General features: G+C 70.6%; 191 protein-coding genes, 3 pseudogenes and 1 riboswitch (1 of these 195 running past the window's edge). Of the genes and pseudogenes, 93 read left to right on the top strand and 101 right to left on the bottom strand.

What is annotated here, in order from left to right:
- Positions 1-145: 145 nt before the first annotated feature.
- Positions 146-541: a MerR family transcriptional regulator gene (locus ABT127_RS19315; RefSeq protein ID WP_351451188.1), complete on the bottom strand. Its 396-nt coding sequence runs from the start codon at positions 539-541 to the stop codon at positions 146-148.
- A 415-nt stretch (positions 542-956) separates the two neighbouring features.
- Between ABT127_RS19315 and ABT127_RS19310 the strand changes: the two genes are divergently transcribed.
- Positions 957-2,462, top strand: coding sequence for a SulP family inorganic anion transporter (locus ABT127_RS19310; RefSeq protein WP_351451186.1), 1,506 nt, complete (start codon positions 957-959; stop codon positions 2,460-2,462).
- Positions 2,463-2,490: 28 nt separating this feature from the next.
- Here ABT127_RS19310 and ABT127_RS19305 read toward each other — a convergent pair whose 3' ends face one another.
- Positions 2,491-3,006, bottom strand: a complete 516-nt coding sequence (locus tag ABT127_RS19305) for a DinB family protein (RefSeq protein ID WP_351451184.1) — start codon at positions 3,004-3,006, stop codon at positions 2,491-2,493.
- A gap of 589 nt (positions 3,007-3,595) precedes the next feature.
- Here ABT127_RS19305 and ABT127_RS19300 point away from each other — a divergent pair.
- A complete protein-coding gene (locus ABT127_RS19300) occupies positions 3,596-4,180 on the top strand; it encodes a TetR/AcrR family transcriptional regulator (protein ID WP_351451183.1) in 585 nt (194 codons plus the stop codon).
- A 46-nt stretch (positions 4,181-4,226) separates the two neighbouring features.
- Here ABT127_RS19300 and ABT127_RS19295 read toward each other — a convergent pair whose 3' ends face one another.
- Positions 4,227-4,799, bottom strand: coding sequence for a hypothetical protein (locus ABT127_RS19295; protein ID WP_351451180.1), 573 nt, complete (start codon positions 4,797-4,799; stop codon positions 4,227-4,229).
- A gap of 223 nt (positions 4,800-5,022) precedes the next feature.
- On the opposite strand from ABT127_RS19295, the gene ABT127_RS19290 reads away from it, so the two are divergent.
- The 3 genes from ABT127_RS19290 (at position 5,023) to ABT127_RS19280 (ending at position 7,954) form a co-directional block, all read left to right on the top strand.
- Positions 5,023-6,321 (top strand): MFS transporter, encoded by a 1,299-nt coding sequence (locus ABT127_RS19290; RefSeq protein ID WP_351451177.1) that lies wholly within the window; start codon positions 5,023-5,025, stop codon positions 6,319-6,321.
- A gap of 217 nt (positions 6,322-6,538) precedes the next feature.
- Positions 6,539-7,309, top strand: coding sequence for a class I SAM-dependent methyltransferase (locus ABT127_RS19285; protein WP_351451175.1), 771 nt, complete (start codon positions 6,539-6,541; stop codon positions 7,307-7,309).
- A 42-nt stretch (positions 7,310-7,351) separates the two neighbouring features.
- A complete protein-coding gene (locus ABT127_RS19280) occupies positions 7,352-7,954 on the top strand; it encodes a TetR/AcrR family transcriptional regulator (RefSeq protein ID WP_351451173.1) in 603 nt (200 codons plus the stop codon).
- Positions 7,955-7,972: 18 nt separating this feature from the next.
- On the opposite strand, the gene ABT127_RS19275 is transcribed toward ABT127_RS19280, so the two are convergent.
- Together ABT127_RS19275 and ABT127_RS19270 are read right to left on the bottom strand one after the other, a co-directional pair.
- Entirely contained in the window at positions 7,973-8,632 is a 660-nt protein-coding gene (locus tag ABT127_RS19275; protein ID WP_351451170.1) for an MSMEG_1061 family FMN-dependent PPOX-type flavoprotein, read from the bottom strand.
- Between the two features lie 10 nt (positions 8,633-8,642).
- Positions 8,643-9,287, bottom strand: coding sequence for a TetR/AcrR family transcriptional regulator (locus tag ABT127_RS19270; protein WP_351451167.1), 645 nt, complete (start codon positions 9,285-9,287; stop codon positions 8,643-8,645).
- 25 nt (positions 9,288-9,312) lie between these two features.
- On the opposite strand from ABT127_RS19270, the gene ABT127_RS19265 reads away from it, so the two are divergent.
- The gene (locus tag ABT127_RS19265; protein ID WP_351451165.1) at positions 9,313-9,711 is read left to right on the top strand and encodes a nuclear transport factor 2 family protein; all 399 of its coding nucleotides are present in this window, start codon (positions 9,313-9,315) and stop codon (positions 9,709-9,711) included.
- The gene (locus ABT127_RS19260) at positions 9,711-10,616 is read left to right on the top strand and encodes an SDR family oxidoreductase (RefSeq protein WP_351451162.1); all 906 of its coding nucleotides are present in this window, start codon (positions 9,711-9,713) and stop codon (positions 10,614-10,616) included. Before ABT127_RS19265 ends, ABT127_RS19260 begins: the two co-directional genes overlap by 1 nt.
- On the opposite strand, the gene ABT127_RS19255 is transcribed toward ABT127_RS19260, so the two are convergent.
- A complete protein-coding gene (locus tag ABT127_RS19255; protein WP_351451160.1) occupies positions 10,606-11,106 on the bottom strand; it encodes an SDR family NAD(P)-dependent oxidoreductase in 501 nt (166 codons plus the stop codon). The two genes, ABT127_RS19260 and ABT127_RS19255, sit on opposite strands and share 11 nt — an antisense overlap.
- Between ABT127_RS19255 and ABT127_RS19250 the strand changes: the two genes are divergently transcribed.
- Entirely contained in the window at positions 11,095-11,625 is a 531-nt protein-coding gene (locus ABT127_RS19250; RefSeq protein WP_351451158.1) for a hypothetical protein, read from the top strand. The two genes, ABT127_RS19255 and ABT127_RS19250, sit on opposite strands and share 12 nt — an antisense overlap.
- Positions 11,585-11,761: a helix-turn-helix domain-containing protein gene (locus tag ABT127_RS19245; protein ID WP_351451156.1), complete on the top strand. Its 177-nt coding sequence runs from the start codon at positions 11,585-11,587 to the stop codon at positions 11,759-11,761. Before ABT127_RS19250 ends, ABT127_RS19245 begins: the two co-directional genes overlap by 41 nt.
- 131 nt (positions 11,762-11,892) lie before the next feature.
- On the opposite strand, the gene ABT127_RS19240 is transcribed toward ABT127_RS19245, so the two are convergent.
- From ABT127_RS19240 to ABT127_RS19230, 3 genes are all read right to left on the bottom strand, one after another.
- A complete protein-coding gene (locus ABT127_RS19240; protein WP_351451154.1) occupies positions 11,893-13,272 on the bottom strand; it encodes a mycothione reductase in 1,380 nt (459 codons plus the stop codon).
- Between the two features lie 417 nt (positions 13,273-13,689).
- Positions 13,690-14,355, bottom strand: coding sequence for a response regulator (locus ABT127_RS19235; protein WP_351451153.1), 666 nt, complete (start codon positions 14,353-14,355; stop codon positions 13,690-13,692).
- 42 nt (positions 14,356-14,397) lie between these two features.
- Positions 14,398-15,600 (bottom strand): sensor histidine kinase, encoded by a 1,203-nt coding sequence (locus ABT127_RS19230; RefSeq protein WP_351451233.1) that lies wholly within the window; start codon positions 15,598-15,600, stop codon positions 14,398-14,400.
- A 142-nt stretch (positions 15,601-15,742) separates the two neighbouring features.
- Between ABT127_RS19230 and ABT127_RS19225 the strand changes: the two genes are divergently transcribed.
- Both ABT127_RS19225 and ABT127_RS19220 read left to right on the top strand, forming a co-directional pair.
- Complete coding sequence (locus ABT127_RS19225; RefSeq protein WP_351451152.1) at positions 15,743-16,891, top strand: glycosyltransferase 87 family protein; 1,149 nt, start codon at positions 15,743-15,745, stop codon at positions 16,889-16,891.
- Positions 16,888-18,051, top strand: a complete 1,164-nt coding sequence (locus ABT127_RS19220) for a glycosyltransferase family 4 protein (RefSeq protein ID WP_351451150.1) — start codon at positions 16,888-16,890, stop codon at positions 18,049-18,051. The genes ABT127_RS19225 and ABT127_RS19220 overlap by 4 nt, the downstream gene beginning before the upstream one ends.
- 383 nt (positions 18,052-18,434) lie before the next feature.
- Here the strand turns inward: ABT127_RS19220 and ABT127_RS19215 are convergent, their stop codons facing one another.
- The 4 genes from ABT127_RS19215 to ABT127_RS19200 all read right to left on the bottom strand — a co-directional run bounded on the left by ABT127_RS19215 (position 18,435) and on the right by ABT127_RS19200 (position 21,093).
- Positions 18,435-18,569 carry a hypothetical protein gene (locus ABT127_RS19215; protein ID WP_351451148.1) on the bottom strand — a complete coding sequence of 45 codons (135 nt, stop codon included), beginning with the start codon at positions 18,567-18,569 and terminating at the stop codon, positions 18,435-18,437.
- A 129-nt stretch (positions 18,570-18,698) separates the two neighbouring features.
- A complete protein-coding gene (locus ABT127_RS19210; protein WP_351451145.1) occupies positions 18,699-19,154 on the bottom strand; it encodes a DUF6228 family protein in 456 nt (151 codons plus the stop codon).
- A gap of 640 nt (positions 19,155-19,794) precedes the next feature.
- On the bottom strand, positions 19,795-20,361 hold the full coding sequence (locus ABT127_RS19205; RefSeq protein ID WP_351451142.1) for a GNAT family N-acetyltransferase: 567 nt from the start codon (positions 20,359-20,361) through the stop codon (positions 19,795-19,797).
- 141 nt (positions 20,362-20,502) lie between these two features.
- The gene (locus tag ABT127_RS19200; protein WP_351451140.1) at positions 20,503-21,093 is read right to left on the bottom strand and encodes a TetR/AcrR family transcriptional regulator; all 591 of its coding nucleotides are present in this window, start codon (positions 21,091-21,093) and stop codon (positions 20,503-20,505) included.
- A 95-nt stretch (positions 21,094-21,188) separates the two neighbouring features.
- Between ABT127_RS19200 and ABT127_RS19195 the strand changes: the two genes are divergently transcribed.
- Both ABT127_RS19195 and ABT127_RS19190 read left to right on the top strand, forming a co-directional pair.
- Positions 21,189-22,229, top strand: coding sequence for an NAD(P)-dependent alcohol dehydrogenase (locus ABT127_RS19195; RefSeq protein WP_351451138.1), 1,041 nt, complete (start codon positions 21,189-21,191; stop codon positions 22,227-22,229).
- Positions 22,230-22,259: 30 nt separating this feature from the next.
- A complete protein-coding gene (locus tag ABT127_RS19190; protein ID WP_351451136.1) occupies positions 22,260-22,532 on the top strand; it encodes a hypothetical protein in 273 nt (90 codons plus the stop codon).
- Positions 22,533-22,669: 137 nt separating this feature from the next.
- Here ABT127_RS19190 and ABT127_RS19185 read toward each other — a convergent pair whose 3' ends face one another.
- The 3 genes from ABT127_RS19185 to ABT127_RS19175 all read right to left on the bottom strand — a co-directional run bounded on the left by ABT127_RS19185 (position 22,670) and on the right by ABT127_RS19175 (position 27,686).
- Complete coding sequence (locus ABT127_RS19185) at positions 22,670-25,552, bottom strand: lectin (RefSeq protein WP_351451133.1); 2,883 nt, start codon at positions 25,550-25,552, stop codon at positions 22,670-22,672.
- A gap of 415 nt (positions 25,553-25,967) precedes the next feature.
- A complete protein-coding gene (locus tag ABT127_RS19180) occupies positions 25,968-26,432 on the bottom strand; it encodes a hypothetical protein (RefSeq protein WP_351451130.1) in 465 nt (154 codons plus the stop codon).
- Positions 26,433-26,834: 402 nt separating this feature from the next.
- A complete protein-coding gene (locus tag ABT127_RS19175) occupies positions 26,835-27,686 on the bottom strand; it encodes an SDR family oxidoreductase (protein ID WP_351451128.1) in 852 nt (283 codons plus the stop codon).
- Positions 27,687-27,771: 85 nt separating this feature from the next.
- Between ABT127_RS19175 and ABT127_RS19170 the strand changes: the two genes are divergently transcribed.
- Entirely contained in the window at positions 27,772-28,548 is a 777-nt protein-coding gene (locus ABT127_RS19170) for a TetR/AcrR family transcriptional regulator (RefSeq protein WP_351451126.1), read from the top strand.
- A gap of 87 nt (positions 28,549-28,635) precedes the next feature.
- Here the strand turns inward: ABT127_RS19170 and ABT127_RS19165 are convergent, their stop codons facing one another.
- Both ABT127_RS19165 and ABT127_RS19160 read right to left on the bottom strand, forming a co-directional pair.
- Positions 28,636-29,178, bottom strand: a complete 543-nt coding sequence (locus ABT127_RS19165) for a DapH/DapD/GlmU-related protein (RefSeq protein ID WP_351451123.1) — start codon at positions 29,176-29,178, stop codon at positions 28,636-28,638.
- A 507-nt stretch (positions 29,179-29,685) separates the two neighbouring features.
- Positions 29,686-30,264 (bottom strand): O-methyltransferase, encoded by a 579-nt coding sequence (locus ABT127_RS19160; RefSeq protein ID WP_351451120.1) that lies wholly within the window; start codon positions 30,262-30,264, stop codon positions 29,686-29,688.
- A 454-nt stretch (positions 30,265-30,718) separates the two neighbouring features.
- Between ABT127_RS19160 and ABT127_RS19155 the strand changes: the two genes are divergently transcribed.
- The 3 genes from ABT127_RS19155 (at position 30,719) to ABT127_RS19145 (ending at position 32,422) form a co-directional block, all read left to right on the top strand.
- On the top strand, positions 30,719-30,958 hold the full coding sequence (locus ABT127_RS19155) for a hypothetical protein (RefSeq protein WP_351451117.1): 240 nt from the start codon (positions 30,719-30,721) through the stop codon (positions 30,956-30,958).
- 244 nt (positions 30,959-31,202) lie between these two features.
- The gene (locus tag ABT127_RS19150) at positions 31,203-31,688 is read left to right on the top strand and encodes an NUDIX domain-containing protein (protein ID WP_351451115.1); all 486 of its coding nucleotides are present in this window, start codon (positions 31,203-31,205) and stop codon (positions 31,686-31,688) included.
- 221 nt (positions 31,689-31,909) lie between these two features.
- A complete protein-coding gene (locus ABT127_RS19145; RefSeq protein WP_351451112.1) occupies positions 31,910-32,422 on the top strand; it encodes a TspO/MBR family protein in 513 nt (170 codons plus the stop codon).
- A 23-nt stretch (positions 32,423-32,445) separates the two neighbouring features.
- On the opposite strand, the gene ABT127_RS19140 is transcribed toward ABT127_RS19145, so the two are convergent.
- On the bottom strand, positions 32,446-32,655 hold the full coding sequence (locus ABT127_RS19140) for a hypothetical protein (protein WP_351451109.1): 210 nt from the start codon (positions 32,653-32,655) through the stop codon (positions 32,446-32,448).
- Between the two features lie 72 nt (positions 32,656-32,727).
- Positions 32,728-33,303 carry a TetR/AcrR family transcriptional regulator gene (locus tag ABT127_RS19135; protein ID WP_351451106.1) on the bottom strand — a complete coding sequence of 192 codons (576 nt, stop codon included), beginning with the start codon at positions 33,301-33,303 and terminating at the stop codon, positions 32,728-32,730.
- Between the two features lie 103 nt (positions 33,304-33,406).
- Here ABT127_RS19135 and ABT127_RS19130 point away from each other — a divergent pair, with 103 nt between their 5' ends.
- On the top strand, positions 33,407-34,321 hold the full coding sequence (locus ABT127_RS19130) for an NmrA family NAD(P)-binding protein (RefSeq protein WP_351451103.1): 915 nt from the start codon (positions 33,407-33,409) through the stop codon (positions 34,319-34,321).
- A 137-nt stretch (positions 34,322-34,458) separates the two neighbouring features.
- Here ABT127_RS19130 and ABT127_RS19125 read toward each other — a convergent pair whose 3' ends face one another.
- From ABT127_RS19125 to ABT127_RS19110, 4 genes are read right to left on the bottom strand one after another with little or no spacing between them, the layout of a single operon-like run.
- Positions 34,459-35,517, bottom strand: a complete 1,059-nt coding sequence (locus ABT127_RS19125; protein WP_351451102.1) for a LacI family DNA-binding transcriptional regulator — start codon at positions 35,515-35,517, stop codon at positions 34,459-34,461.
- Positions 35,518-35,577: 60 nt separating this feature from the next.
- Positions 35,578-36,444 (bottom strand): carbohydrate ABC transporter permease, encoded by an 867-nt coding sequence (locus ABT127_RS19120; protein ID WP_351451099.1) that lies wholly within the window; start codon positions 36,442-36,444, stop codon positions 35,578-35,580.
- Positions 36,441-37,385, bottom strand: coding sequence for a carbohydrate ABC transporter permease (locus ABT127_RS19115; RefSeq protein WP_351451096.1), 945 nt, complete (start codon positions 37,383-37,385; stop codon positions 36,441-36,443). Before ABT127_RS19115 ends, ABT127_RS19120 begins: the two co-directional genes overlap by 4 nt.
- 13 nt (positions 37,386-37,398) lie before the next feature.
- Positions 37,399-38,739, bottom strand: coding sequence for an ABC transporter substrate-binding protein (locus ABT127_RS19110; RefSeq protein WP_351451093.1), 1,341 nt, complete (start codon positions 38,737-38,739; stop codon positions 37,399-37,401).
- 142 nt (positions 38,740-38,881) lie between these two features.
- Between ABT127_RS19110 and ABT127_RS19105 the strand changes: the two genes are divergently transcribed.
- The 6 genes and pseudogenes from ABT127_RS19105 to ABT127_RS19080 all read left to right on the top strand — a co-directional run bounded on the left by ABT127_RS19105 (position 38,882) and on the right by ABT127_RS19080 (position 45,804).
- Positions 38,882-40,765: a glucosidase family protein gene (locus ABT127_RS19105; RefSeq protein ID WP_351451091.1), complete on the top strand. Its 1,884-nt coding sequence runs from the start codon at positions 38,882-38,884 to the stop codon at positions 40,763-40,765.
- Positions 40,762-42,495, top strand: coding sequence for an amylo-alpha-1,6-glucosidase (locus ABT127_RS19100; protein WP_351451088.1), 1,734 nt, complete (start codon positions 40,762-40,764; stop codon positions 42,493-42,495). Before ABT127_RS19105 ends, ABT127_RS19100 begins: the two co-directional genes overlap by 4 nt.
- Positions 42,492-43,448: pseudogene (locus ABT127_RS19095) on the top strand (glycoside hydrolase family 35 protein); the annotation flags it as partial. The gene ABT127_RS19100 and the pseudogene ABT127_RS19095, both read left to right, overlap by 4 nt.
- A 120-nt stretch (positions 43,449-43,568) precedes the next feature.
- Entirely contained in the window at positions 43,569-44,249 is a 681-nt protein-coding gene (locus ABT127_RS19090) for a glycoside hydrolase family 35 protein (protein ID WP_351451231.1), read from the top strand.
- Between the two features lie 292 nt (positions 44,250-44,541).
- Positions 44,542-45,120: a hypothetical protein gene (locus ABT127_RS19085; RefSeq protein ID WP_351451085.1), complete on the top strand. Its 579-nt coding sequence runs from the start codon at positions 44,542-44,544 to the stop codon at positions 45,118-45,120.
- Between the two features lie 270 nt (positions 45,121-45,390).
- Positions 45,391-45,804, top strand: a complete 414-nt coding sequence (locus ABT127_RS19080; RefSeq protein WP_351451229.1) for an RICIN domain-containing protein — start codon at positions 45,391-45,393, stop codon at positions 45,802-45,804.
- Positions 45,805-45,926: 122 nt separating this feature from the next.
- Here ABT127_RS19080 and ABT127_RS19075 read toward each other — a convergent pair whose 3' ends face one another.
- The 3 genes from ABT127_RS19075 to ABT127_RS19065 all read right to left on the bottom strand — a co-directional run bounded on the left by ABT127_RS19075 (position 45,927) and on the right by ABT127_RS19065 (position 49,650).
- On the bottom strand, positions 45,927-46,949 hold the full coding sequence (locus ABT127_RS19075) for a PucR family transcriptional regulator (protein WP_351451082.1): 1,023 nt from the start codon (positions 46,947-46,949) through the stop codon (positions 45,927-45,929).
- A 209-nt stretch (positions 46,950-47,158) separates the two neighbouring features.
- Positions 47,159-47,962: an IclR family transcriptional regulator gene (locus tag ABT127_RS19070; RefSeq protein WP_351451080.1), complete on the bottom strand. Its 804-nt coding sequence runs from the start codon at positions 47,960-47,962 to the stop codon at positions 47,159-47,161.
- 59 nt (positions 47,963-48,021) lie between these two features.
- Positions 48,022-49,650: a bifunctional 3-(3-hydroxy-phenyl)propionate/3-hydroxycinnamic acid hydroxylase gene (locus tag ABT127_RS19065; RefSeq protein ID WP_351451077.1), complete on the bottom strand. Its 1,629-nt coding sequence runs from the start codon at positions 49,648-49,650 to the stop codon at positions 48,022-48,024.
- A 110-nt stretch (positions 49,651-49,760) separates the two neighbouring features.
- On the opposite strand from ABT127_RS19065, the gene ABT127_RS19060 reads away from it, so the two are divergent.
- The 7 genes from ABT127_RS19060 to ABT127_RS19030 all read left to right on the top strand — a co-directional run bounded on the left by ABT127_RS19060 (position 49,761) and on the right by ABT127_RS19030 (position 58,420).
- Positions 49,761-50,720: an amidohydrolase family protein gene (locus ABT127_RS19060; protein WP_351451074.1), complete on the top strand. Its 960-nt coding sequence runs from the start codon at positions 49,761-49,763 to the stop codon at positions 50,718-50,720.
- A 65-nt stretch (positions 50,721-50,785) separates the two neighbouring features.
- Positions 50,786-52,246 (top strand): aldehyde dehydrogenase family protein, encoded by a 1,461-nt coding sequence (locus tag ABT127_RS19055; protein WP_351451071.1) that lies wholly within the window; start codon positions 50,786-50,788, stop codon positions 52,244-52,246.
- Between the two features lie 227 nt (positions 52,247-52,473).
- A complete protein-coding gene (locus ABT127_RS19050; protein WP_351451068.1) occupies positions 52,474-53,379 on the top strand; it encodes an alpha/beta hydrolase in 906 nt (301 codons plus the stop codon).
- On the top strand, positions 53,379-55,016 hold the full coding sequence (locus ABT127_RS19045) for an FAD-dependent monooxygenase (RefSeq protein WP_351451065.1): 1,638 nt from the start codon (positions 53,379-53,381) through the stop codon (positions 55,014-55,016). The genes ABT127_RS19050 and ABT127_RS19045 overlap by 1 nt, the downstream gene beginning before the upstream one ends.
- Before the next feature lie 112 nt (positions 55,017-55,128).
- Positions 55,129-56,226, top strand: a complete 1,098-nt coding sequence (locus tag ABT127_RS19040; RefSeq protein WP_351451062.1) for an amidohydrolase family protein — start codon at positions 55,129-55,131, stop codon at positions 56,224-56,226.
- Between the two features lie 85 nt (positions 56,227-56,311).
- Positions 56,312-56,986: a GntR family transcriptional regulator gene (locus tag ABT127_RS19035; protein WP_351451059.1), complete on the top strand. Its 675-nt coding sequence runs from the start codon at positions 56,312-56,314 to the stop codon at positions 56,984-56,986.
- 243 nt (positions 56,987-57,229) lie between these two features.
- Complete coding sequence (locus ABT127_RS19030; protein WP_351451056.1) at positions 57,230-58,420, top strand: amidohydrolase family protein; 1,191 nt, start codon at positions 57,230-57,232, stop codon at positions 58,418-58,420.
- A 52-nt stretch (positions 58,421-58,472) separates the two neighbouring features.
- On the opposite strand, the gene ABT127_RS19025 is transcribed toward ABT127_RS19030, so the two are convergent.
- Positions 58,473-60,800: a thiamine pyrophosphate-binding protein gene (locus tag ABT127_RS19025; RefSeq protein ID WP_351451053.1), complete on the bottom strand. Its 2,328-nt coding sequence runs from the start codon at positions 60,798-60,800 to the stop codon at positions 58,473-58,475.
- 296 nt (positions 60,801-61,096) lie between these two features.
- On the opposite strand from ABT127_RS19025, the gene ABT127_RS19020 reads away from it, so the two are divergent.
- From ABT127_RS19020 to ABT127_RS18985, 8 genes are all read left to right on the top strand, one after another.
- On the top strand, positions 61,097-61,579 hold the full coding sequence (locus ABT127_RS19020; RefSeq protein ID WP_351451050.1) for an Lrp/AsnC family transcriptional regulator: 483 nt from the start codon (positions 61,097-61,099) through the stop codon (positions 61,577-61,579).
- Between the two features lie 209 nt (positions 61,580-61,788).
- Positions 61,789-62,637, top strand: coding sequence for a fumarylacetoacetate hydrolase family protein (locus tag ABT127_RS19015; RefSeq protein ID WP_351451047.1), 849 nt, complete (start codon positions 61,789-61,791; stop codon positions 62,635-62,637).
- Positions 62,638-62,769: 132 nt separating this feature from the next.
- Positions 62,770-63,342, top strand: coding sequence for a VOC family protein (locus ABT127_RS19010; RefSeq protein WP_351451045.1), 573 nt, complete (start codon positions 62,770-62,772; stop codon positions 63,340-63,342).
- Positions 63,343-63,382: 40 nt separating this feature from the next.
- Entirely contained in the window at positions 63,383-63,844 is a 462-nt protein-coding gene (locus ABT127_RS19005; protein ID WP_351451043.1) for an HIT family protein, read from the top strand.
- Positions 63,845-64,188: 344 nt separating this feature from the next.
- Positions 64,189-65,259 carry an amidohydrolase family protein gene (locus ABT127_RS19000; RefSeq protein WP_351451039.1) on the top strand — a complete coding sequence of 357 codons (1,071 nt, stop codon included), beginning with the start codon at positions 64,189-64,191 and terminating at the stop codon, positions 65,257-65,259.
- A gap of 567 nt (positions 65,260-65,826) precedes the next feature.
- Positions 65,827-66,819: a dihydroxyacetone kinase subunit DhaK gene (dhaK, locus tag ABT127_RS18995; protein WP_351451036.1), complete on the top strand. Its 993-nt coding sequence runs from the start codon at positions 65,827-65,829 to the stop codon at positions 66,817-66,819.
- Between the two features lie 63 nt (positions 66,820-66,882).
- A complete protein-coding gene (gene dhaL / locus ABT127_RS18990; protein WP_351451033.1) occupies positions 66,883-67,494 on the top strand; it encodes a dihydroxyacetone kinase subunit DhaL in 612 nt (203 codons plus the stop codon).
- Positions 67,491-67,904, top strand: a complete 414-nt coding sequence (locus tag ABT127_RS18985) for a PTS-dependent dihydroxyacetone kinase phosphotransferase subunit DhaM (protein WP_351451030.1) — start codon at positions 67,491-67,493, stop codon at positions 67,902-67,904. Before dhaL ends, ABT127_RS18985 begins: the two co-directional genes overlap by 4 nt.
- A gap of 28 nt (positions 67,905-67,932) precedes the next feature.
- Here the strand turns inward: ABT127_RS18985 and ABT127_RS18980 are convergent, their stop codons facing one another.
- On the bottom strand, positions 67,933-68,652 hold the full coding sequence (locus ABT127_RS18980; RefSeq protein ID WP_351451027.1) for a glycoside hydrolase family 75 protein: 720 nt from the start codon (positions 68,650-68,652) through the stop codon (positions 67,933-67,935).
- A 213-nt stretch (positions 68,653-68,865) separates the two neighbouring features.
- Here ABT127_RS18980 and ABT127_RS18975 point away from each other — a divergent pair, with 213 nt between their 5' ends.
- Positions 68,866-69,876: a fibronectin type III domain-containing protein gene (locus ABT127_RS18975; RefSeq protein WP_351451024.1), complete on the top strand. Its 1,011-nt coding sequence runs from the start codon at positions 68,866-68,868 to the stop codon at positions 69,874-69,876.
- A 161-nt stretch (positions 69,877-70,037) separates the two neighbouring features.
- On the top strand, positions 70,038-70,529 hold the full coding sequence (locus tag ABT127_RS18970; protein ID WP_351451021.1) for a hypothetical protein: 492 nt from the start codon (positions 70,038-70,040) through the stop codon (positions 70,527-70,529).
- 74 nt (positions 70,530-70,603) lie between these two features.
- Here the strand turns inward: ABT127_RS18970 and ABT127_RS18965 are convergent, their stop codons facing one another.
- The 3 genes from ABT127_RS18965 to ABT127_RS18955 all read right to left on the bottom strand — a co-directional run bounded on the left by ABT127_RS18965 (position 70,604) and on the right by ABT127_RS18955 (position 74,444).
- Positions 70,604-71,134 (bottom strand): PadR family transcriptional regulator, encoded by a 531-nt coding sequence (locus ABT127_RS18965; RefSeq protein ID WP_351451018.1) that lies wholly within the window; start codon positions 71,132-71,134, stop codon positions 70,604-70,606.
- Positions 71,135-71,233: 99 nt separating this feature from the next.
- Complete coding sequence (locus tag ABT127_RS18960) at positions 71,234-73,249, bottom strand: FAD-dependent oxidoreductase (protein ID WP_351451015.1); 2,016 nt, start codon at positions 73,247-73,249, stop codon at positions 71,234-71,236.
- A 103-nt stretch (positions 73,250-73,352) separates the two neighbouring features.
- Positions 73,353-74,444, bottom strand: a complete 1,092-nt coding sequence (locus ABT127_RS18955; RefSeq protein ID WP_351451012.1) for a tyrosine-protein phosphatase — start codon at positions 74,442-74,444, stop codon at positions 73,353-73,355.
- Positions 74,445-74,766: 322 nt separating this feature from the next.
- Here ABT127_RS18955 and ABT127_RS18950 point away from each other — a divergent pair, with 322 nt between their 5' ends.
- Positions 74,767-75,219: a MarR family winged helix-turn-helix transcriptional regulator gene (locus tag ABT127_RS18950; protein WP_351451009.1), complete on the top strand. Its 453-nt coding sequence runs from the start codon at positions 74,767-74,769 to the stop codon at positions 75,217-75,219.
- Here ABT127_RS18950 and ABT127_RS18945 read toward each other — a convergent pair.
- Positions 75,192-75,944 (bottom strand): GNAT family N-acetyltransferase, encoded by a 753-nt coding sequence (locus ABT127_RS18945; RefSeq protein ID WP_351451006.1) that lies wholly within the window; start codon positions 75,942-75,944, stop codon positions 75,192-75,194. The two genes, ABT127_RS18950 and ABT127_RS18945, sit on opposite strands and share 28 nt — an antisense overlap.
- 205 nt (positions 75,945-76,149) lie before the next feature.
- On the opposite strand from ABT127_RS18945, the gene def reads away from it, so the two are divergent.
- A complete protein-coding gene (gene def, locus ABT127_RS18940) occupies positions 76,150-76,803 on the top strand; it encodes a peptide deformylase (protein ID WP_351451003.1) in 654 nt (217 codons plus the stop codon).
- Positions 76,804-76,806: 3 nt separating this feature from the next.
- On the opposite strand, the gene ABT127_RS18935 is transcribed toward def, so the two are convergent.
- Both ABT127_RS18935 and ABT127_RS18930 read right to left on the bottom strand, forming a co-directional pair.
- Complete coding sequence (locus ABT127_RS18935; protein ID WP_351451000.1) at positions 76,807-77,601, bottom strand: VOC family protein; 795 nt, start codon at positions 77,599-77,601, stop codon at positions 76,807-76,809.
- Positions 77,602-77,807: 206 nt separating this feature from the next.
- Positions 77,808-79,583: a phosphatidylglycerol lysyltransferase domain-containing protein gene (locus ABT127_RS18930; RefSeq protein WP_351450997.1), complete on the bottom strand. Its 1,776-nt coding sequence runs from the start codon at positions 79,581-79,583 to the stop codon at positions 77,808-77,810.
- Positions 79,584-79,745: 162 nt separating this feature from the next.
- On the opposite strand from ABT127_RS18930, the gene ABT127_RS18925 reads away from it, so the two are divergent.
- Positions 79,746-80,969, top strand: coding sequence for an alpha/beta hydrolase (locus tag ABT127_RS18925; protein ID WP_351450994.1), 1,224 nt, complete (start codon positions 79,746-79,748; stop codon positions 80,967-80,969).
- 6 nt (positions 80,970-80,975) lie between these two features.
- Here ABT127_RS18925 and ABT127_RS18920 read toward each other — a convergent pair whose 3' ends face one another.
- The 3 genes from ABT127_RS18920 to ABT127_RS18910 form a co-directional block, all read right to left on the bottom strand.
- Positions 80,976-81,740, bottom strand: a complete 765-nt coding sequence (locus ABT127_RS18920) for an NAD(P)-binding domain-containing protein (RefSeq protein ID WP_351450991.1) — start codon at positions 81,738-81,740, stop codon at positions 80,976-80,978.
- Between the two features lie 29 nt (positions 81,741-81,769).
- Positions 81,770-82,801, bottom strand: coding sequence for a C40 family peptidase (locus ABT127_RS18915; protein ID WP_351451227.1), 1,032 nt, complete (start codon positions 82,799-82,801; stop codon positions 81,770-81,772).
- A 230-nt stretch (positions 82,802-83,031) separates the two neighbouring features.
- On the bottom strand, positions 83,032-83,751 hold the full coding sequence (locus ABT127_RS18910; protein ID WP_351450988.1) for a class I SAM-dependent methyltransferase: 720 nt from the start codon (positions 83,749-83,751) through the stop codon (positions 83,032-83,034).
- A gap of 378 nt (positions 83,752-84,129) precedes the next feature.
- Between ABT127_RS18910 and rho the strand changes: the two genes are divergently transcribed.
- From rho to ABT127_RS18880, 6 genes are all read left to right on the top strand, one after another.
- Positions 84,130-85,296: a transcription termination factor Rho gene (rho, locus tag ABT127_RS18905; RefSeq protein ID WP_351450985.1), complete on the top strand. Its 1,167-nt coding sequence runs from the start codon at positions 84,130-84,132 to the stop codon at positions 85,294-85,296.
- A gap of 34 nt (positions 85,297-85,330) precedes the next feature.
- Positions 85,331-85,831 (top strand): GNAT family N-acetyltransferase, encoded by a 501-nt coding sequence (locus ABT127_RS18900; RefSeq protein WP_351450982.1) that lies wholly within the window; start codon positions 85,331-85,333, stop codon positions 85,829-85,831.
- 74 nt (positions 85,832-85,905) lie between these two features.
- The gene (locus ABT127_RS18895) at positions 85,906-86,421 is read left to right on the top strand and encodes an inorganic diphosphatase (RefSeq protein ID WP_351450979.1); all 516 of its coding nucleotides are present in this window, start codon (positions 85,906-85,908) and stop codon (positions 86,419-86,421) included.
- Positions 86,422-86,737: 316 nt separating this feature from the next.
- Positions 86,738-87,976, top strand: a complete 1,239-nt coding sequence (locus tag ABT127_RS18890; RefSeq protein ID WP_351450976.1) for a coiled-coil domain-containing protein — start codon at positions 86,738-86,740, stop codon at positions 87,974-87,976.
- 219 nt (positions 87,977-88,195) lie between these two features.
- Positions 88,196-89,704: an MFS transporter gene (locus ABT127_RS18885; protein ID WP_351450973.1), complete on the top strand. Its 1,509-nt coding sequence runs from the start codon at positions 88,196-88,198 to the stop codon at positions 89,702-89,704.
- Positions 89,705-89,822: 118 nt separating this feature from the next.
- A complete protein-coding gene (locus ABT127_RS18880; protein WP_351450970.1) occupies positions 89,823-90,533 on the top strand; it encodes a dienelactone hydrolase family protein in 711 nt (236 codons plus the stop codon).
- 91 nt (positions 90,534-90,624) lie between these two features.
- On the opposite strand, the gene ABT127_RS18875 is transcribed toward ABT127_RS18880, so the two are convergent.
- The 14 genes from ABT127_RS18875 to ABT127_RS18810 all read right to left on the bottom strand — a co-directional run bounded on the left by ABT127_RS18875 (position 90,625) and on the right by ABT127_RS18810 (position 110,882).
- Entirely contained in the window at positions 90,625-92,589 is a 1,965-nt protein-coding gene (locus tag ABT127_RS18875) for a M13 family metallopeptidase (protein WP_351450967.1), read from the bottom strand.
- Between the two features lie 124 nt (positions 92,590-92,713).
- Positions 92,714-94,933, bottom strand: a complete 2,220-nt coding sequence (locus ABT127_RS18870; protein ID WP_351450964.1) for an NADP-dependent isocitrate dehydrogenase — start codon at positions 94,931-94,933, stop codon at positions 92,714-92,716.
- Positions 94,934-95,060: 127 nt separating this feature from the next.
- Positions 95,061-97,133, bottom strand: a complete 2,073-nt coding sequence (locus ABT127_RS18865; RefSeq protein ID WP_351450961.1) for an iron ABC transporter permease — start codon at positions 97,131-97,133, stop codon at positions 95,061-95,063.
- A gap of 4 nt (positions 97,134-97,137) precedes the next feature.
- Positions 97,138-98,121, bottom strand: coding sequence for an ABC transporter substrate-binding protein (locus ABT127_RS18860; RefSeq protein WP_351450958.1), 984 nt, complete (start codon positions 98,119-98,121; stop codon positions 97,138-97,140).
- Positions 98,118-98,981 (bottom strand): ABC transporter ATP-binding protein, encoded by an 864-nt coding sequence (locus ABT127_RS18855; RefSeq protein ID WP_502971737.1) that lies wholly within the window; start codon positions 98,979-98,981, stop codon positions 98,118-98,120. The genes ABT127_RS18860 and ABT127_RS18855 overlap by 4 nt, the downstream gene beginning before the upstream one ends.
- Before the next feature lie 120 nt (positions 98,982-99,101).
- Entirely contained in the window at positions 99,102-102,230 is a 3,129-nt protein-coding gene (locus tag ABT127_RS18850; protein ID WP_351451223.1) for a discoidin domain-containing protein, read from the bottom strand.
- Positions 102,231-102,353: 123 nt separating this feature from the next.
- On the bottom strand, positions 102,354-104,156 hold the full coding sequence (locus ABT127_RS18845) for a glycoside hydrolase family 2 TIM barrel-domain containing protein (RefSeq protein ID WP_351450955.1): 1,803 nt from the start codon (positions 104,154-104,156) through the stop codon (positions 102,354-102,356).
- 74 nt (positions 104,157-104,230) lie between these two features.
- On the bottom strand, positions 104,231-104,848 hold the full coding sequence (locus ABT127_RS18840; RefSeq protein WP_351450952.1) for a hypothetical protein: 618 nt from the start codon (positions 104,846-104,848) through the stop codon (positions 104,231-104,233).
- A gap of 6 nt (positions 104,849-104,854) precedes the next feature.
- The gene (locus ABT127_RS18835) at positions 104,855-105,724 is read right to left on the bottom strand and encodes a carbohydrate ABC transporter permease (RefSeq protein ID WP_502971736.1); all 870 of its coding nucleotides are present in this window, start codon (positions 105,722-105,724) and stop codon (positions 104,855-104,857) included.
- The gene (locus ABT127_RS18830; protein ID WP_351450949.1) at positions 105,721-106,686 is read right to left on the bottom strand and encodes a carbohydrate ABC transporter permease; all 966 of its coding nucleotides are present in this window, start codon (positions 106,684-106,686) and stop codon (positions 105,721-105,723) included. Before ABT127_RS18830 ends, ABT127_RS18835 begins: the two co-directional genes overlap by 4 nt.
- Entirely contained in the window at positions 106,683-108,008 is a 1,326-nt protein-coding gene (locus ABT127_RS18825) for an ABC transporter substrate-binding protein (RefSeq protein ID WP_351450946.1), read from the bottom strand. Before ABT127_RS18825 ends, ABT127_RS18830 begins: the two co-directional genes overlap by 4 nt.
- A gap of 68 nt (positions 108,009-108,076) precedes the next feature.
- A complete protein-coding gene (locus tag ABT127_RS18820; RefSeq protein ID WP_502971735.1) occupies positions 108,077-108,802 on the bottom strand; it encodes a cupin domain-containing protein in 726 nt (241 codons plus the stop codon).
- Positions 108,799-109,722: a DUF6807 domain-containing protein gene (locus ABT127_RS18815; protein ID WP_351450940.1), complete on the bottom strand. Its 924-nt coding sequence runs from the start codon at positions 109,720-109,722 to the stop codon at positions 108,799-108,801. Before ABT127_RS18815 ends, ABT127_RS18820 begins: the two co-directional genes overlap by 4 nt.
- Positions 109,719-110,882, bottom strand: a complete 1,164-nt coding sequence (locus tag ABT127_RS18810) for a Gfo/Idh/MocA family protein (RefSeq protein ID WP_351450937.1) — start codon at positions 110,880-110,882, stop codon at positions 109,719-109,721. The genes ABT127_RS18815 and ABT127_RS18810 overlap by 4 nt, the downstream gene beginning before the upstream one ends.
- A gap of 225 nt (positions 110,883-111,107) precedes the next feature.
- On the opposite strand from ABT127_RS18810, the gene ABT127_RS18805 reads away from it, so the two are divergent.
- The 3 genes from ABT127_RS18805 to ABT127_RS18795 all read left to right on the top strand — a co-directional run bounded on the left by ABT127_RS18805 (position 111,108) and on the right by ABT127_RS18795 (position 114,147).
- Positions 111,108-112,151 carry a LacI family DNA-binding transcriptional regulator gene (locus tag ABT127_RS18805; RefSeq protein WP_502971734.1) on the top strand — a complete coding sequence of 348 codons (1,044 nt, stop codon included), beginning with the start codon at positions 111,108-111,110 and terminating at the stop codon, positions 112,149-112,151.
- A gap of 89 nt (positions 112,152-112,240) precedes the next feature.
- On the top strand, positions 112,241-113,251 hold the full coding sequence (locus tag ABT127_RS18800) for an SPFH domain-containing protein (protein ID WP_351450934.1): 1,011 nt from the start codon (positions 112,241-112,243) through the stop codon (positions 113,249-113,251).
- Complete coding sequence (locus ABT127_RS18795; protein ID WP_351450931.1) at positions 113,248-114,147, top strand: NAD(+)/NADH kinase; 900 nt, start codon at positions 113,248-113,250, stop codon at positions 114,145-114,147. Before ABT127_RS18800 ends, ABT127_RS18795 begins: the two co-directional genes overlap by 4 nt.
- A 25-nt stretch (positions 114,148-114,172) precedes the next feature.
- Here the strand turns inward: ABT127_RS18795 and ABT127_RS18790 are convergent, their stop codons facing one another.
- The 3 genes from ABT127_RS18790 to ABT127_RS18780 all read right to left on the bottom strand — a co-directional run bounded on the left by ABT127_RS18790 (position 114,173) and on the right by ABT127_RS18780 (position 118,801).
- Positions 114,173-114,916: a S1 family peptidase gene (locus ABT127_RS18790; RefSeq protein WP_351450928.1), complete on the bottom strand. Its 744-nt coding sequence runs from the start codon at positions 114,914-114,916 to the stop codon at positions 114,173-114,175.
- Between the two features lie 512 nt (positions 114,917-115,428).
- Positions 115,429-116,655, bottom strand: coding sequence for a ricin-type beta-trefoil lectin domain protein (locus ABT127_RS18785; RefSeq protein WP_351451217.1), 1,227 nt, complete (start codon positions 116,653-116,655; stop codon positions 115,429-115,431).
- A 169-nt stretch (positions 116,656-116,824) separates the two neighbouring features.
- Positions 116,825-118,801, bottom strand: a complete 1,977-nt coding sequence (locus ABT127_RS18780) for a discoidin domain-containing protein (protein WP_351450925.1) — start codon at positions 118,799-118,801, stop codon at positions 116,825-116,827.
- A gap of 243 nt (positions 118,802-119,044) precedes the next feature.
- Between ABT127_RS18780 and ABT127_RS18775 the strand changes: the two genes are divergently transcribed.
- Positions 119,045-119,314, top strand: coding sequence for a DUF3253 domain-containing protein (locus ABT127_RS18775; RefSeq protein WP_351450922.1), 270 nt, complete (start codon positions 119,045-119,047; stop codon positions 119,312-119,314).
- A 318-nt stretch (positions 119,315-119,632) separates the two neighbouring features.
- Here the strand turns inward: ABT127_RS18775 and ABT127_RS18770 are convergent, their stop codons facing one another.
- From ABT127_RS18770 to ABT127_RS18760, 3 genes are all read right to left on the bottom strand, one after another.
- The gene (locus ABT127_RS18770) at positions 119,633-121,135 is read right to left on the bottom strand and encodes a metallophosphoesterase family protein (protein ID WP_351450919.1); all 1,503 of its coding nucleotides are present in this window, start codon (positions 121,133-121,135) and stop codon (positions 119,633-119,635) included.
- Between the two features lie 147 nt (positions 121,136-121,282).
- Positions 121,283-121,606 (bottom strand): transposase, encoded by a 324-nt coding sequence (locus ABT127_RS18765; protein ID WP_351450917.1) that lies wholly within the window; start codon positions 121,604-121,606, stop codon positions 121,283-121,285.
- 80 nt (positions 121,607-121,686) lie between these two features.
- A complete protein-coding gene (locus ABT127_RS18760) occupies positions 121,687-122,271 on the bottom strand; it encodes a DinB family protein (RefSeq protein WP_351450914.1) in 585 nt (194 codons plus the stop codon).
- A gap of 5 nt (positions 122,272-122,276) precedes the next feature.
- Here ABT127_RS18760 and ABT127_RS18755 point away from each other — a divergent pair, with 5 nt between their 5' ends.
- Entirely contained in the window at positions 122,277-122,405 is a 129-nt protein-coding gene (locus ABT127_RS18755) for a hypothetical protein (RefSeq protein ID WP_351450911.1), read from the top strand.
- A 51-nt stretch (positions 122,406-122,456) separates the two neighbouring features.
- Here ABT127_RS18755 and ABT127_RS39340 read toward each other — a convergent pair whose 3' ends face one another.
- From ABT127_RS39340 to ABT127_RS18725, 6 genes are all read right to left on the bottom strand, one after another.
- Positions 122,457-122,615 (bottom strand): hypothetical protein, encoded by a 159-nt coding sequence (locus tag ABT127_RS39340; protein WP_502971733.1) that lies wholly within the window; start codon positions 122,613-122,615, stop codon positions 122,457-122,459.
- 124 nt (positions 122,616-122,739) lie between these two features.
- Positions 122,740-123,222, bottom strand: coding sequence for a hypothetical protein (locus tag ABT127_RS18745; RefSeq protein WP_351450908.1), 483 nt, complete (start codon positions 123,220-123,222; stop codon positions 122,740-122,742).
- A gap of 168 nt (positions 123,223-123,390) precedes the next feature.
- Positions 123,391-125,673 carry an RHS repeat-associated core domain-containing protein gene (locus tag ABT127_RS18740; protein ID WP_351450905.1) on the bottom strand — a complete coding sequence of 761 codons (2,283 nt, stop codon included), beginning with the start codon at positions 125,671-125,673 and terminating at the stop codon, positions 123,391-123,393.
- Positions 125,674-125,808: 135 nt separating this feature from the next.
- Positions 125,809-126,000, bottom strand: coding sequence for a hypothetical protein (locus ABT127_RS18735; RefSeq protein ID WP_351450902.1), 192 nt, complete (start codon positions 125,998-126,000; stop codon positions 125,809-125,811).
- Between the two features lie 75 nt (positions 126,001-126,075).
- Positions 126,076-126,453 (bottom strand): RHS repeat-associated core domain-containing protein, encoded by a 378-nt coding sequence (locus ABT127_RS39335; RefSeq protein WP_502971740.1) that lies wholly within the window; start codon positions 126,451-126,453, stop codon positions 126,076-126,078.
- A 434-nt stretch (positions 126,454-126,887) separates the two neighbouring features.
- On the bottom strand, positions 126,888-127,382 hold the full coding sequence (locus tag ABT127_RS18725) for a hypothetical protein (protein WP_351450900.1): 495 nt from the start codon (positions 127,380-127,382) through the stop codon (positions 126,888-126,890).
- A gap of 215 nt (positions 127,383-127,597) precedes the next feature.
- On the opposite strand from ABT127_RS18725, the gene ABT127_RS18720 reads away from it, so the two are divergent.
- Positions 127,598-127,882: a hypothetical protein gene (locus ABT127_RS18720; protein WP_351450897.1), complete on the top strand. Its 285-nt coding sequence runs from the start codon at positions 127,598-127,600 to the stop codon at positions 127,880-127,882.
- A 160-nt stretch (positions 127,883-128,042) separates the two neighbouring features.
- Here ABT127_RS18720 and ABT127_RS18715 read toward each other — a convergent pair whose 3' ends face one another.
- The gene (locus ABT127_RS18715; RefSeq protein WP_351450894.1) at positions 128,043-128,390 is read right to left on the bottom strand and encodes a hypothetical protein; all 348 of its coding nucleotides are present in this window, start codon (positions 128,388-128,390) and stop codon (positions 128,043-128,045) included.
- A 285-nt stretch (positions 128,391-128,675) separates the two neighbouring features.
- Between ABT127_RS18715 and ABT127_RS18710 the strand changes: the two are divergent.
- Positions 128,676-129,440: pseudogene (locus tag ABT127_RS18710) on the top strand (transposase family protein).
- A 16-nt stretch (positions 129,441-129,456) separates the two neighbouring features.
- Here ABT127_RS18710 and ABT127_RS18705 read toward each other — a convergent pair.
- Positions 129,457-130,002 carry a DUF3885 domain-containing protein gene (locus tag ABT127_RS18705; protein ID WP_351450891.1) on the bottom strand — a complete coding sequence of 182 codons (546 nt, stop codon included), beginning with the start codon at positions 130,000-130,002 and terminating at the stop codon, positions 129,457-129,459.
- Positions 130,003-130,327: 325 nt separating this feature from the next.
- Here ABT127_RS18705 and ABT127_RS18700 point away from each other — a divergent pair, with 325 nt between their 5' ends.
- The 3 genes from ABT127_RS18700 to ABT127_RS18690 all read left to right on the top strand — a co-directional run bounded on the left by ABT127_RS18700 (position 130,328) and on the right by ABT127_RS18690 (position 132,514).
- Positions 130,328-130,786 (top strand): VOC family protein, encoded by a 459-nt coding sequence (locus tag ABT127_RS18700; RefSeq protein ID WP_351450888.1) that lies wholly within the window; start codon positions 130,328-130,330, stop codon positions 130,784-130,786.
- An 868-nt stretch (positions 130,787-131,654) separates the two neighbouring features.
- The gene (locus tag ABT127_RS18695) at positions 131,655-132,104 is read left to right on the top strand and encodes a hypothetical protein (protein ID WP_351450885.1); all 450 of its coding nucleotides are present in this window, start codon (positions 131,655-131,657) and stop codon (positions 132,102-132,104) included.
- A 74-nt stretch (positions 132,105-132,178) separates the two neighbouring features.
- Positions 132,179-132,514 carry an ankyrin repeat domain-containing protein gene (locus tag ABT127_RS18690; RefSeq protein WP_351450882.1) on the top strand — a complete coding sequence of 112 codons (336 nt, stop codon included), beginning with the start codon at positions 132,179-132,181 and terminating at the stop codon, positions 132,512-132,514.
- Here the strand turns inward: ABT127_RS18690 and ABT127_RS18685 are convergent.
- The 3 genes and pseudogenes from ABT127_RS18685 to ABT127_RS18675 form a co-directional block, all read right to left on the bottom strand.
- Positions 132,486-133,181, bottom strand: a pseudogene (locus tag ABT127_RS18685) (IS5 family transposase). The gene ABT127_RS18690 and the pseudogene ABT127_RS18685 overlap by 29 nt on opposite strands.
- A 118-nt stretch (positions 133,182-133,299) precedes the next feature.
- Positions 133,300-133,899 carry an SMI1/KNR4 family protein gene (locus ABT127_RS18680; protein WP_351450879.1) on the bottom strand — a complete coding sequence of 200 codons (600 nt, stop codon included), beginning with the start codon at positions 133,897-133,899 and terminating at the stop codon, positions 133,300-133,302.
- Between the two features lie 100 nt (positions 133,900-133,999).
- Positions 134,000-134,796 (bottom strand): IS5 family transposase gene (locus ABT127_RS18675; protein ID WP_502971739.1). Its coding sequence is split into 2 segments (ribosomal slippage): positions 134,000-134,458 and positions 134,461-134,796, totalling 795 coding nucleotides; the frame shifts between segments, so codons are not numbered across the junction.
- 180 nt (positions 134,797-134,976) lie between these two features.
- On the opposite strand from ABT127_RS18675, the gene ABT127_RS18670 reads away from it, so the two are divergent.
- On the top strand, positions 134,977-135,321 hold the full coding sequence (locus ABT127_RS18670) for an NIPSNAP family protein (protein WP_351450876.1): 345 nt from the start codon (positions 134,977-134,979) through the stop codon (positions 135,319-135,321).
- A 264-nt stretch (positions 135,322-135,585) separates the two neighbouring features.
- Here ABT127_RS18670 and ABT127_RS18665 read toward each other — a convergent pair whose 3' ends face one another.
- From ABT127_RS18665 to ABT127_RS18655, 3 genes are all read right to left on the bottom strand, one after another.
- Positions 135,586-135,966 (bottom strand): hypothetical protein, encoded by a 381-nt coding sequence (locus ABT127_RS18665; protein ID WP_351450873.1) that lies wholly within the window; start codon positions 135,964-135,966, stop codon positions 135,586-135,588.
- Positions 135,967-136,391: 425 nt separating this feature from the next.
- Positions 136,392-138,968 carry a hypothetical protein gene (locus tag ABT127_RS18660; RefSeq protein WP_351450870.1) on the bottom strand — a complete coding sequence of 859 codons (2,577 nt, stop codon included), beginning with the start codon at positions 138,966-138,968 and terminating at the stop codon, positions 136,392-136,394.
- A gap of 407 nt (positions 138,969-139,375) precedes the next feature.
- Entirely contained in the window at positions 139,376-139,780 is a 405-nt protein-coding gene (locus ABT127_RS18655; protein WP_351451213.1) for a hypothetical protein, read from the bottom strand.
- A gap of 703 nt (positions 139,781-140,483) precedes the next feature.
- Here ABT127_RS18655 and ABT127_RS18650 point away from each other — a divergent pair.
- Complete coding sequence (locus ABT127_RS18650) at positions 140,484-141,002, top strand: hypothetical protein (protein WP_351450867.1); 519 nt, start codon at positions 140,484-140,486, stop codon at positions 141,000-141,002.
- 780 nt (positions 141,003-141,782) lie between these two features.
- A complete protein-coding gene (locus ABT127_RS18645; protein ID WP_351450864.1) occupies positions 141,783-142,133 on the top strand; it encodes a PRC-barrel domain containing protein in 351 nt (116 codons plus the stop codon).
- A 954-nt stretch (positions 142,134-143,087) separates the two neighbouring features.
- Here ABT127_RS18645 and ABT127_RS18640 read toward each other — a convergent pair.
- Both ABT127_RS18640 and ABT127_RS18635 read right to left on the bottom strand, forming a co-directional pair.
- Positions 143,088-144,209 (bottom strand): LPXTG cell wall anchor domain-containing protein, encoded by a 1,122-nt coding sequence (locus tag ABT127_RS18640; RefSeq protein ID WP_351450861.1) that lies wholly within the window; start codon positions 144,207-144,209, stop codon positions 143,088-143,090.
- A gap of 122 nt (positions 144,210-144,331) precedes the next feature.
- Complete coding sequence (locus tag ABT127_RS18635; RefSeq protein ID WP_351450858.1) at positions 144,332-144,559, bottom strand: hypothetical protein; 228 nt, start codon at positions 144,557-144,559, stop codon at positions 144,332-144,334.
- 116 nt (positions 144,560-144,675) lie between these two features.
- Here ABT127_RS18635 and ABT127_RS18630 point away from each other — a divergent pair, with 116 nt between their 5' ends.
- The gene (locus ABT127_RS18630) at positions 144,676-144,861 is read left to right on the top strand and encodes a hypothetical protein (protein WP_351450855.1); all 186 of its coding nucleotides are present in this window, start codon (positions 144,676-144,678) and stop codon (positions 144,859-144,861) included.
- A 135-nt stretch (positions 144,862-144,996) separates the two neighbouring features.
- Complete coding sequence (locus ABT127_RS18625) at positions 144,997-145,626, top strand: hypothetical protein (RefSeq protein ID WP_351450852.1); 630 nt, start codon at positions 144,997-144,999, stop codon at positions 145,624-145,626.
- A gap of 77 nt (positions 145,627-145,703) precedes the next feature.
- Here the strand turns inward: ABT127_RS18625 and ABT127_RS18620 are convergent, their stop codons facing one another.
- Positions 145,704-146,189, bottom strand: coding sequence for a pyridoxamine 5'-phosphate oxidase family protein (locus ABT127_RS18620; protein ID WP_351450849.1), 486 nt, complete (start codon positions 146,187-146,189; stop codon positions 145,704-145,706).
- 68 nt (positions 146,190-146,257) lie between these two features.
- A complete protein-coding gene (locus ABT127_RS18615; protein ID WP_502971732.1) occupies positions 146,258-147,733 on the bottom strand; it encodes an MFS transporter in 1,476 nt (491 codons plus the stop codon).
- Between the two features lie 145 nt (positions 147,734-147,878).
- Between ABT127_RS18615 and ABT127_RS18610 the strand changes: the two genes are divergently transcribed.
- The 3 genes from ABT127_RS18610 (at position 147,879) to sph (ending at position 150,886) form a co-directional block, all read left to right on the top strand.
- Positions 147,879-148,910, top strand: coding sequence for a LysR family transcriptional regulator (locus tag ABT127_RS18610; RefSeq protein ID WP_351450846.1), 1,032 nt, complete (start codon positions 147,879-147,881; stop codon positions 148,908-148,910).
- Positions 148,911-149,067: 157 nt separating this feature from the next.
- Positions 149,068-149,751 carry an esterase/lipase family protein gene (locus ABT127_RS18605; RefSeq protein ID WP_351450843.1) on the top strand — a complete coding sequence of 228 codons (684 nt, stop codon included), beginning with the start codon at positions 149,068-149,070 and terminating at the stop codon, positions 149,749-149,751.
- 151 nt (positions 149,752-149,902) lie between these two features.
- The gene (sph, locus tag ABT127_RS18600) at positions 149,903-150,886 is read left to right on the top strand and encodes a sphingomyelin phosphodiesterase (protein WP_351450840.1); all 984 of its coding nucleotides are present in this window, start codon (positions 149,903-149,905) and stop codon (positions 150,884-150,886) included.
- Between the two features lie 87 nt (positions 150,887-150,973).
- On the opposite strand, the gene ABT127_RS18595 is transcribed toward sph, so the two are convergent.
- Positions 150,974-154,516, bottom strand: a complete 3,543-nt coding sequence (locus tag ABT127_RS18595; protein WP_351450838.1) for a choice-of-anchor D domain-containing protein — start codon at positions 154,514-154,516, stop codon at positions 150,974-150,976.
- A 388-nt stretch (positions 154,517-154,904) separates the two neighbouring features.
- Here ABT127_RS18595 and ABT127_RS18590 point away from each other — a divergent pair, with 388 nt between their 5' ends.
- From ABT127_RS18590 to ABT127_RS18570, 5 genes are all read left to right on the top strand, one after another.
- On the top strand, positions 154,905-155,507 hold the full coding sequence (locus tag ABT127_RS18590; protein WP_351450835.1) for a phosphatase PAP2 family protein: 603 nt from the start codon (positions 154,905-154,907) through the stop codon (positions 155,505-155,507).
- Positions 155,508-155,620: 113 nt separating this feature from the next.
- Positions 155,621-155,739: riboswitch (cobalamin riboswitch) on the top strand.
- A 183-nt stretch (positions 155,740-155,922) separates the two neighbouring features.
- Positions 155,923-156,933 (top strand): FecCD family ABC transporter permease, encoded by a 1,011-nt coding sequence (locus ABT127_RS18585; protein ID WP_502971731.1) that lies wholly within the window; start codon positions 155,923-155,925, stop codon positions 156,931-156,933.
- Positions 156,934-156,996: 63 nt separating this feature from the next.
- Positions 156,997-157,767: an ABC transporter ATP-binding protein gene (locus ABT127_RS18580; RefSeq protein ID WP_351450832.1), complete on the top strand. Its 771-nt coding sequence runs from the start codon at positions 156,997-156,999 to the stop codon at positions 157,765-157,767.
- A gap of 10 nt (positions 157,768-157,777) precedes the next feature.
- Positions 157,778-158,785 (top strand): ABC transporter substrate-binding protein, encoded by a 1,008-nt coding sequence (locus ABT127_RS18575; RefSeq protein ID WP_351450829.1) that lies wholly within the window; start codon positions 157,778-157,780, stop codon positions 158,783-158,785.
- 187 nt (positions 158,786-158,972) lie between these two features.
- A complete protein-coding gene (locus tag ABT127_RS18570; RefSeq protein WP_351450826.1) occupies positions 158,973-159,839 on the top strand; it encodes a LysR family transcriptional regulator in 867 nt (288 codons plus the stop codon).
- A gap of 35 nt (positions 159,840-159,874) precedes the next feature.
- Here ABT127_RS18570 and ABT127_RS18565 read toward each other — a convergent pair whose 3' ends face one another.
- The 7 genes from ABT127_RS18565 to ABT127_RS18535 are packed head-to-tail and all read right to left on the bottom strand — an operon-like array spanning position 159,875 to position 169,501.
- Entirely contained in the window at positions 159,875-161,281 is a 1,407-nt protein-coding gene (locus tag ABT127_RS18565) for a nitrosuccinate lyase (protein WP_502971730.1), read from the bottom strand.
- Positions 161,278-163,269 (bottom strand): FAD/NAD(P)-binding protein, encoded by a 1,992-nt coding sequence (locus ABT127_RS18560; protein WP_502971738.1) that lies wholly within the window; start codon positions 163,267-163,269, stop codon positions 161,278-161,280. Before ABT127_RS18560 ends, ABT127_RS18565 begins: the two co-directional genes overlap by 4 nt.
- Positions 163,270-163,291: 22 nt before the next feature.
- Positions 163,292-165,205 (bottom strand): anthranilate synthase family protein, encoded by a 1,914-nt coding sequence (locus ABT127_RS18555; protein ID WP_351450818.1) that lies wholly within the window; start codon positions 165,203-165,205, stop codon positions 163,292-163,294.
- The gene (locus tag ABT127_RS18550) at positions 165,202-165,825 is read right to left on the bottom strand and encodes an isochorismatase family protein (RefSeq protein WP_351450815.1); all 624 of its coding nucleotides are present in this window, start codon (positions 165,823-165,825) and stop codon (positions 165,202-165,204) included. The genes ABT127_RS18555 and ABT127_RS18550 overlap by 4 nt, the downstream gene beginning before the upstream one ends.
- 42 nt (positions 165,826-165,867) lie before the next feature.
- Positions 165,868-166,632 (bottom strand): 2,3-dihydro-2,3-dihydroxybenzoate dehydrogenase, encoded by a 765-nt coding sequence (locus tag ABT127_RS18545; RefSeq protein WP_351450812.1) that lies wholly within the window; start codon positions 166,630-166,632, stop codon positions 165,868-165,870.
- 47 nt (positions 166,633-166,679) lie between these two features.
- Positions 166,680-167,936 (bottom strand): MFS transporter, encoded by a 1,257-nt coding sequence (locus ABT127_RS18540; protein ID WP_351450809.1) that lies wholly within the window; start codon positions 167,934-167,936, stop codon positions 166,680-166,682.
- Positions 167,933-169,501, bottom strand: a complete 1,569-nt coding sequence (locus ABT127_RS18535; RefSeq protein ID WP_351450806.1) for a class I adenylate-forming enzyme family protein — start codon at positions 169,499-169,501, stop codon at positions 167,933-167,935. Before ABT127_RS18535 ends, ABT127_RS18540 begins: the two co-directional genes overlap by 4 nt.
- Before the next feature lie 776 nt (positions 169,502-170,277).
- On the opposite strand from ABT127_RS18535, the gene ABT127_RS18530 reads away from it, so the two are divergent.
- Positions 170,278-171,086 (top strand): IS5 family transposase gene (locus ABT127_RS18530; RefSeq protein ID WP_351450803.1). Its coding sequence is split into 2 segments (ribosomal slippage): positions 170,278-170,622 and positions 170,625-171,086, totalling 807 coding nucleotides; the frame shifts between segments, so codons are not numbered across the junction.
- 28 nt (positions 171,087-171,114) lie between these two features.
- On the opposite strand, the gene ABT127_RS18525 is transcribed toward ABT127_RS18530, so the two are convergent.
- Positions 171,115-174,027 (bottom strand): hypothetical protein, encoded by a 2,913-nt coding sequence (locus ABT127_RS18525; protein WP_351450800.1) that lies wholly within the window; start codon positions 174,025-174,027, stop codon positions 171,115-171,117.
- Between the two features lie 1,931 nt (positions 174,028-175,958).
- Here ABT127_RS18525 and ABT127_RS18520 point away from each other — a divergent pair.
- A complete protein-coding gene (locus tag ABT127_RS18520) occupies positions 175,959-177,359 on the top strand; it encodes an MFS transporter (protein ID WP_351450797.1) in 1,401 nt (466 codons plus the stop codon).
- 58 nt (positions 177,360-177,417) lie between these two features.
- Here ABT127_RS18520 and ABT127_RS18515 read toward each other — a convergent pair whose 3' ends face one another.
- The 5 genes from ABT127_RS18515 to ABT127_RS18495 all read right to left on the bottom strand — a co-directional run bounded on the left by ABT127_RS18515 (position 177,418) and on the right by ABT127_RS18495 (position 183,271).
- Positions 177,418-179,355 (bottom strand): helix-turn-helix domain-containing protein, encoded by a 1,938-nt coding sequence (locus tag ABT127_RS18515; RefSeq protein ID WP_351450794.1) that lies wholly within the window; start codon positions 179,353-179,355, stop codon positions 177,418-177,420.
- A gap of 133 nt (positions 179,356-179,488) precedes the next feature.
- Positions 179,489-180,277 carry a 3-hydroxybutyrate dehydrogenase gene (locus tag ABT127_RS18510; RefSeq protein WP_351450791.1) on the bottom strand — a complete coding sequence of 263 codons (789 nt, stop codon included), beginning with the start codon at positions 180,275-180,277 and terminating at the stop codon, positions 179,489-179,491.
- Positions 180,278-180,361: 84 nt separating this feature from the next.
- Complete coding sequence (locus ABT127_RS18505; protein WP_351450788.1) at positions 180,362-180,847, bottom strand: NUDIX hydrolase; 486 nt, start codon at positions 180,845-180,847, stop codon at positions 180,362-180,364.
- Between the two features lie 10 nt (positions 180,848-180,857).
- Positions 180,858-182,492: an apolipoprotein N-acyltransferase gene (lnt, locus tag ABT127_RS18500; RefSeq protein WP_351450786.1), complete on the bottom strand. Its 1,635-nt coding sequence runs from the start codon at positions 182,490-182,492 to the stop codon at positions 180,858-180,860.
- Between the two features lie 314 nt (positions 182,493-182,806).
- Positions 182,807-183,271 carry a Crp/Fnr family transcriptional regulator gene (locus ABT127_RS18495; RefSeq protein ID WP_351450783.1) on the bottom strand — a complete coding sequence of 155 codons (465 nt, stop codon included), beginning with the start codon at positions 183,269-183,271 and terminating at the stop codon, positions 182,807-182,809.
- A gap of 356 nt (positions 183,272-183,627) precedes the next feature.
- Between ABT127_RS18495 and ABT127_RS18490 the strand changes: the two genes are divergently transcribed.
- The 3 genes from ABT127_RS18490 (at position 183,628) to ABT127_RS18480 (ending at position 187,838) form a co-directional block, all read left to right on the top strand.
- The gene (locus ABT127_RS18490; RefSeq protein WP_351450781.1) at positions 183,628-184,491 is read left to right on the top strand and encodes a universal stress protein; all 864 of its coding nucleotides are present in this window, start codon (positions 183,628-183,630) and stop codon (positions 184,489-184,491) included.
- Positions 184,492-184,564: 73 nt separating this feature from the next.
- On the top strand, positions 184,565-186,928 hold the full coding sequence (locus ABT127_RS18485) for a phosphoketolase family protein (protein ID WP_351450778.1): 2,364 nt from the start codon (positions 184,565-184,567) through the stop codon (positions 186,926-186,928).
- Positions 186,929-186,953: 25 nt separating this feature from the next.
- Positions 186,954-187,838: a universal stress protein gene (locus tag ABT127_RS18480; RefSeq protein ID WP_351450776.1), complete on the top strand. Its 885-nt coding sequence runs from the start codon at positions 186,954-186,956 to the stop codon at positions 187,836-187,838.
- Positions 187,839-187,858: 20 nt separating this feature from the next.
- Here the strand turns inward: ABT127_RS18480 and ABT127_RS18475 are convergent, their stop codons facing one another.
- Positions 187,859-188,176, bottom strand: coding sequence for an SHOCT domain-containing protein (locus ABT127_RS18475; RefSeq protein WP_351450773.1), 318 nt, complete (start codon positions 188,174-188,176; stop codon positions 187,859-187,861).
- A gap of 140 nt (positions 188,177-188,316) precedes the next feature.
- Between ABT127_RS18475 and ABT127_RS18470 the strand changes: the two genes are divergently transcribed.
- The gene (locus ABT127_RS18470; protein ID WP_351450771.1) at positions 188,317-189,906 is read left to right on the top strand and encodes an O-antigen ligase family protein; all 1,590 of its coding nucleotides are present in this window, start codon (positions 188,317-188,319) and stop codon (positions 189,904-189,906) included.
- A 24-nt stretch (positions 189,907-189,930) separates the two neighbouring features.
- On the opposite strand, the gene ABT127_RS18465 is transcribed toward ABT127_RS18470, so the two are convergent.
- Entirely contained in the window at positions 189,931-190,494 is a 564-nt protein-coding gene (locus ABT127_RS18465; RefSeq protein WP_351450768.1) for a hypothetical protein, read from the bottom strand.
- Positions 190,495-190,570: 76 nt separating this feature from the next.
- Positions 190,571-191,353, bottom strand: a complete 783-nt coding sequence (locus tag ABT127_RS18460; protein WP_351450766.1) for a glutamate racemase — start codon at positions 191,351-191,353, stop codon at positions 190,571-190,573.
- A gap of 58 nt (positions 191,354-191,411) precedes the next feature.
- Here ABT127_RS18460 and ABT127_RS18455 point away from each other — a divergent pair, with 58 nt between their 5' ends.
- The gene (locus ABT127_RS18455) at positions 191,412-192,578 is read left to right on the top strand and encodes a glycosyltransferase (RefSeq protein ID WP_351450763.1); all 1,167 of its coding nucleotides are present in this window, start codon (positions 191,412-191,414) and stop codon (positions 192,576-192,578) included.
- A 6-nt stretch (positions 192,579-192,584) separates the two neighbouring features.
- On the opposite strand, the gene ABT127_RS18450 is transcribed toward ABT127_RS18455, so the two are convergent.
- The gene (locus tag ABT127_RS18450; RefSeq protein ID WP_351451207.1) at positions 192,585-193,823 is read right to left on the bottom strand and encodes a TerD family protein; all 1,239 of its coding nucleotides are present in this window, start codon (positions 193,821-193,823) and stop codon (positions 192,585-192,587) included.
- A 202-nt stretch (positions 193,824-194,025) separates the two neighbouring features.
- Here ABT127_RS18450 and ABT127_RS18445 point away from each other — a divergent pair, with 202 nt between their 5' ends.
- The 4 genes from ABT127_RS18445 to ABT127_RS18430 all read left to right on the top strand — a co-directional run bounded on the left by ABT127_RS18445 (position 194,026) and on the right by ABT127_RS18430 (position 198,700).
- Positions 194,026-194,478: a DUF6643 family protein gene (locus ABT127_RS18445; RefSeq protein WP_351450760.1), complete on the top strand. Its 453-nt coding sequence runs from the start codon at positions 194,026-194,028 to the stop codon at positions 194,476-194,478.
- A gap of 75 nt (positions 194,479-194,553) precedes the next feature.
- A complete protein-coding gene (locus tag ABT127_RS18440; protein ID WP_351450758.1) occupies positions 194,554-195,381 on the top strand; it encodes an MOSC domain-containing protein in 828 nt (275 codons plus the stop codon).
- 180 nt (positions 195,382-195,561) lie between these two features.
- Complete coding sequence (locus ABT127_RS18435; protein ID WP_351450756.1) at positions 195,562-196,167, top strand: Rv1733c family protein; 606 nt, start codon at positions 195,562-195,564, stop codon at positions 196,165-196,167.
- Positions 196,168-196,294: 127 nt separating this feature from the next.
- Positions 196,295-198,700: a right-handed parallel beta-helix repeat-containing protein gene (locus tag ABT127_RS18430; RefSeq protein ID WP_351450753.1), complete on the top strand. Its 2,406-nt coding sequence runs from the start codon at positions 196,295-196,297 to the stop codon at positions 198,698-198,700.
- Here the strand turns inward: ABT127_RS18430 and ABT127_RS18425 are convergent.
- Positions 198,670-201,018 (bottom strand): hypothetical protein, encoded by a 2,349-nt coding sequence (locus tag ABT127_RS18425; protein WP_351450750.1) that lies wholly within the window; start codon positions 201,016-201,018, stop codon positions 198,670-198,672. The two genes, ABT127_RS18430 and ABT127_RS18425, sit on opposite strands and share 31 nt — an antisense overlap.
- Positions 201,019-201,232: 214 nt before the next feature.
- On the opposite strand from ABT127_RS18425, the gene ABT127_RS18420 reads away from it, so the two are divergent.
- A complete protein-coding gene (locus tag ABT127_RS18420; RefSeq protein WP_351450748.1) occupies positions 201,233-202,069 on the top strand; it encodes a DeoR/GlpR family DNA-binding transcription regulator in 837 nt (278 codons plus the stop codon).
- Positions 202,070-202,175: 106 nt separating this feature from the next.
- A complete protein-coding gene (locus ABT127_RS18415) occupies positions 202,176-202,664 on the top strand; it encodes an SRPBCC family protein (RefSeq protein ID WP_351450746.1) in 489 nt (162 codons plus the stop codon).
- Between the two features lie 47 nt (positions 202,665-202,711).
- On the opposite strand, the gene ABT127_RS18410 is transcribed toward ABT127_RS18415, so the two are convergent.
- Entirely contained in the window at positions 202,712-203,809 is a 1,098-nt protein-coding gene (locus ABT127_RS18410; RefSeq protein WP_351451205.1) for a PLP-dependent cysteine synthase family protein, read from the bottom strand.
- Between the two features lie 374 nt (positions 203,810-204,183).
- Here ABT127_RS18410 and ABT127_RS18405 point away from each other — a divergent pair, with 374 nt between their 5' ends.
- The 3 genes from ABT127_RS18405 to ABT127_RS18395 all read left to right on the top strand — a co-directional run bounded on the left by ABT127_RS18405 (position 204,184) and on the right by ABT127_RS18395 (position 206,563).
- Positions 204,184-204,501, top strand: a complete 318-nt coding sequence (locus tag ABT127_RS18405) for a hypothetical protein (protein WP_351450743.1) — start codon at positions 204,184-204,186, stop codon at positions 204,499-204,501.
- Between the two features lie 238 nt (positions 204,502-204,739).
- Positions 204,740-205,237: an ATP-binding protein gene (locus tag ABT127_RS18400; RefSeq protein WP_351450740.1), complete on the top strand. Its 498-nt coding sequence runs from the start codon at positions 204,740-204,742 to the stop codon at positions 205,235-205,237.
- 408 nt (positions 205,238-205,645) lie between these two features.
- Complete coding sequence (locus ABT127_RS18395) at positions 205,646-206,563, top strand: PRC and DUF2382 domain-containing protein (protein ID WP_351450737.1); 918 nt, start codon at positions 205,646-205,648, stop codon at positions 206,561-206,563.
- 85 nt (positions 206,564-206,648) lie between these two features.
- On the opposite strand, the gene ABT127_RS18390 is transcribed toward ABT127_RS18395, so the two are convergent.
- Complete coding sequence (locus tag ABT127_RS18390) at positions 206,649-206,948, bottom strand: SHOCT domain-containing protein (protein ID WP_351451202.1); 300 nt, start codon at positions 206,946-206,948, stop codon at positions 206,649-206,651.
- A gap of 175 nt (positions 206,949-207,123) precedes the next feature.
- Here ABT127_RS18390 and ABT127_RS18385 point away from each other — a divergent pair, with 175 nt between their 5' ends.
- The 4 genes from ABT127_RS18385 to ABT127_RS18370 are packed head-to-tail and all read left to right on the top strand — an operon-like array spanning position 207,124 to position 209,644.
- Positions 207,124-207,726, top strand: coding sequence for a TetR family transcriptional regulator (locus tag ABT127_RS18385; RefSeq protein ID WP_351450734.1), 603 nt, complete (start codon positions 207,124-207,126; stop codon positions 207,724-207,726).
- A 10-nt stretch (positions 207,727-207,736) separates the two neighbouring features.
- A complete protein-coding gene (locus tag ABT127_RS18380; protein ID WP_351450731.1) occupies positions 207,737-208,129 on the top strand; it encodes a (R)-mandelonitrile lyase in 393 nt (130 codons plus the stop codon).
- Between the two features lie 13 nt (positions 208,130-208,142).
- Entirely contained in the window at positions 208,143-208,727 is a 585-nt protein-coding gene (locus ABT127_RS18375) for a DUF4865 family protein (RefSeq protein ID WP_351450728.1), read from the top strand.
- Positions 208,724-209,644 (top strand): phosphotriesterase family protein, encoded by a 921-nt coding sequence (locus ABT127_RS18370; protein ID WP_351450726.1) that lies wholly within the window; start codon positions 208,724-208,726, stop codon positions 209,642-209,644. Before ABT127_RS18375 ends, ABT127_RS18370 begins: the two co-directional genes overlap by 4 nt.
- Positions 209,645-209,689: 45 nt before the next feature.
- Here ABT127_RS18370 and ABT127_RS18365 read toward each other — a convergent pair whose 3' ends face one another.
- The 4 genes from ABT127_RS18365 to ABT127_RS18350 all read right to left on the bottom strand — a co-directional run.
- Positions 209,690-210,946, bottom strand: a complete 1,257-nt coding sequence (locus tag ABT127_RS18365) for an ROK family protein (RefSeq protein ID WP_351450724.1) — start codon at positions 210,944-210,946, stop codon at positions 209,690-209,692.
- 69 nt (positions 210,947-211,015) lie between these two features.
- Complete coding sequence (locus tag ABT127_RS18360) at positions 211,016-211,666, bottom strand: alpha-ketoglutarate-dependent dioxygenase AlkB family protein (protein WP_351450721.1); 651 nt, start codon at positions 211,664-211,666, stop codon at positions 211,016-211,018.
- 25 nt (positions 211,667-211,691) lie between these two features.
- On the bottom strand, positions 211,692-212,027 hold the full coding sequence (locus tag ABT127_RS18355; protein ID WP_351450718.1) for a CU044_2847 family protein: 336 nt from the start codon (positions 212,025-212,027) through the stop codon (positions 211,692-211,694).
- Positions 212,028-212,066: 39 nt separating this feature from the next.
- On the bottom strand, positions 212,067-212,859 hold the 3' portion of the coding sequence (locus ABT127_RS18350; protein WP_351450715.1) for an ABC transporter substrate-binding protein. Its footprint extends 473 nt past the window's final position; only the last 793 of its 1,266 coding nucleotides appear in the window; its start codon lies beyond the right edge, outside the window; its stop codon occupies positions 212,067-212,069.

Below are 212,859 nucleotides of genomic sequence, written 5' to 3'. Positions count from 1 at the left end.
CGCGCGCCCTCCTCTCCCCCGCGCTCCGCGCCCGGCCCCCCCCCCCCCCGGCCGGGGCGGGGGCGCCCCCCGCCGCCCCCGGGGGGGGGGGGGGGCCGCGGAGCAGGCGTCGGCGCGCAGCCCCAGGAGTCCGGTTCCGCAGGAGCTAGGCGGTCGGGAGCCGTCGGCGCAACGTGGCGGCGAACTCCTCGGCACGGGCCAGCTGGACGCGCAGATCGGCGACCCGGCGCCGCGCGGCCTCCTCGAAGTGCCGTACGCGGTCGAGGAGTTGCTCGTGTTCGGTGGCGGGCAGGCGGTCGCCGCCGTCGAGGCGGTCGGTCGCGGTCAGCAGGTCGCGCATCTCGTCGAGGGTGAAGCCGAGCGGTTTCATCCGGCGGATGACCATGAGGCGGGCGACGTCGGCCTCGGTGTACAGGCGGAAACCGCCCTGGGAGCGGGCCGAGGGGATGACCAGTCCGGTCTCCTCGTAGTGCCGGATCGTGCGCAGCGACAGCTCGGTCCGTGCGGCGACCTCGCCGATCTGCATGTGCTCGCCGCTCACGCGCCCGCTCTCCTCGTCCTGTGCGCCACCGTCGTGGGATACGGAGGCCGCTGCGATCTCTACCGTAACGTCAGGGTAGAGTTCCCCGGGTGCCGGGGACGGTCGCGTCGCCCGGCGTCTCCATGGTGCGGGATCACTGCTCCGCACCGTCACGCCGGGGCCGAGGACGCCTCCGGCACCGACCGATGTCTGCGGAAGAGGGCGAGCGCATGACCGTGCTGCCGCCCGCCGTCGGCTGTCCGCCGTGACGCCGCGCCGCTGACCGCCGCGGCGCCGTCGCGCACGGCGCGCCGCTCCCCCGTACCTCACCCGCCCCGGATGCCGGGCGGGCCGCGCGGACGACCTGTCCGGTCCACCCGCCTCCTTCCGCACGTCCCCGGCTGTCGGACGTGCCCGATCACGACAGGTACCGCCCTTGTCCGCTCCTGCCCTCTCCCCCGTCTCGCTGCTGCGCGGCCTGCGGCCCGACTGGATCCGCGATCCCAAGGTGTGGCGCACCGAGGTGCTCGCCGGTCTCGTCGTCGCGCTCGCCCTGATCCCCGAGGCGATCTCCTTCTCGATCATCGCCGGAGTCGATCCCAGGATCGGGCTGTTCGCCGCGTTCACCATGGCAGTGACGATCTCGGTCGTCGGCGGCCGGCGCGCGATGATCTCCGCGGCGACCGGCGCCGTCGCCCTGGTCACCGCGCCCCTCAACCGCGAGCACGGCCTCGGTCATCTCGTCGCCTGCGTCATCCTCGCCGGTGTCTTCCAGGTCGTCCTCGGCGCGCTCGGCATCGCGAAGCTGATGCGGTTCGTGCCGCGCTCGGTGATGGTCGGCTTCGTCAACGCCCTGGCCATCCTGATCTTCATGACCCAGGTGCCGGAGATGACCGACGTGCCCTGGCCGGTGTATCCCCTCGTCGTCGCGGGCTTGGTCCTGATGGTGCTCTTCCCGAAGGTCACCAAGGTGGTGCCGGCGCCGCTGGTGTCCATCGCCGTCCTGACCCTCGTCACGGTGGCGGCCGGGATCGCGGTGCCGACGGTGGGCGACAAGGGCGAACTGCCCTCCGCGCTCCCGGTGCCGGGGCTGCCCGACGTGCCGTTCACCCTGGACACCCTGACGACCGTCGCGCCGTACGCGCTGGCCATGGCGCTGGTGGGTCTGATGGAGTCGCTGATGACGGCTCAGCTGGTCGACGACATCACCGACACCCGGTCGAACAAGACCCGCGAGTCCATCGGCCAGGGCATCGCCAACATCGTCACCGGCTTCTTCGGCGGCATGGGCGGCTGCGCGATGATCGGACAGACCATGATCAACGTAAAGGTGTCGGGGGCCAGGACCCGGCTCTCCACGTTCCTCGCGGGCTCGTTCCTGATGGTGCTGTGCATCGTCTTCGGGCCGGTCGTCTCGGACATCCCGATGGCGGCGCTGGTCGCGGTGATGGTGATGGTGTCGTTCGCGACGTTCGACTGGCACTCCATCGCTCCCCGGACGCTCCGGCGGATGCCCGCGGGTGAGATCGCGGTCATGGTGATCACCGTCGCGGTCGTGGTCGCCACCTCCAACCTCGCCATCGGCGTCGTCGTCGGGTCGATCACGGCGATGATGGTCTTCGCGCGGCGGGTGGCCCGTCTCGCCGAGGTCACCGCGGTCGTCGATCCCGACGGCGGGAAGGTCGTCTACCGGGTCACGGGCGAGCTGTTCTTCGCCTCCTCCAACGACCTGGCGACCCGGTTCGAGTACGCGACCGACCCGGACAAGGTCGTCATCGACCTGTCCGCGACCCGCATCTGGGACGCCTCGTCCGTGGCCGCGCTCGACGCGATCGGGAGCAAGTACGCGCAGCGCGGCAAGGAGGTCGAGATCATCGGCCTCGACGCGCCCAGCGCCCGGCTCCACGAACGGCTCAGCGGGGAGTTGACCGCGGGCCACTGAACACCGCTCGGCCCGGGACGAGGGGTGTTCAGTAGTAGCCCTTGGAGCCGTCGAGGAGTTCGCGCAGGATGTCGGCGTGTCCCGCGTGCCGGCCGGTCTCCTCGACGAGGTGGACGAGCATCCAGCGGAGGTTGGCCTTGCTCGCGCGGTGGCCGGGATGCCGGCCGGTGTCGTCCAGGGAGGCCGCGGCGACGATCTCGTCGCTCCGGGCGCACTGGGCCTCGTACTCCGCGAGCAGCCGCGTCAGCGGGGCGCCGCCGGTCCGCCAGTCGGCGTCCTCGTCCGTCTCGTCGAAGGACGGGTTGAGCGTCTCGTCGCCGCCGAGGAAGACCACCTCCAGCCAGAGGTGCTCCACCCACCGCATGTGGCTGATGAGGCCCGCCATCGTCATGGCCGGGGACGACGGGAGGATGCTGCGGTGCGCGTCCTCCTCACTCAGCCCCTCGCACTTCCAGCGCAGGATCTGGCGCTGAAGGTCCAGCCAGCCGGTCAGCGCGGTGCGTTCGTCGGCCTGGAGCGGAGGACGTTCATGCGAAAAGGTCATGGTCGGCGACCGTAACGGACCCGTCTCCCCCTGTCGCCGGGTTTTCGGCGGTGGTGCGTGGCCCCGGCACCCTTCGACGTCAGCGACCGATTTCCGCACATACGCCCTAAGAGGGGAATGAGGCGTTGAAAGCGTCGGACGGGCAATGCGGGATGTCAGTCAGAGATCCGGCACGACGTCGACCAGCAGGAGGGCGATCGACATGACTTCCCGCGATCCACAGGACAACTGGTGGGCCCGAGTGTTTGCCGCCCGGTGGGTCGAGAAGAGACCGTCGCCGCAGCGCAGGCGACCCGAGCACCGTCCGGAGCACAGGAACAGGGTGCCGAGGATTCCGTCACAGCGGACCGAACCACCGTTCTGAGGACTTGGCGCCGAAAGGTGACTCCTGAATCCGGCAGGTGATGCACCCAGCGGTCCCGGCCGGTCCCGCCGTGTGCTCCCGATGCGGCCTCGCGCCGACGGCGAGCGCGTACACGGCGGGGCCGGCCGACGTCATCGGGTGACACGGTCGGCCCGCCCGCTTCTCGCTCGCACGCCCGCTCTGCAAGACAGACCGTTCTCCCTTGCCGTTCGCTACCCTGGACGCATGAGTCAGAGCGCACGAGGAAGAGGCCCGTCGGAAGCGCGGGCGCGACTGCTCGACACGGCGACCAGGATCTTCTACGCGGAGGGGATCCACTCCGTCGGCGTCGACCGGATCATCGCGGAGGCGCAGGTCACCCGTGCCACGATGTACCGCCACTTCGCCGGCAAGGAAGATCTCGTCCTGGCCTACCTCGACCAGGCGGACCGGGAGATGCGGGCGCAGGCCGATGCCGCTCAGGCGGCGGAGGAGTCGGCGGCCGACAAGATCCGCGCCCTCTGCCGGACCATCACCGCGGGCATCCAGTCCCCCGGTTTCCGGGGGTGCGCCTTCCTCAACGCGGCGGCGGAGTACCCCGACCGCGAACACCCGGTCCACCGAGCCGTCCTGGCCCACCGTCAGTGGTTCCTGGACACCGTCACGGACCTGCTGGAGCAGACCGGCGACACCCCCGCCGAACCAGCGGGCCGCCACCTCGTCATGCTTCGCGACGGGGCGATGGCCTCCGGCTGCCTGTCCGACCCGAAGCGGGTCTCGGAGACGTTCCTCGACGGCATCGAGGGGATCCTCCGGGTCCGGGGCGCGTGACCGTGGCCGTCGGCGGAGACATCCGCCGACGGCCACGTGCGCACGGTCAGTTCTTCCGGGAGGCGTGCCTCAGCCGCAGGGCCGACACGAGGAAGAAGACGCCGCCGGGAACGGCGTAGCCGATCGCGCTGGTGAGCGTGGGCTCGTCGACCCCCGCCGAGGCGACGAACGACGCACCGGCCAGCGCCGAGACGGCGCCGCTGAGGATCATCGGCCACTGGCCGCCCATCGCCCGGCGCGAGACGGCGACGATCAGCTGCACCAGCCCGGACACGAACGCCCAGGCTCCCCACACCCGCAGCACCGCCGGGATGCCGGACGCGCAGGCAACGGCCACGCCCACGGCCGCGAGAAGGCTGACGGCCATGTTCACGTAGAGCAGTCCCGGCGATCCGGTGGCGCGCGACGATCGCGCGTCGACGACGGCCGCGCCCACGTCGAACAGCGGATACAGCACGAGCAGCACAGCCCCGGCGGGGCTGATCCCGCCCGCCATCGTGAACATCACGAGGGCCCAGACGATGGCGAACGCGAACCGGACGAAGTACAGGCGCCGCAGCGCTGTGGCCGCGGGCGTCGCCGTGGTGGTGAGGCCGGTCGGAGCAGCAGTGGTGCTCACGGTGATCCCTTTCGGTGGGGGCGGAACCAAGAAAGAAAGAACGAACGTTCTGCCTCATTAGCCTGGCGAGGGTCATGCGACTTGTCAAGACCGAACGTTCTCCCTCTCTGAAACCAGCGGGCAGGGCGGGGCGGGTGACGGGGGCGCGCCAAGATCCGGCTAAGTTAGGCATGCCTCATCAAGGCAACCCTCAGTCGGCCCATCCGTCCGGGCCCCTAGACGTATGGAACTGGCACCGTTGATCGCGATACCGAAGCTCGCCGCCGTGCTGCCCGACCTCAGCCCCTGGCGTTCCAGCAGGGACTTCCGGCTCCTGTGGGGGCAGGGGCTGATCACGACGTTCGGCAGCTTCATGGCGCTTATCGCGCTGCCGCTCCAGATCAAGGACTTGACGGACTCCCCGCTCGCGGTGGGTGCGATGGGAGCCGTCGAGCTGGTGCCCCTCGTGGTGTTCGGGCTGTACGGCGGGGCCCTCGCGGACGCGGTGGACCGGGCCAAGGTCATCGTGCTGACGGAGGTGGGGCTGGGACTGCTGGCGGGCGTACTGCTGCTCAACACACTGCTGCCGGAGCCGCTGTTGTGGCCGCTGTACGTGGTGGCGGCAGGTGTCGCCGCGCTGGCGGGCCTTCAGCGGCCCGCGATGGACTCCCTGCTGGTCCGGATCGTCCCGCACGGTCAACTGGCCGCGGCCGCCGCCCTCAACGCCCTTCGCTGGCAGGCCGGTGCCATCGCCGGGCCGGCGCTCGCGGGGCTGGTCGTCGCCTACGCAGGCAGCACGACGGCGTACGCCACCACGGTCGGCTGCTTCGTCGTGTCGGTGCTCATGTGCCGCCGGCTCTCCGCCGCGCCTCCCCACGAGAACGCGGCCAGGCCGTCACTGCGCGGGATCGCCGAAGGCGCACGCTACGCCTGGTCGAAGCCCGTGCTGCTGGGCACTTACGCGGTGGACATGGCGGCGATGTTCTTCGCCTTCCCGAACACGATCTTCCCCTTCCTCGCGGACGAGTTGAACGCGAACTGGGCCTTGGGCCTCATGTACGCGGCCGGGTCGATCGGGTCCCTGGCCGTCAGCCTCACGAGCGGCTGGGTGTCGCGCACCCGCCGGCACGGGCTGCTGGTGGTCTTCGGCGCGGGCGGCTGGGGCCTGGCCATCGCGGCCGCCGGATGGACGTCGAACATCTGGCTGGTCCTGATCTGCCTGGGCCTCGCGGGCGCCGGTGACATGCTCAGCGGCCTCGGCCGTTCGACCATCTGGAACCAGACCGTCCCCGACGAGCTGCGCGGCCGGCTCGCCGGCATCGAAGTCCTCTCCTACAGCGTCGGCCCCCAGCTCGGCCAGGTCCGCGCGGGCGCCATGGCCGGCTGGTCCGGCGTCCGCCCGGCCGTCTGGACCGGCGGCCTGGCCTGTGTCGTCTCCGTCGGCCTGCTCGCCGCCGCGCTGCCCAGACTCCTCACCTATGACGCCCACACGGACGAGGACGCCCGACGCCGCGCCGCCCTGAGCGTCGAACCCTCCCCGTAGAACCGGCTCGCACCCGGCTTCACCCTGACCCGTCACGGCCCACGACCGCTGCCGACGGAACCTCCAAGCGCGGCACCGCACACGCCCCAGTTTTTGGCCGATGAGACAAGCATTCGCCATGCGTCTATGAGATTCTGCATGGCAGATGCAAGATAGGGAGCATCGTTCGGGGTGCGGATGCCGTCGCTCCGGCCAGGCCCGGAAGGCGAGGTCCCCCATGGTCATGCCCACCCTCGACGGCGGCAGCGTCCGCTACGAGCTTCCGACATTCGCGCCCCTTTCCTCCCGCCGTCCCGACGAGCGCATCGCCCACGTCATCGCCCAGGCCCTCGGCGACGCGCGCACCGTCCTCAACGTCGGCGCGGGCACCGGGTCGTACGAGAGCGCGGCACACACCTTCACCGCGGTCGAGCCCTCCCTCGCCATGCGTGCCCGGCGCCCCGCGCAGCTCGTCACCGCCATCGACGCCGTCGCCGAGGACCTCCCCTTCGCCGACGGGCAGTTCGACGCGTCGATGGCGCTCTTCACCGTCCAGGACTGGTCGGACGTCGACGCCGGGCTGCACGAGATGCGGCGGGTCACGCGCGGTCCCGTCACCGTGCTGACCTGCGACCCCACGCGCGTACGCGACTTCTGGCTCTACGAGTACGCGCCCGACGTCCTGGAGACCGAGGCCCGCCGCCACCCCTCCCTCGACCGGCTGGCCACCGCACTCGGCGGCACCGCCACCGTTCAGCGGGTCCCCGTGCCGCTGGACTGCACCGACAGTTTCAACGAGGCGTACTACGGCCGCCCCGAACTCCTCCTCGACCCCGCCGCCCGCCGACCCTGCTCGGCCTGGAGCTTCATCGACGACCGCGCCCGCCAGGACTTCGACATCTCGCTGCGTCACGCCTTGGGGTCGGGCGCGTGGGACGAGGCCTTCGGTCATCTGCGCGGCCGGCCGGCGTACGACGGATCGCTCGTCCTCCTGCGCGCCCTCCCCTGATCCCGACAGCCACACGCTCCGCAGAACGGAGGCAGCGGACACATGCCCGACCACGGCCCCGGAAACGGTCCGACGGTGCCGTCCCGCCCGCGGCCTAGGCGCTCGGACGCCGAGGGGAACCGTGCCCGCATCATCGAGATTGCGCGCGCGGCCTTCGCCGGCTCTCCCGACGCCACCCTCCAGTCGATCGCGAAGGCGGCCGGCGTGGGCCAGGGGACCATGTACCGGCACTTCCCCAGCCGTGAGGCGCTGCTCCTCGCCGTCTACCGGGCCGACGTCGAAGCGCTCGCCCGAGCCGCTCCGCGCCTGCTCGCCGAGCACGAACCCCTCCGGGCGCTGCGCCTCTGGTTCGGGCGGCTCGCCGCGTACGGCCGCGTCGAGCAGGGGGCGTCCCGGGCCCTGGAGGCGGCCACCCGGGCCGACCTCGGAAGCCGCTCCTATCCGCAGGTCGCCGCCGCGCTCAACCAGTTGCTCATCGCCTGCGACGACGCCGGGCAGCTGCGCCCCGGCGCCAACGCCGACGAGGTCCTTCTGCTCGTGTCGTTCCTGTGGAAGGTCGACAACGGCCCCGGCTGGCAGGAACGCACCGACCGCATGCTCAGCATCGTCATCGACGGGCTGCGCGGCACCGCGGCGCACGGGTGAGCCACCGAGGGAGGCCGCTCACTCGTAGCGGTACTTGAGCGACTCCGCCTCCGTCCGCTCGATGTCGGCGATCGTCAGCTCCGGCATCCGCAGCTGGGCCAGGGTGACCTCGGCCGAGGTCGGCTGGGCGTCCACCGGCAGCCACTGCTCCGGCTTCCAGGCGCCGCTGCGCAGCAGCGACTTGGGGCAGTGCGGGTAGACCTCCTCGATGCCCACCACCAGCGCGCTGGCCGGCGGCTTGCCCACGGCGGTGAGCCGCGACAGCAGCTCCGGACGGGTGGAGACGACGGCCCGCCCGTTCACCCGCAGGGTCGTGGTGCGCCCGGGGACGAGGAACAGCAGCCCGGCCCGGCCGGTGGCGATGACGTTCTGCAGGGTGTCCAGGCGCTTGTTGCCGGTCGCGTCCGGTATGGCCACCGTGCGCGAGTCCAGAACGGAGACGAACCCCGCGGGACCACCGCGCGGTGAGACGTCGCAGTTGCCGTCGGCGTCCGCGCTGGCGACCAGGACCAGCGACGCGCAGGCGATCAACCGCTCGGTCTGGGCGGTGAGTTCGGTCATCTGCTTGCGGACGGCCGCGTCACCGGGAAGCGCGTAGGCCCGCCGCAACGCCTCCTGATCGCGTACGGAGTCGAGGCTGAGAGAGTCGAAGGCGCTGCCGGCAAGGGAAGTTGTCATGCCTGCGACCCTAACCAGCCGGTCCGCGGTCGATCGCCGGGGTGAGGAGGCGGCGGGCCAGCGCGTCCAGGTCGTGCCGGATCCCGTCGGCCGGACGTCCCGCGGCGAGCAGTTCGTCGATCAGGTCCACGCGCAGCGCGCCCAGCAGGACGTGCGCCCAGTAGTCGGCCGATTCCGCGGCCTCGGGACCGATCGCCCCGATCAGCGCGGCGAGCGTCTCGTGGGTCCACACGTAGTGGGGCGACCGCAGGAGCCGGGTTCCGGGTTGTTCGCGGGCGGCGGCGAGATGCTGGTTGTTCAGCTTGAACAGGGCGAGTTCGTCAAGGACGGCGAGGACGCGCTCCAGCGGCGGCACCGAGGGGCCCATTCGGGAGTCCTCGCGTTCGAGCTCGTCCCGCAGGGGTGCGGCACGCGCCATGAAGAGGGCGTCGAGCAGGCCGTCCCGGCTGCCGAAGGCCCGGAACAGGGTCCCCTTCCCGACGCCCGCCGCCGCGGCGATGTCGTCCATGGTGACGGCCTTGGGCGCGGAGGCATCGGCGAACAGGCCGTCGGCCGCCGCGAGGACCAGCTCACGGGGGAAGGCGGGGCGTCCGGTGCGCCGCTTCGCAGTTTCGGACTCGCGGTCCGAAAGGCTGTTAGTGTGTTTAGGACTCACGGTCCGAATCTTACTGGAGGCCCTTGTGCCCACCGTTGAAGTTCCCTCGTGGCTGGTCGGCGCCCTGACCGGGCTGGCCACCGGCGACATGGACGCCTGGCTGGACGTGTTCGCCGAGGACGCCGTCCACGCATTCCCCTTCGCCGCCCCGGGCGCCGTGCGGCGACTCGAGGGCAAGGAGGCCATGCGGGCCCATCTCACGCGCGTCGCGGGCGGGACACGGTTCGGCAGCCTCCACGACGTCCGGGTGCACGGCACGGAAGACGACCTGGTGATCGAGGCCGAAGGGCACCACGAGGACGCCGTGACGGGTGCGCCGTTCGCCCTGCGCTACGTATGGATCATCACGAGCCGCGAGGGGCAGGTCACTCTGCTGCGCGACTACATGGGCCCGCGGCAGCCGCTCGACGAGGAGCAGAACTGATGCGCGTATTCGTCACCGGCGGCACCGGGTTCATCGGGTCCGCCGTCGTCGCCGATCTGCTCGCGGCGGGCCACGAGGTGCTCGGGCTCGCCCGCTCCGAGGCGTCCGCACGAGCGCTCCGGGCCGCGGGCGCCACACCGCACCGCGGCAGCCTCGAGGACGTCGAGAGCCTGCGGGCCGCGGCGGCCCGGACCGACGGCACCGTCCACACGGCGTTCGACACCTCCGATCTCGAACGCTTCGTCGAGGCCGGCCGCGTCGAACGGGCGGCTCTGGAAGCGATGGGGGACGTACTCGCCGGCAGCGGGCGGCCGCTGGTCGTCACCGCCGGATTCGCCTTCCTGACCCCCGGTTCCGTCGCCACCGAGGAGTACACGAGCCCTTCCCCGGCGAGCCCGGTGGGCCGCGCCGCCGAGGCGTCGGCCCGGTCGATGGCCGAGACCGGTGTATGCACGTCCGTGGTCCGCCTGCCCTGTGTGCACGGCACCGGCGACCGGTTCACCGTCCCCCGCTACATCGACGTGGCCCGGCGCACGGGAGTGTCGGCCTACATCGGCGACGGCCTCAATCGCTGGTCCGCCGTCCATCACACCGACGCGGCACGCGTCTACCGCCTGGCACTCGAGAAGGCGGTCCCCGGAGCGCGGTACCACGCCGTGGCCGAGGAAGGCGTGCCGTTCAAGGAGGTCGCCCGGACGATCGGCCGGCGTCTGGGCCTGCCCGTGCTCAGCAAGTCGCCGGAGGCAGCCGACGCGCATTTCGGCATCGACTCCTACTTCGCCCAGGCCGACATCCCCGCTTCGAGCGCGCTCACCCGCCGGCGCCTCGGCTGGGCACCGACCGGTCCCACTCTCCTCGCCGATCTCGACCGGGACGACTACTACGCGGACGCGGTCAGGCGGTGAAGACGCGCTCGGCCTCGTCGCGCCGCGTGTGCAGCTCCCAGTAGAGAGGGGCGATGTCGTCGGCCGAGGCCGCCGGCACTCCGGGCGGGCCGTCCGTGCCGACCCAGGCGCCGATGGCGACGTGTGCGGCCTGGGCGCCGGTGCCGGCGAGTTCCTTGTGCAGGCCGAATACCCAGTTGCGCAGGGCGGCCTGGGCGGCGTTGAGGTTGCCGAGCATCGGGGTGGGGTCGATGGAACCGGCACCGTTGGTGTAGAGCAGGGTGCCCGCACCGGCCTCCCGCATCGCGGGGAGCACCGCCCCTGTGGCGGCGACGGCCCCGTGGAGCAGGAGGTCCATCGCCCACCGCGCGTCCGCCGGGCCGGTCTCGGACGGAGCGGTGAGCGGCGCGGATCCGAGGCTCCCGGCCGGGGAGTACTCGAGGACGTCGATGCCGTCGAAGCGGGTGGCGGCGTCCTTCAGCGCCTGGGTGAGCGCGTCGTGGTCGAGCACGTCCGCGGGGAACGCGACGGCGGTGATGGCTTCGGCCTCGGCCCGTCGCCGCCGTCCAGTGAGCCGACGTTCGAGGAGGGCCTGGACGCTCTCCTCGCCGCGCCCTCCGACCAGTCGTACGCCGAGTTGGTCGACGCGGCGAGAGGGCGCGGCGCAGCGACGGGCCACCGGCTGCTCGACGATCCGGAGCGGGCCAGGTCCGAGGCCGCCGACGCGCTGCGCCGCCTGTGGAAGGCAGCGGTCGAACCGGAATGGCCCTCCATGCGGCAGACGTTGCGCGCCGAGATGCTGGACCGGGCGATCCAGGTCAACCGGGAGGAGCTGCGCGCGGTCGCATTGGACTCCGGCGATCTACTACCCGGCACCCGGCCGGTACCTGTGAGCGGCACCGCCCACTGCGAGGTCTCTCGACCGTCTTCTGGGCGGGACCCGTTCGAGGATCCTGGCCGCGCTCACCACTCCGCTGCAGACGACCGTCATGGCGAGGCTGATGGGCGTCACTCCCCCGACGGCCAGTGAACACCTGGCGATTCTGCGGGGCGCCGGGCTGATCGAGAGCATCCGGGCGGGCCGCACGACCACGCATGAGTTCACCGGGGCGGGACGTTCCCTCCTCGACGCGGCTTCGCCGCGCCCCGGGCCACCGACGGATTGATTCCTCGCGGCATACCGGTCCGGTCCCGGGGCACTCGCACGATGTGCGGCCTTGCTCCCCCGTCGGGCCGCACCAGGTGGTGGGGCGGGCGGCGTCCGGCAGGGGCGCCGCCCGCCTGTCCCCCCGGCCGTTCAGGCTTCTTCGGTGTCCAGGTCCCGCAGGGCGTTCTCGACGACCTCGGTGAGGGCGGGGTGGATCCACAGGGGCTGCTCGGCCAACTGCCGCGCGGTCATGCCGGTCGTGAGGGCGATGACCAGGGGCTGCACCAGCGTGGCCGCCTGCGGGCCGAGGATGTGGCCGCCCAGCAGGCGTCCGGTGCGCCGGTCGGCGAGCACCTTGCAGAAGCCCCGGGTCTCCTCCAGTGCCCAGCCGTAGGCCACGTCCGCGTAGTCGTGGACCGCGACCACGTGGTCGAGGCCCTTCTCGCGAGCCTCCTGCTCGGTGAGGCCCACCTGGGCGATCTGGGGGTGGGTGAAGACGGCCGAGGGCACCGCGTCGTAGCGCATGGTGCGTTCCGCGCCGGGGTGGAGGAGGTTGTGGGCGACGATCTCCGCCTCGCGGTTGGCGACGTGCTTGAGCGGAACCGGTGAGCAGATGTCGCCCAGGGCCCAGACCCCTTCGGCGCTGGTGCGCATCCGCTCGTCGACGATGATCCGGCCGTCGTCCTCGGTGTCGACACCGGCCGCGCCCAGGTCCAGCCGGTCGCTGTTGGGCCGTCGCCCGGTCGCGACCAGCAGCGTGTCCGCCTCCAGCTGCGCGCCGTCGTCCAGGGTGAGCAGGAGTGCGCCCGGTTCCCCGCGGACGGCGGTCAGTTCACGGCCCAGACGCAGGTCCCACCGGGCGCGTACGGTGTCGGTGAAGGTTCGCGAGATCTGTTCGTCCTGCTGCTGTCCCAGCAGCAGGTCCGACTGCTCGACCACCACGACCCGGCTGCCGAACGAGTGGAAGACGTGGGCCAGCTCTGCGGCGATGTAGCCACCGCCGAGGACGACGAGCCGATCGGGCACCTCGTCGACGCGCATGATCGTGTCAGAGGTCTCGTAGGGCAGCCCGGCCTCCTCGACCACCGGAGGGACGACCGGCCGGCCGCCCGCGGCGATGACGACCCGGTCGGCCTCGATCTCCTCGGTCCCGTCCGCGGTCTCCACCGCCAGCCGGCGAGGACCGGTGAAGCGGGCCGCGCCGCGGTACACCGTGATGTGCTCGGTCTTCCGGCGGCCCGCCTCGCCCTCGCGGGCCGCCTCGTCCAGGCGGCCGAAGACGCGCTCGCGAACGGCCCGCCAGTCCACACCGTGGAGGTGAGCACTGACGTCGAAACGCGCGGCGTCCCGGACGGTGTCCACCGTGTCGGCGGTGGCGGCGAGCATCTTGCTGGGAATGCAGCCCGCGTTCAGGCAGGTTCCTCCGAAGGGGCCTTCGGACACCAGGGCGACGTCGAGGTGGGCGAACCGTTCGTCGACGAGGGCGTTGCCGGTGCCCGCTCCCACAATGATCAGATCGTGTCGGCGCATGCCGGAAACGTATCCGCTTCGTCCTCGTTCACTCCCGACGACGTGCGGCGCGACATCAGGTGAGGTCGTCGCGGCCGCTGGCCACGGAGAAGAACATCCGCATGCCGGAACAGGCTTCGGTGACGAACTCGCCCAGCTTGTCGGGGTCCACGCCGGCTTACAGTTCATGGGCGTTCCGGGCGTCGCGCAGGCATTCCGCCATCACCTTCGCCGAGGACTGGTAGGGCGTGGCGTCGTGGGTTCCGGTGGCCGCCTGCTCTCCCGTCAGGCGGACCGCGGCTCTCAGGAGCGGATCGGCCTGGAGGCATGTGGGACCACAGCAGGGTGATGTCGACCGGGCGCCGGAGTCCGTGCGATTGCAACTGAGGGACGGTCAGTTCCGGCTGAGCGTTCATGACGGCATGCGCGAGGTCCTCCTCAGCCGGCGCCGCCTCCCGCCCGCACCAGGCCCAACTCGTAGGCCGCGATGACGGCTTGTGCCCGGTCCCGCAGCTCCAGTTTCGCGAACATCCGGTTGATATGGGTCTTCACGGTGTGATCCGTGATCGTGAGTCGGCCCGCGATCTCCGCATTGGACAGCCCCCGGGCGATCAAGGTGAGCACCTCTGCCTCACGTGCCGTGAGCTCCCCTGCGGAGTGGACCGGCAGCCGTGAGGTCCGCGCGTGCACGAACTCGCCGATCACCCGCTTGGTGATCTCGGGCGAGAGCAGTGCGTTCCCGGCGGCCACCACCCGCACCGCGTGCAGCAGTTCGGGAAAGGTGGCGTCCTTGAGGAGGAAGCCGCCCGCCCCGGCCGCGAGGGCGTCGTACACGTACTCGTCGAGCCCGAAGGTCGTCAGCATCAGGACCTTCGTCGCGCCGTCGGATGCGGCGAGAATCTCGCGGGCCGCCTCGATGCCGTTCTTGTGCGGCATCCGAATGTCGAGGAGGGCAAGATCGGGCCGCGTCTTGGCGGCGATGCGCACGGCCTGTTCACCGTCTTCGGCTTCGCCGACGACCTCGATGTCCTCCTGAGTGTTGAGGAGGTTGACAAAGCCGGTGCGGACGACCGCCTGGTCGTCGGCGACCAGTGCCCTGATCACACACAACTCCTTCTCTGTGCTGTTCACCCGACTCTGTGCTGTTCACCCGACGCCCCAGGGGAGCTCCGCCTCCACCAGGAAACCTCCGCCCGGTCCCGCGCCCACGCTGAGCCGGCCGCCGACCAGGGCGGCCCGCTCGCGCATCCCGCTCAGACCGTGGCCCGCACCTGAGCCCGGGCCGGGCTCAGGGCCCGGACCATTGTCGTGGACGCGCAGGGTGAGCAGCTGTTTGGTGCCGTAGTCGATCTCCACCACGGTACGGGCACCGGGCGCGTGCTTGCGTGCGTTGGTCAGCGCCTCCTGGGTGATCCGATAGGCGGACAATTCCCACGCCGCGGGCAGCGACACCCGTTCCCCGGTGATCTTCAGCTCGGCTTCGCCACCCACCGCCCGGTGCTGCTCGATCAGTTCGGCGAGATGATCGAGGGTCGGCTGCGGGGCAGTGAGAATCACGTCCCCCTGGGCCTGCGGAGTGCGCAGAACTCCGAGGAGGCGGCGGAGTTCGGCCATGGAAGAGCGGGCAGTGCCGGCGATCTGCTGGAAGCCGTCGCGGGCCTCGGGAGTGAGTCCGGGGGTGGCGTAGGTGGCGCTCTCGGCCTGAACGGCGATCATCGACACCGCATGCGAGACGATGTCATGCAGCTCGCGGGCGATGGCGGCCCGCTCTGCCTCCGCGGCCTGCTGCCGTTCCATCGCGATCAACTGGGACTGTGCCAGGTCTCGTTCATGACGGCTCTGCTCGCGGGAGCGGACCGCGTCGCCCATCATCACGGCGGCGAAGATGACCACGGTCAACAGGAAGGACTCGGCGAACAAGCTGAGTGAGTCCTTCTGCCACAGCGGCGGCACTGGCAGGTTCATCCGCGACCAGGTCCGGATGTGCACCAGGTTCACGCACACGGCCCCCAGCGCCCCGCCCACGACGGTCAACGCCGGGTGGCACACACGGTATCGGCCCAGGGTGTAGAAGCCGATCAGCCCGCTGGCCATGGTCGAAACGTACAGGCTGACATCCCCGGCGAACCCCAGCAGCCCTGCGGCGACCGTCACCACCGCGACGGGCGGGAAGGAGCGCCGCCACATCAGCGAGGCGGAGGAGACAAGCACACCGATCACGGTGGTCAGGGATCCGGGATAGGCGATCAGTTCGGCCACGGCACCGACTGTCAGGGCACCGCCGGTGGCCCAGGGGTAGGCGGGTGAGGCTGTCCAGGCGCGGAGCCGCTGTTGAAGGGACGGACGCATGCCTCCATGGTCCGTGCCGACGCGGCCGCGCGCGTCACCGCACGGGTTGAGCCTGAGGGCGGACGTCATGCCACGGGTTGAGTTCAAGGTGCGGAGTCTCGGTTGACGACCCCCGGCCTGCGGGTTCCTAGCGTCGACGAGCATGACGAAGCGTCTTGAACCGTACGGGCGGCACATCCGGTACGTACGCGACGAGCGATGTGTGTGGGCCGGGTACGCGATCGTTGCACTGGCACTCGCCCTGTCCTCGGACCTGAGGCCGCACCGGGTCTGGGGAGCGCTGGCAGCCGCGGGTTACGCGGTCGCGGCCATACTGGCGTGCAGTGTGCGCTCCCGCCCCGCCGCACGGATGGTCGCGGTGGCAGGGGCCGTGGTGGTGCCGCTTGTCTCGATGGTGACGGCAGGGCTCGGGCAGTTGGAGATCGCGGTCGTCGAGCGGTCGGGGCAGCTGCTCCTCACCACCGGGAACCCGTACGTGTCAAACCCCACGGTCGTTGCCGATTTCAACCCCTACCTGCCCGGGATGGCGCTCTTCGGTGTGCTCCCCGGCGATGTGCGCTGGTGGACGGGCAGCGCCTTCGCCGCGACCCTCGCTGCGGCCGGCCTGTCCCGTGCCTGGCTGCTCGCCTGCCCACTGATCGCGCTGCCGCTCGCAGTGGGCGGGATCGACCTGCCGGTGGTCGGCCTGATGTGCCTGGGCGTCGTGCTCGCCGGGCAGGGGCGGCCGGGCCGTGCGGGCCTGGTGCTCGGCTTCGCGGCCACGCTCAAGTGGACGGCATGGCCCGCGCTGCCCGTGGCGCTGGCGCTGATCGCGGTAAGTCGGGGCCACAGGTATGCACTGCGGTACGGGGCCGTGGCCCTGGCCACCGCGACGGCGGCAGTGCTGCCCTTCACCCTCGCCAGCCCAAAGGGCTTCTACCGCAGCGTCATCGCTTTCCCGCTGGGCCTCACCGACACCGCTTCGCCCGCCGCCAGCCCGCTGCCCGGCCATCTGCTTGCCACCTATGCCCCCGGCGGCAAGGTGATCGCGCTTGCGCTCCTCGCGGCGAGCGCGCTGCTGACTTCGGTGTCGCTGGTGGTGCGGCCGCCGGTCGGTACTCGTACGGCGGCCGCCCGGCTTGCGCTCGGTCTGGGCCTGGCGACGGCCCTGATGCCCGCGACCCGCTTCGGCTACCTGGTCTATCCGCTGGTGCTCGGCGCGCTCGCGTCCCGCAGGCCGCAGTACGAACGCACTGCCGGCACCACTCCTGCCCTGCCTGTCGATCCCTCCCAGAAGAAGGCCCTCGTATGACGAGACATTCCAGCCCGCGCACGCTGATCGTCACCAATGACTTCCCGCCCCGGCAGGGCGGCATCGAGACGTTCGTCCGTGAACTGGCCGACCGGTTCCCGCCCGGCCAAGTGGTCGTCTTCACCTCATCGCCACGGACGGCCACGGCACAACCGGCACCGGACGAGTCCTTCCCGTACCCGGTGATCCGTCACCGGGTACGCACTCTCCTGCCCACTCCACGGGCGACCGCGCACGCCGCATCCGTAGCCCGCCGATACGACTGCGAGCGGGTGTGGTTCGGCGCGGCGGCGCCGCTCGGTCTGATGGCGGACCGACTGCGGCGGACTACGGACATCCGCACCGCCGTCGCCACCACGCACGGCCACGAAGCCTGGTGGGCCCGGACTCCCGGGGCCAGGACGCTGCTGCGCCGTATCGGCACGCAGACCGACGCGCTCACCTGGCTCGGTACGAGCACCCGCCGTCCGATCGAGGCGGCCCTGGCTCCCGGTACCCGCACCGCACGCCTGGTCCCCGGTGTGGACACCACAGCGTTCCGCCCCGGCCTGGACGGCGGCCCGGTGCGGGCGCGCTACGGCTTGGGCCGCCGCCCGGTGATCCTGTGCACGGCCCGGCTGGTCCGGCGCAAGGGCCAGGACACTCTGATCCGGGCGCTGCCCTGGATCCGCAGGGCGGTCCCGGACGCCATGCTCCTCCTGGTCGGCGACGGTCCGTACGCTCCCGGCCTGCGTCAAGTGGCCCTGGATGAAGGGGTATTGGACTCGGTGGTCTTCGCCGGTGGCCATCCGCACCGCGCACTCCCCTCCTTCTACGCCGCCGCTGACGCCTTCGCCATGCCCTGCCGCACCCGTAGACGCGGCCTGGAAGTGGAGGGCCTGGGCATCGTCTACCTGGAAGCCGCCGCATCAGGACTGCCCGTCCTGGCGGGTGACTCAGGCGGCGCCCCCGACGCGGTACGCGACGGCGAGACGGGCCATGTCGTCGACGGGCGCTCGGTGGCGGCCACCGCGGACCGTCTGATCAGACTCCTGCTCAACCCCGAACTCGCCCACGTGATGGGTGCCAAGGGCCGCCACTGGGTCCAGACGGAATGGACGTGGGACCACTCCTACACAACGCTGGCAGAGCTGCTCCGCTCGGCGGAAGCCACCGGATGAACGAGCGCAAGCGTGGGCACTGACCGAGCCGGTCGGCGACCGGCGCCCCCGGCTCTTGTAGCCGGAGGGTGCCTCATGACCTCCCCACCTGGTCAGCAGCGTTCTCCTGCTTCGCCCTGTGGCGCCAGGACGGGCTCGACCTGCACGGAGCACCTGCACGGCCACGTACGGGAGAGGGCCCTGGCAGGGAACGCGGGCCGGCCGTAGATGTGCTCGGACTGATCATGCGGACTGCCGTCGCACCGGTTATGCGTCATCGCTGCGACGGCGCGCATGCCAGAGGCGTCTGAGGGCTTCGAGCTCGGCGCGAGGGAAGTGCTCGCCCCATGTGCCGCGGTAGCCGCTCTCTCCGTAGAACCGAGCCACCTCGCCGAAGCAGCGGATCACGCTCGGGCAACCGTGTCGACGGAAGCCCGGGCCGACCAGACCTTGGTGCCCTTGTTGTCGCAGCGGCAGGCCGTCGGCTCGGCCTCGAACTGCGCGCGCGTCTCCGTCTCGCCGGCGACGAGCCGGGCCACCGCCGTCAAGAACTCTTCGGGCGCGTTGCTGACGAGACGCGGTGAGCTCCGCGTTCGCCTGCCGGCCCTCGAGAGTCCAGTCGGCCCACCCGTGTGCCCCCAACGTCAAGGTGAGGCGCATACCGGAGGTCACTGCGACTCCCTGGCGAAAAAGTGCCGGACGTCGGCCGCCAGAGAGGACATCTGTTCCCCGGCCTCCGGGCAGCTCGTCACCGAAGCGGTCCATCCGCCCGCGATGTCGGGCCAGGGACGCAACGTCCATGTCAGCGCGACGCGGCCGGTGGGCATGAAGACGGCCGACACCGCCAAGTCCCCGTCGTGCGTCTTCCAGGTGCGCTCCCCCTCCCAGCCCCGATAGTCCGCGGCCAACTCGGTGAGGAAGGCCGCAAGATCAGCGTCCCAGATCCATGCCACGACCTCGTCGACGCGAGCAGCCAGGCCCGGAGACCAGGCCTCGGCCACGTAGTGCACGGCGTCATCGTCGAACGACTGCCGATCGCTGAGCCGCACGCCGACGGCTGCGTTGTCCAGAGAGGTGACGATCACGGCGGGCGGGTCGCCGGTGAAGCCGTCCACGGAGGTCATGCGGTGAACGCTAATCAGGCCGGCCTGTGACGTCACTTGAATTCGAGGGGTGCCCACAGGTCGCTCGTCGGGTGGTCCAACAGCCCGGCTGTGTGTGGCACCGGCTCGGCACCGGCCAGGGGGTGTTCCGTTTCGCTTTTCCGGAGACCGCGCCACCGCCCTCTTCAGATGTGATGCTGCAGCCAGACGACCAGAAGGCTCACCGCCGCAGACCCGGCGCTGTAGGCGGCGCCACGCACCATCTCGTCGATGACCGACCGCCCGTTCTTCAGCCGCCATTCGCGGAGGCGGAACACTGCGCGGGCCAGTCGTCCCGGAACGGACGGTCGAGTGTTGCTAAGCTGTTGCAAAACGGCATCTCCGTTGGGTTTGAATTCCGGATGGTGAGGGCCGCGCAGGGAGTTCGCATCGGCAGGTTCCTAGGCCTGACGCCGAGGGGACTCCCTTTTGCGTTGGCGAAATCTTACGAGGCCCTACACCCGGAATTGATCGCATTGCCCCGCGCCACGCACCCAAATCTTTACGCATTCATTCCGTGACGCTCTGTCACCATGTGTACGCAGGGTCTATTTCTTCGTACCGGGAATCAGCACTGCCGGTGCCGAAGAGGCAGGAGTGTCGACGGGCCGGGTTCGAATGGTTATGGGCGGGGGGCCTCAACAGGCGGGGTAGGACGATTGAGCCGCCAGACCACGATGATCCCGCTGCCGGAGGGAGCTGCGGGCTGCATTCCCTGTTCACGCAGGATTTCGGTGAAACCCAACCGGCGCGGTATCGCGGCACTGGAGATGTTGGACAGGTCGTGTGCGATTTCCAGGTACTCCACGTGCGGCAGGGTGAACATCTCGGCGACCAAGGCCGCCGTTGCCCTGGTGGCTATGCCCTGGCCAGTGGCGGCAGGGTGCAACCAATAGCCCATGCGGCGACCTTGGGGCTCGGCCGCGCGGTAGGTCTGGCACATGCCGATGAGAGCGCCGTCCTTTGAGATGGCGTAGTTGTACACATCACCGCTTATCCACTTCGACTCCGAAGTCGCGAGGAACTCGCGGGTGCTCTTCGCACTGTGGCGGGAGACCCACGACTCCCAGGGGCGCAAGTGGTCCAGAGACTCCTCGATCAACTTGAATGCCGGAGCGAAGTCGTTCTGCCCCCGCCAACGCCGCAGAATGAAGTCTCCGCACTCGATGATCTGCCTTGGCCGCTTCATGACGCCATGCTGGTTCGCAGGACAGTCGGCTGCAACGGGATACGGGGAACTGGTGGACCGTCCACCTGACATGCCCCTTCGCGGAACGTGAAGTCGCCGGCCCTTATGCGGAGATGTCAGCCGCGTAGACCCACACACCGCTCAGGCCGTGGCGCCGACAGCCCCTCGGACGCACTCCCGCAGCAGCGCGCGGCGCCGCTCGTGGGCGGTGTCCGGTTCTTTGGCGCCGGCGGCGTAGACGTTGCTGACCGGGGACCACGCCATGGACATCGCGATCACCATGGCCATGATGTCGAACGGATCGCCCGCTCGGACCCGCCCGGCCGCCTGCGCCTCGGTGATGGCCGTCAGCTTGCGGTCGTCGTACTGCCCGTGCCGGTCGACGAGATGCCCCTCGGGCCGCCGCTCCAGCCGCGTCCAGGTCGCCAGCCGGATCAGATCGGGGCGCCGCAGATACTCGTCGTAGAGACGCACGGCCCAGTCCGCGAGGTCGTCGGCGTCGATGGGGACGACGTTGGTGATGCGCTCCAGCGAACTGAGGAAGATCGCGTCGAAGAGCTGCTCCTTGTCGCCGAAGTAGGCGTAGAGCTGAGCCTTGTTGGTACGAGCGGCCTTCACGATGCGCTCGATACGCGCCCCCGCGATCCCGTGCTGGGCGAACTCCTCGGTGGCGGCGTCCACGATGCGTCCGTACGTCGCCGCGCCTCGTGCGGTCTGGGGCTGTTCCGGCATGCCCCGATCATACGCAACAGAACGGTTGGTTTGCCTCGGTGGGTGCGCGGCGCTACCGTGCAATAGACCGAACAGTCTGTTTGAAAGAGGTCACGATGCGCACGACAACCGGATGGCGAGCGACCGGACCGGAGACCGTGGCCCGCACGCAACTGACGCGCCGCGAACTGCGACCGGACGACATCGCCGTACGCGTGGACTTCTGCGGTGTCTGCCACAGCGATGTGCACGCCTTGCGCACCCACGACGAACACGCCGGTGCGCCGCTGGTGCCGGGCCACGAATTCACGGGCGTGGTGACCGGGACCGGAGCCGAGGTGACCGCCTTCTCGGTCGGGGACGGCGTCGCCGTCGGCAACATCGTCGACTCCTGCGGCACGTGCGCCATGTGCGTGGCCGGCCAGGAGAACTACTGCCGCTCCTTCCCGACGCTGACGTACGGCGGCACGGATCGCGTCGACGGGTCGACCACGCTGGGCGCCTACTCCCGCGAGTACGTCGTGCGCGAGGGGTTCGCCTACGCCCTTCCCGCCGGCCTGGACCCGGCCGCGGCGGCTCCGCTGCTGTGCGCGGGAGTCACCGTCTGGGAGCCCCTGCGCGCGCTCCGCGTGGGCCCGGACAACCGGGTCGCCGTGGCCGGCCTCGGCGGCCTGGGCCACCTCGCGGTCAAGATGGCCGTGGCGCTCGGCGCCACCACCACCGTCATCAGCCGCGGCGACGGCAAGCGCGACGACGCGCTGCGGCTCGGCGCGCACTCCTTCGTCGACTCCACCGACGAGCAGCGGATGGCAGAGGTCAGGGACACCTTCGACGTCGTCATCGACACCGTCTCCGCGCCCCACGACCTCGCCCCGTATCTGAGGACGGTCGCGACGGACGGCACCCTCAGCCTGGTCGGCTACCTGGGCCAGGTGACGATCGAGGCCACCGACCTGCTCATGGGCCGCAAGAAGCTCAGCTCGTCCGGCAGCGGAGGCCGTCCCGGGACGGCCGAGATGCTCCGCTTCTGCGCCGACAACGGAATCGTCGCCGACGTCGAGGTCCTGCCCTCGGCGCAGGTCAACACGGCACTGGACCGCCTGCGCCGCAACGACGTTCGCTACCGCTTCGTCCTGGACATGTCCGACCTGGGGTAACTGCCGCCCTCTGACGGGTAGTCGAGAAGCATGGACGAGTCAGCAGGGACGTATCCGCTTCCCCCGACACAGGCCCGCTGGACCCGCGCGGCCATGATCATGTGCTGGGCCCTGCTGCCTTTCGTACTGGCGTGCGCGGTGCTCTCGTTCTTCGACGACAGCGCACCCGGATGGCAACCCTGGCTGATGTTCGCCGTCGCCGTGAGCGGGCTCCCCAACGCCACGGTTCAGCTCGTGCGGTGGCGACGTCACCGTGCCGCCGTGGCGGCCGCCGCCGCGCGAGCCGAGGCCGGCACGGACTGAGCAGGCCTCGGCTCGCGGGGCGTGAACTCGCGGGAGGGCGGCACACGCGAGGGCCTGATTCATCAAGACCCTCTGCCAGGCCGCCCCGGGGAGGGAGGCGGCCGGACAGGTGAGGGCTCGGAATCAGGGCGCGTGGTTCACCGCCGTGCCGTGGCCTTCGGTTCCGAGGTCGGGCTGTGGCCCGGCTTCCAGGCCGGTGCGCCGGACGGTTCGGCTGCCGCCTTCCTGTTCAGGGACTGTGCGGTGGTCGGGAGGGTCCAGTTCTGGGCGCCGCTTCCGTTGCAGCTGTAGAGCTGGAGCTGGGTACCGCCCGCGGCGGAGCTGCCGGGGTCGTCCAGGCAGAGGGCGGACTGCGGGTTGACCAGCGAGTTGTTCGTTCCGGCCCGCCACTGCTGGCTTCCCGTGCCGTTGCAGGTCCACAGCCTGACCTTGGTGCCGTTCGCGGTGCCGCCGTTGTCCACGTCCAGGCACTTGCCGAGCGAGCGCAGCGAGCCGTCCGAGGCGACCGTCCAGTCCTGGGCGTAGGTGGCGTTGCAGGCCCACATCTGGGTGGCGGTGCCGTCGGCCGTGCCCGAGTTGGCGACGTCGACGCACAGCTTGCCGCCACCGGAGGCGGTGACACCGGAGACGATGGGCCCGACGCGCGGGATGGAAGGCGACGACGTACCGCCCCCGTACGACGGCGGTGCCGCCGAACTTCCGGCGGCCCAGCCGGTGTTGGCGGCGGTGCCGAGGGTGAAGTCCAGGGTCCCGCCCGCGGTCAGGGCGGACGTGGGCGCGTAGGCGTTGTTCCACGCCGAGCCGTTCCAGGCCGCGGACTGCACGTAGGGGGCGTTGTCGGCGGCGCCGTTGCCGTTGACGGTCAGCTTCTTGCCGGAGGGCAGGGTGATGACGGCCTGCGGGAAGAGCGGCGAGCCCAGCGCCAGGTCGGCGGTGCCCGGCGTCTGCGGGTACATGCCGAGCGCGGAGAAGACGTACCAGGCGCTCATGGCCCCCAGATCGTCGTTGCCGTCGGCCAGGCCGCCGGGAGTGGCGGACCAGATCTGCTGCTGGATGGCGCGGACGGTGCCCTGCGTCTTCCAGGGCTGACCGGTGTAGTCGTACTCCCAGGGCAGTTCGATGCTGGGCTCGTTGCCGACCCAGGCGTAGCCGTTGGCGCCGGTGTAGCTGCGCAGGACGGTGTCCAGATAGTGGTTCATCGCGGTGTTGCCGCCCTTGGCGCGCGCCAGGTCGCGCACGTTGAAGGGCACCATGCCGGTGTAGATCCAGGAGTCCGCCTCGACCATGTCCGTGCCGCTGGTCGGGTCGAACCCGCCCGTCCAGGTGCCGTCGGCGTTGCGCGGCTGGACGAAGCCGGAGGCCGGGTTGAGGACGTTGCGCCAGTTCTGCGCGCGCGTCGCGTACGTGGACTGGTTGGCGCTGTCGCCGAGCGCGCCGGCGAAGGCGGAGAGGGCGAAGTCCGCGGTGTCGTACTCCAGCGTCGTGGCGACCGGCCCGTAGAAGTTGCAGCAGCCGTAGCTGCCGTTGTGCGGCATGTAGCCGGGAGAATCGAGGTAGTTCAGGCCCGGGCGGTCGTTGTTCGCCTTGGACGCCTGGGCGACCAGTGCGCGCAGCGTCTCGGCGGTGTCGAACTGCCGGGCGCCGAAGGCGTGGTAGTCGGCGATGATCGCGGCGGCGGGGTCGCCGACCATGACGTAGGACTCGCCGTTGTTCTCCGACCACTTGGGGAAGATGCCGGTCTGCCGGTAGTCGTCGAGCATGGACTGGGCGGTGTCGGAGGCGGCCTGTGGGTCCACCAGGGCCTCGAGCTGCGCCTGGGAGCGGTAGATGTCCCAGCCGGAGTAGTTGCCGTAGGCGGCCTGGTGGCCGGAGTCCACGGTGTGGGCCTTGCCGTCGAAACCGGGGTACTGCCCGTCGGTGTCACTGATCACGTTCGGGTGCAGCAGCGAGTGGTAGAGCGCGGTGTAGAACTGCTGCTGCTGGGCGGCCGTGCCGCCGCCGATCTGCACCCGTCCCAGCTCGGTGTTCCAGGCGCCCTGGGCCGCGTTGCGGGTGGCGTCGAAGTCCCAGCCGGGGTTCTCCGCGGTGCGGTTGGCCTTGGCGCCGGCGACGGAGACGTAGGAGACGCCGACCTTCGCCTGGACCACGGGGTGCTTGGTGGCGTCGAAGGTGACGTAGCCGTTGTTCACGGCGGCCTGGGGGCCGGCCGCCGCGCCCGGGGTGGCGCTCTTCGCGGGGGCGCCGTGCAGGACGGGGTGGTTCGCCTTCTCCGCGGCGTTCTTACTCGCGCCCTTGTCGGCCTTGTCGCGCAGGGTCGCCGTGGCGGCCGGGGTGCCGCTGGTGGTGAAGGGCTGGTCGAAGACCATGTCGAAGTAGACGGTGTAGGTGTTGCCCGCGCCGCAGAAGCGGCCGCTGGTCACCTGCCCGCTGACCTCGGTGTCGGAGACCTTGGTGAACTGCGTGTTGCTCGCGCCGTTCTGGCTTCCGGTGAGTTTGAAGACCAGGTTGGCCTGGGTGGTGGAGGGGAACGAGAAGCGGGCCATGCCGCTGCGCTTGGTCGCCGTCAGTTCAGTGGTGACCTTGTTGTCGAGGGCCACCTTGTAGCTGCCCGCAGACGCCGACTCGTTGGCGTGGCTGAAGCCGACGCTCGCCTTGGTGTCGACGGCGCCGACGCCGGGCAGCACCGGCACGTCGCCCGCCGCTCCGCAGCCGGGCCCGGCGATGTGGGTCAGGCTGAAGCCGGTGATCGACTTGTCGTTGTACTCGTAGCCGCCGCCGGGCGGCCGCGAGGGGGTGTCCGGGCTCCACTGCACCATGCCGAACGGCGCGTCGGCGCCGGGGAAGTCGTTGGCCTGGTTGGAGGTCCCGATGAAGGGGTTGACCAGGGTGGCCGGCGCGGTGACCAGGGCCGCGGGACGGGGTGCCGCGACTGCGGGAACGGTCAGTTGGGCCACCGCGAGCGCGCCGGCAGCCAGGATGCCGGTGCCGAGGGCGGCGGATGACCGTAAGGGGCGTCTCATGTCCTTTGTGCCTCCTCGTATGCGCCTTCCGGTGGGGTCGAGAAGGCCCCAGCAGAGGGCGGAAAGGCTGGTACAGGGGTCTGACAACGTTGTCACTCTGATGTGGCGTGCTCTCCGGTTGTGGAGTGGGGTGCGGAGGTGCCAAGAAGGGCGAGTTCGAGGGGAACGTAGCCATGTGGCGGGGACGCGTCAACGCTGTGCGCAGAGAACGGTGGGCGGGCGCCCGCCGCGGGGGCGTACCGGACGGCGCCTCGCACCTTGCCCGGACACCGTTGAGGAGCAGGGCGGCGCGAGGGGTCAGGTTCGGTGCCGCCGCAGGTGGGTGCGGCCAGCAGCACTCGGCACAGTCGACACCGCCAGCCAGTAGTCGGCACCGCCAGTCAGTAAGAGGTGGGGAGTTGTGGGCGAGCTGATTTCACTCAATGTGGCGGGTGAGGCCGATCCTGGCCGCGTTGCGGATCCGCTTGGTGCGGCCACCTTCGGCGAGGAGCTTGACGGCCTCGGCGTTCGCCCCGCCGGCCGTCTTGAGTTGGAGCCAGTTCGATGACGTGAGCAGGTCGTCCGGCTGCCAGGGCAGCTTGAGGGTGATGGCGCGCAAGAGCGACCACTCCCCCAGGCGCCGGGTCAGGAAGGGGGGATCGATCGTTGCCTGGGTCATCGCCTGCGCCCACCCCTCGTAGGCAGGGCCGGGACAGAGGTCGGCGGCTCGATGGCCCAGGTGCCGCAGTACGGCGGACTGGGCCATCGTCCGATCCGGATCGGCGAGGACACGGATGACCAGGTCGATCTCGTCAGCGTCGGCGACCTGCTGCAACTCATCGATGCAGGCCGCGAAGCGGACGTGCTCGTCCGGGTTCCGCAGGATGTCGTGAAGATTCATGCCACCGCCTTGGACCGCTGGACCGGGATGCCATTTTCGAACTGCTCGCCGGCGCGGACCAGGGACACCGGGTGGGAGGTGCGCCTTCCGACCCGCGCGGGGCGTGACGGTACACCGATGCGACAGTGCTCGGACCCCTCGGCCCCCTGCGCAGGACAGCAGCCCGTGCCGTCCGGCTCATTCTTCCGGGCGGACGGCTTTCCCCATGGCGCGCGTACCGCGTACCGCGCAGCCGCATCGCCCGCCTGTGGCCGATGACCGCTGGCGGGGGGCCGGAACCCGCCCGATCCTGATGGCGCCATCGATCGCCCGACCGTGCAGTGCAGTGCACCAGGAGCACCCGTGACCTCGGCGCGGCGGCAGGGAACACCCGTCCCCCCTGCGGGATATGGACCGCGTCGGCTACTGGGGTGCGGCCAGGGCGTCGCGTGCGGTGGCCGGGCGGCGGCCGAGAAGTTCGCCGAGGAGGGGGTCGGTGCCGGAGAAGAAGCCGGCCTGCGCGGCTCGGTAGAAGCCCAGCAGGAAATGGGTCATGTGCTCGGGCTGTCCGGCGGCGCCCTGTGCCGCGATCCAGTCGCTCTCGTCCATCTGCTGGTAGCGGATGGTGCGTCCCGACAGTTCGGACGCGATGTCGGCGAGTTCGGCGAAGGTGGGGGCCTCGGGTGCGGTCAGGGTCACCGGGCCCTCGTGGGCGCCGGGAGTGGCGAGGATCAGTGCCGCCGCCTCAGCGGCGTCGCCGCGGGCGGTCCAGGAGACCGGTCCGTCGCCGGGCACGGCGATGACGCCCGTCTCGCGCCACGGTCCGGCGAGCCACTGGAGGCTGTGGGCGTAGAAGCCGTTACGCAGTGACGTCCACGGGGTGCCGGAGGCGGCCAGGATCTGTTCGGTCGCGAAGTGGTCCCGTCCAGGGGCGAACGGGTTGTCCGGTGCGGCGGCCTGGTGGCTGGTGTAGAGGATCCGCTTCGCGCCGGCCTCGACTGCGGCGTGCACAGCCGCGCGGTGCAGCGCGGTTGCGTCTGCGGTCGGGTCGTTGGAGGAGACGAGCAGCAGCTGATCGGCGCCCGCGAACGCCTTGGGCAGGGAGTCCGGGGCCGCGTAGTCGCCGTACCGGACCTCGACTCCCTGCCGGGCGAAGTGCTCCGCTTTCGCGGTGTCGCGCGCCACGATCGCGATCTCGCTCGCGGGCAGGCGGTCGAGCAGGTGGTCGACGGTAGCGCCGTTGAGGGCTCCGGTCGCACCGGTCACGATTATCATTGATCCGCTCCTTCTGTTATCGCTGGAATCATCCTCACGGTAACCCCGGATATCGCCGATAGCAAACCGTTGCTATCTTTGATTCATGGGTGATGCGGTCAGGACCAGCCGGACGGACACACGGGCGGCGATCGTCGACGCCGCCGCTTCGCTGCTGCGCGAGAAGGGGCCCGGCGCGGTCACCACCCGCGGCGTCGCCGAGCGCGCCGGTGTCCAGGCCCCGACCATCTACCGCCTGTTCGGTGACAAGGACGGCCTGCTGGAGGCGGTGGCCGAGCACGTCATGGCCGCGTTCGTCTCGGACAAGGCCGCCAGTGTCGCGGCCGCCGCGGCGACCGACGTGGACCCGCTGGACGACCTGCGCGCGAGCTGGCACAAGCAGATCGAGTTCGGCCTGGCCAACCCGGCGATCTTCCGGCTGCTGAGTGACCCCGAACGCGTACGCGACTCGCCTGCCGCCCGCAGGGGCAAGGAGATCCTGGAGACACGCGTACGCCGACTGGCGGCGGCCGGGCGACTCCGGGTCCCCGAACCGCACGCGGTCGACCTCATCCAGGCAGCCGGTGTCGGAACTGTTCAGACCCTGCTGGCCACCGCGCAGGAGCAACGGGACCCTGCTCTGGGCGAGGCGATGATGGACGCCGTCCTCGGCCGCATCCTGACCGACGCCCCCGCCCGGACACCCGACGGCCCCCTCACCTCGGCCGTCGCCCTCCGCGCCCACGCCCCCCACCTGGAGATGCTCAGCGAGCCCGAACGCCTGTTGCTTGTCGAGTGGCTCGACCGCATCGCAGATCCCACGGGAACCAACGCCGAGGCGACCTCGGCGGCATCGCCCCGTCGCCCTCAGCGCCGAACCTGATGCTGGGCACCATCCGCGCCCTAGCTGATTAATTCCAAGGCGTCGTCTGGCTGCCCGCAGTCGGGCTCGGCGGGGCGGCGAAGGCCGTCACCACTTTCGGTGCACGGTCGCCTTGCTGCCGGTCACCAGGCTTGCGGGTGGAACGTCGTCGGCCACGACTGCACCGGCGGCGACCACGGCGTCACGGCCGATGCTGACGCCGGGCAGGATGGTGGCGCCGGCGCCGATCCACACGTTCTCCGCGACGTCGATGGGTGCGCCGGTGAGGTAGAGCCGCCGCTCCTCGGGATCAACCGGGTGGCCACTGGTGATGAACGTGACCTTCGGCCCGATCATCACGCGCTCGCCGAGGCGGATGCCTGCATAGTCCAGGAACGTGCAGTTCTGGTTGATGAAGACGCGTTCGGCGAGGTCGAGGTTCAGGCCGTGGTCCGTGTAGAAGGGCGGATAGATCGTGGCTCTCGGCGGCAGTGGCTTGCCGAGGATCTGTTCGAACAGTTCCGCCTTGCCCGCCTCGTCATCGAAAGGCAGGACGTTCAGGCGGGAGGTGAGCTCGGTGACCCGCAGGACCCTCTCGGCCATGGCCTGGAACTCGGCGCTGTGGATGCGCATGAGACGGTCGCTGGACATGCCGCGATTCTTTCTGTGTACCAGCGGCTGAGCAAGACTCACCGCGATCGAGGCCAAGGCGTGCCGCCAGAGACCACAACGAGGGGCACCCAAGATCGTCCTGTGACGAGCCCCTGGATGCCCTCGCGACGGCACTCCAGGCCAGCCGTCCCGCTGGGCTGTACCTCTGATCGATGCGGCGAGGGGCCACGCCGAGAACCAAGTTCTCCATGGCGTGAGGCACCGGTCCGAAGCTGGCCGCCCAGGCCTCTACGAGATAGATCACGCCCGCTTCATCGATGCCCAGGAAGAATCGGCCGTGGTCCAGCTCGCCGAGCGGCTAGAGACGGCGCCCGATCACTTCGAACATGGATCGACAGCGAGCCGTGTCCACCTTCCGCCCAGGCGTCCAACCCGACGCCTCCAACACCCCGTCCACCTCTGGCGACCAGCTACTCATCCGGGCCCCGACTTCTCAGCTGTGGGACAGCACCGAGTCGTGCTCGTGATCCCGGTCGGCTTTGGCCGTCAGGCCGTACGCACTGCCATCAGCAGTCCGCTCGCCCATGCCATGCGAACGACTCGGAAGTCCTCGCGTTCGTCCAGTTCGGCCAGAAGCCGTTGGACGGAGGCTTCGTGGCCCTCCGGCCAGCCGGGCTGGGGGAAGAGGTCGTCGATCAGGTAGGTCCCTCCAGGAGCCACGAGTTCGAGGGCTCGGTCGAGGTGGGTGAACTTGCCTGGCCAGGTGTCCGCGAAGACAAGGTCGAAGGCTGCTCCGTCGAAGTCTTCCAGCCAGGCGCCACCGTCTCCGGAAACGAAGGTCACCCGCGGGTCGGCGCCCAGTTGCTCTTGGGCGAACGCTTGGAGGGCGGGGTCGAGTTCGACGGTGGTCAGGGAGGAATCTGGGTCCATGCCGCTGAGGAGCCAGGCGGTGCCCTCTCCGACTCCGGTGCCGAGTTCGAGGATCCGGCCTGCGGGCCGGGCGGCGGCGAGTGCTGCCAGAAGGCTTCCTGTGCGGTCTTCGCTGGACATGATGAATCCCGCATCGCGCGCCTTGGAGCGCAACGCAGGCAGGGCGGTCGGGATGCGGCTCGGCGTGTCGTCCATTCGCAGATGATGTGAGGACCACGTCGTGACAGGCAAGGTCAATTCTCGTACGCATGCCCGTAGGGGCAGGCCACAGATGATGGACTGGGTGCGACAAGGTCCGGCTCGACGCGCCCTGGATGCGCGGCGATCAGGTAGGTCGTGGCGGTGCGCGGATGGATTCCCAACGCAGCCCCGGCTGACACCGTGTCGCCTTGGCCCAGAGGCGGAGTCCCGGAACCCGCTCCCTCGGCGTCCCTCTCCCGAGTGACGTCGCGTGACCTGGAGAAGGTCGGACGCAGTTCTCTTGATCATGAGAATGTTCCGAACGGCGCTCCCAGTCCTGGCTCTGTCGCTCGCTGCGACGATCCCCCAGGTATCCCCCGCTGCAGCCACCTCGGCTTCAGCCCTCCCTGCCACGATCGACAAGAGCTCATGCACCCATCACTGGTCCGGTCCGCAGGTCTGCATTCGCATGACCGGCGACGCCTTGAGCACCCGAGTGATCGGCTTCTGGTCCAATCCCCCGAAGTCGGTGAAGTCGAGAACGACCTGGCTCACTTCGGATGGCTACCGGTTCACTCAGACGGTCCAGGCCGGTCGGGTCGGGAAGACCATCTCTCGTAGCTGGTCCGGCGCCGACTACCGGGGCGCCAAGATCTGCGTTCACTTCAAGGGAATCAACCGCGTGGCCTGCCAGAAGGCGCCGATCTAGCAGATCACCGGATCCTGCGGATTCAGAGGTAACCTGCGCAATCCACTGCCCGTGTCCCTGGGGTGACCTCCTGCTGTTTCGCGTACATACGTGATCACTCCACACTGGGCGACCGAACCCCAGCTCCCGCTGCTCCAGTGACAGCCCAGATCACCCGGACGCCCACCGCGCCCAAGCCGGCACATCAACTCCCCTGTCGGCAGCCCCTGTTCCACATCAGTTCGACCGCGCTATCTTCGCGAGCATGAAGATCCGGCGCAACGTTCGCGCGGTTCTGCTCGATGGCGATCGGCTGGTGTTCCTGCGTCGAGGATGGCCCGGTGGACCCTTCTACTACGAGACCGTCGGCGGAGGCGTCGAACCGGACGACGCGGATCTTGGAGCGGCCCTGCGCCGCGAAGTCATGGAGGAGATCGGCGCCACGATTGGCCCTGTCACCGAGTTCCTGACCGTGACCGACCCGGGTGAGAGGGTCACCGTCGTACAGCACTACTTCCTTGCTGACGTGCTGAACATGGATCTGGGTCGCCGCAACGGCCCTGAAATGCATGATCCCGACATAGGGAACTTCTCACCGATCCGCGTCGCACTGGAAGCATCAGCCGTGGCAGCGCTGGATCTTCAACCGACTGAACTCACCGATTACCTACGCGATCACGTCAGTTCTTGGCGCGCCCGACAAGACGCGACCCCTTCGAATGACCCCTACCTGAATGACCCCTACCTGTGAGCCCATCACCGATGGTCGCATCCAGGTTCCTGCTCCTGGCCAAGCCGTTGCCCCACGCCTACTCCGTTCCGCTACCGGGACGGAACAGGCCGCCAACGATGGTCCTGCTCGATACCCGCCGGCGCAGCGGTCGCCGGGCGGCCCGGACCGTGTCGGCGATCACGCCCCGCCGGACCCCTGCGCGACCGAGTGACGGGTCGATTGCGGGGAAGAGTTCTGACATGAGGCTGTTGACTGCTATGTCTCGCTCGGGGAACGAGTCGCGGACGGACGCCCTGCGCGATTACGGCCTGGTGGGTGCCGGGGTGGCGGCTGCGGCGCTGGCCGGATCGCTGGCCATCGATCCCGACAACACCTGGTACCGCTCCCTGAAGAAACCGCCGTGGCAGCCTCCACCGGCGGCATTCGGAGCCGTCTGGACACCGTTGTACGGCTCCATCGTCGCCTGCGGCGGACGGGCGCTGCAGCGCAGCTCGTTGAGCGAGCGCCGTAGCTGGACGGCCGCGCTCGCAGTGAACCTGTCCCTGAACGCTGGTTTCGGCTGGTCGTTCTTCAAGGCCCGCACACCGTATGCGGGGCTGGCTGTCACCGCGGCCACGGCTCTGTCCTGCTGGGACTTGGTACGGCGTGCCGCACGCATCGACCGGGGCGCGGCGCTCGGGCTCATTCCCTACGCGTCGTGGTGCACCTTCGCCACCGCCCTGAACGCTGAAATTGCACGGCTCAACTCGTAGCGGACGTCCCTGATGCTCGCAGGTCAGCAGGCCGGGTACTGCTCGGCGGCGTTGTCGACGCGGGTGGCCGTGGTGACAGCGATCGTCTCCAGCGATCCGTCGGCGTGGAGCAGTTCGGCGGTGCGCGTGGAGCAGCCGACGTACGTGGGCGCGGGGCCGAAGTCCGTCGTGACGACCCAGCTGCCGTCCGCGGGCCACCGGAACTCCGGATCGCAGTCGACCGCGCGGTTCATCAGCTCGTACCTGCCACAGCAGCTCGCCCTCGTCACCGCGGCGGGGGTTCCGCTGCGAGGATCACGAACCGCTCAGGCCTCGGCGGTCCCCCGCGCGGGGCTGATCCCTTCGACGGAGAGACGGAAGAGCCGCTCGGCCTGCACTGACGGTTCACTGTGGTGCTCGGTGGCCAGGGCGATGCCGACGCTCAGGGTCAGCAGGTCGTGGAAGGTGACGTCGCCCTTGACCGCCCCGTCCCGGACGGCGTGCCGCAGCAGGGGCGTACCGGCTTCTTCGAGCGCGGCGCCGCAGGAGTTCTCGGCGGGTCGGTCGGTGGGGGGCTCATAGGTGAGGGCATCGGCGAGTCCGCGGGCGGAGACGGCGTAGGCGACCAGGGCCCGGAGCCATTCCAGGAGCGCGGCCCGGCTGTCCCCGGTGTCGCTCAAGCGGCGGGCGCGATCGCAGAGGTGCTCGATGCGTTCGTGGAAGACGGCTTCGAGCAGGGCCTGGCGGGTCGGGAAGTGGCGGCGCACCGTGGCCGAACCGACGCCTGCGGTGCGGGCGATCTGCTCGAGGGACGCGTCGGCGCCGCGCGCGGCCACCTCCGCCTCGGCGACGGACAGGATGCGCTGGTAGTTGCGCCGGGCGTCCGAGCGCTGACCGGTCATGTTCTCCCTCACTTGCTAAACGGCGGGCCCCGCCATATTTTAGCCCAGGAAAAACGGCGGGGTCCGCCGTTTAATCTCCCTCGGACTCCAAGGAGCGAGAATCATGACCACCGACACCGCACCCGTCCTCGTCACCGGCGCCACCGGCCGCCAGGGTGGGGCCACCGCCCGCGCCCTTCTCTCCGCAGGGACGCCGGTACGCGCACTCGTACGCGCCCCGGGCTCGGAGCCCGCGCGGGCCGTCGAGGCGCTGGGCGCCGAGCTCGTGAAGGCGGATCTGGCCGACCGGGCCTCTCTGGACGCCGCTCTCGAGGGGGTCCGTGCGGTGTTCTCCGTGCAGATGCCGCCCATGACCGAGACCAGCGTCGACTTCGCGGGAGAGCTGGCGCAGGCCACTCATCTGATCGACGCGGCGAAGGCGGCGGGCGTACGGCAGTTCGTGCAGTCCTCGACCAGCGGGGTGGGCGAGCACACCCGTACTCCTGGCTGGGCCGAGGGGCGTTGGGCGGCGATGGAGGGCTACTTCGCCACGAAGCAGGCGATCCTGGAGGCGGTGCGCGGTGCGGGCTTCGACCGCTGGGCGGTGCTCAAGCCCGCCTTCTTCATGGAGAACATCCCCGCCCTGCTGCCCCGGGGTCCCGGCGGCGGCCTGGCCACCGTGCTGAAGCCGGACACGGAACTGGCGCTCGTGTCGCGCGAGGACATCGGCGCGGCCGCCGCTCGCGCCTTCGCCGATCCCGATCTGTTCCACGAAGTAGAGCTGGAGCTGGCCAGTGACCGGCTCACCATGACCGAGATTTCGCGGATCCTGTCCGAGGTCGCGGGAGTTCGCGTCGTCGCGCCGTCCATGACCCTGGAGGAGGCCCTCGCCGCGGGCATGCCGACGTGGGGCGCGGGACACGAGTGGAACAACACGGTCATCCAGCCGGCCCGACCCGAGTTCGCCCAGGCGCTGGGGATCCCTTTGACCACGTTCGCCGACTGGGCGCGGGAGCACCTGACGGCCACGGCCGGCTAGGTCGCGTGCGGCGCGCAGGCACCCGGTGAGCGGTGGCCGGCGTGTCCGCACACGGCTTCGGCTCCGTCGTAGTAGCCAGAAACGCGCGAGCCCGATGGGCAACGGCGACCGGTCGGATCGCCCTGTGGCCCGGTCGTTCAGGCCCGCCCCTGCGCCAGTGCGGTGGAGCCCCGCAGGCGCAGTTCGGGCTCGATGAGGACCTCGTCGGGGCCGACGCTGCGGTTCGCGATGAGGGACGTCACGATGCGGCCGACGTTCTCGGCGATGCGCTCGATGGGTTGCCGGACCGTGGTGAGCGGCGGCCAGATGAAGTCCAGCATGGGAGAGTCGTCGTAGCCGATGACGGACACGTCGCGGGGAACGCGCAGGTCGGCGCGGTCCACGGCGCGGTAGGCGCCGAGCGCCATCTCGTCGCTGGACGCGACAATGCCGGTGACGCCCCGCTTGAGCAGAGCGGTGGCCGCCAACTGCCCGCCCTCCACGTTGAAGGGCTGGCGGGAGATCAGGTCCGTCGACTCCTCGAGGCCGCGGCGGCGCAGCGCGCGCAGGAACCCCTCGACGCGCCGGTCGGCCGGGATGTTGCCGGTGGGGCCGGCCAGCAGGCCGATCCTTCGGTGGCCGAGGTCGTGCAGGTGACCGACTGCCAGCTCCGAGACGCGCCAGTCGTCGGTGGAGACGACCGGCGCCTCGAACTCGGGGAAGCCGCCGTTGATGCTGACGTAGGGGATGCCCCGCGACTCGATGAACTGCACCACACGGTGGTCCTCGTCGCGCAGCGTGTTACTGGAGGACAGAAAGACGACGGCCGCGATGCCCGCGTCGACGAGGGACTCGACGTAGTCCCGTTCGCGTGGCGTGCCGGGGTAGACGGGACAGATGATGGGCGTCAGACCGTAGGGGCTCAGCTCGTTCTCGATCCGCTCCGCCTGGTGGGCGAAGATCGGGTTCTTCAGGTTCGGGGTGAGCATGAGGACGAGTCGGTTGTCCATCGGCCGCTCGTAACCGACCTTGCGCAGCGCCTCCTCGACGGCCTGCCGGGTGGCCGCGGAGACGCCGTACTTCCGGTTGATGACCCGGCTGACGGTGGCCTCGCTCACCTCCGCGGCCTTCGCGATCTCGGCGAGGGTCGTGGTGCCGATGGGCGTGCGGGTTCCTCCCCGCCGCTTCGCGGGGTCCGCGCCCTTCGCTGTCGTCATGTCAAACCTTCCGGTCGCACGCTGAGTCGTCCGGCGTGCCGAGCGCCGAGTGTCCGGGGGTCATTGTTTCACCGAGCCGGCGAGCAGCCCGGCGACGAAGTACCGCTGCAGGAACAGGAACAGCACCAGGACCGGCAGGACCGAGATCAGGGTACCGGTGAGCAACTGTCCGTAGTCGGTGGACTGGACGCCGTGCAGGGTGGCCAGCGAGACGGGCAGCGTGTAGGCCTCCGGGGTGCGCTGGACGATGAGGGGATAGACGAAGTCGTTCCACTGGGCGAGGAACAGGAAGATGGAGAGTGCGGCGAGAGCCGGACGCATGGTGGGCAGGACGATCTGGAGGAACGTGCGCAGCTCGCCGGCGCCGTCCATGCGCGCCGCCTGGATCAGTTCGTCGGGTACGGAGTGCATGGACTGCCGCATGAGGAAGATCCCGAACGGCAGCGCCAGGTTCGGCAGGATCAGCCCCTGGTAGGAGTTGAGCCAGCCGAGTTCGACCATCATCTTGAACAGCGGTACGAGCGTCACCTGGCCGGGCAGCGCCAGCGACGCGATGATCACGGTGAACAGGATGTTGCGGCCGCGGAAGGTGAACTTCGCGAAGGCGTAGCCGGCCGCGCTGCACACCACCAGTCCGAGGCCCGTGTAGACGAGGGACACGACGACGGAGTTGCGCAGCGCTGAGCCGAACTGCAGCGACGTGAACAAGCCGCTGAAGTTCTCCCAGAAGTGGCTGCCCGGCAGGAGCGCGGGCGGCGAGGAGAAGATCTCGCTCGTGGAGTGCGTCGTCGCCACGACGAGCCAGGCGAACGGCGCGAGCATCAGGACGGCGCCGAGGCCGATGAAGGTGGTGAGTACGGCGCTCAGGGACCGTGGCGAGTCGGTCGCGGCGCGCCGTCGTGGTGCTGTGAGCTGTGTGGCGGTCACTGAGCGCGCCTCCTCAGGACGAGCGACTGGATGACGGAGATGGCGGTGACGATGATGGCGAGCACGTAGCCGAGCGCGGACGCGTAGCCGAAGTCGAAGTTCTTGAAGGCGGTGTTGTAGAGATACATGCCGACGGTGAGCGTCGCGTTGTCCGGGCCGCCGTTGGTCAGGACGTACGGCTCGTCGAACAGTTGCAGGGTCCCGATGGTCGACAGGACGACCGTGAGCAGGATCGTCGGCCGCAGCCCGGGGATGGTCACGTGCCAGAACTGCTGGCGCCGGGTGGCGCCGTCGACCTGGGCCGCCTCGTACAACTCGCCCGGGATCGCTTGGAGTTGGGCGAGGTACATGACGGCGCTCTGCCCGGTGTAGTGCCACGTCATCGCCATGATGATCGAGGCTTTGGCCCAGAACGGGTCGGTGAGCCAGGGGATCCGCGGCAGGCCGACCGAGGTGAGGAGGTAGTTGATGAAGCCGTTCTGGTAGTTGAGGAGCGCGGAGAAGAGGATCCCGTACGCGACCAGGCCCATGACGATCGGGACGAAGTAGGCCACGCGGAAGAACGAACGCCACTTGAGCAGTTTGGAGTTGAGCGCGACGGCCAGCAGGATCGCGAGGCCGAGCATGAGCGGTACCTGGATGACGAGGATCTCGAGGGTGTTGCGCAGGGCGGTCCAGAACAGTGGGTCGCCGAAGATCCGCCGGTAGTTCGTGCCCCCGACGAAGGTGATGACGCCGCCGACGTTCTGCGTGAAGCTGAGGTAGAGGGCGTACAGGACCGGATAGACCTTGAAGCCGACGAACAGCACGATCACGGGTGCCAGGAACGCGTACGGCGTCGCGCGGGTACGGAGCTTCGAGCGCCCGCCCGGCTTGCGAGGCGGAACCCGGACGGTGGCGGGCGGCAGGGGCGCGGGGCCGGATTTCAGAATGTTCGACATGGTGGTTCGCCCGTCAGTCCTTTCCGATCTTCCGGCCGGTCTGCTGGGAGAGCAGCTTCGCGGCGCTGTCGAGAGCCCTCTTCGGGTCGGCACCCTTCACGAGCACCTGGGTCTGCGCGTCGTCGTAGGCCTTGAGTGCCCTCGGGAAGTCCCGGGTGTAGTAGTCGGGCGGGGTCTTCTGGCTGAGGGCCTTGACGACGATCCGGTTCGTGTCGATCCCGAAGTAGGGGTTCGACTCCTTGAACTCGGCGGTGTTCCACATGGGGCGGTAGCTCGGGAAGAGCCCGGCGGCGCGGGTCAGCGCCTGCTGGCCGGAGAGCGTCGCCATGCTGAACCGCACGTACTCGTAGGCGAGCTTCTGCTTCTCGCTCGACTTCGCGACCGTGAGATAGGTGGCGCCCGCCGACGACGCGGTGAAGCCGCCGGGGTGCATGGCGGGAGACATGCGGACGCCCCATTTCCCCTTCATCTCGGGGGCCGTGGTCGGGAAGCTGCCGACCATCCACGAGGCGCCGGGCATGATCGCGACGGGCGACTGCCCCTTCATCTGCGACGTGGTGCCCTGGCTCTGCGGGATGTCCGTGACGAGCCCCGCGTCGTTGGCCCGCTTCAGGAAGGTCAGCGCGGAGACGCTGCCGCGGTCGGTCAGTGAGATGTCACCGCCCTTGTCGAAGAAGAACGTGCCCTCCAGGCGGGCCAGCATCTCGAAGAGGTTCGCCGCGTCGGCCTGCGACGCCGCCTTGTCGAGGGCGAAGAGATCGGCGCCGGTCGCCTTCTTGATCTTTACTCCGGCGTCGAGCATCTGGTCCCATGTGCGGATGGAGCCGATGCCGACGCCCGCCTTACGGAACAGGTCCTTGCGGTAGTACACGAGGTTCGTGTTCACCTCGAACGGGATGCCGTACTGCTCGCCCTCGGCGTTCTGGCCGCCCTTCCACAGACCGCTGGGGAAGTCCTTCGCGAGAGCGCCCGCCCCCTTGTCGCTGAGGTTCGCGAAGCTGTCGGGGAAGGTCTCCAGGTAGTTGCTGACGTAGTCGCCGCCGATATCCATGACGTCCGGGAGGCCGAAGCCGCCGGCCGCCATCCCGGACGTGATCTTGTCCCAGATCGCCGGGTTCCCGACGTCCTGGACCTTGACGGTGATCCCGGGGTGAGCCTTCTCGAACAGTTTGGCGGTGGCCTTCATGCCGGTGGCCGGCGCTCCCCAGGCCCAGGCGGTGAGGGTGTGCGGACCTGACTCGTCGGACGGCGCCATCGAGCAGCCGCTGAGCGCACCGGCCAGGAGCGTCCCCACCGCGGCGAGTGTGCCGGCCCTGGCGCCCCAGCGGTGACGCCGCAACGCGGTCGTGGCCATCGATCCTCCTTGATCGAGAAACGGCAGACGGGGTGATGGGCGCCATCATGACTCCGCTTACCGCAGCCTTGCAAGATCCAGTTGCAAGTTTGCATACTGCTTTTCGAAGTCACGTGCCGTCGAACAGGAAGCCACGACACCGATGTCACCCCTCGCCCCCGCCAGCGCACCCCCCACCGACGGGACCGCCACCCGTGTCGACGAACACACCTGGTCGGTGGCGGCGACGCCCGGCCCGTGCCCCGGAATCCGATTCGACGCGCCCAGCGGCCCCACCGTGCTCCTCGACCTGCACGGCGACGAGCGGCACCTCCTTCCGGACGACGGCACCGCGCCCGTCGAGCTCAGCGGATCCGGCGCCTGCTGGCTCCTGCCCGCAGACCCGCGCTCGACCGAACCCGCCTGGCACATCGTCGGCGCCGGCACCATCGAACTGAGCTGCGACAGCCGGCACCGCACCGTCACGGTCCACTCCGACACGGCGACCGTCACCGCCCACCACGCCCGCCCGCACGCCGACGTCGACGGCGGGGCGTTCACTTTGGACCTGCCCGGGGCGGAGCCGCTGGCCGACGCCCTCGCGGGTTTCTACTGGGGCACCGTGCTGCCCTGTGTCGTCGAGAGGACCACGGCGGCCGGCTACCCGGACGCGAGCGGATACGTGATCAGTACGCTGGCCGACAAGTACGTGGGCACGTACCCGGATGTCGACCACGAGTTCCAGATCAAGGGCCGCATGGCGTGGGGAAGCGGCACCGACCTCGACGTCGTCCGGCGGATGATCGACCTGCAACTGCGCATGATGCGCGAGGACCCGCAGCAGATGTGGCGCGACCCCTGCGCCGTGCAGCCGGACGGCGACCGCGAGTACCACGTGCGCCGCAACAGTGCCGACGGTACCGAGAACGCCGTCATGTTCCTCGTCACCGGCAACGTCGAGGTCCTGGAGTCCGCCTGGCTCTACTTCGCCCGCACCAAGGACATCGGCTGGCTGCGCGAGCGCATCGGCGACCTGGAGGGCGCCGCGTCCTGCGTCGTGGACTCCATGGACCCGCTCGGGCGCCTGTGGTCGGACGTGTACTACGAGGACCAGGTCATCAAGGACGGACGGGAGACGATGGCCGCCTCCCTCGCCGCCCACTCCTTCCGCCTCCTGGCCGACCTCGAGGACCTGCTCGGCCGCGACGAGCGGGCGCGCTCCTACCGAGACCTCGCAGCGCGCCTCGCCGCCAGCCTGCGCACGCCCCTGCCGACGGGCTACTGGGACGAGAAGGAGCAGCGCTTCACCGACTGGGTCGACAGGTCCGGGCGGGTGCACGACCATGTCCACCTGCTCGCCAACGTGCTCCCGGCGATGTTCGGGCACGCCGACGCCGCACAGACCGAGCACGTCCTCGCGCTCGTGGACCGCGAACTCGACGAGTTCCAGCGCTTCCCGACGTTCCTCGCCGCCCGCGTGCAGGATTACACCGACGCCGAGATCGGCGACGGCGGCCCCTACGACCTGTGCGCCGCGGGCCGCTACTGGTGCTGGGACGCCGCGTTCTGGTCATGGCGCGGCCACGGGCCGATGCTCCGCCAGCAGCTCGACACCGTCGCCGCGCAGGGCGCCCGCGACGACTACGTCATGGGCGAGCGCTACGACATGGACCACGTGTACTACGTGGACGGATCCGACTGGCACGGCGCCGCCCACTACTACGAATACCCGTGTGTGTACGCGTGGGTGCTCTTCGCCGAGTACCTGGGGGTGCGGGCCACGCTCACCGCCGACCTGCGCATCGCCCCCCGGGTCTCCGGCACCGGCTCCGTGACGCTCGGCCAGCGGGCCTACCAACTCACCTACCGCATCGACGAAGACGGTTTCGAGCTCGTGAACGACGCCGACCACGCGCGGTCCTTCGAGATCGACCTGTCGGCGCTCGGCGCCGCCGCGGGCACGCGCGCGGTCGAGCTCGCGCCGGGCGAGTCGGTCCGGATCGCGATCCCGGGCCCGGCGGCCGACGCCGAGGAGGTCCCCGCATGAGCACCGCCACCGCACTCCGGGTCGACCTCGCCGTCACCCCGTTCAGCCGTCGCGGCTCCTACTTCGCCGTCTCGCACACCGTCGACCAGCAGGAACCGGGCTTCTACCTGCGCACCGTCCGCGGCGACGCCCGCCACCGCGAGATCGTCCGGCTGCTGCTCGACGACGCATCCGACGCCCGGTCCCTGACCACGGCGGGCCGACTCACCCTCAGCCGCGGTGCCACCCGCGCCGCCGTGGTCCTCGACGGACCGGACCGCGCCCTCATCCAGGTCGAGGGCGGATCGCTCACCCTCGACTTCCGCGCCACCTCCCAGTACGACTCCGTGCTCCAGGAGAACGAGGACACCTGGCGCTTCGTCGACAGCGGTGCGAACCGCAACTACCGCATCCGCGTCCTCGGCGGCACCGCCCGCCTCGACGCCCGCTGGGACGGAACCCGCAACACCGAGGCCCGGCTGCGCACCGACGCGGGGAACGGCGTCGCGACGATCGTCCTCGACGAGTACGGCAGCGCCGTACCCACCCGGCCCCTCGACAGCCCGGACGCCGTCGCCGTCGCCGCCCAGTGCGACTTCGACGCGTGGTGCCGCACCCACGGCGGCGACGCCTGCAACGACGCGGCCCTCGCCGACGGCGTCCGGCTCGCCGCGTTCGTCACCTGGGCCGCCCTGGTGCCGGCCGGCGGCCTGCTGCGCCGCGAGTCGATGCTCATGTCCAAGAACTGGATGACGAACATCTGGAGCTGGGACCACTGCTTCAACGCGATGGCGCTGTGGCGGGACCCGCGCGCGGCCGCCGATCAACTCTTCGCTGTCTTCGACCACCAGGACGAGCACGGCTGCCTGCCCGACTACGTCAACGACGCGGGAATCCAGCGGAACTTCGTGAAACCGCCCATCCACGGCTGGGCCGTCGACCACCTCATGGACCGCGACGGCCTGGACGACGCCACGGTCGCGGCGCTGTACGAGCCGCTGCGCCGGTGGACCGAGTGGTGGTTCGAGCACCGCGTGTACGGCGACGACGGGATCCCGTCCTACAACCACGGCAACGACTCGGGCTGGGACAACGCGACCACGTTCGGCGCCGGCGTGCCCGTGCAGAGCCCCGACCTGCTCGCCTTCCTCGCGCTCCAGATGCGCACCCTCGCCCGGATCGCCGCACGCACCCGCCGCGACGACGAGAGCACTGCGTGGCGGCGGCGGGCCGAGCACACCGTGCGGACGATGTGCGAGCGTTTCTGGTCCGGCGACCGGTTCGTCGCCCGCCACACTCTCACCGGTCAGGTCATCGCGTCCGACAGCCTGCTCACCCTCATACCCCTCGTACTGGGAGACCTCCTCCCGGGCCAGGTGCGCGAGGCGACCGTGCGCCGCCTCCTCGACGGCGGCTATCTGACCCCCTACGGACCCGCCACCGAACCGGTCGACAGTCCCTTCTACGAGGCGGACGGCTACTGGCGCGGACCCATCTGGGCCCCGTCGACCATGCTCCTCGTCGACGGTCTGCGCCGAGCGGGCGAGGCGGACGCCGCCGACGACATCGCCGCCCGCTTCACGCGGGCCTGCACCGCGGCGGGCATGGCCGAGAACTTCGACGCCTTGACCGGCGCCGGGCTGCGCGACCGCAGCATGACCTGGACCGCGTCCGTGTACCTCACGCTGGTCTCCGCGCGCACCGGACGTCCGAACCCCACCACCGACCGACTCAAGGAGCACGCGTCATGAGCCGCTTCGAGATCGACGACCGTAACTTCCTGCTCGACGGCGAGCCGTTCCGCGTCCTGTCCGGCGCCCTGCACTACTTCCGCGTGCACCCCGACCACTGGCACGACCGCATCCGCAAGGCGCGGCTCATGGGCCTCAACACCATTGAGACGTACGTGCCGTGGGGTCTGCACGCGCCGGAACCCGATGCCTGGATCAGCGGTGGGAACCTCGACCTCGACCGGTTCCTCGCGACGGTCGCCGACGAGGGCATGCACGCCATCGTGCGTCCCGGCCCCTACATCTGCGCCGAGTTCACCAACGGCGGCCTGCCCACTTGGCTGTTCACCGACCCCAGCGTCGGCGTGCGCCGGGGCGAACCGCGCTTCATGCGGGCCATCGAGACCTACCTCGACCGCGTCCTGCGCACGGTCGTACCGCGACAGATCGACGCGGGCGGCCCGGTGATCCTCGTACAGGTCGAGAACGAGTACGGCGCCTAAGGCGACGACGCACAGTACCTGGACGCCCTGACGGCAATGGTGCGCGACGCCGGAGTCACCGTCCCGCTCACCACGGTCGACCAGCCGCAGCCGCACATGCTGGAGAACGGTTCGCGGCCCGGCCTGCTGCGGACCGCCTCGTTCGGCTCACGCTCCCTGGAACGCCTGCGCACCCTGCGCGAGCACCAGCCGACGGGGCCGCTCATGTCGTCCGAGTACTGGGACGGCTGGTTCGACTCCTGGGGCATGTACCACCACACGACGTCGGCCGAGGAGTCCGCCGCCGACCTGGCAGACCTGCTCGGTCTCGGCGCCTCGGTCAACCTCTACATGTTCCACGGCGGCACCAACTTCGGCCTGACCAACGGCGCGAACGACCGAGGCGTCTACCAGCCCATCGCCACGACCTACGACTACGACGCGCCGCTCGACGAGGCGGGCCGCCCCACCGCGAAGTACTGGGCCTACCGCGAAGTCCTCGGCGAATACACGAAGTTGCCGGACGAAGTACCGACGGAAGCCGTACCCGCCCCGACCGGCGAGGTCCGGCTCACCCCCGTCGCCCGCTTCCCCGAGGCCGCATTCGCCGCCATGCCGGTGACGGCCTCGACCACCGTGCCGACCTTCACCGAGCTCCGCAGCGACGCCGCCTATCTCCTGCACAGGACCTGGCTCGAACGAACCGACTCGTCCGTACTCACGGTCGGCGAGGTCAGGGACCGCGTGCACGTCGTCGTCGACGGTAACTGCGTCGGCGTGCTCCAGCGCGAGGACCGGGCCACCGCACTCACCCTGCCGCCCATCGAGCGGGAACTGCTTCTCGCGGTCGAGGACCAGGGCCGCGTGAACTACGGCCCCCGTCTGGGCGAGGACAAGGGCGTCATCGGCCCCGTCCTCATCGACGACGCGCCGGTGACCGGCTGGGAGAGCGTCGCGCTGGGCGCGGACGACGTGCTCGCTCTCGCTCGCCCCGGCGCGTCCGACGTGGCCCGGTCGATCCCGTCACTGAGCCTCGCGTCCGGCACGTTCGACGTCGAGGACGCACGCGACCGGTTCCTCGACACCACCGCTCTCGGCAAGGGAGTCGCCTGGATCAACGGATTCTGTCTCGGCCGCTATTGGTCGCGCGGGCCCCAGCGCACCCTGTACGTACCGGGTCCGGTACTGCGTCCTGGCGAGGAGAACACCCTCGTGGTCCTCGAACTCGACACGGCACCCGCCGCCGTCGCGCGCTTCGTCGCGGACCTCGACCTCGGTCCCGTAGAGGACTGACCGGTCGTCGCGGATGTCGGGTCGATCGTCGCGCCGCAGTTCCCCGGGGGGGGCAGGCAGCAACCTGGCGGAGCGGGAGATCGCCCAGGAACTGGGCGTGGAACGGCAGACCCCTGCCGTGGCGGGAGCCCTTGTCGCAGCACTGGATCAGAGGGGCTTACTGGTGGTTTCAGAATGAGCTGTGATGGCTCGGGCCGGAGTGCGCCATCCACGGGGTCGCGCCACCGCCGAACACAGGTGCACTGTTCGCCCTGGCGGTGACATGTCAAAGGCACTCGCTATCGTCCAGGCCGTGACCCCAAGTGATCGTCTGCTCAACCTGATCCAGACCACCCCGGAGATCGATCTGCTGCTGCGGTCATCGTTCGGCTTCGACATTCATCGGAAGCGCTATGGCAATGGATTGAGACTTGCCTCAGGACCGCTGGAGGTGATCGCCGGGGAGTCCGCCGGCGGAGCGTACTTCCTGTGCGCAGAGCAGAACGGTCGCCGGCCGGTGGTGTTCGCCAGTTCCGAAGGGAAAGGCGGGCTGCTTGCCGAAGATCTGGCGGACGCCCTGGAGATCATCATCGGCCTTGAATGGCGGTACTGCCTCACATTTTCGGGCGGTGGCGATGTGGAGATCATGCAGATCACCGCTCAGCACCTTGAACGGTCCCGTGACGAGTACAACCCGGACATCGACAGCGAAGCTGTCCAGGTGGCCGCAGCCCTTTCTCTGCGGATCCTGCCTGTCACCGACCTGGTCATCCGGCTCCGGGAAGCCGCCTCGAAGACCGAACCGGACTACGTCGTGACCGACGACGACGGGCAGGAGTTCGACCTACCCTTCGGCGAGCACGTGGAGCCTCGCCACGGCGGCTGGCACTGAGCCCGAGTGCCCGCTGGCGCCAGTCGCATCGACGCGTCGGGCAGACTCTCCGACGTGTCTGCTGGACCGCGTCGTAGGTGTACGAGTGCCGGTACGGCGACACTCCTCCCACGCCGTCGGCGGTCGGGGACGATGCGCAGGTGGTCCGGCCCTGGGCCCACGCTTCGGTCAGGCGGCGCAGGTGGTCGTAGCTGAAGCACTGGGCGTCGGTACCTCGCGTGTGGCCAGCCACCGGCAGCGGCCGGCCACACGCGACGCACCACGTCGAACATCAGCCCTTGTAGGCGACGGCCGCGAACCCACCGTCGGCCGGCACATCCACCTTCAACGTGTCACGGGCCGTCACCTTGCGGCTCTCGCGTACGAGTCCGTCCGGGCCACTGCAACGGCGGAACCAACCAGAAAGGGAAGCTGAACCCCGACGGGGCCATCACCGGCGTCCAGTCGGGCCTGTGCCTCGACGTCACGGGTGGCGACAAGCCCGCGGGGAATGTCAACGGCACCGCGCTGGAGTTGTGGACCTGCAATGGGGGCGCCAACCAGCAGTGGAGCCTGGGCTGGCCCGCTCCGGACGAGGTGTCGGCAACCCGCCATCTCAGCCGCCCCGGTTGGCCGCATTGTTCGGCCAGTCGGGGCAGTCGGGATAGCGGACGTGGTGGTGCCCTACCGAGTCGGATGGTGTGACGTCGGAGGGGGCCAAGCTCAGCTTGATCCTGTCGCGCCTCAGGACGCCCGGGTCTCTCCCGTGCTTCGGTCCAGCAAGATACGCACCTGGGCCCCCTCGGCGGTATGTCGAGGCCCGGCCCTCAAGCCCGTCGCCGATTCGGCAGCCACCACGAGGTCACCAGGTCCTCGGTACGACGCAGATCCAACTCGGTGAGCTGCTGGAATCGGTTCACCCGGTAGCGGACGGTGTTCGGGTGCACCGCAAGTCGTCGGGCGACCTCCCCTACGTCCTGGTCGCATTCGAGGTAGGTCCGCGCGGTCTCCTCGATCTCCGCGCTCGATCGTCCGGCGGTGTCGAGCGCCGTCAGATGACGAGCGGAGAGCCCATCGGCTGTGTGCGCATCGGAGAGCACGAGAGGCCGCGGCCCCAGATCGGCAAGGTGCATCACGCCGGACATGGCGAACCTCCGTGCCGTCTCCAGCGTCAGTACCGCCTCCTCGAACCCGGCGCCCAGTTGGGCGAGCGGTAGCGGCGGGCCTGCCGCCACCAAGTGACCGCCAACGGAGTCCGGCACTTTCGGCACGATGGTGCCGAGGGCCGCTCCTACTTGAGCGAGCAGAAGCCGGTCTGCCGGAACGTGGACCGCCGAGGCGAGAGTACGGCAGGCCGCGCGCCGTTCCGCATCGAAGTGAGCACGTTCCAGAGCCAGTTCATGCTGGATCCGCGCGAAGATGGCGGACGCCTCGTTGGCGAACTCCCAGGTGCTGTCGTGTGCGGCCAACAAGAAGTCGGCGGGCAACGCCACGTCGGCCGCGACCTCGTCCAAGAGGGTGAGCATCGCCCTGGAACCCAGCTTGTAGCCGAGGGCGAGATCGTCGAGCGGAACCCCACGAGCGGTGCGCTCACGCGCGTAGTCCCACAGAGCTTCGCGCAACGCCTCGTCCGGGACACGTAGAGAGGAGAGTTCCGAGACCAGGATGTCCATGAACCGTTGGGCGGAGACACGGATCTCGTGGTCCGTCAGCACCCGATAGCTGGGCAGATGACGGCGGGCGAGCGCCAGGAACCGGTCCGCGAAGTCGTCGCGCATCGCGCGAAGGCGCTCCACGGCGGCGACCACCGCGGTTCGAGTCCGGTCGTCCAGTGCGGCTAGATCCGGCATGCGCCTCAGCAGGGGCCACGATGTCGGGGTCCCGGCCTCCATGGGCCGCAGCCCATGGTCGGGGTCTTGTCCTGGGGAACAAGGCTGCATCGAGAGGATCGTCGGGCCTCCCTTTGCTCGCCCAGGATGTGGCGACCGAACGTCGGCGGAGCCCTCCCCAACCTTGTTCCTGCTACCAGATCAAGCCCTTCAACGGTTGTGAGGGCCTCTCAGGTGGAGTGCCCCAGCATCTCGGACATGGCCCGGGTCGAGTTCAGCAGTTCTGCCGCGAGACGAGGCAGGTCCTGCTCGGTGATACCTCGTGCCGGCATCACCAGAGTCACGACGAGCGGGAATGAGTCACCCGCAGTGAACACCGGGGCTGCCAGGGAGGTGACCCCCGGGATCACGCCTCCGGCAGTGGTGGCGACGCCCTCGCGCCGTACCTCGTCACGGATCCGGGCGACTGTTTCCCGGGTCGCCGCGTCCAGCTGTTCCGTCTGCAACTGCCCGCAGAGCGCCGGCTCGGTGATCTGCTCGGGCAGGTGCGCGAGGAACGCTCCCCCCATCGCCGAGGTCAGCAGCGGCATGGTGGCGCCGACCCGCACGGTGATCGGCAGTGCGTGCGCGCCGTACTCCCAACGCACGACGACCGGCCCGTGATCACCCCACACCGCCAGGTTGACCGCGTGCGTCGTGCGGTCACGCAGTCCGGTCAAGTGCTCACTGACGAGCGCGACTTCGTCCATCCTGCGCAGTGACTCGACGCCGAGCCGTCGCATGGCGGGCCCCATGTCGTATCTGCCGGAGCTGGGAGACTGGGCCACAAGGCCGACCCGGGCGAGGCTGACCAGGTAGCGGTGCGCCTTGCTCGGCTGCATGCCGGCCGCGGCAGCGATCTGCGTCAGGCTCATCGGGCCTCGCCCCTCCTCCAGAGCCAGCAGGACCGTCATCGCCAGTTCCACGGACTGGATGCCTTGGCGGGCGGGGGCTGCCTCGCCCGCCTCTGGTGCGGAGGGATGCTCATTACTCACAGCGGCGATCATAGTGACCGGCTCGGTCCCCCTTTCGGGAGAGCAGAGAGGGTGCGGCCTCAGGCATTCGCTCGGGCCTCGTGCGTCACGGTGTCGCCGCGGACCACGGCCAGCAGTTCACCTGCCAGGGCCGTCACCGCGTCCGAGCCGCTCGCCGTACCGAAGACGTAGAAGTCGGGGCGGACCACGACGGCCGAGCAGTCCAGTTCGGCGAACCAGTCGCGGTAGGTGCCGTGCACGTCGTGGACGATCGCCGCCCGTGGGTGCGCTGCCGCTTGTTCGCTTTGTTCACGCGGGACGACAATGCGCACGCCCGCGTGGTCCAGTGCGTCGAGCAGGCCGGCCCGGTCCAGAGCTGCCAGCGGCTCGTCCGCGACGAGCAGGTGGAAGCCGTCACCGAGGACCTGGTCCAGGCGGTCGCGGCGGGTGCCGTCGTCCACCACGCCCTGCACCGACAGGTGTCCTCGGCCGGCACCCGAGTCCTGTGCGAAGAGGCCGTCCGCGAGGCCCGGCAGGCGGACCGCCTCGGGCGCTCCCGCCTGCGCACGGCGGGCCAGGAGGGCGCGGTCGCGCTCAGCTGCCCGCACCGGGTCGCGCAGGGTCTGCAGGTGGCCGAGCTCGATGCCCTTCTCGGTCACGGCACGCACATGCGGCTCTCGCTCCTGTTGGTAGGTGTCGAGGACGGTGTCCGGCATGCGGCCACGGAGGACCAGGTCCAGCTTGAACGCGAGGTTCTGCGCGTCGCGGAAGCCCGAGCACATGCCCTGCCCGAGGAACGGGGGCATCTGGTGTGCCGCGTCGCCGGCGAGCAGCACCCGGCCGTCGCGCCAGTGGTCCGCGATGAGCGATCTGAACGTGTAGGTGGCGACCCGGACGAGGTCTGCGTCGTGGGGGGTGAGGTAGGGCGCGACCCGTTTCCAGACACGTTCCGGATCGCGTTCGGTGGTGAAGTCGTCCGCGGAGTCGAGCATGAAGCTGAAGCGGTGGTGCTCCGGGCCGAGCGAGATGATCGAGGTCGGGCCCGTCGGATCACCGAGCTGTAGGGCGTGCGGCACATCTGTCGGCCGGCGGAAGCGGAAGTCGCACACCATCCACGGTTCGGAGAAGCCGTAGTCGTGGAGCCCTGCATCGAGGGCGGATCGTACGAAGCTGTTGCCGCCGTCGCAGCCCACGACGTACCGCGCGTTCGTCGTCGCGTGTCCGTCCGGGCCTTCGACGGTGAGCGTGACGTGCTCCTGATGCTGTTCCAGGGCGACGACGGTGTGCGCGTGCCGCACCTCCACCCGGGGGGACGTGCGGCAGACGCCGTCCAGCGCGTTCTCCAGATCCGGCTGGTACATCATGTGCCACTCGGCCCAGCCGCTGCGTCCGGTCGCGGCGAAGTGCTGCTCGATCAGCAGGTCCCCGCGGCCGTTGCGCCACTCGTAGGTGGGCTGCACGCGCACGCGGGGCAGCAGGTCGTTCGCGACGCCGAGGCGCGCGAGGGTGCGCATCGTCTCGTCGTCGAAGCTGGCTGCCCGCGGCAGGTTGTACAGGCCCGCGTACCGCTCGAACACCTGGACACGGTGGCCGGACCGTTCCAGCAGACCGGCCATCACCATGCCCACCGGCCCGTACCCGACCACGGCCACGTCCACCGGTGCCATGTCCCGGCCCGGCTCCGTGACGCCGTCCCCCGCACCTTCCATCGGATGCCTCCATCCGTTCGCACGCTCCAGAGGGTTGACACCCACGGAACGTACGTTTCACCATCCATGAAGTCAATGCATATAAGTGAAACGCGACTGTGGGGGCGGCGATGCGGACCATCGGCCTTGAAGAGCACTTCGTCACACCGGAGTTGGTGGGGTACGGCGCCTCGTCGGCCTCGATCCTTCAGCCGGAGAAGTGGCGCGAGGCGTCGAGGCGCCTGCTCGACCTCACCGGAGAGCGGCTGACGGAGATGGACGCGGCGGGTCTCGACACGCAGGTCCTCTCCCTCAACGCCCCGGGCATCCAGGCCGAACCGGACGCCGCGACGGCCGTGGCCCGGGCCGCGGCGGTGAACGACCTGCTCGCCTCGGTGGTGGCGGAGCACCCCGGCCGGTTCGCCGGGTTCGCCGCGCTGCCGCTGCAGGATCCGCAGGCCGCCGCCAAGGAGTTGGAGCGCGCCGTCTCCCAACTGGGCCTGCGCGGCGTGCTGGTGAACGCGCACACCCAGGGCCGTTATCTCGACGACCCGAGCCTGCGCGTGGTGTGGGAGCGCGCCGAGGGGCTCGACGTACCGCTCTATCTCCATCCCGCCAACGGCGTCGGTATCCCGCACGTCATCGAGGGGCACCCCGAGCTCGTCGGGCCGATGTGGAGCTGGGGCGCGGAGACGGCGACGCACTTCCTGCGCCTGGTCTTCGGCGGCGTCTTCAACGACTTCCCGCGGGCCAAGGTGCTGCTCGGACACATGGGCGAGGGGCTGCCGTACATGCTGTGGCGGCTGGACTCGCGCTGGGACTACCACGACCACCACGGGGTCGAACTCGCCCTGGGCCGCCCCTCGGAGTACGTCCGGCGTCACCTGTACGTCACGACGAGCGGGGTCTGTTCGGCACCGCCGCTGATGTGCGCGGTGCAGGCCCTGGGCGCGGACCACGTCCTCTTCGGTACCGACTATCCCTTCGAGGACATGGCGACGGCCACCGAGTTCCTGCGGACCGCGCCGGTCGGCGAGACCGACCGGGCGAAGATCGCCCACCTCAACGCCGAGCGGCTGCTCGGCCTCTAGTGCCCCTCCTCCGCACGCCACCATCCGCTCCGGGCAGACCCCGGACCGAGCAAGGAGTCGCCGGTATGACCGACGAGAACGCGGTACGGCACTGGATCGACGGCGCATGGGTCGGCTTCGCCCGAACCCGCGAGAGCATCGATCCCGCGACGGGCGAGGTCATCGGGACGTACGCGGACGCCGACGCCGACGTGGGCCGGCGCGCCGTCGACGCGGCCGACCGGGCGTTCCGGGACGGCACCTGGCGCCTGGACCCGATGCTGCGGGCCACCGCACTGAGCCATCTCGCCGACGCCTACGACGCCAGGATGGAAGAGGTGGTCGCGACCCTGTGTCAGGAGAACGGCAAACTCCGGCACGAGGCGGGCTTCGAGGCGCACTTCATTCTTCGCGCGCTGCGTTTCGCGGCGGGACTGGCCGTGCAGCCCCACGGCCGGGTCACCGACACACACCCCGGCCGCATGGCGATGTCGCTCCGCCAGCCCGTAGGCGTCGCGGGGATCGTGGTGCCGTGGAACTCCCCCGCCTACCTGTGCGTCCGCGCCCTCGCTCCCGCGCTCGCCGCCGGCTGTACGGCCGTGGTGAAGATGCCGGGGCAGGCCGCGCGGACCGCGGCGCTCATGAGCGAGATCCTCGCCTCCGTCCCCGAGTTGCCGAGCGGCGTGGTGAACGTCGTGGTCGAGTCCGGGTCCGACGTCGCGCGCCTGCTCGTCGGCTCGCCCCGGGTGCCGGTGATCAGCTTCACCGGCAGCACGGCCACCGGGCGTCTGGTCGCGCAGGGTGCCGCGGCCCGTTTCAAGAGGGTGGGCCTTGAGCTGGGCGGCAAGACACCGCATCTGGTGTTCGCGGACGCCGATGTGGAGGCCGCCCTCGCCACGGCCGTGCAGTCGTGCACCGTGTTCGCGGGGCAGTTCTGCATGACCGGCAGCCGGGTTCTCGTCCAGCGGGAGATCGCGGACGCGTTCACCGACGCGTTGGCGGGCCGTCTGGAGAACGTGCGCCCGGGTCCCGCTTCCGATCCGGACAGCCAGATCGGCCCCCTGATCGACAAGGCGGCCGTCGCCCGGGTCGACGCCGCCGTGGAGGCGGCCGTGGCGGCCGGCGCCAAGCCGATCGTCCGCGGCGGCCCGAGCACCCGCCCCGACCTCGCGGGCGGCGCCTTCTACCACCCGACGCTGCTCGCCGTGTCGGACTCCTCGCTGCCGATCGTCCAGGAGGAGACCTTCGGGCCGGTGCAGACCATCCAGGTCTTCGACACCGAGGAGCAGGCCGTCGCCCTGGCCAACGACACCGAGTACGGCCTCAGCGCCTGCGTCTGGACCAGGGACGCCGACCGGCCGGTGCGCGTCGCCCGACAGCTCGACGCAGGTCTCGTCTCCGTCAACAGCTGGGCGAACCTGACCGTGGAGTTCGAGGAGGGCGGCTACAAGTCCAGCGGCGTGGGCCGCCTCGGGGGACTGGCCTCCGTGGAGGACTTCCTGGAGCACAAGCAGATCACCCAGGACTATCTGCCGCAGCACGGCTGAGAGCCCGCACCTCACTCCCCGATCATCTCGCTCCGCACCTCCCCCGACCCTTGCTGTTATTACATATAACGCCTAGTCTCGCAGCACCCCGCCGCCACCCGCACCCGGCGCGCGGGCCTGCGGATCCGGGGGCCATCGGGCTCCCCCGCGAACTGTGCGTTGTCGTTCTCCGCGCGCCGTCCTCCCGCCGCGCGGCATGCCGGAACACACCTTGGCAGGAGCCACACATGGCCCAGCAGCGCGACCTTCTGACCTTCGAGGTCGACGGACACAAGATCACGGCGCTCACCGCCGGACCCGCCGAGCCCACCGGGAAACCGTTGATCGCCGCACTCCACGGCGGCACGTACACCGCTCACTACTTCGACGTCGGGGGCAGCCCCGAAGGATCCTTCCTCGACACCGCCGCGGCGCACGGGCACCCGGTGATCGCCTTCGACCGTCCCGGCTACGGCGGCAGCACACCGCTCCCCCCGGACGCCAACACCTTCACCCGTCACGCCGAACTGCTCGGTGACGCCGTGGCGCAGGCCGCCACCCGCCTGGCAGCCGACGCCGTGTTCCTGGTGGGCCACTCCATCGGCGGCATGATCGCGCTGATGATCGCGGCCGACGACCCCGGCTTCCCGCTCATCGGAGTCTCCGCGACCGGCATGGGGGCCGTCATCCCGCCGGGCGGGGCAGCCGAGGCGCTCGGCTCCCTCCCGCCGGACGAGACGGTCGATCTGCCGTATGCGGAGCGGGACTCGGTGATGTTCGGCCCCGCGCACACCCACACCCCCGAAGCGGTGGAGCGGGCCCACATGTCGTACGCGCCCGTTCCTGTACGGGAGTTGGTCCAGGCGCCTGCCTGGCCACGTGAGCACCTGCCCGCCGTCGCGCCGAACGTCCGCGTGCCGGTGCACAACGCGCTCGCCGAGTTCGACGCCCTGTGGAGCAGTGGCCCGGAGAACGTGGCCCGATTCGCCGGCCTGTTCACGGCGGCCCCCTTCGTCGACGCGAGTGTCGCCCGCGGCACGGGCCACTGCATCGACCACCACACGCTCGGCCACGCGCTGCACCTGCGGCAGCTCGCGTTCGCCGCGGAGTGCGCGCACTGGGCGGCGACGCGGCGGACCGGGGCCGGCCACTGATGTCAGTCGCCCAACTCCCCCGGTGCACCCGGGTCCTGATCGCCGGCGGCGGCCCCGTCGGACTGGCGGCCGCCGTCGAACTCGGTCGCCGCGGTATCGACTGCGTGGTCGTCGAACCCCGTCCGACGGTGTCCCGGGCGCGCCCCCGCTGCAAGACGCTCAACGTCCGCACGATGGAGCACCTGCGCCGCTGGGGTCTCGCCGACCGGTTGCGGGAGCGCGCGCCGCTGCCCGTCTCCTGGTCCCAGGACGTGGTGTTCTGCACGTCGCTGGCCGGGACGGAGCTGTCCCGCTTCACCGGCGTTCTGGGACTCGTGCCCGACGGCGACCGGTTCCCCGAAGTGGGCCAGCAGGCACCGCAGTACGTGCTGGAGGACGTCCTGCGCGAGGCGGTCCTGGACCTCCCGGCGTGCCGCCTCGTCCTCGGCTCGAAGGTCGCCAGCCTCAGCCAGGTCGCGGACGCGGTGTCCGTGACGGTGGAGGACGACGCCGGGAACCGTTCGGTCGTCACAGCCGACTACGTGCTCGGCTGCGACGGCCCGCGCAGTGTCGTACGGGACGAGATCGGCGCCCGCTACGTCGGCGGCGAGGCCCTGCGGCCGAACTTCGGCATGGTCTTCTCCTGCCCGGGCCTGTGGGACCACGTACGGCACGGGCCGGCCGTGCAGTACTGGATCGTCCACCCGGACGCCCCGGCGCTGGTGGGGCCGCTGGACCAGAAGGACACCTGGTGGGCGATCGCGTTCGGAGTCGACCGGGCGACCGGCGAGCGGGACGCGCCGCGCTTCCTCGACACCGTGGTCGGCCGACCGGTGGAGGCCACCGTGCTGTCGACCGATCCGTGGACGGCCCGCATGCAGATAGTCGACCGGATGCGGCACGGCCGGGTGTTCCTCGCCGGCGACGCCGCACACCTCAATCCGCCCTTCGGCGGCCACGGCCTGAACACCGGCATCGGCGACGCCGTCGACCTCGGCTGGAAACTGGCGGCGGTGCTCGACGGCTGGGGCGGGCCCGGCCTGCTCGACAGCTACGAGATCGAGCGGCGCCCCGTTCAGGAGCGCGTCGTCCGCGACGCGACCGCCAACATGCGGGTGCTGTCGACCGAGTTGCTGGCCGACAACCTGGAGGACCCGGACCTGGCGGGCGCCGAGGCACGCCAGGCCGCGGCCCGACGCATCCAGGAGACCAAGAAGGCGGAGTTCCACTCCCTCGACCTGGTGCTCGGCCTCCGGATCGCCGCCTCACCGGTCCTCCCCCCGGAGCCGGAGCTGACGTACGGGACGCCCGACGACCGTGCGCAGGTGGGCGCCCGCCTGCCGCACACGTTCCTCAAGGACGGCCGCTCCCTGTACGACGTCCTGGCAGACCGACTGACGCTCCTCGTCCTCGACGACACCGCGCTCGAAGCAGCCGATCTGCCTAAGACGGAGGCGGCCTTCACCGTGGTGCACCTGGTCGCCGCGGTACCCGACGGCTTCGCGCAACGACTGGGCGCTCGCTTCGCACTGGTCCGCCCGGACCAGATGGTCGCCTGGTTGGGGGACACACTCGCCGCGGATCTCGCCGAAGTCGTCGACACCGTGCGGGGCCGAGGCGCGCACCGCGCCGAGACCGCGCCTACGCAACGGGGCTGACCTTCCACCCGCCACATGCTCCGCCCCGGCCGCGTCCTGTCCGAGGTACCTGCCTCGCGACCGGGGCGGATCTCCTGCCACTCCCTCCCCCGACTGGAAGGAAGCAATACACATGACCGGACAACCATGGACCAGACGTCAGGTCCTCAACACCGCGGCGGGTACGGCCGCACTGGCCGGCGCAGGCCAGTTGGCCGCACCCGAAGCGGCCCATGCCGACGGCGGGCGGCCCGGAACCGGCGGACCGCTTCGGATCGTCGCGATCGAGGAAGCCGTCATGCTGCCCGGCCTCATCACCCAGGGCACCGCGCTGGGCGGCTCGATCCCTTTCAGGCCCGAGGTCGCCCGCGAGTGGCTGAAGCGGCTGCCGGACATCACCGAGTACCGCCTCGCCGACATGGATGCCAACGGGGTGAGCATGCAGGTGCTGTCCCTCACCCCGCCCGGGGTGCAGATGCAGCCCGACGCGGCCATTGCCGTACGGGACGCGCAGGTCGCCAACGACGCTCTCGCGGAGATCATCGCGGCCCGCCCCACGCGCTTCGGTGGCCTGGCCGCCCTTCCCCTCCAGGACCCCGGGGCGGCCGTACGGGAGGCGAGGCGGGCGATGCGCGACCTCAAGATGGCCGGCTTCTTGGTCAACGGCCACACCAACGGCCACTACCTGGACGAGCCGCAGTTCCGGCCGGTGTGGGCCGAGCTGGAGCAGTTGGGAGCCGCGCTCTACCTGCACCCCACCCCGGCGCCCGCCGGCGACTGGGGTCTGGTGAAGGACCGTCCGGAACTCGTCGGCCCCCTCTACAGCTGGGCGGCCGAGACGGGCGGGCACGCCCTGCGCATTCTCCTCGGCGGTGTCTTCGACGACTTTCCCGGAGCCCGGCTCATCGTGGGGCACATGGGCGAGTTCCTGCCCTTCCACGCGCCCCGGCTCGACGTGCAGATCCAAAACATCACCACGCGCGTCCCGCTCAAGAGGCCGCCCTCCGCGTACTTCGGGGACAACATCTCCGTCACCACGTCCGGAGTCATGGACGACACCATGCTCAAGGCGGCCATCGACGTCGTCGGCATCGACCACGTGCTGTTCGCCATCGACTACCCCTTCGAGAAGAGCGAACAGGCCGTCGCCTTCCTGCGCCGCGCGCCCCTGACACCGGCTCAGCGCAGAAAGATCGCGTCCGGCAACGCGCAGCGGATCCTGAAGCTGTGACGCCTCTTGTCCTGCCCGCAGACGCCGGGGATGGCCTCGCTATAGTTGATATCGACCAATGGGTGGCCGAATCGAGGGACACAGCGTGGCGACACCGCGAGGGACCGTGCAGCCCATCACGTCACGATCGGTCTCCGAGCAGGCCACCGACGAGCTGCGGCGCGCGATCCTGTCGGGCGGACTCGCCCCCGGTGTGGAGTACTCGTTGCGCGAGCTGGCCGGCATGCTCGACATCAGCTTCATCCCCATCCGCGAGGCGCTGCGCAGTCTTGAGAGCGAAGGCCTGGTCATCATGCGGCCCGGCCGCAGCGCGGTCATCGCCCCGCTCGACCTCGACGACCTGCACGGCATCTACCGTCTCCGGCGAGCCCTCGAGCCGGAGATCGCCCGGCGCTCGTGCGCCCTGCTGACGGACCAGGACCTGGACCGGCTGCAGGCGCAGGCCGCCGACTTCGGCGCCCGGGAGCAGGGCATGGCCGACATCTACGACGACCATCACGCCTTCCACCTCGCTCTGTTGGCTCCCGCGGCGACCGCCTGGGACATCCGTGTCCTGACCACGCTGTGGCGGGCCGCGGAACGCTACATCCGCATCGGATTCGGTCGGCTCGATCCCGACCCGACCGAGCACGAGCGGCGCGGCAAGGCCCACGCGGATCTGTTGGCCGCTTTCCGCAGCCGTGACCCCGAGAAGGTCGCCGCGGCAGTCGAGCAGCACCTGGCCCGCAACGAGAAGATCGCTTTCTCCGCCCTGGCCTGACCGACAGGCAGGCAGGCACTCGCGCGCATCCCCGTATCTCCGTATCGCACTCCGCCGGCATGTTGCTGTTATCACATATAGCAGTTATGGTCGGCGCCCGACGCGGCCTGAGGGCCTCCAGCGGCCACCACCGGGCGCCGCATCAGGGGCCCCTTCGAAGCTCGGCCCTCAGTGCTGGCACCGCGTTCGACCCTCCGCACGACCGCTGCACTTTCCGCATCCCACCCGCAGAAAGGCACCACCATGTGCATCCCGCACACGAACCGGCGTGACTTCCTCAAGACGGCCGCGGCGGCCGGAGTCGCCGCCACGGCTCTGCCGACGCTCGTCGCCCCCACCGTCGCCACCGCGCAGGAGCGCACCGCCGACGCACCCCAGAAGGTCGCTCTCACCGGCGTCCGTGTCTTCGACGGGGACCGGCTGACCTCACCGCGGACCGTCGTCATCGACAACGGCCTGATCGGACTGAGCGCCCTCGGGGCGCGCCAGATCGACTGCGCCGGCGCCGTCCTGCTGCCCGGACTGATCGACGCCCACCTGCACCTCCAGGACGTCACCACCCTTCAGCAGCTGTCCGGTTGGGGCGTCACGACCGGCCTGGACATGGCCTGCTTCCCGCCCTCGCTCGTCGCGTCGCTGCGCAGAAGGCCCGGCCTGACGGACATCCGCAGCGCGGGGACTCCCGCGGTCGCGCCCGGCAGCCCGCAGAGCCAGATCCCCGGCTTCCCGGCGAACGCCATCCTGACCGGTCCCGACCAGGCCCTCGCTTTCGTGCGCGCCCGCATCGGCGAGAGCTCGGACTACATCAAGATCATCATCGATGAGCCCGGCCTCTCCCCCGCCACCGTCAAGGCAGTGACGGTGGCGGCGCACTCCCTCGGCAAGCTCGTCATGGCGCACGCGACGTCGACGCTCACCGTGGGCCGCGCGCTCGACGCCGGCGTCGACATGATCCACCACGTTCCGCTCGACAGCCCGCTGTCCGACGCGACGGCGGCGCGGTACGCCGCCACGGGCACGATCGCCGTCCCCACGCTCACGATGATGGAGGGCTTCGCCGCTCTCGGAGTGCCCGGCTGGAGCTACGAGGCCGCGGAGGGCAGTGTCACCGCATTGCGCCGGGCCGGCGTCCGGATCCTCGCCGGCACCGACTCCAACCACACGCCGGGAATCCCCGTGCAGCCGCCTTTCGGCACCAGCCTGCACCACGAGCTGGAACTGCTGGTGCGGGCAGGACTGACAGCCCGTGAGGCACTGCGCGCCACGACCAGCCTGCCTGCCCAGTCCTTCGGACTGCGGGACCGGGGCGCCGTCCGCGTCGGGAGCCGCGCCGACCTGGTACTGATCGACGGCGACCCGCTCGCGGACATCACCGCGACCCGCGCGATCCGACGCGTCTGGGTCGGTGGCACGGCGTACGCGCCCGTCGGTTGAGCCGGAGGCCGTCCGGGGCCGGCGTCGTGCGGCGCCGCCCCCGGACGGCACTTCACTGGGTCAGATCGAGGGCCGCGGTGACGATGCTGTCGGTGTCGATGCCGTGATGGCGGTAGACCTCCTCCAGGGAACCCGACTGACCAAAACGGGTCACCCCCAGCCTGCGGGACGGCACGCGGTGCAGGGTGGCCAGGAAGGCGAGAGTGTGCGGGTGTCCGTCCAGAACGGTGACCAGCGGCGTGGCGCGTTCCGCCGGGAAGACCTGGTCCAGGATCCAGTCGGCCGCCTCGCCGTGCCCGGCCCGTGCGTCCAGGGACCGGTAGAGCAGGCCCGGGCTGGTCACGCACACCACGTCCGCCGGGACGCCGAGGCCCTGGAGGCGGTCCGCCGCGGCCAGCGCCTCGGTCACGAGGGCGCCCATGGCGGCGATGGTCACCTGGGCTCCGGGCCGCCGCACGAGCGGATAGGCACCGGCGACGACCTGGCGACGACGGCGTTCCCGGGCCGCCGGGTCGGTGGGCACCCGCGCCAGGGCCTGGTCCACGGGCCGGGTCGACAGCCGCAGGTACGCGGATCCGCCGTCGGGCCGTCCGAGCCGGGACAGGGCGGCCAGCAGCGTCCACTCGGTGTCGAGAGCGAACGCCGGTTCCCAGGTCGTGCAGCCGGGCTGCTCGATGCCGAGGGACGGCGTGGTGATCGACTGGTGCGCGCCGCCCTCGGGAGCGAGGGTCACTCCCGACGGGGTGCCGACCAGGATCGACTGCCCTCCCGCGTAGATGCCGAACGACCATGGTTCCAGGGCGCGTTGCACGAAGGGGTCGTACAACACCCCGATGGGAAACAGGGGTTGGCCCCACCGATTCCAGGTGGCGCCCAGTTCGCCGAGGAGTCCGACGAGATTGGTCTCCGCGATGCCCAGTTCGATGTGCTGGCCGGTCGGCCGCTCGCGCCAATGCAGGATGGTCTCCGCGTCGTCGGCGAACCAGTCGACGCGCTCGGTGGGCGACCACACGCCGACCTTGTTGACCCATCCGCCGAGATTCGTGGAGGAGCTGACGTCGGGGCTGACGGTGACCACCCGCCGTGCGGCGTCGGGGGCACTGCGGGTCAGGTCGAGCAGCACCCGGCCCAGAGCGGCCTGTGTCGTCGCCACGCCCGTCGGGGTCCGGCCGATGTCCACCGGAATCTCCGGGGGCCGCGCCTCGGGGACGGCGTCCCGGCGCAGCCGCGCACCGGTCTCCGCGCACAGGCGGGCGGCCGCCGAGTCCGGAGCGAAGCCCCGCCAGGGGTCGGCCAGGTCCGTGCCGACCCGGTCGGCGAGCTCTCCCATCTGCTCCTCCGTCAGCAGGGAGGAGTGGTTCTGCGGGTGGCCCTGGGTGGGCAGGCCGTGGCCCTTGACCGTGTACGCGAAGATCACCGTGGGCCGGTCGTCGTCGACCTCGGACAGGGCGCCGTCGAGAGCGGCGAGGTCGTGACCTCCGAGATTGCGGACGGCCGCCATCAGGGTCGCGTCGTCGACGTCCGCAAGCAGGTCGGTGATCGCCTGCGCCCCCGGGCCGGTGCCAGGGAGGCGGTCACGCAGGTCCACGGCGGGACAGCGCAGCAGTCGCTGGTACTCGGGGTTGGGCATGGCGTCGATGCGCTCGCGGAGCTCCTGTCCTCCGGGACGCGTGAACAGTTCCTGCAGCAGGGTGCCGTACTTGAGGGTGAGCACCTGCCAGCCGGCCGCGGCGAACATGCCGTGCAGGCGGCCCGCGGCGATGTTGGGCACCACACGGTCCAAGGACTGTCGGTTGAGGTCCACGATCCAGACGAGTTCGCCGAGTTCGGCCACCTGCGGGTCGACCACCGCCTCCCACACCGCCCCCTCGTCCAGTTCCGCGTCCCCCACCAGTGCGTACTGTCGGCCGATCGAGCCCTCACCGGAGCCGCCGGCCGCGTACCGGCGAGCGAGCGCTCCCCAGATCGTGGCCGTGGCGCCGATACCGACCGATCCGGTGGAGTAGTCGACCGGGTCGGGGTCCTTCGACCGGCTCGGATAGCTCTGCAGGCCCCCGAAGGAGCGGAGCGTGGACAGGTGGGAGGCGTCCAGCTCACCGAGCAGATGGTTGAGGGCGTGCAGCACGGGCGAGGCGTGCGGTTTGACCGAGACCCTGTCCTCGGAGCGCAGGTGACGGAACCACAGGGCCGTCATGATCGACACCATCGAGGCGCAGGACGCCTGGTGCCCGCCCACCTTGAGCCCCGACGGGTTGGGGCGCACGCGGTTGGCGTGGTGGACGATCGCGCTCGACAGCCACAGCACGCGGTTCTCGATCTCGTGCAGCACGCCGAGGGCGGCGTCCGTGGTCCGCCCGGCGGCGGCTGGTGCGGTGGTCATGACGAAACGGTCTCCTCGCGCTCGGCACATCCGGCGTTCGGACGTGCGACCGGCTGTTCATGGGGCGTATCACGACGGCGAGCCGGACGCACCGGCTGCGAGCCGACCGGTGTACCCGGCCGACGTCCGGCGCGCAGCGGGCGGCGGCGCGCGGCCCGGCACGTCCTCAGCCGCGATGCGGATGACGTGCGCTGCGGCCGAGCAGACCACCAGGCCACAACGGCACACAAGAACCCGCGAGGAAGTCACGCAGAATGCCCAGTCCCCCGGCCTCTCAGCTCTGGAAGGTGCGCACCGTGCCCAGCTCCGAACGGATCGACCCGACCGACGCCCGCCTCCTGTTGGCGCTCGCCGCTCACCCCCGGGCCACGACGGTTGCCCTCGCCGAGGCCAGCGGGCTGAGCCGCAACACGGTGCAGGCCCGCCTCACAGCAATGGACCGCCGGGGCGCTGTGGACTCGTTCGAGCGGCGCGTCGACCCGGCCGCGCTCGGCTATCCGCTGGCCGCATTCGTCACCACGCAGGTCGCCCAGCGCAGGCTCGACGGCGTGGCGCGGGCGCTGGCCGCGATCCCCGAAGTGGTGCAGGTGGACGGACTGAGCGGGGAGACCGACCTGCTGGTGCACGTCGTCGCGACCGGCGCCGAGGACCTGTACCGCGTGGCCGGACAGATCCTCGGCATTCCCGGCGTGGAACGCACCAGCACGTCACTCGTCATGCGCCGACTGGTGCCGTACCGGATCACCCCGCTGCTGCGCCGCCGTACCGCCGGCTCCTGAGCGCGGGCCCGTTCGCAACGCCCCGGCCGAAGTTCGGCCGCACGACGTCTTGCTGTTATCACATATAGCGGCCTACTGTGATCCGCGTCGCGACCGCCGCGAGGCCGCTGCCGACCGAACTCCGCCCGCCTCGCACGCACCCCTGGACACACCACCGGCCGGCAGAAGCGAACCCGATGAATCGACCGAAGGAACACAGGAGCAGTCCCGTGCGCATCGCCAATCTCTCCGGCCGCCTGGTCCTCGTCGTGGACGGTCGCGCCGTCGACGTCGAGCAGGCAAGTGACGGCCGTTTCGCCGCGGATCCGCAGGCCGTCTACGACCGATGGGATGAGTTCCGAAAGTGGGCGTCAGTGGCCCGGCTGCCCCAGGGCAGTTCGTTCGACCCCGTCGATCTCGGCGCGCCGGCACCCGCACCGCGGCAGGTCATCGCGGCCGGCCTCAACTACCGTGACCACGCCGCCGAGTCCGGCTTCGCGTTGCCGGACACCATGCCGCCGGTCTTCACCAAGTTCGCCACCAGCATCGCCGGGCCCGTCACCGAAGTGGTCCTGCCGCCCGGCGGCCACACCGACTGGGAGATCGAACTGGTCGCCGTCATCGGCATCCGGGCCCACCACGTCTCCGCCGACACGGCCTGGAACCATGTGGCCGGGCTGACCGTGGGGCAGGACATCTCCGAGCGGATCACGCAACTCGAAGGTCCCGCACCTCAGTTCAGTCTCGGCAAATCCTTCCCGGGGTTCGCCCCGACCGGCCCGTGGCTGGTCACCCCCGACGCGTTCGAGGACCGGGACGACCTGGAACTGCGCTGCACCGTGAACGGCGAAGAGATGCAGAAGGGCCGCACCAGCGACCTGATCTTCTCCGTGCCCCAGCTGATCGCCCGGCTGTCGACGGTGCTCCCGCTCCTGCCCGGCGACGTCGTCTTCACCGGGACACCCGCCGGCGTCGGCCTGGGCCGCGATCCGCAACGCTGGCTCGCCCCCGGCGACGAGCTGGTCAGCACCATCGAAGGCATCGGCGAACTGCGCCAGCGCTTCGTCGCCGGGCCCTGACACCACGGACGACTCGCTCGGCCCGACCGTCCGCCGCCGCGACACCTCTCCCACCGGCCGATGACCATCGCCTGCAAGCCGATCCCCATCCCTCGCGAGCACCCGCCCGCGCATTCGATCGAGGAGGACCGGATGTCCGCCACACCGAAGTTCGCCCACGTCGTGTTCCAGACCAGCAACCCCACTGCCATGCGGGACTGGTACTGCGCCGTCCTGGACGGGCACGTGGTGTTCCAGAACGACAGCTTGTGCTTCATCACCTACGACGACGAGCACCACCGCGTCGCCCTGCTCACGCCGCCGGTCGCCCTGGAACGCAAGACCCCGACGACGGCCGCGGTCCATCACGTCGCCTACACCTTCGACCACCTCGACGACCTCCTCGCCCGCTACGAACTCCTGCGCGACAAGGGCGTCACCCCGGCGGTGTGCATCGCCCACGGCGTCACCACGTCGATGTACTACCGGGACCCCGACGGCAGCTTCGTCGAGATGCAGATCGACAACTACGCCGACCCGGAGGACGCCACCGGGTACATGCGAGGCAGCGAGTACAGCGAGGACGCCGTCGGCCCGGCCTTCGACCCCGAGGCCCTGCTCGTGGCCCGCCGCTCCGGCACGGCCGTGGAGGAGCTGACGGACCGGTCCTGGGCTCTCAAGACGCCCCAGCCCGACCCGATGCTGGTGCTCACCGGCGCGGTGTGAACCCCGCTCCCGTCCCGTATCCGTTCAGCGAGGAGAGTTCTTGAGCAGGCCCAGCGACACCGACGGCTGCTTCATGTGCGGCTTGGAGCAGAACGACGAGAACGCCGTCGTCTTCCGGGACGACCTCTGGTCGGGCGAGACGGTCCCCGGCTACGACGTGCCCGGATGGTTCGTCCTGCGGGTGCGTCGTCACGCCGAGCGCATCACCGGGCTCGACGAGGCCGAACTCGCGACGTTCGCCCGCCGGGCCCGCGACCTGGTCGCCGCGGTGACGGAGGTGACGGGGGCGCCCACCACGTACCTGCTCGTCTTCGGCGAGAACCACCCCCACTTCCACGCACTGATCACGGCGCGAGGCGAGGACGTGCCGCCGGATCGGCGCAGCGGCGGCATTCTGCGGCTGGCCAAGGAACGAGCCGACCCGGAGGCCGCCGCCGTCCTGGTCCCTGCGGTTCGCAACGCCTACGCACGCATGACCGGCACCCACTCAGTCCGCACCTGACGCGCACAGGTCCGGTGCGTCAGCGCCTGCGCAACCGCCGCCGGTAGCTGCGGTCTGGCGGGTGGCAACCACCCTGGACGAGCGCGACGGCTCCAGATCCGATGACGTCGTTGTGGTGAACGCCGAGGAGTCGCACGCGCTGCACGCGAAAGCCCGCTCGGCGTGATGGTGGTGCAGCGGGAGCTGCCCGAAACTCTCACCCGGCCGGGCTGACGGGCTGTCAAACAGATGCGACACCGTCGACGGCGCCAAGGATCGACTGCAACTGCCGCAGAGCGTCTTCCAACGTCGCCGACGGCACCGCGGACAAGGCGCCGTGCAGCGCCGCGGTCGCCTCGGCCGTGATGGTGGCTGATGCAACTGCGATCGACGGCGTCCGCGTCTTCACGGGCGACGGCCTGACGGAACCGCAGCGCGTCTGCGTAGAGGGCGAGAGGATCGTCACCGACGGGACCCCTGATGTGACGGTCGACGGGGTGGGCAAGGTGCTGCTTCCCGGCCTGATCGACTCGCACATGCACACGCTCGGTCGGGGTGACCTGGCAGACCTGGCGCGGTGGGGTGTCACCACCGGCCTTGACATGGCGGCGTGGCCGCTCTCGTTCGTGACCGACATGCGCGCCCAGGCAGGCGTCGCACAGATCCTCAGCGCGACGACTCCCGCGGTCGGCCCCGGCGGGAATCACGCAAAGATGCCCGGCTTCCCCGCGGACGGCATCGTCACCACCCCGAAAGAGGCGTACGCCTTCGTCGAGCGCCGGGTCGCCGACGGTGCCGACTACATCAAGATCGTCACGGAGGCCGCGCCGCCGCGGGGCATGGACCAGGCGACGGTGAAGGCGATCGTCGACGCGGCGCACGAGCGCAATCTCCTCGTCGTGGCGCACTCGATCACCACCGGCGCGTTCCGGGTCGCGGTCGAGGCCGGCGTCGACATCAGCACGCACGCGCCGCTGGACGCCGTCCTCGACGACGAGACCGTGGCCCGTATGCGGGACGCCGGGATGGTGTCTTCGCCCACCCTGACCATGATGCGGGGCATCGCCGACGCCCGAGCCGGGGCGGGGCTCCGGTACGGATACGCCCGCGACACGGTGACCAAGTTCCACGAAGCCGGGATCCGACTCTTGGTCGGCACCGACGCGAACTCCGCACCCGGCGTTCCGTTCGCACCGAAGCACGGCGCATCCATGCACGACGAATTCGAGCTCATGGTCGGCGCCGGGCTCACCCCCGTCGAAGTCCTCCGCAGCGCCACGACACTGACCGCGCAGACGTTCGCCCTCGCCGACCGCGGGGAGATCGCGCCGGGCAGGCGCGCCGATCTGTTGCTCATCGACGGCGACCCGACCACCGACATCACCACGACTCGCAAGATCCACGGCATCTGGCTCGCCGGCGAGCGCATTCGCTGAGCACAGCCACAGCGACAGCCCGGCCTGAAGGGGCCCCTCCCGGAGGGCAGGACCGAGCTCACCAACTCCTGGCTCCCCTGCCCTCCGGACCGGGCGGGAATGCGAACACGGAGATGCCCTTCTCCGCCCGTCAGGCAGATGTCCGCCATGAACGCGCACGCGATCGCGGGGGCATCGGAACCAGCGCGCGTGGTCAGCTTCGCTGAGCCGCGGCGATGCCGGGAAATGGTCGGCTCGTAGCGACGGTGCAGGGGGGCGGCGGCACCCAGACAGCCGTGCATGGTGCGCCCCCTTCCGGAGCACGGCTCACACGTACGCGGCGGACGACACCTACCCGCTGAGCGTCCTGGCGCAGCGCTCCACCAGGCAGGCCGCAAGGGTGCTCAATACGGCCACTCCACCGATACTGGCCTTGGATCGTCCGACATCTACCTGCACCACCTGATGAGTAGTCAGCAAGATCCGTATCAGGTCGGTATCAGCCTCGTCCAACGCCGCCATCGACCGCCAGAGACCAGGCGCGACGCACGTCAGGGCATCGCCTGCCAACGTCACCCGGAGGTACCAGTGAGAATGTTGATCAATGTGGCCGAGACCGTCGTCGACGACGCCCTGCGCGGGATGGCATCGGCCCATCCCGACCTGGTCGTCGACGTCGAGAACCGGGTGGTGCTGCGGCGGGACGCGCCGGTCGCCGGGCAGGTGGCACTGGTGTCCGGCGGCGGGTCGGGGCACGAGCCGCTGCACGGCGGGTTCGTCGGGCCAGGGATGCTGTCGGCCGCCTGTCCGGGTGAGGTGTTCACCTCGCCGGTGCCGGATCAGATGGTGCGGGCGGCGGCCGCCGTGGACAGCGGCGCGGGTGTGCTGTTCATCGTGAAGAACTACACCGGCGACGTGCTCAACTTCGACATGGCCGCCGAACTCGCCGAGGACGAGGGCATCCAGATCGCCAAGGTCCTGGTGAACGACGATGTCGCCGTGACCGACAGCCTGTACACCGCCGGACGGCGCGGCACCGGGGCCACCCTGTTCGTCGAGAAGATCGCGGGCGCGGCCGCCGAGGAGGGGCAGCCGCTGGAGCGGGTCGAGGCGGTGGCGCGGCTGGTCAATGAGCGGTCGCGGAGTTTCGGGGTAGCGCTCGGCGCGTGCAGCACCCCGGCCAAGGGCGCGCCCACCTTCGACCTGCCCTCCGGCGAGCTGGAGCTGGGGATCGGCATCCACGGCGAGCCGGGACGCGAGCGGCGGCCCATGATGACGTCGAGGGAGATCGCCGACTTCGCCGTGAACGCCGTGCTGGAGGACCTGAACCCGAGCAGCCCGGTCCTGCTGCTCGTCAACGGCATGGGCGCCACCCCGCTCCTCGAGCTGTACGGGTTCAACGCCGAGGTGCAGCGGGTGCTCGGCGAGCGCGGTGTGCCGGTCGCCCGCACCCTCGTCGGCAACTACGTCACCTCCCTCGACATGGCCGGCGCCTCCGTCACGCTCTGCGAGATGGACGAGGAACTGCTGCGGCTGTGGGACGCGCCGGTCAGCACGGCGGGGCTCCGCTGGGGCAGGTGACAGCACGGCCCGAGATCGTGAACGTATCCACCGGACGACGTATCCACCAGACAAGGAGATCAAGTGCTCGACGCCGACTTCTTCCGGCGCTGGATGGCCGCGACCGCAGTGGCCGTGGACCACGAGGCGGCCCGGCTCACCGACCTCGACTCGGCGATCGGTGACGCCGACCACGGCAGCAATCTGCAGCGCGGCTTCCACGCGGTCTCGCAGGTCCTCGAGCAGGATTCGCCGGACACACCGGGCGGCGTACTCACCCTCGCGGGACGGCAGTTGATCTCCAAGGTGGGCGGCGCGTCCGGCCCGCTGTACGGGACGCTGCTGCGCCGCACCGGCAAGGCGCTCGGCGACGCCGCCGAGGTGAGCGAGGCCGATTTCGCCGCGGCGCTGCGGGCCGGTGTCGACGCGGTCGCGGCGCTCGGCGGAGCCGCGCCGGGCGACAAGACCATGCTCGACGCGCTGGTGCCGGCCGTGGACGCGCTGGACGGCGGAGACTTCGCGGCGGCCCGGGCTGCGGCCGAGCACGGCGCGGAGGCGACGACGCCCTTGCAGGCGCGCAAGGGACGGGCCAGCTATCTGGGCCCGCGCAGCATCGGGCACCAGGATCCCGGTGCCACGTCGTCGGCGCTGCTGATCGGCGCGCTCGCGGAGACGGCCCGAGGGGGCGTCGCATGAGCGCCCCGGACAAGGCCGTCGGCATCGTGCTCGTCTCGCACAGCCGGGAGGTCGCCGAGTCGGTGGCCCGGCTCGCGGCCGGACTCGCCGGGGGCGGCTCCCTCGCACCGGTGGCCGCTGCGGGCGGCACCGAGGACGGCGGGCTCGGCACCAGCTCCGAGCTGATCTCGGCGGCCGCGGCGTCGGTCGACCGGGGCGCGGGCGTCGCCGTCCTGGTGGACCTCGGCAGCGCGGTGCTCACCGTGAAGTCCCTGCTCGCCGAGGGGGACGAACTCCCCGACGGGACGCGGCTCGTGGACGCCCCCTTCGTGGAGGGCGCGGTCGCCGCCGTCGTCTCCGCGTCGGCCGGTGCCGATCTCGACGCGGTGGTGGCCGCGGCCTCCGAGGCGTACACGTACCGCAAGGAGTGAGAAGGAGGGAGGGGCGGCCGGGTGTTCCTCAGCCGCCCGTCACGAACTTGTCGGCCGCCACCCGCCCCGCCGTCGCCGCCGCGCGACGGCTCTCGATGGGGCGGGCGGTCGTGCCGGGGAAGAGGATGTAGGTGACCTCGTCGGCGGTGCCGCCGCGCACCGGGTCGGGATCGATGCCCAGGGCGCGGGCGGCCGCGTAGGAGGCCTCGCCGATGAGGTCGGTCGGACCGGTGTCGCCGACGACCGCGTACAGCACCTTGCCGCGGTGGACGAGGGCGGCGACCGTGCCGCCCCGGATGCCGGAGCGTGCGGGGTTCCAGATCCGGCTGGCGCCCGGTACGACCACGTAGGGAAGCCGTTCCGCGCTCAACTGCCGTCCGTCGGACTGCTGGTACGCCGTCGTGTTGAGGAACAGCGGATCGGTGCGGCGGTTGCAGCGGCGGCCGGGACGGCCGTCGCAGTCGACGTCGAGGTCGGCCTTCCAGTAGACGGCACCGCGCCGGCCGCACACCGGGATGTTCGCGCGGGCTCCGTCGTCGCTGCGGTAGCGGCCGTGCGAGATCTGCCGGCAGCCGCGCACCGCGGCCATCAGGGCGGTGGCACTCGCTCCGCCCTCCCCCGCGACGGACTGCGGCGCCGCGTCCGGTTCCTGAGGGGTGTTCGGCTGGGCGGACGCCGGGGGCAGTGCGGCGGGGGCGAGGAGGGCGGCGCCGCACACGGCGGCGAGGGCCAGGGATCGAGGGTGCACACACAAGCCTTCGGTCGAGGACGGGACGGGCGGGAACGGCGACGTCGGGACCGGCCGGGACGACCGGGGGACATACCCGTCCAATGTGGGATGACCGCGCGGCCGCGTCCACCGCACGGGGGCCGGACGGGCGCGCACCCCTCTTGATGAGGACCCGTCACCCATGTCATACAGGTCTGTACCAATTCGGTCCCGCCGAGCGGAAGGCATCCCGTGCGACGCGTCCCCCCACGCCCGCTGCTCCCCCAAGCGGCCCGCGCCACCGCCCTGTTAACGGTTCTCTCCGCACTGTCCGGCTGCGGGCTGCTGTCGTCCGGCGACGACACGGGCGGCCCGGCCCTGTCGGAGCCGCTCGGGGTCACCGCGCAGGCGGGCAGCGCCACCACCGTGCACGTCATGTGGAACCGGCCGGCGAGCACCGCCGGAGTCGAGGGCTACGAGGTCTACCGGGGCAAGGTGCGGGTGAAGCAACTGTCCGCCACTCAGCAGATGACGGACGTCACCGGGCTGCGGCCGCGGACCCAGTACGTGTTCACCGTGCGGGCCCGCGACAAGGACGGGGACCCGGGCCCGGCGAGCCGGCGGGTCACCGTGACGACCCCGGCCGCCGTCGCCGCGGACCGTTCCGCGCCGTCCAGACCGACCGGCCTGCGCGGAAAGGCGGACGGGGCGCGCTCGGTGTCGCTGTCGTGGCGGAAGGCGGACGACGACAAGGGCGTCGTCTCGTACGACGTCTACCAGGGCACGACGAAGATCCACAGCGTGCCGGGGACGGAGACCGAGGCCCTGCTGACTGGGATGCGGCCGGGCACCGCGTACAGCTTCTCGGTACGGGCGCGGGACGCCGCCGACAACGCCTCCCCCGCGAGCGAGACACTGCGGCTGACGACCGCGCGGGGCGAGGACGAGGGGGCCGACACCGCTCCCGCCGACTTCCGGGCGGCCGTGCGGCGCTCCGACGGCGCCGCGTACATCGACCTGACCTGGACGGCGCCGCGCACCGGCGGTGACGTTCCGGCGTACCAGGTGTACCTGGACGGGAAGCAGGCCACCACCGTCGTGTGGGGGGACAGCGCTCCCAAGGGCGCGGCGAAGTACAGCTTCTACATCGGGAACGGCGAGGAGGCCGCCGGCGCGCGGCACCGGGTGAAGCTCCGGGCGCAGTTGCCGGACGGGACCTGGGGCGCGTTCTCGCCGGAGCGGACGGTGACCGGCCGTCAGTAGGCGCGGCTGGGCCGGACGACGGAACGTGTCACCTGCCCGGCCCCGGCCCGCATGCGGCGGCGCCGGCAGGGACTTTGGCTGAGCGTCAGGCAGCACGGGCTTTGCCGACTCGGGCGGGGCACGGGACGTACCGCCTCCCGTGCCGCCGGAGGGCAGAGAGAATGCGCATCACGTCGACCATCGCTCGCTCCGGGCTCACCGTCGCGGCCGCGGCCGCGCTGCCGCTGGCGCTGGCCGCTCCCGCGGCGCACGCCTCGGGGGTCACGGTCACCGCCGAGGGCTCCACGGTGACGGCCACCACGACGGCCTGCCCGAACGGCGGCAACGGTTCGCTCCTGGCCGCCGGTCAGGCCGACTTCGCCCAGGGCCGGCAGACCGCGCTCACTTCGGGGAGCGCCACGTGGACCGGGGTCGCCTCCGGTACGTACACGGTCGTGGTCGTGTGCGCGGACCACTCGACGGCGGGCACCCAGTCGGTGACCGTCTCCGCGAGCCCGACCATCTCGGCGACGTCCAGCCCTCGGGGCGGGGTCCGGGGCGGCCTGGGCGGGGGGTCCGAGGACTACGGCACGCTGACGTACGCCGCCGGCGGCACCATGGTGGCCGCCGCCGTGGCAGGCGGCATCTGGTACCTGCGGCGCCGCCGCGCCTGAGCCGATGGCAGGAGGGCCGCCGTCCGGTGTCCGGGCGACGGCCCTGTCGTGCTCCGCGGGCCTTCCGCTCCCGCTCAGCCGCCGAGTTCGTCCAGCGTGCGCTCCAGCCAGCGCACCCAGAACGTCTCCAGGTCGATCCCGGCCCGCAGCACCGCGTGTTGCAGCCGGTCCGCCTCGGAGTTCTTCTCCGGCGGGAAGTCCCGCCGGTCGATCTCCTCGTAGGTGGCCAACTGCCGCCGGTGCAGGTCGAGATGGCGGTGGAGTTCGGCATCGACGCCGGCCGTTCCGACGACCGCCGCGGAGCGCAGCCGCAGGAAAAGCGGGTCGCGCAGCGGCTTGGGGTCCTGCGGGGCGGCCGTCCAGCGTGCCAGCTCGGCCCGGCCGTCCGGCAGGACCTCGTACTCCTTCTTCTGGCCGCGTGCCGGCGCCTGGGCGGGCAGGGCGCGGATCAGTCCGTCGCGCTCCAGCCTGCCCAGCTCACGGTAGATCTGCTGATGCGTCGCCGACCAGAAGTAGCCGATGGACCGGTCGAACCTGCGGGTCAGTTCGAGGCCGGACGACGGCTTCTCCAGGAGGGCCGTGAGGATCGCGTGCGGCAGTGACATGGCGTAAGCCTAGAGGGGTCTCTCGGGCAGAGGGGTGGTCACGCGGCCGGCGGGCCCGGCCACGTGACCACCCGGTTCAGGGGGTGGAACTCCGCTGGTTCAGAGGGCGGCCGCGACCTCGGTGCCCTGCTTGATGGCGCGCTTGGCGTCCAGTTCGGCGGCGACGTCGGCGCCGCCGATGAGGTGCGGGGTGCGTCCCGCGGCCACCAGGTCGTCGTACAGGGACCGCATCGGCTCCTGGCCCGCGCACAGCACGACCGTGTCGACGGGGATCAGGGACTGCTCGCCGTCGACGGTGATGTGCAGTCCGGCGTCGTCGATCAGGTCGTAGCTGGCGCCCGCGATCATCGTGACGCCGCGGTGGCGCAGCTCGGTGCGGTGGATCCAGCCGGTGGTCTTGCCGAGGCCCGCGCCGACCTTGGAGGTCTTGCGCTGGATGAGGTGGACCTGGCGCGGCGGGGCGGGGCGCTCGGGCCTGGTGAGGCCGCCGCGGTCGGCGTAGTCCATGTCGACGCCCCACAGGCGGAAGTACGTGGCCGGGTCCTGGCTCGCCTGTTCGCCGCCGTCGGTGAGGTACTCGGCGACGTCGAAGCCGATGCCGCCCGCGCCGATGACGGCGACGCGGTCGCCGACGGGGGCTTCCCGGCGCAGTACGTCGAGGTAGCCGACCACGCTCGGGTGGTCGACGCCCTCGATGACGGGGGTGCGGGGGCTGACGCCGGTGGCGACGACCACGTCGTCGTACCCGTCGAGGTCGTCGGCGCCGACCCGGTTGCCGAGCCGTACGTCGACGCCGTGCAGGTCGAGCTGCGTGCGGAAGTAGCGCAGCGTCTCGTCGAACTCCTCCTTGCCGGGGACCTTGCGGGCGACGTTGAGCTGGCCGCCGATCTCGGCCGCGGCGTCGAAGAGGGTCACGTCGTGTCCGCGCTCGGCGGCCGAGACCGCGCAGGCGAGGCCGGCCGGACCGGCTCCGACGACGGCGACGCGCTTCTTGGTCCGGGTGGGGAGGAGGACGAGCTCGGTCTCGTGGCAGGCGCGCGGGTTGACGAGGCAGGAGGTGATCTTGCCGCTGAAGGTGTGGTCCAGGCAGGCCTGGTTGCAGCCGATGCAGGTGTTGATGGTGTCGGACCGGTCGGCGGCGGCCTTGTTCACGAAGTCCGGGTCGGCGAGCATCGGGCGGGCCAGCGAGACCATGTCGGCGGCGCCGTCCGCGAGCAGCTCTTCGGCCAGTTCCGGCGTGTTGATGCGGTTCGTGGTGACGAGAGGGACGGACACCGCGCCCATGAGCTTCTTGGTGACCCAGGTGTACGCGCCGCGCGGGACGGACGTCGCGATGGTCGGGATGCGGGCCTCGTGCCAGCCGATGCCGGTGTTGATGATGGTGGCACCGGCCGCCTCGATCTCCTTGGCGAGCTGCACGACCTCGTCGTGGGTCGAGCCGCCGGGGACGAGGTCCAGCATGGAGAGCCGGTAGACGAGGATGAAGTCGTCGCCGACGCGCTCGCGGACCCGCTTCACGATCTCGACGGGGAAGCGGATGCGGTTCTCGTAGCTGCCGCCCCAGCGGTCGGTGCGCTGATTGGTGTGGGCGACGATGAACTCGTTGATGAGGTAGCCCTCGGAGCCCATGATCTCGACGCCGTCGTACCCGGCCGACCGGGCGAGTTCGGCGGTGCGCGCGAAGTCCTCGATGGTCTGCTCGACCTCGGCGTCGCTCAGCTCGTTCGGGACGAACGGGCTGATGGGGGCCTGGATCGGGCTCGGCGCGACCAGGTCCTCGTGGTAGGCGTACCGGCCGAAGTGCAGGATCTGCATCGCGATCCTGCCGCCGGCGGCGTGCACCGCGTCGGTGACCTCGCGGTGCTGGGCGGCCTCCGCCTCGGTGGTCAGCTTGGCGCCGCCGGACCAGGGGCGGCCCGCCTCGTTCGGGGCGATGCCGCCCGTCACCATCAGGCCGACACCGCCCCGGGCGCGGGTCGCGTAGAACTCGGCCATCCGCGCGAAGCCGTTCTCCGCCTCCTCCAGGCCTACGTGCATCGAGCCCATCAGGACGCGGTTGGGCAGGGTGGTGAAGCCCAGGTCGAGCGGGGCGAGAAGGTGGGGGTAACGGCTCATGGGGCCCTCCGTGCGCGGCGAACGTCGTGACTGTTGTAGACGACGCCGGCACGTTTATGCAACAAGTTGCAGAAGAGAGGTACGCCACGCCACGGGCAGGCGCTCAGGGGGTGAGCAGCCGGTTTCGCAGGCTCTGGATGGTCGCGTCGTCGAGACCGAGGCCCTTGTGGAGGTACGCGTCGAAGCTGCCGTAGATGTGGTCGACCTCGCCGAACGCGGCGCGCAGCCAGGAGAGTTCGACCGCGTCGGGGTTGCCCGTGTAGTCGTTGCTGGCGAGGAAGTCGGCCTCGACGGTGGCGCGCGGGACGCCGAGCAGGGTGAGCAGCACGGCGGTGCCCCAGCCGGTGCGGTCCTTGCCCGCCGAGCAGTGGTAGACGGTGGCGCCCGTGTTGCCGTTCACGGCCGTGAGCAGGTCCTTGAACGCGTGGTCGGCGCCGACGAAGTTGACCATGAACGGGTAGCCGATGGACTGCCCGAGGTCGGAGGAGCCGGAGAACAGTCCGGCCGCGATCGCCTGGGCGAGGGTCATCAGTGCCGGGTCGTGGAAACTCACCCCGTGCGCCAGGGACACCACGTCCGCGACCTGATAGGTGACGCCCGCCGGGACCTTGTCCGGCTCGTCCTTGCGCTCGAAGTAGTTGCGCAGGTCGATGTCGCGGGTGATGCCCTGGTCGACGACGCGCTGCTGCTCGGCGGCGGTGAGATTGCTGAGCTTGTTGCTGCGGTAGACGATCCCGTACTTGACCCAGCGGCCGTCGCTCGTGCGGTAGCCGCCGGCGTCGCGGAAGTTCTTCGCGGAGGCGACGCCGAGGGAGCGTTCGGCGACGACGAAGGCGCCGCCGGTGTCGGGGGTCAGCTTGAAGTACCAGCGCCGGTCGGCCGCCAGCGCGCCTGCGGGGACCGTCAGGGTGCCGGTGCCCGCGGCGCTGCCGAGGGGGGTGCCGGGGTCGCTCGCGTCGGGCTTGGTGTGGGCGGTGACCTGCACGTTCGTTGCCGGTGACGACCAGGAGAGCGTGTACGAGCCGTCGGTGGCGAGGTGGGCGGCGGCCTGGGTGAACGGGACCGCCGCCGCTGCCGTGCGCGCCGTGGCTACGGTCGGCGTGTTCGGCTCGGCCAGGGCCGGGTGGGCCAGGGTGGCGGTGCCGGTGAGGGCCAGGGTGGCCAGTGCGGCGGCGGTCAGGCGTCTGGGCTGCATGGTCGGGCGTCTCCTCGCGGTGGGGCGGCGACTTCGGCAGCCATGATGGCGACGGGGGGCGGTGGTTTGAACTGGAGCGTGGATCAAAGCGGGGGCGGTGGGGTTGTGACGGGTGACAACGGTGGGGCCGCGCTTCCGGGTCGGTCGTTCGTCCGCGGGCCGGTGGCCGCTTCTCGCGCAGTTCCCCGCGCCCCCGAGATGCGCACTTCGTGCGCCACCTCATCAGCGGTGGTGCGGCCCGTGCCCCGACCCGTCCAGGGGCCCGCAGCCGCCCCCGCGCATCCAGTTGTAGACTGCAACGAACCCGGCGAAAGGATGCCCCGTGGTACAGCCCGAACGACGAGACGGGGAGCGGGACTCGGCCGTGGAGGTCATTCAGCGGGAGCTGACGTCCTTCGCGCGTCGCGCCAGGGCGACGGCGGCACGCATCCACCCCGAGCTGTCCCTGGTGTCGTACACCCTGCTCAGCCATCTCGACGAGCAGGGCGGCTGCCGCGCGACGGACCTCGCGGCGCACTACGCGCTGGACAAGTCGACGGTCAGCCGCCAGGTCTCCGCGCTGGAGCGGTCCGGCCTCGTGGTGCGGCGCGTGGACCCGGACGACCACCGGGTCCAGGTCCTGCACCCGACGGAGGCCGGCGCGGAGATCCTCCGGCAGGTGACGGTCAGCCGCCGGCAGCTCTTCGGGGACCGCCTGACGGACTGGCCGGCGGACGATCTCGCACGGTTCGCCGACTACCTGGTGCGCTACAACGAGGCCGCGCGGGAGGACTGAACGGCCGCGGGCACCCGCGCGGTGCGGAACCGCGTGGTGCGCCGCAGCCGGAAGCCGAGCGCCTCGTAGAGCCGGATCGCGTTGGTGTTGCTCGCGCCGGTGTGCAGGAACGGCGTCTCGCCGCGCTCCCGGATCCCGGCGGCGACGGCCCGCACGAGACGCCCGGCGAGTCCGTGTCCGCGGTACGCGGGGTCGGTGCAGACCGCGCTGATCTCGGTGAAGCCCGGCGGGTGCAGCCGCTCCCCCGCCATGGCGGCCAGCACGCCGTCGCGGCGTATCCCCAGGTACGTACCGAGCTCGATGGTGCGCACCTCGAACGGCCCCGGCTCGGTGCGGGCCACCAGGTCCAGCATCTCCGGCACGTCGGCCTCGGTCAGCCGTACCGCCTCCGGGTCGTGCGCCGCGTCCACCGTGTCGTCGACGAACTGCACGCCGGGGATGTCGAAGACGGCCTCCCAGCCCTCGGGCAGTTCCTCGCGCACCCCGAGGACCGGCACGGTGCCGTCGGCTCCGGCGAACGCGGCGAGGTCCGCCCAGTCCGCGTCCGTGAGGCCGTCGGGCAGGGCCACCCACGGCGTGACGTCGGCCGGGTAGCGCAGGATCCGCCCGCGCCGCTCGGCGAAGCGCGCGTGCGGGCCGGTCAGCGCGGCGTACGCGGGATTGTCCAGCGGGTGCGTCCCGGCGTCGGAGCCGGCGCCCCCGTGCTCCTCGTACGTCTGCGTCATACCGGTCCCCTTCGCGCGTGGTGGGTCGTGTTCCGTCGTCGTTCCGGTGCGCCTGAGCACACCTCACGATCAAACCCACAGCTCAGGGCGGTTCATTCCCGAACGCGCAGCGTGTTCACGAACCTGCAATGTGTTCATCGTGCCGTCATGCCGACCTCACGGTCCGGCGTTGCCGAGCGGTGATCGCGCTTGGCATGCTGGCGCGATGCCGACGATGCCACTCCATGACCAGGTCGAAGCCCTGCTCGCCGCCGCGGACGCGGGCACCCTGCCGATCGTCACCGCCGGTGACCCGGTGCTGCGCCGCGCGGCCGAGCCCGTCGACGGACAGCTCTCCGACGCCCTGCTCGCCCGGCTCGTCGAGGTGATGCGCCGCACCATGCACGCGGCGCCGGGCGTCGGGCTCGCCGCGCCGCAGATCGGGGTGGCGCTGCGGCTCGCGGTAGTGGAGGACGCGGCGACGGTGCCCGAGGAGGTGCGGGCGGCCCGGGGCCGGGTGCCGCAGCCGTTCCGGGTCCTGGTCAATCCGTCGTACGAGGATGCGGGCGGGCGGCGGGTGGCCTTCTACGAGGGGTGTCTGAGCGTGCCGGGCTACCAGGCGGTGGTCGCCCGGCACGAGCGGGTGCGGCTGCGCGCCCTGGACGAGCACGGGCGTGCCGTCGACGAGGAGGTCGGCGGCTGGCCGGCGCGCATCGTGCAGCACGAGACGGATCACCTCAACGGCACCCTGTATCTCGACCGCGCCGAACTGCGCTCCCTGTCGTCCACACAGACGCCTGCGGCGGTGGAGCGCTGGGCGCAGCCGACGCCCCGGCTGGCCGCGGCCGAGCTGGGGTTCCCGCTGCCGGAGTCCGGCTGACCGTCACTCCATGGGCGGCATCTCGCCCTGGGTCTTCGTGACGTCGATGACGGAGAACGCGCAGCCCTGCGGGTCGGCGACCGAGGCCATCCGGCCGAACGGGCTGTCCATCGGTCCGAAGTGCAGCTTGCCGCCGAGGCGCTGCACGGTGGCCACGGCGTCGTCGCAGTCCTCGACGACGAAGTAGACGTTGACGTACGACGGCACGTGCTCCGGGAAGCCGTCCCCCATCTGCATCCGGCCGAGGACGGGCGCGTCGTCGAGCATCCAGACGTGGAAGTCGACGTGCTCGTCGGCGACCTTCTTGGCGTCGTAGGGGAAGACGGAGGTGAAGAACGCGTCGGTCTTGGCGGCGTCGCGGGTGTTGACCTCGGCCCAGCAGAACGCACCGGGTTCGTTGACCGCCTCGAAGCCCTCGTGGGAGCCGGGCTGCCAGAGGCTGAACACGACGCCGGCCGGGTCCTGGACGGTGACCATGGTGCCGAAGTCGGAGACCGGCATCGGCTCCATCATCAGGGTGCCGCCCGCGCCGGTGACCTTCCCGGCACTGGCGGCGACGTCCGGGGCGGCGAGGTAGAGGTTCCAGGACGGCGGGACGCCCTCCGCGCCGGGCATCTGCGGCACGAGGGCGGCGACGTGCTTGCCGTCGGCGTTCTTCGCCTGCGTGTAGTTGCCGAACTCCTCGGCTCCCGGGTCGTAGGTCCAGCCGAACAGCTCGGCGTAGAAGGACTTCGCCGCCTCCAGGTCCGGATACATGGCGTCGGCCCAGATGGGCGTGCCCTCGGGACGTACGGACATGACGCGACACCCTTCCGTGGGAGTGCCGGGCGGCGACGCGCCCGGCGGCTTCGGTTCCACGCTAGGCGCGCGGGCCCCGGTCCGCTATCGGTGCGCCGATGCCCGGTGGGGGCGCGGGGCCGAGGCCGTCGCGCCGGCGGTCCCGGCGGCGCTCGCGGGACCGGGCGGGCGGGTGAGCCCCGGGGCGGCGGGCAGGGTGGAGCCCGTCACCGGCCGCCGCCTGTGGGAGGTGTCAGAGCGGCTGAGCGGTGTGCGGTTCCCGCTCCCGGCGGCCGGGTGAACGGACGGCGTCCCCGCGTCCACTGGCGCAGCCGCTCCGCGGGCCGGGGAAGCACCACGAACGCCTCGGCCTGGAGGCAGGCCCAGCCGATGCGCGGCAGGTCACGGGCGGTGGGGTAGACGACGAAGCGGGGCTGCCACTCGGGCTGGAACTTGGCGTTGAACCGGTACAGCGACTCGATCTGGAACCAGCGCGAGACGAAGACGAGCAGGGACCGCCACACCCTGAGCACCGGTCCCGCGCCCAGTCGTTCACCGCGGGCCAGCGCGGCGCGGAAGACCGCGAAGTTGAGGGAGACACGGCTGATGCCGAGGGCGGGCGCGTCGCGCAGGGCGGCGACGATGAGGAGTTCGTTCAGGCCCGGTTCGGCGGTGCGGTCGCGGCGCATCAGGTCGAGGGAGAGTCCGTCGTCGCCCCACGGAACGAAGTGCAGCAGGGCGCGCACCTGTTCGTGTCCGGCCGGGTCCGTCTGGTGCGCGGTGACGACGACGCAGTCCCCGTCGGTGGGGTCGCCGAAGCGGCCGAGCGCCATGGAGAACCCGCGTTCGGTGGCGCTCCCCCGCCAGGCCGCGGCGGCCTCCCGCAACTGCTGCTTCTCGGCGTCGTCGAGGTCGCGCACGCGGCGGGTGCGGCAGGAGTATCCGGCGCGTTCGATGCGGTGCACCATCTGGCGTACGTTGCGCATGGCGCGTCCGGAGAGGCTGAAGGCGGCGCAGTCGACGATGGCCTCGTCGCCCAGTTCCAGGGCTCTGAGGCCCCCTTCGCGGATCCACACCTGGCCGCCGAGCTCGCTGCAGCCCATGACCGCGGGGGTCCAGGCGTGCCGCTCGCAGAGGCCGAGGAACTCCTTGATGGCGCCGGGCCACGCCTCGGGGTCGCCGATCGGGTCGCCGCCGGCGAGGGCGACGCCGGAGACGACCCGGTAGCCGATGGCGGCCTTGCCCGTCGGCGAGAACAGAACGGACTTGTCCCCGCGCAGCGCGAAGTAGCCGAGCGAGTCGCGCCGCCCCTCACGGTCGAGGAGGGCGCGCAGCCGGGCCGAGCCGTCCGCGGGCACGAGCCGCACGGGACGCAGCACGAGGTACGTCGTGGTCGCGCCGGTGACCAGACCGAGTGCGAGCAGCGACAGGTGCACGGCGTCGCCGACGCGATCGGACGCGTACGTCAGTGGTCCCCCCGCGCCCACGAGCCCGTACGCCACCTGCTGTACACGGTCGCCGAACGAGATCCGGCCTCCGGCCTCGTCGCCCGCGCGCACCCCGACGATCAGCAGGCCGATGCCGAAGCTGAGCGTGCCGAGCACGAGCAGATTGCTCAGGGCGCGGATCCGGCCGCGCGGATCGCTGCGGGCGTGGAACTCGCCCCGGAACACGAGGAGTCCGGCGCACAGCAGCGCGGAGACGGCCGCGGCGACGAACGCGTGATGGCGCAGCCCCTGGACGACGGCGCTCCCCGCGAGCAGCACGACGGCGGCCTCCCAGGCCCGCCGTTTGCGGCGGCGCAGTCCGCGCGCGAGCAGCACGAGGAGGAGGCCCGAGGCGAGTGCGGCGGCGCGGGCGATGTCGTCGGCGAGCCCGGGGACGTACGGCGCGATGCGCTCGATGCGGGTGACGCGGACGTGCGGGAAGACGGCCGTCGCGATGTCGAGGAGCCCGATGAGGAGGCACGTGTGACCGGCCACGGCGGCAGGGCGAGGTTTCACAGGCGCCGAGCGTAGGGACGCCGGGCAGCGGTGGAGTAAGAGCCGGTGAGGAGGAGGGTAAGAAGGCGCGCCGTGGCCAACCGGCCTGCCTCGCGGGGTCTCTTCACCGGAGGAAGCTGCGGGTTCGGCGGTGCGCCGCCCCGGACGGGAGGAGAGGTGCGGATGGGCCTGACGAGTCGGGCGTTGCTGTACGCGACGGTGCTGATGGCGATGGGCTGCGTGGGTCTGACGGTGTGGGTGTGGCCACGGCTCGCGGGCCGGGGACCGCTGCCGGTCCTCGGCCGGCTGGGGGCGATCGTGACGACGCAGGTCGCCGTGCTCGTGGCGTGCGCGGTGGCGGTGAACGGCGAGTTCGAGTTCTACGGCACCTGGGACGAGTTGCTCGGCCGTGTGTCGACCGCGCCCGCGCACATCGCCGGACTCGGCACCGGAAGCGGCGTCTACGCCGGCCGCACCGCGCTGGTGCAGCCCGCCGGTCCGCAGGGCCTGGACCGTGTCAAGGGGCTGCCGGTGGGGCCGCCCGCGAAGGTGGGCCGGGTGGAGTCGGTGCGCATCGTCGGGCGGCGCACCCGCGCCATCGACCCGGCGTTCGTGTATCTGCCGCCGCAGTACTTCCAGCACCAGTTCCACCGGCAGCGCTTCCCGGTGATCGTGGCGATCAGCGGCTATCCGGGCGGCATCATGAATCTCGCCTCGTTCCTCCATGTGCCGCAGACCGCGGGCCGGTTGGAGCGGGCCAACCGTCTCCAGCCGACGGTGATCGTGATGGTGCGGCCGACGATCGCGCCGCCCCGGGACACCGAGTGCGTGGATGTGCCGGGCGGCCCGCAGGCGGAGACGTTTTTCACCAAGGATCTGCCCGAGGCGGTCGAGGCGGCGTACCGGGTGGGGCACGACCCGAGCGCCTGGGGTGCGCTCGGCTACTCGTCGGGCGGCAGCTGCGCCCTGCAACTCGCGATGCGGAACCCCAAGGTCTACACGTCGGCCGCCGCACTGTCGGCCGACTACCGGATCAGCGACGACCTGACGACGGGCAGTCTGTTCGGATCGGGACCGCTCGCCGCGCGCCGCAGGCAAGGGCACGACCTGACCTGGCGGCTGCACCATCTGCCGGTGCCGCGGGTGTCGGTCCTGGTGGCCAGCAGCAGGCAGGGCGAGCGGGACTACGGACCCACTCTGCAGTTCCTCAAGGCGGTCCGCGCGCCGATGACGTCGGCCCGGATCATCCTGCCGCGTGGCAGCCACCACTTCACGACCTGGGTGCGCGAGATCGGGCCCGCGCTGCAGTGGATGGGGCAGCAGCTGACGTTCCCGCAGGACACGGCACCGGCATCGCGCCCGCCGCGCAGAACCGCGCAGGCCGCGGCTCCGTCCCGGGGGCGGTGACGCGGGCTAGCCCAGATCGGCGAGGAGCCCGTCGAGGGCCTTCTTCAGGGCGTCGGCGTTGTCGTCGTCGAACCAGGTCGTGCGGATGCGTTCGTTGTTGCCCTTCGGGGTCTCGTGATCGGCGGCGAGCCGGCGCAGACCACGGCGGTCGTCGCCCAGCGCGCGGCCGAGGCCCTGGAACAGTCCCCGCACGTAACGCTCGGCGTCGGCGGCGGGGACGTCGTGCTCCGCCGCCCAGGTGGTGAGCGTGGCGAGGTAGGCGAGGTGGGTGGTCAGCGTCCCCGTCAGCGTCGAGAAGACGTCGAAGGCGGCCTCGTCCGCGACGGGGAGCGCACCGCCCAGCCGCTCGAAGAGGGCGTCCACCTCGGGGTGCGAGGGATGGGTCACGGTCACGGAACGGCGTTCGCGGACGGTGGGCAGCGGGATCACCCTGATCACCGGGGCGCCGGTGCCGAGGAGTTGACGCAGGGCGTCGGTGCGGACGCCCGCCATGGCGTTGACCACGATCTTGTCGTCGGACACGCGCAGCCCGGCGAGGGCCGCGTCCTGGTCGGCGCGGCGCACGGCGACGATCACGAGGTCGGCGCGGTCCACCACCTCCTGGTTGTCGGCGCAGACGCGGACGGACGCGTACCGCTCGGCGAGGCCGGCGGCGGTACGGGCGCTCCTCGGCGAGAGGAACACCTCCGGCGGCGTGTCGCTCCCGCCGCAGAGCCCCTCCACGAGGGCCCGTCCCAGCTCGCCCACGCCGATGACACCGATCCTGCGCACCGTGTCTCCCGTCGTCCGTCGACGCCCGGTCAGCCGGCGACGCGGACGCCGAACTGGAAGCTGCCGATGGTGCTCATCGACTCGTAGCGGACGACGGCACCCGGGTACGGGGCGTGGATCACCTGGCCGTTGCCCGCGTAGAGGCCGACGTGCTCGGTGTTGTTGAAGAAGACGAGGTCGCCGGGCTTGAGGGCGCTCATGCCGATGTGGGCTCCCTCGTTGACCTGGGTGTACGTGACGCGGGAGATCTGGACACCGGCCTGCGCGTAGGCCCACTGGGTCAGGCCCGAGCAGTCGTAGGAGTTCGGGCCGGTGCCGCCGCGGACGTACGGCTTGCCGATCTGGCTGGCCGCCGCGCTCAGGGCGGCGGCGCCGAACTTGGAGGCGGCCGCCTCGTTGCCGAGGTCCACGCGGCTGGCGGAGGAGCGGCTGGCGCGCGTCTCGGCGTCGGCCATCTGCCGGCGCTCGGCGGCGGTCAGGGAGTTGAGCAGCTTCTGCGCCTCGCTCAGCTTGCCCTGGATCTCCCGCTTCTTCTTGCCCAGTTCGGTGCGGGTGTCGGCGAGGTCCTTGAGCTTCTCGGCGGCCTCGGCGCGCTCCTGGGCGAGGGTGCGCTGCTTCGCCTGGACCTTCTTCAGCGACTCCAGCTGCTGTTCGGAGAGCGAGTCGAGGGTGGACGCCTTGTCGAGGTAGTCGTCCGGGTCGGCGGAGAGGAAGAGCTGCACGGAGGCGTCGATGCCGCCGGAGCGGTACTGCTCGCTGGCCATCGCGCCGAGACCGGTGCGCAGCTCGTTCAGTTCGCTCTGCTCGCGAGCGACCTTGTCCTGGAGCCGGTCGATCTGCTTCTGCAGCTTCTCCTGGTTCTCCTTGGCCCCGTCGTACTGGTTGGTGGCCCGCTCCGCCTCTTCGTAGAGCTTGTCGACCTTGGCCTTGACCTCGCTCTTGTCGGGCTTGGGGGCGGCGTTGGCCGCCTGCGACGTGAGGGCCACGGCAGCGGCGGCGGTCGCGGTGAGCACGGTCACGCGGGTGCGGCTCGGCTGCTTGGGTCGACGGTGGGACGCCACGAAGGCGAGCTCCTTCTTCCAGCCGTCCCGGCACGAACCCATGGACGGTGCCCCTCCACCGTCACGCACCTGATGTGCGTGATCGCCCAAGTGGAAGGTCGAAGCCCTGACACTAGTGACCTTCCCGTGACCATTTCAAAGCCTCTTGTGAAAAAACTCGGTCATACCCTGCATTCTTTGCACACAATTCACGTGCAGTGACGAGTTTTTGACGCTACGTCGCGTGAACGTCACCCCTGGGCCCGGCGCGTGGCGACGACGAGTCCGCACCGGGGACTGCCGTCCGCCCGCTCCCCGAGTTCGGGCAGCGCCCGCAGCTCCAGGTCGAAGCCGGCGCGGTCCAACTCCCTGCGCACGTCGCCGAACCGGAACACCCGGTAGTACATGACGAACGGCGGGTGCCACACCGCGTTGCGCACCCGCATCACCGCGTCGAAGCCGAGCATGGCCCAGTAACCGCGCGAGCCGGGCCGCGCGGGGGCGGGCATCGGGAACACGAACTGCCCGCCGGGGCGCAGCACCTGGTGCACCTGGGCGAACAACTCCGCCTGCTGGCGCGGCAGGAAGTGCCCGAACGCCCCGAAGCTGACCACGAGGTCGAACGCGGGCCCGAACGGCAGGGCGAGTGCGTCTCCCCGCACGTACACCGCCGCGGGCTCGCCACGTCGCGCGACGTCCAGCATGCCGGCGCTGAAGTCGACCCCGACGGCCCGCTCGACGCCCGCCTCCCGCAGCACTCCGAGCCCCGCTCCCGTGCCGCAGCACAGGTCGAGCCCGGTGCGGTAGGGGCCCATGTCGCGCAGGGCGCGCGCGACCGGGTCGAGGATGGCGTCCGGGGTCCGGAACGGCGTGTGATCGAACTTCGGCGCGAGCAGGTCGTAGCCGCGCTCGACCGACGACAGCGCCTGAACGGCCAGTTCGCGGAGGGTGGGGCCCTGAGGGGTGAACATGGCCGCTCAGCATAGGTCGGCGGCCCCGGGAAATCCGGGCTTGCCACGCACCGGGGGTGGCGTGGTACCTTGCGAGTGGTACATGTGTACGCCTCCTCTTCTGCCCGTCGGGCCATCGAGGCGTCGGTACCGAATCTCTCTTCTCAGCGCGTGAGCGCCCGCTGTCATCGTTCTCGGCACGTTGCCGCCTTCGGCGCACGAACCGCTCATGACGCACATCATCCCTGTTCAACAGGTTCTGACGGGTTCCGTCCCGCCCCTGTTCCAGGTTCTCCTCCGGCCGGCCGGGCGTGACTCTGTCCGCCCGTCGCCCGCATCGCCGGAATCCCCCCTTCTCTGCCCGCGTGACCGCAGTCCGCGAAAGGACCCTGATCGACCATGACCACCACCACACTCCGCGCGCCGGAACAGTCCGGTGCCGCCCCGTCCGCCGAAGCCGCCGTGAGCGCGGCCGGCGTCCTCGACATCGCCGGGAACGGGGCAGGATTTCTGCGCTCCCCCGGCCTGATCCCCACATCGGACGACGTCCAGGTTCCGGCCCAGCTCGTCCGTCAACGCGGCCTGCGTGCCGGTGACTTCATCACCGGCGTGTGCGGCAGGCCGCGCGCCCTCGCCCGGGTCGAGACCGTCGAAGGCCTCCCCGTCGAGACGGCGCGCAGCCGTCCGCGGTTCGCCGACCTCACCCCGCTCCACCCGGCGAGCAGGCTGCGCCTCGACAGCCCCGCGGGCGGCCTCGCCGGCCGCGTCGTCGACCTGGTCGCGCCCGTCGGGAAGGGGCAGCGCGGCCTGATCGTCGCGCCGCCCAAGACCGGAAAGACCGTCCTGCTGCAACAGCTCGCCGCCGCGATCGCCGACCGTCACCCCGAGGCCCATCTGATGGTGGTCCTCCTCGACGAGCGCCCCGAGGAGGTCACCGACATGCGCCGCTCGGTGCGCGGCGAAGTCCTCGCCTCGACCTTCGACCGGCCCGCCAAGACCCACATCGCGCTCGCCGAACTCGCCGTGGAGCGCGCCAAGCGTCTCGTCGAGCGGGGCGTCGACGTGATCATCCTGCTCGACTCGCTGACCCGTCTGTGCCGCGCCCACAACAACGCCGCGGCGTCGTCGTCCAAGGGCGGCCGCACCCTGTCGGGCGGGGTCGACGCGGCCGCGCTGCTCGGTCCCAAGCGGCTGTTCGGAGCGGCCCGCAACACCGAGGAGGCCGGTTCCCTGACCATCCTCGCCACGGCGCTGGTCGACACCGGTTCCCGCGCCGACGACTACTACTTCGAGGAGCTCAAGAGCACCGGCAACATGGAACTGCGCCTGGACCGCACCCTCGCCGACGCCCGCGTCTTCCCCGCTGTCGACATCACCCCGTCCGGCACCCGCAGGGAGGAGCTGCTGCTGCCCGCCGCCGAGCTGGCGGTCGTGAGCGGACTGCGCCGGGCCCTTCAGGGACGTGACGGCCGCTCCGGCTACGAGGCGCTGCTGGACAAGCTCCGCAAGACCCCCGACAACGCCGCGTTCCTGCGCCAGGTCCATGGGACGGTCCCCACGGCATGACCGGCCGGCCCCTCCGATACGTAATACTCGTGCCATGACTGCGAGCATTACGCGCCCGGGACGAGGGCCGTCCGTGACGGTCCGCCGGGCCACCGCACGGGACGCCAAGCGCCTCACCCGCCTCGTGCGCGGCTCCAGGGCCTACGAGGGCCGGTACGCGGCGATGGTCGCGGGCTACCGCGTCGGCCCCGCCTACATCGACACCCACCCGGTCTTCGTGGCGGTCGACGGGGCGGAGGGGGACGGTGAGCGGATCCTCGGCTTCTACTCGCTGCTGATCGACCCGGCCGAGCTGGACCTGATGTTCGTCGCGGACACGGCGCAGGGCCGCGGCATCGGGCGGCTGCTGGTCGCCCACATGCGGGACGAGGCCCGCGCCGCCGGGCTCGACCGCGTACGGGTGGTGTCCCATCCGCCGGCCGAGGGCTTCTACCTCAGTGTGGGGGCCCGCCGCACCGGTACCGCACCGGCCTGTCCGCCGGCCGTCGCCTGGGACCGGCCGGAACTGGAGTTCGCCATCCCCCGCGGCGCCTGAGGGGTTCCGCACCTGCCGCCTTCGGCGCACACTCGGGGCACCGAAACGGGCGACCATGGGGCAAGGAGGCCACCTTGGGCGGCAGTGAGGCACACGCCGACGCGTTCGACGTGATCGTGGAGATCCCGCAGGGCTCCCGCAACAAGTACGAGATGGATCACGGCCTGGGCCGCATCCGCCTCGACCGGATGCTGTTCACCTCGACCCAGTACCCCGCGGACTACGGCTACGTCGAGGGCACGCTCGGCGGGGACGGCGACCCGCTGGACGCCCTGGTGCTGACCGACGACGCCACGTTCCCCGGCTGCGCCGTCGAGTGCCGGGCGATCGGCATGTTCGTGATGAGCGACGAGAAGGGCCCCGACGAGAAGATCCTCTGCGTGCCCGCCCACGACCCGCGCCACACCTCGATCCAGGACATCGAGGACATCCCGGAGTTCGACCGCCTGGAGATCACCCACTTCTTCGAGGTCTACAAGGACCTGGAGCCCGGGAAGTCGGTGGACGGCTCCCACTGGGAGGGCCGCGACAAGGCGTACGAGGAGATCGCCCGGGCGCGCGCCGCTCTGCGCGGGCCGGGCGGCGGCTGATCGCCGGGCGGCCCGAGCAAAGCGGGCCGTTCGGCCCCGCGACAGGGTCGGTCGGCCCATCTTCAACGAAACGCCCGCCCTGGCATGCTGCTGCGCAGAGCCTCCCGTGCGCCCGCTCTCCCGCCGCGGCACACGGTAGAGGCCCGGGCCCGTCGGTCGTGGGCGGGGGAGCCTCGAGCGACGGGCCCGGCACGGGGGCGTCCGCGGTCCCGGGGGCCGGGACGCGCGACGCGGCAACTGACGCGCAAATCAGCCCAATCGGAGCGATAAAGTGGTCCGTCAACCCACCCGCGCCCGATCACCCAGGAGCATCTACGTGACCGTAGCCATCGACGCGTCCGAAACAGCGGCCCCGACCGGCGAGGACGCCGTGCCGCCGCAGGCCGCGGAGTCCACGCCCGCGGTCGACGCGCAGGGGAGCACGACGGACGAGGAGGCGGGCAACTTCTGGCAGCCCCCGGCGGACACCGCCGCCGTCGCGCCGCAGGGACAGGATCAAGGGGCCGAAGAGCCCGAAGCCGCGGAGGACACCGAGGACGCCGAGGACGCTTCCGGTGAGGTGCCCGAGGCGATCGCCCGCGACGCACACGAGTTCGGCGTGTACGCGCGTACCGGCGGCTGGGCGTTCGCGCTGAAGGTGGCGCGCAGTGTGCGTCCCGGCGGACAGCCGGCCGGTGAGACGGCCAAGGTCTCGGCGCGCAGGTTCGCGGAGCTCGCCGGCTGCTCGGCCGACCGGGTCATGCGTTTCTACAAGGCGTGGGACCGCGCGGCGGACGACGGCATCGTGCCGCAGTTCGAGTCGCTGGCGCCGGGGACCGAGATCGAGCTGCCCGAGGCCGACGTCTGGCTGTCGTACTACGTATCGCGCTCCAGCGGCGCCTCCGTGCGCGGCCAGGCGATCACCGAGGCCGCCGAGGCGGAGGGCATCCGGCCGACGAAGGCGCTGGAGGTCGCGGAGAACCCGACGGCGCTGCGAGCCGCGATCCTCGCCGACCCGGGCACCGCCGAGGCCGCTCGCAAGGCACTGATGGACCGGCTCGGTGAGGACCCGGTGCTCCGTACGGGAATGGCCCGGGACATCGTGCGCACCGACGACCTGAAGAAGGCGGTCGCCGAGGAGAGCAAGACCGGCGGCCAGCTCGACTACGTACGGAAGATCGTCGAGGAGGGGCAGGTCAAGACGCCCGCGGGGCAGAAGATCGAGGCTCCGCGCTCGCTGCGGGAAGAGGCCGAGCGCCATCTCTCCCTCATCGACGAGCTGGACGAGGACGAGGAGACGGGCGAGTGGGCCCAGGAGGCCTACGACAGCGTGCGCACGCTGGTCGCCGAGACCGTCGAGAAGGATCCCGAGCTGCGGGTCCAGGAACGGCGCGCGAAGTTCTACAGCAGCCTGCAGAAGGCGACGAAGGCGTTCGAGGAGCTGACCTTCGACGACGTCGACGGTGAGGAGATGGACAACATCGTCGAGGACGACATGCTGCAGCGCCTGGAGGAGCTGCAGCAGGCGATCTCGACCTGCATCTCGGCCCTGCAGAAGGCCAAGAGCAGCAGCTGAGTCCGCCGCACCGCACCGCCGATGCCCGGCGCTCCCCCACGGGAGCGCCGGGCATCGGCGCGTTCCGGGGGTGTTACCTCGGTCACCCACCGAGCGAAACGTTGCCGTTTCGCTAGTGAGAGGCTTACGATCCTCGAAGACCGGAACGAAACCGTTTCGTTCACTTAGCTTACGCGGCTCTTATGCGGCCGCGCCTCTCACTTCCCTGGAGTGGCTCCCATGTCTCAGACCTCCGCGGTCGAGGCCACCGACGCCTCCGCCCGGCGCCCGCAGGACACCCACGACGTGTCCCGCAAGCGCTGGTGGATCCTCGGCATCATCGGCATCGCCCAGCTGATGGTCGTGCTCGACGCGACCATCGTGAACATCGCGCTCCCCTCGGCCCAGCAGGACCTGGGCTTCAACGACGGCAACCGGCAGTGGATCGTCACGGCGTACGCGCTGGCCTTCGCCTCGCTCCTGCTGCTCGGCGGCCGCATCGCCGACCTCTTCGGCCGCAAGCCGGCCTTCCTCATCGGCATCGCGGGCTTCGCGGGCGCCTCGGTCCTCGGCGGCGCCTCCACCGGCTTCGGGATGCTGGTGACGGCGCGCGCCCTGCAGGGTGTCTTCGGCGCCCTGCTCGCCCCGGCGGCCCTGTCGCTGCTCAACACGACGTTCACCGACGCCAAGGAGCGTGCCAAGGCGTTCAGCGTCTACGGCGCGATCGCCGGTGCGGGCGGCGCGGTGGGCCTGCTGCTCGGCGGCCTGCTCACCGACGCGCTCGACTGGCGCTGGACGCTGTACGTGAACGTCGTCTTCGCGATCGTCGCATTCGCGGGCGGCTGGCTGCTGCTGGGCAGCCACCGCGACGCCGCGGGCTCCAAGCTGGACCTGCCCGGCACGGTGCTCGTCTCGGCCGGTCTGTTCTCGGTCGTGTACGGGTTCAGCAACGCGGAGACCCACGACTGGGGCTCCCCGCTGACCTGGGGCTTCCTGCTCGCGGGCGGGGTGCTGCTCGCGGCGTTCACCTGGTGGCAGACCCGGGCCGCGCACCCGCTGCTGCCGATGCGCGTCCTGCTCGACCGGGACCGTGCCGCCTCGTTCATCACCGTGCTGATCACCGGTGCGGGCATGTTCGGCGTGTTCCTGTTCCTCACGTACTACCTGCAGCTGAACCTCGGCTTCAGCCCCACCAAGACCGGTGTCGCGTTCCTGCCGATGATGGCCACGCTGATGGTCATGGCGCAGATCTCGACCACGGTCCTGGTGCCGCGGGTCGGCCCGAAGATCATCATCCCCGGCGGGTTCGCCGTCGCCGCGCTCGGCATGGCCTGGCTGACCGGGATCGGCCTCGACTCCGGGTTCTCCACCCACGTACTGCCGCAGCTGCTCGTGATCGGCGCGGGCCTGGGCGCCGTGATGCCGCCCGCGATGTCGCTGGCCACCAGCGGGATCGGCGCCGAGGACGCGGGCGTCGCCTCGGCGACGGTCAACACCATGCAGCAGGTGGGCGGCTCGATCGGCACCGCCCTGCTGAGCACCCTCGCGGCGAGCGCCGCCACCAGCTACCTCACGGGCCGCAACCCGGCGGACAAGCTGACCCAGGCGCAGGCCACGATCGAGAGCTACACGACCGCGTTCTGGTGGTCGGCGGGCTTCTTCGCCGCCGGCGCGGTCATCACCTTCCTGCTGTACCGGCGTGGGGCTGTGCGGCAGGACGCGACGGCGGCACCGGTCGTCCACATGTGACACCGACCGCCGTCCGGCCAGGGGCCGCCGTCCTCAGGGAGACGGCGGCCCCTCCGTGTCGCCCGGCGGCCGGGGTGGCATCGTGGGAGTGATCACCGGACCACACAGGAGTCACCTCATGTCGGAATCCCCCCGGCCCACCGGCAAGCCCGCCCGCCAGAACGTGACGTTCGACAGCAACGGCACCCCCGCCCACGGCTATCTGGCCCTGCCGCCCGCGGGCAGCGGGCCCGGTGTCATCGTCATCCAGGAGTGGTGGGGCCTGACCGACCACATCGCGGACGTCACCGACCGGCTGGCGGCCGAGGGCTTCGTGGCACTCGCCCCCGACCTGTACGGCGGGAACGTCGCGCACGACTCCCAGGAGGCGTTCCGGATGATGCGGGAACTGCCGGTGGAGAGCGGCGTCGACCTGCTGTCGGGCGCCGTGGACCATCTGCTCGCCCTGCCCGAGGTCACCTCGGACACCGTCGGCACCGTCGGCTTCTGCATGGGCGGCGGCTTCGTGCTGTACCTGGCCGCGAAGGACCCGCGGGTGAGCGCGGCGGTCCCGTTCTACGGCGTCATCCAGGGCGAGGTCCCCGACTTCTCGGGTCTCAGGGCGCAGATCCTCGGCCACTACGGGGAGCGCGACGAGACGGTCCCCGTCCCCACCCTGGACGGCCTGCGCCGCACGATCCAGGAGCAGTCCGGCATCGACCCGGACTTCCGCATGTACCCGGCGGACCACGCGTTCTTCAACGACGGCCGCCCGGAGGTCTACGACGCGGACTCGGCGGCGAAGGCCTGGACGGCAACGACCGACTTCCTGCGGTCGACCATCCAGTAGTTCAAGCCCCTCCGGCGCTTGAGGAGCGGAGCCCCGAGGCGGCGGGGTCGGGAGGCACAAGCCTCCCGACCCCGCCGCACAGAACCTCAGGTCACCAGATCCGCACCCGATCGGCCGGATCGAGCCACAGCCCGTCCCCGGCCTCGGTCTCGAACGCCTGATGGAACTCATCCAGGTTGCGCACGATGTTCGCCCGGAACTCCGGCGGCGAGTGCGGGTCGATGGTCAGGTACTGCTGCTCCTGCTCCTTGCGCCGCTTGGTGCGCCAGCAGTAGGCCCAGTTCAGGAAGAGCCGCTGCGAGCCGCTGATCCCTTCCTCGTCGACCGGCACGTCCGCGCCCTCGAGCGAGATCAGATAGGCGGTGTGCCCGATGGTCAGGCCGCCGAGGTCGCCGATGTTCTCGCCGACGGTGAGCGATCCGTTGACCCGCTCGCCGGGCAGGTTGCGCGGCTCGAAGGAGTCGTACTGGGTGATGAGCGCCTTGGACTTGGTCTCGAAGGCGGCCTTGTCGTCGGCGGTCCACCAGTCGTTGAGGTTGCCCTGGCCGTCGTACTGCGCGCCCTGGTCGTCGAAGCCGTGGCCGATCTCGTGGCCGATGACGGCACCGATGCCGCCGTAGTTCTCGGCGGGGTCCGCGTCCGGCGAGAAGAACGGCTTCTGCAGGATGCCCGCCGGGAAGCAGATCTCGTTCGTGCCCGGGTTGTAGTACGCGTTCACCGTCTGCGGCAGCATGAACCACTCGTCGCGGTCGACCGGCGCGCCGATCTTCGCCAGCTGCCGGTCGTGCTCGAAGGCGTCGGCCGCGTAGGCGCTGGCGACCAGGTCGCCCTCGACGACGCTCAGCGCGGAGTAGTCGCGGAAGGTGTCCGGGTAGCCGATCTTGGGCCGGAAGGTGGCGAGCTTCTCGTAGGCCCGCTCCTTGGTCTCGTCGGTCATCCAGTCGAGCGCGCCGATGGACTGGCGGTAGGCCTCCAGCAGGTTGGCGACCAGGTCGTCCATGAGGGCCTTGGACGCCGGCGGGAAGTGCCGGGCGACGTACTCCTTGCCGACGGCCTCGCCCATGGCGCCCTCGACGAACTGCACGGCGCGCTTCCAGCGGGCGCGCAGCTCCGGGGTGCCGTTGAGGGTGCGCCCGTAGAACTCGAAGTTGTTGTCCACGAACGCCGAGGACAGGTAGGGGGCGCTGGTGCGCAGCACGCGCGCGATCAGCCAGTCGCGCCACTGCTCGACGGGCGTCTCGGTGAGTACGGTCGACAGGTGCGCGAGGTAGGACGGCTGGCGCACGCAGGACTGGGCCAGGGTGTCGTCACTGCCGCCGAGGGCGTCGACGTAGGCACGCCAGTCGAACGCCGGGGCGAGCGCGGTCAGCTCGTCGAACGTCGTCAGGTTGTACGTCTTCTGCACGTCCCGCGTCTCGGCCCGCTCCCAGTGGCCCTCGGCGAGCCGGGTCTCCAGGGCGAGGACGGTGCGCGCGGCGGCGGCCGGGGCGCCGTGCTCGCCCAGCCGGAACATCTCGGTGAGGTACGCCTCGTACTTCTCGCGGGTCTCGGCGAACTTCTCGTCGCGGTAGTACGACTCGTCGGGCAGGCCGAGGCCGCCCTGGAGGATGTTGTAGAGGTACCGGTCCGAGTCGCGGTCGTCGGAGTCGATGTACGCGCCGAACAGGCCGGAGCCGCCCTTGCGCTCGAAGCGGCCGATGAAGCCGGCCAGCTGGCTCACGTCGGTCAGCGCGGCGGCCTCGTCGAGGAGCGGGCGGACCGGGTCGAGGCCACGCGCCTCGACGGCCTCCTCGTCCATGAACGACGCGTACAGGTCGGCGATCTTGCGGGCCTCGTCCGGGGCGAGGCTGGTGGGGCCGCCCGCGGCGATCTCCTGGATGATGTCCTTGACCTGCTGCTCGGCGACGTCCACGAGCTGCACGAAGGGGCCCCAGCTGGAGCGGTCGTCGGGGATCGGCTCGGTCGCCAGCCAGTGGCCGTTGACATGGCCGAAGAGGTCGTCCTGCGGTCGGATCGCCGGGTCCATGCCCGAGCGCGCGTCATCCAGAGTGCTCATCGGGGCAGCGTACCCAGGTCAGCGCGGGTGAACAGCATCAATTGCGGCGGCTTCCGCGCAGCGTGAACAGCGCACTGCCCCGCCCGGCACGGGGCCGGACGGGGCAGTGGAGCCGGTACGGAGATCAGGCGAGGGAGGCGAGGGCCTCGTTCAGGGTCTGCGACGGGCGCATGACCTTGTCGGCCTTGGCCGGGTCGGGCTGGAAGTAGCCGCCGATGTCGGCCGGGGAGCCCTGGACGGCGATCAGCTCGTCCACGATCTTCTGCTCGTTCGCGGCCAGCGTCTCGGCGAGCGGCGCGAACGCCTTCGCCAGCTCGGCGTCGGCGGTCTGCTTGGCCAGCTCCTGGGCCCAGTAGAGGGCGACGTAGAAGTGGCTGCCGCGGTTGTCGATGCCGCCGAGGCGACGGGTCGGCGACTTGTCCTCGTTGAGGAAGGTGCCGGTGGCGCGGTCGAGGGTCTCGCCGAGGACCTTCGCACGGGCGTTGTCCGTGGTGGTGGCGAGGTGCTCGAAGGAGACCGCCAGGGCCAGGAACTCACCGAGCGAGTCCCAGCGCAGGTAGTTCTCCTTGACCAGCTGCTGGACGTGCTTCGGGGCGGAGCCGCCGGCGCCCGTCTCGAAGAGGCCGCCGCCGTTCATCAGCGGGACGACCGACAGCATCTTGGCGCTGGTGCCCAGCTCCAGGATGGGGAAGAGGTCGGTCAGGTAGTCGCGCAGCACGTTGCCGGTCACCGAGATGGTGTTCAGGCCCTCGCGGATGCGCTCGACGGAGAGCTTGGTGGCGTCCTCCGGGTTGAGGATCCGGATGTCCAGGCCCTCGGTGTCGAACTCCGGCAGGTACGCCTCGACCTTCTTGATCAGCTGGGCGTCGTGGGCGCGACCCTCGTCCAGCCAGAACACGGCCGGGTCACCGGTGGCGCGGGCGCGCGTGACGGCGAGCTTGACCCAGTCCTTGATCGGGGCGTCCTTGGTCTGGCAGGCGCGGAAGATGTCGCCCTCGGAGACCGTCTGCTCCAGGACCACGTCGCCGTCGGTGTCGACCAGGCGGACCGTGCCGGTGGTGGGGATCTCGAAGGTCTTGTCGTGGGAGCCGTACTCCTCGGCCTTCTGCGCCATGAGGCCGACGTTCGGGACGGAGCCCATGGTCGACGGGTCGTAGGCGCCGTGGGCGCGGCAGTCCTCGATGACGGCCTGGTACACGCCGGCGTAGGAGGAGTCCGGGATGACGGCGAGGGTGTCGGCCTCGTTGCCGTCCTTGTCCCACATGTGGCCCGAGGTGCGGATCATGGCGGGCATCGAGGCGTCGATGATGACGTCCGAGGGCACGTGCAGGTTGGTGATGCCGCGGTCGGAGTCGACCATGGCCAGGTCCGGGCCCGCGGCCAGCTCGGCCTCGAAGGACGCCTTGATGTCGGCGCCGTTGGCGAGCGACTCCAGGCCCTTGTAGATGCCGCCCAGACCGTCGTTCGGGGTCAGGCCGGCGGCGGCCAGGTCGCCGCCGAAGCGGGCGAAGGTCTCGGGGAAGAAGGCACGCACGACGTGGCCGAAGATGATCGGGTCGGAGACCTTCATCATGGTGGCCTTGAGGTGCGCGGAGAAGAGGATGCCCTCTTCCTTGGCGCGGGCGACCTGGGCGGTCAGGAACTCGCGCAGGGCGGCGACGCGCAGCACGGAGGCGTCGACGACCTCACCGGCGAGGACCGGTACGGACTCGCGCAGCACGGTGGTGGTGCCGTTGTCGCCGACCAGCTCGATGCGCAGGGCGCCGTCGGCGGCGATGGTGGCCGACTTCTCCGTCGAGCGGAAGTCGTTCTCGCCCATGGTGGCGACGTTGGTCCTGGACTCGGCGGTCCAGGCGCCCATGCGGTGCGGGTGGGCCTTGGCGTAGTTCTTCACCGAGGCGGGGGCGCGGCGGTCCGAGTTGCCCTCGCGCAGGACCGGGTTCACGGCGGAACCCTTGATCTTGTCGTAGCGGGCTCGGATCTCGCGCTCCTCGTCGGTCTTCGGCTCGTCCGGGTAGGCGGGGAGCGCGTAGCCCTGCTCCTGCAGCTCGGCGACGGCGGCCTTGAGCTGCGGGATGGACGCCGAGATGTTCGGCAGCTTGATGATGTTGGCCTGCGGCGTCTTGGCCAGCTCGCCCAGCTCGGCGAGGGCGTCCGCGATCCGCTGGCCCTCTTCGAGGTGCTCGGGGAACGAGGCGATGATGCGCCCGGCCAGCGAGATGTCACGGGTCTCGACACCCACACCGGCGGTGGACGCGTAGGCCTCGATGACCGGCAGGAAGGAATACGTCGCGAGGGCCGGGGCCTCGTCTGTGTGCGTGTAAATGATGGTCGAGTCAGTCACCGGGTGCTCCGCTCCACGTCTTCCATGTCATCGGCAGTTTTCTCAGTCTGCGCAATATTGCTCGACATCAAGATATCTCGTGGCCGGGTCATGTTCGAAAGGGGTCCGGCTGCAAGATCGCGCCGTTTCACTTCGCTCCCCTCCCCCGCGCCAGCAGATACATGAAGTACGGCGTGCCGATCACGGCCGTCATGAGGCCGGCGCCCAGTTGCGCCGGGGCGATCACGGTCCGGCCGACCAGGTCCGCCGTGCAGACGAGGAGGGCGCCGAGGAGGAGGGCCACCGGGAGGACGCGGGCGTGGCGGCGGCCGACGAGGGCGCGGGCCGCGTGCGGCGCGACCAGGCCGACGAATCCGATGGTGCCCGCGGCGGCCACGGCGGTGGCGCTGAGCAGGACGGCCAGGACGAGGAAGCCGAGGCGGGCGCGCCCGAGGCCGAGGCCGAGCAGGCGCGGGGTGTCCTCGTCGAGCGATACGAGGTCGAGTTCGGTGCGGCGGCTCAGGGCGACGGCGATGCCCACGACGAGGACGAACGCGAGGGGCAGCGAGTCGGTGTAGGTGCGGCCGTACGTCGATCCGGAGAGCCAGGTCAGCGCCTTGGTGGCGTTGAACGGGTCGGTGAGGATGATGAGCAGGCTCGTCAGGGCGGCGGCACCGGTGGCGACCCCGAAGCCGACGAGGACGAGACGGTTCTGCTGGAATCCGCCCCGCGCCGCCAGGCCGAAGACGATGACGGCGCTGAGCGCGGCGCCCGCGAAGGCGCCGCCCGCGACGGCCCAGGTGCCGGCCGTCGAGATCGAGGTGACCACCACGACGGCGCCCACCGCGGCGCCGTTGGTCACCCCGAGCACCCCCGGTTCGGCCAGCGGGTTGCGCGTCACGGCCTGCACGATGGTGCCGGCGAGCGCGAGGGCCGTACCGGCGAGCAGTGCGGCCAGGACGCGGGGCACGCGGGTGTCCAGGACGAAGGAGACCGTCCGGCCGGCGTTGCCCTGGGCCCAGTTGACGACGTCGCCGAGCAGCAGCTTGCTGTCGCCGAGGAGGACACCGGCGATGCTGACGCCGACCAGGGCGACGACCAGGGCGGCCGTGGTGGCGACGACGACGGTCCGGCTGCGCAGCCGCAGCCGGTCGGCCGGGGCCGAGCCGCCCGCGTCCCGCACCCGCGCCGCCAGGACGACGAGGAACACCGCGCCGACGAGGCTGGTGACGACACCGGTGGGCACGGCCACCGCGGCGTCCGCCGAGACGACGGCGCGCAGCAGCACGTCGGAGCCGAGCACGAGGGCCGCGCCGACCAGTGCCGTGAACGGCAGCGCGCTCCGGAACCTGGTGAGGGGGTGGAACCTGCGGGTGAGCAGGCGCACCAGCGCGGGGGCGCACAGGCCGATGAAGCCGACGGGGCCGGCGAGGGTGACCGCGGCCGTGGAGAGCAGCGCGGACAGGACGACGGCGCCGATCCGGGTGCTGCGGACGGGGACGCCGACGCCGCGCGCCGCGTCGTCGCCGAGCGCGAGGGCGTCGACGCGGCGGGCGAGCAGCAGCAGTCCGGCCAGACCGGCGAGCCCGACGGGCGCCATCTGCAGGACGCCGTCGAATCCGTTCTGCGCGATGCTGCCCTGGTTCCAGGCGTACAGGCCCTCGGTCTGCTCGGGGAAGAGCAGGATCAGGGCCTGGGTGACGGCGCTCAGACCGAGGGTGAGGGCGCTGCCCGCGAGGATGAGCCGGACGGTGCCGGCGCCCAGGCCGGACAGGCCGAGGACGACGGCCGCCGCCGCGAGGCCGCCGGCGAAGGCGATGCCGGACGAGGCGAGCAGCGGCAGCGAGACGCCGGTGGCGGCGGCGATGCCGAGGGCGAGGTAGGACCCCGCGTTGACGGCCAGGGTGTCCGGCGAGGCGATGGCGTTGCGGCTGATGCGCTGGAGGGCGGCGCCGGCCGCGCCGAGGAGGGCGCCGACGAGCAGTCCGGCGCACATCCTCGGCAGCCTGGAGGCGACGACGACGGACGCGTCGCCGTCGCCGGCCCGGCCGGTGAGCGCCTTCCACACCTCGGGGGCGCCGACGGCGGCGGTGCCCTGGGTGATGTCGACGACCGCGAGGGCGGCGACGAGGACGAGCAGAGCGGCCGTCACCGCGGCCGCTCCCGTACGGGATGCGGCCGCCCTGGGACGGGTGGCGGGAGCGGTGGTGGTGACGGCCATGGCGTTACTTGGTCAGCGCCTCGACGACGGAGTCGACGTACTGGCTCATCGACGCGGTCCCGCCGAACATCCAGACGCCGTCGGGCAGCCGGTGCACGTTGTCCTTCTTGACGAACGACAGCGAGGTCCAGACCTTGTCCTTCGCCAGGACGCCGTCGAACGGCGTGGCGTTCTTGTCGTCCTCGTTGCCGATGTAGGCGAAGTGGACGTCCTCGGGGAGCTTGGTGAGCCCTTCGACGTCGGTGGAGCCGAGTCCGTAGCTCTTGTCGCCCTTGACGGTCCAGGCGTTCTTCAGACCGAGCTTCTCGTTGACGCCGCCGATCAGCGAACCGCTGGTGTAGGGGCGCACGGAGACCTGGTTGGAGGCGACGTAGCCGTCGGCGAAGGCGAAGTCGGCGCCGGACAGACCTGCGTCGGCGAGCTTCTTCCTGCCGTCGGCGAGCTTCGCCTCGAAGTCCTTCTTCAACTGGGTGGACTTCGGGGTGGTGCCGGTGGCCTCGGCGATCAGGTCGAGGTTCTCCGTCATCCGGCCGATCGGGTCGGAGGCGTCGGCGGAGTTGACGGTGAGCACCGGCGCGATCTTGCGGAGCTGCTTGACGGCGGCCGCCGGGAGGTCGGTCGTGGCGACGACGAGGTCGGGCTTGATGGCGGCGACGGTGTCCATGCTGGGCTCGCCGCGGGTGCCGATGTCCTTGGCGTCGTTGGTGAGCGGGGCGGCCTTGTCCCACGTCTTGTAGCCCTTGACGTCGGCGACGCCGGCCGGGTCGACGCCGAGGGATATCAGGCTCTCGACGACGTTCCACTCGGTGCCGACGACCGTCTTCGCGGGACCGTCGAGCTTCACCTTGGTGCCGGAGGCGTCGGTCAGGGTGATGGGCTCGGCGCTCTGCTTCGCGTCGGCGTCGGCGGCGGGCTCGGTGGTGCCGCAGGCGGCCAGGGCGAGGGCCGCGACGGTGGCGGCCGCCGCGGCGATCAGGAGTCGTCTCATGAGGTGGTGCGCAACCTTTCGGTTCGTTCGTGGTGACGGCCGATGGCGCGGGTGCGCAGCCGGCCGGTGAGCGGGTCGGTGTCGACCTCGATGCGGATGCCGTACGTGGTGGTGAGCCGGTCGCCGGTGAGGACGTCCTCGGGGGCGCCGGACGCGACGACGCGGCCCGTGTCGAGGAGCAGGATGCGGTCGGCGACGGCGGCGGCCTGGTCGAGGTCGTGCAGGACGGCGCCGACGGCGATGCCGTGACGGTCGGCCAGGTCCCGCACGAGATCGAGGAGTTCGACCTGGTAGCGCAGGTCGAGATAGGTCGTGGGCTCGTCGAGCAGGAGGACGCCGGTCTCCTGGGCGAGGCAGCCGGCGAGCCAGACGCGCTGCAGCTGACCGCCGGAGAGGTGTTCGGCTCCGCGGTCGGCGAGTTCGGCGGCGCCGGTCAGGGCGAGGGCGCGGTCGACGGCCTCGCGGCCGCCGGGGTCCGCTTTGCCCCAGCGTCCGCGGTACGGGTAGCGGCCGAACTCGACGACGTCCCGCACCGTCAGCCCGCCGGGCGTGGGCCGCCCTTGGGTGAGCAGGGCGACGTGGCGGGAGAAGTCGCGGGGGCTCAGCGCGAGCCCGTCGATCTCGCCATCGAGCACGAGGGTGGCCGCCCTGGGGCGCTGCAGCCGCGCGAGGGTGCGCAGCAGTGTCGACTTGCCGCTGCCGTTCGGTCCCACCAGGACCGTCACTTCGCCGGGCCGCAACGTCATGGCGGCGCCGTGGACGACGTCGACGCCCTCGTAGGCCACGGTGACGTCGGTTGCCGACAGTTCGTGGCCATGGCGGCGCGGGGCCGCGCCGGTGGTCTCTTCAGCTCCATGCACGTGGCAAGGTTAGCCTAACCTAAACAGTGCGACTGTCCGGGGTGTGGAGTAACCCCGGACCGTCTCCCCAGGCCACAGCGGGGGCACCGCAGGTCGGCACCCCCGCCGCAGCGCGGAACCTCACCTCACGGTGAGCCGCACCAGCCGGGCCCGCGGGGACGGCGTCCCCTCGACCTGGAAGGCGACGTAGCGCGCCTCGCCCGCGGCGGACAGGCGCCGCACGGGACCGCGTCCGCCGGTCCGGCCCGCGTCCCGGTACTCGATGCCGTCGTCGCTGAACTGCACGCGGCCGGCCGGGGCGCCTCCGCTCGTCCACTGCGCCTCCACGGTGCCGATCCGCCGGACGGCGCCGAGGTCCACGACCAGCCGTCCGTCGCGGCCGGACCGCCACGAGGTGGTCGCGTCGCCGTCGACCGCCGCGGACGGGTCCGACATCCCCTCGGGCAGCGGGCTGTTGGGGAAGACCTGGCGCCCCAGGGCCAGGTCATCGTGCGGGAGGGCGGCGGCGGCGCGCAGCTCGACGGTCGTCTCCCTGCGGGCGTGGACCGTGGCGGTGGTGGTGTGCCCCTGCCCCTCGATCCGTACACGGGTGTCGGCGCCGGAGAGGCGCAGCCGGGCCCCGTCGACCACCTCGACGCGCAGGCCCGACGGCAACGCGGCGCCCCTTTCCAGGGTGAGGGTGAAGCGGGGCGGCAGCAGCCGTGCGTCGGCCGCGTCGAGGCGGGCCTCGTAGGCCGTGCCGTCGCCGGTCACCGTCTGCGTGCCCTCGAAGACCGCGATGCGCCGACCGGACTGCGGGACGGCGACCGATGTCGTGACCGGGTCGGCGGAGAGGTTGAAGAGGCTGAGGTGTCCGTCGGTCAGGGCCGCGCGCACGGCGTCGTCCTTCGCCGTCGGCCCGGCCGCGCGGGCGAGCGCCCGCAGTTGCGTCGCGGAGGCTCCGGCGAAGCCCTCGACGACCAGCGGCGCCGCGGGGCCGTCGGCCAGCACGATCGTGTCGCCGTACACGGCCAGCGGCAGGTCCGTGCCGCGCACGACGAGTCCGGCGCGGCCGTCCACGTCCAGCCAGCGGCCCCGGCTGCTCGCGTCGGGGGTCGGCCAGGCGGCGAGGTCCTGCCAGTCGGTGCCGTCGGCCGAGCCCTGGACACGGTAGGCGCGGCCGGCCGCCGCCTCCCAGCGCAGGGTGACCTCCGTGATCTCCGCCGCCGCGCCGAGGTCGACCGCGAACCAGCTGTCGGCGCGCGGCCGTTCGGCCTTCGACACCGCCCAGCGGGTCGCCGGGTCGCCGTCCACGGCGAGGCCCGCGCCCTTGCCCGGGTCGGCGGAGGAGGCCGTCGCCGTCGCGCCGCGGGCCAGGTCCGCTGTGTCGGCGCCGGCGCGGGCCTCGAAGGCGTACAGGGAGTACCCGTACGACGGGTCGGGGCGCACGCCCAGCATCCGCAGGTGGCGGACGCCGGTGCGCGGGAAGGTCAGCCGGTCGACGCGGCCGTCGGCGCTCGGTGCCGGGGACGCGTCCGCCGCGGCGACCGACGCCTCCCCCTCCTCGAAGCGGTAGGTGCGGTCGCCGTCGAGGCCCGCGATCCCGGGGAGGGTGAGGTTGTGGAGCTCCAGGTGCCCCTCCCCCGCCGCCGTGCCGCTGCTCGCGTAGACGACGGAGCCGGTGGGGAGCGTGGTGAACCCGGCGTGTCCGCCGTCCAGCCGCAGGAGGGTCGCGCTGCCGTCGAAGCCGTCGCGCACCTTCTCGTACACGCGCGCCGTGCGCCCGGTGACCTTGCCGGTGGTGGCGGGCAGGAACATGGGGGTGGCGCCGCTGATCCTGAACAGCCAGTCGTCGTGCGCGGGTTGCCAGGCGAACTTGACGAAGCCCGCCTTGGAGACGGCGCCCGCCCAGGCCGCCGGCGACTGGTGGGAGACGAGCCCGGGGCCGGTGCCGAAGTCGGTCACACCGGCGGCGTGGGCGAACAGTTCGGTGCGCGAGAGGGGGGTCACCGTGCGCTTCTCGCCCGCCGCCCACGCGTGCAGCAGATAGCTGATGGCGATCTCGGCGCGCGCCTCGGGCTCGTACTTCGGCTCGCCGGAGAACTTCGCCAGGCGGTACTCGGGCGGGTAGTCCTGGTACGCCTCCAGGCGCCCCGCCAGCTCCTGCTCCGCCCGCGCCGCGGCCCGGTCACCGAGGACCTGGGAGAGGAACGCCAGCGGGATCACGTCCCGGCCGTAGAGGTGTTCGCGGTCGTTGACCATGGGCATCAGCGGTTCGCCCGCGTCGCTCATGACGCCGAGCAGGGTCCGCCACAGCGCGGGGCCGCTGGGTTGGTGCGTGAGCACCTCGGGCAGCGGGCGGCCCGCGGTCAGGAAGTGGGCGGCGTTGCGGCCCGAGGTCCGCCACAGCTCCTCCTGGTAGTGGGGACCGAAGGAGCCGTGGTTCTCCACGATGAACGTGTCGTAGAGGTTGCGGGCGGTGTTGTGCGCGACCGGCACCCCGTCGACCAGGGCGGGGTTGGCGAGGTCGGCGGGCGGCAGTCCCGTCTCGTTGCGCGACCACAGGCCGTACGTGTGCGACCAGTCGGCGGCGCGGGCGTCGTCGGGCGCCCAGGCCAGGGCGGGGGCGAGGGACTGGGCGTACACGCCCATCTCCTCCAGTTTGGTGTCGCCCACGTGGCCGCCGTCGAGTCCGTTCGGGGTCCAGGATCCGGAGGCCGGGTCGTTGCCCGTGCCCAACGCCTGCGTGTAGGCGGCCTGTTCGCGGGTGATGCGGTCGACGTTCGCGCGGGTGGTGGCGTCCAGGTCGTCCCAGAGGAGCCGGGCGGCGAGGACGAAGTACAGCTGGAAGGTGGTGTCGAAGAACAGGGTGCGGCCCCATTCGGAGCCGCCGGCGAGCCGGTTCGACGCGGCGAAGTGGCGCAGGGTGGCCAGGGTGCGCCGGGCGAGCTCGTCGCGGCCGATCCCGGCGAGATCGGCGTCGTAGTCGCCGTGGGTGAGCAGCAGGGCGTTGCCGAGGACGACGGCGAACCCGAAGTCCTTGGCCGTGTAGTGGCCCTGGGACTCGTCCCACTGGGTCTCCGACCACCGGGTGTGCCGGAGCAGGACCCGGTGGTACACGGCGGCGATGCCGTCGGGCGCGGCCGTGGTGCCGGTCGCCGCGTGAGCGCTCGCCGGTCCGAACGCGGCCGGCAGGGCGGCAGCCGCCCCCGTGAGGCCGAGAAGTTGGAGCAGGCGCCTGCGGTCGATCGGGGTGTTCAGGGGCGGCACGGGTGGTCCTCTCACGCAAGACAACGTTGTCAGCAGGGGGCCGCCCCATGGTCGACGTCGGTGCGTACGTACGTCAACGCATGGGACGGAAGTGATTCCGGGGGCCCTGGGCGGCGGCTGCGTTCAGCCGGACACCGAGCGGGCGCGGGTGAGGACGGCGCGCAGTTCGGCGACGGGGATCTTGGGCTCGCGCTCCGCGGTGAGGAGGCCGTTCGTCTCCTGGAGCGTGTCGGTGAACTGGGTGTAGCAGAAGCCGGCGAGGCCGGAGTCGAGCGCGGCGGAGACGAGCGCCGTGAGCCGGTCGGCGAAGTCCTTCCCGGTGGCGACCGTGTCGTACCCGAACCACTCCTCCCCCGCCGCCGGTTCGAAGGTGGCGCCCCCGAACTCGCTCAGGACGACCGGCTGTTGGTCGTGTTCGGCGCCGTCGAGCGTGAGGCGTTTGGCACCGGGCCACTGTTCGCGCACCTCGCCCCGGCGCAGCGCCGCGTGGCCGTAGCGACGGCGCAGGGTGGCGGCGTCCTGGGTGTAGTCGTGCACGCCCCAGATGTCGGCCCGGGAGATCTCCCAGCCGTCGTTGGAGACGGCGGGCCGGGAGGGGTCGAGCGCCTTGGTGAGGTGGTAGAGCGCGTCCATGAAGTGGCGCTGGGCCGGGACGTCGGCCGGGTGGGGCACGGACCAGGATTCGTTGACGGGGATCCAGGCCATGATCGAGGGGTGGCCGAGGTCGCGGGTGACCGCCTCGGTCCACTCACGGGTCACACGCTCGACGGTCGCCGTCTCGAAGGCGTACGCGGACGGCATCTCCTCCCACAGCAGCAGGCCGAGCCGGTCCGCCCAGTACAGGAAGCGCGGGTCCTCGATCTTCTGGTGGACGCGCAGACCGTTGAGGCCGATCTCCTTGGCGAGCTCGGCGTCGCGGCGCAGCGCGTCGGCCGGGGCGGCCAGGTGGGTGTCGGGCCAGTAACCCTGCTGCAGGGCGAACCGCAGGAAGTACGGCTTGTGGTTGAGGAGGAACAGGCCGTCGTGCCAGCCGATGTCGCGCAGTCCGAGGTAGGACGTGACGCGGTCGAGGGGGGTGTCCTCGGCATCGGCGAGGGTCACGGTGGCGTCGACGAGGTGCGGGTGTTCGGGCGTCCAGAGCAGGTCGTCGAGGTCCTGCCCGTGGCGCAGGGCGGGGACGGTGATGTCGAACGCCGTCTCCTGCTGGTCGGTGCGGATGCGCTGCTCGGCGAGGATCCGCTCGCCGTGGGCGAGCCGTACCGTCAGGGTGCGCGGCCCGTCCGGCCAGTGGTCGAGGCGTACGGCGCAGTGCACCCGTGCGTGGGCGACGTCCGGGGTCCACTGCACCCGGGTGAGGTGTTCGGCGGGCACCTCTTCGAGCCAGACGGGCTGCCAGATGCCGGTGGTGCGGTGGTACCAGATGACGTGCGGGTCGCGCCGCCAGTCCTGCTTGCCGCGCGGCTGGGTCGGATCCAGGGGCTGGTCCTCGGCCCGCACCACGATGACGTGCGGGCCGTCCCGGTCCACGGCGTCGGTGAGGTCGCAGGTGAAGCCGGTGTGCCCGCCCTCGTGGTGACCGACCTGACGGCCGTCGACCCAGACGTCGGCCCGGTGGTCGACCGCCCCGAAGTGCAGCAGCAGGCGCCGGTCCGCCGCGGGCCGGACCAGGTCGACGGTGCGGCGGTACCAGACGACCGGGTGGTGCCCGGTGTCGTGGACGCCGGAGGCCGGGGACTCGGGCGGGTAGGGCACGGTGACGGTGGCGGTGAAGGGGGCGGTGACGTCGGGTTCCATCCAGCGGTCCCGGCGTCCGAGGCCGGCGTCGTCGTGGGCGAACCCCCACGGTCCGCCCAGGTCGTGCCAGTCGGGGTCGCGGACGAGCTGCGGGCGGGGGTGGCCGGCGGCGTCGAGGTGGGTGTGGTGCATCAGGGAACTCCGGTGGGGTCGTGCGGAGGACGGTTCGGCCGCCGTGGCCGGGCGGCGTCGCGGACGGCCCGGGTTCAGTCGTCCCGCACGGCCCGCTCGGGGGCGCGCAGGTCGACCACGGTGGCGGCGAAGGCCAGTGGTCCGGGCAGGAGCGGGAGCAGCAGCGGCGTCGACCACATCAGGAGCCCGGCGAGGATCACCGCGGCGAGCAGCAGGGCACTGCCCCGGGGGTCGTCGAGGGTGCGCGACAGGCCTGCGCGCGGGGAGAGCCGGCGGTCCTCGGGCAGGGCCGTGCAGCGCAGGGCGACGACCGCGCCGCCGAGGGCCAGCAGGACGAGCGCGGGGGCCAGGGCGGCGGCCCCGGGCAGGTCGCTGCGGAGCAGGGCCGCGTCGACGAGGAGCACCACGGCCGCGATCGGCAGCAGCAGCCCGGCGGCGAGGGTGCGCAGGGTCGTCCCGGCGCGCAGTCGTCGTACGAAAGCGCCGAGGTCGGCCGGTGTTCCTGTCTCGGCGGCCCGCCGCAGGGTGCCCGAGGCGGCGGCGAACGCGGCCGGCGCGGTGACGACCGGCAGACAGGCGAGGGTGGTGAGCAGCCCGATGAGGAGCATGTCGGCGAACATCGTGAACCCGGCGCCGAAGACCTCGCCGGGCTCCCGGCCGCGGCGGACCGGCGCGGTGGTCGTCCTGGTCATACCGGGTCAGCCCTTCAGTCCGGAGGTCGCCATGCCCTGCACCAGATAGCGCTGGAAGACGAAGAAGAACAGCACGATGGGCAGCACCGAGATCACCGACATGGCGAACATGGGCCCGTACGCCGAGGTGCTCGACTGGTCGACGAAGCTGCGCAGCGCCAGGGTGATGGTGAACTTCTCCGGCGCGAACAGGTAGATCATCTGCGTGAAGAAGTCGTTCCACGTCCAGATAAAGGTGAAGATGGCGGTGGTGATCAGCGCCGGGCGGCTCAGCGGCAGGGTGATGGCCCAGTAGGTGCGGAACGGGCCGCAGCCGTCGATGCGGGCCGACTCCTCCAGTTCGCGCGGCAGCCCGCGCATGAACTGCACGATGAGGAAGACGAAGAACGCCTCGGTGGCGAGGAACTTCGGCAGGATCAGCGGCCAGTAGGTGTCCACCAGGCCGAGCCGGTTGAAGATGATGTACTGCGGGATCAGGACGACGTGGTGGGGCAGCATCAGCGTCGCCACCATGAAGCCGAACATCGGCCCGCGCATCCGGAACCGCAGCCGGGCGAAGGCGTAGGCGGCCAGCGAGCAGGACAGGACGTTGCCGATGACCGCGCCGACCGCGATCGTGAGCGAGTTTCCGAGCAGCCGGGTCACGCTGACGCCGGAGACTCCGTCGAGCGCGGTGGTGTAGTTGGACCACTCCAGACGGCTGGGCCACAGATCGAGGCTGGTCACCACCTCGTCGGCCGGTTTCAGGGACGTGGCGAGCAGCCACGCCAGTGGGTAGAGGAGCACCAGCAGGGACACGAGGGCGATCGTGTGCGGCAGCCAGCGCCCCGCCCTCCGCTTCCTCGCCGTGCCGTTCTCGGCCGCGATGACACTCATCGCCCCTCCTCGTCCGCGTAGAAGACCCAGGACCGGGAGGTCCGGAACAGGATCAGGGTGATGACGCCGACGGCGATCAGCAGAAGCCAGGCCATCGCCGCCGCGTAGCCCATGTGGGAGGCGGTGAAGCCGCGCTCGTACAGGTACAGCGTGTAGAAGTTGGTGGAGTCGGCGGGCCGGCCGGTGCCGTTGCTGACGACGAAGGCCGGGGTGAAGACCTGGAAGGACTGGATCATCTCCAGGACCAGGTTGAAGAAGACGACCGGGGACAGCATCGGCACGGTGACGGAGACGAACTGCCGCCAGCGGCCCGCGCCGTCGAGGGCGGCGGCCTCGTAGAGGTCGGGCGATATCTGCTGGAGCCCCGCGAGGAAGATCACCATCGGGGCGCCGAACTGCCAGGCCGTCAGGGCGACGACGACGTACATCGCGAGGTCGGGGTTGCCGACCCAGCCGCCGGTGTGGATGCCGACCGAGTCGAGCAGGTGCGGGACCGTGCCGCCGTCGTTGTACAGGGCACGCCACACGAGGGCGATCGACATGCTCGCGCCGAGCAGGGAGGGCGCGTAGAAGGCGGAGCGGTAGAAGGCGCGGCCCCGGCCGAGGTTCTTCAGGAGCATCGCGGCGCCGAGCGCGAGCCCCAGCTTGAGCGGGACCGCGATCACGACGTAGAGCAGGGTCGTGCCGACCGAGCGCCAGTAGCGGGGGTCCTCGGTGAGCATCTCGGTGTAGTTGCGCAGACCCACCCAGTGCGGCGGGTCGAAGAGGTTGTAGTCGGTGAAGGACAGGTACAGCGAGACCGCCATCGGCACCAGGGTCAGCACCACGGCGCCGATCATCCACGGCGACAGGAACACGTAGGCGGGCCACTGCTGTTCACGGCGGCGGCGCCGGGCGCTCTTCGGGCGTGGCTCCGTGGTCCGGTCGGTGCGCGGGGGCACCTCGGTCGACAGCGTTGTCATGACCTCAGCTCCCGGTTCGCCTCGTCGATGAACTCACGGGCCGCCCGGCGGGGTGAGGTCAGGTCGTACATCACGCGCTGGTAGTTGCGGTTGAACGCGGTCTGGATCGCGACGTCTCCGCGGGGCGGGGCGGCGGGCGGGGCGGCGACCCCGTACTTCTCCATCGCCTGTCCGTAGCGGTAGATGTCCAGCTCGGGGCCCTTGAGGGTCTTGGCCACGCGGGCGGCGATCGTGCGGTTGGGCGGGGTGGAGCGGGTGAAGCCGAGGATGTCGCCGGCCCGCTTGTCGTTGAGGAGGAAGTCGACCAGTTCGGCCGCCTCCTTCGGGTGCCGGGTGTGGGCGCCGACGCCGAGCAGCATCGACGGTTTGAAGTAGGTGCCGGCGCGGCCGTCGGTGGTGGGCACCGGCGCGAATCGCACCCGGTCGCCGAGGAGCGCCGGATAGCCGGGGAAGGTGGCGTCCCAGGTGTAGTCGGCGGCGGCGAGGCCGCGTCCGATGGGCGTCCACTCGGTGCTGTCGGCCTGCACGGTGTCCTCCGCGCGGGCGACGGCACCGTGCTTGCGCTGATCGTCGAAGTACGTCCAGAACTCGGTGAGGTCGTCCTCGGTGAAGCCGAGCCGGGTCTGGCTCGCGTAGAGCTTGCCGCCCCGGCTGCGCAGCCAGTCCTCGAACACGTCCTCGTTGGTCCCGCCGTCGTTGGACCCGGCGACGTGCCGTCCGTCCGGGGACTTCAGACCGAGCGCGGCGATCTTCTTGTTGGCCTCGGCGAAGTCCTGCCAGGTCCAGTCGGGTTCCGGCGCGGGGACGCCCGCCTGCTCGTAGATCTTGGTGTCGTAGGCGTATCCGGTGATGCCGCGGCCCATCGGCATGGCGTACTGCGTGCCGCCGAAGGTGCCGGTGCGCACCAGTTCCTCGTCCATGGCGGAGGTGCGGATCGTGTCGTCGCCGATCGCCTTGTCGAGCGGCAGCAGGGCGTCGCCGCCCGCGTACTGGGAGATCTGCCGGTAGTCGAGCTGCGCGACGTCGGGGATGCCGCCGCCGGCCGCCTGGGTGGCGAGCTTCTGCATGTAGGCGCCGAAGTCACCGGAGGACGTGCGCACGGTGACGCCGGGGTGTTCCTTCTCGAAGAGGCGTACGGCCTTCACGGTGCGGGCGGCCCGGTCGTCGTTGCCCCACCAGGTGAAGGTGAGCGTGACGCCGGACGTCTCGCCGCTCGCGCCGGAGCAGGCGGAGAGCGTGCCGGTCAGGGCGGTGCTGAGGGCGACGGCGGCCGTGGCGAGGACGGCCCGGCGCGGCAGACGGCGGCTCGGGGGCTCGGGCATGGAGGCCCTCCTGGTGGGTGCGGGTGCGGAGAGGAACGGAGAGGGAGCGGCGTGCGGTGGGGCGCGCCTCAGATGCCGGGGTAGACGTCGAGCCGGCCGCACATGCCGAACCGGCCGCGTGCGGTGGGCCCGGTGGCCGTGACCGCCGCGTGCGCCAGGTGGTCGGTGCGTCCCTCGCGCAGCGCCCCCAGCTGGGCCCCGGTCGCGGACGCGGCCGCCTGCGCGCCGTCGCGCCAGCGCTGTTCGAAGGCGTCGAGACGCGGCCGGATCAGCGCCGCGGCGGCCCGCTGGAACGCCTCCAGGGGCGCGAGGTCTCCCTCTTCGGTGGCGGCGCGCAGTTCCAGGAAGCGGCGGGTCGCCAGGTCCCGGCGGGCCCGCGCGACCTCCACCTGTTCGGCCTCGGGGACATCGCCCGGGATGCGGACCGCGTCCGCGTAGGTTTCGGGGTCGGTGAGCAGGTGCTGCGGGAGGGTGAGCACCGCGTCGCCCGCCTCGGGCAGACCGCTGTTCTGCATGACGACGGTGATCTCCAACTCCCCGTCGTTGACGAGGCGGTGGATCGTGCCGGGGGTGAACCAGGCGACGGTGCCCGGCTCCAGCGGGGTCTCCTCGTAGCCGGACAGGGTCAGGGTCTGCACCCGGCCGCGCCCACCCACGACCACGTACCCCTCGCTGCACGCGAGGTGCAGGTGCGGGGTGCCGCCGCCGGGCAGGCCCTCGACGGTGGGCCAGTCGTACACGCGCAGCCGCGAGAGGCCGACCGCCCCGGGGAAGCCGTCGTGAACGGCGCTCACCACGCGGTCCCCGCGATCCGCTCGGCGACCTGCTCGCGGTCCCAGGCTCCGTCGGCGACGGTCACCCGGTAGGAGCGGGTGAGCGTGTCGCCGGGGGCGAGGACCAGTTCGTCGTGGAACGCCCAGGAGGGGGCGACCGCGGCGAACGGGTCGCTGCGCACGAACCAGTGCGCCGGGTGCGTCCCCTTCTCCCCCGCGTGGTCGTTGCCCGCCGCGTGCTCGAAGACCAGCGTGGCGTGGCCGTCGCGGCCGTCGTGCTCGCCGACGTACGCCAGCCAGGGGGCCTGGGTTCCCATCAGATCGCCGCTGTCCGCCTCGGCGCTGAACACCCGGCCGTCGCGGAAGGCCCGCGGGCCGCGCCAGAACAGTCCGGTGTACCCGGCGGCGGGGCGGCCGTGGGTGGTGGGGCTGCCGAAGCGCAGCGGCTCGGCTCGGCGGTTGGTGATGGACGAGGTCCAGGTCAGCGACCAGGAACCGGCGGCGGCATCGAGGTGGGAGACCTCCAAGCGGCGCTCCTCGTCGGCCCACAGCTCTCCGTCGTACGGGTGCCAGGTGAGGCGCTCGGCGATCACGGCACGGTCGCCGGCGGCGTCGACCTCGTCGAAGCCGACGTGCGCCATCGAGCCGATCCTCTCGTGCAGCGGGAGGTATCCCTCGCCGTGCACGTAGGAGTTGCCGCCCCACAGGTTCTGGCCCGAGAGGTGGGAGGCGGTGAGCTGGAGGCCCTTGTGCCATCGGTGGTCGTTGGGCCGGTAGTCGGTGACCAGGGCGCCGGACAGGGTGCGGATCGGGTGGAGGTAGGGCTTGGGCGCCTCCCACGCGGATTCCGGGCGGTACACGTAGGCGAACAGCTCGGTGCCGGTGGGTTCGTGGACCACCGTGATGCGGTCGCCGTGGGCGTGGGTGAGTGCGAGCGTCATGCCTGGACCTCTTCCGTGGGGGCGTCTTCCGTGCCGACTCCGGCGGGCGCCCATCCGGGGGCGTCGCCGTGCAGGGCGGTGTAGTAGGGGTCGCCGGGGCCGATGTCACCGGCCCGGACCGTGGTGTCGGTGAACGCGGACTTGTAGAGGGCGGTGATGAACTCCAGCGTGCGGCGGCCGCCCTCGCCGCTGGTCGGGTGGCGCCGCCCTGCCCCGATGTCGTCCACCAGGGCGCGGAGTTGGGCCAGGTGGGAGCTGGGCTCGTCGGTGCCGAAGTCGCGCCAGGCGGCGGCCTCCTCGTCGGTGACACCGGGGGCCGGGGTGATGCGCCAGTCGGCGTTGCCGTAGCCGTACAGATGGGTCAGTTCGATCGTCGCGCGCTCGCAGTCGATCCGGATGCGGCTGACCTCGTCCGGGCTGAGCACGCTGTTGACGACCGTGGCGACGGCTCCGTCGGCGAAGCGGACCTGGGCGGTGGAGACGTCCTCGGTCTCCACGTCGTGCACGAGCCGGGCCGCCATGCCGCGCACCTCGGACCAGGGCCCCATCAGGTCGAGGAGCAGGTCGGTCTGGTGGATGCCGTGGCCCATGGCCGGGCCGCCGCCCTCGGTGGCCCACCGGCCGCGCCAGGGAACCGCGTAGTAGGCGGTGTCCCGGTACCAGGTGGTCTGGCAGTGCGCCACGAGCGGCCGTCCGAAGGCGCCGTCGCGCAGCAACTGCCGTACGTGCCGGGCGCCGGAGCCGAAGCGGTGCTGGAAGACGATCGAGGCGTACGGCGCGCTGTCGGCGCCTCCTTCGGCCGCCTCGACGGCGTCGTAGTCGGCCAGCGAGGGGCAGGGCGGCTTCTCGCACCACACCCACGCACCGGCCCGGAGTGCGGCCACGGACTGCTCACGGTGCACGGCCGGCGGGGTGCACAGCACCACCAGGTCCGGCCGGACCTCGGCGAGCATCGCGTCGAGGTCCGTCGACGCGTACGGGATCGCGAACTCCGCGGCCAGGGACCGCACCGCGGCGTCGTTCACGTCGACGGCGGCCACGATCTCCGTCCCGCCCTCCTCGGCGAGCGTGCGCAGCGCGGGCAGGTGGCTGCCGCGGGCGATCCCGCCGGCGCCGACCACGGCCGTGCGCAGCGGAGTCTTCGGACCTTGCGGGGACATGACGGACCCTCTCGTCGGACGGGCGGACGGATCGAGCTGGCGGAGGAGCGCGGACGAGCGACCTCGACAGCAAGCGCTTGCCATGAATGCGTTCCAACGTTGTAACCGCCATGTCTCCGCAGGGTCAACCCTCCGGACAGAAACAACTTCACGTCATCGCCGCTCTCTCACAACACCCCTCTGAGCATGCATAATCTGCAAAAACTCCAGGAAGGGGGCGGGTCGGTGCGGGCAGTGACACTCAAGGACGTGGCGGAACTCGCGGGGGTCTCCATCAAGACGGCTTCCAACGTTGTACGCGAGGCGCCGAAGGTGGCTCCGGCGACCCGGGAGCGGGTGCTGCGGGCCGTCCGCGACCTGGGGTACCGCCCCAACCCCTCGGCCCGCCGGCTGCGCACGGGACGCAGCGGGCTGATCGCGCTGGCGGTGCCGCAGCTGACGACGCCCTACTTCGCCGAACTCGCCCACCACGTACGCACCGAGGCGACGGCGCTCGGGCTGACCGTCCTCATCGAGGAGACCCTCGGCGACCCGGCGGAGGAGCTGCGGCTCGCGACCGGGGTGAGCGCGTCACTGCTCGACGGCGTGATCCTCTCGCCCCTGCACGTCTCGGCGAGCGAACTGGCCCCGGTGGCAAGCGAGGTGCCGCTGGTCCTGCTCGGCGAGCGCAGTTACGAGGGTGAGCGCGTCGGCGCTGACCACGTCCTGATCGACAACGCGGGCGCCGCCCGGGACGCGACAGCCCATCTGATCGGCCTGGGCCGGACCCGGATCGCCGCGATCGGCTCGGACCGCAAGGGTTCGGCGACGAGCCGCCAGCGGCTGGCGGGGTACCAGACGGCGCTGCACGAGGCCGGCCTGTCCTTCGATCCCCGACTGGCGCCCGCGATCGGGGAGTTCGACCGGCCCAACGGACTCTCCGCGATGCGCACCCTGCTCTCGCTTCCGCCCGCAGACCGCCCGGACGCGGTCTTCTGTTTCAGCGACACCCTCGCCGTGGGCGCCCAACGTGCGGCATTCGAGGGCGGATTGAGCATCCCCGACAACATCGCCCTGATCGGCGTCGACGGATCGCAGGAGGCCGTGTACTGCACTCCCTCCCTGACGTCCGTCGTCCCCGACAAGGCGGCCATCGCCTCCTTGGCCGTACGGTGCCTCGCCGCCCGGATCAAGGCCGAGGGGCCGCTCCCGTTCGAGGTCCACACGGCTCCCCACGCACTCGAGGCCCGCGAATCGACGCTGGGCGTCCGCGTGGAGGTGATGCCGTAGAACTTCCGCCCTCCTTTCTTTTGTCGTCTGCTTGACGACAAGCGGCTCCCGATTTAAAGTCAGAATGACTCTAACGGGAGGGCTTCGTCATGGCAGACATCACCAAGCGGTTCGGCTGGCGCCACCTGCGCACCGCACCGACCGCGCACGTACGCCACCACCGCTCGGGGCAGCTGGCCCACGACGGTGCCGGCCTGAGCTTCTGGTTCCGTCCGCTGTCCGCCGCGATCTCGGAAGTCCCGGTGGACGACCGCGAGTTGGCGATGACGTTCCACGCCAGAACGGCGGACTTCCAGGATGTCGCCGTGCAGGCCACGGTGACGTACCGGATCGGCGATCCCGCGGTCGCCGCCGAGCACCTGGACTTCTCCGTCGACCCGGACTCCGGCGTCTGGCGCGGCGCTCCGCTGGAACAGCTGGCGACGCTCCTCACCGAGACCGCACAGCAGCACGCGCTCGACGTGCTGGCCCGCACGACGCTGGCGTCCGCCCTCGTCGACGGGGTGCCCGCGGTGCGGGACGCCGTCTCGACGGGGCTGAGCGAGGAGCCGCGGCTGCCCGCCACCGGAATCGCGGTGGTCGCCGTCCGCGTGATGGCGCTGCGCCCCGAGCCCGAGGTGGAGCGGGCTCTGCGCACCCCGGCCCGGGAGCGCATCCAGCAGGAGGCGGACAAGGCGACGTACGAGCGGCGCGCGGTCGCCGTCGAGCGCGAACGCACCATCGCGGAGAACGAGCTGGCCAGCCAGATCGAACTGGCCCGCAGGGAGGAGCAGTTGGTCGAGCAGCGGGGCGCCAACACCCGGCGCGAGGCCGAGGAGCAGGCGGCCGCCGACGCCGTACGCGTCCAGGCCGAGGCCGACCGCAAGGTCCGCCTCGCCCGCGCGGAGGCGGAGGCCGCCCGGGAGGCCGGTGAGGCACGGGCCCAGGCGCAGGCCGCCTGGCTGCGTGTGCACGGCGAGACGGACGTCGCGACGCTGCACGCGCTCACCGGCACCCGGCTCGCCGAGAACCTGCCGCGGATCGAGAGCGTGACCGTCTCCCCCGACGTGCTCACCGGCCTCCTCGCCCGGCTCGGCACGGACGGCGGGCAGTCGGCATGAGCCTCGCGCCCCGGGCCGTCCTGGTCCATCGCACCACCGAGTACGAGGAGTTGGTGGCGCACCACGGGACGCACGGACAGGCGGCGTTCTTCCTCTCGTCCCGGGGCCGTGACATCGCGGAGGTCGCCGAGCGGCACCACCGGGCGCAGCGCGCGCTGACCGAGGCGGCCGCCGCCGTGCCGCTGAGCTGGCGGCGGGCGCAGGTGGAGCGCGCGGATCTGGACCGGTTCCTGTTCGCGCCGCAGGACGTGGTGGTCGCGGTCGGACAGGACGGGCTGGTGGCCAACGTCGCCCAGTACGTCGGCGACCGGCCGGTCATCGGCGTCGACGCGGACCCGGGGCGCAATCCGGGGGTGCTGGTGCGCCACCGCTCGGCGGACGTCGCCCGGCTGCTGCCCGCCGCGCTGGACGAGGGGCGCGGCGTCGACGAGCTGACCATGGTGGAGGCGGTCACCGACGACGCGCAGCGGCTGGTGGCACTCAACGAGATCTACGTCGGCGCGTCCGGTCACCGCACCGCCCGCTACCGCCTGGGCCTCGACGGCGACAGGGGTGTCGTCGAGGCCCAGGCCTCCTCCGGGGTGCTCATCGGTACGGGGACGGGGGCGACCGGGTGGATCCGGTCGGTGTGGCAGGAGCGCGGCGGCGCCGGGGCGCTGCCCGGTCCGACGGACGACCGCCTGCTGTGGTTCGTCCGCGAGGCGTGGCCCTCACCGGTCACCGGGACCCGGCTCAGCGCGGGCGAACTGACGGCGCGGGCCCGGCTGTCGCTGACCGTGGAGTCGGAGCGGCTGGTGGTCTTCGGCGACGGCATGGAGGCCGACGCGGTCGAGCTGACCTGGGGGCAGACGGTGCGGGTCGGGGTCTGCGCCGAGCGGCTGCGGCTCGTCGGCTGAGCGCATCGCCCGCCCCCTCTGGGGCTCAGCGCCGGATCACGGACCGGATCCAGGACAGTTGCCGGGAGATGTCGCCGGCGCCGGCCGTCGCCTCGCGGTCGGAGCCGAAGAAGACGCCGAGGAGCCTCTCGGTGCCGCGCGGCCCGACGGTCATCACCGGTCCGCCCGAGTCGCCGCCCGCGGGGATGCCGGCGACCTTGCCCATGCAGAAGTCCGAGCCGCCGGGCACGGTGTAGCCCTCGCAGCGCGGATTGTCGGGCGATAGCACGCGCAGCGTCGACTCCCTGAGCACGGGCGACTGGCAGCGGTTCTCGTCGTCGGTGCAGGTGGCGCCCCAGCCCAACTGCCGCACCACGGTGCCCGGCCGGGCCGGGACGGTGGACAGGCGTGCCACGCGGACGTTCATCGGCTGCACCTTGACGAGCATCATGTCGGCGTCCGCGCTGCCCACGCGCCGGCCCGGCAGGGGGTGCACCACGGTGCCCTCGCGCACGTCGAGCGCGCCGACGCGGAAGGTGATCCGGCGGTCGGCGACGGGCTCGGCCTGTTCGTAGAAACAGTGCGAGGCGCTGATGATCCACTGCCGGGCGATCGCCGTCGCGGTGCACTCGGGCTTGCCGTCGACGAACATCCGGACCGCCCACGGCCCGTACGTGCTCCGCGCTCCGCCGATCACCGCGGCGGCCGGTGCGGCTGTGGCCACGGCGCCGGTCAGCAGCGCCAGGACGGCCGCCACCGTCCCACCGATCCGACGCGCCCTCGTTGTCATTCTCCTCATTGACCCGACTTTGGCACGGGACGGGACAGTTCAGGGTGATGCGGGGCCGCGGCGGCAGGCTGTCCCACGGGGGACCGCTGCGCAGACCGGTCGGGTCGGGAGCGGCTGTCTTCGGTCATGGTCAGCAGTCCCTGTCGTTCCGCGACGCGGACGGGCCGGGGAAGGGAGGGCGGAGGAGCCGTCCCGTTCACCACACCCCAACAGCCCGGCCTTCGTCGGCGTGGGCCCCGGCGGGACCGGAGGGACGGGACCCCGCGGGTCAGTGCCCCTCTCTTGCGGCCCGCAGGCTGACCGAGTCGATGGCGCACCTCGACCGGTCCAGCTCGCCCGAGCGCCGGGCTCGTCGCGGATGACGCGGTGGAGCCGAGCCCGGACACGGTCCCGACTCCACTGGGCGAAGCGCCGGTGGACGGTGGGCCAGGCCGACCGGAACGCTTCGCCCGCCCTTGTCGGCCTCGAGCCCTCAAGGCCAGGGCTTGGAGCTGGGCGACCCTCCGCTCCGGTCAGCCCACCGTCCATTTCTGGTTGGCGCCGCCGGAGCAGGTCCAGATCTGGAGTCGGGTGCCGTTGGCCGAGTTGTTGCCGGTCACGTCGAGGCACTTGTTCGCCTGCGGATTGACGATGTCCCTCGCGGAACTGACCGCCCACTTCTGCGCGGCGGTGCCGTTGCAGTCGTAGAGCTGGACCGGCGTGCCGTCGGCGGTGCCGCCGCTGTTCACGTCGAGGCACTTGCCCAGGGCGCGGATGGTGCCGTCGGAGCCTACGGTCCACTGCTGCGCGGCGGTGCCGTTGCAGTCGTAGAGCTGGACCGGCGTGCCGTTGGCGGAGTTGGCAGCGGCGACGTCCACGCACTTGCCGGCGAGACCCCGGATTGCGCCTCCGGTGGGAGCGGGCGTGTCGCTCGTGGTCACCGACACCGAGTCGACCACCAGCTGAGCGGGGAAGGCCGTGGAGCTGTTGGGATCACCCGGCCAGTAGCCGCCGACGGCCAGGTTGAGGATCAGGAAGAACGGCTTGTTGAACGCCCAGGTCTTGCCGCTCACGTCGGCAGGCGTACGCGTCTGGTAGACCACACCGTCGACCGACCACTTGATCGAGTTGGGTGCCCAGTCGACCGCGAAGGTGTGGAAGGCGTCGGCGAATGCCTGACCGCCTGGCAGCGAGTAGCCGGCTCCTACGCCTGCCGAGCCGGAGTAGCCGGGCCCGTGGATGGTGCCGTGGACGGTGGACGGCTCGAAGCCCACGTTCTCCATCACGTCGATCTCACCCGAGTTGGGCCAGCCGACCGATCCGATGTCGGTGCCGAGCATCCAGAAGGCGGGCCACATGCCCTGTCCGCGCGGGATCTTCATGCGGGCTTCGACGTGCCCGTACTGGGCGCTGAACTTTCCCGACGTGTTCAGTCGCGCCGAGGTGTACTGGCATGTGCCGTACCAGCACTGGTAGTTCGCCGGATTCTCCTTCTTCGCCGTGATCACCAGATGCCCCTGACCGTCCAGGGCCGCGTTGTTCGTGCCGGATGTGTAGTACTGGCGCTCGTGGTTGTTGACGTTGTCGCCGGTCTCCAGCGTCCATTTCGACGAGTTGACCGCGCTGCCGGCGGCACCGTCGAAGGTGTCGGAGAACGTCACGGCAGCGGCGGCTTCCGAAGGTCCCGCGTGGGCCATGCCGGTGGCTGCGGAAGTGACCAGAACGACGGATAAAGCACCGAGCAGGGATCTGCGGAGCAAGTGGAGGGGTCTCACGTCTCAGTCCTTCCTGTGCGGTCGGGCACGAATGGGCCGACCGAGGTGGAGGTGAAGGCGTTTCATCTGTTGATTTAAGAAGTGAAGTAAGTGAGCGTCAAGATGCTGGTCCGGACCATCTGGCTGCCCCACGATCCGGCGCATTTTCAGGTCCTCAGGTGGCGTACACGCGGAACTCGGAGATCTGTCCGGCCGGCCAGCCGGTGTTGGCGGTGAAGACGAGCCGCAGATGGCGGGCGGTCGTCCCTCCGGGCAGGGTAAGCGTGACGGAGTTGCCACTCGCCGGATTGAACGTGCAGGCCGTGGCGGATCGCAGGGTGCTGAACGATGCACCGTCGGAACTGCCCTGTACGGCGATGGTCTGGGCGCGGGTGGCCCAGGCGTCGGCCGGGGGCAGGGCCAGGACGAGGCGGCCGACCTGGGTGGCGGCGCCGAGGTCGACCTGGAGCCACTGAGGGAAAGCGCCGTTGATGCTCTCCCAGTACGTGCCCGGGTTGCCGTCGACGGCGTTGGCCGAACTGTAGGTCTGGGTGTGGCCGCTCTCGGTCGTCGGGCGGTTCAGAGCCAGGTTGTCGGTGGCGGGCCCGGTGGTCGTGGTCGCGGTGACGCGGTTCGAGGGCTGTGAGACGTTCCCCGCGGCATCCAGTGCCTGCGCGTCGAAGGTGTAGGACGTCGAGGCGGAGAGTCCGGACACCGTGAACGAGGTGGCGTTCGCGTCTGCGGTGCCGATCGGGGTCGCGGTACTGCCGGTGATCCGGCGGAGCCGATAGCTCGTCACGCCGACGTTGTCGGTGGATGCGGTCCACGCCAGTGCCACGGTGGTCGCGGTCAGCCCGGTCACCCGTACGCTCCCGGGGGCGGTCGGCGCCGCCGTGTCGCCGTTGTTGACGGTGGGCGGGGTGGGGCGGGTCGCCGTGAGCGCGATCTGGCCCTTCAGCATTCTGCCGCCGTCGCCGGTGAGGCGAAGGTAGTAGTCGGAGGAGCAGGCGGTCCCGTCCTCGTCGAGTGCGAGGAAGCCCGACCCGGCCGGCACCCAGGCCTGGGATTCGGCGGTCTTCGCAATCTGATTGCCCTCGTTGTACTCGTCGAACATCGAGATGTAGACGCTCGGCACCCCGGCGCGGCCCATGTTGTAGAACTGTCTCCACATGAAGTCACCGTGAGCGCGCTGCCGGTCGCCCACGCCGCCGGGCAGAACGCACGGCTGGTAGTCGATGCCGTGCGCGGAGCACTCGGCGAGGTCGGGCACCGTCGCCACATTGTAGAAATTGTCGGCGTCCGCGAGGGTGCCGATGCGGCCGACCATCCATGGCGAGAGCATGTCGAATGCACGGTAGACACCGGTGAAGCCAGGACGGGAGTCGCGGTCGCCGGTCCGCCACCAGGTCGGCACCCCGCCGATCACGTAACAGCCCTGTGCCTTGAACCAGTTGACGACGTCCAGGCATGCGTCCGGGGCGAAGGGGCGCTGCGCGTCGTTGAAGCCGAAGCCCCATATGCACACCGCCGGCTTGCCGTTCTGCCGTGCGTAGGCGGACGAGGCCGTGTGGGCACGCATTTTGTTCGTCCAGTCGGCCTTGATGTCCGCCTGCATGGTCGTCCAGTCGGACACGTCGTACATCACGTAGAACTTGACGCCTTGCGACTCGGCGGCGCTCCGCACCTTGGCGGCCATCGCGTCGCGGGTCGGTCCTTCGCCTCCCGTGGGGTTGAAGCGTTGGAGTGCCGCGGTGTCGATGCCGTACTGCTTCATCCAGCGGAATTGCACATCCACGGTCGACTGGTCGTAGGAGGAGAACAGCGAGGCGCGCTGTCCGTTGCCGAGATCACCGAAGGCGGTGCGGTAGGTGGCCGGATAGTCACGCACATCGGGCCAGGCCACGATGGCCTTGTTGGTCGCCGACGGTGTCTGGCCCCAGTTCTGCGCCCAGTGCCACCAGCCGTTGATCGGAGCGCCGTCCCCGGCGCACGCGAACCATCCCTGGTAGCCCACGGTGACTTTCCCCACCACATCGCCGGGCTGGCTCGCGGCAGCAGCCGGTGCCGCGAGGGGGATCTGCCCCAGCCCGACAGCTCCGGCGACTCCCGCCGTGGTGACGGCCTGCAGGAGAGTGCGACGTGAGACGGTCATCCAGTTCTCCTTCACGGACGAATCGCCGCTTTGCAGCCAGACATGGGGCGTTGGCCGGGATGTCCGCGACGAGAGGGTGGCACACGGGAGAGTATTGACGTGAACATGAGAACGCAATAGTCGTTCATCACTCCGCAAAAAGCTCAGAAAGAAACGCAATAAGGCAGCGGCGCGGAAGGGACTCCGTGAGCGGGCGAAGCCTCATGCAGCGCGCCCTCACCCCGCCGGTGTGACCCTGAAGGCATGAGCGACACTCCGCGGGCAACCGATCGGCGACTGGAGCAGGCCATTCTTCGCCTGCTGGACCAGCGTGCCGGGCGCTCCATCTGTCCTTCGGACGCGGCCCGCGCGGTGTACGAGGGCGAGGACGAGGGCTGGCGCGACCTCATGGAGCCTGCGCGTCGGGCCGCGGCCCGGCTGGTCACGGCCGGGAAGGTCGAGGTCACTCAGCGGGGGCGCACCGTCGAGATCGACGGTGCGCGCGGCCCTGTCCGGATTCGCCGTCCACGGTAGAAACCTGCCGCGCTGACCCCGTGGGAATCGACTACGGGCTCCGCTGCGGGCGACAGCGGTGAGCACCTTCGAGAGGGGTCGTTGCAGATCGCCGGCTGGCCCAACAGGATTTCCACCGATCCCGGTTGGAGATCACCCGGGAGACGATGAGCGAGATTCCGTCCGCAGACGGACCGGTCACCGGACGGATGAGAGCGAGATCGGCAAGCCACTCGCATCCCGCACCGCGGGCCGAAAGCGCAGGTCAAGTGGCCGACCGGATGAGTTGATCATCATCCCGACTACGTCATCGCTGCCGGACCCGCGCCGGGCGCGGCGTCAAGACAGAGGGATGGTCACCTCGTCCTCGACGGGCGGATCGATCTCGTGGTCGAGGGTGCCGGTCGCCGAGTGGCAGCGCAGCCGAACTGAGGTCGGCGTGACATCGAGCCGCAGGAAGCACTTGAAGAACGGCGGGCTGTACGTCGCCGAACCCGGCGAGAAGAGCTGCGTGTAGGTCTTGCGCACCGGCAGCCGGAAGCGCGTTTTGCGGTCGGGGCGGCGGCCGGCGCCGAGGAGACTGGCGACCAGGCGGATGCGCCGGGTGACGCGAGCGGGTTCCTCCTGCGTGCGGGTCGGCGGGATGCCGAGCCGTTCGGCGATCACCGCCGTGGCCTCGGCCTCGGTCAGAGTGAGGAAACGGGGCATCCGCAGCCGGCGCCCGTACAGCCTGCTGTAGAAGGCCAGCGAGTCGCCGCGCAGCGGATAGCAGCGGAACTCGTCCTCGGTGACGTCGGCGACGGAGACTCTGGGGACCGTGTGCGTGGCGTGCATGAACGCTCCGCCGCCACCTGCGACGACGTACTGGATCGTGCGTCCGCCGTCCACCCGTACTGGATACCGCTGGTAGTTGTGGATGTCGCCGCCGATCGCCGCGACGTAGTGGTGCTCCGGGTCGCGCACGATGGCGTCCACCGTGCCGCCGCCCTCGATGGGGCACGGGTGGTGCTCCCCGTCCACGTACAGCGGGGACCCGGTCACCAGGATCTTGGGCCGCTCGCCGCGGGACACCTCGCGGAGCCAGCGTCCCTGTTGCTCGTCGACGGTGCCCAGCAGGCCCGTGTCGATGCCGATGATTCGTACCGGCCCGGCGTCGATGGCCCAGTACGGGCCTGGTTGGACAGCCTGTTGGGATGGCTCCGAGCGCAACTCCCGCGCCTTGGCGAGACGTTGCTCGTCGGTCCTGCCCGGAGAGTGCCAGAGCAGCGATCGGAACCAGGCCCGTGTCAGGGGGCGGGGCCGCGCCTCGGGCGCCAGCGGCGGTGCCTCGCAGAAGACCCGCATGAAGCCTTGAAGGCCCTCGTACCAGTCGTGGTTGCCCGGTATCGCGTAGATGGGCGCCGGGTAGTCGCGGTAGGGGCGGAAGAACTTCGTGCCGTAGTCGTCGGTACTGCCCACGGGGTAGATCACGTCACTGGCGAGCACGGCGAAGTCCGTACCCTGACTGACCTTCAAAAAGCCCGGCACCACGGCGTATTGGGGATCGTCGCCTTCACCGGTGTCACCGATGACCATGAACGAGAAGTGGTCGGCCTCCGTGCGGCGGACGACCGCGTCGGCGGGCGCGCCCGCGGCCACGGCCTGCTCCACCCAGCGACTACGGGTCCGGCCTGTCGGGTCCCCGAACCAGGAGGCGAGGACGCCGTTGCGGGCGGGCCACAGCGTCCTCGGGTCCAGCCACGAGAGCTTTTCCACCCGAGCGGGCATGAGCCCTTTGTACGTGCCGAGTTGGGAGGTTCCCCAGCCGGCGCCTTCTGGTGTGTCGCGTGAGGAATGAGCCACGGGTGCACGGTAACAACCGGTCCCCCGTGCACCCTGAGCAGGGGTCGGCGGCTCGTGCCGGGCTTCAGACGGCGGGTACCGGCCGAGCCTGGGGCCCACTCTCCAGCTTGCTGCCCTTCTTGCCGCGATCGACAGGGTTCGACACGGTCAGCGATCCCCTCTTTTGGCGCGAACGGAGGCCGCGTCGACGATCGCCGAGGTCCAGTCCACCTCGCCCCGGACCCCGAGTTCGTCCAGTACCGCCCGATGCAGCCGACGCCACAGGCCGACCTCGGTCCCTACCGTGAAACGGCAATGCGCGGTGGCGGAAGACGTGCCGAACGTCGACGGCAGATGTCGCCAGGCACAGCCGCTGGTCAGCACGTACATCACTGCGGTGAACACGGCCCGCTCGTCACGCGGAGCGGCCTGCCACCTTGCGGACGAGCAGCGAACGACGGCAGTAACAGGGCAACCAGCTCCCAGATGCATCAGGAACCAGACACCTCGACAGATCAGCACTCACGGCCGGCGTCATGCCGCTCGAACATCAAGTCACGTGGGACAGCCTTCTATGCCTTAACTGATGCGGCCGATCTGGCGGCCTGCTCAATCTTCGCGCAGTAGGCGGTGCGGGCTTCCTCATCGATCTGCATCTCGTGTTCGGGGCGCATCCCGGTCCGGCCGTCGACGCCTTCACGCAGGATGTCGGCATGCCCGGCATGCCGGTTGGTCTCGCCGAGGACATGCACCAATATGGCGAACAGATTCGTGCTGGGATAAGGCTCCGGCCACCACGGCACGTGGCCGGGGGCATCGAGGGCAAGCTCGTCGATCGTCGCGTCCGAGTGTTCCCACGTGCGCCGGTAGAACCCGATGATGTGATCGCGCGCCTCGTCCTCAGCCGCCCACAGATCGCTGCCGTCGTTCTCCTGCCACGGGGGCAGCGGTTCCGGGGACGGCCGGTCGAAGACCTCGCCGAAGTACCTGGCCTCGACGCTGGCCACGTGTTTGACCAGGCCGAGGAGGTTGGTCCCGGTCGCTGTCAACGGACGGCGGGCGTCGTATTCGGACAGGCCGTCGAGTTTCCAGAGCAGCGCCTTGCGGTCCCGCCGAAGTCTCCCGTGCAGGCTGTTCTTCGCGAATTCATCGATCATGCGGCATGAGCCTGTCATGGGCTACTCGTGGCCTCAAGATCCCGTACCTGGTCGACAACGGCCGGCGGAGCCGAAGCCTGGCCATGGCCGCCACCCTGACCTGCTGCAAGAAGCTCGCGGAACTTGCCACGTGAGACAACCTCTAACTGAACACCCCAGCTCAGAGACCTAACAACCAACCATGATCACCGGGCGCGGACATCCAGGACCCGCTCGTCACCCCCGAGAAGCTGATGGGCGACCGGAACACCGAAGAAGTCCGCGGACAACGCCTCGGCGCACTCCAGGCTGCTCTCCTGCACACCATGGCCCAGCACCAGCTCCAGACCTGCATCACCTTCCACCGCCGCACCATCGAAGCCTCCGCATACGCAGAAGGACTTCAGCGCGTAGCCCGGTGCAGCGCCTGGTGATGATGCCGAGGAAGAAACCCGGCTGCTGCTCCGATTCGCGATACGGCGCTATCAGTCACACGAACAGAGCGACAGCTAGAAGGAGCAACGACAGACCAGGTCCCAGATATTCAGGAAGTCCAGTAGTCACCACTCGAGACCTGGTTGCGCTGGGATCGAGTGGCGCCTGCTTCATTTTTAGTTCCAGTTTCCTCGCAAAGGCATCTCTGGACTTCTTTCCCAGGATTCCCGCATCGAAAGCAGCAACTGGCAGGCTGCCATATTCGCCACTAACCTTGAGCAAGATGGAGCGAACGCCCAAGATCTCCCTTATCTGACCGTAGGGGATGACGTGACGAGTAAAAATATTATTCACGCAGATACTAGAGTCCATGAGTTCAACATAAGGATTCAGATGCAAGCGCCAGACGATGTACAGCATGAAAGGGAGGGGCGCCAGGAACATTGGGAACTCGCGCCAAGAGAATTTATCTTGCGAGCCCTGCAAAAGTATTTCAAATCCTAGCAAGGCCAAACATACACTTACGGCGACCATCACTTTGCCGCGTTTCCTTACCCGCCTCATGGGTAACCTTTCTGTGTTCATGAAGGCCCTCGTCGTGCGCCCATGGAAATGGGCGCACGACGAGGGCTCCGAGAGTTTACTTCACGGAAGCATCCAGCCGAACAGCCTGCGCATCGGGCCAGTGGGAGCCGTGGCGCCCTCTTACATGAAGTTCACGAGGGGTCTCGCGAGCCTGGACATACCGGGTATGTAAGGGAAAGCGACCTCTACTGTGGACGTCACAGCTCCGTATATATCGTGTCTGCAGGCGTGAGCGCTGTCGCTATGACATGAGTCCATGGCCTGCAGAATCGATGATCCAGCGCTGACGCCTCCTCCAACCTTTCCAGCTATGATCAGAGCTTCTGCGGGTCCTGCAGCGCATGCCCCCTCTGTTTCCAGCGTGCAGGCTCCGGCCGCGACGGTCGCAGAGTAGTTGAGCCCCTGCCCAAAATCGCCGACTGTTTCGATCGTTTTTCGATTATCGTGAAGGAAATCCCAGAACCCTTCTTCCTTCCTGTTTTTTGCCTTCTGCTGCTTGGCTTTGTACTTGGCCTCCATTTGCTTACGGACAATCTCGGCGTAGCTGAGCTGCTTCTTGGTGAATTTTGTTACGCCGCGTCCCTTCACGTACGTGTACTTCGTGCCCGACGCTTCCTGCGCGTAGTAGTTGACTGAAGGTTTGCCGCCCTGGTCCCGCGTGACCTGTTCGTAGTTCTTTCCGAATTCGACCTTGGTGACGTCGGCGGTGCTCTTTCCGTAGGAGCAGCCGTACTGGCCGGATGGGCATTCTGGGTAGGCTTGGCCGGTGGGGTCGGAGTAGGTGACGGGGTTGTTGTTGGCGTACTGGTAGGCGTTGTGTTGGGCCGGGTCGTCGGTGGTGAAGAGTGGGTCTACCGAGAGGAATCTGCCGGTTTCCGGGTCATATTCGCGGGCTCCGAGGTGGGTGTACCCGGTGGGGTCGCTGGTGCCGCTGAGGAAGCCGCGGTCGCCGGGCCATGCGGTCGATCCGGTGCTGGTGCGCTCGCCGCCGAAGGGGAGTTGCTTTCGGCGGGTGACGGCCTGGCCGGTTCCGAAGGCAACGGCCAAGAGCGCGGTGCCCTTCTGGTCGGCGAAGAGGAACTGGAATCCTGACGCGTTGCGTACGGCGATGTTTTCGCCGTTGTGGGTGTAGTAGCGGGTGGCTTGCTTGGCTCCGGCGCTGGTGACGGTCAGTTCGTTGCCGGCGGGCAGGTAGGCGGTGGTGGAGCCGTCTGCTTGCTTGGTCAGCATCCGCTTACCGTTGGCGTCGTAGAGGTACTCGGTGCTCTTGCCGTTCTCGGTGACCTTCTGCAGGTGTCCTTCCGGGTCCCAGACGAGCTTCTGCGGGTGGTCGCCTCCGGTGCGGGTGGCGGTGTTGCCGGCGTCGTCGTAGGTGTAGGACTCGGTGCCGGCGTCGTCACCGCCGGTGGTGATGATGCTGCCCATGGCGTGGGCGTGCGTGTTGGCCGCAGTGGCCTCTGCGGGCTTGTAGGTGCGGTTGATGGTGTCCGCGCCGGTGGTGGTGGCGTGCTGGACAAGGCCGGTGCGGTTGCCGGCGTCGTCGTACTTGTAGCTCTGCCAGTAGGAGTCCGGGCCTCCCACTGTGCTGGTGGTGGGTGCGCTGGTACAGGTGTCAGCGTGGTCCTTGGCGGTCCACGCCTCGGTCATGCGCCGTAGGGCATCGGTGGCGAAGCACTGGGTGTCGTAGGTGGTGGCGGCGTCCTGGCCGGCGCTCTCGGCGATGCGGGTGACGTTGCCGGCAGGGTCGTAGCTGTACTGGGTGTCGTCGATGCGTAGGGCTACCTCGCCGGCGATGGTGCGCTTGGTGAGCTGACCGGTGTGTTCGTCGAAGACCCGGTCGTCGTAGACCTTGCGTCCCAGAACGCCGTACTCGGTGCGGCCGGCTCGGCCGAAGACGTCGTAGTTGACGGTATTGACCAGAGTGACCGCTCCCGCCGTGGTTTTGATGGGCAGGTTGCCCTCGCCGTAGACGGTGGTGACGCGCTCGGAGGGAAGGTTGCCGAGGGCGGGGTTGAGGGTCCATTCCTGGGCGCCGGTGTACGAGTTGTATCCGAAGGTCCAGCTGTAGCTGCCGGCGAGGCCTCCCGCGCCGACGGGCAGGGTGCTGGTGCTCTTGGTGACCTGGTAGCGGTCGTCGTAGGTGTCGATGCTGTTGGTGTAGGCCTGGCCGTCGATGTAGCGGGTGTCCGAGGAGAGTTGTCCCTTGGCGACGGTGTCGTAGGACCAGGCCGCGCGTACGGTGTCGCCCTGCTTGAGTTCGGTGGTGCGGCCGAGGTCGTCGTACTTGTTGGTCAGGGTGACGTTGCGGGCGTCGGTACTGGTGAGGGGACGGTCGTTGTCGTCGTAGGTGGTGGTGCTGGTGCCCTTGTCCGGGGCGACGGTCAGGAAGACGACCGCGTACACGCCCCGGTCTGGCCCCTGGCCCAAGACTGCAGCTCTTGCCCGCATGATGGCGACGGGAAAGCAGCCGAGGACTGGTCGCGGTGGGCGGGGGAGCATGGGCTCGCTCCCCCACCCGTTGGCCCTCGCGTCAGGGCACTACATCTGGTTCCTTTTGTTCATTCGCGCCGCGACCCCTCCCCAGCCCAGGAAGAAGAGCGTCAACGCGAGGAGTGTCAGGCCTCCAGCGATCATCCCCAGGAACAGCAGGACAGTTGACAGCGTGATTCCGAGTACGCCGAAGACATAGGTCGCGGTCAGCAGCCTCTTGGACAGAGCTTGTCGTTGCATGGACACTCCCACTTGGCGCACTCTGCGTGTTCCTTTCCGAATACCGGGGCATAGTCGAAGCCGCCCGGTGGCTGATCAGCTGAAGGGCATCGCGGCAATCTGACTACCCGCCCAGCTTGCTCCGTAGCAGCCGAGGGCGAATCCCGCCGAGGCGCCGAGCGTTAGAGGCGCGGCCAGCACCATGCTTCCGCACGCCGCTGCTATACCCCCACCCACTACTGCGCCCGCTACGTCACCCCACAAGGCCTTGGTGTCACCTTCTGCCAGATGGACTCCTGCTTGAACAAGATCACCAACCGGACCCAGCGCATCCACCAGCGCAAGCCCACTCGGGTCGATCTTGTTGACGGGATCGCCTGCCGCGTAGAGGTAGGGGTTCTGTTCCTGGCCGGAGTGGTCGGGCTGAGTGAAGCGGCCGATGTTGGGGTCGTAGTAGCGGGCCTGGTAGTGGATCAGGCCGGTGGTGTCCTTGTAGCCGCCGGCGAAGCCGTAGGGCTGGGCGATCTGCTCGCTGCTCGCGCTGCGGGTGACGCCGCGGGGGCGTACGTGCTGACCTTCGTGCCGGACTCATCGGCCACGCCGATGACGGAGCCGATGGCGTCGGTCAGGTAGCAGTACGTCTTCCCACTGCGGGTCATGGAGTTCAATGTGCCCCGGGTTCGCGGACAAATCCCGTGTCGACAAAGTCGGTTGAGGCTCCCACGAGGCCGATCGGCCCGTTGTGGAAGTAGGTGTCGCCCAGGCGGATGCGCTCACTCTGGTCGGTCGAGGCGTACTGGCCGGTCAAGGTCTTGCCGCCGACGGTGAGCTGGCTGTGGTCCGTCCACTTCTCGCCGGTGCGGGTGCCCTCAGGGGTCGAGGCGGCGGCGGTTTCGTTTCCGGCCCTGTCATAGGGGTCGTTCCAAACCCTGGTTCTCGCTCCTTCGACCACTCATTGCGAGAGACCAGCGGTCTTGAATGACAGCCTGCTTCCGCTCAAGCTCCGCATCCCTCATCCGGTTGGTGAAGGTCCCCGGAATCGTGAGCGAACGCCTGCCACCTCTGACGATCCGCAGGTCCGACCAGATTGTGCTCCGCAACAATCGCTGCCGCCTCTCGATCCCGGCTACCTCGCTCCACGGAATCGATCCTCTGCTGAAGAGGGTGCGGAACTCCAGCCCCGCCGTGGTGAGGAGCCCCCGGCCATAGATCGAGCTCATCGCGCTCAAACCCACTGCCACCGAGAAGACCCCGAACATACCGACCAGCCACCATCCACCCGGCCCACGTTCGGTCAGACTCATCGCCACCATCGCAGCGGACAGTGCAAGCGTCACGATGCCGTTCCGCCACCAGTACCTTCGGCGGTCATCAGAGTTGAAGCCGATCCAGACATCTGGCATGACCACGATGCTACCGACAAGCAGACGAGCTACATGCCGGAGGTGTGTCACCCCTCGCGTTGCGGCCAAGCGGCATCAAAGAATCGGCTCTGGCACACCTTGTGTGGCCGGTGGCGGAAAACAGCGGAGTTGCCTTTCTCGACGGTCCGGGGGGGCAGGTGCTGGATGGGAGGAGTGCTCAGGTGGCTGAGTGCGGAGCCCCATAGGATTGGCGGGTGAACGAGGACTATCCGTTCGAGAACGGCCACAACGTCTCATGGGAGCTGGAAGGATTCGGCCCCGATGAGTACCTCTGCTCGTCCGTCACGCTGACCCGTGAACAGTTCCTGCAGGTCAGGGGGCTGTTTGAGCTTGGCGACGACGAGTGGATGCTGGCTGGTTCCTATCCGGTTCCTGCCGAGGTTCAAGGACCTTTGCACGCGATCGTCGAGACTGCACCGTTCGAGGATGGAGTAGACTACTTCCTCGGGGCTTACCAGGACCACTCCTCCGGGTTCTGAGCGTTCGCTCCACCGTGACGTCTGCACAGTCCGTGACAGCTCCACAAAACCTGTGTCAGAGCCTGAGAATGGACAGCAGATGTTCACGACTTCGGGAGGCACCGGAGCCATCGAGAAATCAAACGTTGAATCTCCGACCCAGGAGGCGGCCTGGACATGCTCAACGGTCGCCCGTGTCCGGGGGCATAGGACGTGGCAGTGGCTGCCGCCAGTCGCCCGACTTCGCGAGGAGGAACCGACGGGCGAGAGAACGGATGTCGTCCCACGCCGGATCCGTGGTCAGGGCGGTGCCCCAGAGGCCGACGCGGCAGGTGGCGTCGATCTCGCCGAGGCGCCGGCCGATGGCCCGGAGACTAAGCATTCCGTCGGACTCGAAGGCCCCGCACTCCGCGAGTTCTTCGGACACACGACAGAGCAGCTCCACCTCTTCGACGGCGTCCTTCGTCTCCAGTTCACGCTCGCCCAGCCAGACAAGTTGATCTCGGGCCTCGGCTACCAGGAGAGCCATGAAGCGCAGCGTCCAGGTACGCAGAGGCGCTTCGCCAAGATGATTCATGGTTCTAGGATCCCCCCTGGCCGCCGCAACCGTGTTCGATGGAGCGGAGGGCGTCATCGGCCGGCGGCGTGCTCGCGGACGTTGAGGCGCGGGCACTGCACCGCGATCGAACAGAGCCAGACGACAGTGAGCCTGTTCCAACCTGCCGGACTAGCTTGCTCGTTGGGCTGACAGCGCCAAGAAGCCCCTGGTAGACGGGTTTTCGACCAAGAGAACCGGATCCACCAGAGGCTTCACGTGCTCGTCTACCGCTCCGGCATCGACCTGTCCAGCTTCACCTTGCGCCTCCTGGCCCGGCCAACTGCGCTCGCGGCATCGACAGCAGGGCACGTGGTGGCGGCGCCTGCCGCCGGGCCACCAGGCACTGCTGGTCCTGGCCCACCTGCCCAAGGGCGATACCTAGCCCAGCTCGCCGCCGGATTCAGCATCGGCACCGACACGGCCTACCGCTACATACGCGAGGCGATCGAAGTCCTGTCCGTCCTCGCCCCGACGCTCCAGCAGGCCATGGACGAGGCCCGACGCAAGGCGTTCCTGATCCTGGACGGCACGCTCCTGCCGATCGGCCGAATCGCTGCCGACCGCCCGTACTACTCCGGGAAACACAAACGCCATGGAATGAACGTGCAGCTCATCGCCCATCCGCACGGCAAACTGCTGTGGATATCGCCTGCGTTGCCCGGTGCCACCCAGGACCTGACCGCCGCCCGCACCCACGGAACCGTGGAGGCGCTGAGTGCCACCGGGCTGACGACCTGGGCCGACCGCACGTACCAGGCGGCGGGGCAACACATCCGGGTGCCGATCCGCGGCCGGAAACTCAAGCGGTGGCAGCGCCGCCACAACACAACCCACGCCAAGATCCGCTGCGTCGGCGAACAAGCCGTCGCCACACTGAAGGGCTGGCGAATCCTCCACAAGATCCGATGCAGCACCAACCGAATCACCGACCTTGTCCGAACCGTCCTCACACTTCATCTGGCCAGGTCAACGCCAAGATGAAATGCGCTCAGTCCCGTCAGAGCCCCGACGGGTGGCTGGAAAGCCAGTCGGCGTGCCGATCGCGCATCCGATCCCGTTCCCCGGGCGTAGCGAGGAAGACATCGGCGCCGCCGTCGTAGGGGTGGTAGATCCGTCGCAGCCGGGAGTCGGTGATGAGGACTCCCCCCACTTTGTCGTCCGCGATGTCACGGAGCATCTTGTCGAGACAGCCGTATCGCCAGGGCCGGCGGGCGGCGAAGAGGTGGCAGTAGGTACGGAACTCCGGCTCTGGATCGTCCTCCACCAGCAGGGACTGCCAGTAGCCATCGTCTGGCTGGAACTGCGGAACATCAGCTTCGGTCGCCCAAGCTGGAGTGATCACGTAGACATCCTCTCCGGCGAACAACTCATCGAGGACGGTGTTGTACCGCTCCAGGACGACGGCGTATTCACTCTCGTCCTCTGCGTACCGCTTCGACTCCGGCAGGCTGTGGAAACGCACCCAAAGATCCGGATACGGGTCGCGGAGCCTGTACCCGACCGGAGGACAGTCAGGCCAGTGCTGTTGCCACAGCTCGGTCAAAGCCGTTTGTACGCTTCCAGACACGTGCTGTACCCGTTCTCTCGCCATTGGCTCGCGTCGACGCCCATGATGCCCGGCCCCCATCCACCAACAGAAACGACGTCTTAACGGCGCAGACGGGGGTGGCTGACGCATGGCGAAAGACGTTCTTGTTCCGCTCACAGTCGCGGGGATTACCGCATTTCTCACCCTGGCCGGCGCATACGCCCAGGCCCGAGGGGCTTCGAACCACGGCCTGCTCCTGGCGATCGGCGATTGACCTCAAGTTTGGTTTAGGTCATACCTTCGTGGTCGTCGACAGCAGTCAACCGAGGAGGGACTCCCCATGGCCACGCCCACCGTTCCCGAGGCCTACCGCAACGCTGTGATCGCCCACATCATGGTCGACGGCGCCGTGGCCGCGATCGACTTCTACATCAAAGCCTTCGGCGCCAAAGAGTTGTTCCGCATCGACCGCCCGGACGGACGCGTCCTGCACGCCGAGGTCAGCGTGCAGGGGGCCACTATCATGCTCGGCGACGCCGAAGCACCCCTTTTCAGTGCACCAACCACCATCGGCGGCACCACTGTGGGCCTGCACGTCTTCGTCGACGATGTCGATTCTCTCGCGGATCGGGCTGTCGCGGCCGGTGCTGAACTGCTGCAGCCACCTGCCGACCAGTTCCACGGCGATCGCACGTCCATCATGCGGGACCCCTACGGGCACGTCTGGGTCTTCCTCACTCACCTGGAAGATCTGACGTCGGACGAGGTTGCTCGCCGAGCCCAAGAGCTCTTTGGCTGAACATGATCCGCCGGACTGGCCCTAGAGGTGAACGAGGTCCGGTCCAGCTCGGCATGTGGCTCGCCACCACCCGCCGCCGAGCCATCAGACTGACCTCACAGCGACGAACCGGCCTCGCTGCTCTCGGCATGCGCTGATGAGCGGACGCTTCGTTGTCAAAGTGCTCCCTCTTCCGACTTGTCGAGGATGTTGCGTGACAATGGGGCTGGTCGGACGCCTTGGGAGGGGAAGCAATGGGGCGAAGACTTGGTGGCCCGGCTTGTGTAGCAGTCCTGGTCGCAGCGCTTGTCTCGAGCTGTTTCGCAGAGGACGGCGCATCAGCGTGCCCAGGCCGGGTCCATCCGCCTGCCGATCTGACCGCACATCATCTCGACGGCCGCTATCGGGACTCCTCAGGGCATACCGTCACGCTCAGGCCGGACGGTACTTTCACGACAAAGGGGTGGCCCTCGGACCTCGATGATGTCACTGGAGACGTTGAGAAGAGGGTGGGCAGCGGCACCTGGCGATTCAACACGTTGGACAAGGATGAATGGCCCGTCTCCCTCGCTTTCTCACGCATCACCGGGTGGCACAAGGAAGACCCTGCAGAGCTCTATGGGGGCGGTCTCAACGTGGACGGAACGCTTCAGGAGCCTTACCTGTTCGAGTATTCGGGTGATCCGGATGAATGCAACCTGCATACGTTTCACCACACAGGCTGAGCAACGGCAGACACAAACCCTGTTGCCGATAACAGAGGTTGGGCCCGGATCTGCATATCCGCTCACCGAGTTGAGCGGCATACGACGCCGAGGGGACGGCGGGTCCATGCGCGGTGATCACAAGGACTCTATACCAGGCCCTGGGGCACGGTTATAGTTCGTCGATGATTCTTGCGAAGATCATCCTGATCGTCCTGGCTCTTGCCGCCTTCTTCCTTACGGCAGTTGCGCTTTCGGGCATATCCACCTCCCGGAAACGCGCCGCGAAACTGAAGGAACTCGAGGAGATCGGTGTGGTGACGCAGTCGGAAGTGCTCGCCTTGCGTGAAGGCGGCCCCGGGAGAGCCCACGTGACCCTGAGACTGAGCGCCACGACCGGCGAACCCCTCGTACGCAGACTGTGGTTGACGCTCTCCCCCGACCTCGTGGTCGGCAACTCCTATCCCGTCGTCCGCCATCCTCAGTACTCCGACCAGTTCGAACCTGGGCCCCGCACGGACCTGGCTCGCAAGCGGGAGCGGGAACAGAACGGAGCACAGCGCAACCTACGCAAATATGCCATCCACGTGGGAACTCTCGGCACAGTCCTACTCGCCGTGGGCATCGCCCTTTAGACGTCATCTCGTTTGGCAGTTGCCGAGGTGGATAGTCGCTGGCAGACATGTTGCGTTGGCGGTTGAATGCTCCGGTGAGCGACTACTGGACGCCTGCCCATCACGCGGTAGAGCACGAGGACGCGGAGGCCCTGGCCCGGTTGCTGGCCGATGGCACCGATCCCAATGAGGTCTTCAACAACATGACGCTGCTGACCCATGCGATCGACGTCGAGGGAGACAGCTCACTCCAGAGCGGCCAGCCCTTGACGGTGCATACCACTGCGATCTTGCTGGCCTTTGGGGCTGACCCGGAGCTTGCAGGTCCGGGTGGTCGTACTCCCATGGAGGTGGCCGAACACTACTGCCACGACCTGGCAGTGAAGCTACTGCGTACCCACATCAGCGAGCCAGACGCCGATAACAGATGAGAGTGCAGACGATACTTGTGAAGGCGAGGAAGTGTTCCGCCTTGCGCTCGTAACGCCTGTGGAGACGGCGGCAGCCAGCGAGCCAGGACATGAATGCGTTCGATGGTCCAACGGTGACGACCCAGCCGTTGCGAGGTCTCAACTCCCCTGCGGGCGATACGGTGCCGGATGCCCCGACTGGCTAACCATCGCCGCAGGTGGGCAAGGTCGTATCCCTTGTCCGCGTGGAGTTTGGCGGGCTTGCGACGTCGAGGGCCCCGGCGGGATCGAACCGGCGGTATACCCTTCACGAGAGGTATCAGGGCCTGGCTGTCATGGACGTTGGCACCCGAGATACCGACGGACAGGGGCAGGCCGGTCCGCTCGGTGATCAGGTGGATCTTTGAGCCGTACTTGCCCCGATCCACAGGATTCGGACCTGTCAGATCCCCCTTTTCAGGGCCCCCATGTTCACCGAGTCGATCGCGCCTCGAGACCTGTCCAGCCCGCCGCGGGCGCCGAGTTCGTCGAGGACCAGACGGTGGAGCTTGGCCCACCCGGGCCTTCGTCCACTCGGCGAAGCGGCGATGAGCGGTCGCGGGCCACCACCTTGAGGCCGCGTGGGCACCCCCGGCACCACCCTCTGGAACAACTCCCACAACTCATCCGGCACCAGCCGCTCAACGATCCCCACCACGGCGGCCAGCCTATCGAGGCAACCAAATGAGATGACGTCTAAGAGATCGTCTCCTTTGGTTCTCCGGTCAACTTGGTTTTTGCCTGCGGCTGTTGTTGTGGTGGCAGGGTTACATGCCGCGGTCCGGCCCGCTCCACGGCTCTGGCCGTTCGTCGGCGGTCATCGGGAGTCGGCGCAGTTGTACCGGGCCGGGGTAGAAAGCCGAGGTGTTGGGGCCGGCCATGTCTTCGCCGATGAGGTAGCGGTAGAGCCATTCGGCGAAGCTCATGTCGTACCGTGCCCAGCTGCCTTCGCCGTCTTCGACCAGGAGCCAAGGGGCCGTGTCGTCCTCAGTGGCGAGGAAGACCGTCTCACCTCGGTCGGTGCTGGCGATCGGCCACAGTCCGTTGCGGGTGCCGAAGCTCAGCTCCGTGAGTCCGAACAGCAGGCGAGGGTCTTCGTCCGGGCCGAGGTCGTCCCAGGGAACCTCGGACCAGACACGGGCCGTGTCGCGTATCCAATCGCCCAGATTCCAGCGTTCGGTCGCGGGGTGATGCAGGGACAGGTGGCCGTTGAGCTGGATGGGAGCGTATGCGTCCACAAGGGTCTGGTAGTCGGTCGGCAGGCGGATGTCGAGTTCTGCGTGGAGCCGGTCCCAGGCGGCGGGGTCCACGTGGCGGTTCTGGGCCGGGCCGAGCATCGCCATGGTGGCGGCCAGGTAGTCGGTCATGGCGTTCCTCGCTGGTGTGTGCCGCCGTTGCGACGGGCAACCCCTCTATCGGGGTCATTCGGTTTCGGCATGGATCATCCCAGCTCGGAGGTCACCTCGGTCAGGCTGTCAGCCTGCGGTAGCAGATCAGGGCGGAGGCAATGCCGGCAAATGCCAGGAAGTGTTCGGCCTTGCGCTCGTAGCGGCGGTGCAGGCGGCGGCACCCGGACAGCCACGCCACGGTGCGCCCTACCGTCCAGCGGTGACGGCCAAGGCTCTGGGAGGATTCGATGCCCCGGCGGGCGATGCGCGGTGTGATGTTGCGGGAGCGGAGCCACGTGCGCAGCCGGTCGAAGTCGTAGCCCTTGTCGCCGGGCAGCTTGGCCGGTCGCCGGCGGCGCGGCCCGCGGCGGGACCGGATGGGCGGGATCCCCCGCACCCAAGGCTCCAGACCCTGGCTGTCGTGGGTGTTCGCAGCCGACATCCCGATGGAGAGGGGCAGACCCATCCGCTCCGTGATCAAGTGGATCTTTGATCCCTTCTTGCCGCGATCTACGGGATTCGGGCCCGTCAGGTCCCCCCTTTGAGGGCCCGCATGTTCACCGAGTCGATGGCGCATCGCAACCAGGCCAGTCCGCCGCGTGCGCCGAGCTCGTCCAGGACCAGGCGGTGCAGCTTGCCCCATACCCGGGCCCGGCTCCACTCGGTGAAGCGGCGGTGCGCGGTCGGCCCGGACGGGCCGAATCCCGGCGGAAGTTGTCGCCACGTACAACCGGTTGTGGCCACGAACACGATGGCGGCCAGCACCTGTCGGTCTCCATACCGGCGGCGTCCCCCACCTTGTGGGCGCACCGGCGCTGTCGGAACCACTCGCTGGAACAACTCCCACAACCCGTCCGGCACCAGCCGCTCCACCATGGCCATCACGGCGGTCAGCCTAGCGATCAAGCCAGTTGAGACGACCCCTTAATCGGTCCGGTAGAAGCACTCCGGCATCCGCCGATGCTGGTCCACTGACCGGTACTCGGGCCCTCGGGAGACACGGATTCCAGACTGAGGAGTGGACGTCCGCCTACCCCCGGTTCATAGTCTGTGCACATGATCACGTGCGTGGTGCGCTACACCATCGACCCGAAGAAGATCTCGGCATTCGAGGAGTTCGGCCGCCGCTGGATCCAGTTGGTGAACGCCCACGGCGGCACGCACCACGGCTACTTCCTCCCGGCAGAGGGGGCGAGCGACGAGGCACTGGCTCTCTTCAGTTTCCCCAGCCTTTCCGCCTACGAGGAGTACCGGCAGCTGTTCGGTCGAGATCCTGACTTCATCGAAGCGGACCGCATCCGCGACGACAGCGGTTGCGTGCTGCGCTACGAACGCACCTTCATGCGACCCCTGCTCCCGCAGGACCTGGGAGCGGCCCGCCTCGGAGGATCTGAGCACTGAAGCAGCGCCTGTACGGAGCAGGCCCGGCAGAAGCCGGATACCCCGCCGCTTGTGGGCCCGGCCGTTCCTTCGCTTACGTCCGTAGGCCTCCGTGGCACGCCCGGACCGAGGCGGACTCGAACCGTCACCGCGGTATCTACGGCGTTCCTACGACGTTCGACGCCGACAGGGCGGAACTCGCCCGAGCCCCCGCACCATTGTGGAGGTTCGTGGGCTCGAGGACTGCCAGCGCCGGTCGATCGGCAGCGAATCCGACACTCTGACTCAGCCCTCTTCGGCGATGCCCCACCAGCCGGGACGGGCTTCGCGGAGTTGTTGCACGGACTCCGGCAGCACCAGGTCCCTGTCCGTCGCGGTGCGCATCGTGTCGTATGCGGCACGCAGGCGGGGCCGCGCACACAGTCCGATGGCCTCCTCTAGCTCCTGGGTGCTGTGTACGGCCAGGAGTCGTCCGAGATGCACGCAGGCGCGAAGGCGTGCCGCCTCGGCGTCCTGGCGGTGGCGCCGGTCGATGGCCTGCCGCGTGCTGGAGCGTTCCTGCACGAGCGGCTCGGTGCGCAACTGGTCCAGGGCGTCGGTGTAGTGCGGGCTGCGGGAGGTCCGCAGAAGGCGGCCGGCGGCGCGCGTCTCATCTGATGTGCTCATACCCATCCAACGCGCACGGCCGGTCTCAGGATGCGATCAGCAGCACGGCTGCGCGCAGGGGCCGTCAGTGCGCCCGCTATGGTGAACCACCAATCTGCGGCTGAGGACCGCGCCGGGCGCCCCCTTGGTCAGGTGCCCGCGCAGAATCCCGCGATCGTCGTGAATGCCAGCGTGCCAAATGGCTGCTTCACACTGTGCGTGCGGCGGCCCGTGCGATGCGCGCGTGACTGATCACCGCCGCCCGCTCGGCACCGGCCCGAGGGCTTTCGTACGAACCGCGCAGGCGGACCTCAGGACGGAAATACCGCTCCCCCATGGTGACTTCACAGCAGGTCGGGACAACGGTCGGGGAGCCGTCAGACGCAATGTCCACGCTCGATGGCAGCCACACGACGTGTGTCACTTCAGGCGAATCAGCTTCTCAGTCACCTTGCCGAATGGCCGACGGCGAGAGCCTCGATGTGTCCGTGCCAGCGTTCGTCCACCACCGATGCGTCTTCGGCGGGGTCGATCCGGACAGGGGCGAACCGTCCGGGGTAGCCGGCAAAGACGAAGCATCGGTCGACGAGGCGATAGTTGGTGGTCGTTCCCCGGTCGAACTGTGACCACTGTGCGTACAGCCTGTCCATCTCCTCCCGATCTCCCGTCCTGAGCGCGTGCACCATGCCTGCAGTCCATTCCCGCCATCCGGTGAAACCGGCGCCGGCGGTGATGAGCTGCTGGCACTCCGCGACCAGACCATGCACTGCGGCAGTGTCTCCGGCCAGGCAGATCGCCTTCGCAGCCAGAGCAGTCCGCATCAGCAGTCGCGAGCCGTACCGGTCCGCCTGCACAAGGAGTGCGTCGCATTCCTCCGATCTTGCCGTGCCCTGGAGCGCGCGGCGCCACAGGCATGTCGACTCGTTCTCCAGGGCGATCCGATGCTGGCCCACTTCGCGCAGATAGCGCGCCCTCCCGGCTGTGCCGGCCACGGCTTCGTCGATCAGTCCGCGGTCGAATGCGAGATCTCCGTGGATCCGCAATCCGGTGCTTTCCCCGAGAGGGTAGGCGCTGACATGAGCTGCCAGAGCCGAGAAGTCGCTCAACCCGTGCAGGGTCCGCGCCACTTGATAGCGCAGGGTGTCAGACGAGGGGTTCTCGGCCAACGCTTGACGGAGTAGAACGAGGCAGCGAGCGTGATCCCCACCGGTGCGGTACTGGTAGGCCAGCCGGAGACGGGCTTTGTCTTTGATGTCCTCCAGTAGTGGTAAGCGCAGGAAATCCTCAAGATAGGCAATGCGCTCGCGCGACTTTCGGTCGTTGCGCCAGGCCTCATAGAGGCCGGAGAGCTGGCCGATCCACGAGTTGAGGTCCGGCGGCGGCAGGCGTTGCGCCGACAGCGCGAAGCCGGGCAGGCGAGCGAGTGCGGTGGACAGCCACGTAGCGGTCAGACCGTGGGCGTGGCACAGGGTGGCCGCCAGTTCCAGCACGTCGAGTTGGTCTGCTTCCGAGCCCTGCCGAAGCAGCGCGTTGCTCCGGCGGTGCAGCGCCTCGAGGAGTTGTGCAGCCCGCTCCGCCCGGTCTGCTGGGGCCCACGCCCCGCGTGCGGCGGTCGACTCCCCTCCGACCGCCGCACGCACCGCGTCGTGCAGGCGATACGGGAACAGTGGATGGTCGTCCTGAGTCACCAGGGTCTGTCGGCACAGCCGTTCGGCCGCGCCCAAGAAGCTTCCGGACGCTTCCGCAAGCAATTCCGGGTTGAACCGGGGAACCAGGCTTGCGGTACGCGCCAGTTCGCGCAGCTCGGCCGGGATGCGGGCGAATACGCTCGTCACCAACTGGGGCAGAGGGCCGCCGAACGTAGCTGCCTGGAGTGGCGCGGTCGCGCGAGACCTGGCCATCGTCAAGGACAGGTCCAGGTACAGAGGCAGTCCGTGCGCGCCGTCCCGGATGCGGGTGATCACGTCTGCCGGCAGGTCGGGGTTGCCGGCTGAGCCCGATGCTCTGCTCAGGAATCGCTCCACGTCCTGGCCCGACAGGTTGCCGACCAGGTGTTGGCGGGGATCGTCGTCGGCGTCCGCGCACAGGCCGGGCCAGGTGTGGGGGCCGGCGGCCGGCAGCAGTCCCTCCTCGTCGGTGGAGTCCCAGTTCAGGCGGTCGCGCGTGGTGACGACCCACAGCACCGCCGGCGTCAGGTGCACGATCCGCTGGAACAGCCCCTCTTGTACGCGGTCACCGCCCTGCACGTACTCGAAGGCGTCTGCGAAGCCCACTACGAGCGGTCGCCTGTCGCCACCCAGGTTCTCAAGATCCCAGGAGAGCAGCCCCGCCAGTGAAGCCGCAACGCCCGGCGAGGGGTCGTGTGCCGCCTCCTGGACCAGCATGGCCAGGGGCCTGCAGTCGCGCAGCGCCCGGCCCCGCAGCCGCCTGGACCTCACCGCTTCCATGATGCGCAGCGCGCCCCGCACGGTGAACGGTCCGACACCGAATTGGCCGCCCGCGTCCTCGATGACATCGCCCAGAGTGTCCACCATCTGCTGCCGTACGTCGAACCCCGATACAGCCCGGACATCCGGCAGTGCGACGCCAGGCCGCGCCTGCGACCACCAGGCGGCCAAGCCGACGTCGAAGGCCGGGAACTTGCGTCCGCGGGCTGCGCATGCGGCGCGCAGCGCGAGGACCACGGAGACGGCGTCGACCGTACGACTGCCGTGGAAGTCGACGCGCAGCGTACGTACGGGCCGGTCGAGGACGGGCGGCGCTCCCCAGTCGCCCGGATCCTCCAGTTCGCCGCGCGCCCAGCGTTCCAGTCGCCTGGACAAAGAGGTCTTCCCGATGCCACCCATACCGAAGTAGGTGAGCACGTTGTTCCGCCGTCGCCGGCCGAGGCGTGCCGCACCACAGACAACGTCGCCGTGCTGATGGCGGAGCGCGGCAGCGAATGCCGCGTGTTCGGGCACGCGGTCGGTGAACAGATCGGTCGCCGTGTACTCCGGATCGAAGATCCGGTCCAACTCACTCATGATCCCCCACGTCCTCTGCTCGAACGCAGTCAGACGACAGCACCCCGGTTGCCAACCGAGTATCCGCCATGCAGGTCGTCCACTAACGGCTGTTCAGGAACCCTGCTCGAAGGGCCAGTCGCCGTACCGGCCACCGCGCGCCGTCCCCCGGTCCACGTACGCATCCTCGAACCCGTGCCCCAGTGTCGGAACAACCCCAGGCACCGCCCGCAGAACAGACCCCACGCCCCCACAGTGCTGCGTACTGCGACCGGACTGTGCTCCTTGGTCCAGGTGCTGTGTTGATGCCTTCTCCGCCTCGCCCGCCACCGCATCAGTGTCCTGTTCGCAATGCTCCGCGACGGCACCTTCTACAAACCCCGTGTCTCCCAAGCGACGGCTGCATGAAGCAGGCCACAGGCCGCTCGTCAACGCCTTGTGTCGTTTGTCCATGCCAAGATCTCTGTGGCACCCCGTCGGACAGCTTCTTCCGGGTCCCGGGCCAGCTGCCCGCAGGCCGCTGCAATGTCAGGCACACCGTCCGGTCCCACGAGCGCGTCATGTACCCCGGTTTGCAGCCAGTCAGCCTGGTTAGCGCCAGCCTCGGCGACCGCAAGAGCGATGAGCTTCATGGCGGCCACCGTCCCCACCCGGGCCAGGGTCTCTGCCGTCTGTCTAGTCACCGCCGTGTCCTCGACGTCCAGCAGCCCCACCAGCACATCCGCAGCCTCAGGAACATCAGCGAAAGAAGCAAGGTCACGCCCAGCACGAACACGTCGCATCCAGGAGGGAGACGACGCCTCAGCCAAGACCGCCTCCAACCCACTCATCATCTCTGGCACGACCAGACAGTGTCACGCCCCGTGAAGAAGACCGCACCCCGTACCGACCGCTTGAAGAAGAACATAGAGGCATCCCCCGACCTCAAGCAGACGCCTGGCACCAGACCAAGCGCCTGACCGAATACGTCACAGCGGTGCGCGACCACGCCACGTCGCTGCCACCTGAACGGGAAGAGACCGGGATCGAGGCGTGGCTCGCTTCGCGAAGGCCCGCTTGCAACACCTCACCGAGTGTGCCGCAGCGCCGAAGCCGCCCTCCCCACCGAAGCCCAGCGGCAACGGCCTCAAGCCCTTCCTCGGCATGTGCGTCACCTTCGCATTTTTTGACGCTCAAAGGACGCTCCGAGAGAGGTCCTGACGCTCGTCGTTCTGATGGTCGTCAGGCGTCCGTTTGCGCAGGTGGCGGCGCGTCAGGTGAGGTCTCCACTGTGACTCTGCGCAACACCAACTCCTCGGGGCGGACGGGGCAGGTCATGCGGTTCCGTATCGCTCGCAAGGTGCGCGACGACAGCGTCGTCCCGGACAAGCTGAGCGACATCGAATGCCTGGATCCGTCGGCCCAGATCGGACACAGTAGCCCGCAGGAACGCGCCCTGGCTTACGAGGGTCGTCGCCCAGAGTGCCCGGCGGGCGCCCATCAGCCATTCCTGAAGCGTAGACGGGACCAACCGGCGTATCGCTTAGGGTCGCCTGCATGAGCAGTGACGGCGTAGTGGTTGATGAGGCGGTCCGTGCGGCGTGGGACACCTACCGCCTCCTGGAGAAGCGGACGCCCGCCGAGGAGCGCCAGCAGGCGCAGCAGCGGGTGAAGACGGCGATGGACTCCGTCGGGCGCGAGGAGGTCTCCCGGGGCACGGTGTTCCTGGTGGGCGTCCTGACCGGGTACCTGATCGCGGAGTCGCCCGGCGGCGGGGAGCAGCTCGATCCGCTGGGCGACCTCATCCCTGCTGTGATCCGCAAGCTGCCCACCTTCGAGATGGCCGACCCGGAGCAGGTGCCGATAGCCACCGGGGTCCTCATGGCCGCCGCCATGGGCATGGACACCGTGGCTTGGCGAGACCGGTTCGGGAGGATCGAGCCGAAGGAGGCCATGGTCCACGGGTTCGTACTGTGGTTGCTCGCGGACCTCTTCGACTCCCTGGTCGACAAGCCGGGCACCATCGACCAGTTGATGCGCGAGACCTTCGAGAGCATGGGCACCAGGGACCGCTGACGTCGGACGGCTCAGCGGTCTGTTGGGCTTCCGTCATTCTTTGGCACCGCTGCTTTGCGATTCATGCCGCTCGCGGCGCTGTGCCCGCACGCCGGCTCCCGGTTTGCTCTGCGCGTTCCCGTCCTGCTCCGGTCCGGGGGCTTTGGTCGGATTTTTGGTGACGGCCAGTCCGGCGGCACGGCCGTGAGTGGAGGAGCTGCGTCCTCAGGCTGACGCGGCGTGGTCCTGATCCATGCTGACCGACCTGTCACGGTGTCGGCCGCGTCGACCGTGCGCGTCACGCTTCCCGCCGTGAATCAGACGCAGTCGGTGCGGCGAGCCGCGTCGCGACGAAGTGGCCTCCTGTCGCTCTCTTCCGTGCCGGTTGGAGCGCTGCTTCGAGTCGGCCATACGGTCTTCCAAGCGGTCCATGCCGAAGAGGAGCAGCCCCATCGCCGGCAGGAGTGTGAATGCTATGTAGAGCATCAGGAGCTTCCTTTTCATGGTCGCACTCTTCGCGTGCCCGGCCCGGGAGCGTTCACCGGCGCAGCCGTGTGGAGGTTGTGTGACGCGAGGAGTGCGCGGTCCAACTGGCCTGTTCGAGAGCTCCGTTGTCACTCCCCGGGGAGGTTTCGTCGGGCGTCGCGCGGACATGTGAGCTGCCAGGCACGCCAGAGCGGGCGGCCTCCCGGCGCCCGAGTGCGCTGGGCACGTCCCACGCCGTTCGCGGCGGAGAGGAGTACGACGATGACGGAGGACCAGACCGTCCGGCTGACGCCCCGCACGAGAGAAGCGCATGACATGACGGCCAACCGCTTGAGAGGCCCTGAAGTCGTCGGCTACACGGTGGAGGCGACGGACGGTTCGGTGGGGCGGGTGGATGCCGTCTCCACGGAGGTCGGCCCGGAGCATGTCGTCGTCGACACAAGGGACCTCCTGCTGAGCAAGAAGGTGCTGCTGCCCATGGCGGCCGTCACCAGGATCGACGAGGAGGCCCGGCGTCTCCATGTCGGGCACGACACGGAGACGATCAAGGGTGCGCCGCGCTTCGACCGCGACATGCGGGTCACCGATCCTGGCTTCCGTGCACTGATCGACGATCACTACGGACTTTCCGGCACCGTCACGGGCAGCAGCCCCCGGAGCGCATAGCTCCACGCCGCTGTGATGGTGCGTCAGTCACTGCGGATCGATGCCATGGCGCACGTCGTCTCACGGAACTCCCGCCCGCCACAGTCGAGATCCGCGGTGACGCTCAGGCCGTTCGCAAGATCGGTGCCAGAGTCCCGACGTACCCGGCGCATGCGCTGGTGACGGGACAGGACGCGGTCAGCGGCGACGCTTGAAGTAGCCGTCCTGATACAGCTTGTAGATGATCCAGGGGATCACAACAAGCACCAGTCCCAAAAAGGCCCAACTCAACCAGGGTGGCCCGTCCGGTCTGCGGTCTTGGGCCAACACGATGGTCAACGCGTGAAAGGAAGGCATGCCCTCCTGGTGCCCTCCCTTCGCAGACAGACACAAGCCATCGCGCGTAGAGAACTGGGCGGTACTCCGAACCTCGATCGTGGTCCTTGTTCTCCGCAGGTGAGCAAGCTGAGACCGTCGCGTCACTCGATCCGCACCTGCCTCAGCAAGGGAACCCGTGGCCCCTGGACGGCAACCTCTGCATCGACCTCGATGACGAAAAGACCGGATATCTCTTTGCTGAAGGGGAGCCCGAAGACGTCGCCGTACGCGAAGCAGCTGTCGGACACCGTCCCGGCTGAGCAGTGCAGACGGGGCGGTCCTCACGGGCATGCAAGGTGTCGAGCCTGCGCCCCTTCGCCGCCCCGACGCAGACCTGCTGATCGGACTGGACAGCGACCTGAGCAACGCCTCGCGCAAGCGGCGGGATGAGGGCGCCGCACGGTCACGGGGGTGGGCCGTGCGACGCCTACCCGCAGCATGACACTGCCCGTTGCGAGGCGCGGGCATAACGTCACATCGTTTCCTCACCCGCGGGCATCTTTGCTTCTGATGGGCCGTGCGGGGTGCAGGAGGGGCGTGTTTGTTCCTGGACCGAGGAAACCCGCCGTCAGGTCGTCGACGGCGAGGCCTCTTCGGCTAGATGTGGCGGCCGGTGCGTCGACGACTGCTCCAGAGCAGGAGCCCTCCACCGCTTGCGAGGGCCGCCGCCGCAATACCGCCCCACAGTGTGCCGTCGGAGTCGTCTTCGCCGGTGTGGGCGAGCGTTCCTCGGCTGGTGGACGTGCTGGGAACCGGCTGTGGACTCTGACTGCTGCGGGTCGGTGACGGGCTCGGCGTCACGCTGTGTGTGGGTGTGGGTGTGGGTGTGGGTGTGGGTGTGGGTGTGGGTGTGGGAGTCGGCGTCGGCGTAGGAGTCGGTGTGGGGGTGGGTGTGGGGGTCGGCGTGGGGGTCGGCGTGGGTGTGGGAGTCGGGGTCGGCGTCGGCGTCGGCGTCGGCGTCGGCGTGGGGGTGGGAGTGGGAGCCGGCGTGCAGTCGGCGTGGACCTCGCCCAGGCGCGTGGTGGCGATGGGGCCGTCGTAGACGGTCTTGCCCGAGAGGTCGTGGAGGACGCCGGTGACGGTGACGTCGAACCAGGCCTCGGCGGTGTATGCGCCCGGTGTCTGCGCTCCGCCCGCGGGAATCACGTGCTGGGTGAAGGTGACGGTCAGCGTGCTCGTTCCCAATGTGTCGGGCTCTCCCAAGTCCTCACCGCTGACGGTCAAGGTGGTGGTGCCCAGGTCGACGGGCCGGCCGAGAATCATGATCTGTTGTCCGGCGGTGCGGGCGTAACCCAGGGCGTAGGGGCCGGTCGGTGGTGGGGTGCACTCCGCGTAGGTGTTCAGCGTTCCGGCGCTGCCCGCGGGAGTGCGAATGAGGTCCTGACCGTGCAGCCTGACCACCAGACCCGCCGCGTCGACCTTGGCGTAGTTCTTCCCGTCGGTACGCGATGTGGTGACCGCGTGGGTGCCGTCCGAGTAGTGGGCGAGAACCCCCTCGGGGTCGGAAAAGTCACCCGTGTCCGGTGCTCCGTTGACGGGAGGCGATCCCGCTGTTCCGTAGGTACCGGAGAACGCGTCGGTTTCCAGCGCGGGAATGTCCGCCAGCGTCAGATCGATGAGCGCCGCGCTGGTGGAGCCTCCCGCCGCAGCTCGCGCGGTGCTGCTGGTGGTCACCCCCGCGACGACCAGGGCGCCGACGGCTGCGGCGGTGCCGGCCATGGTCAGGGAGGTGGAGGCGGATCGCCGCCAGGCGGAAGGAAGTGAGGGAAGGGCACGCATCGTTCCTATCTAGAACAACCGCGCGTGAGCCGGACGCCGACCCGCCCGGATTCCGATCACCGTCACTCTCCGGACCCACAATCTGTCTTGCCGAAGATACGAGTGCCATTCCAGTCCGGAGTGTGCCGGGCGGCATTCGTCACCAGCTCACTCACCACCAGCTGGACCGCCTCCGGATCCGCCTGCACGCCGCTCTTTGCACTCGCGCCGGCCGACGTGTTTGCCTGCTGGTACGCGAGCGAGGGGACACTGGCGACGGGGTCCGCGGGGAATTCGGATGCGCCGGGCATGGATGTGATGTTAGTTCTGGGGTGCGACAGGACACTGTCAGTGGTGGCTGCCCTGCAGCTGGGGCCGCGTGGGAAAGTCCGCGGCCGCTCGTATTCATGGATGAGTGAGGGATCGCGTGCGCGAAACGGTGCAGCACCGGCGTGTGGAGACGGTGACGGACAAGCGGGCAGCTGCCGCGCCGAAGCCGCAGTGGCAGAACCTGTTCGTGGCACCCGCCTACGGTGACGGCTTCTTCGATGACGCAGCCGACGAGGCGGTCGTCGCTGTACCTGCGCCGGCTCCCCGCCGCCGCGCCGCATAGCGCCCTGCCAGGAGCCGTGTCCGTGCGGGGCAGTGGTCGTCTCACCGGGAAACCGCGCCCCCGTGGTGATGCCGTCAGCCCCCCCCTGTGTGGCATGACACCGCCAGGTGATGCACCTCACGCGCCTCAACGGTCTTGCACGTCCCGGCACTCCCGCAGCAAGATGACGCGCGGCAAGAAGGTGACCCTGGGCGTCAGCGCTCTGGCGCCTCCGGGCTTGCCGTCGGACTGCTCGTCACACCGTCCGCGACGGCGGACAAGACCGGCGCGGCTGAGGCGCTGAAGCAGAGCAGGGCCGCGGCCGCCGACGCGGCGGCGGCGAAGGCCGCCGCGCCCAGGACGCGCGCCTCGCGCGCCGCCGACTCCACCGTCGTCTCCGGCGTCACCCTCGACGGCGGCAACAGCGCCCGCGTCGGGACGACGAACGTGGACACCGACAACGCCCTGACCTGGTACCTGAAGCGCTGGTCCCGGCTGAGCAACGACGCTGCTCCCGAGCCCATTGCCAAGGGCAAGAAGATCACGATCACCCGCAAGCTGGAGCGCGCCAACTGGGACACCCAGCAGACCGTCCGCCTCCAGGAGCGTTCGCTGACCGGCTCGTACGCCACCACCAGCAGCCACATCACCGGCACCGGCAGCCTGGCGGGCGTCGAGAAGCAGACGCGCACCGCCACTGCCGACCGCTGCTACCGCTACAAGTTCGAGGGCACCTCCACCACGCCACCGGTCACCGCCACCGGTGACTGCGTGGACGTGCGCTGAACCCGCTGACCTGGCTGAGCGCACCGGAGCAGTGAGGCGCCAGACGACCAGCTGATCCAGGTCGGCCCGCGGGGCGGTCAGCTCTCCCGGCGCCACATCGTGCTGCGCAGGTCCGAGCCCCGTACCATGTGGATGCGCCAGGGGTCGACGCGGATCACGTGGTAGCCGGGGTCCTGCGGACCGCCCCGCCAGTAATGCACCGGGTCGTATCCCACCCCGGGCGGGCCGCCCTTGAGGTACAGATCCCAGGCATGCTGCTTGGCGGTCTCGTCGTCCGCCCAGGTGGAGAGCGCGTCGACGTGGACGGTGTTCTGGCGGGGGTTCCAGTAGGAGTACGTCGTGTGGGGGCTGTGCGCCAAGTGGGCCGCCTTCACCGGGGTCCGGTACGTCGCGAGCCAGCCGACGGGACGGCCGTCGACGACTTCCCAGACCGGGAGCAGGACGCGGGCGCGGGGCCGGTTCGCACGGTCGACAGTGATCATCGTGGCGTACTTGATGTCGTGGACGTAGCGGAAGAACGTGTCCTCCAGGTCGGCGAACGCGGCGACTTCGGTGGTGGGCACGGCGGGTGCTCCTCTCGGATGCTCGGCCGGTGTGCGGAAGGTCAGCTTCCGGGCCGGTGTGCGGAAGGTCAGCGGGATGCGGGAAGTCCGGCGGCCGGGCGGTCGCCGGCAGGCTGCTCGGCGGCGGTCACCTCGGTGCCCGCTCGCGTCCACACCCCGAAGGCGGCGACGAGCGCGGCGAGCAGCGCCGCGGCGAGCGGCACCCACAGGGCCGCGCGGTAGCCGTCGAGGAGCGCGGCCGGTGCGCTCGACGCCGTGGCCGCGACGTTGACGGCCGTCGTCGCCGAGAGCCCGAGCGCCGCGCCGAACTGGAAGGACGTGTAGAGGAGTCCGCCGGCCAGGCCCTGCTCCTCCTCCGCGACGCCCTCGGTGGCCACGATGGTGAGCGGGCCGTAGGTGAGCGCGAACGCGATGCCCAGGAGCAGCAGAGCGGGCAGCATCGCGAGATACGTCCAGTCGGCGCCGACCCGGAGGAACAGGCCGTACGCGAGGGCGGTGACGAGGAGGCCGCCGAGGATCAGCCGCGCGTTCCCGAAGCGGGCCACCAGCCGTGGGACGAGGACGGGCGAGAGGATCGCGTCGATGCCGATGACGATCATCGCGAAGCTGGTCTGCACGGTGGACCAGCCGCGTAGTTCCTGCAGGTACAGGACGACCAGGAACTGGAAGCCGAAGAAGCCCGCGGCGAACAGGAGCGCGGCGAGGTTGGCGCGGACCAGGGCGCCGCCGCGCAGGATGCCGAGCCGGACCAGGGGGTCGGACGAGCGGCGCTCCACCGCGACGAAGGCCGACAGCGCGGCCAGACCCGCGCCCAGGGTGAGCACGGTCTGGACGGGGCTCGCGTGGGAGGCACGCTCCACGCCCAGGACGATCAGCACGATGGCGGCGGTGACGGTGAGGCCGCCGGCCAGGTCGACGGGCTTGCCGGTCCGGTCGGGCCGCGGGGACCTGGGCACCAGGACGAGGGCGGCGACCAGGATCAGCGCGGAGAGCACCACCGGGGCGAAGAACACCCAGCGCCAGCCGGCCGACGTGAGCAGCCCGCCGGCGACCAGGCCGATCGAGAAGCCGCCGGCCCCGGTGCCCGAGTAGATGAGCAGCGCCTTGTTGCGCTGCGGGCCCTCCGCGAAGCGTGTGGTGATGATCGACAGGCCGGCCGGCGTCATGAAGGCGGCCGCGACCCCGGTCACGAACCGGGCGACGATCAGCGTCCAGCCCTCCGAGGCGAGGCCTCCGAGTCCGGAGAACAGCAGGAAGACCGTCAGCCAGAGGACGAACATCCGGCGGCGCCCGAAGAGGTCGGCGGCGCGTCCGCCGAGCAGCATGAAGCCGCCGTATCCGAGGACGTAGGCGCTCATCACCCATTGCAGCGAGCCGGTGGACAGGCCGAGGTCGGCGCGGATGGACGGCAGGGCGACGTTCAGCATGGCCACGTCGATGCCTTCCAGGAAGATCGCGCCGCACAGGACGAGCAGGACGCCCCAGTCCCTGGCGCTCAGCGCTCCCTGGTGTTCCGGTGGGGTCATGGGGGTGGTGGCAGTCATGGTGATTCCTCGGTGGAGAAGGGGTGTTGGGGCCGCTCCTCGGCGGCTGCTCCACCTTCCGTCCCGGTGACCGGACGGAACAACGGCGATGATCGCAACGTTCGTTCAACCAGGCTTACCGATTCGCTCCGCCTGGGGGACCTCGATGGAACGCGACGAACTGGAGTGCTTTCTCCTGCTCGCCGAAGAGCTGCATTTCGGCCGCACCGCGGAGCGGATGCGGCTGTCCCGGGCGCGGGTGAGCCAGCTGGTGCAGCGGCTCGAACGGCGGGTCGGCGCAGCGCTGTTCGTCCGCACCAGCCGCCGGGTCGGGCTGACCGCACTCGGCCGGCAACTGCGCGACGACCTGGCTCCGCACCACCGCGGCATCGAGGAGGCGCTCGCGCGGGCCGCCGCCACCGCGCGCGGTGTCGACGCGGTGCTGCACGTCGGCTTCGCCAACCCGCTGGCGGGCGAGATCGTCATGAAGACCACCGAGGCGCTGCGGGCCACACATCCGGGGCTCGTGGTGGAGATCTGCGAGGTGCCGCTCGGCGACCCCTACGGGCAGCTGCGCAAGGGCGAGTTCGACCTGCAGTTGCAGGAGTTCCCGGTGCGCGAGGACGACCTGGGCGGCGGGCCCGCGCTGTTCGCCGAGGAGCGGGTCCTGGTGATCAGCTCGGCGCACCCCCTCTCCGCGCGGGACGCGGTGACCTTGGAGGACCTGGCCGAGGTTGCGCTGCTCACGGTCGAGGGCGAGCAGCCGGAGTACTGGCGCGAGCACCGCGCCCCCACGAGCACTCCGGGTGGACGGCCGATCGCGCGCGGCCCCGCCGTGACCAACATGCAGGAGGCGCTGATCCTGGTCGCGGCCGGCCGGGGCGCGCTGCTCGCGCCCGCGCACACGGCGGCGTACTACGCCCGGCCGGGCGTCGCCTACGTGCCGCTCACCGGCGCGGCACCGGTCGGCTACGGCCTGGTGTGGCGGACCGGAGCGCGGACCGGTGCGGTCGATGCCTTCGCCCGGTCCGCCCGCGAGGCCGCGCGGGAGACGGCCCAGGGGGATCCGCGCCGCACGGTGCCGGACAGGGCCGCGGGAACGCCTCCGCCTCCTCCCCCACACCGTCGCGCGCGGCCGCAGGGCCCCCACCGTGCCGGTGATCCCGCAGGCCCGTCGGATCAGCTCCAGCCCTCCTGATATCGCCACGCAGCGCAGCGTGACGCCTGGCCACCGGGAGCGAGCTCCGTGGCAGGAGTGAAGCGCTCTGTCCATCTGTCCCCCGAAGCCCTACTATCCGGTAGCTCCGTGTCGTGTCCCTGCGTTCCCCCGCACCCCCACCACGTCGGAGGTTCCGATGCGCCGTCGATTCACCGTCCTGCTGGCCTTGTCGGGCGCGTTGAGCGGTCTGCTGTGCGCAGCGCCCATGGCCTCGTCGGACAGTGCGCACCGGCCCGTCATCCTCGTCCACGGGTACAACGCCGACCCGGGTGTCTGGGGCTCGCTGGCGGACGACCTCAAGGACTCGGGATACAGCGACGGGGAGATCTTCCGCTGGTCCTACGACACGCACGCGTCGGTCAACGAGACGCTCGCCGGGCAGTTCGCCGCGTACGTGGCCGGCGTCCGCGCCCGGACGGGCGCCGACCAGGTCGACGTCGTCGCGCACTCCTTCGGCAGTCTGCCGGCCCGCTGGTACCTCGCCTTCGGCGGCGGAACGCAGCGCGTCGCCCACATGGTCTCGCTCGGTGGACCCAACCACGGCACGTACACGGCGTGGGCCTGCGCCGCCTGGGACCAGGCGTGCCGGGACATGTCCCCCGGCAGCTACGTCCAGAAGCACCTGGCCGCGGGGGACGAGACCCCCGGCGCCACCCGGTACGCGACGTTCTGGTCGAACTGCGACGAGGTGATCAACCCCGACAGCAGCGTGTTGCTCTCCGGGGCCGTCAACACCGAGGCCGGCTGCCTCGACCACAACGCCCTGCTCGGTGACGACGGCGTCTCTTCAGGCGTGCGCGCCTTCCTCGCGACGCCGTGACGACCTGACACCGCAACGCCGTCACGCCGTGACGGATCGGCATCTCGACGGCTGCTCGTCTCGAGGAGCTCATCCGCTGCCCGCCCCGATGTAACCCGCCCTGTTTGGATGTACAGCGACCCCGACAGGCCCCCCACCATCAGGAGTTCTCGTGCCGCGTGTCCCGCACCACCGCCTGCGCCAGGCCGTTCCAGCCGCGCTCATCGCCCTGGCCGCGGTCGCGGCCGGGGCACCCTCCGCCCACGCGGCGGCGCCGGCTCCGGCGTTGCGCGTTCTGACGTACAACACGTTCCTGATGAGCCAGAACCTGTATCCCAACTGGGGTCAGGAGCACCGCGCGACCGAGATTCCCAAGGCGTCGTTCTTCCAGGGGCATGACGTCGTCGTCCTCCAGGAGGCCTTCGACAACTCCGCCTCCGACAACCTCAAGCGCGCGGCGTCCGGCGCCTACCCGTACCAGACCCCCGTCGTCGGACGCGGCACGAGCGGGTGGGACGCCACGAGCGGGGCCTACTCCTCGACCACGCCGGAGGACGGTGGCGTCACGCTCCTCAGCAAGTGGCCGATCGTGCACAAGGAGCAGTACGTCTACAAGGACGCCTGCGGCTCCGACTGGTGGTCGAACAAGGGGTTCGTCTACGCGGTCCTCGACGTCAACGGCACGAAGGTGCACGTCGTCGGGACGCACACGCAGTCGACCGACTCCGGCTGCGGCGACGGCGAGGCGCAGGCCGACCGCGCCAAGCAGTTCCGGGCCGTCTCGGCCTTCCTCGCCGAGCGCGGCATTCCCGCCGACGAGGAGGTGATCGTCGCCGGGGACATGAACGTCGACTCGCACGGCCCGGAGTACGCCTCGATGCTCGCGAACGCCGGTCTCGTCCCCGCCGACAGCCGCACCGGGCACTCCTACTCCTTCGACACCCAGGACAACTCCGTCGCCCGCTACCGCTACCCCGACGACCCGCGCGAGGACCTCGACCACGTGCTCTTCAAGCAGGGGCACGCCCGCCCCGCCCGCTGGAACAACGAGGTGATCGCCCAGCACAGCGCCCCCTGGACGGTGTCGAGCTGGGGCAAGAGCTACACCTACACCGACCTCTCCGACCACTATCCCCTGGTGGCCTCACCACGCTGACGCCCCGCCGCAACAGGCGTCGGGTGCGTCGACGGAAGTGGCCCCCTGGCCCGGCGCGTGAGCGGCGCCGGGCCAGGGGTGGTCGCGTCAGGAGTCCCAGACCTGGAACTCCGAGAGCTGGCCGGCGGGCCAGCCGGTGTTCGCCGTGAAGTTCAGCCGGAAGTAGCGCTGGCTGGTCGCGGGGAACGTGAGGGTGACGGTGTTGTTGGCGGACGGGGTGAAGGAGTAGGCGGCGGAGGACTTGACGGTGGTGAAGGCCGAGCCGTCGAAACTGCCGGCCAGGGACAGGGTCTCGCTGCGGGCCTCCCAGCCCGCGGGGAGCTGGAGGACGACGCGGCTCGCGCTCTTGGCCGCACCCAGGTCGACCTGGACCCATTGCGGGAAGGCGTTGTTGGCGCTCTCCCAGTACGTGCTCTGGCTGCCGTCGGTGACGTGGGACGACGGGTAGACGTCGGCGTGGCTCGACTCGGAGGTCGGGCGGCCCGCCGCGAGGTTGGTGCCGGCCGAGCCCGATCCCGTACCGGACAGGGCCACGGTCAGCGGGCTGTTGGACGCGTTGCTGTTGACGGTGAGGGTGCCGGTGCGGGTGCCGGACGCGGTCGGTTTGAAGGTGACGCTGACGTTGCAGGAGGCACCGGCGGCGAGCGCCGATCCGCAGGTGTTGGTCTGGGCGAAGTCGCCGGTGGCGGCCACGGAGGAGATCGCCGCGGACGCGTCACCGGAGTTGGTGACCTTCACGGTCTGCGCGGCGCTGGTGCTGCCGGGCGCCGTGCTCGCGAAGGTCAGGGAGGTGGGTGAGGCGTCGAGGCTGGCCGCCGGCGAGGTGCCGCCGCTGGGGAAGATCTGGAACTCGGAGAGCTGGCCCGCGCCCCAGCCGGTGTTGGCGGTGATGTTGGCCCGGACGTAGCGGGCGTTCGCCGCGGGGAAGGTGAGGGTGACGGTGTTGCCGGAGGACGGGTCGAAGGTGTAGGCGGCCGCTGCCTTGAGGGTGGTGAAGGAGGAGCCGTCCGTCGAGCCCTGGAGCGACAGGGTCTGCGAGCGGGTGGCCCAGGCGGCGGACGGCGGCAGCTTGAGGACGACCTTGCCGACGCTCCAGGACTTCCCGAGGTCGACCTGCGCCCACTGCGGGAAGGAGGTGTTGCTCTCCCAGTAGCTGGAGGCGTCGGAGTCGGTCAGGTTGCCGGGAACGTAGGGGCTGTTGCTGGAGCTGGCGGACGCGCTCTGGCCGGCCGCGATGTTGGTGGAGCTGTCGACGCCGGTGCCGCTGAGGGACACCTTGGTGGGGCTGTTGTTGGCGTTGCTGGTGACGGTGAGGGTGCCGGTGCGGGAGCCGCCGGCGGTGGGCTTGAAGGTGACGGTCACCGCGCACGAGCCGCCGACCGCGATGGACGTGCAGTTGTTCGTCTGCGTGAAGTCACCGCTCGCCGCGACCGAGGAGACGGTGGCCGCGCTGGTGCCGGAGTTGGTGAGGGTGACGGTCTGCGCGGTCGCCGTGGCGCCGACGGCGGTCGCCGGGTACGAGAGGCTGCCCGGCGAGGCCGAGACGACCGGGCCCGGCGCGGTGCCGGTGCCCGAGAGGGCCACGGTGTTGGTGACGCCGCCCGCGTTCACGGTCAGGGAGCCGCTGCGGGAGCCGGTCGCGGTCGGCTTGAAGGTGACGCTCACCGTGCACGAGCCGTGCGCGGCGATGGACGAGCCACAGGTGTTGGTCTGGGCGAAGTCGCCGGTCGCCGCGACGGACGAGACGGCGGCGGCCGAGCCGGTCGGGTTGGAGACGGTCACCGTCTGCGGGGCGCTGGTCGCGCCGTTGGCCACGGCACCGAAGTCGAGGGCGCTCGGTGAGGCGCTGACGCCCTCGGCGGGGTAGGGCGGGTAGTCGGGCGTCGGCCAGGGGCCGCACACCGGGGTGCCGCTGATGCCGGAGTTGCCGCCGCCGTCGGTGACCTTGAAGTTGTCGCCCTCGCAGCTGTAGACGGGGCTGGAGGCGCCGACGCCGGTAGCGGTCACATTGGTGAAGCTGGCCGCGCCGCCGGTCTGTTCCTGGAGGGCGAAGGTGCCGGTGCCCTGGATGGTGACGTTCTTGAGGTTGACGCCGCTGATGGTCCCTTCGACCCATTGCACGGCCTCGTACGGGCTCTGCTGGATCAGCGCGTTGGTCACGTTGATCGGGCCGGTGATGGCTCCCTGGCTGCCGTCGAACCACAGAGCGCCGACGCCGAACTGCCAGTTCGGGTCGAGGCTGCCCGCCCGCACGAACGTGTTGTCGGAGATCGTCGTGGTGCCCACGGGGGTGGAGGTGAAGCGCTGGCCGACGTGGATACCGCCGCCCTGCGCGAGCCCGGTGTCCTTGACGAGGTTGCCGCTGACGGTGTTGTCGTGGCCGCCGTAGATGGCGATGGCGTTGGCGAGGATCTGCAGCTGGACGGTGTTGTTGGAGATGGTGTCGTAGGCGTCGGCGCCGAGCGCGGAATCGGCCCAGGTCGCGATGCCGTCGTCACCGGTGTTGCGGAGGTCGCTGTTGGTGACCGTGGAGTTGGTGACACCGCCGTGGAAGTTGATGCCGTCGGCGGTCGTGTTGCGGATGCGCAGCCCGCTGAACGTCAGCTTGTCCATCGGCCCGTCCATCCAGGCGCCGACCTTGTCGTGCTCGATCCACAGGTTCGACACGGACGAGTTGCTCATCGCGCCGCCGATCCCGTTGACCTGGGCGCTGTCGTCGCGTTCCTGTACGTCGCCGAAGATCGCGAAGTTCTGGAGGTGGACGTCGGTGCTCGGTGACGGCGCGGACTTGCCGTAGAACCCGGGGGCCGCGCCGGTGACGGTCGAGTACCACATGCCGGCCCCGGCCACGGTCACGTTGTTGACCGCGATGTGGCCCGGGATCTTGAACGTGCCCGGCGGTATCCAGACCGTGCCACCCGAACCGGCCGCCTGGATGGCGGAGTTGAAGGCGTCGGTCGAGTCCTTCACGCCGCTCGCGTCCGCGCCCTGCGCGACGACGGAGACCGAGCCGGAGGGCTGGGTGAGAGCCGCGCCGACCTGCTCGAAGTCGGCGAAGTCGATCGTGTACGAAGACGCGGTGGCGCTCGCGTCGACCTTCAGCTGAAAGGTGGTGCCGGCCGGGTAGGTCGTCGGGAAGAGGCGGTGCGCCTCGTCGTAGAAGTGGTGCGGGTTGCTGCCCGGCGAGTTGGTGAACGGGTAGCTGCCGTAGTACCAGCTGTAGGCGTTGGTGAGGCTGAAGTCGCTCTGCTTGACGCCGTTCACGTACAGCGACAGCGGGGCGGTGTAGACCGAGCCGCCCGAGGTGTCCGGGATGCTGTAGCGGAAGTCGAACGAGTTGGTGGCGACCGGGGTGGTGAAGGTGACGTACTGGCCGCTGCCCTTGAGGGTCACGGCCTTGCGGTACGAGGCCTCGTCGGCGAGCTGACCCTGGGTGTAACTCGGGCCGATCACCGAGCCGTTGGTGGCGGAGTTCTCCGCCTGCACTTCGACGTACGGCAGGTTGGCACCGTTTCCGCCGGTCGCCGCGGACGCCGCCGCGACCGCGGGCGCGGCAACCGCGAACGCTCCCGCGGCCAACAACGTCGAGGCGCTCGCCGTCAGGGCGAGCCACCGTCTGAGACCTCTCAACGACTGAAACACCGTGAGCTCCTTGGGGACAGGAAAACCGGATCGGGCCGTCGGCACCGCGGGCCGGACGCAACGCAGCGTTGGAGCGGTGGATCAGTGAACGGTGGAGCGAGGGACAGGGCGCAGGAGCCGGCAGGGAGAGGAGCGGCGGTGTCGGCGCAAGGGGGACCGTATTGACTCGAACGCCACAGCGCAATATCCAGATACTGGATTGCAGATTCCTTACTAGATTTTGAAAGAGTCTTCCCGTCGAGCCTCATGATCAGCCCGTGCCGCCTGCCCCGTCGGGCGTGCGGCGCGTCATCGAAGATGGGGGCATGGACAGATCCGATGGAGCGCCGGCACCCGTCGACGGGCTCGCGTTCTGCCCGGTGAGCGAAGGACAGAGATGAATCCGCCTCTTGCGCGATCCACCCACCCGGCATCCAGGAGCTCCGTCGCCCGGGCCGTCACGGACGCCTTGCAGCCGCGCAACGTTCTCGTGGCCGGCATGCTCGGGATCGGCGCCGCGGCGGGTGGTCCCGCCGGTCTCGCGTGGGGACTCCTCGGGGCGCTCTGCGCCGGGCTCGTGCCCGCCGCGTACATCGAGTTCGAGCGGAAGCGGGGCACCTGGGGCGACCGTCACGTGGTCGACCGGACGAAGAGAGCGCCCATCTTTCTCGTCATCCTGCTGTCGATCGGGATCGGTCTGCTCCTGATGACGGTCGGCCATGCCCCGTCGGACGTCGTCAGAGCGATGGTCGCGCTGTGGCTGATGACCGTCGTCTTGCTGGGCATCAACACCGTCTGGAAGGTCTCCGTCGACTCCGCGGTCGCGTCGGGCACCGTCGCGCTCCTCGCTGTCGTGCACAGTCCGTGGTGGCTGGCGGGATACTCCGTCGCCGCGATGGTGTGCTGGTCGCGAGTGGCTCTGGGCTATCACACCGTGATGCAGACCGTGGCGGGCGCCACGCTGGGAGCGCTGACCACCGTCGCGTGGGTCGGAGCCTGACGGCTCCTCGGCCGTCGTCCTCTCTCTCGACGGCCCGCGGCATGATCAGGTCCTCGTGAAGGCGTCGGACGGCTCGGGCCCACCCGCCTGACCGGCCCCCGGCTCCGGCTTGCTAGCCTGCGCGTGCCTCCCGTGGGGGAAGCCGGTGCGAATCCGGCGCTGTCCCGCAACGGTGTGCGTGCCCTGCCCAGGTCACGCGAGTCCGATCACCCACGGCAGGTGTGCGACCCGTCGACCGCTCGCCGTGGACTGCGAGCAGGGACCGCCCGAGCCCTGCGGGTTCGTGGTGCCCTGCGCGTTCCGCCGGTGGCACCAACCCGGAGGATGTGCGCCCGTCTTGCACCGCACCGATGTCCTTTCCGCTCCCTCCGCTTCCGCGGTCGCCTCGCGTGGCCGCATACCCAGCGTCCCCCTCGTGGTCGGGCTCGTCCTCGCCCTGGTCGTCTCGCTCGCGTGCGGGATCGGGCTCGGCGCGACCGGCATGGGGTGGGGGCAGGTGCTGCGGCTGATGTGGGCCGGCCTCAGCGGCGGCAGTCTCGGCACGGACGACGCGGGGGCCTACACGATCGTGTGGGAGATCCGCTTCCCGCGGGTGGTGCTCGCCGCCGTGGTCGGCGCGGGCCTCGCGGCAGTGGGGGTCGCGGTCCAGGCGCTGGTGCGGAACGCGCTGGCCGATCCCTTCGTGCTCGGCATCTCCTCGGGCGCGGCGGTCGGCGCCAACGCGGTCATCCTGTTCGGTGCGCTGGCCGGGTTCGGCGTCTGGGCGCTGTCCTTCTCCGCCTTCCTGTCCGCGCTCGCCGCGACCCTGATCGTCTACGTGGTGGCGCGCTCTCCGCTCGGGCTCAGTCCGCTGCGGCTCGTCCTGACGGGCACGGCGCTCGCCTACGGGTTCCAGGCGGTCACCACCGTCATGGTCTTCGGTGCCGAACGCGGTGAGGCGGCCCGGGCCGCCATGATGTGGCTGCTCGGCAGTCTGGGCGGGGCAACCTGGCCCAAGGTCCCGCTCGCCGCCGTGACCGTGTCGGCGGGCTGGCTGTGGCTCAGGGTGCGTGCGGGCTCGCTCGACGCCCTGTCGATGGGTGACGAGACGTCAGCGGCGCTCGGTGTGCCGCCCGACCGATTGCGGCGTGAGCTGTTCGTCGTGACCGCCGCCGTGACGGGCACGGTCGTCGCCGTGAGCGGGGCGATCGGTTTCGTGGGGCTGATGGTGCCGCACCTCGTGCGGATGCTCGTGGGCGCCTCGCACGCGCGGGTACTTGCGGTTGCGCCGCTGGCCGGGGCGCTCCTGCTGGTGTGGGCGGACGTGCTGTCCCGGGTGTTGCTCGCGCCGACCGAACTGCCCGTCGGCGTGGTCACGGCCGCCCTCGGCGTGCCCGCGTTCCTGCTGCTCATGCGGCGCGGCGGCCACGCGCTGACCGGACGCTGAGTGGACGCGTCCCGGGGCCGTCCACTGCGTATCCGTAGCGAAGTCCGTTGTGAGGGAGGAGACGTGCGACTCGACGTCGAAAGCGTGTCGGTCGAGGTGGCGGGCGCGCGGCTCGTCGACGAAGTCACCCTCGACGCGCCCGCCGGTGCCTTCGTGGGGCTCGTCGGGCCCAACGGCAGCGGGAAGTCGACGCTGCTGCGGTGCGTCTACCGGGCGCGACGGCCCGACGCGGGCGTCGTCAGGGTCGAGGGCGAGGACGTGCACCGCATGGCGCCCCGGGCCGCGGCACGGCTGCTCGCCGCGCTGCCGCAGGAGTCGGCCGCGGACTTCGACTTCACCGTCACCGAAGTCGTCGCGATGGGCCGTCTGCCGCACCGCGAGCGCACCGCCGCCCGGGACCGGGAGATCTGCGAACGGGCCCTGGAACAGGCCGGGGTGGCACACCTCGCCGCGCGCGGCTTCCTGTCGCTGTCCGGCGGCGAGAAGCAACGCGTGCTCATCGCCCGCGCGCTCACCCAGGAACCTCGTGTCCTCGTCCTGGACGAGCCCACGAACCACCTCGACATAGCCCACCAGCTCGACGTGCTGCGCCGGGTCCGCGCGAGCGGCCCGACCGTGCTCGCCGCGCTGCACGACCTCAACCTCGCCGCCGCCCACTGCGACCTGCTGCACGTCCTGCACCGCGGCCGTGTCGTCGCCTCGGGTCCCCCGGACCAGGTCCTCTCCCCCGCGCTCCTCGCCGAGGTCTTCGGCGTACGGGCGCACCGGGTGCGCCATCCCGAAACCGGCGCCACCCAGTTCCTCTTCGACACACCGGCTCCCCGACACCCCTAGGAAGGCCCCTGTGCGCACCCTGCTGCCCACCGCCTCGCTCGGCCTCGCCGCCGCTCTCACCCTGACCGGCTGCGGCGCTCAGGTCACGAGCGAGGACAGAACCACGCCATCGCAAGCGGTGACCATCACCAACTGCGGCAAGAAGGTCACCTACGACAGGCGTCCCGAGCGCGTGGTGACCAACGATGTCGGCATCACCGAGCTCATGTTCGCGCTCGGCCTCGAGGACCACATGGCGGGATACGTCATGCCCCCGGACAAGGGATCCACCGACGACCTCCCGTACAAGGACGCGTACGACAAGGTGAAGTGGCTCTCGAAGGACCGCGTCACCCAGGAGCTGGCGCTCGACGCGCGCGCCGACCTCGTCTTCGCGGGCTGGAACTACGGCTTCAACGAGAACACCCTGACACCGGACCAGCTGCACAAGGCCGGTATCGGCACCTACCTGCTCACCGAGTCCTGCCGCAATGCCGGCACCAGCACCTCACGCGGGATCATGCCGCCGCTCGACGCCCTGTACACGGACCTGGAGAACCTCGGCAGGATCTTCGGCGTCGAGAAGCGTGCGCGGACGCTGATCAAGCGGTACGAGGCGAAGGTCGCCGACGTTCGCTCGAAGACTCCCGAGGGAGGGAAGCGCCCGTCGGTCTTCCTCTACGACAGCGGCCAGGACCAGCCCTTCACCTCCGGGCGCTTCGGCGCGCCCGAACAGATCATCAGCGAGGCCGGTGGCGTCAACCTCGTGCACGACCTCAAGGACTCGTGGACGACGGTCGGCTGGGAGACGGTCGTGAAGCGGAACCCGGACGTCATCGTCATCAACGACTACGGGTCGACGAGTGCGGCGCAGAAGAAGAAGTTCCTGCTGTCGTACCCGCCACTGCGGAACGTCTCCGCGATCAAGCACAAGCGCATCTTCACCCTCGACTACGCCGATCTCGTCGAGAGCCCCAGGAACCCTTCGGCGATCGAGCGGCTCGGCGCGTATCTGCGGGGCGGCGCCGACGCGTCCTGACGCCGGTCCCGCCTGCGGCGGGCGCGGGGCACTGCCCTGTCGGGAAAAGTGCCCCGATCCGGCGGCACGACGCCAGACGCAGCATCAGCGCCACACCTTCGTGTCGTATGCCACATCATGGAATTTACTTTCCGGTAACTGAATAGATTGAACCTACACGCAGCCACCGCGGGAGGGGACAGAGACTGTGCAGAGGAATCTGGAGACCAGAGTCCTGCGGACGTTCGTCACGGTGGTCGACCACGGAGGTTTCGGGCGGGCCGCGGAGGCGCTGCACATCACCCAGTCCGCCGTCAGCCAGCAGGTTCGGCAGCTCAACGAGCAGATCGGCACGCGGCTGTTCACGTCCACCAAGGCTCCCCTGCGGCTCAGCGCGACAGGCGAGGAACTGCTCGGCTACGCCAGGCGCATCCTGTCGCTCAACGACGACGCGGTCGCCAGGCTGCTCTCCGGCAAGCACGACGGCGACCTGCTTTTCGGCATGTCCGAACAGTGTGCCGCCGCGCTGCCGGACATCTCCGTCGGCCTGGCGCGACGGCTCCCCGGGAGCTCCGTTCGCTTCACCATGGCTCTCAGCGAGCCGCTGGCCGCCAAAGTCCGGCGCGGAGAGGTGGACGCGGCCCTTGTGCTCCGCCCGGTCCGCGACACCGCGCGCGAGACACCGCTCGGCGAGGCCGCCCTGAGCTGGTACGGGAACGGTTCCCTGGTCTCCGGCCCGTCACTGCCGGTGGCCTTGTTCACCGAGCCGTGCAACCTCCGCTCGCACGTCTTCGACCTTCTGAAGAGCTCCGGCACCGCCTGGCACACGGCGTACGAGGGCAAGGAACTGACGGGCCTGTTGGAGACGGCCCGTTCGTCACTCGGTCTCGTGTGCCTGCTCAGTGACGACGGTCGCCACGGCCTGCCGCGCCTGCCCGAGGGACTGCTGCCCGAGCCTGGCTCCCTCCCGCTCTCCCTCGTCGTCAGGCCCGGTCTGCCTCCCGACGTCGTCGCCGCGGTGAGGGCAAGCGTGCGCCGGTCCCTGCGCCACCTGCCGTTGTCCGCGCCGCACTGATCCACCGCCGCCGATCTGTCGGGCGAGGCGCGCCGTCACGCGCGGGCGACACGTCGCAGTGCCTCGTCAACCAGTACGCCCGCCGCGCCGGTGTACTCCCCCGGATCGCACCGCTCCGCGATCCAGCGCTCGGACGGGGCACCGGCACCGACGGCAGCGGCGAGTTCCGCCGCCAGTGCCTGATCCAGCGGTTCGCCCTTCGCCGACCGGTCGGCCGCCGCCGAGGTCAGGTCGCGGGCGACCGCCGGGCCCAGCAACGGGGTGAGCGCAGCGGCCAGACGCTCGGACACCACGGCGGCGCCGGTCAACTCAAGGTTCGCCGCCATGCGTTCCGGGCTCACGATGAGCCCGCCGGTGAGTTCCGCGGCGGTGTGAGCTGCACCGCCGACGAGGCGCAGGCAGCCCCGCAGCGGCTCCCACTCGGCGTGCCAGGCGCCGGCCGACCGCTCGTCCTCGGTCATCATGCACTGGCTGATGACGGAGGCGAGCGCGGGTACCTGCAGGGCGGCCGACCGGATGAGGGTGGCGAGGACCGGGTTCCGCTTCTGCGGCATGGCCGAGGAGCTGCCCCGACCGTTGACGTGGGGTTCTTTCACCTCCGCCACCTCGGTGCGTGTCAAGGACTGCACATCGGCCGCCATCTTTCCCAGAGCCCCGGACACCAGGCACAGGGCTGAAGCGATGTCTGCCACCGGCGCGCGCAGGACGTGCCAGGGCAGGCGTGCCGGAATGAGGCCGGTCTCCCGTGCGAAGGCGTCCCGCAGATCCGAGGCGTAGGTGTGGACGTCGGCGTCCTTCGGAGCGTGGGCGAGGTAGCCGGCGAGCGTACCGGCTGCGCCTCCGAGGGAGACGGGCAGGCCGTTCTTCAGGAGGTCGGCCAGCCGGTCGTCGGCGTCGAGCACTGCCTCACGCCATCCAGCAGCCTTCAGCCCGAAGGTGGTGGGCACGGCGTGGAGGGCGAGAGTACGGCCGGCCATGACGGTGCCGCGGTGAGTGCGGGCGAGTCGTGCCAGCGCGTCCGCGGAGCGGCGAAGGTCCGCGCGGATGAGGACCAGTACACGGCGGGTCACCAGCATGGACGCGGTGTCGAGGATGTCCTGGCTCGTGGAGCCGCGATGAACGAACTCGGCGGCACAGGCGTCTCGTTCGGCGACGGCCCGGGTGAACTCCTTCACCATGCCGACCACCGGATTGGCGCTTTCCCGTGCGGCGAGCGCCAGGGCCCGCACATCGAGGTCGGCATCGCGTGCGGTCTCGCTGATGGCGAGCGCGGCGTTCTGGGGCAGGGCGCCCAGATCCGCCTGTGCCCTGGCGAGGGCGGCCTCCGCCTCCACCATGGCACGCAGCCAGGCCTCGTCGCCGGTGGCGGTCTCCGCCGGGGTGCCAGCTCGCACCGGTGAGAGGAGGCCTGCGTCGAGTTGCGCGGCGGGTACGGGATTCAAGGAGACGCTCCCATCAGGTCGTTTCGGTGCTCGGAGGATGTGTCGCGCTGCGATCGGTCGGCGGGGTGCGGGAGGGACGCCGGTCGCAGGCTCAGGAGGGCGCGGGCTATCGCGTCGGCGTCCGCGAGGGTCACGGAGTCGACGCCGGGGCGTGTGCCGGCCGCCGTCACCCAGTGGACCGTCTCCGTCGGAATGCCGTAGGCGAACCGGCGCGGGTGGGGGTGCCCGTCGGCGTCGAGCACCCGGTAGGGGCGGCGTGTGACGGACAGTCCGCCGGTGACGTAGTGGCCCCCGGAGGCGGTGGGTATGGCGTGGGGCCTGATCTGCCCCGTCTCATGAAGGTGGCGCATGAGGGGGTCGTCCGCCCGGCGAACGTCAGGGTCGGGCAGTCGGGCCTCGATCAGAGCCCGGGCGCGTACCGGGGGGCCTGGCACCGTCTGCGAGTGTGCCGTGAAGCCGGGTTCGGTGGCGTCCACGCGGATGTGGGTGGCAGGGCCGGTGACGGTGAGGAGGCCGGCTCGTACGAGCGCGGCCATTTCCTCGACTCGCGCGGCGGGCGGGCCGATGGACAGGAAGGCGTTGAGCGGCGTGTACCAGGCTTGGAGGTCTCGGCGGTAGGAGTCGCCCTCGAGTGCGCCGTGGTCCACGGCAAGCCGAATCTCGTTGCGCAGGTCCCGCAGCACGTCGAGCGCCGACTTCAGCGGACCGGTGACATTGCCCTGGCGTGCCTGGTGGGCATCGTGGTCGAGGTAGCGGAGGAGCCAGTCCCGGAAGGCGGACCGGTCGGCGAACGTGTGGGAGCCCGCGGGTCGGGCCAGCCGGTGCCAGTCCCAATGGCGGTCGTCCGGTACGCCGTAGCGCCGCAGCAGGGCGCCTGTCTCTGCCTCGTCCCAGCACGGGGCGCCGTCCGTGCCGAGTCGGCTGATGCTCAGGTACTCGTCGAAGAGCGCACGGGCCGCTTGGTCCTCGCCAAGCCCGTTCAGGAGCGTGCGGTAGTAGACAGCCTCGACCTCGCGGGAGATGCGCGGCCACAGGTCGGTGAGGAAGCTCACCGGCCGTCCGTCGAGAGCGCGTCGCTGGAGATCCGCGAGGACGGTGGGCGGCAGGAGCACGGGCTCGTGGCGCCCGTCGACGCCCTTTTGGTTCTCACCCCGGGCGTGGTGGGGCACGCCGCGGCGCGAGAAGGCGTACAAGAGGGGTTCGCGGCCGCTGGGCTCGTAGGAGAGACGGTCGCCCTCGCGGTGGTACCGGCCGCCGCGGCCCTCGGTGAGGAGCGCCATGTAGTCGAAGAAGTTCAGCCCGAGGCCTCGCAGCAGGACGGGCTCGCCCGCCGGCAGGTCCGCGACCGGCGCCTCGGCGGGGTTGCAGGGCGGAACGTAGGTCAGATGGTGGATCCGTGCCAAAGATGCCAGCCTTGCCTCGGCGCGCAGGGGGCGCACCGGTAGATGGCCTTGGGCGAGAACCACCCCGTCCAGCGCGTCGAGCCGCGTGCCGTCGCACATGCGCAGGCCCTGCCTGCCGTCGGCCTCACCGGTGACGTCCGCCAACGCGACCGCGCGCGCCCGGTGGGTGACGACGGCCACGTGCTCGGGGGCCGAGCCCACCACGCGCAGGAAGCACCAGTGGAGGTAGGCGCCGTAGAGAGCTCGCGTCGGATAGGTGTCGGGGCCGAGGGACCGGGCCTCGGCCAGGTCTGCCTCGTTCCGCTCCGCTGCGCGGGCGTCGGTGGCCAGGGCGCGGGCCCAGTCGTAGAGGCCCGGTCCCGGTTCGACCGGTCCCTCGATGCGGCTGCTGCAGTCCGTCCATGCCGTGATCTGCGAGGCGACGGTGTTCATCAGCAGGTGTCTCGACTGGTCGCGGCGCCAGACGGCGCCCGCTCCCGGTTCATGGGGTTCGATCAGGTGGACCGTCAACGGACGAGGCTCATGGCGGGCATTGGCACAGAGCCTTTCCAGTACAGAGAGGCCTCGCGGCCCCAGTCCGACCACGGCGACGGCGAGTGGCCTTTGGTCAGACAACGGCGTGCTCCCTCTCCAGTGATGCCACGAGGCCGGCGAGGACGGCGGGGCCCTCCTCGGTGAGCAGCGACTCCGGGTGGAACTGCACGGATGCAAAGCCGGCACCGCGCAGCGCGTGGACTCCACCGGTCTCGGGGTCGGCGCTGACGTGAACGGGGTGGCCACGGTGGGACAGCTTTCCCGTGGGTTTCCTGGCCTCGAAGGTGTTGTAGAAGCCGACCCGGCGGCGCTCTCCGAAGAGATCGATCTCGCGCCGCACGCCCTGGTGCGGCACGCGACGGCGCAAGAGTGGCAGCCCGAGCTCGTCGGCGAGTATCTGATGGCTGAGACACACCGCGAGGAAGGGGCGCCGTTCGTCGAGCAGATGACGGATCGTGCCCCTGAGCCTGCGCATCTTCGGGTGGTCGGTGGCACGGGGGTCACCGGGGCCCGGGCCCATGACGACCAGGTCGTGCTCGTCGACGGGCAGGTCCTCCTCGTGGCGACGGACTGTCACCGCGTACCCGAGGTGGGCGAATTGGTGAGTGAGCATGGCGGTGAAGGTGTCCTCGGCGTCCACCATCAGCACGCTCGCCGCACCGCCGGCCGTCACCGGGGGCGGGTCGGCTCGCCGGTCTCGGCCGATCCAGAACGACGAGAGGCCGTTGTTGCGTGCCGCCAGGGCAGCTTGGACGGCGGGGGCCTCGGAGAGCTGTTGCCGACCGGGTTCGTCCAGGGCGCGGAGCAGGCCGGCGGCCTTGGCGTGCGTCTCGGCGCACTCGGCGGCGGGATCGGAGTGACGGACGATGGTGGCGCCGACGCCGATCGACAGCTCGCCGCTGGAGTCCACGTCAGCGGTGCGGATCAGGATCGAGGAGTCCATGCGACGGCGCCCGCGCCCGTCGCGTCCGATCAGCGCGACGACACCGCTGTAATAGCCGCGACCGGTCGGTTCGCGTCGCGCTATGACGTGGCAGGCGCTCTCCAGCGGACTGCCGGTGACGGTGGGCGCGAACAGCGTCTCGTGCAGCATGGTTCGCGGGTCCTGCCTGGTGCGGCCCTCGATGTAGTACTCGCTGTGGGCGAGGTGGCCCATCTCCTTGAGATACGGGCCCATGACGCGTCCCCCGCCCTCGCAGAGACGCGCCATCATCTTCAGTTCCTCGTCGACCACCATGTACAGCTCGTCCGCCTCCTTGCGGTCGGCGAGGAAGACCAGTGCGTCTTCGACGGATGGTCCGGTGGCGGGGTAGCGGTAGGTTCCGCTCACGGGATTCATGACGGCTGTCTCGTCACTCAGACTCAGGTGCCGCTCGGGGCAGGCGCCGACGAGTGTGCGGTCACCGGTGTGGACGAGGAACGTCCAGTAGGCGCCGGTCTCGCGGGTGAGCAGCCGGCGGAACAGGGTGCGGGCGGCCTGAGCGGGCAGGCCCTCCAGCTGCGTCACGAAGTCCCGCTTGATGACGAAGTTGGATCCGGCGCCGCGCCCGATCTCCTCGGCGATCACGAGGCGTACGAGGTCCTCGTACTCCTCGTCACAGGGCACTGCGTGGACCTCTCCGTGCCGTACGGGGAGGTCGGGAATCCGCTCCAGCACCTCGCTCACCGGATAGGTCCGCTGGCTCGCGACGGCCAACGACAGCAGTGGCATCCCGTCGTCGTGGCAGGGGAAGCCGCGTTCGGCGACCTGGCGAAAGGGGATCACGGTGAGCAGGTCGTGTTCGGCCCTGCCGCTTTCCGGAGGTTCCTCCGGAGGCACGGGCAGGTCAGCGAGCACGGCGTGCGCGCGGGCTGTGCCGGTGAGCACCTCGACGACGTGCCTGCCGGCGGACTCGGGGCGGTGCAGCAGCGCGAACGCCCCGGTTCGATCGGCCAGTATCTCGGTGAGCGGGTCGTGGTCGGTGTCCCCTGCGGGGCCGGCGGTCATGCGAAGACCTCCTGGCCGGTCATGACGCGGGCGCAGCGGGTGGCGGCGTAGCGCAGGGTGGCGCCGTGGTCGTCCGGGCCGAAGTCGGCGACGGCGTCGGCGGCCAGGAAGGTCTCGATGTCGTGGGAGAACGCATCGACCGCGGTCATGAGGACACCCACGCTCGCGTAGACGCCGCACACCACGAGCTGATCGCGGCCCTGACGTCGCAGGTGGTCCAGGAGAGGGGTCCGGCAGAAGGCGCTGTAGCGCCACTTGGTGAACACCGTGTCGTGCCGGCCGGGTGCCAGTTCCCGCACGATGGCGCGGTCCTCGTCAGACCGGCTCATGCCGGGACCCCAGACGTCGTCGAGGAGCCCGCGTTCGGTGCGGTTCATGTCGCCGGGCTGGGCAGTGTAGACAACCGGCACGCCACGTCGTTCGCACCGGTTGCGCAACGCCGCGACGTGATCGATCAGTTCGCGACGGAGCGCCTCCCCGAAGGGCGCGAGGAAGTAGCGCTGCATGTCGTGGACGAGAAGGACGCTGCGGTCGGGGTCGGGCTTCCACGACATGACCGACGGGGGCAGGTCGGCCGCAGTGGGCAGGGGGTAAGCGGGGATTGTGGCTATGCCTGACAAGGCTTTCCCTCTCCGTGGTGGGCGAGTTGTGCAGGGCGCCGGTCAGACGCCGAGGATCGCTCCGCCGTCGACGGTGAGCGTTTCCAGGGTGATGTGGGAGGCACGGTCCGACAGCAGGAAGCAGACGGCGTCCGCGATGTCCTCGGGGCGGGCGAGCTTCCTCAGCGGGATCCCGTTCTTGTACGTGGCGACGTCGCCCTCGATGGTGCGCCGCCGCCCGTCAGGGTCGTGCCACATGCCGGTGAGCATGCTGGTCTCCGTCGAGCCGGGGGCGACGACGTTGCAGCGGATGCCGTGTTCGGCGACTTCCAGGCCGAGGGACTTGGTGAACATCTCCGCGGCTGCCTTCGACGCGGCGTAGGCGGCCATGCCGGAGCGCGGGGTGCGTGCCGCGTTGGAGGCGATCGTGATGATGGAGCCGGAGCGCCGTGGCACCATGCGGCGCACAGCAGCGCGGGACATGCGGAAGACGCCGTCGACGTTGGCCGCGAACATGGCGGCCCAGTCGTCGTCGTGGAACTCCTCGACGCGGCCGGTGCGCAGGACACCGGCGACATTCACGAGCGCGTCGAGCGGGCCGACCTCGTCCTGAGCCTCCTTCACCGCACGTTCGGAATCCATGGGGTCCACGACGTCAGCGGCGAGTGGCACCACTTCCGCCCCGCTCACGTCGGCGGTCGCCTTGCGCAGGCGGGTGGCGTCGAGGTCGACGGCTACGACCCTGGTGCCGCCTGCGGCGAGGGCGTGAACGACCGCGCGGCCGATGCCGCCTGCCGCGCCGGTCACGAGGGCTGTCTTCGGGGTCATGACTGGTGTCTCCCTGGAACGTCGGACCGGTGGGTCCGGGGTACGGGTCAGATGCCGCTCTGTGGGCGGGCTCCGAGGAGGCGCTGCACGGCGACGCTGGCGAGGGCGGCGACAAGGGCGACCGAGGCGCCCACGAGGACGTTGCCGCGATAGGACCAGGCGTCGATCAAGAGCGGCCCGAGTACACCCGCCACCGAGATGCCCAGGAACAGGGCACTGTTGTTCCAGCCCATGAGGGCGGCGGCGCTGTCGGGGAAGCGGTCCAGGAGCCTGCGCTGTTGAGCCGGGAAGGCTGCGTAGGCGCACACCGCGAAGAGAAGCAGAACCGGGAGGAGCAGCCCGGTGGCGTGGGCATCGAACACCGCCGCGAAGGCCGCCTCGAACATGGCGGCGGCCACCAGCGCGACGGTGGCGACACGCACCGCGCCGACCCGGTCGGCCAGCCGGCCGCCGAGCAGGCTCCCGGGCACCGCGCCGACGCCGTACGCCACCAGGCTCCACACGGTCCAGTCGGACCGTCCGCTCTGCTGCATCGCGGTGCCGAGGAAGGTGTAGAGGAGGTAGACCCCGAGGGCCCACAGCGCGGTGACGCCGACGACGAGCAGCCCGGGGGACAAACCGTTCGCCTGGGACCGGCGCTCGGCGGCAGCCCCGAGCCCGGGGGCCGAGCCCGGCGCACCGCGCCACAGGCGGACATTCGCGACGGCCAGAAAGACCGTGCCGACCGCCAACGCGTGGAACACCACCCGCCAGCCCCAGCTGTGGCCCACCAGGGAGCCGAGCGGCGCGCCCGCCCAGAGCGCGGACAGCAGCCCGGAACCGACGACGGCAAGGTGGGTACCACGTCGTTCGGCCGGCGCGGCAGCACCCGTGAGCGCGTAGACGGTGGGCCCGGTGCCCGCGGCGGCCACCCCGGCGAGCACGCGCACCGCGATGAGGACCGGGTAGTTGGGGGCGAGTGCTGTGGCCAGGTTGGCGAGCGTGAACACCACAAGGGACCAGGCCAGGACCGTCCGCCGGCCGAACCTGTCGCCGGCGCGGCCCAGCAGCGGGGCGCAGACGATGTAGGCGACGGAGAAACAGGTGAGGGCCGCGCCCATGGCTCCCACCGAGACCCCCAGGCCACGTGCCATGTCGGGCAGCAGCGGAGAGAGGACGAACAGGTCCGTGCCGACGGCGAACTGGGTCAGCCAGCCGACGACGACGCGCGGCGTCTGTTTTCCCCGTGCTTCCGTCGCCGCTTCGGCGGACCGACCGCCGCCGGGGGTGGTCCTCACGGTCGAGCCGCTGCTTCCGTCCCTCATGCGGCCTCCTCCGCAGCGATCTCCGCGGCGAGTTGCAGCCGCTTGATCTTCGAGGTGGCGGTGCGCGGGAGATCCGCCAGCCGACGGTGTACCGGCCGGCACATGGCGGGCAGGTCGCTCACCGCGCGTTCCCAGGTCCGCTCGTCGATGGGTTCGTCATCGCGGGTGCACACCACGGGGACCGCGACGCCGTCGCCCCGGTCGACGATGACGAGTTCGGTGAGCTGGTCCAGCCTGACCAGTAGCCGGTCCTCGATGGCGAGGGTGCTGCCGACGGACGCGATGTAGTCGACCTCCCGGTCCAGGAGGTGCAGGCAGCCCCAGCGGGTGCGGTAGCCGACGTCGCCCATGCGCCACCACCCGTCGTTCTCCTGGGCGGTGTACCGCTCGTGCTCGCCGAGGTACGTGACGGCCCTGCCGTCGGTGCGTACCTCGATGTATCCCGGGTTTTCGGGGCCCGGCGGTCGGCCGTCGCGGCTGACGACACGGATGCCGGTCATGCCGGGGAAGGGGATGCCCAGGCAGCGGCCGTCGGCCTGCGCGGAGCGGCGCCGTGTGTAGGTGCGTCCCGCGACGGGGCCGACCTCGCTCTGCCCGTAGAGCTGTACGAACACCGGTGAGCGGCGCCTGGTGGCGCTCAGCAGGCGGTCCATGGTCCTGGGATGTATCGCGTCGAAGGTGCTGCTGAAGTAGCGGACGTCGGACAGCGGTGCCCTGGGGTCGTCGGCCAGTGACTCCCACTCCATGAAGCTGTTCGGATGGGTCTCCAAAAGTCCGGGCCGTACACGGGCGAACAGGTCGGCGACGTGGTCGGCCGAGCCGTCGGAGAGCATGACGACGGGAAAGCCCCGCCACAGGGAGATCGCCAGGGCCGTGAACAGCCGGGAATGGACGAAGGAGACGTGGACGGCCACCGTCTCGCGTCCTTTGATGCCACGGGCGAAGGCGGCCTGCGGGCGGTAGCGGGCGCCGAGGGTGCGCGCGGTGTGCACCACGAGCTTGGGCGTGCCGGTCGTGCCCGAGGTATGGGTGATGAGGGCCGGCTGGTCCAGGGGGGCGACGGGACACGGGGCGCGTGGGGCGTCACCCCGCGCGCCGAGTGGTTCGCCGGCGTCGTGCTCCCCGGTGGCGAGGATGACACTCCGGGTGCGTCGAGCGAGGTCGAGTTCGGCGAGTCCAGACGCCAACTTTGCCTGGTCGGTGAGGAGATGAGGCTCCTCGAGACGCGCCAGCAGTTTGCCGACGGTCTCGGCGTCGAGTGCCGGCGACATCAGTACCGGCACCGCTCCCAGCCTCGCGACCGCGCAGGCCAGGAGGGTGATGTCGAAGTTGTCGGACTTGTGGACCGCGACCCGCAGTCCTGCCCGCACACCGCGGGCGTACAACCGCGCTGCGAGATCATCGACGAGGTCGGCGACCTCGGAGACCAGCAGGCGCCGTCCGAGCCCAGGCGCGATGTCGAGGTCGTGGTCGAGGATCAGGAGGTTCCCAGGGTGGCGTGCTGCCGCCTGCTCGAAGATCGTCCCGGGGTTGAGCCCTTTGTTGGCGACGCGCTGCAGGAACACGTCTCACCTACCCATCGTCTATCCGTCGTTGTCTTCCGACCGCTCCAAGAGCCTGTCAGCGCGGTGCCAGACGGCGGAGGTCGAGCGCCGCTCGACCTCTAATGGATTCGATTAGGACGATTGATCTCAACGACATGGTCGTCCGAGAAGCCGTATCTCAACCGAGCGTGATCGCTCGATTTCCGCTGTTCAGGCGTGGTCCGGTTCGGGGTGCGGGAGGCATGCGGCGTCTTGCTTCGGCTCCGTGATCGAGGGGTGCCTGGTGGTGTCGGTGCTGGGAATGCTGGAGGACCTGGAGACGGTGGCTCGGGTGCGGATAGAAGTGCTGCGGATGGAAGTCGCCCGGCCGGCCGGGGTGTTGGAGGCTGTGGAGATCGACCTGGACCGAGGTGTGATCGCGAGGGAGGAGCTGGTCGAGGCACTGACGCCCCCCCACACGGGCCAGATCCGGACCGGACACGGGCCAACTCGACGGCACACGATGCGATGTCACTCTTGGCTGCAGGTCGGAAGCCGTTCGGGGCACGTCCGACTAGCAGACGAAGAACCTGCTCGTCACCACACACGCGCCCCAACGCCAGCCGTGCGGACCTAGCTTGTCCCGTGCGCCGGCACGTACGGCTAGCGGGCACCCGGGACGAGGTGCGTCGCTCGCTTCTGACCATCGGCACGGAGCGTTGGCCCCAGCAGGAGTGTGGCAACGACAACCGCATCGCAGAGGCGGCCTCGGATTAGACGCCATTTCAGTTGGCGTGATCTTGCGGCAGTCTGAGGTGATGACTGCTGCGCTTGTCGAACGGTTGGCGTCGAACGATCTGTGGGAGTTGTTTCAGCGGGTGGTTCCGCCGGCCCCGGAACGGCCTCAGGGCGGAGGGCATCGTCGCCGAGCGGACCGCGAGGTGCTGGCCGCGATCATCTTCGTGGCCACCTCGGGGTGCACCTGGAATCAGTTGCCGCCGGGCTTCGGTCTGTCGGGGGTGACGGCCTTTCGCCGGTTCACCGTGTGGACTGAGGCCCGGGTGTGGGCCAAGCTCCACCGCCTGGTCCTGGACGAACTCGGAGCCCAAGGCGGGCTGGACTGGTCGCGATGCGCGATCGACTCCGTCAGCGTCCGGGCCCTCAAAAGGGGCAGCTGACAGGACCGAATCCGACCGACCACGGCAAGAGCGGATCGAAAATCCACCTCCTCGTTGACCGCAGCGGCCTGCCCCTATCCATCGGCATCTCCGCCGCGAACCTCCCCGACAGCCAGGCCCTGATCCCGCTGGTCCGCGGCATCCCACCCATCCGTTCACGCCGTGGCCCCCGACACCGGCGGCCCGGAAAACTGCACGGAGACAAGGGCTACGACTACCGCCACCTACGGCGCTGGCTGGCCTCCCGCGGGATCCGCCATCGCCTTGCCCGAAGGGGCATTGAGTCATCCAAACGACTCGGCCGACACCGCTGGGTCGTGGAACGCACCATGTCCTGGCTGGCCGGCTGCCGACGCCTCCACCGCCGCTACGAGCGCAAGCCCGAACACTTCCTCGCCTTCGCAGCCATCGCCGCGACCCTCATATGCCACCGCAGACTCGCCAATTGAAATGACGTCTTAGCAATGCCAGCTTGGGTCACCTCGCATCGTTGGCGATCTGTCCATCGGCTTCCAACCCATACTTACGCAAGCGATTACCTTCGTCGTGACGCCCCAGCTTCTTCAGCAGATCCGCCATCTCGGCGATAGCAAACGCTTCTCCTGCCAGGATTGCCCTCCTATACCAGGAAATTGCTTCCTCGTTGTTACTTAGCCGCGCGCTGAGGAACCCCGTGAGGTGTAGCGCCGAAGTCTGGCCTTCTTCGGCGAGTTCCTTCGCGCGCGACGCTGCCTCGCCGGCACGTCCGAGTTGTTCAAGGAGCCCCGCCATACGCCAGAGAGCGAAAGAGTGTCCGTGCTCGGCCAAAGAATCCAGCCAACGCAGCGCTTCATCTTCGCGCCCGGACGTAACCAGTAGCTCGGTGGCTGTGTGGAGTACGGCCATGTCCACACGTCTCTTGGAGTCCAGGCACCAGCGCAGCACGTCGCCAGGGCCCCCCGATTCCATAAGAAGGTTGAGATATGCGGCCGAGGCGAATGGGCGGCCGGCCGTCGCGAAGGGTTCCACCCATGTGGCGGCTTGTTCAAGTCCCTCGCATTCCCGAGCCAGTTCGGCGCCGGGACTAAAGGCCATATCGTGGCCGGCATCCGCTGCTCGCTTGAAGTACAAGAGTGCCTCGGCTGAACGGCCCGCCCGCGCATAGGTGTTGGCCGTCACCATCAAGTCGGCGATGCCCGCTGCAGCCAGCTCGTTCAACCAGCCCAGAGCTGTATCAGGGCCATCGGTGTCCCACACCAAGGCGACGGACTGACGGATCGCGGGTGCGTCCCCGGAGAATGCTGCTCGCCGGTAGAGGTCGATTGCTTCTGCTGCGCGCTCGTTGTGCCTAAGTAGGTCGCCAGCCTCACGGGCGGCAGCGGCGTCACCGCGGTCGGCGAGTCCCTGGAGCCAGGCGAGGGTCTCATCCGTGCCGCGCGCATCGGCCATCAGCTCGACAATCCAGGAGAGCGCCAATTCGTCGCCGGCCTCGGCCTGGCGTGTCAGCTGGTCGACTACTTCGTCCTTCTGGCCGAGTTCCTCCGACAGCTCAACGAGGTTGGCGTACGCGTCCTCGTCCCGGGATTCGACCGCGCGTTGATACCAACACAAGGCTTGCTGGGGCTGCTCGGCTCGTTCCATCAAGTCGCCGGCGAGCCAGGCGGTGTCTTCGCTGCCCGCAGCGTCGGCCCGCAGATGAAGTTGGAAGGAGTGTCGGAAGAGGCCGCGGTTTCGGGCTTCCCAGGCGAGTCCGGCAAGATCTTCTTTCTGTGCGTGTGCGGGCAGCGCTTTCCAGAGCGAAGCAGGGGCGGTCGCGGTCGTCCGACTCGACCGTCCGTGGTGGTCGAGAAAATCGGCAAGGCGGAAATGAGGCTCCGCGTGAAATGTTTGACCGGGGCGGGGTCGTACTGGGGTGAGGGGGCTGGTCGCACCGCGGCAGGGTTGCTGAAGTGCCGAGAGCGTCTGGTCGAACCAGTCTTCCGCCAGGGCGTCCCATTCGTCATCGGTGAGGTAACCGACGGCGGCCATTTCCAGCAGCGTGCGAGGCAGTGCTCCGCTGCATCCGATCCGGCGGGCGTCCATGGCTGCGTGGAGCACGGCCTGCCCGGCGGCCGGGGCAGTCGCGTAGCGTTCCATGAGGGCGAACGCGGCGGAGAGGTACTGCACGATCCGTCCATCGCGGGACCGGTGAAGGGCTTCTGCCAGCCGCCGGTCCCCATGTGCTGCCCTGCGCGTTTCCAGCAGGGCCGGTTCATCGAAAGAGCGAGGAACGAGGACACCGTGCCCAGTAAGTAGCGCGCGGGCGTTCCGGTGCACATCCGGCGCACCCGCAGGCGGCGGCAGGGTCAGGCGGTCCCACTGCTTCGGCCAGGCGGTTGACAAAACCACGACCGGGCGGCGAGTGGGATCCTTCAATAGCGCCCTCAGCGCCGCGGCCGCTTGCTCGCCTAGCTGAGGCGACGTCAGATAGGGCTCAATTTCATCGAGCCAGATCACGGTCCGCGGTCCGACAGACTGCGTGCCTGCGAGCAGTGCCTCCGCGGGGCTTGGAGCCAGCGGATACCAAAGGCGCCAGTCATCGGGTAGCGCCTGAATGGCTTCCCAGCAGGCACGTGTCTTGCCTGTGGAGGACTCCCCCACGAGCACAGCGAGCGCGCTCTGCTCGACGGCGGCCCGACCGATGAGTTCGCCCAGCCAGATGTCGTGCTTCCGACGGATGTAAGGCGGCAGCGGAAGCGGCCGGTCACCCCCTTCGGTTTCGTCGGCCTCGATGACCCGGTGTACCTCCAGTGCGAACGGATCCGTGAAGTCACGGATCGGTGATCCAACCGTCGATGGAGGGTGCTGCAGGGCAGGCTCCGGATCGCCTACGCAGAACACCTCAGCCGTGGCCGGTCCGAAGAAGCGGGCAACCAACCTACGTTGCGAAAAGAGAAGGTCGGAGAGCTGCTGCAGGCCCCAGAGCTCGATCTCAAGTGGTTTGTATTCCGTTCGTAGTTGATGAAGACAGTCCTCCACCGCGGTGTCGCCGACATAGGCGGTGGTGACAAGCACGAAGCGAGTGGCCTCGAAGGGCCGGGTGCCTTCGGCATATACTCGAACCGCATCGGAGAGGTCATCGGCGGCGAAACTCTTCCAGTGCTTGGACTGATAGACGGTCAGGCTGCCATCGTCGAAGTACCCCACGACATCGATCCCGTGCTGCTTCTGCCCCCTCCGGCCGTACAGCCGAGACCGGACCGCCCCCTCAACTTCGCGGGCCAGCGCCACAATCAAATGCTCAACGCTCTCCCAGGTGAGCCGCTCAACATTGAGGAGCAGCGGAGCTGTCACCGTCAGCGGCGGAGCAAGACTAGGCGGTGGACCCACCAGCCGGTGACCGGCGTCAATCTCCTCCCAGAATTCTTCCACGCCCTCTTCCCTCGCAAGGTGCACCCGTAAGCCCCCGTCTCACCGCACTGGACGTTGTCGATACTCGCATCACCCGCGACGGCAAGTACCGCACCCTGGGCACCGGCTATCCCAGGCCGACATGACGACCCGGGCACCCTGGGCGCTGGTCGACGACCAGCCCTGGCATGCCATCGCCAGCCAGAAATCAATACTGATCCGGGCAGGCGCCCGCCACCTGCGGGAGTGGCGCTGCGACGAAACCAGCCAGCACCCCTGACCCGGCTCCGCAGGTATGCGGACCTGCGACGGGTTCCACACCCACTGGGACTTGCCCGCCCTGCGCCTGCCCCCCCATTATCGTCTTCATGTCCCGCAACGGGCGACCGGCCCTCGGAGTTGGCAGGACCACCTCCCCTTGTCGAGTGCATGGACCGGGGGGCGTGTCACCAGCTCCGAAGGGACTGACAGACCGCTGTTTAGAGCACGCTGCGACCACGAAGGAGACGACGCCTCAGCCAAGGCCGACTCCAACCCACTCATCATCTCTGCCACGACCGGACAGTCTCACGCCCCACATAGATGATCGACCCCCGTGCCAACCCTGCCCACCCCCTTGACCAAGAGCGTAGAGGGCCCCCGGAAGCGGACACCTCATCTGGACAAGCTCGTCGTGACGAGCGCGTACGAGAGTTGAGTGCCGATGCGGATCCAGACCCGCGCGATATCCGGCTCCCCGCTCGGATGTGGGTACCCGAACAGGACCGAGCCCGCTGGCGCGAGATCATCGGCCCGCTCGAAGCCGTACCCGACGACACGCACCAACCTGATTACGAAGAGCTCACCTTCACCGGCGAGGACCTCGGCACTCGCTGTCGCTACGGCGAGCGCACCCACGTCTTCGACGACACCGCGCCACCCCCGCGCCTCACACCTAGAAAGACGTCCTCCACACACCTGTATCGCACCCCCAAAGGAACAGCGCCTCCGCCTCGCACCCGGCGAACGGCAACACCTAAATTCTGTCCGGCGGATCATGGCGGCGTTGCTCCCGGGCCATGCGCAGCACTCTGACGGAGCCGCCCGATATTTCTACGGCGACGAGTACCAACCCGGACAGAACCCGGGGCGTCGGGGCTGAACACACAAGCGCTACGAGACCGCGGCATCATCTTTGTCTGGCAGGAAAGGTCTACATACCGTGATCACTGTGCAGTTCACCGTGCGGCCGGATCAGGGTGACGCGAGCGGGTTCGATCTGGGCGACATGGTCGTCGCTCCCCCACACCAGCCGTGCGGCCCTAGCTTGTGCTGTTCGCCGGGCACGCGCGGCTATCGGGCACCCGAGACGATGCGGGTCGCTCGCTTCTGACCACAGGCACGGAGCGTCGGCCCCGGCAGGGCTGCGGCAATGGCAACCAGATCGCCAAGCCGGCCTCGGATTAGGCTCTGAGAACTGCGCCGAAAGTTGAGTCCCGATATCTGCCCTACTCCGGGCCCAACATGATTCGACAGACAAGTCGCGGATGCACATGACGAGTCACGCCCATCCGTAGACTCCCTCCCTGCGGAACGAAAAGGTCCGACTGCACCAACACACTGCCTATGCCGGATGCGCGGATCCGCCCGAATCGTCGGGTGCAACGCTCCGTAGTCAGCACCAAGTCAGCACGGGAGAGGTGATGAGGGGTGCTGACGTGGGCCTTCAGGTCAGCACCAAACCAGCACGGGAGTCAGCACCCCTCCCCCAATCCCGCCCAATTGGGACACGCCTCGGCGGGGACAAGCACGCGACACTCAGGCCCGCCCGCCGCCCCCGCCCTGACGCAGAGCCCAGGACAACCACACCCAGCGCCAAAAGTATGGTGCCCCACCACATGTGCCGCTGACCTGCGGCTTCCTACCTTGTGCCATCACAGAGACGTCCCCGTCCCCGCCTGGAAGTGGTGCACATGGCCTCCGCAGCAACCGCTCCGCCGACTCCGACAACACCGAGCCACCTCAAGCGCATTGTCGCGGCGAGTCTGATCGGCACCACGATCGAGTGGTACGACTTCTTCCTCTACGGCTCCGCCGCCGCGCTCGTGTTCAACAAACTCTTCTTCCCCGACTCCGACCCGCTCGTCGGCACGCTGCTCTCCTTCCTCACGTACGCCGTCGGGTTCGCCGCCCGGCCGCTGGGCGCCCTGGTCTTCGGGCACTACGGCGACCGGCTCGGCCGCAAGAAGCTGCTGGTGATCAGCCTGCTGATGATGGGCGGCGCCACCTTCGCGATCGGACTGCTGCCCACGCACGCCACGGTCGGCTCGGCCGCGCCGGTGCTGCTGACCGCGCTCCGGCTCGTCCAGGGCTTCGCCCTCGGCGGCGAGTGGGGCGGCGCGGTCCTGCTGGTGTCCGAGCACGGGGACGCCGAGCGCCGCGGCTTCTGGGCGTCCTGGCCGCAGACCGGCGCGCCGGCCGGCCAACTCCTGGCCACCGGTGTGCTGTCGGCGCTGACCGCGCTGATGTCCGACGCCTCGTTCACCTCGTGGGGCTGGCGCATCCCGTTCCTGCTGTCGGGGTTGCTCGTCATGGTCGGGCTGTGGGTCCGTCTCTCCGTCGACGAATCGCCGGTGTTCAAGGCAGCGCTGGCCCGCGCCGAGGCCCGCAAGGCCGCCGACGCGGACACGGTGGAGAAGATGCCGCTCGTCGCGGTGCTGCGCCACCACTGGCGCGACGTCCTCGTCGCCATCGGAGCCCGCATGGCCGAGAACATCAGCTACTACGTCATCACCGCCTTCATCCTCGTGTACGCGGTCCAGGCGGCCGACGTCTCCAAGCAGACCGCGCTCAACGCCGTCCTCATCGCGTCCGCCGTCCACTTCGCGGTGATCCCGGCCTGGGGCGCCCTGTCGGACCGGATCGGCCGGCGGCCGGTGTACCTGCTGGGGGCCGCCGGGGTCGGCCTGTGGATGTTCCCGTTCTTCTCCCTGGTCGACACCGCCAGTTTCGGCAACCTGATCCTCGCGGTCACGGTCGGCCTGGTCCTGCACGGCGCCATGTACGCCCCGCAGGCCGCGTTCTTCTCCGAGATGTTCGCCACGCGGATGCGCTACTCCGGCGCCTCGATCGGTGCGCAGTTCGCCTCCGTCGCGGCCGGTGCGCCGGCCCCGCTGATCGCCACGGCGCTGCTCGACAGCTCCGGCGGGTCCACGCTGATCTCGCTGTACGTGATCGCCGCCGCGGTCATCACCCTGATCGCCGTCGCCGTCGCGAAGGAGACCCGCCACCGCGATCTCGCCGACGTCGACGGGACGGAGGAGGCCGAGTCGGTCGGGGCGCCCCGGCCGGCCGAGGCCTCGCACCGGGTCTGACGTGCCGGGCCCGCTGACCCCGTACACCCCTCCCCGTCCACGGGTCGGGCGTGCGGGGTCAGCGTATGTCCTGGCCCGACAGCCGGTGCAGCCGCAGCGCGAGCTGGATCTCCAGGGCGCGCTCGGGCGCCTGCCAGTCGGGGCCGAGCAGATGGCCGATCCGCTCCAGGCGCTGCGCCACCGTGTTCACATGGACGTGCAGGGCGTCCTTGGTGCGGGCGGGGCTCGATCCGGCCGCGAAGTAGGCGTCGAGGGTGCGGACCAGATCGGTGCCTCTGCGTGCGTCGTAGGTGACGACCTCGCCGATGGTGCGGGTCACGAAGCCGGGGATGTCCCGGCTGTCGGCGAGCAGCAGTCCCAGGAATCCGAAGTCCTCGGCCGCCGCGCCGTCCCCGGCCCGGCCCAGGACCCGGAGCGCGTCGAGGCAGCGTCGCGCCTCCGCGCAGGCGACGGCGGTCGTCTCGGTGCGGGTGGCCAGCCGGTCGACCGGGGAGGAGGCGCCGACCGTGACCGTCTCGTGGATCGCCGCGGAGAGCCGCTTGGCGACCAGGGAGGCGAGTGCGGAGGCCGTGTCGTTCGCGGCCAGCGGGAGCAGCAGCACCGTGCCACCGTCCCGCGCGGCGGCCAGTCCGTGCCGGGTCGCCGCGAGATGCCCGGCGGCGGCCCCGAGCCGGCGACGCGCGGCCGCCTCCTCCTCGGCGTCGTCCGCGACGGTCTCCAGGCGGGCCACGAGCACCACATGGGTGGCGTCCAGGTCGGCGTCGAGCCGGGACGCCCGCTCGCGCAGCAGGCGCGGGTCACGGTCGCGGGCGTCGAGCAGGTCGTCCAACAGCTCGCCGCGGACCCGCTGTTCGGCCTCGGACGCGGAGCGCCGGGCGAGCAGCAGCAGCGAGGTGACCATGGCGGCGCGCTCCAGGGTGCGCTGGTCCACCGGGTCGAGTCCAGGATGACCGCGCAGCACGAGGGCACCGAGCAGCTCACCGCCGGCGGCGACGGCCGCGACCCAGTCCTGGCCCCGGCGCACCGCGTGTCCTTCGGCGCGGGACGCCTCGAGCGCCTCCGCGGGGGCGGCCTCGGCGTCCGTGAACTCCACGGTCCCGTCCAGGACCTGGGAGACGGCGGCCGCCACGTCGTGCACGCCGCCGCCGCGCAGCACCAGCTCGGCGAGCCGGTCGTGCACGTCCGAGGCGCGCTCGATGACTCCGCTGCGGTCGCGGATGATCTCGTTGGCCCGCTCGAGGCCGGCCAGTGCCTCGCGGGTCTCGGTGAGCAGGTTGGCCGCGTCGATGGCCGCGGCGGCGAGCGCCGCGAAGGAGCCGAGCAGCGCGATCTCCTCGCGCGCGAAGACCCGGGTCCTGCGGTCGGACGCGAACAGCACGCCGATCACCTGGGAGCCGAGCATCAGCGGCACTCCGAGGATGGCCTGGAGCCCTTCGTCCCCGACGCCGGCGTCGATGGTGCTGGTGTGCTGGAACCGGACGTCCTGCGCGTAGTTGTCCGTCACGTACGGGCGGGCGGTCTGCGCGACGAGCCCGCCGAGTCCCTCGCCCATGCCGAGCCGCAGCTGCTGGAAGCGGGCGGCGACCGAGCCCTCGGTGACGCGCATGCAGGTGTCGCCCCTGACCGGGTCGTTCAGCGTCAGGTACGCGACGTCCGTGCGCAGCAGCGACCTGGCGCGCTGCACGATGGCTTGCAGGACGGCGTCGAGGTCGCGCAGACCGGCCAGGTCGTGCGCGGTCTCGAACAGCGCGGACAGCTCGGCCTCGCGGCGCCGTCTGCCCTCCATCTCCTCGCGCACCCCGAGCGCGAGCCGCTTGGCTGCCTCCAGGGCCGCGATCCGGGCGGCCGGAGCGCCGTCGGCGCGTGCGAGCAGCACGGGCTGCTCGTAGGCGTCGGCTGACGCGCCCCGGGCGAGCAGCTCCAGGAACGGGGCCTGCGGGTCCCCCGCGTCCAGCGGGTCGGCGGCCGCGGCCGATGGTGGTTGAGGGTGCGACATGCTCAACAGGATTACCCGTCGTACGGCCGGCCCCGCCAGCCCTGTGGACAACTCGAACGATCACAGAACTGCGGTCACTCGACGGAGTGACCGCAGAAGCCGTGAATGATGGGAAAATTGCGGAATCACCGCATTAATGAGCGGTCCAGCCGCCGTCGAGGACCAGCGACGTCCCGGTCATGAACGACGCCTGCGGCGAGCACAGATGGGCGACCGCCTCGGCGACCTCCTCCGGTTCGATGAGCCGCTTGAGGGCGCTGTCCCGCAGCATCACCTGGGTGAGCACCTGTTCCTCGGGGATGTCGTGTGCGATGGCCTGGTCGGCGATCTGCCGTTCGACGAGCGGGGTCCGCACATAGCTCGGGTTCACGCAGTTCGAGGTGACACCGTGCGCGGCGCCCTCCAGGGCGACCGTCTTCGACAGCCCTTCGAGCCCGTGCTTGGCGGTGACGTAGGCCGACTTGTAGGCAGAGGCGCGCAGCCCGTGCACCGACGACACGTTCACGATGCGGCCCCAGTTCTGGCCGTACATGTGCGGCAGCGCGCCGCGGATCAGCCGGAACGGGGCCTCCACCATGAGGGTCAGCACGGTGTGGAAGACGTCGGGCGGGAATTCCTCGACGGGGCGCACCAGCTGGATGCCCGCGTTGTTGACGAGGACGTCGGTGCCGGCCGCCGCGGCCTCGGCGGCGTCGAGGTCGGTCAGGTCCAGGACGCACGGTTCGATCCCTGGGGCCTCGTCGGCGAGCGCGTCGAGTCCGGCGGCGTCCCGGTCCACCGCCCGTACCTTGGCGCCCGCGGCGGCGAGGCGCAGGGCGCAGGCCCGGCCGATGCCGCCGGCGGCGCCGGTGACGAGTGCGATGCGTCCGCCGAGGTCGAGGGGTACGGCGGAGGGGGCGATGGCAGGCGTGAGCGGGGTCATGGTCCGCACCCTAGGCAGTCACCCGGCACGCCCCGATGTGGCCCGAACCCACACTTCGCTGCTCGGCCATGGGCTCCGCCCACGTCAGGCAGCCGTGGCGCCGCCCTCGAACCACGTCGGCTCCTCCTGTGCGGCCTGCTTGATCCTGAAGGTGCCGTGCTCGTCCAGGGGCGGCAGCGCGTCCAGGTCGAACCAGCCGACCTCCAGCGACTCGTCGTCGTTGACCCGGGCCTCGCCACCGACGGCCCGGCAGCGGAAGGTGATGTCCATGAACTGGCACTGGTCGCCGTTGGGGTACGTGATCGGGCTCTTCAGGGCCTGTACGAGGACGACGCGCTCGGCGACGCACGCGATCCCGGTCTCCTCGAACACCTCGCGCGTGGCGACGTCAGCGGGCTGCTCACCCGGCTCGGCGATGCCGGCCGGCACGGCCCACCGGCCGGTGTCGGTGCGGCGCCCGAGCAGCACCCGCCCCCCGTCGTCGAAGACGACGGCGGTGACGCCGGGCAGGTAGAGGAGCTGGTGGCCCGCCGTGGCGCGGATGGCGCGGATGTATTCAGGGGTAGCCATGTCCGCGACCCTAACCGTTCGCCGGCTCGCCCTTCGATCGGGCCGCGGCGCCGCGTGCCCTGCGGGAGCGGACGACCGCCCAGGCCAGCCCGCCGACGCCGAGAGCCGTCAGCAACGCCTCGGGCCAGACGCCCGCGCGCGTGGCCAGGGTCTCGCTGGTCCGCCGGGGCACCTCGGCGAGCAGTGTGTCCGCCTCGAACATGCCGGTCTTCTGGGCGATGGACCCGTCGGGGCGGATGACGGCGCTGACGCCGCTCGTCACCGGGACCATCACGGCACGGCCGTGCTCCACCGCGCGGACCCGGTCCATGGCGAGCTGCTGGTAGGTCATCTGGCTGCGCTCGAACGTGGCGTTGTTGCTCGGCACGGACAGGATCTGGGCGCCCGCGACGACCTGGTCACGGACCACGTCGTCGAACGCCGCCTCGTAGCAGGTGACGTTGCCGACCTTGGTTCCCGACATGTCGAAGACGACGGCCTTGTCACCGGGAACGAAGTTGCCCGCCCGGTCGACGTCCTTGCTGAAGATCCTGAAGAAGCCGCGGTACGGCATGTACTCACCGAAGGGCTGCAGATGCCGCTTGTTGTACGTCGCTCCCGGACCGGTCTTCGGGTCCCAGAGGATCAGCTGGTTCCGCGCGTCACCGTTCTTGTCGGTGACGACGGCGCCCACGGAGATCGGGGCGCCGACCGCCTCGGCGGCCTTCTGGATCTCCTCGTAGGCGTCCATGTTCACGTACGGGTCGATGTCGGAGGAGTTCTCCGGCCACAGCACGAGGTCGGGCTTCTTCACCGTGCCCGCCTTGATCTTCGCGGCGAGCTTCATGGTCTCGCGCACGTGGTAGTCGAGCACGGCCCGCCGCTGGGCGTTGAAGTCGAGGCCCATGCGCGGCACGTTGCCCTGGATGAGCGCCACGCGCGCGCTTCCGGCCTCGGCGTCGTTCGACACGAGCGGCATGGCGGCCGCTCCGGCGATCACCGGTGCGACGGTGCAGACGGCCGCGGCGACGAGCCCGCGGTCGCGCAGCAGGCGGGCGCCGCTCCCGCCGCGCCTGACGCGGAGTGTGCGCAGGACGAGCCCGCCCAGACCGAAGCCGCAGAGCACCACGCCGAAGCCGAGGAGTGGGGTGCCGCCGAGCGAGGCGAGCGGCAGGAACACGCCGCTGGGCTGCCCGAAGGCGACCTTGCCCCAGGGGAACCCGCCGAACGGGAACCGGGCGCGCAGCGCCTCGTCCGCGATCCACACACCGCTCGCCCACAGCGGCCACCACGGCAGCCGCGACACATAGGCGATGCCCAGGCCGGCCAGCGCGAGGATCAGTGCCTCGGCGGCGGCGAGCGCCAGCCACGGCAGCGGGCCGACGTCCACACCCGTCCAGGACAGCAGCGGCACCAGATAGGCGAGCCCGAAGACGAGCCCGAGACCGAATCCGGCCCGCAGCCGCCGCCCGTGCACGGCGATGCCGAACAGAGCGAACGCGAGGGGCGCGAGCCACGGCAGTTCGCGGGGCGGGAAGGTGATGTACAGGACAAGTCCGGCGATCGCCGCGAGGACGACCGGAACGAACCGTCGCAGGCCGGAGCGGCGCGTGGACTGTGCGTCGGGCTCGTCGGACGGGGCGACGGGAGGTGCGGTGGCGGTCACCCGGGGAGTGTACGGCGCACACCTGTCCCACAGTCCGGCCGGGCTTCGGCTGCCCCCGGGACGGCGGCCCAGGCAGCTGCTGGTCCGACGCCATGCCGACGCGGCGGCCCGCGCCGACCAGCGTGCGGGGCGAGCCCGTCACCCCACGTCCCGTGGGGGGGGTGACCGGCTCCGGGCAACGGTGCCGCACCTGCCGCCGCGCCGGCCTCACGCACGATGTAAGCGGGACCGGGACCGCCGGCCGGTCCTCGGCGCGGAGTGACGGTGTCGCGCGTGCCCGCCCAGCGGCCGGTCACCCGGTACCGGGCACATCGTCATCGCGGGAACCCGCTGCCGTGCGGCGCGTACAGGTCCAGGAGGCGGATGCGGGCCGCCTGAAGCCGGTGGCTGAGCACCTCGCCGACCCAGTGGCCGACCCGGCGGCCCAGATCCGCGTCGGCGTCACACATGTCCCGCACCAGCTCCGCGTCGAACTCGTGGGCGCGCACCGGGCTCATCGTCTCCGCGCCGAGCTGCCACCGGTACGGCTCGAACAGCCAGGACCAGCCGACGAGTTCGCCGAATCCGAGCATCTCGATCACGGCGGGGCGGCGGCCCGGGACGTGCATGTCGAGGGCGACCGTGCCGGAGCGGATGATCCAGAACCGGTCGGCCCGGCCGCCCTCTTCGAACAGGCGGGCACCCTCGGGGAAGTTGACCTGGCGCGCCACGCCCATCAGGCGCCCCCGGTGTGCGGCGGGCAGCGCCTGCCCCATCCGCGGGGTGGTCTTCGTCATCATCGTCCTGCCTCCTTTGCGAGCACGTGACACCTGGCAACCGCCGTATATGTCAGGCGAGTTCGGCTGCCTCGCCCGGTCGGTTCAGGCCTGCGGAGCCGGACGCGATGCGGTACGCACCACTCCGCAGGGCCGGGGCGGACGTACGCACCGGTCACGGCGATACGTGCATGTGCTGCCCGGGCTGCCGTGAGCGGGCTCCTTCGCTCCCTGCCCACTGTCGTGCGCGCCCCGGCTCCGGCCCATGGGCCGAACGACCCGCGCAGCGGGACCGGTTCGCCCCTCCACCCGGCGCGCGCCCGGTGCCAGCGTGTGCACGACGGCCCCCGTCGGGGCCCGCCGGCGAGGAGGCGAGAACCGTGGAAGGTCCGCTGATCATCGGGGTCGACGGCTCGGAACCGAGCCTTCGGGCGCTGGACTGGGCGGTCGACGAGGCCGTTCGCCGCTCCGCTGCACTGCGGGTGCTGCACGCCTCCCGGTGGGGGTACTACGAGGGCCGCCGGTCGTCGTCCGACACGGATCGCGGCGCCGCACAGCGGAACGCGGAGCGCATCGCCGCGCAGGCCGTCGAACGGGCCGGCAAGCGCGCCCCCGAGCTCGACGTCACCGCGGAGGTGGTGCCGCACGATCCGGCCACCGCACTGATCGAGGCGTCGCACGACGCGAGTGTGCTGGTGGTCGGCAGCCGGGGGCACGGCACGTTCGGCGGGCTGCTGCTGGGCGGGGTCGGCCTGACCGTGGCCGCGCACGCCCAGTGCCCGGCCGTCGTAGTCCGGGGCCACGACAGGACCGTGCGGGGCGATTGCGGCCAGGTCGCCCTCGGCATCGGCGACCCCGAACGGGCTTCCACGGCAACGGAGTTCGCGTTCCGGGCCGCCGAGCTGCGCAGGGCGCGACTCGTCGCGCTGCGCGCCTGGCGCTGTCCCGCGCATGAGCTGCCCGACGTCCCGACGGACGACCGCGAGGCCCACGTGGTGCACGCGGAGAACGAGCTGGCGGCCGCACTGCACGACCCCGCCGAGCGGTACACCTCGGTGCCGGTGCACGCCGTGCAGCAGGAGGGGCTCGCCCGCGACGTCCTGGTGTCGGCGTCGGACGCGTCCGACCTGCTGGTGGTCGGCGCCCGGCGGCGCAGGAGCGGATTCGGGCTGCAGCTCGGCCCGGTCGGCCATGCCGTGCTGCACCACTCCGCGTGCCCGGTCGCAGTCGTCCCGCACGACTGACCGGCCCGGTCCGGGACACCCGGCACCGCAGCCCTCACGACCCTGTCCCCGAGACCCTTTCCGGAGGATCCCGATGGCGAAGGACCCGACGAAGCATCAGCTGGCCGCGCTCGACGCGCACTGGCGCGCCGCCAACTACCTGGCGGTGGGACAGATCTACCTGCTCGACAATCCCCTGCTCACCCGGCCGCTGGCGCCCGAACACATCAAGCCGCGCCTCCTCGGCCATTGGGGCACCTCGCCCGGCCTCAACCTCGTGCACACCCACGTGAACCGTGCCGTCAAGGCACGTGACCTGGACGCCCTGTGCGTGTGGGGCCCGGGCCACGGCGGCCCCGCGGTGCTCGCCAACTCGTGGCTGGACGGCAGTTACACCGAGGTGTACCCGGACGTCACGCGGGACGCCTCCGGAATGAGGCGGCTGTTCCGGCAGTTCTCCTTCCCCGGCGGCGTACCGAGTCATGTCGCGCCCGAGACCCCCGGCTCGATCCACGAGGGCGGCGAACTGGGCTACTCCCTGGCCCATGCCTACGGCGCGGCCTTCGACCATCCGGAGCTGCTGGTGCCGTGCGTGGTCGGCGACGGCGAGGCCGAGACGGGTCCGCTCGCCGCGTCCTGGCACTCCACCAAGTTCATCGACCCGGTGCACGACGGCGCGGTCCTGCCGATCCTCCATCTCAACGGATACAAGATCGGCAATCCGACCGTGCTGGCCCGGCTGCCCGAGTCCGAACTCGACGACCTGCTGCGCGGATACGGCCATGAGCCCGTCCATGTCACGGGACGCGAACCCATGCGTGTGCACCGGGAGTTGGCGCAGGCCCTCGACCGCTGTCTGGACCGGATCGCACAGATCCAGCACGAGGCCCGCACGGCGGGGAGCACCGCGCGCCCGCGCTGGCCGGTGATCGTGCTGCGCACCCCGAAGGGCTGGACGGGCCCGCGGACGGTGGACGGCGAACCCGTGGAGGACACCTGGCGCTCGCACCAGGTGCCGCTCGCGAACGTGCGCGAGAACCCCGAGCACCTGGCTCAGTTGGAGAAGTGGCTGCGCTCGTACCGGCCCGAGGAACTCTTCGACACGCAGGGCCGGCCCACTCCCCCGGTCCTGGAACACGTGCCCGCGGGCACCCGCCGCATGGGCGCGAACCCGCGGGCCAACGGCGGCCTGCTGACCAGGCGGTTACCGGTCGCCCCGCTCGAACGCTTCGCCGTCCCCGTCGACAAGCCGGGCGCCACGCTCCACGAGCCGACCCGCGTCCTCGGTGATCTCCTCGCCCAGGTCCTGCGGGACACCGCCCAGCGCCGTGACTTCCGGGTGGTCGGCCCGGACGAGACCGCCTCCAACCGGCTCCAGGCCCTGTTCGACGCGACGGGGAAGGCGTGGCAGGCCGGGACCAGGCCGACCGACGAGCACCTGGCGAGGGACGGCCGTGTCATGGAGGTGCTGTCGGAACACCTGTGCCAGGGCTGGCTGGAGGGGTATCTCCTCACCGGACGGCACGGCCTGTTCTCCTGCTACGAGGCGTTCGTGCACATCGTCGACTCGATGGTGAACCAGCACATCAAGTGGCTCACGACAGCACGTCGGCTCGCCTGGCGGCACCCCGTGCCCTCGCTGAACTATCTGCTCACCTCACACGTGTGGCGGCAGGATCACAACGGCTTCTCGCACCAGGACCCCGGTTTCGTCGACCACATCCTCAACAAGAGTCCCGATGTCGTCCGGGTGTATCTGCCGCCGGACGCCAACACCCTGCTGTCCGTCGCCGAGCACGTCCTGCACAGCCGTGACTACGTCAATGTGATCGTCGCCGGGAAGCAGCCGTGCTTCGACTGGCTCTCCCTGGACGAGGCCCGCGCCCACTGCGCGCGCGGAGCCGGGATCTGGGAATGGGCGGGCACGGAGAACGGTTCCGGGGAGCCGGATGTCGTCCTCGCCTGTGCGGGGGACGTCCCCGCCCAGGAGGTCCTCGCCGCGGCCTCCCTGCTGCGCCGGTACCTGCCGGAGCTGACGGTCCGTGTGGTCAACGTCGTCGACATGACCCGGCTGATGCCGCACGACGCACACCCGCACGGCATGGCCGACTTCGAGTACGACGCCCTGTTCACCCCCGACAAGCCCGTCATCTTCGCGTATCACGGTTATCCCTGGCTGATCCACCGGCTCTCCTACCGTCGCGCGGGCCACGCGCGGCTCCACGTGCGCGGATACAAGGAGTCGGGCACGACGACCACGCCGTTCGACATGGTCGTGCGCAACGATCTCGACCGGTTCCGCCTCGTCATGGACGTCATCGACCGGGTGCCCGGCCTCGCCGTCCGCGCGGCGGGGGTCCGCCAGGAGATGGCCGACGCGCGGACCCGGCATCACACCTGGATCCGCGAGCACGGCACCGATCTGCCCGACGTGGCGGCCTGGTCCTGGACCGGCTGACCCGTATCCCGAGGAGGTCCGCCCCATGTCATCCCTGTCCGCCCGCCCGATCACCGCCGGCATCGACGGCTCCCCCGAGAGCCGGGACGCCGCCGACTGGGCCGCCCGCGAAGCCGTACGGCACGGTCTGCCGCTGTGCCTGCTGCACGCGGGTCCCGGCGCGGCCGGTCCGTCCGGGCTGCCGGAACTGGACGCCCCGGCCGAGCGGGCGGCCGCGGCCCTGCACGATCTGCCCCGCCAGCTCTCCTACGCGCATCCGGCGCTGGAGATCCGGTTCGGGCACACCGAAGGGGCGGCGGTGCCCGTACTGCTCGACGCGGCCACCACATCGACGATGCTGGTGCTCGGCTCCCGCGGCCTGTCCGGATTCACCGGTTTCCTGGTCGGCTCGGTGGCCGCCGCCGTCTGTGCCCGTGCCACCGGCCCGGTCGCCCTGGTCAGGGCCGGACAACGCCCCGAGGACGAACGCACGGGGCCGGTCCCGGCGCCCTACCGTCCCGTGCTGGCCGGCCTCGACCTCGCGCACCCGGGCGACGAGTTGCTCACCCATGCCTTCGAAGCCGCGACGGTGCGCGGCCTGGATCTCCAGGTGCTGCACGCCTGGACCCTCCCGGCGCTGCACGGCTACGCGCCCGGGACCACACCGCCCGGTGACGCCGCGGGGGCCGAGACCGAACGGGTCAAGAAGCTGCACGCGACGTTGCGGCCGTGGCGGCACAAGTTCCCCGAGATTCAGGTCACGGAGCGGCTGGAGTACGGCCACCCGGCCCACCATCTGCTCATGGCGGCGGAGACCGCGGGGCTCGTGCTCGTCGGGCGCCGGACGACGGCCGGCGCCCGCCTGGGCCACGTCGCGCACACCCTGATCCACCGCACGGCGTGCCCGGTGCTGCTGGTGCCGCACGACTGAGGAGGCCCTGTACTCCCGCGTCATCGCTTCCGCAGCCGGTCGCCCTCGCCTGCGGCATCGGTGACGGACCCGGCGTGCCGGGCGGCCAGCACGGCGCGCCGGCGCCCGTACTCGTCCTCGTCGATGTCGCCGCGGGCGAACCGTTCGTCGAGGATCGTCTCCGGTGCGGCCGCCCGTGGCGGGGCGGTCCGCTCCGGGCGGGACATCGCCCGGAAGGAGAGTACGGCGATCACGCCCACGAGCAGCCAGAACAGCAGCATCCCCGCCGACATGGCGAACCAGACCCACCCTCCTGCGTCGTGCTCGTTCCAGAACATCACGGTCGCTTCCTCCCTCACGGGCCCAGAGCACGGGAGACCCGGCGCCCCGCGGTACCTGCGCCTCGCTTCCACGGTGGCCCCGAACCCCGGCCCCGTCATGGGCCGAAGGGGCCAACGCTGCGTGCCGGACAGCGCGCCCGATCGGCTGTAGTGCGCCGATGACAACGACGCCAAGGACCTCCGCCATCGGCCCCGACTTCACCATCCCCGTCGAGAAGCGGTACTTCGAGGACTGCGTCCCCGGTGCGACCTACCGGTACGGCAGCATCGCCGGCCTGGCCCCGCCCGGCATCGACACGCTGCGCTGGACCCGCCCGGTCCGTCCCGGGGACCGACTGTCGATCCGTACGACGGTCCGCGCGGCGCGGCTTTCCCGTACCAAGCCAGACCGCGGCATCGTGCACACCGACGTCGAGGTGCTCAATCAGCACGACGACACCGTCCTCACGCTCACCGCGCTGAACCTGCTGCGCAGCCGCGACGCCGGCCGACCCGCGCCGCAGGAGCGGCGGAACCACGCCAGGAACGTTCCTGCGCAACTGCGGCCCACAACGCCGCACCAGCCGTTACCGTGTGCGCGAGTCCCCGACGCGGTGCCGGATCCGGCCATGTCGTGCGGGGCCCGTCTCAGTCGGGGGGCGACGGGGTTGGGATCGACGGGGTGGTCGACGGGTGCCGGGCCGGAAGTGGACCGGCGACGGCACGGCGGGTCGGACGTCGTGGGCATCGTCGTGCTCGGCGGCTGCGCGGCATGGTCGATGATCACGGCGACCGCGCGGGCGGGCCGCCCCGAAGGGGTGTTGCTCGCGGTGCTGGCCGTCGCCGCGGGGTACGCGGGCGGACGGATCGCCGGCGGGCTCGCCCCGGTCGCCACGTCCTGCGCGGTCGGGGCCGGCGGTCTGTGCCTGGCCCTCGCCGCCCCGCAGGCGGTGCCCGCCCCGAACACCTCGACACCGCTGGGCGGCGCAGGGGCGACGGCCGCACTGCTCGTGCTGTCGACGGGCGCCCTGGCCTGCGCGGCCTGGGCGGCGCGGACCCGGCACCTGCGCGTCACGCTGCACCTGCTGTCCGCCGGCACCGTCGTGCTGGGGGCGGTGGCCGGATCCGGGGTCGGAGCGGCGGCGAGCTGCGGCGTCGTGCTGTGCACGCTCGCCGCGGCCGGGCTCCGGCACCGGGCGGGAGCGCTCGCGGGGCTCGGCGTCGGCACGGCCGCGGTGGCGGGGCTCGGCCTCGCGCTGGCCGGCGGCGCCCTGCCGTCGGGAGCGGCCTCGTTCCTGGGGGGCGAGCTGCCCGAGGGCCGCGTCCGGCTGTGGCACCGGGCACTGGACCTGGCCGCGTCCGATCCGGTGCTCGGGGCGGGACCGGGCCGGTTCGAGGAGTTCGGCCCCGTGACCACCGTGTCCGCCGCGTCCGCCGGATCTCCGGCACCGGACGCCCGGCCGCACTCGGCGGTGCTGCAGGTCGCGGCGGAACAGGGCTTCATCGGGCTCGCGCTGCTCACGGCCGCGTACTGCTGGCTGCTGTACGTGCTGTGGCGCTCGACCCGTCCCACACCGGTGGTGCTCACGGCGGGTGCGGCCCTGACGGCGGTGGCGGTGCTGGCGACGGTGGGCAACGCGCTCAGTTTCACGGCCGTGACGGCGGGCGCGGGGCTGCTCGCGGGGATCGCCACCGCCATGCCGCTCGGCGACGAACCACCGGACGACGACGCGGCCGCCCCGGAACCTGTCCGGGACGGCCGCGGCTGATCGGTCGTCGGGCGAGCGGGGCGGTCAGGCCACCGGCCGCGCGGGGGTCGGCTTCAGCCGGTCGCGGATGTGGCGCACCGCGCTCTCCGCGTCGTCGACGGTCACCGTGAATTTGCGGCCGTCACCGAGGCTGAGCACCACGCCCTCGCCGCGCCGCACGACGACGGCCGTGCCGATCTCGGGACGCCAGCGGTAGCCCCAGCCGCCCCACTGGCGCGGGGTGACGCGCGGCGCGAAGTCGGCGCCGACGACGTGGGCGAGCGGGATCCGGCGGCGCGGCAGCCCGACGTGGCCGCAGCGCACCTCGAGGTGGTCCTTGTCGACCTTTACCGCGACGTGCAGGAAGGCGAGGGTGCCGAAGAGCACGAGCAGGCCGACGGCGATCAGCCCGACCACGGACATCGCCAGCGCGGCGATCCCGGTGGCCCAGGAGCTGTCCACGGCGAGCTCGATGCCGAGGGCCAGGCAGGCGAAGCCGCCCAGGGCCAGCAGCCACTGCACACGGTTGTGCGCGCGACCGGTCCAGATCTCGGTCACCCGGTCGGACGTGCGTCGCCCGGGGGATGCGTCGGCGGCGTCTTTCGTCATGCGTTCGAGACTACTCATGTTCCGCCGCCGGGGCACCGCCTCGCGGAGAGTCACTGCTCCGGACCGGTGCCTGCGGTCACCCTGCGTGGCTCACGGCCTGCAGCGCCCGGCCCTCGGCGTACGTGAGCGCCGCCTGCGGAAGCGTTTCCTCGCGACCGCTGAGGAGGACGGTGAGTCCGCGGTGCCCGGTCTTCGCACGGGCCGCGTCGCCGGCCCGGCGCAGCGCCTGCGCGGCGACGGCGCCCGCGCTGCCGAGCAGGGTGAGCGGCTCGGCGCCGGGCTGCTGCAGCGCGGCGCGGATACGCTCCGCCACCAGCTCGTAGTGGGTGCAGCCGAGGACGACGGTCCGCACGTCACGCGGGGTGAGCGCGGCGGCGGCCGCCACGGTCCGGTCGATGGCCTCCTCGTCGGCCCACTGCACGGCGTCGGCGAGTCCGGGGCAGGGCACCTCGGTGACCTCGACACCGGCGGCGAAGTCGTGGATCAGTCCGCGCTGGTACGGGCTGCCGGTCGTGGCCGGCGTGGCCCAGATCGCGACGGGACCGCCACCCGCCGCCGCGGGCTTGATCGCGGGGACGGTGCCGATGACGGGGATCTCCGGCTCCAGGCGCGCCCGGACCGCGGGCAGGGCGTGCACGGACGCCGTGTTGCAGGCGATGATCAGGGCGTCGGGACGGTGCGCGGCGGCGGCCTCGCAGACGGCCAGCGCCCGCTCGGTGACGTCCTGCGGGGTACGCGGGCCCCAGGGCATGCCGTCCGGGTCCGAGGAGAGCACGAGATCGGCGTCGGGCCGCAGGCTCCGTACCGCGGCGGCGGCCGCGAGCAGTCCGATTCCCGAGTCCATGAGCGCGATCTTCACCCGGAAACCATAGACGATCGGTCCGACAGAACAGCGCGGGTGGGGCAGACTGCGGCGGATGGACGTCGTTGTGTGGATCACCGCGGCCGCACTCGCCGCATGGCTGTGGCTGCTGCTGTGCCAGGGGTTCTTCTGGCGCACCGATCTGCGGCTGCCGCCGCGCACGGATCCGGTGCGATGGCCGGACGTCTGCGTGGTGGTCCCGGCCCGGGACGAGGCGGAGGTGCTGCCCGAGAGCCTGCCCTCCCTGCTCGCCCAGGAGTATCCGGGGCACGCGGAGATCTTCCTGATCGACGACGGCAGTTCGGACGGCACCGGCGCCCTGGCCCGCGCGCTCTCCGACCGGCACGGCGGGCTCCCGCTGACGGTCGACTCCCCCGGCGAGCCGCCCGCGGGCTGGACCGGGAAGCTGTGGGCCGTGCGGCACGGCATCGCGCTGGCACGCGCGCGCGGCCCGGAGTTCCTGCTCCTGACCGACGCGGACATCGCTCATGAGCCGGAGAGCCTGCGGGAGTTGGTGGCGGCGGCCCGCACGGGCGGCTTCGACCTGGTGTCGCAGATGGCCAGGCTGCGGGTGGCGAGCGGGTGGGAGCGGCTGGTCGTCCCGGCGTTCGTGTACTTCTTCGCCCAGCTGTACCCGTTCCGCAGGATCGCCGATCAGGGGTCGCGCACGGCCGCGGCGGCGGGCGGCTGCGTCCTGCTGAGCACCGAGGCGGCCGAACGGGCCCGGATCCCGGACGCCATCCGGCAGGCGGTCATCGACGACGTGTCGCTCGCGCGGGCCGTGAAATGCTCCGGCGGCCACATCTGGCTCGGCCTCGCCGAGCACGTGGACAGCGTGCGCCCCTATCCGCGTCTGACGGACCTGTGGCGCATGGTGTCGCGCAGCGCGTACGCGCAACTGCGGCACAACCCCCTGGTGCTGCTCGGGACCGTGCTCGGACTCGCGCTGGTCTATCTGGTGCCGCCCGCCGCCGTGTTCTTCGGGCTGGTCGCCCGGAACGGCCCGGTGGCGCTGCTCGGCGGCATCGCGTGGGCGGTGATGACGGCGACGTACGTCCCGATGCTGCGCTACTACCGGCAGACCCTGTGGCTGGCCCCCCTGCTGCCCTTCACCGCGTTCCTGTACCTCCTGATGACGGTGGACTCCGCGGTGCAGCACTACCGGGGGCGCGGCGCGGCCTGGAAGGGCCGGACCTACGCCCGTCCGGACGCCACGTCCTGACCGTCGCTATTTGCGGCCCGGGGTCCAGTTCATGCCCCAGCCGTAGGCGTGGTCCACGGTGCGCTGCGGGCTGACGCCCCGCTCGGGCACCAGGTAGCGGGCCTCGCGCTGCACGGTCAGGTCGCGCCCGTCGTTGGTGATGAGCGCGAGCGCGCACACCGTGGAGGGGACCGTGCACTCGTCCAGGGAGAAGTCGATCGGGGCTCCGCCCAGGGGCGCGAGGGTGACCGTCGCGTGCAGGTCGGCGAAGCTGCGCGCGCCTTCGTAGATGGTCACGAAGATGAGCACGCGGCGCAGCGCGTCCTTGTGGTCGAGGTTGATCGTCAGGTTCTCGCCCGCGGCCACGCCACCGGTGCGGTCGTCGCCGTCGAGGTGGATGTACGGGGGCTGGTGCAGCGACCCGAAGGCGTTGCCCAGCGCCTGGACGACGCCCTTGCGGCCGTCGGTGAGTTCGTACAGGGCGCACAGGTCGAGATCGAGGTCGCGGTGGCGGGCGGTGGCCCGGCCGCGCTTGCTGCCCCAGCCGCTGAACTGCTTGCGCACCTCCCAGTTGAGGTTCACCCGCAGCGCGCCCGACGTGCCGCCCTGCTTGGCCAGGGACACCGAGGGCGCGGCCTTGGTGAGCGTCACCTTGGTGAGGCGAACCGGCCCCGGCGCGGCCGGCGGCTCCGAGGGCATCGGGGGCGGGGCCACCCGCTCCGGTGCGGCGGGCTCGGTCGTCCGCTGCGGTTCGTCGACGGTGATCCCGTAGTCGGTGGCCAGCCCGGCCAGGCCGGTGTCGTAACCCTGGCCGACCGCGCGGAACTTCCAGGCGCCCCGCCGCCGGTACAGCTCCCCCAGGACGAACGCTGTCTCGACCGTGGCGTCCGTGCTGTCGAAGCGCGCGAGTTCGGCGCCGGAGGCCGCGTCGAGGACACGGATGTGCAGCCCGGGGACGCTGCCGAACGCGCCGCCGTCGGCCGACGCGGCGAGCACGACCCGCTCGACGTCCGGCTCCACGCGCGCGAGATCCACGGACAGCGTGTCCGTCACGGCACCGCCCGTGGTCGTCTTGCCTTCGTGCCGGACCGCGCCGGACGCGTGCGCGGGCTGGTTGTAGAAGACGAAGTCGGCGTCGGAGCGGACCCTCCCGGCGGCGAGCAGCAGCGCCGAGGCGTCCGCGTCGGGCACGCCGGGGCCGCCGCGCCATCCCAGCTCGACGCGGACCGCCGAGGCCGCCACGGCGACATTCGTTCCCTTGCCCATGGTGGTCATGTCTGTTCTGCCCCTATCGCCGGCGAACCGGTCACCCGCCGAGAACTCGGCCTCTTACACGAATCTAACGCCGCACAACGACCGTTTCTGCCAAGTTCGCCCGCATTGGGGATGCACGGTCACACCCGACACGCAAAAGAACCCTCTTATCGGGCTACCCCATCGACCACATCGTGGGCTTAACTTATGTGCCATGACCTCCCCCCGCTCCACCTATGGCGGCGGTTACTACTCCGCGCCGTCCTTCCCGGACACCCCGATCTACGACTCCCTCGTCGCCGAGCGGGGCACACCCCAGATCGCCCCGATCCGGGTCCCCTCCGCGTACGACACCGGCAGCCATCTCCCGGCGCTTCCGGCCGCGTTGCCCGCACTGCCCTCCGGCCCCTCCGCGCCGGCGCCGCAGTACGGCTATCCGCAGCAGCAGTCCGCGCCGATGCAGCCCGCGCACATGCAGGCCGCCCCGACCGCGTACATCCCGCAGCAGACGGCCGCCCCGCGCGGCTACCAGAGCCAGCAGCCCCAGCCGCAGCGGCAGGCCCCCGGCACCGGCTACGAGGCGATGCGCCCGGCCGCGCCGCGGCCCGCGCCCGCTCCGGCGCCGTACGAGGATCCGTACAACCGTCAGCAGTACCGCGGTTACTGATCCGGGGGCCGTCACCACGGCCCCTCCGCACGGCCCGCACATGGGGCTGTCGGTGCCTGCTGGCAGGATGGTCCCATGTCGCAGCAGCCTGTGCTCAGTTCGATCCATGTCTACCCGCTGAAGGCGGTTCGGGGGCACGCACCGCACGAGGCGGTCGTGGAACCGTGGGGGCTCGCGGGTGACCGGCGCTGGGTCCTGGTCGACGCGGCGGGCAAGATCGTCACGCAACGGCCGCACCCGCGCCTCGCGTTGGCCTCGGCCGACCTGCTGCCCGGCGGCGCCCTGCGACTGTCCGCGCCCGGGACGCGACCGCTGACGGTCGAGGTGCCCGCGCCCGGCCCGACGACGACCATCGAGGTGTGGCGCGACAAGGTGGAGGCCGTGCCCGCGGCGGCCGCGGCGCACGCCTGGTGGAGCGCGTACCTGGACGCCGACGTCCGCCTCGTACACCTGGACGATCCGGCGACCCGACGCCCGGTCGACCCCGCCTACGCCCGGCCAGGCGAGACGGTCAGCTTCGCCGACGGCTATCCGCTGCTGCTCACCACCCTCTCCTCCCTCGACGCCCTCAACTCCCTCATCGCCCAGGGGGACCACGCGGACGAGGGTCCCCTCCCCATGGACCGCTTCCGGCCGAATGTGGTCGTGTCGGGCACCTCCCCCTGGGCCGAGGACGACTGGACACGCATCGCGATAGGCGAGGTCACGTTCCGCGTCACGAAGAAGAGCGGCCGCTGCGTCGTCACCACCACGAACCAGGAGACCGCGGAGCGTGGCAAGGAACCGCTGCGCACCCTCGCCCGGCACCGCCGCTTCGGCGACCAGTTGTGCTTCGGCACGAACCTGGTTCCGGAGTCGCCCGGCTCGATCCGGCTCGGAGATCCGCTCACCGTCGTCGAATAGCGTCGAATAACCGTCACCCGGAAGGGGAACCCGGCGGCGCGATCGACTCGTTGAGGGACAATGGCAGTGCCGGAGACACCGGCGAGCCGGACGGGCGGGGCGAGGGTCGCATTCTTCGCTCCCTCCGCGCGGCGGCGCTGCCGTCCGAGGTGAGGGCGGACGTGGAAGGGGGTGCAGGCTGTGCGGGCGGTCATCGGAATCTGGCGCTGGCGGCACAACCCACTGCGCCGCGGCACCGATCTTGCCGAGGCCTGGATCGCGCTGATCGCGCTGGTCCTCATCGTCGTCGCCGCGCCCGTCGTCGGTGTGGTGGCGGGCTCCCTCTCCCGTGACGCGCTGTACCGCTCGGTGGACGAGCAGCACAGCCGGCGTCACGCGGTCACGGCGACGGTCGTACGGAAAGTGGCGCAGCCGCCCCTCGACTCCGACCCCGAGACGTCGACCGCGCGGGACGCGCACAGCCGCGTCGTGGCGACCTGGACGGCGCCGGACGGCACGGCGCACCGTGACCGGGTCGTCGCCTCGCTCCAGTCCCCGCACCACGGCGACACCTTCCCGCTGTGGACCGACGAGCGGGGCCGGGTGGTCGGCCGCCCGCTCGACCGGGCCACGGCGACGACGCACGCGGTGCTGGCCGGTTTCGGCACGGCCGTCGCCGTCGGCGGTCTCCTGGAGGGCACGCGCAGGCTCGTCGTGTGGCGGATGGTCCGTCGCCGGTACGCGCGCTGGGACCGCGCCTGGGACATAGCGGGTCCTGATTGGGGCAGGACCGGCACGGGCAGCTGACAGGGTCGCGACTCCGGTCAACTGCCGTGCTCCGCGCGCGCTACGGTGGACCCACCTTTCTCAGGAAGAGCGCCCGTCAGGGCGTGAGCAGGACCCGCGTACGACGAGGTGGGGGCACAGCACCGTTATGGCACAGGGCACGGTCCAGGTGACGCACACCGGCACATCACGGTGGCGGCGCCGCACAGGTGAGTACCCGTCGTTGGCCGCCGCTCTCGAAGCGGCCGGGGACGGCGACGTGCTGACCGTCGCCCCGGGCACGTACCGGGAGAATCTGATCGTGCAGCGCGCGGTGACGCTGCGCGGCCCCGAGGGCTCCCCCGGGTCGGTGCGCATCGCCCCGGTCGACGGGGTTCCGCTGACCGTCCGGGCGTCGGCGACGGTCCAGGATCTGCACGTGGAGGGCCAGGACTCGGCGGCGCCCGCGCTGCTCGTCGAGGAGGGCGCGCCGGAGCTGGTCGACGTACGGGTCGTGACCCGGTCCGCGTCCGGCATCGAGGTGCGCGGCGGCGCCCGCCCCACCGTGCGGCGCTGCACCGTCGACAATCCCGGCGGGATCGGCATCGCCGTCCTGGACGGCGGGGGCGGCGTCTTCGAGGAGTGCGAGGTCGTCGCGGCCGGGCAGGCCGGGGTGGCGGTGCGCGGCGGGGGCCACCCGCGCCTGGAGCGCTGCCGGGTGCACCACGCCTCCGGGTCCGGGCTCTCGGCGACGGGCGAGCACAGCGGCCTGGAGGCCGTGGGCTGCGAGATCTACGAGATCAAGGGCTCGGGCGTGCAGATCACCGGCCGCGCCACCGCCCATCTGACCAGCTGCGACGTGCACCGCACCACGGCGGACGGGGTCACGCTCGACACGGACGCGGTGCTCACCCTCGCGGACTGCCACATCCACGACATCCCGGAGAACGCGGTGGATCTGCGCTCCCGGTCCGTCCTGACGCTGACGCGTTCCACCGTCCGCCAGTTCGGGCGCAACGGTCTTTCGGTGTGGGACCCGGGCACGCGGGTGGACGCCAATCAGTGCGAGATCCACGACAGCACGGGCGACTACCCGGCGGTGTGGGTCAGCGACGGCGCGACCGCCGTCCTCGACGCGTGCCGGGTGCACGACGTGCCGGACGCGCTCTTCGTGCTGGACCGCGGCTCGCGCGTGGACGTCGTCGACAGCGATCTGTCGCAGGTGCGGAACACGGCGGTGTCGGTGAGCGACGGAGCCACGGCACAGCTGGACGACTGCCGGATCCGGGAGGCCGCCACCGGCGCCTGGTTCCGCGACCACGGCAGCGGCGGCACGCTGGCGAACTGCACGATCGACGCGATCCAGACGGGTGTCATCGTCACCAAGGGCGCCGATCCGACGATCGAGCGCTGCACGGTGACGTCCCCGACGGAGGCCGGTTTCTACGTCTCCGCGGGCGGCCGGGGCACGTTCCAGGGGTGCCGGGTGACGGGCAGTGAGGGCTACGGCTTCCATGTCATCGACGGCTGCCGGACGACCCTCAAGAAGTGCCGTACGGAGCGGTGTGCGCGAGGCGGCTACGAGTTCGCCGAGGACGGCCCGCTCGTCGAGGAGTGCACGAGCGACGAGAGCGGCGGGATAAGGCCCGGGGCGTCAGCCGCCCCGCAGCCGGCAGTCCAGACGCAGTCCGCGACCCAGACGGTGGGCCTGCTGAGCCAGGTCCCCGACCAGCGGGCCGAGGCGCCCGTCGAGGAGCCGCCCGCCCGCACGTCGCAGGCCGTGCTCGGGGAGCTCGACACACTGGTGGGTCTGGAGAGCGTCAAGCGCGAGGTGCGGGCGCTCACGGACATGATCGAGGTGGGGCGCAGACGCCAGGAGGCCGGTCTCAAGGCGGCCTCGGTCCGGCGCCACCTGGTCTTCACCGGCTCCCCCGGCACCGGCAAGACGACCGTGGCCCGGCTGTACGGCGAGATCCTGGCCTCCCTCGGGGTCCTGGAGAAGGGGCACCTCGTGGAGGTGTCCCGGGTCGATCTGGTCGGCGAGCACATCGGCTCGACCGCGATCCGCACCCAGGAGGCGTTCCAGCGGGCCCACGGCGGCGTCCTGTTCATCGACGAGGCGTACGCCCTCTCCCCCGAGGACTCGGGCCGGGACTTCGGCCGTGAGGCGATCGACACGCTGGTGAAGCTCATGGAGGACCAGCGGGACGCCGTCGTGGTCATCGTCGCGGGCTACACGGCGGAGATGGAGCGGTTCCTGTCGGTCAACCCCGGTGTGGCGTCCCGCTTCTCACGGACCATCACCTTCTCCGACTACGTGCCCGAGGAACTGCTGCGGATCGTGGAGCAGCAGACCGACGAGCACGAGTACCGGCTCGGCACGGGGACCTCGGAGGCGCTCCTGAAGTACTTCACCGCGCTACCGAAGGGCCCCGCGTTCGGCAACGGCCGTACGGCCCGGCAGACGTTCGAGTCGATGGTGGAGCAGCACGCGGGGCGGGTCGCCCAGCTCGGCGAGCCGAGCACGGACGACCTCACGCTCCTCTACCCGGAGGACCTGCCCGAGCTGCCCTGATCCTGGGCGCGCGGTGGGGGCACCGCGTGCTGAAGGCGGGCCAGCAGGCGGGCCCGTTCCTCGGCGAGGGCCGGGTCGGCCTGGTAGTCGCTGTGGCCGAGGATCGGGGCGGGCAGCGGATGCTGCTCGGTGCGGCCGTAGGCGAGCGGGTCCAGCAGGGCGGGGTGGTCGACCGCCGGGCCGCAGCCGCCGGGCAGGCGGATCGGTCCGCCGATGGGGTCGGTGGCGCGGTGCAGATTGCGCCAGCAGTCGACCTGCCGGTGCAGGGACGCCAGGGCCGCCGGTCCGAACTGTGCCGGGAACCAGCGCCCGTACAGCCGCTCCAGGGGCGAGCCGTAGGTGAGCAGTCCGACGCGTCGCCGCACCGAGGGCGGCAGTTGCCAGGCGGCGGCTGCCGCGAGGACGCTGCCCTGTGAGTGGCCGGACAGGATGAGCCGGCCGCCGGTGGCACGCGTCCAGGTGGCCATCCGCCACGTCAGGTCGGGCACGGCGCGTTCCGCGTAGCACGGGGGTGCGAAAGGGTGCGCGGCGCGCGGCCAGAAGGTGCCCACGTCCCACAGGATGCCGATGGTGCGGCGGGCGGCGGGGTCCTTGTAGGCGCGGCGGCCCCAGGTCACGAACAGTATGAAGCCGGCGCCGATCAGCCAGGAGCCGAGCGCCTGCGCGGTGTCGGCGGCGCCCTCCAGCAGGGGGAACGTGCCCTCGGCGGCTGTCCCGGGGACCTTGCCGGTGCCCCAGGCCCCGGCGACGGCCAGCGCTCCGAGGAGCAGGGAGACGGCCGAGACCACACCGATGATCACTGGGGCCCGATCGGTGAGGGCGGCACGCGCGCGCGTGCCCGCGATGGCCGATGTGCGGGCGGTGTCCGGGCGTTCCCCGGCCGCGCCCGCGTGCTCGTCGAGGTGGTAGTCGGCTGCGACCCGGACCGTCTCGGCCTTCTTCCTGCGGGCCGTGTGCACGGAGAGGACGGCGCACACCACGGCGACGGCGACCAGCAGCGGGGGAATGACGGACGCCTGCCAGGACAGCAGGACGGGCGGGCCGGGGATCAGGCCGCTGGTGCCGTCCAGCCAGTCGGCGACGCGCTGGGCGACGCCGCCGGTCATCACACCGCCGAGGCCGCACGCCAGCATCGCGGTGGCCGGCCCGCCGAGGCCCCGCAGGGCGGTGCGCCGGTCGACGGCTGTGCGGTAGATCGCCCTGGCCACCACGGCGAGAGCCGCGACGAGGACCACCTGGGCGAGCGCGATCCCGCCGAACGCCGCGTCGCCGGGCAGCCGCCCCGAGGAGTGCCAGTGCGGGCGGGACCAGCCCGCGTACACCAGGGTCAGGGCGAGCAGGGTCAGTGCGCCGTAGGGCAGGGCGCGGACCAGGGTGCGGTCCAGGTCGAGGTCGAGCCGGTCCTCGGTGCGGCCGCGCAGGACGACGACGGCGAGGACCGCGAGGAGGCCCGCGGCCAGGGCGCCGCCGAAGACCTGTCCGAGGACGTCGAGGAGCTCGGGTCCGCCGGTCCGGTGGTCGTAGCGGGCGGCCGACGTGCCGACGGCCGCCGCCACGGTGAGCAGCCCCGCGGCGGTGTGCGCGGCGCGGAGCCGGGAGACCAGGCGGCGGCCGTACCAGAACCCGGGCCGGGCCAGCGCGTTGTCCGCCGACCCGTCGGTGCCCTCGGGGTCCGGCCGGTGGGACAGCGGGCGCTGTGCCTCGTACGCGCTCCAGGTGCGGTGCGAGAGGTACCAGAGCAGGACGGTCAGCGCGGTCGGCACGAGCGCGGCGAGTGCCAGGCGGCGGCCGGGCTGGCTCCACCAGCCGTCGGCGAGGAACCCGAGCCAGGTCCTGCGCTCGGCACAGGCCGGTGTGCCCGCGCACTGCCAGGCCGTCAGGTCGAGTGCGACCTCGCAGGCGGCGGCGACGAACAGCACGGTGAGGGTGAGGCCCGCGAGGCGGACGAGGAGGCCGTAGAGGCGTACGGTGCGGGTTCTGCGGAGCGCGTTGGGCCGCATCCAGTGGGCGAGGTTCACCACCATGAAGGGCAGCAGAACGAGCCACAGTGCCCGTGATCCGTTGCCCGACGTGAGGTTGCACCACACGTACGCCTCGGGCACGGGTCTGCCCCGGTGGTCGTCCGGCCCGGCCTCCGCGTCGACGTCCTCGGCGCGGCGGTGGACGGCCGCGGTCGCGTCGCCCGACACCCGCACGGTGCGCGGGTCGTCGAGCATCTCCTGCGGTGTGGTGCCGCCCACTCCGTGGACGAGCAGTTCGAGTGCGGTCGCCTCGCCGTCCGCGCCGGTGTCGGTGTGCTGTTCGGGCGCAACGGTCATGTGCGTCCCCCGTTCTGTGCAGACTCAAGGATTCCGCCTCGGCGCTCCCTCATGCACCCCTCGTCACAGAATCTCCTCGCTCCTTTCGAGCCGTACGCCCTGGTGGCGGGTGCGGGCGGTGGGACGGCTGTCGGTGGCGCGTGCGAGGATGACGGCACCCGGGGCCGAGCACACCGGGTGGTGATGGGGACGAGGCGAAGGGACCCGACGGGACGTGAGCGAGAATCAGAACCTCCTCGCGGAGCAGCGCCGCGCTCTGATCCTCGACGAGGTCCGGCGCCGTGGCGGCGTCCGGGTCAACGAGCTGACGAGGAAGCTCGGCGTCTCCGACATGACGATCCGGCGGGACCTGGACGCGCTGGCGCGCCAGGGCGTGCTGGAGAAGGTGCACGGCGGCGCGGTTCCCGTCGTCGAGGCGAGCAGTCACGAGCCGGGTTTCGAGGCCAAGTCGGGCCTGGAGCTGACGGCCAAGGAGGACATCGCGCGGGCGGCGGCACCGCTGGCCGCGCCCGGTACGGCGATCGCGCTGTCCGGGGGTACGACGACGTACGCGCTGGCGCAGCGGCTGATCGACGTGCCGGACCTGACGGTGGTGACCAACTCGGTGCGGGTGGCGGATGTGTTCCATGCCGCGCAGCGCACCGCGGGGAACCGACAGGGCGCGGCGACGGTGGTCCTCACCGGCGGCGTGCGCACCCCGTCCGACTCGCTGGTGGGGCCGGTGGCCGACCAGGCGATCGCGGCGCTCCATTTCGACGTGCTCTTCCTCGGGGTGCACGGGATAAGCCCGGAGGCGGGCCTGTCGACGCCGAATCTGGCGGAGGCGGAGACCAACAGGCGCCTGGTGCAGTCCGCGCGGCGGGTGGTCGTGCTCGCCGACCACACCAAGTGGGGGACGGTGGGCCTGAGTTCGTTCGCCGCGCTCGATCAGGTGGACACGCTGGTGACGGACGCGGGGCTGCCGGTCGACGCCCGTACGGAGATCTCCGAGCACATGCGGCTCGTCGTGGCGGGCGATCCCGATTCCGCTCCGGGTGGTGCAGACATCTGACGGGCCGCCAGCTATGGTGACCGTACCCGGTCAACTGGTCTACTCCTGCTGCCCGTTGGGCCGGCCCGACGTTTGGATCGTCGTCCTGCTTGGGGGCTGAGCGCTCATGGCACGTCGTCTTCTCCCGGTCGGCCTCGACTTCATCGAGACCGCTCCCCTGCGACTGGTGTTCGCCCGCGAGGTGGCCGCCCCGCCCGGTGCCGTGTACCGGGCGCTCGCGGAGGACGTCGAGGGCTGGCCGCAGTGGTTCTCCGCGGTCACCCTGGCGCGGCCGGCCGGAGCGGGGGCGGACGGGCCGCGGCGGGAGATACGGCTCAAGGGCGGCGGGCGCTTCCTGGAGACGATCGTGGCCGCCGAGCCCGACGAGGTCTACGCGTACCGGGTCGACGAGGCCAACGCACCGGGGGTGCGGGCGCTCCTGGAGGAGTGGCGGATCACGCCGGTGGCCGATGGATCGCGGGTGCAGTGGACGTTCGCCGCCGACGGGGCCGTGCTGTTCCTGGCGGGCCTGAAGGTGGGCCGTTCCGGTCTCGGCCGGGCGTTCCGGGACGCGGTGGGGAACCTCGAGCGGCGGCTGACCACCGCCGCCGCGTGACGTCGGGGCCCGGCCGCGACGTCAGGGCCACCGGACGCGCGTGACCCTCAGCTTTCGGAGGCGCTCGACGTGAGCAGCCTGTTGATCGCCTCCAGGTACGGCGTGATGTCCAGGCCCTGTTCCGCCAGCCACTGGTCCGAGTAGTACTTGTCCAGGTAGCGGTCGCCCGGGTCGCACAGCAGGGTGACCACGCTTCCCCTGCGGCCCTCCGCCACCATCTCCGCGACGATCTTCAGGGCGCTCCACAGGCCCGTACCGGTCGAGCCGCCCGCCTTGCGGCCGATGGCGGCTTCCAGGGCGCGGACCGCGGCGACGCTCGCCGCGTCGGGGACCTTCATCATGCGGTCGATGGCGCCGGGCACGAAGCTCGGCTCCATGCGCGGGCGGCCGATGCCCTCGATGCGGGAGCCGCAGTCGCTGGTGGCCTCCGGGTCGTTGGTCGTCCAGCCCTCGAAGAAACAGGAGTTCTCGGGGTCGGCGACACAGATGCGGGTGTCGTGCTGCATGTAGTGGACGTAGCGGGCGAGGGTCGCCGAGGTGCCGCCGGTGCCGGCCGTGGCGACGATCCAGGCCGGGCAGGGGTAGCGCTCCAGCTCCATCTGCCGGTAGATCGACTCGGCGATGTTGTTGTTGCCGCGCCAGTCCGTGGCCCGCTCCGCGTAGGTGAACTGGTCCATGTAGTGGCCGCCGGTGCGCGCCGCGAGGGCGGCCGCCTCCTCGTACATCGTCCTGGAGTCGTCGACGAAGTGGCACTGCCCGCCGTGGAATTCGATCAGTCGGCACTTCTCGGCACTCGTCGTACGCGGCATCACCGCGATGAAGGGGACCCCCACGAGCTTGGCGAAGTACGCCTCCGAGACAGCGGTGGAGCCGCTGGACGCCTCGATCACCGGGCGGTCCGGGCGGATCCAGCCGTTGCACAGGCCGTAGAGGAAGAGCGAGCGGGCGAGGCGGTGCTTGAGGCTTCCGGTGGGGTGGGTGGACTCGTCCTTGAGATAGAGGTCGATGCCCCAGTGCTCGGGGAGGGGGAAGCGGAGCAGGTGGGTGTCGGCCGAGCGGTTGCTGTCGGCCTGGACCTTGCGCACGGCTTCTTTCAGCCAGCTCCGGTAGCCGGGATCCGTGTGGTCGACGTCCAGCGTCGGCATCGGCTCCGTGGGCGGATGCCCGTCCCCGGTGCGACCTTGTTCGATGGTGCTCACCACGCGGCTCCTTCGCGTCGTTCCGAGCGTCCGCCCCGACAGGATCCCGCGAAGGGGGTGCCGAAGGACCCGCTGCAGGGTCGGTCGAACGTGACCGGACGCATCGATCATAGACACCTTCCGCACGCTTCTCACCTGCATAAACGCATCTTTGGGAGCCTCAAAGACACGCCTGGCCCCACCGGCGGGACCGTAGGGGGAGGGGGCGCGAAATCCGTTTGCGCCCACTGCTTCACGTCGCGTCCACATGCACACTGGTGCTCCTGGCCCGGTGCGTGCAGACTGCACCGCACCAACGCACTCAGAGGGGGCGACGCGGCATGGCGGAGCCGGAGTTCACGGCGACGGGCGTGCGGATCGGGCGCCGTCTGCGCTCACTGACCCGGGCCGGACAGGTCCGGATCACGGGCGGCAGGCTGGAACTGCTCACGAGCTACGGCAGCGAGATAGACAGCGCGCCACTCGGCGAAGTCCGCGCGGGCAAACCGTGGTTCGGCTCCGACGACCGCGCGACCGCCGACGTCGACGGCAGGCGCTATCTGCTGCGACTCGGCGGCGGTCACACCGGGGACGCGGGGCCTCCCGCGGCCCGCCGGTTCATCGACGCCGTGCGCAAGGCGACGGGGCGCGCGGCGTAGCGTCGCCGACCACCGGCCCGCCTCACCCATCACTTTCCGGAGCACGAGCGTCACCGGCCGAAGTTGCACGCCCGCACTCTCTGGGTCACGCTGGTCACACATCACTACTCAGGGTTTACCGGCGATGACGCTGCGAACCAGCCCGCCGGACACTGCAGCGGGCGACCCTGTCACACCGCGGTCGCTCCGCTCGATCCGTTCTCGTCTTCTTCCGGACTCAATTCGGGGAGTCGCAGCCGTGATCAGCCAGCCGAGCAGGCATTGCACGGTGGAGCTCCAAGCCCTGCCGTCGCGGATCGGCCAGGTCCGCAGAATCGTATCGGCGCAGTTGCGCTACTGGCATCTCGATCCGTTGATCGATCTGGCGGCGCTCGGGGTCACCGAGCTGCTCACCAACGTGCACCGGCACGCCGAGCCGGACAAGCTGTGCACCGTGGAGATCGAGCTCTTCCGCAACTGTCTCACCCTGTCGGTGCGCGACCACGACCCCCGGCTTCCGGAGGTGCGCGACGCGGAGGCGCTCGCGACCTGTGGGCGGGGGCTCGCGATGGTCGCCGCGGTGAGCGAGAGCTGGGGGGTCCGGCCGCATCTCGACGGCGGCAAGGTCGTCTGGTTCGCCCTGCCCGTGCCGTCGCCCGCGGTGGCGCTGCCCACGGTGCCGGTGTATGCGACAGCGACCACGCTCCGCGCCGAAGCGCCCCAGCATGCTCCCGCCCGGTCGGCCGTCGCAGGCTGACCGGGCGGTGATCACTTCCCGGGTGCCCCTCAGGGGGCGCCCGGCCTCTTCCGCTGGGCCCGACCGGGCCCCTGCCTCTTCCGAGCACCCGTTCGTCTGCCCGTTTGAACCGGCGGACGAGCGGGTGCTTTCCCCTGGACGGAGGGTGGGCGTGTCGACGATCCGCCCCTTCGGCATCACCGGCGCGCGCCCCTCGGGTTCACCCGTTCGGCCCAGGCGAGGGAGATCACCCGACTGCGCCTCCCGGCCCGCAATCACGCCCCGCGCGGCGCCCCGGCGGAGCTTTTGGCTACGGCAAGTGAAGCTCCTTGTTGCGCGCCCCGCGGATTCCACGCGCCATGGAGACGAGGCACATGGTCAAGCCGGTGGCGCCCAGCCGCCCCCATGTCCCGGAGGGAGTGATCACGCATGACGCAGGGCGAGATCAACAACCCCGATGCCCTTGTCGGGCTCACCGCGTACGACCGCACCGGGGAGAAGATCGGCAGCGTCGAGCGGGTCTACCTGGACGACCGGACCGGCAAGCCGGGCTGGGCGACCGTCAAGACCGGCCTCTTCGGCATGAAGGAGACCTTCGTTCCGCTCGGCGGAGCGTCCCGCACGGACGAGCGGCTCCAGGTGATGTACACCAAGGAGGCCGTCAAGGACGCGCCCCGCGTCGAGGCCGACCAGCACCTGAGCGAGGCCGAGCAGCAGGAGCTGTACGCGCACTACGGGCTGACCAGGCCCGCCGCCGGTACCGGCGGGAACCGTCCCGAGCGTCCGGCCGCCGCACCCGGCGTCCAGGGCACGGCCGGTGCGGCGGGAGCCGCCGGCGCGGCAGGGGCCGCGTCCGGTCACGCCACCGGCGAGTCCACCGGCCGGCACGCGGCCGGTGCCCGCGAGCCCGCGCTGCGCGGCGCCGCCGACGTCCCGGAGAAGGAGACGGAGCTCATCCGCTCCGAGGAACGGCTCCGGGTCGGCGTCGAGGAGCAGGAGGTCGGCCACGCGCACCTGCGCAAGGTGGTCGAGACCGAGAACGTGACCACGTCGGTTCCGCTGTCCCACGAGGAGGTCCGCGTGGTGCGTGAGCCGATCACCGAGGCCGACGCGAAGCGCGCCACGATCGGCGAGGCGGAGACCGAGGTGACGCTGCACGCCGAGCGTGCGGTCGTCAGCAAGGAGACCGTGCCGGTGGAGCGCGTGCGCCTGGAGACGGAGAGGGTGACGGAGACGCAGGAGGTCTCCGACACGGTGCGCAAGGAGCGGATCGAGTACGACGACCCGAAGAGTGAGCGGGGCATGCCCGGCGAGGGCAGGTCCGGGCGGGGCGGCCCCCGCCGCTGACGTCCCGCCGACGGTGGTGGGCCCGGCCGCACGGCCGGGCCCACTCCTCGTCGCGGTGCCGGTAGAGGCGTCGTGCCCGGAGGGGTCAGAGCACGGCCCCCTTGCCGCCGCCGGCGGTGCGCCCGAACTCCTCGTTCAGGACGGACAGCCGGCGCCAGTACTCGTCCTCGTCGATCTCCCCGGCGGCGAACCGTCGGCCGAGCACCGCGATCGGGGACCGCTCGTCGATGGCGGGCCCGGGGCGCCACGGGCCACGGCGTCCGCGCCACACGGTGCGCCGCAGCAGCGTGCCGACGCCGATCACCACGGCCGCCCAGACCAGCGGGACGAGCAGGATCCAGGGGCCCGGACCGCCGCCGGGGCCGAACTGCGCGAGGGTCTGCATCGGACTCATCTCCCTTGAGTGTTCTCGTGATGAGTCGAGCCTCCCGCCGGGAGGGGGTCCCCGTCGTCGTACGGCCAGCGGCCGTCCGCCTACCCCCACGGGAGTACGCGCACCGTCCCGGGCTGCTTCTCCCGCCCTCGTCGCCGTCTCGGCATTGCCTTCTGTAACTACTAGTATGTACGGTGGCTTCATGAGCACCCAGGAACGGCTGATCGAAACCACGCGCGAGCTGCTGTGGGAGCGCGGTTACACCGGCACCAGCCCGAAGGCGATCCTGCAGCGCGCGGGCGTCGGGCAGGGCAGCATGTACCACCACTTCACCGGCAAGCCGGACCTGGCGCTCGCCGCGATCCGCCGCACCGGTGAGGAGATGCGGGCGACCGTCGAGCGGCTGCTCGGTGCGGACGGTTCGGCGTACGACCGCGTCGCGGCGTACCTGCTGCGCGAGCGTGACGTGCTGCGCGGCTGCCCGGTCGGGCGGCTGACGATGGATCCGGACGTGATCGCCAGCGACGAGCTGCGCGGTCCGGTCGACGAGACGATCTCGTACGTGAAGGACCGGCTCGCCGACACCGTCCAGGAAGGTGTGGACAGTGGCGAGTTCGCGCCCCACCTGGTGCCGCGCGAGATCGCGGCGGCCATCGTGGCGACGGTGCAGGGCGGATACGTCCTGGCGCGCGCGTCCGGCCATAGGGACGCCTTCGACGCGGGCGTACGCGGCCTGCTCTCCCTCCTGAAGCCCTCCCCCGCTCCCCTTTCCCCCGCCCCGACCAGCTGAGGACTCCCCCGTGCACATCACGCGCAACCGCCCGGACACGCAGCAGGGCCCGGCCGAGAACTTCACGGGCACGGTCTGGCTGGACGAGGTCGCGACGCCCGCCCTGCCGTCCCGACTGCGTCTGTTCAACGTCCACTTCGCGCCCGGCGCGCACACCGCCTGGCACACCCATCCGCACGGTCAGGTGCTGCACGTCCTGGAGGGCGAGGGCCGGGTGCAGCGCAAGGGCGGCGAGGTCGAGGTGATCCGGGCCGGTGACACGGTCTGGATCGAGCCCGACGAGTGGCACTGGCACGGTGCCGGGCCCCGGACGTTCATGACGCACCTGGCGGCGGTCGAGGCCGCGGCCGACGGGACGACGACCTGTTGGGGTGCGCACGTCGACGCCCGCTCCGAAAGCTGAGGAGCACACGACCATGCATGCGATGCAGTACGAGATCACGCTGCCCGCGGACTACGACATGGACATCATCCGTGAACGGGTCGCGAGCAAGGGGCACTTGCTCGACGGCTTCCCCGGCCTCGGCGTCAAGACGTATCTGATGCGGGAGCGCGGCGTGCACGGTTCGCCGGTGAACCAGTACGCGCCGTTCTACCTCTGGAACACCGAGCAGGGGATGAACTCCTTCCTGTGGGGCGCCGGGTTCCAGGGCATCGTGCGCGACTTCGGGCGGCCCGTCGTGCAGCACTGGATCGGTGTCGCGTACGCGGAAGGAGGCGCGGCGGACGCGACGGCTCGGGTCGCCGTGTGCGAGCGGACGCCGGTCGCGGCCGCCGCCCATCTGCCCGGTCTGGTGGCGGACGCGGCGCGGGAGACGGCCGAACTGGCCTCCGAGAGCGGCGTGTTGTACGCGGCCGCCGGGATCGATCCGCGCACCTGGGAGCTGCTGAGGTTCTCCGTCCGGGAGCACGCGGAGTCCGGTGCGCCCGGTGACGTCTATCAGGTTCTGCACGTCTCGCAGCCCGAGCGTGACCTGCTTGCGAAGGGAAGCCAGTGGTGAACTCCGCACCGGCGGCCGTGCGCGGCGTCCAGGGCGACATCGATCCCCGGAAGCTGGGCGTCGTGGACGCCCACGATCATCTGTTCTTCCGCAGTCCGCTGCTGCCCGGACAGGAACTGGACGACGTCGAGTCGGCGCGGCGGGAGCTGGCCGCGTACGCCGCCGTGGGCGGCGGCACCGTCGTGCAGTGGACGCCGTACGGGCTCGGACGGCGGGCCGCGGAGCTGCCCGCGCTGGCGGAGGCGACCGGCGTGCGGATCGTCGCCGCGACGGGGATGCATCAATCCGCGCACTACGCGCCGGAGTTGCTTGCCGAGCGGAGGACCGATCTCGCCGAGCTGTTCGTGCGCGAGCTGACCGAGGGCATCGCCGGCAGCGGTGTGCGGGCCGGGCTGATCAAGGTGGCGGGCGGCTTCCACGCGTTGGACGCGCATGCCCGCTGGACCATGCGGGCCGCGGCCGAGGCGCACCACGCGACCGGGGCGCCGATCGCCGTCCACCATGAGCTCGGGACGGGTGCACTGGACGTACTCGACCTGCTCTGCGAGGAGTTGGAGGTGCCCCCGCACCGCATTCTGCTCGGTCACCTGAACCGCTCCCCCGACCTCGTCGTCCAGCGCGAGGCCGCGCGTTCGGGCGCCTATCTGGCCTTCGACGGGCCGTCCCGGGCCAACCACGCGACGGACTGGCGGATGCCGGACGCGATGGCGGCCCTCGCCGAGGCCGGGTTCGCGCACCGGCTGCTGCTCGGTGGGGACACGACGACCGCCGGGGCGCGGTCGGTGAGCGGCGGGCCGGGCATGCCGTATCTGCTGCGCCGGGTGCGGCCGCGGCTCACGGAGACCCTGGGCAAGGACGTCGTCGAGCAGGTGCTCGTGGCCAATCCGGCGGCGGCGTTCGCGGTGGAGTGGCGCTGAGCGAACCGGGGCGGCGGCGCCCGGGCCGTCCGGTGGGGCCGCCGGTCACCTCGCGCTGAGGGCTCCGAGCGGGTCGTCGAGGACCGGCTGCCAGGCCAGCTCGGCGGCGCCCACCAGGCTGTTGTGATCGAGCGTGCAGGCCAGGATGGGGACGCCTCCGCTGCGGCCCCACAGGCTGCGGTCGGCCACGACGGCGCGCAACCGCTCGGGGGCGGCGTCGAGGAGTTCGCGGTGCAGGCCGCCGAGGATGATCCGGTCCGGGTTCAGGAGGTTGACGAGACCCGCGAGTCCCAGACCGAGCCGGTCGACGAGCGCCTCGGTGGCGGTGCGGACGGCGGGGTCGTCCTTGGCCGTGAGCAGCAGTTCGCGCGCCTGGTGCAGGAGCGAGCCGTCGGCGTCGGGGGTGCGGCCCGCCTCGGTGAGGAAGGCGAGCGGGTCGGTCTCGACGTCCAGGCAGCCGCGGCTGCCGCAGTGGCAGGGGCGGCCCTCCGGGTTGACGGTGAGGTGACCGACCTCCAGGGCCAGGCCCGAACTGCCGGTGTGCAGATGCCCGTCGAGGACGAGGGCGCCGCCGACGCCGCGGTGCCCGGTGGCGACGCAGAGCAGGTCGCGGGCGCCGCGTCCGGCACCGTGCCGGTGCTCGGCGAGCGCGCCCAGGTTGACGTCGTTCGCGGCGAACGCCGGGATGTCCGGACCGGCCCGGCGCACGCAGTCGGCGAAGATCTCGCGGACCGGCGAGCCGGCGGGCCAGGCCAGGTGCAGCGGGTTGAGGGCGGTGCCGTCCGGTTCGGCCACGGCCGAGGGCACGGCGAGTCCCGCGCCGACACAGACCCGGCCGCTGGTCTCCAGGAGCCGGACTCCCGCCTCCACCACGGACCGCAGGACGTCCGCCGGATCGGGCTCGATGATCTCGCAGCCGGGTGTGGTGGCGACGACCCGGCCGCCGAGGCCGACGAGCGCGACCCGGTAGCCGTCCGAGTGGACCTGCGCGGCGAGCGCGACCGGGCCGTCCTCGGCGACCGAGAGGCGGTGCGAGGGGCGGCCCTGGGAACCGGCGGCGGCGCTCGGCCGGGCGTCGATCCTGATCAGCCCGAGTGCTTCCAGTTCGGCGGCGACCGCGCCGGCCGTGGCGCGCGTCACCCCGAGTTCGGCGGTGAGCACGGCGCGGGTCGGGGCGCGTCCGGTGTGGACGAGTTCGAGCGCGGGACCGAGGGCACTGCGGCCCCGCTCCAGACGCGGTGGCCGCGCGGTGCCCCCGCCCGTCGTCTGGCTCCCGGTTCCGGAGGCCGCCCTGCCGCCCATCAGCAACTCCTCGCCCTGATCACGGTCTGGAATGGTAGCCGGTGAACAGCGTCCGCTCACTCCGTGTGGTCACAGGCCGCTGACCCGTAGCGTGATGTTGAGCCGCCCGCGCAGGCCGAGGTCGGGGGGCGCGGTGCCCGGGTGGACGCGGGGCACGCCGTGGAAGGCGAGGCGCGCCGGGCCGCCGAAGACGAACAGGTCGCCGCTGTGCAGGTCGACGTCCGTGTAGGGCTTCGTGCGCGTCCGCGGGTTGCCGAACCGGAAGACGCAGGTGTCGCCGAGGCTGAGCGAGACGACCGGCTCCTCCGCTCGCTCGTCCCGGTCCTGGTGCATGCCCATCCGGGCGTGGCCGTCGTAGTAGTTGACGAGCGCGATGTCGTACGCGGCGCCGGGCGGGCGCCCGAAGGCGTCGGCGACGGCGCGCGCTCCGAGCTCGGCCAGCTCCTCCGGCATGGGTTTGACGGGGGCGCCGTCCCCGTCGACTGCGGTGCGCGTGTAGCCGCGCGGTGTCCAGTGCCAGCCGAGCCCGAACTGGCGCGCGGTCATCTCTCCGCCGCCGGGGGTGCGGACCGTGCGCAGGCCGGCCGGTGGCCGGGCCCAGTCGCGGCAGGCGGCGAGCAGGTCGCGCTGTCGCGCCGGGTCCAGCCAGTCCGGTACGTGGACGGCGCCGGCGCCCGGGGCGATCTCGCGTCGCTCCCGGGGGAACAGACCGCCGGCCACGTCCCCACCTGCCCTTCTCGTGCCCCTACGCTCCCGGGGCGTCGTTCCTCGATCCATTCCAGCGTAGGCGGACGTCGAGGTGGGTGCTGGCCTTGGCGGTGCTGATGACGGCGCCGAGCGACGCGTCGAGCGTCACACCGAAGGCCACCTCGATCTCGTCGGGGCGTTCGGCGTGGGCGCGGAACTCGGAGATCACCTCGGCGGCCGCGGAGGTGACCGGGGCGAGGGCGCTGCGCAGGGACCGCTGCGCGCGCCGCAGCCCGTCGCCGGCTCCGACGGTGCCGGAGCCGCGGCGGGGCGCGGAGACGAGGACGGTGGTCTCTCCGTCGGCGAGGACGAACTGGACTGCTTCTGACGACACGGGACTCCTCGGTCGGTGGTGTGCGGGTGGACGGAACGGTCAGCCGGAGCCGGAGCAGATGTCGCCCTGGGGCACCTGGTCCTCGCCGAAGCTCGTCTGGACCTTCTGCAGACGCTCCATCAGCTTCCCCGCGTCCCCGCCCTCGTCGGCGTAGTCGAGGACGGCCCGGTAGAACGCGGCGGCGGTGTCGGGGCTCATCATGTCCGCGGCGCCGAAGCACAGCGGGTGGCCCGAGGCGGGTCTCAGCAGCGCGGCGATGCGCCGCTGGACGGCGTTGCGGTAGACGATGCCGTCGGCGCGGGCGGAGAAGGCGGCCGAGCCCGCCGCGTCGACCCAGGTCTGCTGGGCGTGCGCACCGGAGAGGTAGTGGACGAAGGTGCGCGCGGCGGGATTGTCGTCGGTGAACATGCCGATGAAGTCGCCCGAGACCTCCAGCGGGGCGTGGGCGGCGGGCGCGACGAAGTCGAAGCGGGGCTCCTTGCGGACATCGGCCGCGAGGGCGGAGCGCGCGCCGTGGGCGAGCCGGCAGCCGGGCTTCGCGGCGGCCATGGCCTGCGTCGCCTCGGTGAAGCCCGCTTCGGAGGCCTTCTTGAGGTCGGCCGCACCCACCAGGTCGCGCCACCGGGTCCAGGCGCGCACGATCGCGGAGGAGGTCCAGGGCAGCCGTCCCGCGGCCCACCGCGCGTACACCCGGGTGCCCGCGTCGGCCAGCACGATGTCGGCGATCCAGTCGGCGCCGGGCCATCCGGACGTCGGGCCGGAGGCGAGGCCGAGACACCAGCCGAGGCCCCCTTTCCGGGCGAAGGCGTGCAGGGCGTCGGTCGACCGGGTG

This window comes from Streptomyces sp. NPDC001904 (genome assembly GCF_040297005.1).
Lineage (GTDB): Bacteria > Actinomycetota > Actinomycetes > Streptomycetales > Streptomycetaceae > Streptomyces.
The sequence above is the reverse complement of the archived record's forward strand: the minus strand, read 5'-3'. Positions and strand labels throughout refer to the sequence as shown.

Bases quoted from the DNA above. Each gene is read 5' to 3' on its own strand.
- ABT127_RS18670 (WP_351450876.1), top strand. From the start codon at position 134,977: ATGATCACGTGCGTGGTGCGCTACACCATCGACCCGAAGAAGATCTCG.
- ABT127_RS18780 (WP_351450925.1), bottom strand. From the start codon at position 118,801: ATGACCGTCTCACGTCGCACTCTCCTGCAGGCCGTCACCACGGCGGGA.
- ABT127_RS18425 (WP_351450750.1), bottom strand. From the start codon at position 201,018: ATGACCGTTGCGCCCGAACAGCACACCGACACCGGCGCGGACGGCGAG.
- ABT127_RS18935 (WP_351451000.1), bottom strand. From the start codon at position 77,601: ATGTCCGTACGTCCCGAGGGCACGCCCATCTGGGCCGACGCCATGTAT.
- ABT127_RS19195 (WP_351451138.1), top strand. From the start codon at position 21,189: ATGCGCACGACAACCGGATGGCGAGCGACCGGACCGGAGACCGTGGCC.
- ABT127_RS18635 (WP_351450858.1), bottom strand. From the start codon at position 144,559: ATGCCCGGCGCATCCGAATTCCCCGCGGACCCCGTCGCCAGTGTCCCC.
- ABT127_RS18795 (WP_351450931.1), top strand. From the start codon at position 113,248: ATGAGCCTCGCGCCCCGGGCCGTCCTGGTCCATCGCACCACCGAGTAC.
- ABT127_RS18555 (WP_351450818.1), bottom strand. From the start codon at position 165,205: ATGACCGCCGGCCCCGCAGGGGACACCGACCACGACCCGCTCACCGAG.
- ABT127_RS19175 (WP_351451128.1), bottom strand. From the start codon at position 27,686: ATGATAATCGTGACCGGTGCGACCGGAGCCCTCAACGGCGCTACCGTC.
- ABT127_RS18945 (WP_351451006.1), bottom strand. From the start codon at position 75,944: ATGACGCAGACGTACGAGGAGCACGGGGGCGCCGGCTCCGACGCCGGG.
- ABT127_RS18865 (WP_351450961.1), bottom strand. From the start codon at position 97,133: ATGGCCGTCACCACCACCGCTCCCGCCACCCGTCCCAGGGCGGCCGCA.
- ABT127_RS18510 (WP_351450791.1), bottom strand. From the start codon at position 180,277: ATGACCCCGCTCACGCCTGCCATCGCCCCCTCCGCCGTACCCCTCGAC.
- ABT127_RS19130 (WP_351451103.1), top strand. From the start codon at position 33,407: ATGACCACCGACACCGCACCCGTCCTCGTCACCGGCGCCACCGGCCGC.
- ABT127_RS18665 (WP_351450873.1), bottom strand. From the start codon at position 135,966: ATGAGCACATCAGATGAGACGCGCGCCGCCGGCCGCCTTCTGCGGACC.
- ABT127_RS19305 (WP_351451184.1), bottom strand. From the start codon at position 3,006: ATGACCTTTTCGCATGAACGTCCTCCGCTCCAGGCCGACGAACGCACC.
- ABT127_RS18650 (WP_351450867.1), top strand. From the start codon at position 140,484: ATGAGCAGTGACGGCGTAGTGGTTGATGAGGCGGTCCGTGCGGCGTGG.
- ABT127_RS19135 (WP_351451106.1), bottom strand. From the start codon at position 33,303: ATGACCGGTCAGCGCTCGGACGCCCGGCGCAACTACCAGCGCATCCTG.
- ABT127_RS19065 (WP_351451077.1), bottom strand. From the start codon at position 49,650: ATGGAAGGTGCGGGGGACGGCGTCACGGAGCCGGGCCGGGACATGGCA.
- ABT127_RS19105 (WP_351451091.1), top strand. From the start codon at position 38,882: ATGTCACCCCTCGCCCCCGCCAGCGCACCCCCCACCGACGGGACCGCC.
- ABT127_RS18445 (WP_351450760.1), top strand. From the start codon at position 194,026: ATGACCTCCCCCCGCTCCACCTATGGCGGCGGTTACTACTCCGCGCCG.
- ABT127_RS19225 (WP_351451152.1), top strand. From the start codon at position 15,743: ATGACGAAGCGTCTTGAACCGTACGGGCGGCACATCCGGTACGTACGC.
- ABT127_RS18505 (WP_351450788.1), bottom strand. From the start codon at position 180,847: ATGGCTACCCCTGAATACATCCGCGCCATCCGCGCCACGGCGGGCCAC.
- ABT127_RS18415 (WP_351450746.1), top strand. From the start codon at position 202,176: ATGGCACGTCGTCTTCTCCCGGTCGGCCTCGACTTCATCGAGACCGCT.
- ABT127_RS18405 (WP_351450743.1), top strand. From the start codon at position 204,184: ATGGCGGAGCCGGAGTTCACGGCGACGGGCGTGCGGATCGGGCGCCGT.
- ABT127_RS19275 (WP_351451170.1), bottom strand. From the start codon at position 8,632: ATGACAACTTCCCTTGCCGGCAGCGCCTTCGACTCTCTCAGCCTCGAC.
- ABT127_RS18385 (WP_351450734.1), top strand. From the start codon at position 207,124: ATGTACGGTGGCTTCATGAGCACCCAGGAACGGCTGATCGAAACCACG.
- ABT127_RS19260 (WP_351451162.1), top strand. From the start codon at position 9,711: ATGCGCGTATTCGTCACCGGCGGCACCGGGTTCATCGGGTCCGCCGTC.
- ABT127_RS18955 (WP_351451012.1), bottom strand. From the start codon at position 74,444: ATGCAGCCCAGACGCCTGACCGCCGCCGCACTGGCCACCCTGGCCCTC.
- ABT127_RS19140 (WP_351451109.1), bottom strand. From the start codon at position 32,655: ATGAACCGCGCGGTCGACTGCGATCCGGAGTTCCGGTGGCCCGCGGAC.
- ABT127_RS18760 (WP_351450914.1), bottom strand. From the start codon at position 122,271: ATGATCGATGAATTCGCGAAGAACAGCCTGCACGGGAGACTTCGGCGG.
- ABT127_RS18645 (WP_351450864.1), top strand. From the start codon at position 141,783: ATGACGGCCAACCGCTTGAGAGGCCCTGAAGTCGTCGGCTACACGGTG.
- ABT127_RS18810 (WP_351450937.1), bottom strand. From the start codon at position 110,882: ATGTCCCCGCAAGGTCCGAAGACTCCGCTGCGCACGGCCGTGGTCGGC.
- ABT127_RS19110 (WP_351451093.1), bottom strand. From the start codon at position 38,739: ATGGCCACGACCGCGTTGCGGCGTCACCGCTGGGGCGCCAGGGCCGGC.
- ABT127_RS19190 (WP_351451136.1), top strand. From the start codon at position 22,260: ATGGACGAGTCAGCAGGGACGTATCCGCTTCCCCCGACACAGGCCCGC.
- ABT127_RS19150 (WP_351451115.1), top strand. From the start codon at position 31,203: ATGAAGATCCGGCGCAACGTTCGCGCGGTTCTGCTCGATGGCGATCGG.
- ABT127_RS18610 (WP_351450846.1), top strand. From the start codon at position 147,879: ATGGAACGCGACGAACTGGAGTGCTTTCTCCTGCTCGCCGAAGAGCTG.
- ABT127_RS18485 (WP_351450778.1), top strand. From the start codon at position 184,565: ATGGCGAAGGACCCGACGAAGCATCAGCTGGCCGCGCTCGACGCGCAC.
- ABT127_RS19145 (WP_351451112.1), top strand. From the start codon at position 31,910: ATGAGGCTGTTGACTGCTATGTCTCGCTCGGGGAACGAGTCGCGGACG.
- ABT127_RS18840 (WP_351450952.1), bottom strand. From the start codon at position 104,848: ATGACCAGGACGACCACCGCGCCGGTCCGCCGCGGCCGGGAGCCCGGC.
- ABT127_RS19300 (WP_351451183.1), top strand. From the start codon at position 3,596: ATGAGTCAGAGCGCACGAGGAAGAGGCCCGTCGGAAGCGCGGGCGCGA.
- ABT127_RS18735 (WP_351450902.1), bottom strand. From the start codon at position 126,000: ATGCAACGACAAGCTCTGTCCAAGAGGCTGCTGACCGCGACCTATGTC.
- ABT127_RS18655 (WP_351451213.1), bottom strand. From the start codon at position 139,780: ATGATGAGTGGGTTGGAGGCGGTCTTGGCTGAGGCGTCGTCTCCCTCC.
- ABT127_RS18615 (WP_502971732.1), bottom strand. From the start codon at position 147,733: ATGACTGCCACCACCCCCATGACCCCACCGGAACACCAGGGAGCGCTG.
- ABT127_RS19160 (WP_351451120.1), bottom strand. From the start codon at position 30,264: ATGGACGACACGCCGAGCCGCATCCCGACCGCCCTGCCTGCGTTGCGC.
- ABT127_RS19280 (WP_351451173.1), top strand. From the start codon at position 7,352: ATGCCCGACCACGGCCCCGGAAACGGTCCGACGGTGCCGTCCCGCCCG.
- ABT127_RS18880 (WP_351450970.1), top strand. From the start codon at position 89,823: ATGTCGGAATCCCCCCGGCCCACCGGCAAGCCCGCCCGCCAGAACGTG.
- ABT127_RS18725 (WP_351450900.1), bottom strand. From the start codon at position 127,382: ATGCCAGATGTCTGGATCGGCTTCAACTCTGATGACCGCCGAAGGTAC.
- ABT127_RS18970 (WP_351451021.1), top strand. From the start codon at position 70,038: ATGCGCATCACGTCGACCATCGCTCGCTCCGGGCTCACCGTCGCGGCC.
- ABT127_RS19075 (WP_351451082.1), bottom strand. From the start codon at position 46,949: ATGCCGGATCTAGCCGCACTGGACGACCGGACTCGAACCGCGGTGGTC.
- ABT127_RS19245 (WP_351451156.1), top strand. From the start codon at position 11,585: ATGGCGAGGCTGATGGGCGTCACTCCCCCGACGGCCAGTGAACACCTG.
- ABT127_RS18680 (WP_351450879.1), bottom strand. From the start codon at position 133,899: ATGACCGACTACCTGGCCGCCACCATGGCGATGCTCGGCCCGGCCCAG.
- ABT127_RS18605 (WP_351450843.1), top strand. From the start codon at position 149,068: ATGCGCCGTCGATTCACCGTCCTGCTGGCCTTGTCGGGCGCGTTGAGC.
- ABT127_RS19115 (WP_351451096.1), bottom strand. From the start codon at position 37,385: ATGTCGAACATTCTGAAATCCGGCCCCGCGCCCCTGCCGCCCGCCACC.
- ABT127_RS18640 (WP_351450861.1), bottom strand. From the start codon at position 144,209: ATGGCCGGCACCGCCGCAGCCGTCGGCGCCCTGGTCGTCGCGGGGGTG.
- ABT127_RS18495 (WP_351450783.1), bottom strand. From the start codon at position 183,271: ATGATGACGAAGACCACCCCGCGGATGGGGCAGGCGCTGCCCGCCGCA.
- ABT127_RS19155 (WP_351451117.1), top strand. From the start codon at position 30,719: ATGACCGGCGACGCCTTGAGCACCCGAGTGATCGGCTTCTGGTCCAAT.
- ABT127_RS18520 (WP_351450797.1), top strand. From the start codon at position 175,959: ATGGCCTCCGCAGCAACCGCTCCGCCGACTCCGACAACACCGAGCCAC.
- ABT127_RS19030 (WP_351451056.1), top strand. From the start codon at position 57,230: ATGTGCATCCCGCACACGAACCGGCGTGACTTCCTCAAGACGGCCGCG.
- ABT127_RS18815 (WP_351450940.1), bottom strand. From the start codon at position 109,722: ATGACGCTCGCACTCACCCACGCCCACGGCGACCGCATCACGGTGGTC.
- rho (WP_351450985.1), top strand. From the start codon at position 84,130: ATGACCACCACCACACTCCGCGCGCCGGAACAGTCCGGTGCCGCCCCG.
- ABT127_RS19180 (WP_351451130.1), bottom strand. From the start codon at position 26,432: ATGAATCTTCACGACATCCTGCGGAACCCGGACGAGCACGTCCGCTTC.
- ABT127_RS18660 (WP_351450870.1), bottom strand. From the start codon at position 138,968: ATGAGTGAGTTGGACCGGATCTTCGATCCGGAGTACACGGCGACCGAT.
- ABT127_RS18910 (WP_351450988.1), bottom strand. From the start codon at position 83,751: ATGTTCACCCCTCAGGGCCCCACCCTCCGCGAACTGGCCGTTCAGGCG.
- ABT127_RS19205 (WP_351451142.1), bottom strand. From the start codon at position 20,361: ATGAAGCGGCCAAGGCAGATCATCGAGTGCGGAGACTTCATTCTGCGG.
- ABT127_RS18775 (WP_351450922.1), top strand. From the start codon at position 119,045: ATGAGCGACACTCCGCGGGCAACCGATCGGCGACTGGAGCAGGCCATT.
- ABT127_RS19285 (WP_351451175.1), top strand. From the start codon at position 6,539: ATGGTCATGCCCACCCTCGACGGCGGCAGCGTCCGCTACGAGCTTCCG.
- ABT127_RS19055 (WP_351451071.1), top strand. From the start codon at position 50,786: ATGACCGACGAGAACGCGGTACGGCACTGGATCGACGGCGCATGGGTC.
- ABT127_RS18430 (WP_351450753.1), top strand. From the start codon at position 196,295: ATGGCACAGGGCACGGTCCAGGTGACGCACACCGGCACATCACGGTGG.
- ABT127_RS18590 (WP_351450835.1), top strand. From the start codon at position 154,905: ATGAATCCGCCTCTTGCGCGATCCACCCACCCGGCATCCAGGAGCTCC.
- ABT127_RS18860 (WP_351450958.1), bottom strand. From the start codon at position 98,121: ATGAGACGACTCCTGATCGCCGCGGCGGCCGCCACCGTCGCGGCCCTC.
- ABT127_RS19240 (WP_351451154.1), bottom strand. From the start codon at position 13,272: ATGCGCCGACACGATCTGATCATTGTGGGAGCGGGCACCGGCAACGCC.
- ABT127_RS19125 (WP_351451102.1), bottom strand. From the start codon at position 35,517: ATGACGACAGCGAAGGGCGCGGACCCCGCGAAGCGGCGGGGAGGAACC.
- ABT127_RS18450 (WP_351451207.1), bottom strand. From the start codon at position 193,823: ATGGGCAAGGGAACGAATGTCGCCGTGGCGGCCTCGGCGGTCCGCGTC.
- ABT127_RS18765 (WP_351450917.1), bottom strand. From the start codon at position 121,606: ATGCATCTGGGAGCTGGTTGCCCTGTTACTGCCGTCGTTCGCTGCTCG.
- ABT127_RS18465 (WP_351450768.1), bottom strand. From the start codon at position 190,494: ATGACGAAAGACGCCGCCGACGCATCCCCCGGGCGACGCACGTCCGAC.
- ABT127_RS19000 (WP_351451039.1), top strand. From the start codon at position 64,189: ATGGTGGCTGATGCAACTGCGATCGACGGCGTCCGCGTCTTCACGGGC.
- ABT127_RS18395 (WP_351450737.1), top strand. From the start codon at position 205,646: ATGACGCAGGGCGAGATCAACAACCCCGATGCCCTTGTCGGGCTCACC.
- ABT127_RS19290 (WP_351451177.1), top strand. From the start codon at position 5,023: ATGGAACTGGCACCGTTGATCGCGATACCGAAGCTCGCCGCCGTGCTG.
- ABT127_RS19185 (WP_351451133.1), bottom strand. From the start codon at position 25,552: ATGAGACGCCCCTTACGGTCATCCGCCGCCCTCGGCACCGGCATCCTG.
- ABT127_RS19200 (WP_351451140.1), bottom strand. From the start codon at position 21,093: ATGCCGGAACAGCCCCAGACCGCACGAGGCGCGGCGACGTACGGACGC.
- ABT127_RS18825 (WP_351450946.1), bottom strand. From the start codon at position 108,008: ATGCCCGAGCCCCCGAGCCGCCGTCTGCCGCGCCGGGCCGTCCTCGCC.
- ABT127_RS18845 (WP_351450955.1), bottom strand. From the start codon at position 104,156: ATGCACCACACCCACCTCGACGCCGCCGGCCACCCCCGCCCGCAGCTC.
- ABT127_RS19050 (WP_351451068.1), top strand. From the start codon at position 52,474: ATGGCCCAGCAGCGCGACCTTCTGACCTTCGAGGTCGACGGACACAAG.
- ABT127_RS18515 (WP_351450794.1), bottom strand. From the start codon at position 179,355: ATGTCGCACCCTCAACCACCATCGGCCGCGGCCGCCGACCCGCTGGAC.
- ABT127_RS18830 (WP_351450949.1), bottom strand. From the start codon at position 106,686: ATGACAACGCTGTCGACCGAGGTGCCCCCGCGCACCGACCGGACCACG.
- ABT127_RS18545 (WP_351450812.1), bottom strand. From the start codon at position 166,632: ATGACCCCGAAGACAGCCCTCGTGACCGGCGCGGCAGGCGGCATCGGC.
- ABT127_RS19170 (WP_351451126.1), top strand. From the start codon at position 27,772: ATGGGTGATGCGGTCAGGACCAGCCGGACGGACACACGGGCGGCGATC.
- def (WP_351451003.1), top strand. From the start codon at position 76,150: ATGCCGACGATGCCACTCCATGACCAGGTCGAAGCCCTGCTCGCCGCC.
- ABT127_RS19100 (WP_351451088.1), top strand. From the start codon at position 40,762: ATGAGCACCGCCACCGCACTCCGGGTCGACCTCGCCGTCACCCCGTTC.
- ABT127_RS18965 (WP_351451018.1), bottom strand. From the start codon at position 71,134: ATGTCACTGCCGCACGCGATCCTCACGGCCCTCCTGGAGAAGCCGTCG.
- ABT127_RS18875 (WP_351450967.1), bottom strand. From the start codon at position 92,589: ATGAGCACTCTGGATGACGCGCGCTCGGGCATGGACCCGGCGATCCGA.
- ABT127_RS19230 (WP_351451233.1), bottom strand. From the start codon at position 15,600: ATGCGTCCGTCCCTTCAACAGCGGCTCCGCGCCTGGACAGCCTCACCC.
- ABT127_RS18700 (WP_351450888.1), top strand. From the start codon at position 130,328: ATGGCCACGCCCACCGTTCCCGAGGCCTACCGCAACGCTGTGATCGCC.
- ABT127_RS18790 (WP_351450928.1), bottom strand. From the start codon at position 114,916: ATGACAACGAGGGCGCGTCGGATCGGTGGGACGGTGGCGGCCGTCCTG.
- ABT127_RS18480 (WP_351450776.1), top strand. From the start codon at position 186,954: ATGTCATCCCTGTCCGCCCGCCCGATCACCGCCGGCATCGACGGCTCC.
- ABT127_RS19165 (WP_351451123.1), bottom strand. From the start codon at position 29,178: ATGTCCAGCGACCGTCTCATGCGCATCCACAGCGCCGAGTTCCAGGCC.
- ABT127_RS18455 (WP_351450763.1), top strand. From the start codon at position 191,412: ATGGACGTCGTTGTGTGGATCACCGCGGCCGCACTCGCCGCATGGCTG.
- ABT127_RS18365 (WP_351450724.1), bottom strand. From the start codon at position 210,946: ATGGGCGGCAGGGCGGCCTCCGGAACCGGGAGCCAGACGACGGGCGGG.
- ABT127_RS19060 (WP_351451074.1), top strand. From the start codon at position 49,761: ATGCGGACCATCGGCCTTGAAGAGCACTTCGTCACACCGGAGTTGGTG.
- ABT127_RS18885 (WP_351450973.1), top strand. From the start codon at position 88,196: ATGTCTCAGACCTCCGCGGTCGAGGCCACCGACGCCTCCGCCCGGCGC.
- ABT127_RS19010 (WP_351451045.1), top strand. From the start codon at position 62,770: ATGTCCGCCACACCGAAGTTCGCCCACGTCGTGTTCCAGACCAGCAAC.
- ABT127_RS18755 (WP_351450911.1), top strand. From the start codon at position 122,277: ATGAGCCTGTCATGGGCTACTCGTGGCCTCAAGATCCCGTACCTGGTC.
- ABT127_RS18715 (WP_351450894.1), bottom strand. From the start codon at position 128,390: ATGGCTCTCCTGGTAGCCGAGGCCCGAGATCAACTTGTCTGGCTGGGC.
- ABT127_RS18375 (WP_351450728.1), top strand. From the start codon at position 208,143: ATGCATGCGATGCAGTACGAGATCACGCTGCCCGCGGACTACGACATG.
- ABT127_RS19045 (WP_351451065.1), top strand. From the start codon at position 53,379: ATGTCAGTCGCCCAACTCCCCCGGTGCACCCGGGTCCTGATCGCCGGC.
- ABT127_RS18960 (WP_351451015.1), bottom strand. From the start codon at position 73,249: ATGAGCCGTTACCCCCACCTTCTCGCCCCGCTCGACCTGGGCTTCACC.
- ABT127_RS19025 (WP_351451053.1), bottom strand. From the start codon at position 60,800: ATGACCACCGCACCAGCCGCCGCCGGGCGGACCACGGACGCCGCCCTC.
- ABT127_RS18410 (WP_351451205.1), bottom strand. From the start codon at position 203,809: ATGCCGACGCTGGACGTCGACCACACGGATCCCGGCTACCGGAGCTGG.
- ABT127_RS18985 (WP_351451030.1), top strand. From the start codon at position 67,491: ATGAGCGCCCCGGACAAGGCCGTCGGCATCGTGCTCGTCTCGCACAGC.
- ABT127_RS18440 (WP_351450758.1), top strand. From the start codon at position 194,554: ATGTCGCAGCAGCCTGTGCTCAGTTCGATCCATGTCTACCCGCTGAAG.
- ABT127_RS19090 (WP_351451231.1), top strand. From the start codon at position 43,569: ATGCCGGTGACGGCCTCGACCACCGTGCCGACCTTCACCGAGCTCCGC.
- ABT127_RS18900 (WP_351450982.1), top strand. From the start codon at position 85,331: ATGACTGCGAGCATTACGCGCCCGGGACGAGGGCCGTCCGTGACGGTC.
- ABT127_RS18695 (WP_351450885.1), top strand. From the start codon at position 131,655: ATGATTCTTGCGAAGATCATCCTGATCGTCCTGGCTCTTGCCGCCTTC.
- ABT127_RS18390 (WP_351451202.1), bottom strand. From the start codon at position 206,948: ATGCAGACCCTCGCGCAGTTCGGCCCCGGCGGCGGTCCGGGCCCCTGG.
- ABT127_RS18800 (WP_351450934.1), top strand. From the start codon at position 112,241: ATGGCAGACATCACCAAGCGGTTCGGCTGGCGCCACCTGCGCACCGCA.
- ABT127_RS18925 (WP_351450994.1), top strand. From the start codon at position 79,746: ATGGGCCTGACGAGTCGGGCGTTGCTGTACGCGACGGTGCTGATGGCG.
- ABT127_RS18835 (WP_502971736.1), bottom strand. From the start codon at position 105,724: ATGAGTGTCATCGCGGCCGAGAACGGCACGGCGAGGAAGCGGAGGGCG.
- ABT127_RS19040 (WP_351451062.1), top strand. From the start codon at position 55,129: ATGACCGGACAACCATGGACCAGACGTCAGGTCCTCAACACCGCGGCG.
- ABT127_RS19220 (WP_351451150.1), top strand. From the start codon at position 16,888: ATGACGAGACATTCCAGCCCGCGCACGCTGATCGTCACCAATGACTTC.
- ABT127_RS19210 (WP_351451145.1), bottom strand. From the start codon at position 19,154: ATGACCTCCGTGGACGGCTTCACCGGCGACCCGCCCGCCGTGATCGTC.
- ABT127_RS18470 (WP_351450771.1), top strand. From the start codon at position 188,317: ATGACAACGACGCCAAGGACCTCCGCCATCGGCCCCGACTTCACCATC.
- ABT127_RS18540 (WP_351450809.1), bottom strand. From the start codon at position 167,936: ATGAGGGACGGAAGCAGCGGCTCGACCGTGAGGACCACCCCCGGCGGC.